Origin of the sequence: Bremerella volcania (genome assembly GCF_007748115.1) — a bacterium.
Classification (GTDB): Bacteria; Planctomycetota; Planctomycetia; order Pirellulales; family Pirellulaceae; genus Bremerella; species Bremerella volcania.
Genome location: NZ_CP036289.1, coordinates 4265771 through 4496456, shown reverse-complemented (window position 1 = coordinate 4496456; position 230686 = coordinate 4265771). Strand labels below are relative to the sequence as shown.

The 230686-nt window shown below is 56.0% G+C and carries 195 protein-coding genes, 2 tRNA genes and 2 pseudogenes; 87 read left to right on the top strand and 112 right to left on the bottom strand.

Annotated elements, in window-relative coordinates:
- Positions 1-30: 30 nt before the first annotated feature.
- Complete coding sequence (locus Pan97_RS17785; protein WP_144974867.1) at positions 31-1830, bottom strand: glycoside hydrolase family 2 TIM barrel-domain containing protein; 1800 nt, start codon at positions 1828-1830, stop codon at positions 31-33.
- A 238-nt stretch (positions 1831-2068) separates the two neighbouring features.
- On the opposite strand from Pan97_RS17785, the gene Pan97_RS17780 reads away from it, so the two are divergent.
- The 3 genes from Pan97_RS17780 to Pan97_RS17770 all read left to right on the top strand — a co-directional run bounded on the left by Pan97_RS17780 (position 2069) and on the right by Pan97_RS17770 (position 5274).
- Positions 2069-2320: a hypothetical protein gene (locus Pan97_RS17780; protein ID WP_144974865.1), complete on the top strand. Its 252-nt coding sequence runs from the start codon at positions 2069-2071 to the stop codon at positions 2318-2320.
- 409 nt (positions 2321-2729) lie between these two features.
- A complete protein-coding gene (locus tag Pan97_RS17775; protein ID WP_144970136.1) occupies positions 2730-3857 on the top strand; it encodes an ISAs1 family transposase in 1128 nt (375 codons plus the stop codon).
- Positions 3823-5274, top strand: coding sequence for an ATP-dependent nuclease (locus Pan97_RS17770; protein WP_144974863.1), 1452 nt, complete (start codon positions 3823-3825; stop codon positions 5272-5274). Before Pan97_RS17775 ends, Pan97_RS17770 begins: the two co-directional genes overlap by 35 nt.
- 240 nt (positions 5275-5514) lie before the next feature.
- Here Pan97_RS17770 and Pan97_RS17765 read toward each other — a convergent pair.
- Positions 5515-5587, bottom strand: a tRNA-Ala gene (locus Pan97_RS17765).
- 233 nt (positions 5588-5820) lie between these two features.
- Between Pan97_RS17765 and Pan97_RS17760 the strand changes: the two genes are divergently transcribed.
- A complete protein-coding gene (locus Pan97_RS17760; protein ID WP_165698828.1) occupies positions 5821-6903 on the top strand; it encodes a lysylphosphatidylglycerol synthase transmembrane domain-containing protein in 1083 nt (360 codons plus the stop codon).
- Here the strand turns inward: Pan97_RS17760 and Pan97_RS17755 are convergent.
- From Pan97_RS17755 to Pan97_RS17745, 3 genes are all read right to left on the bottom strand, one after another.
- Positions 6818-7789 (bottom strand): right-handed parallel beta-helix repeat-containing protein, encoded by a 972-nt coding sequence (locus Pan97_RS17755; protein ID WP_144974859.1) that lies wholly within the window; start codon positions 7787-7789, stop codon positions 6818-6820. The genes Pan97_RS17760 and Pan97_RS17755 overlap by 86 nt on opposite strands.
- Positions 7790-7886: 97 nt before the next feature.
- A complete protein-coding gene (locus Pan97_RS17750) occupies positions 7887-8792 on the bottom strand; it encodes a hypothetical protein (protein WP_144974857.1) in 906 nt (301 codons plus the stop codon).
- A gap of 112 nt (positions 8793-8904) precedes the next feature.
- Positions 8905-9789 (bottom strand): hypothetical protein, encoded by an 885-nt coding sequence (locus Pan97_RS17745; RefSeq protein ID WP_144974855.1) that lies wholly within the window; start codon positions 9787-9789, stop codon positions 8905-8907.
- Between the two features lie 72 nt (positions 9790-9861).
- Between Pan97_RS17745 and Pan97_RS17740 the strand changes: the two genes are divergently transcribed.
- Positions 9862-10491: a phosphopantothenoylcysteine decarboxylase domain-containing protein gene (locus tag Pan97_RS17740; protein ID WP_144974853.1), complete on the top strand. Its 630-nt coding sequence runs from the start codon at positions 9862-9864 to the stop codon at positions 10489-10491.
- Here Pan97_RS17740 and Pan97_RS17735 read toward each other — a convergent pair.
- Positions 10477-10863, bottom strand: a complete 387-nt coding sequence (locus Pan97_RS17735; RefSeq protein ID WP_144974851.1) for an acyl-CoA thioesterase — start codon at positions 10861-10863, stop codon at positions 10477-10479. The two genes, Pan97_RS17740 and Pan97_RS17735, sit on opposite strands and share 15 nt — an antisense overlap.
- A 144-nt stretch (positions 10864-11007) precedes the next feature.
- Here Pan97_RS17735 and Pan97_RS17730 point away from each other — a divergent pair, with 144 nt between their 5' ends.
- The 3 genes from Pan97_RS17730 (at position 11008) to Pan97_RS17720 (ending at position 14776) form a co-directional block, all read left to right on the top strand.
- On the top strand, positions 11008-11499 hold the full coding sequence (locus Pan97_RS17730) for an acetolactate synthase (protein ID WP_144974849.1): 492 nt from the start codon (positions 11008-11010) through the stop codon (positions 11497-11499).
- Between the two features lie 187 nt (positions 11500-11686).
- Complete coding sequence (locus Pan97_RS17725; RefSeq protein ID WP_144974847.1) at positions 11687-12436, top strand: ABC transporter ATP-binding protein; 750 nt, start codon at positions 11687-11689, stop codon at positions 12434-12436.
- Positions 12437-12454: 18 nt separating this feature from the next.
- Entirely contained in the window at positions 12455-14776 is a 2322-nt protein-coding gene (locus Pan97_RS17720; RefSeq protein ID WP_144974845.1) for an ABC transporter permease subunit/CPBP intramembrane protease, read from the top strand.
- Here Pan97_RS17720 and Pan97_RS17715 read toward each other — a convergent pair.
- The 4 genes from Pan97_RS17715 to Pan97_RS17700 form a co-directional block, all read right to left on the bottom strand.
- Positions 14773-16623, bottom strand: a complete 1851-nt coding sequence (locus Pan97_RS17715) for a sulfurtransferase (protein ID WP_196782142.1) — start codon at positions 16621-16623, stop codon at positions 14773-14775. The two genes, Pan97_RS17720 and Pan97_RS17715, sit on opposite strands and share 4 nt — an antisense overlap.
- A gap of 60 nt (positions 16624-16683) precedes the next feature.
- Positions 16684-17019 carry an ATP-dependent Clp protease adaptor ClpS gene (locus tag Pan97_RS17710; protein ID WP_144974843.1) on the bottom strand — a complete coding sequence of 112 codons (336 nt, stop codon included), beginning with the start codon at positions 17017-17019 and terminating at the stop codon, positions 16684-16686.
- A gap of 360 nt (positions 17020-17379) precedes the next feature.
- Positions 17380-17997, bottom strand: a complete 618-nt coding sequence (locus tag Pan97_RS17705) for a toxin-antitoxin system HicB family antitoxin (RefSeq protein ID WP_144974841.1) — start codon at positions 17995-17997, stop codon at positions 17380-17382.
- A gap of 396 nt (positions 17998-18393) precedes the next feature.
- Positions 18394-19317: a sugar phosphate isomerase/epimerase family protein gene (locus tag Pan97_RS17700; RefSeq protein ID WP_144974839.1), complete on the bottom strand. Its 924-nt coding sequence runs from the start codon at positions 19315-19317 to the stop codon at positions 18394-18396.
- Positions 19318-19622: 305 nt separating this feature from the next.
- On the opposite strand from Pan97_RS17700, the gene hflX reads away from it, so the two are divergent.
- The 5 genes from hflX (at position 19623) to Pan97_RS17675 (ending at position 25812) form a co-directional block, all read left to right on the top strand.
- Positions 19623-20954: a GTPase HflX gene (gene hflX / locus Pan97_RS17695; protein ID WP_144974837.1), complete on the top strand. Its 1332-nt coding sequence runs from the start codon at positions 19623-19625 to the stop codon at positions 20952-20954.
- A complete protein-coding gene (locus Pan97_RS17690) occupies positions 20954-21736 on the top strand; it encodes an SDR family NAD(P)-dependent oxidoreductase (RefSeq protein ID WP_144974835.1) in 783 nt (260 codons plus the stop codon). Before hflX ends, Pan97_RS17690 begins: the two co-directional genes overlap by 1 nt.
- A 422-nt stretch (positions 21737-22158) precedes the next feature.
- On the top strand, positions 22159-23649 hold the full coding sequence (locus Pan97_RS17685) for a Gfo/Idh/MocA family protein (RefSeq protein WP_144974833.1): 1491 nt from the start codon (positions 22159-22161) through the stop codon (positions 23647-23649).
- A gap of 181 nt (positions 23650-23830) precedes the next feature.
- Positions 23831-24580, top strand: a complete 750-nt coding sequence (locus Pan97_RS17680) for an RluA family pseudouridine synthase (RefSeq protein WP_144974831.1) — start codon at positions 23831-23833, stop codon at positions 24578-24580.
- The gene (locus Pan97_RS17675; protein WP_165698827.1) at positions 24577-25812 is read left to right on the top strand and encodes an amidohydrolase family protein; all 1236 of its coding nucleotides are present in this window, start codon (positions 24577-24579) and stop codon (positions 25810-25812) included. The genes Pan97_RS17680 and Pan97_RS17675 overlap by 4 nt, the downstream gene beginning before the upstream one ends.
- On the opposite strand, the gene purM is transcribed toward Pan97_RS17675, so the two are convergent.
- Positions 25783-26844: a phosphoribosylformylglycinamidine cyclo-ligase gene (purM, locus tag Pan97_RS17670; protein ID WP_144974827.1), complete on the bottom strand. Its 1062-nt coding sequence runs from the start codon at positions 26842-26844 to the stop codon at positions 25783-25785. The two genes, Pan97_RS17675 and purM, sit on opposite strands and share 30 nt — an antisense overlap.
- Before the next feature lie 662 nt (positions 26845-27506).
- Here purM and glgX point away from each other — a divergent pair.
- The 3 genes from glgX (at position 27507) to Pan97_RS17655 (ending at position 31471) form a co-directional block, all read left to right on the top strand.
- A complete protein-coding gene (glgX, locus tag Pan97_RS17665) occupies positions 27507-29594 on the top strand; it encodes a glycogen debranching protein GlgX (protein WP_144974825.1) in 2088 nt (695 codons plus the stop codon).
- A 78-nt stretch (positions 29595-29672) separates the two neighbouring features.
- Positions 29673-30323, top strand: coding sequence for a hypothetical protein (locus Pan97_RS17660; protein WP_144974823.1), 651 nt, complete (start codon positions 29673-29675; stop codon positions 30321-30323).
- Positions 30324-30376: 53 nt separating this feature from the next.
- Positions 30377-31471, top strand: coding sequence for a cellulase family glycosylhydrolase (locus Pan97_RS17655; RefSeq protein WP_144974821.1), 1095 nt, complete (start codon positions 30377-30379; stop codon positions 31469-31471).
- A 6-nt stretch (positions 31472-31477) separates the two neighbouring features.
- Here Pan97_RS17655 and Pan97_RS17650 read toward each other — a convergent pair whose 3' ends face one another.
- Positions 31478-32266: a dienelactone hydrolase family protein gene (locus tag Pan97_RS17650; RefSeq protein ID WP_144974819.1), complete on the bottom strand. Its 789-nt coding sequence runs from the start codon at positions 32264-32266 to the stop codon at positions 31478-31480.
- A 294-nt stretch (positions 32267-32560) separates the two neighbouring features.
- Here Pan97_RS17650 and Pan97_RS17645 point away from each other — a divergent pair, with 294 nt between their 5' ends.
- Positions 32561-33604, top strand: coding sequence for a DUF1559 domain-containing protein (locus tag Pan97_RS17645; protein ID WP_196782141.1), 1044 nt, complete (start codon positions 32561-32563; stop codon positions 33602-33604).
- Between the two features lie 27 nt (positions 33605-33631).
- On the top strand, positions 33632-34102 hold the full coding sequence (locus Pan97_RS17640) for a carboxypeptidase regulatory-like domain-containing protein (RefSeq protein ID WP_144974817.1): 471 nt from the start codon (positions 33632-33634) through the stop codon (positions 34100-34102).
- 7 nt (positions 34103-34109) lie between these two features.
- Here Pan97_RS17640 and aspS read toward each other — a convergent pair whose 3' ends face one another.
- Positions 34110-35894 carry an aspartate--tRNA ligase gene (gene aspS / locus Pan97_RS17635; protein WP_144974815.1) on the bottom strand — a complete coding sequence of 595 codons (1785 nt, stop codon included), beginning with the start codon at positions 35892-35894 and terminating at the stop codon, positions 34110-34112.
- Between the two features lie 374 nt (positions 35895-36268).
- Here aspS and Pan97_RS17630 point away from each other — a divergent pair, with 374 nt between their 5' ends.
- Entirely contained in the window at positions 36269-37612 is a 1344-nt protein-coding gene (locus Pan97_RS17630; protein WP_144974813.1) for an HD domain-containing protein, read from the top strand.
- Between the two features lie 9 nt (positions 37613-37621).
- Here the strand turns inward: Pan97_RS17630 and Pan97_RS17625 are convergent, their stop codons facing one another.
- The 5 genes from Pan97_RS17625 to Pan97_RS17605 form a co-directional block, all read right to left on the bottom strand.
- On the bottom strand, positions 37622-38038 hold the full coding sequence (locus Pan97_RS17625) for a hypothetical protein (protein ID WP_144974811.1): 417 nt from the start codon (positions 38036-38038) through the stop codon (positions 37622-37624).
- A 51-nt stretch (positions 38039-38089) separates the two neighbouring features.
- The gene (locus Pan97_RS17620) at positions 38090-39034 is read right to left on the bottom strand and encodes a DUF1559 domain-containing protein (protein ID WP_144974809.1); all 945 of its coding nucleotides are present in this window, start codon (positions 39032-39034) and stop codon (positions 38090-38092) included.
- Positions 39035-39227: 193 nt separating this feature from the next.
- Positions 39228-40124, bottom strand: coding sequence for a hypothetical protein (locus Pan97_RS17615; protein WP_144974807.1), 897 nt, complete (start codon positions 40122-40124; stop codon positions 39228-39230).
- 44 nt (positions 40125-40168) lie between these two features.
- Positions 40169-41260 (bottom strand): prenyltransferase/squalene oxidase repeat-containing protein, encoded by a 1092-nt coding sequence (locus Pan97_RS17610; RefSeq protein WP_241676434.1) that lies wholly within the window; start codon positions 41258-41260, stop codon positions 40169-40171.
- A 255-nt stretch (positions 41261-41515) separates the two neighbouring features.
- Positions 41516-44515, bottom strand: coding sequence for a VWA domain-containing protein (locus Pan97_RS17605; protein WP_144974803.1), 3000 nt, complete (start codon positions 44513-44515; stop codon positions 41516-41518).
- A gap of 437 nt (positions 44516-44952) precedes the next feature.
- Here Pan97_RS17605 and Pan97_RS17600 point away from each other — a divergent pair, with 437 nt between their 5' ends.
- On the top strand, positions 44953-45384 hold the full coding sequence (locus Pan97_RS17600) for a VOC family protein (RefSeq protein WP_144974801.1): 432 nt from the start codon (positions 44953-44955) through the stop codon (positions 45382-45384).
- A gap of 211 nt (positions 45385-45595) precedes the next feature.
- Here Pan97_RS17600 and Pan97_RS17595 read toward each other — a convergent pair whose 3' ends face one another.
- The 5 genes and pseudogenes from Pan97_RS17595 to Pan97_RS17575 all read right to left on the bottom strand — a co-directional run bounded on the left by Pan97_RS17595 (position 45596) and on the right by Pan97_RS17575 (position 51427).
- Positions 45596-45979, bottom strand: a complete 384-nt coding sequence (locus Pan97_RS17595) for a hypothetical protein (RefSeq protein WP_144974799.1) — start codon at positions 45977-45979, stop codon at positions 45596-45598.
- A gap of 92 nt (positions 45980-46071) precedes the next feature.
- Entirely contained in the window at positions 46072-47031 is a 960-nt protein-coding gene (locus Pan97_RS17590; RefSeq protein ID WP_144974797.1) for a DUF1559 domain-containing protein, read from the bottom strand.
- 587 nt (positions 47032-47618) lie between these two features.
- On the bottom strand, positions 47619-48182 hold the full coding sequence (locus Pan97_RS17585; protein WP_144974795.1) for a hypothetical protein: 564 nt from the start codon (positions 48180-48182) through the stop codon (positions 47619-47621).
- A 12-nt stretch (positions 48183-48194) separates the two neighbouring features.
- A pseudogene (locus Pan97_RS17580) lies at positions 48195-49286 on the bottom strand (DUF1559 family PulG-like putative transporter).
- Between the two features lie 206 nt (positions 49287-49492).
- Positions 49493-51427: an SLC13 family permease gene (locus Pan97_RS17575; protein ID WP_144974793.1), complete on the bottom strand. Its 1935-nt coding sequence runs from the start codon at positions 51425-51427 to the stop codon at positions 49493-49495.
- Between the two features lie 329 nt (positions 51428-51756).
- On the opposite strand from Pan97_RS17575, the gene Pan97_RS17570 reads away from it, so the two are divergent.
- On the top strand, positions 51757-52641 hold the full coding sequence (locus Pan97_RS17570; protein ID WP_144974791.1) for a hypothetical protein: 885 nt from the start codon (positions 51757-51759) through the stop codon (positions 52639-52641).
- A gap of 363 nt (positions 52642-53004) precedes the next feature.
- Entirely contained in the window at positions 53005-56928 is a 3924-nt protein-coding gene (locus tag Pan97_RS17565; RefSeq protein WP_144974789.1) for a vWA domain-containing protein, read from the top strand.
- A 44-nt stretch (positions 56929-56972) separates the two neighbouring features.
- Here Pan97_RS17565 and tsaD read toward each other — a convergent pair whose 3' ends face one another.
- From tsaD to Pan97_RS17550, 3 genes are all read right to left on the bottom strand, one after another.
- Positions 56973-57995 (bottom strand): tRNA (adenosine(37)-N6)-threonylcarbamoyltransferase complex transferase subunit TsaD, encoded by a 1023-nt coding sequence (tsaD, locus tag Pan97_RS17560; protein ID WP_144974787.1) that lies wholly within the window; start codon positions 57993-57995, stop codon positions 56973-56975.
- A 16-nt stretch (positions 57996-58011) separates the two neighbouring features.
- Positions 58012-59355 (bottom strand): S41 family peptidase, encoded by a 1344-nt coding sequence (locus tag Pan97_RS17555; protein WP_165698826.1) that lies wholly within the window; start codon positions 59353-59355, stop codon positions 58012-58014.
- A 129-nt stretch (positions 59356-59484) separates the two neighbouring features.
- Positions 59485-60477 (bottom strand): DUF1207 domain-containing protein, encoded by a 993-nt coding sequence (locus tag Pan97_RS17550; RefSeq protein WP_144974782.1) that lies wholly within the window; start codon positions 60475-60477, stop codon positions 59485-59487.
- A gap of 300 nt (positions 60478-60777) precedes the next feature.
- Between Pan97_RS17550 and Pan97_RS17545 the strand changes: the two genes are divergently transcribed.
- From Pan97_RS17545 to Pan97_RS17535, 3 genes are all read left to right on the top strand, one after another.
- On the top strand, positions 60778-61110 hold the full coding sequence (locus Pan97_RS17545) for an MTH1187 family thiamine-binding protein (RefSeq protein ID WP_144974780.1): 333 nt from the start codon (positions 60778-60780) through the stop codon (positions 61108-61110).
- 14 nt (positions 61111-61124) lie between these two features.
- Positions 61125-62333, top strand: a complete 1209-nt coding sequence (gene lhgO, locus Pan97_RS17540) for an L-2-hydroxyglutarate oxidase (RefSeq protein WP_144974778.1) — start codon at positions 61125-61127, stop codon at positions 62331-62333.
- A 75-nt stretch (positions 62334-62408) separates the two neighbouring features.
- On the top strand, positions 62409-63809 hold the full coding sequence (locus Pan97_RS17535) for an RtcB family protein (RefSeq protein WP_144974776.1): 1401 nt from the start codon (positions 62409-62411) through the stop codon (positions 63807-63809).
- A 34-nt stretch (positions 63810-63843) separates the two neighbouring features.
- On the opposite strand, the gene Pan97_RS17530 is transcribed toward Pan97_RS17535, so the two are convergent.
- Together Pan97_RS17530 and Pan97_RS17525 are read right to left on the bottom strand one after the other, a co-directional pair.
- Positions 63844-65319, bottom strand: a complete 1476-nt coding sequence (locus Pan97_RS17530; RefSeq protein ID WP_144974774.1) for a sulfatase — start codon at positions 65317-65319, stop codon at positions 63844-63846.
- 169 nt (positions 65320-65488) lie between these two features.
- On the bottom strand, positions 65489-66298 hold the full coding sequence (locus tag Pan97_RS17525) for a hypothetical protein (RefSeq protein WP_144974772.1): 810 nt from the start codon (positions 66296-66298) through the stop codon (positions 65489-65491).
- Between the two features lie 412 nt (positions 66299-66710).
- Between Pan97_RS17525 and Pan97_RS17520 the strand changes: the two genes are divergently transcribed.
- From Pan97_RS17520 to Pan97_RS17510, 3 genes are all read left to right on the top strand, one after another.
- On the top strand, positions 66711-68363 hold the full coding sequence (locus Pan97_RS17520) for a type II and III secretion system protein family protein (RefSeq protein ID WP_144974770.1): 1653 nt from the start codon (positions 66711-66713) through the stop codon (positions 68361-68363).
- 71 nt (positions 68364-68434) lie between these two features.
- A complete protein-coding gene (locus Pan97_RS17515; protein ID WP_144974768.1) occupies positions 68435-69052 on the top strand; it encodes a hypothetical protein in 618 nt (205 codons plus the stop codon).
- Positions 69053-69204: 152 nt separating this feature from the next.
- Entirely contained in the window at positions 69205-70206 is a 1002-nt protein-coding gene (locus tag Pan97_RS17510) for a tetratricopeptide repeat protein (RefSeq protein WP_165698825.1), read from the top strand.
- 3 nt (positions 70207-70209) lie between these two features.
- Here the strand turns inward: Pan97_RS17510 and Pan97_RS17505 are convergent, their stop codons facing one another.
- The 12 genes from Pan97_RS17505 to Pan97_RS17450 form a co-directional block, all read right to left on the bottom strand.
- Positions 70210-71196 (bottom strand): type II secretion system F family protein, encoded by a 987-nt coding sequence (locus tag Pan97_RS17505; protein ID WP_144974764.1) that lies wholly within the window; start codon positions 71194-71196, stop codon positions 70210-70212.
- Between the two features lie 15 nt (positions 71197-71211).
- Positions 71212-72153 carry a type II secretion system F family protein gene (locus tag Pan97_RS17500; protein WP_144974762.1) on the bottom strand — a complete coding sequence of 314 codons (942 nt, stop codon included), beginning with the start codon at positions 72151-72153 and terminating at the stop codon, positions 71212-71214.
- Between the two features lie 27 nt (positions 72154-72180).
- On the bottom strand, positions 72181-73494 hold the full coding sequence (locus Pan97_RS17495) for a CpaF family protein (protein ID WP_144974755.1): 1314 nt from the start codon (positions 73492-73494) through the stop codon (positions 72181-72183).
- A 76-nt stretch (positions 73495-73570) separates the two neighbouring features.
- Positions 73571-74485, bottom strand: coding sequence for a Flp pilus assembly protein CpaB (gene cpaB / locus Pan97_RS17490; RefSeq protein WP_144974753.1), 915 nt, complete (start codon positions 74483-74485; stop codon positions 73571-73573).
- A gap of 49 nt (positions 74486-74534) precedes the next feature.
- Positions 74535-75107 (bottom strand): A24 family peptidase, encoded by a 573-nt coding sequence (locus Pan97_RS17485; protein ID WP_144974751.1) that lies wholly within the window; start codon positions 75105-75107, stop codon positions 74535-74537.
- A gap of 247 nt (positions 75108-75354) precedes the next feature.
- Positions 75355-75717 (bottom strand): Flp family type IVb pilin, encoded by a 363-nt coding sequence (locus tag Pan97_RS17480; protein WP_196782137.1) that lies wholly within the window; start codon positions 75715-75717, stop codon positions 75355-75357.
- 138 nt (positions 75718-75855) lie between these two features.
- Complete coding sequence (locus tag Pan97_RS17475; protein WP_144974749.1) at positions 75856-76254, bottom strand: hypothetical protein; 399 nt, start codon at positions 76252-76254, stop codon at positions 75856-75858.
- Entirely contained in the window at positions 76251-76703 is a 453-nt protein-coding gene (locus Pan97_RS17470; protein WP_144974747.1) for a Flp family type IVb pilin, read from the bottom strand. Before Pan97_RS17470 ends, Pan97_RS17475 begins: the two co-directional genes overlap by 4 nt.
- A 32-nt stretch (positions 76704-76735) precedes the next feature.
- Positions 76736-77950: a hypothetical protein gene (locus Pan97_RS17465; RefSeq protein WP_144974745.1), complete on the bottom strand. Its 1215-nt coding sequence runs from the start codon at positions 77948-77950 to the stop codon at positions 76736-76738.
- A complete protein-coding gene (locus Pan97_RS17460; RefSeq protein ID WP_144974743.1) occupies positions 77950-79509 on the bottom strand; it encodes a hypothetical protein in 1560 nt (519 codons plus the stop codon). The genes Pan97_RS17465 and Pan97_RS17460 overlap by 1 nt, the downstream gene beginning before the upstream one ends.
- Positions 79510-79601: 92 nt before the next feature.
- Positions 79602-80057 (bottom strand): TadE/TadG family type IV pilus assembly protein, encoded by a 456-nt coding sequence (locus tag Pan97_RS17455; protein WP_144974741.1) that lies wholly within the window; start codon positions 80055-80057, stop codon positions 79602-79604.
- A gap of 124 nt (positions 80058-80181) precedes the next feature.
- Positions 80182-80367, bottom strand: coding sequence for a hypothetical protein (locus Pan97_RS17450; protein WP_105356384.1), 186 nt, complete (start codon positions 80365-80367; stop codon positions 80182-80184).
- Between the two features lie 346 nt (positions 80368-80713).
- Between Pan97_RS17450 and Pan97_RS17445 the strand changes: the two genes are divergently transcribed.
- The 12 genes and pseudogenes from Pan97_RS17445 (at position 80714) to Pan97_RS17400 (ending at position 94581) form a co-directional block, all read left to right on the top strand.
- Complete coding sequence (locus Pan97_RS17445; RefSeq protein WP_144974739.1) at positions 80714-81274, top strand: TadE/TadG family type IV pilus assembly protein; 561 nt, start codon at positions 80714-80716, stop codon at positions 81272-81274.
- Positions 81275-81289: 15 nt separating this feature from the next.
- Positions 81290-82741: a sulfatase-like hydrolase/transferase gene (locus Pan97_RS17440; protein WP_144974737.1), complete on the top strand. Its 1452-nt coding sequence runs from the start codon at positions 81290-81292 to the stop codon at positions 82739-82741.
- 12 nt (positions 82742-82753) lie between these two features.
- Entirely contained in the window at positions 82754-84184 is a 1431-nt protein-coding gene (locus Pan97_RS17435) for a TadE/TadG family type IV pilus assembly protein (RefSeq protein ID WP_144974735.1), read from the top strand.
- Positions 84185-84230: 46 nt separating this feature from the next.
- Positions 84231-86189: a M28 family peptidase gene (locus Pan97_RS17430; protein WP_144974733.1), complete on the top strand. Its 1959-nt coding sequence runs from the start codon at positions 84231-84233 to the stop codon at positions 86187-86189.
- A gap of 95 nt (positions 86190-86284) precedes the next feature.
- Positions 86285-87166 carry an alpha/beta hydrolase gene (locus Pan97_RS17425; RefSeq protein ID WP_391529967.1) on the top strand — a complete coding sequence of 294 codons (882 nt, stop codon included), beginning with the start codon at positions 86285-86287 and terminating at the stop codon, positions 87164-87166.
- Between the two features lie 44 nt (positions 87167-87210).
- Positions 87211-88101 carry an SMP-30/gluconolactonase/LRE family protein gene (locus tag Pan97_RS17420; RefSeq protein WP_165698823.1) on the top strand — a complete coding sequence of 297 codons (891 nt, stop codon included), beginning with the start codon at positions 87211-87213 and terminating at the stop codon, positions 88099-88101.
- A gap of 32 nt (positions 88102-88133) precedes the next feature.
- Entirely contained in the window at positions 88134-89753 is a 1620-nt protein-coding gene (locus tag Pan97_RS26320; protein WP_165698822.1) for a DUF6798 domain-containing protein, read from the top strand.
- Positions 89653-90231, top strand: a pseudogene (locus Pan97_RS27185) (NUDIX hydrolase); the annotation flags it as partial. The gene Pan97_RS26320 and the pseudogene Pan97_RS27185, both read left to right, overlap by 101 nt.
- Positions 90232-90249: 18 nt before the next feature.
- Positions 90250-90378, top strand: coding sequence for an NUDIX hydrolase (locus tag Pan97_RS27055; RefSeq protein ID WP_261342357.1), 129 nt, complete (start codon positions 90250-90252; stop codon positions 90376-90378).
- Positions 90379-90526: 148 nt separating this feature from the next.
- Complete coding sequence (gene argC, locus Pan97_RS17410; RefSeq protein ID WP_206668967.1) at positions 90527-91549, top strand: N-acetyl-gamma-glutamyl-phosphate reductase; 1023 nt, start codon at positions 90527-90529, stop codon at positions 91547-91549.
- A gap of 24 nt (positions 91550-91573) precedes the next feature.
- On the top strand, positions 91574-92767 hold the full coding sequence (argJ, locus tag Pan97_RS17405) for a bifunctional glutamate N-acetyltransferase/amino-acid acetyltransferase ArgJ (RefSeq protein ID WP_144974725.1): 1194 nt from the start codon (positions 91574-91576) through the stop codon (positions 92765-92767).
- 356 nt (positions 92768-93123) lie between these two features.
- Complete coding sequence (locus Pan97_RS17400; protein WP_165698820.1) at positions 93124-94581, top strand: tetratricopeptide repeat-containing glycosyltransferase; 1458 nt, start codon at positions 93124-93126, stop codon at positions 94579-94581.
- Between the two features lie 84 nt (positions 94582-94665).
- Here the strand turns inward: Pan97_RS17400 and Pan97_RS17395 are convergent, their stop codons facing one another.
- The 15 genes from Pan97_RS17395 to Pan97_RS26315 form a co-directional block, all read right to left on the bottom strand.
- On the bottom strand, positions 94666-95607 hold the full coding sequence (locus Pan97_RS17395; protein ID WP_144974721.1) for a lactate/malate dehydrogenase family protein: 942 nt from the start codon (positions 95605-95607) through the stop codon (positions 94666-94668).
- 27 nt (positions 95608-95634) lie between these two features.
- A complete protein-coding gene (locus Pan97_RS17390; RefSeq protein WP_144974720.1) occupies positions 95635-96501 on the bottom strand; it encodes a class II aldolase/adducin family protein in 867 nt (288 codons plus the stop codon).
- Positions 96502-96669: 168 nt separating this feature from the next.
- Entirely contained in the window at positions 96670-96966 is a 297-nt protein-coding gene (locus Pan97_RS17385; RefSeq protein WP_144974718.1) for a EutN/CcmL family microcompartment protein, read from the bottom strand.
- Between the two features lie 10 nt (positions 96967-96976).
- Entirely contained in the window at positions 96977-97633 is a 657-nt protein-coding gene (locus Pan97_RS17380; protein WP_144974717.1) for a hypothetical protein, read from the bottom strand.
- Positions 97634-97635: 2 nt separating this feature from the next.
- On the bottom strand, positions 97636-97896 hold the full coding sequence (locus Pan97_RS17375; RefSeq protein WP_144974715.1) for a EutN/CcmL family microcompartment protein: 261 nt from the start codon (positions 97894-97896) through the stop codon (positions 97636-97638).
- A 6-nt stretch (positions 97897-97902) separates the two neighbouring features.
- Positions 97903-99342, bottom strand: coding sequence for an aldehyde dehydrogenase family protein (locus Pan97_RS17370; RefSeq protein WP_144974713.1), 1440 nt, complete (start codon positions 99340-99342; stop codon positions 97903-97905).
- A 42-nt stretch (positions 99343-99384) separates the two neighbouring features.
- On the bottom strand, positions 99385-99813 hold the full coding sequence (locus Pan97_RS17365) for a EutN/CcmL family microcompartment protein (protein ID WP_144974711.1): 429 nt from the start codon (positions 99811-99813) through the stop codon (positions 99385-99387).
- Position 99814: 1 nt separating this feature from the next.
- A complete protein-coding gene (locus tag Pan97_RS17360) occupies positions 99815-101005 on the bottom strand; it encodes an acetate/propionate family kinase (protein ID WP_144974710.1) in 1191 nt (396 codons plus the stop codon).
- A gap of 59 nt (positions 101006-101064) precedes the next feature.
- Positions 101065-101334, bottom strand: a complete 270-nt coding sequence (locus Pan97_RS17355) for a BMC domain-containing protein (protein WP_144974708.1) — start codon at positions 101332-101334, stop codon at positions 101065-101067.
- A 40-nt stretch (positions 101335-101374) separates the two neighbouring features.
- The gene (locus Pan97_RS17350; RefSeq protein WP_144974706.1) at positions 101375-101680 is read right to left on the bottom strand and encodes a BMC domain-containing protein; all 306 of its coding nucleotides are present in this window, start codon (positions 101678-101680) and stop codon (positions 101375-101377) included.
- Between the two features lie 162 nt (positions 101681-101842).
- Positions 101843-102553 (bottom strand): phosphate propanoyltransferase, encoded by a 711-nt coding sequence (pduL, locus tag Pan97_RS17345; RefSeq protein WP_144974705.1) that lies wholly within the window; start codon positions 102551-102553, stop codon positions 101843-101845.
- A 22-nt stretch (positions 102554-102575) separates the two neighbouring features.
- Entirely contained in the window at positions 102576-103379 is an 804-nt protein-coding gene (locus tag Pan97_RS17340) for a DeoR/GlpR family DNA-binding transcription regulator (RefSeq protein WP_144974703.1), read from the bottom strand.
- Between the two features lie 372 nt (positions 103380-103751).
- Positions 103752-104405: a phosphoribosylglycinamide formyltransferase gene (gene purN, locus Pan97_RS17335; RefSeq protein WP_144974701.1), complete on the bottom strand. Its 654-nt coding sequence runs from the start codon at positions 104403-104405 to the stop codon at positions 103752-103754.
- An 8-nt stretch (positions 104406-104413) separates the two neighbouring features.
- The gene (gene ileS / locus Pan97_RS17330) at positions 104414-107773 is read right to left on the bottom strand and encodes an isoleucine--tRNA ligase (protein WP_144974700.1); all 3360 of its coding nucleotides are present in this window, start codon (positions 107771-107773) and stop codon (positions 104414-104416) included.
- Between the two features lie 353 nt (positions 107774-108126).
- Entirely contained in the window at positions 108127-108447 is a 321-nt protein-coding gene (locus tag Pan97_RS26315) for a hypothetical protein (protein ID WP_165698819.1), read from the bottom strand.
- Positions 108448-108605: 158 nt separating this feature from the next.
- Here Pan97_RS26315 and Pan97_RS17320 point away from each other — a divergent pair, with 158 nt between their 5' ends.
- Positions 108606-109052 carry an MOSC domain-containing protein gene (locus Pan97_RS17320; RefSeq protein ID WP_144974698.1) on the top strand — a complete coding sequence of 149 codons (447 nt, stop codon included), beginning with the start codon at positions 108606-108608 and terminating at the stop codon, positions 109050-109052.
- A 29-nt stretch (positions 109053-109081) separates the two neighbouring features.
- Here Pan97_RS17320 and Pan97_RS17315 read toward each other — a convergent pair whose 3' ends face one another.
- Complete coding sequence (locus Pan97_RS17315) at positions 109082-109756, bottom strand: hypothetical protein (protein WP_144974696.1); 675 nt, start codon at positions 109754-109756, stop codon at positions 109082-109084.
- A gap of 40 nt (positions 109757-109796) precedes the next feature.
- Complete coding sequence (locus Pan97_RS17310) at positions 109797-110390, bottom strand: HNH endonuclease (protein WP_105356705.1); 594 nt, start codon at positions 110388-110390, stop codon at positions 109797-109799.
- Positions 110391-111000: 610 nt separating this feature from the next.
- On the opposite strand from Pan97_RS17310, the gene Pan97_RS17305 reads away from it, so the two are divergent.
- From Pan97_RS17305 to Pan97_RS17295, 3 genes are all read left to right on the top strand, one after another.
- Positions 111001-112242, top strand: coding sequence for a glucuronyl esterase domain-containing protein (locus tag Pan97_RS17305; RefSeq protein ID WP_144974694.1), 1242 nt, complete (start codon positions 111001-111003; stop codon positions 112240-112242).
- Positions 112243-112314: 72 nt separating this feature from the next.
- The gene (locus tag Pan97_RS17300) at positions 112315-112662 is read left to right on the top strand and encodes a P-II family nitrogen regulator (RefSeq protein WP_144974692.1); all 348 of its coding nucleotides are present in this window, start codon (positions 112315-112317) and stop codon (positions 112660-112662) included.
- 20 nt (positions 112663-112682) lie between these two features.
- Positions 112683-113033 carry a hypothetical protein gene (locus Pan97_RS17295; RefSeq protein ID WP_144974690.1) on the top strand — a complete coding sequence of 117 codons (351 nt, stop codon included), beginning with the start codon at positions 112683-112685 and terminating at the stop codon, positions 113031-113033.
- On the opposite strand, the gene Pan97_RS17290 is transcribed toward Pan97_RS17295, so the two are convergent.
- The 9 genes from Pan97_RS17290 to Pan97_RS17250 all read right to left on the bottom strand — a co-directional run bounded on the left by Pan97_RS17290 (position 113030) and on the right by Pan97_RS17250 (position 121994).
- Positions 113030-114160, bottom strand: coding sequence for a hypothetical protein (locus Pan97_RS17290; protein WP_144974688.1), 1131 nt, complete (start codon positions 114158-114160; stop codon positions 113030-113032). The genes Pan97_RS17295 and Pan97_RS17290 overlap by 4 nt on opposite strands.
- Before the next feature lie 79 nt (positions 114161-114239).
- Complete coding sequence (locus Pan97_RS17285; RefSeq protein ID WP_144974686.1) at positions 114240-114434, bottom strand: DNA gyrase inhibitor YacG; 195 nt, start codon at positions 114432-114434, stop codon at positions 114240-114242.
- Between the two features lie 26 nt (positions 114435-114460).
- A complete protein-coding gene (locus Pan97_RS17280) occupies positions 114461-114736 on the bottom strand; it encodes an FmdB family zinc ribbon protein (protein WP_144974684.1) in 276 nt (91 codons plus the stop codon).
- A 132-nt stretch (positions 114737-114868) separates the two neighbouring features.
- Positions 114869-115438: a nucleotide exchange factor GrpE gene (grpE, locus tag Pan97_RS17275; RefSeq protein ID WP_144974682.1), complete on the bottom strand. Its 570-nt coding sequence runs from the start codon at positions 115436-115438 to the stop codon at positions 114869-114871.
- A gap of 16 nt (positions 115439-115454) precedes the next feature.
- Positions 115455-116618, bottom strand: coding sequence for a molecular chaperone DnaJ (gene dnaJ / locus Pan97_RS17270; RefSeq protein ID WP_144974680.1), 1164 nt, complete (start codon positions 116616-116618; stop codon positions 115455-115457).
- A 133-nt stretch (positions 116619-116751) separates the two neighbouring features.
- The gene (groL, locus tag Pan97_RS17265; RefSeq protein WP_144974678.1) at positions 116752-118365 is read right to left on the bottom strand and encodes a chaperonin GroEL; all 1614 of its coding nucleotides are present in this window, start codon (positions 118363-118365) and stop codon (positions 116752-116754) included.
- Positions 118366-118425: 60 nt separating this feature from the next.
- On the bottom strand, positions 118426-118731 hold the full coding sequence (locus tag Pan97_RS17260) for a co-chaperone GroES (protein WP_144974676.1): 306 nt from the start codon (positions 118729-118731) through the stop codon (positions 118426-118428).
- A 92-nt stretch (positions 118732-118823) separates the two neighbouring features.
- The gene (gene groL / locus Pan97_RS17255) at positions 118824-120509 is read right to left on the bottom strand and encodes a chaperonin GroEL (RefSeq protein ID WP_144974674.1); all 1686 of its coding nucleotides are present in this window, start codon (positions 120507-120509) and stop codon (positions 118824-118826) included.
- 417 nt (positions 120510-120926) lie between these two features.
- Complete coding sequence (locus Pan97_RS17250) at positions 120927-121994, bottom strand: M42 family metallopeptidase (RefSeq protein WP_144974672.1); 1068 nt, start codon at positions 121992-121994, stop codon at positions 120927-120929.
- A 143-nt stretch (positions 121995-122137) separates the two neighbouring features.
- Here Pan97_RS17250 and Pan97_RS17245 point away from each other — a divergent pair, with 143 nt between their 5' ends.
- A complete protein-coding gene (locus Pan97_RS17245; RefSeq protein ID WP_144974670.1) occupies positions 122138-123697 on the top strand; it encodes a bifunctional GNAT family N-acetyltransferase/carbon-nitrogen hydrolase family protein in 1560 nt (519 codons plus the stop codon).
- Positions 123698-123835: 138 nt separating this feature from the next.
- On the opposite strand, the gene Pan97_RS17240 is transcribed toward Pan97_RS17245, so the two are convergent.
- Positions 123836-125872 (bottom strand): alpha/beta hydrolase, encoded by a 2037-nt coding sequence (locus tag Pan97_RS17240; RefSeq protein ID WP_165698818.1) that lies wholly within the window; start codon positions 125870-125872, stop codon positions 123836-123838.
- A gap of 155 nt (positions 125873-126027) precedes the next feature.
- Positions 126028-126756, bottom strand: a complete 729-nt coding sequence (locus Pan97_RS17235) for a platelet-activating factor acetylhydrolase IB subunit (RefSeq protein WP_144974666.1) — start codon at positions 126754-126756, stop codon at positions 126028-126030.
- Between the two features lie 297 nt (positions 126757-127053).
- Here Pan97_RS17235 and Pan97_RS17230 point away from each other — a divergent pair, with 297 nt between their 5' ends.
- Positions 127054-127242, top strand: coding sequence for a DUF6800 family protein (locus Pan97_RS17230; RefSeq protein ID WP_144974664.1), 189 nt, complete (start codon positions 127054-127056; stop codon positions 127240-127242).
- Positions 127243-127365: 123 nt separating this feature from the next.
- On the opposite strand, the gene Pan97_RS17225 is transcribed toward Pan97_RS17230, so the two are convergent.
- From Pan97_RS17225 to pheA, 7 genes are all read right to left on the bottom strand, one after another.
- Complete coding sequence (locus tag Pan97_RS17225; protein WP_144974662.1) at positions 127366-127908, bottom strand: flavoprotein; 543 nt, start codon at positions 127906-127908, stop codon at positions 127366-127368.
- Entirely contained in the window at positions 127905-128171 is a 267-nt protein-coding gene (locus tag Pan97_RS17220) for a DNA-directed RNA polymerase subunit omega (protein WP_144974660.1), read from the bottom strand. Before Pan97_RS17220 ends, Pan97_RS17225 begins: the two co-directional genes overlap by 4 nt.
- Complete coding sequence (gene gmk / locus Pan97_RS17215; protein ID WP_144974658.1) at positions 128156-128758, bottom strand: guanylate kinase; 603 nt, start codon at positions 128756-128758, stop codon at positions 128156-128158. Before gmk ends, Pan97_RS17220 begins: the two co-directional genes overlap by 16 nt.
- Before the next feature lie 210 nt (positions 128759-128968).
- Positions 128969-129853 carry a YicC/YloC family endoribonuclease gene (locus Pan97_RS17210; RefSeq protein ID WP_196782136.1) on the bottom strand — a complete coding sequence of 295 codons (885 nt, stop codon included), beginning with the start codon at positions 129851-129853 and terminating at the stop codon, positions 128969-128971.
- A gap of 122 nt (positions 129854-129975) precedes the next feature.
- On the bottom strand, positions 129976-130500 hold the full coding sequence (gene secG / locus Pan97_RS17205; protein WP_144974656.1) for a preprotein translocase subunit SecG: 525 nt from the start codon (positions 130498-130500) through the stop codon (positions 129976-129978).
- 88 nt (positions 130501-130588) lie between these two features.
- Positions 130589-131344 carry a triose-phosphate isomerase gene (gene tpiA, locus Pan97_RS17200; protein ID WP_144974654.1) on the bottom strand — a complete coding sequence of 252 codons (756 nt, stop codon included), beginning with the start codon at positions 131342-131344 and terminating at the stop codon, positions 130589-130591.
- Between the two features lie 229 nt (positions 131345-131573).
- The gene (gene pheA / locus Pan97_RS17195) at positions 131574-132662 is read right to left on the bottom strand and encodes a prephenate dehydratase (RefSeq protein ID WP_144974653.1); all 1089 of its coding nucleotides are present in this window, start codon (positions 132660-132662) and stop codon (positions 131574-131576) included.
- Positions 132663-133146: 484 nt separating this feature from the next.
- On the opposite strand from pheA, the gene dnaK reads away from it, so the two are divergent.
- The 5 genes from dnaK (at position 133147) to Pan97_RS17170 (ending at position 139784) form a co-directional block, all read left to right on the top strand.
- Positions 133147-135090 carry a molecular chaperone DnaK gene (dnaK, locus tag Pan97_RS17190; protein WP_144974651.1) on the top strand — a complete coding sequence of 648 codons (1944 nt, stop codon included), beginning with the start codon at positions 133147-133149 and terminating at the stop codon, positions 135088-135090.
- 223 nt (positions 135091-135313) lie between these two features.
- A complete protein-coding gene (gene tnpA, locus Pan97_RS17185; protein WP_144974649.1) occupies positions 135314-135766 on the top strand; it encodes an IS200/IS605 family transposase in 453 nt (150 codons plus the stop codon).
- A gap of 247 nt (positions 135767-136013) precedes the next feature.
- The gene (gene clpB / locus Pan97_RS17180; RefSeq protein ID WP_144974647.1) at positions 136014-138692 is read left to right on the top strand and encodes an ATP-dependent chaperone ClpB; all 2679 of its coding nucleotides are present in this window, start codon (positions 136014-136016) and stop codon (positions 138690-138692) included.
- 141 nt (positions 138693-138833) lie between these two features.
- Complete coding sequence (locus Pan97_RS17175) at positions 138834-139049, top strand: hypothetical protein (RefSeq protein ID WP_144974644.1); 216 nt, start codon at positions 138834-138836, stop codon at positions 139047-139049.
- Positions 139050-139100: 51 nt separating this feature from the next.
- Positions 139101-139784, top strand: coding sequence for a hypothetical protein (locus tag Pan97_RS17170; RefSeq protein ID WP_144974642.1), 684 nt, complete (start codon positions 139101-139103; stop codon positions 139782-139784).
- Positions 139785-139827: 43 nt separating this feature from the next.
- On the opposite strand, the gene Pan97_RS17165 is transcribed toward Pan97_RS17170, so the two are convergent.
- A complete protein-coding gene (locus Pan97_RS17165) occupies positions 139828-140376 on the bottom strand; it encodes an RDD family protein (protein ID WP_165698817.1) in 549 nt (182 codons plus the stop codon).
- Between the two features lie 24 nt (positions 140377-140400).
- Positions 140401-140652, bottom strand: a complete 252-nt coding sequence (locus Pan97_RS17160; RefSeq protein WP_144974638.1) for an acyl carrier protein — start codon at positions 140650-140652, stop codon at positions 140401-140403.
- A 397-nt stretch (positions 140653-141049) separates the two neighbouring features.
- On the opposite strand from Pan97_RS17160, the gene Pan97_RS17155 reads away from it, so the two are divergent.
- The 4 genes from Pan97_RS17155 (at position 141050) to Pan97_RS17140 (ending at position 144958) form a co-directional block, all read left to right on the top strand.
- Complete coding sequence (locus Pan97_RS17155) at positions 141050-142417, top strand: arylsulfotransferase family protein (RefSeq protein ID WP_144974636.1); 1368 nt, start codon at positions 141050-141052, stop codon at positions 142415-142417.
- A gap of 9 nt (positions 142418-142426) precedes the next feature.
- Complete coding sequence (locus Pan97_RS17150) at positions 142427-142627, top strand: hypothetical protein (protein ID WP_144974634.1); 201 nt, start codon at positions 142427-142429, stop codon at positions 142625-142627.
- Positions 142628-142629: 2 nt separating this feature from the next.
- The gene (locus Pan97_RS17145) at positions 142630-144024 is read left to right on the top strand and encodes a hypothetical protein (RefSeq protein ID WP_144974632.1); all 1395 of its coding nucleotides are present in this window, start codon (positions 142630-142632) and stop codon (positions 144022-144024) included.
- 322 nt (positions 144025-144346) lie between these two features.
- On the top strand, positions 144347-144958 hold the full coding sequence (locus Pan97_RS17140) for a hypothetical protein (protein WP_144974630.1): 612 nt from the start codon (positions 144347-144349) through the stop codon (positions 144956-144958).
- A gap of 179 nt (positions 144959-145137) precedes the next feature.
- Here the strand turns inward: Pan97_RS17140 and Pan97_RS17135 are convergent, their stop codons facing one another.
- Complete coding sequence (locus Pan97_RS17135) at positions 145138-145968, bottom strand: serine/threonine-protein kinase (RefSeq protein WP_165698816.1); 831 nt, start codon at positions 145966-145968, stop codon at positions 145138-145140.
- A 319-nt stretch (positions 145969-146287) separates the two neighbouring features.
- Here Pan97_RS17135 and Pan97_RS27050 point away from each other — a divergent pair, with 319 nt between their 5' ends.
- Positions 146288-146416, top strand: a complete 129-nt coding sequence (locus Pan97_RS27050; RefSeq protein WP_261341401.1) for a hypothetical protein — start codon at positions 146288-146290, stop codon at positions 146414-146416.
- Positions 146417-146520: 104 nt separating this feature from the next.
- Here Pan97_RS27050 and Pan97_RS17130 read toward each other — a convergent pair whose 3' ends face one another.
- Complete coding sequence (locus tag Pan97_RS17130; protein ID WP_196782135.1) at positions 146521-149049, bottom strand: arylsulfatase; 2529 nt, start codon at positions 149047-149049, stop codon at positions 146521-146523.
- 229 nt (positions 149050-149278) lie between these two features.
- Between Pan97_RS17130 and Pan97_RS17125 the strand changes: the two genes are divergently transcribed.
- Entirely contained in the window at positions 149279-149710 is a 432-nt protein-coding gene (locus Pan97_RS17125; protein ID WP_174819548.1) for an OsmC family protein, read from the top strand.
- A 113-nt stretch (positions 149711-149823) separates the two neighbouring features.
- Here Pan97_RS17125 and Pan97_RS17120 read toward each other — a convergent pair whose 3' ends face one another.
- Positions 149824-151149, bottom strand: a complete 1326-nt coding sequence (locus Pan97_RS17120) for a GDSL-type esterase/lipase family protein (protein ID WP_144974626.1) — start codon at positions 151147-151149, stop codon at positions 149824-149826.
- Positions 151150-151542: 393 nt separating this feature from the next.
- On the opposite strand from Pan97_RS17120, the gene Pan97_RS17115 reads away from it, so the two are divergent.
- Complete coding sequence (locus Pan97_RS17115) at positions 151543-153189, top strand: arylsulfatase (protein ID WP_144974624.1); 1647 nt, start codon at positions 151543-151545, stop codon at positions 153187-153189.
- Between the two features lie 111 nt (positions 153190-153300).
- Positions 153301-154389 (top strand): M14 family metallopeptidase, encoded by a 1089-nt coding sequence (locus Pan97_RS17110; protein ID WP_144974622.1) that lies wholly within the window; start codon positions 153301-153303, stop codon positions 154387-154389.
- Positions 154390-154404: 15 nt separating this feature from the next.
- Here the strand turns inward: Pan97_RS17110 and Pan97_RS17105 are convergent, their stop codons facing one another.
- Positions 154405-154980, bottom strand: a complete 576-nt coding sequence (locus Pan97_RS17105) for a YfbM family protein (protein ID WP_144974620.1) — start codon at positions 154978-154980, stop codon at positions 154405-154407.
- A 298-nt stretch (positions 154981-155278) separates the two neighbouring features.
- Between Pan97_RS17105 and Pan97_RS17100 the strand changes: the two genes are divergently transcribed.
- The 3 genes from Pan97_RS17100 to Pan97_RS17090 are packed head-to-tail and all read left to right on the top strand — an operon-like array spanning position 155279 to position 158984.
- Positions 155279-156466, top strand: a complete 1188-nt coding sequence (locus Pan97_RS17100) for a substrate-binding domain-containing protein (RefSeq protein ID WP_144974618.1) — start codon at positions 155279-155281, stop codon at positions 156464-156466.
- A 13-nt stretch (positions 156467-156479) separates the two neighbouring features.
- Positions 156480-157994, top strand: a complete 1515-nt coding sequence (locus Pan97_RS17095) for a sugar ABC transporter ATP-binding protein (protein WP_144974616.1) — start codon at positions 156480-156482, stop codon at positions 157992-157994.
- Between the two features lie 12 nt (positions 157995-158006).
- A complete protein-coding gene (locus Pan97_RS17090; RefSeq protein ID WP_144974614.1) occupies positions 158007-158984 on the top strand; it encodes an ABC transporter permease in 978 nt (325 codons plus the stop codon).
- Between the two features lie 74 nt (positions 158985-159058).
- On the opposite strand, the gene purQ is transcribed toward Pan97_RS17090, so the two are convergent.
- The 4 genes from purQ to Pan97_RS17070 form a co-directional block, all read right to left on the bottom strand.
- Positions 159059-159838, bottom strand: a complete 780-nt coding sequence (gene purQ / locus Pan97_RS17085; RefSeq protein ID WP_144974612.1) for a phosphoribosylformylglycinamidine synthase I — start codon at positions 159836-159838, stop codon at positions 159059-159061.
- 22 nt (positions 159839-159860) lie between these two features.
- Positions 159861-162785, bottom strand: a complete 2925-nt coding sequence (purL, locus tag Pan97_RS17080) for a phosphoribosylformylglycinamidine synthase subunit PurL (RefSeq protein WP_144974610.1) — start codon at positions 162783-162785, stop codon at positions 159861-159863.
- Complete coding sequence (locus Pan97_RS17075; RefSeq protein ID WP_144974608.1) at positions 162766-163623, bottom strand: prephenate dehydrogenase; 858 nt, start codon at positions 163621-163623, stop codon at positions 162766-162768. Before Pan97_RS17075 ends, purL begins: the two co-directional genes overlap by 20 nt.
- A 180-nt stretch (positions 163624-163803) precedes the next feature.
- The gene (locus Pan97_RS17070) at positions 163804-164877 is read right to left on the bottom strand and encodes a hypothetical protein (protein WP_144974606.1); all 1074 of its coding nucleotides are present in this window, start codon (positions 164875-164877) and stop codon (positions 163804-163806) included.
- Positions 164878-165071: 194 nt separating this feature from the next.
- Here Pan97_RS17070 and Pan97_RS17065 point away from each other — a divergent pair, with 194 nt between their 5' ends.
- The gene (locus tag Pan97_RS17065) at positions 165072-166250 is read left to right on the top strand and encodes a type II secretion system F family protein (protein WP_144974604.1); all 1179 of its coding nucleotides are present in this window, start codon (positions 165072-165074) and stop codon (positions 166248-166250) included.
- Between the two features lie 124 nt (positions 166251-166374).
- Here the strand turns inward: Pan97_RS17065 and Pan97_RS17060 are convergent, their stop codons facing one another.
- The 4 genes from Pan97_RS17060 to Pan97_RS17045 form a co-directional block, all read right to left on the bottom strand.
- Positions 166375-168102 (bottom strand): flotillin family protein, encoded by a 1728-nt coding sequence (locus Pan97_RS17060; protein ID WP_196782133.1) that lies wholly within the window; start codon positions 168100-168102, stop codon positions 166375-166377.
- Positions 168103-168222: 120 nt separating this feature from the next.
- Positions 168223-168858: a hypothetical protein gene (locus tag Pan97_RS17055; protein ID WP_144974603.1), complete on the bottom strand. Its 636-nt coding sequence runs from the start codon at positions 168856-168858 to the stop codon at positions 168223-168225.
- Positions 168859-169242: 384 nt separating this feature from the next.
- On the bottom strand, positions 169243-170553 hold the full coding sequence (locus Pan97_RS17050; protein WP_144974601.1) for a lactate racemase domain-containing protein: 1311 nt from the start codon (positions 170551-170553) through the stop codon (positions 169243-169245).
- Between the two features lie 180 nt (positions 170554-170733).
- Positions 170734-172194 carry a leucyl aminopeptidase gene (locus Pan97_RS17045; protein ID WP_144974599.1) on the bottom strand — a complete coding sequence of 487 codons (1461 nt, stop codon included), beginning with the start codon at positions 172192-172194 and terminating at the stop codon, positions 170734-170736.
- A 155-nt stretch (positions 172195-172349) separates the two neighbouring features.
- Between Pan97_RS17045 and Pan97_RS17040 the strand changes: the two genes are divergently transcribed.
- The 5 genes from Pan97_RS17040 (at position 172350) to Pan97_RS17020 (ending at position 178328) form a co-directional block, all read left to right on the top strand.
- Positions 172350-173036, top strand: a complete 687-nt coding sequence (locus Pan97_RS17040) for a hypothetical protein (protein ID WP_144974597.1) — start codon at positions 172350-172352, stop codon at positions 173034-173036.
- Positions 173037-173109: 73 nt separating this feature from the next.
- Positions 173110-174633, top strand: a complete 1524-nt coding sequence (locus Pan97_RS17035) for an EF-hand domain-containing protein (protein WP_144974595.1) — start codon at positions 173110-173112, stop codon at positions 174631-174633.
- Between the two features lie 83 nt (positions 174634-174716).
- Positions 174717-175343 carry a hypothetical protein gene (locus Pan97_RS17030; RefSeq protein ID WP_144974593.1) on the top strand — a complete coding sequence of 209 codons (627 nt, stop codon included), beginning with the start codon at positions 174717-174719 and terminating at the stop codon, positions 175341-175343.
- Between the two features lie 467 nt (positions 175344-175810).
- Positions 175811-177232: a c-type cytochrome gene (locus Pan97_RS17025; protein WP_144974591.1), complete on the top strand. Its 1422-nt coding sequence runs from the start codon at positions 175811-175813 to the stop codon at positions 177230-177232.
- A gap of 1 nt (position 177233) precedes the next feature.
- Positions 177234-178328 (top strand): hypothetical protein, encoded by a 1095-nt coding sequence (locus Pan97_RS17020; protein WP_144974589.1) that lies wholly within the window; start codon positions 177234-177236, stop codon positions 178326-178328.
- A 3-nt stretch (positions 178329-178331) separates the two neighbouring features.
- Here Pan97_RS17020 and Pan97_RS17015 read toward each other — a convergent pair whose 3' ends face one another.
- The gene (locus tag Pan97_RS17015; protein WP_144974587.1) at positions 178332-179405 is read right to left on the bottom strand and encodes a GNAT family N-acetyltransferase; all 1074 of its coding nucleotides are present in this window, start codon (positions 179403-179405) and stop codon (positions 178332-178334) included.
- Positions 179406-179545: 140 nt separating this feature from the next.
- Positions 179546-180448, bottom strand: coding sequence for a DUF1571 domain-containing protein (locus Pan97_RS17010; protein WP_144974585.1), 903 nt, complete (start codon positions 180446-180448; stop codon positions 179546-179548).
- Positions 180449-180735: 287 nt separating this feature from the next.
- Here Pan97_RS17010 and Pan97_RS17005 point away from each other — a divergent pair, with 287 nt between their 5' ends.
- On the top strand, positions 180736-181401 hold the full coding sequence (locus Pan97_RS17005; protein WP_144974583.1) for an MBL fold metallo-hydrolase: 666 nt from the start codon (positions 180736-180738) through the stop codon (positions 181399-181401).
- A gap of 11 nt (positions 181402-181412) precedes the next feature.
- On the opposite strand, the gene Pan97_RS17000 is transcribed toward Pan97_RS17005, so the two are convergent.
- Positions 181413-183083, bottom strand: a complete 1671-nt coding sequence (locus Pan97_RS17000; RefSeq protein WP_144974581.1) for an ATP-binding protein — start codon at positions 183081-183083, stop codon at positions 181413-181415.
- Between the two features lie 196 nt (positions 183084-183279).
- Between Pan97_RS17000 and Pan97_RS16995 the strand changes: the two genes are divergently transcribed.
- From Pan97_RS16995 to Pan97_RS16980, 4 genes are all read left to right on the top strand, one after another.
- Positions 183280-185289: a M28 family peptidase gene (locus Pan97_RS16995; protein WP_144974579.1), complete on the top strand. Its 2010-nt coding sequence runs from the start codon at positions 183280-183282 to the stop codon at positions 185287-185289.
- A 317-nt stretch (positions 185290-185606) separates the two neighbouring features.
- Positions 185607-186263, top strand: coding sequence for an OmpH family outer membrane protein (locus tag Pan97_RS16990; protein ID WP_165698814.1), 657 nt, complete (start codon positions 185607-185609; stop codon positions 186261-186263).
- Between the two features lie 111 nt (positions 186264-186374).
- Positions 186375-187280: a UDP-3-O-acyl-N-acetylglucosamine deacetylase gene (gene lpxC, locus Pan97_RS16985; protein ID WP_144974576.1), complete on the top strand. Its 906-nt coding sequence runs from the start codon at positions 186375-186377 to the stop codon at positions 187278-187280.
- A gap of 56 nt (positions 187281-187336) precedes the next feature.
- Positions 187337-188416 carry a Gfo/Idh/MocA family oxidoreductase gene (locus tag Pan97_RS16980; protein ID WP_144974574.1) on the top strand — a complete coding sequence of 360 codons (1080 nt, stop codon included), beginning with the start codon at positions 187337-187339 and terminating at the stop codon, positions 188414-188416.
- Between the two features lie 76 nt (positions 188417-188492).
- Here the strand turns inward: Pan97_RS16980 and Pan97_RS16975 are convergent, their stop codons facing one another.
- Both Pan97_RS16975 and Pan97_RS16970 read right to left on the bottom strand, forming a co-directional pair.
- A complete protein-coding gene (locus Pan97_RS16975) occupies positions 188493-190064 on the bottom strand; it encodes an ABC transporter permease (protein ID WP_144974572.1) in 1572 nt (523 codons plus the stop codon).
- Positions 190065-190124: 60 nt separating this feature from the next.
- Positions 190125-190406 carry an acylphosphatase gene (locus tag Pan97_RS16970; RefSeq protein ID WP_196782131.1) on the bottom strand — a complete coding sequence of 94 codons (282 nt, stop codon included), beginning with the start codon at positions 190404-190406 and terminating at the stop codon, positions 190125-190127.
- A gap of 260 nt (positions 190407-190666) precedes the next feature.
- Here Pan97_RS16970 and Pan97_RS16965 point away from each other — a divergent pair, with 260 nt between their 5' ends.
- Positions 190667-191818, top strand: a complete 1152-nt coding sequence (locus Pan97_RS16965; protein ID WP_144974571.1) for a hypothetical protein — start codon at positions 190667-190669, stop codon at positions 191816-191818.
- Here Pan97_RS16965 and Pan97_RS16960 read toward each other — a convergent pair.
- Positions 191769-192233: an NUDIX hydrolase gene (locus Pan97_RS16960; RefSeq protein ID WP_144974569.1), complete on the bottom strand. Its 465-nt coding sequence runs from the start codon at positions 192231-192233 to the stop codon at positions 191769-191771. The two genes, Pan97_RS16965 and Pan97_RS16960, sit on opposite strands and share 50 nt — an antisense overlap.
- Positions 192234-192414: 181 nt before the next feature.
- On the opposite strand from Pan97_RS16960, the gene ftsH reads away from it, so the two are divergent.
- From ftsH to Pan97_RS16925, 7 genes are all read left to right on the top strand, one after another.
- On the top strand, positions 192415-194478 hold the full coding sequence (gene ftsH, locus Pan97_RS16955; RefSeq protein WP_144974567.1) for an ATP-dependent zinc metalloprotease FtsH: 2064 nt from the start codon (positions 192415-192417) through the stop codon (positions 194476-194478).
- Between the two features lie 41 nt (positions 194479-194519).
- Positions 194520-195662: a ribosome small subunit-dependent GTPase A gene (gene rsgA, locus Pan97_RS16950; protein WP_144974566.1), complete on the top strand. Its 1143-nt coding sequence runs from the start codon at positions 194520-194522 to the stop codon at positions 195660-195662.
- A 240-nt stretch (positions 195663-195902) separates the two neighbouring features.
- On the top strand, positions 195903-198620 hold the full coding sequence (locus tag Pan97_RS16945) for a serine/threonine-protein kinase (RefSeq protein ID WP_144974564.1): 2718 nt from the start codon (positions 195903-195905) through the stop codon (positions 198618-198620).
- A gap of 96 nt (positions 198621-198716) precedes the next feature.
- Complete coding sequence (locus Pan97_RS16940; protein WP_196782130.1) at positions 198717-200303, top strand: ABC transporter substrate-binding protein; 1587 nt, start codon at positions 198717-198719, stop codon at positions 200301-200303.
- Positions 200304-200314: 11 nt separating this feature from the next.
- Positions 200315-201310, top strand: a complete 996-nt coding sequence (locus Pan97_RS16935) for an ABC transporter permease (protein ID WP_241676431.1) — start codon at positions 200315-200317, stop codon at positions 201308-201310.
- Positions 201307-202167, top strand: coding sequence for an ABC transporter permease (locus Pan97_RS16930; protein ID WP_196782128.1), 861 nt, complete (start codon positions 201307-201309; stop codon positions 202165-202167). Before Pan97_RS16935 ends, Pan97_RS16930 begins: the two co-directional genes overlap by 4 nt.
- Positions 202168-202465: 298 nt before the next feature.
- Positions 202466-202897 carry a hypothetical protein gene (locus Pan97_RS16925; RefSeq protein WP_144974562.1) on the top strand — a complete coding sequence of 144 codons (432 nt, stop codon included), beginning with the start codon at positions 202466-202468 and terminating at the stop codon, positions 202895-202897.
- Positions 202898-202974: 77 nt separating this feature from the next.
- On the opposite strand, the gene Pan97_RS16920 is transcribed toward Pan97_RS16925, so the two are convergent.
- Complete coding sequence (locus Pan97_RS16920) at positions 202975-203913, bottom strand: aldose 1-epimerase (RefSeq protein WP_144974560.1); 939 nt, start codon at positions 203911-203913, stop codon at positions 202975-202977.
- A 69-nt stretch (positions 203914-203982) separates the two neighbouring features.
- Positions 203983-204906, bottom strand: a complete 924-nt coding sequence (locus tag Pan97_RS16915) for a hypothetical protein (protein ID WP_144974558.1) — start codon at positions 204904-204906, stop codon at positions 203983-203985.
- 278 nt (positions 204907-205184) lie between these two features.
- Here Pan97_RS16915 and Pan97_RS16910 point away from each other — a divergent pair.
- Positions 205185-205258: transfer RNA gene (locus Pan97_RS16910), tRNA-Val, on the top strand.
- A 349-nt stretch (positions 205259-205607) separates the two neighbouring features.
- On the opposite strand, the gene Pan97_RS16905 is transcribed toward Pan97_RS16910, so the two are convergent.
- Entirely contained in the window at positions 205608-206570 is a 963-nt protein-coding gene (locus Pan97_RS16905) for a tyrosine-type recombinase/integrase (protein WP_144974557.1), read from the bottom strand.
- Between the two features lie 45 nt (positions 206571-206615).
- Positions 206616-206984 carry a hypothetical protein gene (locus tag Pan97_RS16900; RefSeq protein ID WP_144974555.1) on the bottom strand — a complete coding sequence of 123 codons (369 nt, stop codon included), beginning with the start codon at positions 206982-206984 and terminating at the stop codon, positions 206616-206618.
- Positions 206985-207116: 132 nt separating this feature from the next.
- Here Pan97_RS16900 and Pan97_RS26690 point away from each other — a divergent pair, with 132 nt between their 5' ends.
- Positions 207117-207299 carry a hypothetical protein gene (locus tag Pan97_RS26690; RefSeq protein ID WP_206668900.1) on the top strand — a complete coding sequence of 61 codons (183 nt, stop codon included), beginning with the start codon at positions 207117-207119 and terminating at the stop codon, positions 207297-207299.
- Positions 207300-207358: 59 nt separating this feature from the next.
- Here the strand turns inward: Pan97_RS26690 and Pan97_RS16895 are convergent, their stop codons facing one another.
- Positions 207359-208309 (bottom strand): hypothetical protein, encoded by a 951-nt coding sequence (locus Pan97_RS16895; protein ID WP_144974553.1) that lies wholly within the window; start codon positions 208307-208309, stop codon positions 207359-207361.
- Positions 208310-208830: 521 nt separating this feature from the next.
- Between Pan97_RS16895 and Pan97_RS16890 the strand changes: the two genes are divergently transcribed.
- Entirely contained in the window at positions 208831-209508 is a 678-nt protein-coding gene (locus Pan97_RS16890; RefSeq protein WP_144974551.1) for a toxin-antitoxin system YwqK family antitoxin, read from the top strand.
- A gap of 277 nt (positions 209509-209785) precedes the next feature.
- On the opposite strand, the gene Pan97_RS16885 is transcribed toward Pan97_RS16890, so the two are convergent.
- From Pan97_RS16885 to Pan97_RS16850, 8 genes are all read right to left on the bottom strand, one after another.
- A complete protein-coding gene (locus tag Pan97_RS16885) occupies positions 209786-211822 on the bottom strand; it encodes a coiled-coil domain-containing protein (RefSeq protein WP_144974549.1) in 2037 nt (678 codons plus the stop codon).
- A gap of 412 nt (positions 211823-212234) precedes the next feature.
- Positions 212235-212603, bottom strand: a complete 369-nt coding sequence (locus Pan97_RS16880) for a hypothetical protein (RefSeq protein WP_144974548.1) — start codon at positions 212601-212603, stop codon at positions 212235-212237.
- 1528 nt (positions 212604-214131) lie between these two features.
- On the bottom strand, positions 214132-216570 hold the full coding sequence (locus tag Pan97_RS16875) for a primase-helicase zinc-binding domain-containing protein (RefSeq protein ID WP_165698813.1): 2439 nt from the start codon (positions 216568-216570) through the stop codon (positions 214132-214134).
- Positions 216571-216626: 56 nt separating this feature from the next.
- The gene (locus tag Pan97_RS16870) at positions 216627-216989 is read right to left on the bottom strand and encodes a hypothetical protein (protein WP_144974543.1); all 363 of its coding nucleotides are present in this window, start codon (positions 216987-216989) and stop codon (positions 216627-216629) included.
- A gap of 89 nt (positions 216990-217078) precedes the next feature.
- Positions 217079-217510, bottom strand: coding sequence for a hypothetical protein (locus tag Pan97_RS16865; RefSeq protein WP_144974542.1), 432 nt, complete (start codon positions 217508-217510; stop codon positions 217079-217081).
- Positions 217494-217766 (bottom strand): excisionase family DNA-binding protein, encoded by a 273-nt coding sequence (locus tag Pan97_RS27180; protein ID WP_165698812.1) that lies wholly within the window; start codon positions 217764-217766, stop codon positions 217494-217496. The genes Pan97_RS16865 and Pan97_RS27180 overlap by 17 nt, the downstream gene beginning before the upstream one ends.
- A gap of 77 nt (positions 217767-217843) precedes the next feature.
- On the bottom strand, positions 217844-218080 hold the full coding sequence (locus tag Pan97_RS16855; protein WP_144974538.1) for a helix-turn-helix domain-containing protein: 237 nt from the start codon (positions 218078-218080) through the stop codon (positions 217844-217846).
- 196 nt (positions 218081-218276) lie between these two features.
- Entirely contained in the window at positions 218277-219590 is a 1314-nt protein-coding gene (locus tag Pan97_RS16850) for a hypothetical protein (protein ID WP_144974536.1), read from the bottom strand.
- A gap of 431 nt (positions 219591-220021) precedes the next feature.
- Here Pan97_RS16850 and Pan97_RS16845 point away from each other — a divergent pair, with 431 nt between their 5' ends.
- On the top strand, positions 220022-220279 hold the full coding sequence (locus tag Pan97_RS16845; RefSeq protein WP_144974534.1) for a hypothetical protein: 258 nt from the start codon (positions 220022-220024) through the stop codon (positions 220277-220279).
- 57 nt (positions 220280-220336) lie between these two features.
- Here the strand turns inward: Pan97_RS16845 and Pan97_RS16840 are convergent, their stop codons facing one another.
- Complete coding sequence (locus Pan97_RS16840) at positions 220337-220969, bottom strand: hypothetical protein (protein WP_144974532.1); 633 nt, start codon at positions 220967-220969, stop codon at positions 220337-220339.
- Between the two features lie 341 nt (positions 220970-221310).
- Between Pan97_RS16840 and mutS the strand changes: the two genes are divergently transcribed.
- Complete coding sequence (gene mutS / locus Pan97_RS16835; protein WP_144978480.1) at positions 221311-223905, top strand: DNA mismatch repair protein MutS; 2595 nt, start codon at positions 221311-221313, stop codon at positions 223903-223905.
- Here the strand turns inward: mutS and Pan97_RS16830 are convergent.
- The 3 genes from Pan97_RS16830 to Pan97_RS16820 form a co-directional block, all read right to left on the bottom strand.
- Positions 223902-225332: a sulfatase gene (locus Pan97_RS16830; protein ID WP_144974530.1), complete on the bottom strand. Its 1431-nt coding sequence runs from the start codon at positions 225330-225332 to the stop codon at positions 223902-223904. The two genes, mutS and Pan97_RS16830, sit on opposite strands and share 4 nt — an antisense overlap.
- Positions 225333-225421: 89 nt before the next feature.
- Positions 225422-226660: an NAD(P)/FAD-dependent oxidoreductase gene (locus tag Pan97_RS16825; protein WP_144974528.1), complete on the bottom strand. Its 1239-nt coding sequence runs from the start codon at positions 226658-226660 to the stop codon at positions 225422-225424.
- Complete coding sequence (locus tag Pan97_RS16820) at positions 226657-227649, bottom strand: proline racemase family protein (RefSeq protein ID WP_144974526.1); 993 nt, start codon at positions 227647-227649, stop codon at positions 226657-226659. The genes Pan97_RS16825 and Pan97_RS16820 overlap by 4 nt, the downstream gene beginning before the upstream one ends.
- A gap of 256 nt (positions 227650-227905) precedes the next feature.
- On the opposite strand from Pan97_RS16820, the gene Pan97_RS16815 reads away from it, so the two are divergent.
- Positions 227906-230548, top strand: coding sequence for an AMP-binding protein (locus Pan97_RS16815; RefSeq protein ID WP_165698811.1), 2643 nt, complete (start codon positions 227906-227908; stop codon positions 230546-230548).
- Positions 230549-230686: the final 138 nt, after the last annotated feature.

Below are 230686 nucleotides of genomic sequence, written 5' to 3'. Positions count from 1 at the left end.
CAGTGCCAACAGTCGCTTGGCAAGTCAGGCTTATTCGTCCGACTTGATGAAAGCGATATCGTCCAGATAGAACGTCACCGGCTTGCCTTGTCCCCCGAGGGTCCAGTAGAAGCCTGTCTTGATTCTTCCGGCGTTGTGGCGAACGAGTGGGATTTTGAAACGTTGCCACTGGCTTGTCAGCGTGACTTCGATCTCGCCTTTGGCGGTATCGTAGAACGGCTTGTCGCGATCGATCAATCCGAAGCCGAATTTGACCCGTTCGCCCCCATGCTCTCCGCGGGCCCAGATTTGCAGCGTATCAGCGGCACTCAGGTCGAACCCACCAGGGCGATCTCCCCAATCATTGGCCGGACTTTGCCAGACCACGCCACCCCAGCCGTCCGCTTTATCGTAGATCACTTCAAGGCACGTTTTGCCGGAGTGCGGCTCGGTCGTCGATTTCTCGTTCAACTTTATCGCGGCAGATTCTCCCATGTAGCCTGAGGCCGCATAGGGGGAACCGTTCATGTCGTCGGCATAAACGGTGAAGGGAACGGGAACCTTGCGTCCGCGGGCCAGGGCTTCCATCGATACCTCACCGGCGACTTTCAGCGGCACGTTCGCGACCGCGCCCCCTCCATCGCCATCGTGAACGTATGCGAACAGTCGGTAGTTGCCGGGAACTTGCGGCATCTTCACGGTCACGCCGGTTGGGCCGGCCTTGGTGATCGCTTCGGGGAACGTGGGTGGCGGCGGGCGATAGTCCCCCATCGTGTTGAACTCTTCCATCTCGCGGAACAACACCCATTTCACTTGCGGCTGCTTTCCTTCCGGATCGACAACCTTCAAGCGGGCCTCGATGGGCATGTTGGGCTCGACGATCGGCTTGTCCACGACTTCCAGAAGATCGATCCGCGGACACAGATTCTCTGGCGGCTTGCCGGACCAGGCCTCGGTCATGGCGTCGACGGCGGCTACTTTCGTTCCGTCCGGCAGGAACATCCCAAACCACGTGGCGGTGGCTTCCTGTTTAAAGCCCCACGTGAACGCGAACGATCCGAGGCAATGGGGATCGGCGGCCAGCTTTTGGTAGGCAGCCTGGTAGATGCTGGCTTTCTCGGTACTGGTCAGCTCCAGCGGAACGCCCCACTCGTTGTTCTGAATCTCCCACGTACCAGGCGGGCCGAATTCGGTCACGATATACGGCTTGTCGAGTCCCGCGTTGGCGAACCGCTCGGGAATCGATTGCACGCCGCCGTAGCTGTTGATCCCGACGACGTCGACGTCGGGGCAATACTTCTGGATCGAAGGGAGCTTGTCGCCGCCGATCTCGGCGATCACGGTCATCGTGGGATGGTGCGGGTCGACCTCGCCGATCATCCTGGCGACGTCATTCACGGCCTGCCAGACTTTCGGATCGGTCGTGGCTTCGAAGCCTTCCATCTCGTTGCCGACACCCCATAGCAAGACGGCCGGATGGTCTTTGAACTTTAAAACGGCCGCTTTCGCGTCGGCCAGCTGTTTGGCTACCTGGGCCGGGTCGTCATAGTTAAAGCCATGTCGGGCATGCCCCAGCCAGATTCCCAGGGCCACCTTAAGCCCATGTTTCTGGGCCTCGTCCAACCGCTCTTTGGTATCGTCGCCGATGCCCCAGGTACGAAACGCGTTCGCGCCCGATGCCGCAAGTAGCTCTTTGTCCCCATCCCCACCGGCCCCCTTGATGGCAAACGGCTTTTGATCGACCAGAAGCTGAAAGCCACGGTCGGTTTCGGCGATCTTCACCTCGGCGGCGATCAAGCGATGCGTTGCCGTGCAAGCCAGAAGGAACGAGAGAGTCCAAAACCACTTCATCAAAACTTGCCTTCCGCGAAAACGAAAGCCCCAGAACAGACGGCCTGGGACGGGACGAGACGTGTCGAGTTATTCTCGCTAGGGCTGCTTTCCTATGTCAAGAAACGGGCCGATTTCGGCCCATTTCGGGGGTGATGCGGCCGGGTCGCGACCGAGCGTTCTATTTTCGACGGCCGCCCCGTTTCATGTTAGATTCAAGCTCATCCCATCCATCCATTGAAAACCACAGAGGCACTCCATGGACTACTCGGAGATGCGAGTTAAGTATCTTATTTTCAATTTCCGTTACCCGACGTACATGGCGATGCAGATAGGCTTATTCATTGTGTGGATACTACTGGGTATCGTAGGCCTGGCATTCATGGGATCGGACAACTGGGTGTTAGCCAACGCGCACTGGCTTTGCCCCGCGATTGCGATCGCCGAAGCGATCGAGGCCGCGGTGGCGATCTATTTCGCGAAGAAGAAATGGGAATTGGAGAATTCTTGAATGAGGATTCCAATTTGTTAGCGACGCATAGAACCGCGTTCAAACGACTCACTGGGGTGTGCCACTGGCCTCCGGCCAATGCGAAGCAGGTACCCGGTAGCTAGTCAAAACTTCAGTTTAAACTTAGGGGCAAAAAGGGCAGAGATGACGTGAGCGTAACGGCATAAGATCGAGTCTCTTCACCGGATTAGTATTGCCGTTGCTGATCTTCAGGTGACATCGATTAAGCATGGAGGCCGCATTGCACTGGCCAGAGGCCAGTGACACACGGAGGTTTGTACCCTTTGCCAGTACCACCCACGGCGATTGCGCCATGATGGGTTATCTGCGACACTGAGGCAATGGCGGTCAGGCGATTTTGTGACGGAGGTTGTCGCGGCCTGATCCGGTGTTCTCAGGTGCCTTTCTCATGTCGTCACGTTCGCCTGTTTCCCTTCAAGAGTGCTTTGCCGATCTGACCGATCCGCGGACTCGCAAGGTGACTTATCCGTTAACGAATATCGTGACCATCGCGCTGTGTGCGGTGATGAGTGGGGCGGATGATTTTGTGGCTATCGCCGACTGGGCCGAGATGAAGAAGGAGTGGCTGGGTAAGTTCCTTGATTTGAGTTCCGGCATCCCTTCGCACGATCGCTTTAATGCGATCTTGGCTTCGCTGAATCCGGCTGAGTTTGAGAAGTGTTTGCTGACTTGGATCACCGCCTTACACGAAATCACCGACGGGCAGATCATCGCGATTGACGGCAAGACGCTGCGGCGGAGTTTCGACAAGGCCAGCAGCAAGGCGGCCATTCACATGGTCAGTGCCTGGGCGACTGCCAATCATGTGAGTCTCGGCCAGGTAGTAACCGACGCGAAGAGCAACGAGATCACCGCCATTCCCAAACTGCTTGAAATCGTCGAGGTTTCCGGCAGTTTAGTGACGATTGACGCTCAAGGTTGCCAACAGGACATCGCTCAGAAGATCGTCGACCAGGGAGCCGATTATTGCCTGGCCGTGAAGCGCAATCAGCCGACCCTCCACGATTCGATCGAAGATTTTTTTGTCGCGCAGCAGGAAAGCAATTTCAAGCGAGCCAAAGTACACCGTCACGAAACGCACGAGAAAGGGCATGGTCGCGAGGAGTCGCGTTCCTATTATATCTGCCCTGTGAACGACGAGATCATCACACGAGATCGTTGGTCGAACTTGAGGGCGATCGGGATGACGATCAATATCGTGAAGCAAGGCGGGAACGAGACGAGCGAGGTGCGATACTATATCCTGAGCAAGTACCTTTCCGGCAAGCGTTTCGCCGAGGCCGTTCGCGGTCATTGGGGCATTGAAAACAGCCTGCACTGGCAACTGGACGTGACGTTCGGTGAAGATCAATCTCGCATCCGCAAAGGGCACGCCGACGCCAACTTTAGCCTGCTACGAAGGACGAGCCTGAGCCTGCTGAAGAACAACAAGACAGCCAAGGTCGGCGTGAAGAACAAACGATTAAAATGCGGCTGGGGCGATGACTACCGCATGGAAGTCCTGCTGGGACGGTGAGTTATGGTGCAATCGCCGTGCCCCACCACCCTTTCGGCTGGCGAAGTTCATATATATTCCGACTCTTCGCGGCATGCGTCTCGGCGTGGATCAATCTAGGTCCAGCGACAACAAGTTCGCATATTTTGACCGAACATGGATGGATTATGTTAAAGGGAGGAACAAACAAAGCCATATACAAGAAGAAACAATCGAGAATGCACGAAAACAAAATAGTGGGAGTACTATTATCACAGGGCTGGACTTTTACGATGTCCTAACCGATCGCTTGCTGGGAAGTTTGCAGGACCGTGAGTTCATCCGAGAGTATCAAGAGTATTTATCTCAGACCTTCTTCCAAAACGCTCCAGTCGCGCTCATTCCGCGACGAGACCACGATACAGTAAATATCAAAGTCGGAAACGAGAAGGAACGACCAGTCCAATCGCTGGGTGATGGGCTCCAGCAGCTAATTATTCTGACATTGCCGATCTTTGAACACCGAGACACACCTCTTTTTCTCTTTATTGAAGAACCCGACTTGTTTCTTCACCCGGGTTATCAGCGTGTCTTGATCGATGCGATACTCAATGAGCCAGATCGGCAACTCTATGTATTTGTAACCACTCACTCCAGTCAGTTTCTCGATATTACGATCTCGGAAAATGACTGCTCAATCTTTCGCTGCAGCAAGCTCGTTTCCGTTGACGACGGTCTCGAACATGACCCACGGTTCTTCGTTGATAACGCATCTTCAGGGGATTACGAATTGCTCAAGCATCTCGGCGTTCGCCCATCGTCAGTAATGTTCTCAAATTGCACAATTTGGGTCGAGGGGATCACAGATCGACTTTATTTCAGCAAATACGTTGAGTTGTTGTTAAAAAAACAGGGCTTCAACTACATAGAGAACCTTCACTACTCATTTGTCGAATATGGTGGTGGCAATATTACGCATTGGTCATTTCTGGATGAAGATGGAATTGATGTCGAACGACTATGCGCGAAACTAATCCTGATTTCCGACAAAGACGAAGGAAAAGATGATCGGCATGACAAGTTAGCGGAGAAACTTGGAGATCGATTTGTGCGTCTCAAGGTTCGCGAGTCAGAAAACCTTTTAACACCGTCTGTAATCGAGGCAGTTATCCGAAGCTACGAGGACGACGGGATTGAACTGAAGCCATTTAAGCAATCTGATTACGCAACTCGGTATCTCGGAAGATTCATCGACAAACACATCCTTGTCGACATGACAACTTCAAAACGGTACGGAAAGCTTGGGACTAGCTATGAAGATAAATCTGGGACAATCAAAGCGAAAGTCCCGTTTTGCCGAAAAGCTCTCTGCGAGATCAACACTCTGAACGACATGAGTAGTGATGCGTATGAACTTGCTTCGAAGATCTGTGATTTCATTGCAGCAGAGAATCAGTAGTGCGAAGCAAGACAGGGCAGTGCCGTAGGCTGGGTCGAGACCCAGCGATATCAATCCGTGGAATGATTCCAATCGGTGGTCCAAGTAAGTGGCTTGGCTCATGGTGCGGGCAAGATATTGGCCGCCGTTTCTTTTCTGCTGGGTCGCGACCCAGCCTACGGAATTGCTTTCCCGGTTTCGTTGCTACGTCAGCGCACAAAAAAAGCTCGCAAATCAATCTGATCTGCGAGCTTTTCAAGGTGGAGGATAACGGGATCGAACCGATGACCTCTTGCATGCCATGCAAGCGCTCTCCCAGCTGAGCTAATCCCCCAAGTTGGGACAAAAGTCGGTGGAATATTCCCCACGACTCTTGCGTTTACCTTTGTCGGCAACAAATGCCGCTTGGTAAAGGGTTAAAATTACCAATCTGCTCGCAGCGTGTCAACAACCGGTCACCCTGGTTTGGTTGTAAGTTACACTATCGATACGATTTCCGCCGAACTCAAGATCTGAATCCGCCCCGCTAAGGGGCCGACCACTGCCTTTACGGATAACAGGACACGCGTGAAAAAGCATCTGATTACCGTCCTGAGAATCCTGGTGCCGGCCGGCATTCTGGCCTACCTGTTGTGGACCATTGGTAGTGACCCCGACAACGTCGAATCGGTTCGCCAGATCTTCAGCAGCAAGACCCGCTGGGGCAGCGTGGGCATTGCGTTCGCCTTTGGCCTGTTCGCTCTTGCGTGCACGTTCGTCCGCTGGTACCTGCTGGTGATTTCGGTGGGCATCCCGTTCTCGCTCAAAGAGGCGTTTCGGCTGGGCTTTCTGGGATACATGTTGAACTTCGTGGGGCTCGGGGGCGTGGGGGGCGATCTGTTCAAGGGGTATGTCCTGGCCAAGCACAATCCGACCAAACGCGTCGAGGCGGTCTCGACGATCTTCATGGACCGCCTGGTCGGTCTGTATGCCCTGTTCGTGGTGACGTCGGTTGCCGCATTGAGTTTGGACCTGGAAGGATCGCAGCCGGCGATTCGCACGATGGTGTATGTCGTGCACGGGGCGACGGTCGGCGGCCTGGTCGGGCTGACGCTTGTTTTTCTGCCAGGCTTTGCCAAGGGATCGTTTCGCGAGGTGCTCGAAGGCCTGCCGAAGGTAGGGCACGCGTTCAAGCGAATGTTCACGGCCGTTGGTATGTATCGCCGTCACCCGAAGTACCTGGCCTATATTGGGCTGTTGAGCCTGGGAGTGCATTCGTTCTTTTCGGTGGCAGGCTACTTCCTGGCCTCGGGATTGTTCGAGCAGCACCCGTCCCTGTTGGAGATGATGGTCATCACGCCGCTGGCGATGGTCTTCGCGGCGATTCCCCTTTCGCCGGGCGGGATGGGAACATTAGAGCTGGCGATCACCGAACTTTACGTGACGGTGCCGGCCGAAGAACTGAGCAAAGCCAACGGCATTACCGTCGCTTTGGGGTTCCGTGCGATGACGATCGGGCTGGCGTTTATCGGGGCAATATTCTATTGGACCAATCGCGCGTCGATCGATCAGTCGATGGCCGAAGCTAGCGCTGAAGAGGAGACGCTGGAGCATCTGGCCGAGGGAGAAGACGAATCGCTTGAGCCGTCTCAGCAGCCGGAGCATCGCTGACTTCCTGGCCGTCGATCGTGATTTTGGCATCCTGGCGGGAGGTGGCCGGAGCCGTGTTTTCCAGCAGGGTCGAGTCGATCACGATCGTCTTCGAGAACCCTTCGCCACGCAACTGAGCCGCCCCATTATCCCCGAGTAGCGACTTGTTGAGTGTGGCCCGGGAAGCCCCGCCGACCGAAACTCCGCTGCGGCCATTGCCGCGAGAAGTGATGCCGCCCAGTTCGATGTCGTAGCAATTGCTGTGCACGTTGATGCCGTCGAGCTGAAAGCCCTGGACGGTCAGGTCCAGGATCTTCACGTTGCGGACTTCGTACAGCGTGATCCCGGTGCGACGCGCGGTGAAGGTCAAACGATAACTGCCTGGGCCGCGATCTTTTTCGGTGCGGAAGAAGATCATGCCATCGGTCAGGCACCATTCGAGCGGCTGCAGCTTATCCAGTTGGCTCATGTCCTCGATGGTCACGCGTTTGGCCGGGCGGTCATCAAGGTAAAGCTGTTGGTAGCTCTTGTACGTTGGCGCGAAGCAGTGGACGTCCCCTTGAACGTGTTTCCAGCCGTCGACCGGCACTGGGGCGCGTCCGTCGAGAATGGCTCCGTTCCCTTCAATGATCAGAGGTGCGAACTCCCAACCGCTGTTGTTTCCGCCTTGCAGCGTGATCGACTCCTGGTAGGGAACGCCGGTGTTGGAGAGGATGATCTGATCCCCTTTCCGCGCGATCCGCAGGGCCTTGGTGATCGAAGCGATGGGACCGTTTTCCCCTTCCGAGAACTCGGCGGCGTTACCACGGTTACGATCGTCGCCGCGCACGTTGTCGACGTAGATCTCCGCGCCACGAGCGGTCGAAGCAAGAAGGATCAGGGTTAGGGCGAATGCGAGAAAACGCATGGATGTCCACTCAATCGATGTAATCGTCAAATTCGGTGCAGTTTTACACGCCCCATCATGCCGTGCTTGCAGCGCGATTTCCACAGGGCAATCGCACTTAAAACCAAAAACGCATCCCCGAGACAAATCCATCCAACTCAATCCCCTCTAAGTTGGTGTATTGATACCCCGCGAACACTTCGACCCGTTTCCACTGTGCTCCGAGGGTCGAGCGAATCCGAAACAGGTCCGCCGATCCCACCTTGCCCAGGTCCATCTCGGTCGACCAGATCCATGGCTTACCGAGATAAACGTCGTACCCAGTCGTGAAATTGATCCCGAACTCGGAACCATTTCGATCTTCCAGCAAGTTGGTTCCCAGGCCGAACCGAAACTGGCTGTGATATCCTTGCGGCACCCGGAACGTAAAGTTCAGGTCGCCCAACGTCAGTTGATCCGTTCCGCCGGAGGGGAGGTTCTCGAAGTACTCATCCCACTGGATGTCGATGCCCCAGCGACTGGTCCCTTCGACCAGCAGCTTGGTACCGACGCGTGACAGGTCGCCGAAGTCGGAGCCGTACTCGACCGATCCACGGATCGACGTCGTCTTCCCGGTGGTGACCCACGCGTCTCCCATCAACATGTAGCCGAACTCATGCTGATAGGGGTAGTCCGAAAAATAGCCCGGCGGGCCATAAATGGTGTACGTGACTTCCTGCCCTGACTCGTTTACGCATACGATCGTTCGCTTGTCGGGGATCATCGCATCCACCGCGGCGAGCGTTCCGTACAGCAGCAGGGTCCCTGCGAGTTCCCCGGCCGCTGCACCGATGCCATCATCATCGCAGTGGTGTTGATGATGTCGGTCTCGACGCTTGGGTTCTTCGCTTTTAGGCGGATCGGGATCGTCAGTCCGGCTTTCGCTGGCAGCCGACGAAAGCAATCCCTCTGCCTGGACATGCGTGGCAACAAGCGGCAACACCACGATCGCTACGATCAGGCTGAAAGCCAGCATTCTTACCATGCGAAAAGTCCTCGGCGAGTGGGGGAGAACACGTCCTACCCCTGAGGCGTGCAGCCACAAGGGAGGATCCCGAGCGCGGCAACATTACGAAGCACCCGCGGCTGGGTCAAGGCTAGTTTGAAGATGCTGGCTTACTCGCGGAATCATCGCTGCTAGCGTGGAGCACCTTAAAACGCAGGCGGATCTGCTCGATCGATCCGCATGTCAAATAGACGGTGTATTGGTGCTTGAGTCCCGGCGTCAAAGCGAACGTCTTGATCGGGGCAACATACGAGCACGCCGAGTTGGCCTCTTGATAGCGATAGCATGTGGCGTTCTCGATACCAGGGACATAGATGCCAACGCCGATATCGTCCTTATTCACATAGGCAACCCAGTTCTCGGTCATGGTGACTGATTCATTCGGAAAGCCTGGTTTCCGACGGGTCAGCTCCGCACCAGTCCATGGTGCGTCGCCGTTATACGTGACGAGCGTGTCGTACTCCGGGCGTACGAATACCGCTGGCAGCTCTTGATGTCTTGGCTTGTGTGTTTTTGTTCCGTCGTAGTTCATCTGGAACTCGATCTTCGCGAAGTAATCTTCCAGCGTGATGGTTTCAGTCATCGTGACTTCGCCGAGCAGCTGACCACCGGCCCAGTTGCGGGGCGTAATCTTGGCGAAGAGAGTTTTATCGTCGCTACGAAACTCACTCACTTCGCTGGCCAGGTTTTTGTAAGAGCCTCCCTGGACGGGATTATAGACCCACGGCTTGTCGACCCACTTCGAATCGTCCGGGTCGCCGTAGTACGACTGTTGAATGAAGCGACCGGTGTCGAAGTGATCCAGTAGGTTCTCTTGCGAGCGTTTGGGGGCGAAGTATCCGATGCAGGCTCCTCGCGATTTATCGACGCCGATCCGCAAGTAGTCGTTATCGAGATAGACCCACTCTGCTGCGGTCGCTGAGCCAGTATTTCCCAGGAAAACCAGGACTAATAGTAGGATGCAGCGTGTGTTCACTGGTAGTCACGATCTGGGTTAACGGTACGATTGAAGGATTACCATCACGTCCCATCATACTCGACAAGCCCCATGGCCCGCATTCTTCTGACCTCGGGACCGACCCGACAATACATCGATCCTGTCCGCTATCTGACCAACGCTTCCAGTGGGCGAATGGGATGCAGCCTAGCCGAAGCGGCCTTGGCTGCCGGTCATGAAGTAGTCATTGTTTCGGGACCGGTTTCCATTACCTACCCCAGCCAAGCAACCGTTCATTGGGTCGATACGACCGACGAGATGCTAGCGGCGGCCCGAGAACAGTTCGAGCACTGCGAAGGACTCATCGGCGTGGCTGCCCCGTGTGACTATCGACCCGAGTTCGTACTGGGGCAAAAGATCGCCAAGACGGGTCAGCCGCTGGTGCTGCAACTGATCGAAACGCCGGATGTGGTGGCGACGCTGGGTGCCGAGAAGAAGGATCGCTGGGTGGTTGGCTTCGCCTTGGAAACGGAAGACCGTCGCTTCCGGGCCCTGACGAAGCTCGAAAAGAAGAGCTGTGATCTGATGATCTTGAACGGGCCGGAGGCGATGAACAGCGAAGGGAATCACGTCGAGGTGCTGGCCAAGGATGGCAGCGTGGTGGCGACGCTCAAGGGGAGCAAGCCGGAGGTGGCGGTGCAGATCATGCAGATCGTCGGCCAGCGGCTAATCCAAACGTAGAACATCGGGAATACGCGTTGGTTTCCCTTCGCGGGTAATGCAGGCCAGCAGCGTTTTGCCTTCGACGATCAGATCATCGTCGCGGCGGATCTCGTATGCCAGTTCGATCCGGGCTCCCTTGGCTTTCACCGTTTTCACGCTGACATGCAGCAGGTCGTCGAATTCGGCGGGCAAGTGATAACGGCACTCGACGTCGCGAACGACCAACAGGGTGCCTTCGGCCTCCATTCGTTTGTAGTTGAAACCACCGGCACGCAGCATTTCGGTCCGGGCCAACTCGAAGTAGGTGATATAGTTGGCATGATGAACGCGTCCCTGGGCGTCGGTTTCCTGGTAGCGAACGCGAACCTCAATGGTGTGCTCTGTCAGCATGTTCCGTTACTTCGTAGGTCGGTCTTGGCGAATGGGTCGCGGTCACCTCCCCCACCTGTTGGGGCAAAGATTGACCGAACCCTAAGCCTTTTTTATAGTTGCGATTGTTATCTGCCAATTTCGTTTTAGCATGATTGGGGCACTATGAGTACGGGAGCCGGCTCCGGTACCAGTTTCAGCACCATGCGAGGTCGCGATTACCCCTCGCTTCGCCAGTTCACCGTCTTTCTGGAAAACCGCGTCGGGCAACTGCTAGAGATCGTCCGCCGTTTTGAAGGGAGCAATGTCCGCATTGTCGCTCTTTCCATTAACGATGCGACCGAGTGTTGCTTTGTTCGGTTCCTGCTGAGCGATCCCGAAGGGGGACGCGAGATTCTGGAGCGAGCCGGTCTGGCGCTGATCGAATCGGACCTGATCGGCGTCGAACTGCCTGCCGAGAAGCAGCCCCTCTTGCGGGTTTGCACGGCGCTGCTTCAATCGGAAGTGAATATCGTTCAGGCTTATCCTCTTCTGTATACGCCCAACAATCGGGCTGCCGTGGCCTTAATGGTTGATAACGCCGACATCGCGATGGATACCCTTTTGTCACGGAACTTCAAGGTCCTTACTGAGGACGACTTGAAGTTCGACGACTAGTTCTTTCGTAGGGCCCTCTCTGCAAAAAAACCGTTAAAATCGCGCCAGCAGGTCTGAGAAGTGGGCTTCTCGACGGCGAACCTTCTGCCAGGGTGCCATCGATGAGGCTTTGTCCGATAGAATTCACTGCAAGATCTATCGGAAGTTATCCGTATCCATCACCCCGCCACCGGACACTGGCAGCCGCATGATTCATGTTCGTGATCTCGTCAAGTCGTACGACGATCTCCAACTCGGAAAATTCACGGCAGTGGATCACATCAGCTTCTTTGCGATGCCGGGCGAGATTTTCGGGCTGCTGGGTCCCAACGGCGCGGGCAAGACGACGGCGCTTCGCATTCTGAGTACGGTTCTCGAACCAACTTCCGGGACCGTCAAGATCGCCGGGTACGACGTCACCACCGAACCGGCCATGGTGCGGCATAAGATCGGTTTCATGTCGGCCAACACGGCCGTATACGACCGGATGACTGCCTGGGAAATGGTGGAATACTTCGGCAAGCTGTACGGCCTGCCGGATGACGAGTTGCACGACCGGATGGAAGAGTTGTTTCATCGTCTGGGGATGCGCGAGATTCGCGACGTGCTGGGGGCGAAGATGTCGACCGGCATGAAGCAAAAGGTTTCCATTGCCCGGGCACTGGTACATGATCCGCCGGTGTTGATCTTCGACGAACCGACCCTGGGACTCGATGTGTTCGTCGCTCGGGCTTTGGTGCAGTTGATCTCGGAACTGCGCGACCAAGGGAAGTGCATCATCTTCTCTTCGCACATCATGCGGGAAGTCGAGAAGCTGTGCGACAAGGTCGCCATCATGAATCGCGGGAAGATCCTCGCCGAAGGAACCATCGATCAGTTACGTACCGAATACAACCAGCCTGATCTGGAAGAACTATTCTTTCATCTGATCGGCGAGCCGGATGGAATCGCCAACTAACGGTAGCGAGAGCCAGGAATGAATTGGGATAACGTCAAACTGATTCTTAAACGAGAGCTGCGTGATCAGGCGCGTGATCGCCGCACGCTCTTCTCCGTGATTGGTTTGCCGGTCCTTTTGTATCCATTGATGGGGCTGATGGTGTTGCAGGTAATGCAGTTCCGCCAGACGCATCCGACGCGGCTGCGCGTGATTGGCCTGAACGAACTGCCCGGTACGCCGGACCTGTTTGTTCCTTCCGTTCAGGAAGAAGGGGAACTTGGCGACGATTCCAGGTACGAGTTTTCACCAAGCCTCCTGAAAGATGCCGGCGTGACAAGCCGTTTCGAAATTGAAGCGACCGAGGCGTCGGTTGACCCTGGCGTGGTCGAGAAGACGGCCAAAGAAACGCTCCAGGCCGACAAGCTCGATGCGATCATCTACTTTCCGCCTGGGTTCAAAGAGCGGATGGAAAGCTTTCAGGACGAAAAGAACGACAAAGATTCCGTCGCCGAGTTTCCCTCGCCTCAGCTAATCACCAACTCGTCGGATGAACGCTCGAAGCTGGCCGACGGCCGACTGCGGCAGATCTTGCATTCGTGGCGCGAGAAGCTGATCCAGCACAACCTGGAAGCCAACGATGTGCCGGCGGTGATTACTGATCCGTTCAGCTTTGGCACGCTCGACTTATCGGAGAAGCCGCTCGATCAGTCTTCCTACCTCTGGGCGAAGATCTTTCCGTTCATCGTCGTCATCTGGGCACTGACCGGGGCGTTTTATCCCGCGATCGACTTATGTGCCGGCGAGAAAGAGCGAGGCACGCTCGAAACGTTGTTATCGAGCCCCGCGCTGCGGTCCGAGATTGTGGCCGGCAAGCTATTGGCGATTATGACCTTCAGCATTGCGACCAGCGTGTTGAACCTGGCGAGTATGGGATTCACGGCTAGTTTCGTCATGGGACAAGTGAGCGGCGGCGAAATGGCCTCGCGCATCAATTTCGGCCCACCGCCGATCTGGTCGCTGGGCTGGTTGTTCTTGGCGCTCATTCCGATGGCCGCGCTGTTCAGTGCCTTGGCGCTAGCGATTGCCACGATGGCTCGCAGCAGCAAGGAAGGGCAATATTACCTGCTTCCTCTGTTGATGCTCAACTTGCCGCTGGTCGTCTTGCCGGTGCTGCCGGATACCGAGCTGACCTTCGGTACGTCCCTGATTCCAGTGAGCGGCATGTCGTTTCTGCTCAAAGCTTTGATGGAAGGGGACTACGCCAAGGCAGCGACCTACACACTGCCGGTACTCGGTGTGACGGCGTTTTGTATTTGGGTGGCCATTCGCTGGGCGATCGATCAATTCAATAACGAGTCGGTCCTGTTCCGCGAGAGCGAACGGTTCAGCCTCCAGGCCTGGCTCCGGAAGATGTGGCGCGATCGCCAGGATACGCCGTCGGCGGCCGGAGCGTTTGTGATGGGCATCGTCCTACTGGCGCTACCGCACATGGTCGGCAAATTCGTGATGCCGGTCCCTGGGCCGGATGGCAAGCTGAGCTTGGCTTCGCTGGTGCAGTACATGCTGACCAATCAGATCGGCTTGATTCTGCTGCCGGTGCTCGTCGCGGCGTTCGTGTTCACGCGCAGTGTGAAAAAGACCTTCTCGCTACGGCTACTCGATGCACGCGTCTATGCGGCCTGCTTGATGGCACCGGCACTAGCCGTCTGTTTGCATCCCTACGCCATCTACCTGCGGGATATCATTCAGAACACGATTCCGATGTCGCAGGAACTGCAGGATCAATTGCAGGACATGCTCGGCAGCACGGCCGAACTTCCGATTGTTGGAATCTTCCTGCTCTTTGCCATTTTGCCGGCGATTTGCGAAGAGTTTGCCTGTCGTGGGTTCATCCTTTCCGGCATGCGACATATAGGACACAAGTGGGCGGCGATCGCGATCTCGGCGATCTTTTTCGGACTGCTGCATGGCATTCTACAGCAGTCGATCCCCGCGACGATCTTCGGGCTGATGATTGGCTTCCTCGCCGTTCAGACGCGAAGTCTACTTCCAGCAATCCTGTTTCATGCCACGCACAACAGCCTGGTGTTCGCCCAGGGGATGATCACAACGGAGACGATCGAGGCCAATCCGTGGCTGAAGGTGCTTGTCGCCACGGCTACCGAGATGCCAGGAGAAGCCCGGTATCAACCGCTGCTCGTTTTTCTCTGCGGGATCGGTGCGGTGGCGCTGGTAGGCGTGTTTGCTCGCATGCCAGCGGAACTCTCTTCTGAGGAACGCCGACAGGAAGCACTCAACCACCAGGGCGTATTCCGCTCGGCGATGGGCAGCCGCAAGGATAGTAGCCCGTCTTCTTAGTGCTGAGCAGCGTTTGCCCAAGCGGGGGCCGGGGCCTGGAAGGTCACCATCTCGGCGGTTTGCGGGTGACGGAAACGAACTTCCCAGGCATGCAGACACATCGGTGGTTCGTCGACGTCGAGCGTCTGCTTCTGCTGCATGACGCCCCCTTGCTGATACATCGGATCGCCGACGATGGGGAAGCCGAGGTGCCAGATGTGCAGTCGAATCTGATTGGTTCGGCCTGTCTTGGGGGAGACTTCCAACAGGGCCGTTCCGTCGGCAAAACGCTTGCGAACGACGAAATCGGTTCGCGATGGCTGGCCACCTTCTTCGACGCGGCGGCCACCGCCGGTGACGCGGGAAGTTCCAATCGGCTGGTCGCAGACGAACTCGTCTTGCGGTGGGTGCCCGTGCACGAGTGCCAGGTAACGCTTCTCGACTTTACCTTGCTCGAACTGCGGCTGAACCTGGCGAGCAACCGCGCTGGTGCGCGAGAGAATCGCCACGCCAGTCGTGTTGGCATCCAGGCGATGAGCAATCCGGAGCTTCTGCGGATGGTAAACCTGTTCCAGGAAGCTGATCAGCGAATTCTTATTGAAGCGGCCGCACGGATGCATCGGCAGTGGGGCGGGCTTGCTGACGACGATCAGCCCCGAGTCTTCGTAAAGGATTTGAATGTCAGTACTGACGTCCGGTTCGGTGGTGCCGGGATAGCGCTGCTCGAATAGTTGGCCGGCGACCAGGGGAACGGTCGGGTCGGCGGCGCGATACTCGACGAGGCGTTCGTCCTGATGGTGAATGACTTCGACCAGCAGCTTTTGCTCGACCATCTTCTCCCAGAAACCCTGGGAGGCGGCCGGGACTTTTTCGGCAAACACCTCGTACAGCATCTTTCCTTTTTGCTCGGACGAAACAAACAGGCGCCGCGTGTTGGTGTAAGGGATGCTGCCGGGCAGGGGCGTGGTCACTTCTTTCAGCTTGGCTTGCCGCTTGGCGACCACTTCGGCCATCGTTTCCTGGGCCGACTTGAAGCAGTGAGGGCACGACTCGCCAGGAACATACAGCGGCGAGTTTTGTTCTTCGGTCGTCAGGGGAGTCTGGCAGACGAAGCACTGGGCCACGGCCGACTCTTGCAGCCGTGGATCGACGGCGACGCGTTGATCAAAGACGAAACAGTCTCCTTGGTAGTGATCGCCGCCAACCAGCTCGAAATACTTCAGGATGCCACCTTCCAACTGGTACACCTCGCTAAAGCCGGCCTGCTCCATGAACGGACCGGCCTTTTCGCAGCGGATGCCCCCGGTACAGAACATGACCACCGGCGTGTTCTTGGCGTCTTCGGGAAGACTGGCGACCGCTTTGGGAAAATCGCGGAACGTATCGATCCCGGCAGGCACTGCGTTCTCAAACGTACCGACTTTCACTTCGTAGTCGTTGCGCACGTCGTACAGCATCAGCGGCTTCCCTTCGTCGAGCCACTGCTTGAGCTGCCGCGGCGGAAGCTTGGGAGCGGTCCGCTCGGCAGGCTCGATGCCATCAATGCCAAACGCGATGATCTCTTTCTTGATCTTCACCAGCATCCGGCGAAACGGCTGGTAGCTGGTAAAGCTTTCCTTCGCTTCCAACTTTTCGAGACCGGGAATCTTGCGGAGCGCATCGAGCAGTTTCTGAACGCTCTCTTCGGGGCCGGCCACGAAGAGATTGATCCCTTCGGTGCTCAGCAGAATCGTTCCGCGCAGGTCGAGTCGCTTACAAAGCCGGCGCAACGCGTCCCGCATCGGCTTCAAATCCGACAAGGATGCGAAAAGATAGGACGAAATGTTCAGAACAGGCCCGGCATCGGGCATGGCGGTTGTCGTATTCATACCGCAAATTATCTTTGGTAACCCGATTTTCGCAAACGGGGGAGAAACGGGAACTCGCCGCTATTGAGGCATTTCTTCCAGCGTGACACGCAGGGGAAGGGCTCCTTTGGCTTTCATCACGGGGTCTGGACCGCGCGAGATGACCTGGTCCCGCTTCAGTTCGGCACCTTCCAGGGTACCGCTCCAGAGGAGACTTCGGCCTCGTTCGTGGGCTTCCTGGGTCAGAAGAAAGCATTTCTCCAATTCGTAGCCAAAGACCTTACGCAAGGTCTCGATGACGAATTCAAACGTGTTGATGTCGTCGTTATGCAGAATGACGCCGTAGGGCGGCTGGCGCCGGGGTTTGTTCTCGACGATCGATTCAGGGGTGGCGACGACCGTATCTTCGCTGCTCATGTTTTTTTAATGCTGCCGGGGAAAAAATGCGTCCAACGATAACTATCGTTGTAATATCCATTTTGGCTACTGCCAAAGGAAATCAATGCTCGGCTATCCGCGAAAGGACACAAAAAAAGGGCCGGCAGGTTCGCTCCGCGAAAATGCCAGGCCCTTTTCGTCCTCAGCCGCAATCGAATTCAAGTGCGCGGCCACCCCTGCGCGGATGGGAATCATCACGCATCGGCGGCGCGTTTGAGCGCGTTTATTGCCTGGTGGCGCTGACCATCCAACTTGCGGATCGTTCCACCTGGCTGGGTTTTCTCGAATCGAGCCGGGCCGCATGCTCACCCGCGATGCGGCCCCAGGCGGCCCGGGAGCTTAGTCATTCGGGATCATCGAGTCGTCGATGACCTGCAGCAGCTTCGAGATGCACAGCTTGTTCATGCTGGTGCGTCGCGAGTGAGCTTCCACGCGAAGCGATTCGTGCAGGCTCTTGGGCAGACGCACGGTGATCACGCGGGTTGGCTCCTTCGATTCGTTCTGCACGTTGGTGCGTTCACGAAGCTTGACGATCATCAGCTGGATTTCGCTGTACTCTTCGGACTGTTCAAACTTGGTGAACTCTTCCGGCTGCGGGAACAGGCGATGAACAACGCCTTCAACCCCCAGGATCTCACGGAAGTAAGTAACCCAATCCGGAACGCCACGGAAGAAGTCGCGAGCGATACGGACGCACTCGGCCTTCTTTTCGTCGAAGGTGGCGGTCGGGGCGACGTTCAGCGCTGGGCCGGCCGGAGCGGCTGGTTGAACCGGAGCTTGCGGCGTGCCGGTGAAGGTTGGACGCGAGGTAGCGTAGGCGCCGTCACTGGCTGCTGGCTGCTGCGAGTGATACTGCGGCTGGCTGTGCTGCTGCGGTGGGAAGGTGGTGTTTGGGTAAACCGGACGCGGTGCTGGCTGCGACTGCGGGTACGAATTGCCTTGGTTGAATTGGGACATCTGCGAGGCTCCTTCCTGGAAACGACTGAGGACTTTGGACACCGTCGTGGCTATGTTCGCCACGCGATGTGTAACGGTATGCCAGAATCTTGTGTTTCGAGTCAAGACCAGCGTAGAAGTGACTGCAGTGCAAGCACTTACGACTGACAGCAATGCATGCACAAACTAGATGCAGTGACGCGACTTTTTTGGGCAAGGGTGGTCGTGCTTAAGAATTAAGCAGGGCCGAAAGTCGCATGGAGGAAGATGTCCTTTGGAGACCGGTTAATTTTTTCGGAAATAGTTCCAAATAGTTTCGTGAAGCGGGTTTTCTCAGGGGTTTCGCGCAAAAGAAAAACCCCGAGGCGATGTCGCCACGGGGTTTGATGCAGGAGGACTGTGGGTATGGCACCCGAACTAGGATGCTAGCTTCTGGGCGCACTTTTCCAGGAGCTTGCGGGTCAGGATGATCCCTTCGATCTCGCCGGGGTTGCCACCTTCCCATTCGACGCCGACATAGCCGTGATAGCCATGCTTGTTGACGACGATGTCCATCATCTTGAAGAAGTCGGTGTTGGTTTCCAGGCCTTCTTCATTGAATTGATGGGACTTGGCGCTGACGGCCTTGGCGTATGGCATCAACTCGTCGACTCCTTTGTAGCGATCGTACATTTCGTCTTTGCTGACGCGGAAGTTGCCGAAGTCTGGCAGCGTGCCGCAGTTGTCCATGTCGACGGTCTTCATCACCGAAGCGAGCCACTGGCCGTTGGACGACAGACCGCCGTGGTTTTCCACGATCACGTTCAAGCCCAGCCCCTTGGCGAACTCGCTCAACCGGGACAGGCCATCGGCGGCCAGCTTGATCTGTTCTTCGTAGCTACCACCACTTTGGGCATTCACACGGATCGAGTGGCCACCGAGTGTCTTGGCTGCTTCGGCCCATTTGTAGTGGTTTTCTACGGCTTGCTTGCGTTTGGCTTCATTCGGGTCCCCCAACGCGCCTTCACCGTCGACCATGATCAGCAACTGCTTGACGCCATTGTCGGCGGCTCGCTTGTTCATTTCGGCCAGGTACTTTTCGTCCTTGGCTTTGTCCTTGAAGAACTGGTTGACGTACTCGATGGCTTCGATGCCGCATTCTTCCTTGGCCGTTTTGGCGAAGTCGAGGTTGTCGAGTTTTCCGCTACGGATCGTGCGATGCAGCGACCACTGGGCCAGCGAGATCTTGAATGGGGCTTTCTTGTCCGCATCGGCGGCGAGAAGGTGTGGGCCGAGGGTCAATGCGGCGCTGGTGGCGGCCATCGATTGAAGGAATTGACGTCGACCGAGATGCCGTTGCATGGGTGTCTTCCTCAGAAGGTGGTGGGTTAAGAGTGAACTTTCGGCAAGGTTAAACCTCTAGTCTAGTTTAGAAGACGGAGCATATCGCGACTATTCCCCGCGGGAAAACGTGCGAAAATAGCTGATGGAACGTCAGGGATTCTTGCCATTAGGGGGTGTAAATGCACCTTCGCTATGGCCATGGGGCGGGTTAGAATTAAGGGGAAGCCCGCTGGCAAGGTTTCAGCGGTTGTGAAGGGTCCCTGTGCCGCAAGTCATGTCCCTGGGGCGGCACTGGTCAACGAAAGGAAAAACAGGCACCGCTTGTGACAGAACGAGATCGCAAACAGAGCGTCGCTCAGGAAAATGCCATTCTGGTTAAGTTGTTGGATCCGTCGATTCAGTACTCCGACGATCCGCTGGAAGAACTCGACGGATTGGCCACCACGGCCGGAACGACCGTGGTGGGCAAGCTGACGCAAAGGCGCGAAAAGCCAGATCCGGGGACCTATCTGGGCAAGGGAAAGATCGAGGAGCTGTCGCTGTGCGCCGAAGCGTCGGAAGCCGACGTGATTATCTTCGATAACGAGCTTTCGCCAGGGCAGACCCGAAACTTGGAGCGGGAAACCAAACGTAAGGTGATCGATCGCACCGAGCTTATTCTCGACATCTTCGCGACCCATGCCCAAACGCTTGAATCGCGCCTGGCGGTTGAGTTGGCTCAGCTTGAATATTCGCTGCCTCGGCTGAAGCGAATGTGGTCCCACTTGGACCGTATCAAGATGGGCGTCGGGATGCGTGGCCCTGGTGAAAAGCAGTTGGAAGTCGACCGCCGTTTGGTCGAGAAACGCATTCGCGATTTGAAGGACGATTTGGACAAAGTGGCCAAGCGTCGCGAGCGGGAAGTGGCCGCTCGAAAAGAGTCGATGACGATCAGCCTGGTTGGCTATACCAATGCCGGTAAAAGTACGCTGATGAACGCGTTGACATCGGCTCAGGTGCTGTCTGCCGACATGCTGTTCGCCACGCTCGATACACGCACTCGGCGCTGGCGATTGCCGCACTGGGGACCGGTCTTGTTGAGCGATACGGTCGGTTTCATTCGCGACCTGCCCCACCGTTTGATCGCTTCGTTTAAGGCCACGCTGGAAGAGGCCAATCAGGCTGATCTTCTGCTGCACGTGGCCGACGCGAGCAACCCGGAAGCCGAGCAGCAAATTGCCGCCGTGAATGATGTTTTGGCCGAAATCGGGATCGATCAGAAGAGCACTCTTTTGGTTATGAACAAGATCGATCGGATCGAGGATTCTCGACGATTAGAGCAGCTTCAAGCCCGCTTTCCTTATGCGGTTTCCGTCAGCGCTGTATCGCGGGAAGGGCTCGACAAACTGGCCATCGCGGTGAGTGATGCGCTGAGTAAATCGTTCTCGGACGTCGAGATCGAAGCGTCGGTCGACAACGGCAAGTTGGTGGCCTACCTGGCCAAGAACGGCGAGATCGTTTCCAAGCGATACGGCAACGAAAAGCTGTACGTGCATTGCCGCATTCCGACCGCCCATTTGGGGCGTATCGAAAACCAGAATCCCGACGCGGTGATTCGCCCTTACGAGTACACTTCCGAGTCGGAAGAATCAGGCGCCGTGGGGGATGTCGCCTAATGCGGCGGAAGCTGGCTGGCCTTCGGATTTTAATCACCGGCGCGTCTTCGGGGATTGGTCGCGCCTTGGCGATTCTCGCGGCGGAGGCGGGCGCGAAACTGCTGCTTACGGCCCGTCGTGAAGACCGCCTGGACGAGCTTCTGGAAGTGGTTCACGCCAAGGGCGCCGACGCCAAATACGTGGTCGGCGACGTCACCGATCCGGCCCTGCGTCAGAAGCTTCTGGAGAAGGCTCAGCATGAATATCAAGGACTCGATGTGTTGGTGAATAATGCCGGCGTGGGCGCCTACGGCAGCTTCGCCGAGGCCTCGCCGGAGCGTCTGCGGCAGTTGATGGAAGTCAATTTCTTTGCCCCGGTCGAGCTGACTCGGCTCTTTCTGCCGATGCTCGAAAAGGGGCGAACGCCAGCCATCTGTAACATCTCGTCGATCCTCGCGCACCGGGCTGTTCCAGGGAAGAGCGAGTACTGTGCTAGCAAGTTCGCGTTGCATGGTTTTAGTGATGCTCTGCGGGCTGAATTGTCGAGTAAAGGAATAGATGTGATTTTGGTCAGTCCGAGCACGACCAGTAGCGAGTTTTCCTCCTCGGTAATTGAGAAAAAGGGGAAGGCTCCCGCGACGGGAAAGTTCACGCGAACGCCCCACGACATTGCCGCTGCTGCCCTGCGTGCGATTCGCACCGGGAAGCACGAAATCATTCCCAGTAAAACCGGCTACGCGATGGTTCTCTTGGATCGCCTGTGGCCATCTCTTGCAGATTGGGCAGTTGCCAAGCTTGGCTGATTTTGACTAGTCAAAAACGGGCCTTGTTTTTGAGGCGTCGAAAACGTCGTGTTGTTCGGCGATTCTCGAATGAGGCAGGCTTCTTGGCTTCTCTTAGCGGCCCTCGAATCGAAGCATCTGGGGCGGTTTCCGTGATGCAAATCAGGGGTGAGCTTTGGGCCTGCTGACCCCGTATAGCTTTGAGTCGATCCCTATGTCTCGTAGCCGGCGTGTTTTCGTTCCTCTCTGGATGAGAAGAACGAGTCCGAAATAGTTGTCAGGAACCTTAAGGTTAGTTATCTTGAAAGCTTGATCCGAGACACTCTTTTCCAGGCATGTTCACCATCGATTGCGTGCCGTGAAGGCTTCCTTGAAGTGTGCCCAAAGATCACCCACCCTTCCCACCGCCCATCAACTCTTTTTCAACACAAAGGCCTGAAGCCATGACGATTCGCAAGACTCGCCGCGAGTTTCTCGAAGATTCCATGTTTGCCGCCGCGGCAGCTGCTGCGTTTGCGGCTCCCACTTCGTTGATCGCGGCCGAAAAGCAGAGCAAGAGCCCCAACGAAAAACTACATGTCGCCGTCGTCGGTTTGAATGGCCGCGGCAATGCTCATATCGGTGGCTTCACCAACCGTGACGACATCATCATCACGCACCTATGCGATGTCGACTCGAAGTTCCACGAGAGCAAGGTCGAAGGGGTCGCCAAGCGTCAGGATGGTCACAAGCCAAAGTTTGAGACAGACATCCGTAAGGTTCTCGATGATCCTTCCGTCGATATCGTCTCGATCGCCACGCCCAACCACCTCCACTCGCTGCAAGCCATCTGGGCTCTCCAGGCCGGCAAGGATGTGTACGTCGAAAAGCCTGTCAGCCACAACGTGAGCGAAGGTCGCCGAGTGGTGGAAGCGGCTCGCAAGTACGAACGCATTTGCCAGGCCGGTACGCAAAGCCGGTCGAACCCGGGCATGATCGAAGCGATCGAGTTCGTTCACAGCGGCAAGATCGGCGACGTGAAAGTTGCCCGCGGTCTGTGCTACAAGCCACGTAAGAGCATCGGACCCAAGGGGAACTACGAACCACCGAAGACGGTCGACTACAACCTGTGGCTGGGCCCAGCTCAGATGCAGCCGGTAACTCGGCCGCAGTTCCACTACGATTGGCACTGGCAGATGCCGTTTGGCAACGGCGACCTCGGTAACCAGGGTATCCACCAGATGGACCTGGCGCGTTGGGGCCTTAATGCGAATGAGCTGAGCAACGCCGTCATCAGTTACGGTGGTCGTTTCGGTTACGAAGACGCCGGTACCACGCCGAACACCCAGGTCGTCGTGCACGACTACGGTGATCGTTCGTTGGTCTTCGAGGTTCGCGGCCTGGTTTACGACAAGAAGCTGAAGGAAAGCAGCGTCAGCTACAAGGGCTCGAAGATCGGCGTGATCTTTGAAGGCACCGATGGCTACGTCGTGATGACCACGTATCATTCCGGTTCGGCCTTCGATAAGGATGGCAACAAGATCCGTGACTTCAACGGTGGTGGCGACCAGAACCACTACAACAACTTCGTCGAAGCGGTCCGTAGCCGTGAAGTCGATCACTTGAACGGCGACATCCTGGAAGGTCACCTTTCCAGCGCTCTGTGCCATACCGGGCTGATCTCGTACCAAATGGGCGAACAGGTTTCGCCAGCGGAATGCCTGGAACGAATGGAAGCAATCAAGACGACTGAAAACGTCCGTGCCACCATGGAACGCGTTCAGGATCATCTTCGTGACAATGGCGTGAACATTGACAGCGAAGGAGTCACGCTTGGCCCAATGCTGGCCTTCGATCCGAAGAGCGAAACGTTCATCGGCAACGAAAAGGCCGACCAGTACCTCAGCCGCGACTACCGCAAGGGCTTCGAAGTCCCAGCCGAAGGTAAGGTCTAACCGGCTGAATAGTTCAACACGCGAAAACGCCAAGCTATTTGCTTGGCGTTTTCCATTTCTTGTCCCCTCGCCCCTTGGGGGAGAGGGATAGGGTGAGGGGCGAACTTGGTACCCGCTTCACCAACCCTCACCCTAGCCCTCTCCCTTGAGAAGGGAGAGGGGACAAGAAATAATAGGTCCCATGAATCCGTCGACGATCACTCCGCCGTTTCGCATCCTTTACGAGAAGGGGCCGTGTATCTGCGTGCAGAAGCAGGCAGGGCTGCTGACGCAAGCGCCTCCGGGGATCGACAACCTGGAAACGCAGCTGCGCGACTTCATCAAGCAGCGCGAACGGAAGACGGGCAACATCTACCTGGCGATCATTCACCGGCTCGATCGACCGGTGTCGGGAGCGATCGTCTTCTGCCGCAACGTTCGGGCTGCACAGCGTCTGGCCGCGCAGTTTCGCGAGCGTACCGTTCATAAAACCTATTGGGCCATCGTCGAAGGTCGCGTCGAAAGCCAGGCAGGGGAGTGGAACGATCACGTGCGGAAGATTCCCGACGTCGCCCAAGGAGAGATTGTCGAACCATCGGTCGAAGGGGCTAAGTCTGCTCGGCTTGCCTACCGTGTGCTGGCCCAGACCGATTCGCATAGCCTATTGGAAGTCGAACTGGGAACGGGGCGTTATCATCAAATCCGTTTGCAATGTTCGGCGCGGGGATTTCCTGTTTTAGGGGACGAACTCTATGGGGCCTCGCAGGCATTCGGACCGAAGGTGGAAGACGTGCGACATCAGCATATCGCGCTGCATGCTCGGCGGCTCCAGTTTCGGCATCCGATGGTGGACGAGCAGGTCGATATCACCGCGCCGCTTCCCGTGGCTTGGCGGGAATCGGGTATCTGGCAGCAATTGAAGGAACAATTGGTAGGGGAGGTGACTTCATGATTCGTCGCTATCGCGTCGGTTGGCTTTTCACAATGTGTGGCGCCCCAATCCAGGATGCCACGGTGATGGTCGAGGACGACCGCATCGTCGGCATCGAAGAAACAGGCATCTGGCACGACGCCGTCGACCTGAGCCAGTGGGCCGTCATGCCGGCGCTGGTCAACGCGCACACGCATCTCGAATTCAGCAACTTAAAACATCCCCTGGGAACGCAGGGCATGACCTTTCCGCAGTGGATCACGGAGGTGATTCGCTACCGGCAAGGCTTCGGCGAGGACCTGGCAGTCGAAAAGGCACAAGCCATTCGTCACGGGCTCAAGCAGTGCGCCGAACACGGTGTCGGAGTTGTTGGCGAGATCGCAACGCTTCCGCTGATGGAAGTCGCCTACGATCGGCCCGACGTGCAGGTCGTTTCCATGCTGGAAATACTTGGGCTGGATCCTGAGCGAAAAGAAGAGCGGTTTGGCCAGGCTCGCGAGCATGCGGTCTATCTCTGGTCGCACGAGAACGTCACGGCTGGGCTAAGCCCCCATGCGCCTTATTCCGCCGGGATGGGAATTGTCGACGAGTGCGTCAAGCTTTCGCGGCAATATCAGTTGCCCCTGGCGATGCACCTGGCCGAGTCTCTCGAGGAACTTGAGTTGCTTGAAAAGGGAACCGGCCCGTTTCGGATGATGCTCGAGCATATGGGATTGTTCCGAGAAGAAGATTTTCCCGGCGGAAAGAAGCCGGCGGAGTATATCGAGCATCTTGCCCCGGCCTACCGGGCCATGGTGGTGCATGGCAACTATCTTTCCGAGCCCGAGATCGCACTACTCAAAAAGTACCAAGAGACGATGAGCGTCTGCTATTGCCCGCGTACCCACGCGTACTTTCATCACGATCGCCATCCGATGGAAGCACTACTGGCCGATGGCATTCGCGTAGTACTCGGGACCGACTCAAGGGCTTCGTCGCCGGACCTCGATTTGTGGGCAGAGTTGCAGCACGTTGCCCAGACGTTTCCCAACATTCCGGCCGAGCAGCTATTGCCCATGGTAACCCGCGATGCGGCGTTTGCTTTGGGGTTGGAAGGCTCTTTCGGGACGATCGATGCCGGACAGAAAGCGATGGCCACGGCATTTCATGTCGGAAGCGATTGCCCCGATGTTCTCAGCGCGATGTTAGCCGAGCGTCCGCGGCTTTGGAACCTGGGAGTTGGTCTAACGCAACTCGACCTTGCCACTGCCTGAGGTGACCTTGCCCAACTCGAAGACGTCGCAGCCACCTTCGGTCAGCATCTTCTGCACACTGGCGGCGTAGTAGCTGCTGACAATCACGACCAGCCCGATGCCCATGTTGAAGACGCGAGCCATCTCTTCGTCTTCGATCTCGCCCAACTGCTGGATCCACGGGAAGACCGGTAGTTCCGGCCAACTTCCCTTCTTGATTTCGACGTCGACATTCTTAGGCAGGATGCGTTCCAGGTTTTCCTGCAAGCCACCGCCGGTGATATGGGCGATGCCGTGAACGACGTTCTTGATCTTGTAATGGGAAAGAACGTTACGAACCGGTTGAACGTAAATCTTGGTCGGAGTTAGAAGCGTTTCGCCAACCGTCGCCCCGAGCGATTCGATGTGATCGTCCAGGCTCAGCCCGGCGATATCGAAGACGACCTTGCGAACCAGGCTGAAGCCGTTGGAGTGCACGCCGCTGGAGGACAATCCCAGGACCACATCCCCCTCGGCAATCGCTTTGCCGTCGATCAGATGCTTGCGGTCGGCCACGCCCACGCAGAAGCCGGCCATGTCGTAATCGCCAATTTTGTACAAGTCGGGCATGATCGCCGTTTCGCCGCCGATCAAGGCGCAGTCGCTATCGACACAGCCGTTGGTAATGCCGGTGACCAGTTGTTCCAGCAGTTCCGGATCATCTTTCCCCATGGCAATGTAGTCGAGGAAAAACAGGGGTTCGGCCCCGCAGCAGATGGCATCGTTCACGCACATGGCGACCAGGTCGATTCCAACGGTGTCGTGCTTGCCGCTGTCGATGGCCAGCTTGATCTTCGTGCCGACGCCATCGGTACACGAGATAAGGACTGGGTCTTCGTACTTTCGAGCGAACAGAGCGTTGTCGAAGTCGAGTTTGAAGAGCCCTGCGAAACCACCGTCTAGCTGCATCACCCGGGGGGAGAAGGTCCGCTTTACCAACCGGGGAAGACGGGACATCGATTCTGCGTAAACGTCTAGGTCGACGCCGGCATCTTTGTAGGTGGCTTTTGCCATTATGGTTGTCAATCGAAACGGGGGTTTAGCGTCCAGAAACGAAGATTTTCGACCCCACTGCCAGGATTGTCAACGCACCCCGAATCTCGTCCCCTCGACCCTTCGGGGAGAGGGTTAGGGTGAGGGGCGAAATTGGTACCAGCTTCCTAACCCTCACCCTTGGGAAGGCACAGGGGACTCTTAAAGGAAGATTTCCGAAAATTCTTCTCCGCCTAGGCGTGCCGCCGATTTGAGCATTATTTGCTCTGCCCCTAGCATCCAGAGAGGGGACCGTGTTCAAATGCGGGCAACAGAATGGTTAAAATAAACCGGCAAAATCGGTGGAATGGGAAAAATAATCGTAGGCGGCTTCCGATTCCATTTCCTATTGGCCCGAACATTGCGGTTAACGCGGACAATCCAGTGGGACTTGTTGCCGAGGCAATCTCAGTCATCCCAGACGACGCCGTCGGCAGGTTGGACTCCGTCGAATCGGTAAACTCTACGCAGGACCTACGCCTTAGCCCTAAGCTATTATTTCGCCAGACGATGCATCACGTGTTTTGAAGTAAAAAAATTGGTTTTAGGAGGGGCGTCTTCTCCGGTCTGCTGCGAATTGGGTGGTAGTGTTTCAACACAATCATTCAATCGAGGTCTTAGGAGGTTAGATCGGACAGTCGCCTATGCTTATGGTTCATCCGCATCCGGAGCTGCAATTTAGTCACGTGCTTCCTTATGGAGCGATCCTGCACGAACGCGGCGTACGGTTTGTTGTATTCAGCCGATCCGCCACGGCGATGCGACTTTTGCTCTATAAGAACGTCGATGATCGCGAACCGAGCGAAATCATCGACTTCGACCGCGAGACAGATCGATGGGGAGATATCTGGAGTATCTTCATTCCAGGTCTGTCGGCCGGTCAGCTATATCACTTCCAAGCCGAGGGGCCGTACAACCCCGACGAAGGCATGCTCTTCGACGGTCGTGCCCGGCTGATTGACCCCTACGCCAAAGCGCTGGCGGGTACCTTTCAGGCTGCCGACGACGGCATCATCCGTCCGCCCAAGTGCGTGGTGGTCGACGAAAGCTTCAATTGGGAAGGGGACCGCCATTTGAAGCGGGACCTGAGCGAATCGATCATCTACGAGATGCACGTCAAAGGGTTCACCGCGCACGAGTCGAGCGGCGTGGATCACCCAGGCACTTATCGCGGTGTGATCGAGAAGATCCCATATCTCAAGTCGTTGGGGGTGACTGCGGTTGAGCTGATGCCGATCCACGAATTCCCCATCATGGACATGGTGACCGGCAAGACGCCGACCCGCGGCAACTACTGGGGTTACGACTCCATGGCCTTCTTCGCGCCTCACCGCGGGTACGCGGCAAGCAAGACGCCCGGCGGCCAGGTTCGCGAATTCAAAGAGATGGTGAAAGCCCTGCACCAGGCGGGCATCGAGGTCATCCTCGACGTCGTTTACAACCATACGTGCGAAGGGAACGAGAAGGGCCCGATCCTCAGCTTCAAGGGGCTCGAAAATCAGGTCTACTACATGCTGGCCAACGGCGGTCGCGAGTACAAGAACTACTCAGGCTGCGGTAACACGGTCAACGGTAACCACCCGATCGTTCGTGAGATGATTTTTAACAGTCTGCGTCACTGGGTGCATAACTACCACGTTGACGGTTTCCGCTTCGACCTCGCGTCGATTCTCAGCCGCGACCGCACCGGTAACCTGGTGGCCAATCCGCCGCTGGTGGAAGCGATCGCCGAAGACCCAATGCTGGCCGATACCAAGATCATTGCCGAAGCATGGGACGCCGCAGGTGCGTACCAGGTCGGTTCTTTCGCCAACTTGCGTTGGGCGGAATGGAACGGCCGTTACCGCGACGACATCCGCAGCTTCTGGAAGGGTGAACCGCACAAGCTCGGGGCGCTCGCCACGCGTTTGGCAGGTTCCAGCGACCTTTACCAGGCTGGCGGCCGTCAGCCGTATCACAGCATTAACTTCATCACCTCGCACGATGGCTTCCCGATGAACGACCTTGTGTCGTACAACCACAAGCACAACGAGGCGAACGGGGAAGGGAACCGCGACGGCGACAACCACAACCTGAGTTACAACTACGGTGTGGAAGGTCCGACCAAGCGAACGAGCATCGAAAAGATTCGCCGGCAGCAGATCAAGAACATGTTCTGCACGTTGCTGATGTCGCAAGGCGTGCCGATGATTCTGATGGGAGACGAAGTCCGTCGTACGCAGCACGGCAACAACAATGCCTACTGCCAAGACAACGAAATCTCCTGGCTTGACTGGTCGCTGGTCAAGAAGAACGACGAGATGCGTCGCTTCGTCCGAGCATTAGTCGCCTTCCGTCGCGATCAACCCACCGTGCGTCAAAAGCACTTCCTGGGTGGTTATCCGACCGGACGTCGAGGCCTGTACGACGTGAACTGGTACAACAACTTGGGCACCGCCGTCGATTGGGACAGCGGCGACTCGATGTTGACGTGTCTTTTTGCGGCTCCACAAAAGGACAACGATCCTGAAAATATCGGTCGCGACGTTCTGCTTTTAATGAACGGTAGTCCTTCGCCTCAACAGTTCATACTGCCACCGGTTGCCAAGGGTACCAGTTGGCGAATGTTCGTCGACACGGCAGCGACTTCGCCGAGCGACGTTTACCCAGACCTCAACGGCCCGCGACCACCGGCGGCCGGCAAGTTCGTCATGCCGGAACGCAGCGTGCGTATTTATGTCGCTTCGCGATAAGTTCGCGTGCGTTGTAAAAACGATCTATGATGGCGGCTTGGAAACAAGCCGCCATTTTTTGTTTCGAAGGTGTAGGTCATGAGTCAGCGGCAAGCACTCGTCCAGTGGTCCCTCTTGGAGTTGGTTGTCGTGCTTACGACCGGGGTCGTGGTTATCGGCTCGATGTGGGCGCCCCAGATCTTTCTATGGCTCGTGCTGATGGGCGTGATGCTGTTTCTCTTTTCGCTGCTTGCGATTTCACGCGTTGGCAGGGGGCCATGGCGGGCCTTCGCGACCGGTTTCTGCTGCTTCGCGATCGGCTACTTCGCCGCTTTGATTCTTGTCGAGAATAATAGCTTCACTCTGTTCTCGGAACTTCGCCAGTTGCCAACCACAAACTGGATGTATCACTGGCAGCCGGTCCTCACGCACACCAAGTACATGAAAGACGGAGAGGCGATCCCCGCCTCACTCGCTCCAACGATGGATATCTATGGAAACGTCACGGATTCCGAAGGTAACAGTTTGGGTTCGACCATGGTCGGAGGTGGGGGAGGATTCATAATCGGCAGCGGTCAAAACATGGTTATTAACGCAATCCAAGTCGTGCATACGCCAAGCCAAGAGACATACTTCACGTTGGGACATGTCTTTTGGGCTCTTCTTCTGGGATACCTCGGCGGCAAGTTCGCCGTTGGGTTTCAGCGATTTCAAGAGAATCAAGAAACTAGTCAACAACCGATCGAGTAGAATACTAAGACCTTTCCCCGTACGCTCTCCCCCCCTCGATTCTGGAGCCCGCCATGAAAGCCTCGCTGGCCGTTCTCTTTGCGTTGACCCTTGCTCCGCCCCTGTCTATTGCCGATGAGCCACAATCAAAGATCGTTCTCTCGGAAGATGGCAAGGACTTTCGCCTGGCAGGCACGGAAACGGCTTTCTATGTCTGGGGTGTCAACTACGACCACGATGGCGACGGCAAACTGATCGAAGACTATTGGCATGATGATTGGGCAATGATTGAAGAGGACTTTAGCGAGATCAAGTCGCTGGGGGCCAATGTCGTCAGGGTTCATTTGCAACTGCCCAAGTTCATGAAAACGGCCTCTGAGCCTAACGAGGAGAACCTCCAGAAACTCGCCGACCTGGTGAAGCTGGCCGAAGCGGAACAGCTTTACCTGAACCTGACCGGCCTGGGCTGTTACCATAAGCAGGATGTGCCTGTCTGGTATGACGAAATGAAGGAGGCCGACCGCTGGCAGGTTCAGGCCAACTTCTGGAAAGCTGTTGCCAAAAAATGTAAGGATAGTCCCGCCGTTTTTTGCTACGACCTGATGAACGAACCGGTTCTAGGGGGCGGAACCAACGCGGATCAGTGGCTGGTCGGTGAACCCCTCGGGGGCAAATACTTCGTGCAGCGGATCACCACCGATGCCGCCGGCCGTGACAATAAGGAGATCGCCGCGGCCTGGGTGAAAACACTCACCGATGCGATCCGCGAAGTCGATCCGCAAACGCTAATCACCGTCGGCGTCATTCCGTGGGCTCATGTGTGGCCCAATGCCAAGCCACTCTTTTACAGCGAAGAAGTCAGCGGGCCGCTCGACTTCGCCAGCGTGCACTTCTATCCCGAAAGGGATGGCGTCGAAAAAGCCATTGTCGCGCTCAAGGTCTACGATATCGGCAAGCCTCTGGTGATTGAGGAGTTCTTTCCCCTGAAGTGCTCTTTGGAAGAAGCCGAGCAGTTCCTCGCTAAGGCCAGGCCCATCACCGATGGCGTTACCAGTTTCTACTGGGGGACCACCCAAGAGGAATACACAGAAGCCGGCACCATGCAGGGAGCGATCTCGGCGAAGTGGCTTGAGCGTTTTCGCCAGGGTGCCCCTGAAGCATCGAAATAATCGAAGCTATTTAACCGGCCCCAATTCACTCTTCAGCAGTTTCAATAGCAGGGTCCAAGACTTCTCGTCGGCTTCCTTGTTGTATTGCATGCCGGGGTTGCCATGCTTGCCGGAGTCTTCCACCGTGAAGCTGTGGACGGCACCTGGGAAGGCCACGAAGTTGAGATCGACTTCAGCGTCCTTCAGTTTTTCCTGGAACGCGTCAATCGATTCCTGGGAAACGAAGCCATCGTCAGCACCGTGGCATACCAAGACCTTGGCTTGGATTGCTTCGGCTTGTTCCTTGGTCGGTGTCGGTAAGGCAGCATGGAACGTCGCTATCGCGTCGACATCGGCGCCGGTGTAGCCTAGCTGTAATGCGGTCGAACCACCAAAACAGTAGCCGATCGCGGCGATCTTGGCAGGATCGCACTGCGGCTGCTTCTTTAGGACATCGAGCGCAGCAACGGCCCGCTTTTGCCACTGCTCGACATTGGCTCGGACCTTGCCGGCCATCTGACCAGCGTCTTTGGGGTGATCGACGAACTGGCCATCGCCGTACATATCCGCGGCGAACGCCACGTAGCCGAGTTCGGCCAGCATCTTCGTTCGCTTCTTGGCGTAGTCATTTAGTCCCCACCATTCATGAAAGACGACCACGGCGGGTCGTGGGCCTTCGATCGTGTCGTCGTAGGCCAGAAAGCCGTCGAACGCTTGATCACCGACCTTGTATTCGATGACCTTGGTTTTGACTTCAGCGTTAGCAATGGAAGCGGTTAGGGCAAGGATCGCGAGGGATGCAACGAGACATCGCATGGTGTTTCTCCGTAGTGTAAGAAGGGTGATGCGAACCGCGGTCCCTGCGGCGAGGTGACAAACTCAACCTGTTTATATCAAATTCGCATGCTTGGTTCTGGAGGTTGATCGCCCGTGTTGTGATTCTTTTCGCCGGCATTAATTTCCTTGACGGCTCTGGTTAAAAGAAATATACAAAACAAAAAGTACTGGGCCCTGTGTTATAGGGCAGGAGCCGAGACGCTTATCCCATCATTTGCCACTCAATCGTTTCTCTCCCGACTCATCCCTCCCCCAGAAAACGAGAGTATGCTCATGGTTCTTACCCTGCGAAAACGCCTGCGCCTTGCTGGATTCACGCTCGTGGAACTTCTGGTCGTCATTGCGATCATCGGAGTGTTGATCGCTCTTCTCTTACCAGCGGTTCAGCAAGCTCGCGAGTCGGCTCGGCGGATGCAATGTTCCAATCGCATGAAACAGGTCGGCCTGGCATTGCACAACTATCATGATACGCATGGTGCGTTTCCAGCGCTGCAGATGCAAGCGGCCCCCTCACGACCCAGCGGATTTGTTGCCCTGCTTCCATACATCGAGCAACTCGCCGTTTGGGAAAAAGCGTCGGGCGCGAGCACGCCGTTTGGCTCGTCCGATTGGAACCCTGCCGAGCAGAATACGTTGATTCCGGAATTGCTGTGTCCTTCTGATCCGTACTGGTCTTCTCGGTCAAGCGTGAACGGCCGTAAACCACGCAGTTATCACTTCTGCATGGGAGACAGCGTCCGCAACAATCACACCACCAGTTCGACCAAACGAGGCATGTTCGTTACGCTGGAGAACATGTCATTTAAGGATTTGGTCGACGGCACGAGCAATACCTTGGCCCTTAGCGAAGTCGTCGTCGGTCCGAATAACGTAACCCGTACCATGAAGGGAAACGTTGCCGTCACGCCTGGCATCAATACCAATCCCTCGAGCCCGGCCGATTGCTGGGCGGCTCGTGGCATCAATGGTGAAATCGACGCCGCCGTACCCGTCACGGCTGAGTCGTATGTGCACCGTGCCCCCGGTAGCCGCTGGGCCGAGGGCAGGGCCTTCTTCACCGGTTTCAGCACGGTGCTGCCTCCTAATTCGCCAAGGTGCACGATTGCTCATAGCGACGGGACTTGGGGCATTTGGACTCCCAGTAGTTTTCACCCTGGCGGAGTCATCTGCGGCCGGGCCGATGGTTCGACTCAATTCGTACCCGACACGATCGACTCGGGTGATCCTACCGCCACAGAAGCCACCGACGGCCCAAGTCCTTATGGTGTTTGGGGTGCGCTCGGTTCGATCAATGGTGGCGAAACTTCCTCCCTCTAGTCTCTTCACCTACTCAAGGGAGTTCTCATGCTACGATTTATCGGCTTAACATCGGTAGCTGCCATTTGTGCGATTGGCTGTACGGCATCCGACGATTCTGGTCTTCCCAGACGTGTCCCGGCTAAAGCGGTCGTCACGTATGAAGGGAAGCCGGTTGAAGGTGCGACGGTGACGTTTGGCGGTGCTGAGATTCGCGGTGCCGTGGGTAACACCGATGAAAGAGGCGAAGTTCGTTTATGGACCTACGAGCCCGGCGATGGCGTTATTCCAGGAACATACACCGTGGCGATTCGCAAGCTGGAGGTTTTGGCCCTACCCGACCCCGAGAAGGTCAGTCCCGAAGAGTATTCTCGGATGATGAATGAGATGAACCGAGCCTTGGGAGGATCCCCCAAGCACCTGTTGCCCAAGAAGTACAGCAAGGCCGAAACGAGCCAACTCACCGCCGAAGTCGTCGACGGCGGTGAGAATATCTTTACGTTTGAGCTGGAAGACTAACGCCGAACTACTTCTTCACTTCGTCCAGGCGTAGCACTTTGATCGCCAGTTCTTCGAGCTGTTTGCGATCGACCGTGCTTGGTGCGTCAGTCATCAGGTCGGCGGCACGCTGCGTTTTAGGGAACGCGATGCAGTCGCGGATGTTGTCCAGGTAACCAAACAGCATCACCCAGCGGTCGATACCCAACGCAATGCCACCGTGCGGCGGAGCACCGTATTGCAGGGCATCGAGCAAGAAGCCAAATCGCTCTTTGGCGTCTTCTTCGGTCATGCCCAATAGGCCGAATACCTTCTGCTGCGTGGCGTTGTCGTGGATACGAATCGTTCCACCGCCAGCTTCGCTACCGTTGATCACCAGGTCGTAGGCCAGTGCCCGGCACTTGCCTGGATCGCTGTCGAGAAGTTCGACGTCCTGCGGCCGCGGGGCGGTGAACGGATGGTGCATGGCAACCCAACGACCTTCTTCTTCGTCGTAATCGAACATCGGGAATTCGACCACCCAGCTGAAGTGCATCGCTTTGGGATCGTACAGTTTCAGTTCGGCACCCAGCTTCTTACGCAGGCCATAGAGTGCCTTGCAGGTCACTTCGAATTTGTCGGCGACGATCAGGATCAAGTCGCCAGGCTCGGCGGCAAAACGTTCTTTGAACTTGGCCAGCAGTTCTGGCGTGAAATTCTTCGCGATTGGCGAGTTGAGGGTTCCGTCCGCTTCGACTTTGAACCATGCCAGGCCCTTGGCACCGAAGTCGTCTTGCACCATCGAGGTCATGTCGTCGATCAGGCGGCGCGAGTACTTGTCGGCGGCACCCTTCGCGCAGATTCCACGGACACGGTTGCCGGCGTCGGCTACCGCTTTGAAAACACGGAACTCGGCCTCGGCAGCCAAATCGGTGGCGTCGACAATTTCCAAGTCGAAACGCAGGTCAGGTGCGTCGTGGCCGAAGCGTTCCATGGCTTCGTCGTAGGTCATCCGGGGCAGAGGACCTGGGACGTCGACGCCGTGGACTTCCTTGGCAACCTTGGTGACGAGCCCATCGATGATACCAATGACGTCGTCCATTTCGCAGAAGGCCATCTCGAGGTCCAACTGCGTGAACTCTGGCTGACGGTCAGCGCGGAGGTCTTCGTCGCGGAAGCAGCGGGCAACCTGCACGTAGCGGTCGTAACCGGCCATCATCAGGATTTGCTTGTAAAGTTGCGGCGACTGCGGCAATGCATAGAATTCGCCATGATGCACTCGGCTGGGAACCAGGTAATCGCGAGCCCCTTCCGGCGTGCTGCGGCCGAGGATGGGAGTCTCGACGTCGATGAACTGGTGCTCCTCGAAGTAGTCCCGCATCAGCTTGATGATCTTGCTTCGCAGTAGCATCGTCTGTTGCATCTGCTGACGGCGAAGGTCCAGATAGCGATGCTTCAGACGCAGGTCTTCGCCTGGCATGTCTTGCTGGCCAGGAAAGAACGGCGGCGTCTTGCACTTATTCAAGACGACCAACTTCTCGACCTTGATTTCGATCTCGCCGGTGCTGAGCTTCGGGTTGACGGTCCCATCGGGGCGCGGATCGACCTTACCGATGACCTGAATCACGTCTTCGTTACGAAGGCTACGCGACAGCTTCTGCGTTTCCTCGCCGCTGTCACTGCTGAAAACCACTTGGGTCTTGCCATATCGGTCGCGAAGATCGACAAACAGCCCGCCGCCATGGTCGCGGTACGAATCAACCCACCCAGCCAGGGTAACGGATTGGCCGACGTCGGATTTTCGTAATTCGCCGCAAGTGTGTGTGCGATACAAGGTTCTGTTCCTCGAAGGTGATCAGGACAGCGTCGATGTGAATGGGGGAAATCGAGTATTTTAGACCGACAACGCCTGAATGCCTAGATTGGGCTTTCCGAGCGAAATCTGGGCCTGGGGGAGGGGACTAGCCACAGAGGGCACCGAGGGGAGGATATTCAACCACGGATTACACAGATATCACGGATGGATGAAAAGCCAGCAGCGGCACTCAACAAATCCTTCTGTTATCCGTGGAATCTGTGGTTAATCTTCTCTTATGCCTTCCCCCTCGGTGCACTATGTGTTCTCTGTGGCAAATTCCTTCCAGAATTAACCTTAACGATTTTAAGGACCGCTTCCCTGATGACGCCGCATCAGGTATACCGGCGCTCATGAGTGAACTCCTTGAAATTCCGGAAGTGGTCGGGCTGCAGTCTCGATCCGATGTGATTCGCATCCCTCCTGATCTAGACGTCCCTTTGACCGCTCGGGTTCGGCATCTGGTCGATACGGCCGAATTTCGCCGGTTAGTCCATATCAGCCAACTGGGCTTGGTGTCACTCGTATTCCCGGCCGCTCACCACAGCAGGTTCGAGCATAGTCTGGGTGTCTATCGGACGATGCTGTTGTACCTGCAGCGTCTGGCCCACGTGCCTCAGTTCGCGGAGGTGATCGAAACCAAGGATGCTGAACTGATGATCGTGGCGGCCTTGCTGCACGACCTGGGGCACTGGCCTTTCTGTCATCCGATCGAAGACCTGCGTCTGGCCGGCGTGCCGCAGCACGAACTGTTCGCTAACAGTTTTCTCCTGGAAGGAGAAGTCGCCGATTGTTTGCGCGACGATTGGGGCATCAACCCGCGTGACGTCGTCAGTTTCCTCTCTGAGAAGGGGCGCACCAGCAAGATGAAACTGATGCAGAGCATCATCTCGGGGCCGATCGACGTCGATAAGCTCGATTACCTGCAACGCGATAGTCTGCATGCTGGTGTCCCTTATGGCCGTAATTTCGACCAGCAGCGTCTAATCGCCAGCCTGTGCGTGAACCAGGAAGGGGATAAGCTCGCCCTGACGAACAAAGGACGCACGGCAGCCGAGATGATGGTGTTTGCCCGGTACATAATGTTCAGCGAAGTCTACTGGCATCATGCCGTGCGCAGCGCGACGGCCATGCTGCAGCGCGCGTTTTTCATGCTGCGTCCGCATTTGGAACTCGATTCGCTGTTTCGTCTGGCCGAACGTCCGATGATCGACACGATGCTCGAAGCGGCCGGCAACGGTCCGGCTCGCGATTTGTTGGATGGCTTGTTCGGTCCTTCACGTCGGCTGTACAAGAGGTTGTTCGAGTACTCGCACTTCGACCATCCCGAGCTATTCCATCAAATTGCCCGGCGTCCATACGACTGGCTGGTCGATTTGAGCGATCAGTTTGCCACGACTCTCTCGCGGCACATGTCGCGTCGCGTGGCACCGCACGAGATCCTGATCGATGCCCCGCCGGTCAAGCTGGAAGTGCAATTCAACATTGATGTGCTTAACCAGAAGACCGGCAAGTACCGGGCGTTGGGGGATGTCTCGCCGATGGTCGAGACCCTTGCGAAGCGGCAGTTTGACGACTACGTAAAGAAGGTGCGGATCTTCATTCATCCGCGTCTGCAGGAATCGATCACGAGTGCCTCGGAGATCGAATCCCTGTTTGTCGAAACGGTCCGAAGCATGTTTCCGGAGACGGGTTAAACGGTCGCGTTACTTCGATTTCAGGTCGAAGTCATGCTCGAGCGAGGAACTGCTGACCTCGATCTTGAGTTCCGTGTTTCGATTGTACTGCTTCGGAATCGCTTCGGTGGAGACTTCCTCGGTGGGACTGTCTGCGGTTCCGTAGGTCTTTCTTTCACCGACGACCTTCGGCGAATTGATTTTGACCGCTTTACTGCCCAGCGTGGTCTTCACCGAGTACTCGCCGTTCTCGATCGAACCTCCCTCGACGCCCCCTTTGCCATCGGTGGCTTCAAAGGTGATCTTCCCTTTGTTGACCGGTTGTCCATCGAGCGTCACCTTGCCAGTGACTTCCACCAGGTCAGAACGCCCCGAGCCGCAGCCAGCGGTGATAAGTAGTAGGAGTGACAGCCCAATGCTGCACGCGACTGGTGTTTGTATCCTCATGGTGCGATTCATCCTGAACGAGGTGAGCATTCAACTTGCGGCAAACGATGACTAGTTGAGCGAAAGGGTTTCCTTGCCTTCCATCGTGCCTGCGGCTCGCCAGACGTCGATGGCAATCGTCTCGCTGACGAAGTGAACCGAACCGTCCGCCATCAGCACCTGGACGCCGCCTGGGTGAAGGCTGCGAGCCGCGTGATGTTCGTTGCCGCCAACACAGGGAAGTCCGATCTCCGGTTTGTCAACACACCAGGCCGAAGACATAACATCCGCTGCTGAGGAGTTGGGCGTCGATACCGTCATAAAACCGCCACCGGCCGCGTCGTCGTTGAAGGAATCGCCGCGGTGGTCTGGTTCGGAATCGTTGGGATGGGCTCGCAGTTCCGACATGAGCATTGTATTACTGAGACCATCAGTAAAGCCTGAGAAGTCACTCGTGCGCGGCGTTTCACCGAGTGCCCCCTGGCTTCCTTCGAAGCCGAAGGGAGCTTTGAGTGCTTCAGTTGCCGTCGAACTACCGTTGGGAATCGTGACGTTTCCATAGTTCACCCCATAGTGAACGCGGCAGCGCCAGTAGGCATCGGAAGTGTTCATCTTGCCCCCATTCATGCTGGGGCAGTAGTAGAACTCAACTGGCTTTGCCAAGACTCCATCAAACGTGTTTTGAATGATGTTTGGCGAAGCGTAAAACGGCTGGTTGTAGTCGTACGCTTCGGCCAGGTTGTTCTGTTCGATGTACGGCCACAGGCTCACCACCCATGTATGTCGCTTGCCATTACTGTCGTTGGTGGCGCCAAATGGCAACTTCTGGACCGTGTCGTGGTAGTTGTGCATCGCCAGGCCCCATTGCTTGAGGTGGTTGGTGCACTGCATCCGCCGGGCAGACTCGCGTGCCATTTGAACGGCCGGAAGCAACAGGGCGATGAGTACCCCGATAATGGCAATGACCACCAGGAGTTCTACCAGCGTAAAACCGCGAGAATAGGGTGTGCGTACCACGGTGCCGTTCCTTACGACGAATGGTGATGAGAGCAAGAACGAATCGGATTTCGCAGATGGGATGGAGAGAGAAGAAAAATGAAATCCCTCTGAAAAACGCTTACGCTTAGAATGGTAGCGAGTCCTTCTCAGTAGTGCAAGAATATTTGCCGCAATGTCTGTTTCACTGGAGCAATGATGAATGCAGATAGGTTCAAGATGCGATGGCAGCTTGATCGTAGCGGGCCAGAAACCACCCGTCCCCCAGGGAAACCATTCGCGTCAAATGATGTGGCTCGAGCAGTCCGCCAACGAACGATTCAGGCTGCTTGCCCAAGGGATGCCATTCCAGCCAAACGCCCCGTTCATTTCCTGAGAGCTGAAAGCGAATGCCACCAGCATCGCTACGTTCAATGCTGCTGAACGTCGGGCCCGACTGAGCCATCGGCGGGGTGGTCAATAGAAGAAGTGTCTTCGGTTTCCCGGCCGGGTACGCCATGAACGGACCGATGTTCTCACGCTCGCCATCCATCCTGGGCCAGTCTTGCTGAAGTGACTGGGCGATCGGTTGGAAGGCCGCCAAGTGGGAATCGATTCGCAAACGCTTTCCGGTCCACATCAACTCATCCCAGCCGTTGATCAAACCGAGCCAGCAGCATGCCAGCGAAAGAACAATCATCCAGGACGAAAGCGTGCGATGCCCACGGGAACCCATGGTCATGCCGAAGGTCAGCATTGCCAGGCTGACCATACCAACCGCCACCATGATGCCCAGCGCGAAGATCTTCCACTGGGCCGTCAATGAGTTGGCGAACTCGTCGAGGTCGGAGCCGTCCTGTGTCCAACCGATCTGGAACTCGAGGTGGTCCCAGGTCGCGGAGAACCTGGCATCCCACACGATCCACCCGGCCAGCAATAGCAGGACTCCGGCATTCAGCAGCCACAGGACGAGCGGATGATGCCCAAACGCGAGGTCACGCAGCCAAATGATGAAAGCCGAGAATCGGAACCATCGTGATTGCGCGGGAAGTTTGTCGGCTGGGGCATGCATGAGTGGAAGAGAGACTTGGACGATCGATTGGTGAAACTGGTACTTGGTTCGCCCCCTCACCCTAGCCCTCTCTCCGGCGGGGAGAGAGGGGACACGATGGGAGTCTATTCGGTTGGAGTGCCGGCAGGCTGAGCGGCGTCGGCGTCACAGTAGGACAAGGCCATCAGTGCGAAGGCCGTAGCCAGGTTCTTATCGTTCTCGAACCAGCGACCGTTCTCGTTGGACCATGAACCATCTTCGTTTTGACGCTTGGCCAATTCGTCGATCAGTTCTTCTCGCCAATTGTGGGTTTTGCCATCGGCATCGGTGACTTCGGTCAGGCCAGCCGTACCCAGACCAGCGGCGAAGGTGTGGTAATAGTAGAACAAGCCGGCACTCTCCATGCCTGGGTTCTGCTCGACGCTGTAATTGTCGGCAACCCACTGAGAAGCAGCCTTCACGCGTGGGTCATCTTTCGTCAGACCAGCGTAGATCATGCTCTTCAGACCGGCGTAGGTCATCGAGCCGTAGCTGCGGATGCCGCCGTTTTCGGTGTAACGTTCTGGGGAAGTGGAGGGGTCGATCTTCTCGCGAGGGATCTCGTAGAAGAAGCCCCCATCATTCACCTTTCCGGCGAACTGGGTGTCGTTGTACTTGCTTTCCAGATTCTGGCAGCGTGAAACGAAGACCAATGCCCGTTGGATCGCTTCGTCGTCCGCTTCGCTTCCGGTCTCGATCAACGCTTCGACCAGATAGCCGGTATTGGAAAGATCGGGTCGACCGGCACCCCCGTAGCCGACGCCACCGAACCAGACGTCGTCTTGCTTGACCTCGCCTTGGCCATATTGCAAGCGAGTGACGAAATCACGGGCCTTCTTAAGCGTTTCGTTGTATCGGCCATCGGCGTTGGCTTCCTGGAAGCAGAGCATCGCGACGCATGTTTCATAGTTGCGCAAGCGACCGTTTCCGTAAATGCCCCCATCGGGCTTCACGAAACCTTCGAGCGCTTTCAGCCCCTTGGCGACCACCGGGTCATCGACTGTTTTGCCGCTGCGAAGCGTCCCGGTCACGGCCAAAGCAGTGAGACCAGGACCGGCCTGGGCTGTAAAACTACCATCGGGGGCCTGACCATTCTTTTCCAGATATTGAAGCCCCTTGGCCACGATGGTGTCGAGCTTCTTCTGAGACTCACTGGAGATGGGACGATCGGCAGCGATCGCGAAGGATCCCAGCGCGAATAGCAAACAGAGGGAAATTCCAACAAAAACGCGACGGGAAATGTTCACGATAACCTCTTTTCTCTAAGCCAGTATTAGCGCGCCCAGGATGATTTAGCAAAGGTCATGCCACCGATTTAGAGACAGGCAGGAACGTGAAAAGCTCGTTGAATTCACGAATGGCCACACTCAATACCTGAGTTGTTGTGTCGACGCAGACGACATGGCTGTCGGATGAGACGACACGTACGCTGGCTAGTCTTGTTTATCGGGGCGTCGGGTCTGGCGTTTGGCATCGAGCAGTCGATCGAGATAGCCCTTTTCCTGGTTGACTTCGAAGCTTGGCTCATCGTTCAGCGGCGCAGCAGACGCTTCTGCCTTGGCCTCGACCGTAGCAGCATCGACACTGGTTTCCGTGCCGTCGAATGTCACTTGCCAGTCTCGATTCAGCTTCTCCTTTTGAGCTTTCAAGCGATGGAGCGACTCGGCGACGGGCGCTTCGACAGTGGGCTGATGCCGGATGCGTGCCCACAAGATGCCAACCCAGGCGAAGTTCCATAGGACTCGCCGATTGGCGATATCCATCACAAACAAGCAAGCCACCGTCACCAGCACCAGGTACCAGATCGGCCGTTGGCTGCTGGCCTTCGGTAAGTCGTGTCGAAATGGCGTTGTATCGATGTTGGCTAACTGCTCTGGGGTCATGTCCAGGTTGAAGACCTCGCCAGGGCGTCCGCCGGGGGGCGTCAACGCGGCAAATCGCTGGAGCATCGTTAGATTGTCTCTCCGGTCACGGAACTCCTGAGCGTTTTGTACATTCACACCGATCCGAAGCGGCGCCAGCCCTGAGCTTGGCGACACAGCTAGGAAGTGCGGACCGGCATGCTGAGCGTCGAACTCCACTTCGTATCGCCCCGGTGCGACTTGAACGAACGCTTCGCTCACGACGTCGGAACGAGGACCGACCCCATTGAGTTGAGGTGATGCGAAGTTGACGAAGTTTCCCTCGTCGTCGAGTGCATTCAGAATGAGCTTCACTTTCTGCCCGTTGACTTCCGACGCGACGAGGAAATTCTCGGATGGATCGGTTGTTCGCATGCACCAACGAATCATCTGCATCAGCAGCTTTTCGTTCCCTTCCCAGCCAGCCCAGTCGGTGGCCCAACGCTGTCCCAAATCGCTGGTCCAGCAGACGCTTCTGCCAATGCCGTACTGCCAGGCAGCGAGCAGGGCGTTGGTCTGCCCACTCGGGTCTGGCGACGTGAGCAGCACGTCGACTAGCGGACTGTCCTTGGGGGACGTCATCACGTAGCCGGAAAACGGTGGAAAAGCGGAAGGGATCCCTTTCAGGATTTCATGATTCGCCGCGACTTGCGGCACCATGCCACTGGGCTTCTCAAAAACCAATGGGCGAGCCACACGACGGGTCTCTTGCATGAAAATCCGTGGAATCGCTTTGGGAGAAGTCACTTGATAGAACTTCCCACGCCCTATGGCGGCAATTTGATTCAGCAGCCGCACGTCGGCATCTTGCCCCACGGCGACGGTCGATACGGTGATACCACTCTTTTCAATCTGACGGGTTAGATTGCCAAAGTCAGCCGCAGGCGTTTGCCCGTCGGTCAGTACGATCATATGCTTGACCGCGGCCTCGTTGGCTTGCAACTGACGAAAGCCGTCTTCCATCGCAGGAAACATGTTCGTTCCACCGCCCGATGATAGACGCGAGATCATCTGCGAGACGAACTGCCGGTTCTTGGCCGTTTGCAGCGGGACCGTGCGTGACGTGGTGGAATCGAATGTCGTGACGCCGATGTAATCGTGCGGGCCGAGTGCTCGTAGTGATTCGCGGGCGGCGGCCTTACACCAGTGGATCTTTTCACCATTCATGGAACCCGATTTGTCCATGACCAACATCAACGCACCCACCGGAACGACCTTGGCGTCTTTGATCTTAAAGTCGAGCGGCATCGCTTCTTCGATCGGCGTGTTGGTCCAACCGCCGGCGCCGAAGCTATCGGGGCCGCCTAGCATGATCAGTCCGGCACCCAGGTTTCGTGTGTTGTCGGCGAGCATCTGCATCTGAGCATCGCTGAATGCCGTGATCTCTTGAGTGTCGCCACTTGTGCGCGGGACGTTACCAAGGATCACCAGATCGTACGGCTGAAGATCGGACAGCCGGGTGAAGAGTTGATTGCTGGGCTGGATCGTTACTTTTAAGTCGTTCCGACGCAGCATTTCGGCAAAGTCATTGAATTCGTCAGGGCGGGTAGAATCGACGATCAAGAGTACTTGGCCGGGCGACTCGATGTGCGTAAACGAAGCGGCGCGATTGTTCTGCGTGAAGCCATCGACTCCCTTAGCGTCGGGAGTGAACTCGGCTTCATAGGTATAGAAACCACCTTCGGATAGTTTGTCCTGGAAAGCGAAGACGCGCGTTCCAGGCTCGAGTTCGATTTGCTGCTCGACGACCACTTGATCGCGTCCACTGCCACGGCGAACAACGCGGATCTTTCCGGCAACAGGCTTATTCGCGGCTTGTTGATCCCAATGAATTCCAGGTCGATTGTTTAAGACTACCTGCACCGGGAAGGGAGTCTTTTCGCGCATCTTGGCTGGCGTCGTGATCTTCTCGACGGTGATCTCCGTACGCGCTTGGGCGGTGATCGGAACAACGTCGATGCCGATGCCTGCCTCGCTTAGTGCTCTGGCGGCAGGCATGGCATTGCCGAGCGTTTCTTTGCCGTCGGTCACGATTACCACGCGTTTGGCGGCATCGACAGGGAACGCTGCCTGAGCGAGCTTTAACGCTGCTTCGAGGTTCGTCTGTTGCGGGTCGATGGTTGTTTCCAGCTTTGATCGCAGAAACAGGTCGCCTGACCAGGGAGGAATTTCGATCGCTGCGGCGCCACCAAAACTAATCACGCCGACACGATCGTCGGGGGCCTGCTGACGAAACGTATTGGCGGTTGAGCGGACGTAGGTGACGACGTCCTCTAGTCGCTCCGGTGGAATACTCAGAGAACGATCGACTAGATAGATCACCGTCAGGCGATCATTGGTCCGAACGAGTTCGACCTCGGCCAATGTCAAAACGACGAGCAGGCAGAGAAGACTTCGCAGACCATTGGCCAGTACCCACCGCCAGCGATTGCCCATGGCCAAGCCATTCCACGAAACCCACCATAGCGCAGGAATGATCGCCAATAGAAGGAGGAATTGAGGGTGTTCTATCGAAAACTGAAGATCAAGCATTCCGTGTCTTCCGGTCTATTTTTGTTCCAGCGAGGCATTCTTCACATTCTACGCCAAATAGCGAAAATAACAGACTTGCTGGGCAAATTGCCGGAACTATGCGGCCGATTGCGGTGGGCAGGACGGGACATTTCGTTACGATGAATCGACCGGAGGAGGGACTACGTCCCATCTCGAATAAGGTTTTGAACACGGAGGCCGCATGAATTCCCATTCGCCGGAAATGGAAGCGGTAGACCCCAACTTTGACTCGTTCCATGAGTTCGAAAAGATTCGTGAGTAGCACGTTGAACTGAAAGAGCACTTCAAGGACACTGCATCGTCTTCTTTTGAAAACGAAGCGGCTGACGAAGAGCAACGGGAAGCGGAAGAAGAATCAGCCAACGACTCAAAAGAAATCAACGCGTAACCTGAAATCATCGAATTGAGGAGACGGCATGGAACCGCGCGTCAGCATCATTACGTTGGGCGTGAAAGACCTGCAGCGTTCGCTCGAGTTTTATCGAGATGGACTGGGCCTGCCGACCTCTTGGAGCGGTGATCAAGGAGTGGTTTTCTTTCGGACGACCGGTACGTGCCTGGCACTCTATCCTCTGGATAAGCTTGCCGAGGATGTGGGCGGAGATTGGATCGGGCAAGAGCGTTCCCGGTTTGCAGGGATTTCGCTGGCACACAACGTCTCAGTGAAAGAGGACGTCGACCGTATCTTGCGGCAAGCTGAGGCGGCTGGTGCCAAAATTGAAAAGCCGGCGCAGGACACCTTTTGGGGCGGATACGCCGGCTATTTTTCCGATCCCGACGGATACTTATGGGAAGTGGCTTACGGTGCGTTCGACTTCAACGAAGACGGTAGCCTGAAGATTCCCTAAGGCCGTTTGGCCCCTTTTTCATCTCGTCGAGCGTGAATTCAATTTCATTCTCGCCCGGCTCCACGACGGCCGACAACTCAGTCTGTGCGTTGTACGTTGCCAGAATCGAGATCCGGCCGTCCGATAAAACATCCGGGACTGAGAGAAACAAAAAAAGAGCATGATCCATCGGGACCATGCTCCTGAATATCTGTCTATCTAACAGGAAGCGTCACTTCTTCGGACGATCGATGACGAACTTTACGGGCTCGTCTTCCATCGGGACCGTCAAATTCAAGTCGGTCGATTTGTACTCGAGATAACGCTTGTGAACGATTGGTGAATAATTGCCTTTGGCGTCGGGTTCCATCACGCCACCAAGCGTCACTTTGTAGGAGCCGGCCGGTAGGCCTTTCGCGACGGAAAAGTTGCCTTCGGCGTCGATGGGGGCAATGTCAGAATACGTCCCATCGTCGAAGATCAGTTCTCCCTGGGCCATGGGAGTACCGTCTGAGTATTCAACCGTGCCAAAAACCGCGTTCTCGGTCTGTTGGCTGCACCCCATCCCGCTGACAAGCAACAAAAGACAAGGAGCAAGAAGAATGAATCGAGTCATTGGAAAGGACCTCGCATAATGTTGTTGGAGATTGACGTCATGCCGCGGAGTCATGCCAGGAAGACCCCGCAGGCGGATGATGCAAGGTGCGACTAAAACTCGCCAACGACATTTCCATCCATCGCATTGCCCAGGTTTTCCAGGGTGCTTTGCGAGATGTTGGTTGAAATGCCACGGACCGAACCATCGCCCAGGACGAACTGAGTAATGCCGGGATGCCAGCTACCGTGCCCTTGACCGTTGTCGGGGCGAGCATTGTCATTCGGACCTCGACCAAGGCGAAGACGAATAGAACTGGCGACCGCAAACTCTCGCCAGCCGTCCGAAGAGTACAGGAACGAACCATCAGCACCCGTGGAACCGCAACACACGCCGACTTGATCTTTTCCGATACCCTTTTCGCCAAACATCAGGGTATTGCTTAGCCCGTCCGTCACACGTGCGAAGGAGTCGCGTGGATTCGCCTCGCCACACGGATTGTTGTCGCCAGCACTTGTTGGAATACCGACGCGCAGAATACTCTTGATGTCGTTCACGTGCGAATTGTCGTTGGGGTTGTGATAGGCGTTGAATACCGTACTGGACGAGTCATATCCCACCGCGCCGTAGTCACTCCAAGGACCTTGTTGACTGCCTGATCCCTTCATCTGCACACCGCTTCGACGGGATGGGCAAGTCATGTACGAGATGGAACTGACGCCTTCCTTCTGCTGTTGGGTAAGGTTCGCAAAAATCACGTCCTTCCAGTCGTCGGTATTCACCGCATGTAGCAATTCGTACTGGGCGTTCTGTTCCGCGAACGGCATCAGGTGGACCCAAACGCTGTAGCCTTGCTGGCAGTTCACCAAGGGCGGCAGCTTGGTATAGGTATCGTGAAACATGTGGGTTGCCAGGCCGATTTGCTTCAGGTTGTTCGAGCACTCGCTGCGGCGAGCTGCCTCACGAGCCTGTTGAACCGCCGGCAACAATAACGCGATCAGTACGCCAATAATGGCAATGACAACCAACAATTCGACCAGGGTAAAACCTGGGCGGGAACGAGAAGTCTTCATTGATGCACCCCAGCAATAGGTCGAAAAGGATACGAAATGACGAGATAGAAAAACGACGAGAAGGAGGCAATCGATTCCCTCACGGCGGCGTTAGGCGCCAGAGAACGTCGATAGCACGCCTCATTCCCGCTATGTGTATCATTTTACGCCCCTAATGTCTAGTGAAAAAGGTAAGGAGATGTTGAAGAGTTCTCGATCTAAAACAAAAGAAGTCGACAATTCCATGCTTAAGAATTAGACGCCTTGCCCCATTGTAAGTACGCCTGAGATCTCGGAATTTGGGCGTGTTTGTATGGGCTAGGATAATGCCCGCAGCGAAGTAAACGCAAAAACGTACATCCTGCTGGGATCCATGCTCATTGCAATTTGGGGAAAGACTCATCCAGGAAAGTGAATCGGTTCGACGAGGGGTACGGCAAACCGCGAGAAAAAAAGTGATCTTTTTTCGTTTTCTCGGCGTGGGACTAAGGCCGTGGGTAGATAGCAGGCAAGCAGCCAGAGGCTTGCGTGTCGCGTGGCAAGAGGTCTGAATTGAATGGGTTCAAGCTGATCTGTGGGATCAGCATGGTCCCATCATTCAAAGCGGGCTACTTCAAGTCGAACGAAAACTCGTTGTTTTCGTTCACCTTGACATCGGCGGTCAGTTCCGTGGCGGAACTTGAGGAGTATTTGCGAGGAAACATTTCCACAAGAGGTGGTAGTTCCATGCCTGGTGGTTGAACAGATCCCTGTTGAGCAGCTTGGTTGACGGCTTCAACCTTGGCATCGTATTCGGCCTGCGTCATACCCGGAGGGGGTACCTTCTTGGAAACGGTGACTTGATAAGTACCGGCGATCGCTCCTGATACGTCGGATTGACCGCTTAGGTGAGTTGTCAACGAAAAATTGCCCTGGGCGTCAGTTTTGCCCAAGGCGATTTCCCCGTTGGCGATATTTCGCGAGCCTCGGCTGAAGATGACCGTTGCATTGTCAACTGGGCTGCCTTTGTAAAGCACCTGGCCGGTGACGCGTTCCGTTTTGGGTAAGTTACTTTGATTGCAGCCTGCGACGATGGTAACAACGAACATTGCAGCGAGAACGATATGGCAGGAATGACGTTGGCGCATATAGGCCCCTTTCGGAAGTCTTGAATGAAGACGAAAGACATGCATCGGGACAAGACGTTATGGAAGCGCTGCCGTTTCACCGCCAGACTTGCTTCCCAGTGCTCCCCAGACGCCATAGGGGCTCTGGCCACCGGTTGATTCGCTCGCTGTCAGGTTGCCGGTGTCGACGGTCTCTGGAATGAATTGGACCGAGGCGTCTGCCATCAGAACCATGACACCGCCGGGGTGATAACTGCTGGCACTAAATAGGCCCCATGAATCTCCCCAATTGTCGACCGCACACGAGGGACTGTTAGGAGGCAGTACCGTGGTCACCCCGGTAAATGCCGGATAGCCGTCGAACCATTGAACGCCCACGGCTCGGGAGGTTTGCACCGATTGAGAGGAGAGGTACTTTCCTTGGCTGGCCGTGGTCATGCAGTCGATCGGCGAGGTATTCAGGCCGCTCACATTGTTGGCAAAGTAGCCGCGGATATTTTGCGTATCGCCAGATAAACCGAAGGCTCGTTCCGCCATCATGATCGTGTTACTCGTTCCATCGGTGATCGAACTCATGTCGATCTGCGACTTCTTATTGTGATCAACTCGCCCAAAAATGCCCCGTGGGTTTTCCAGGTTATGGTTACCATTGATCGAATCTCCCATGCTCACCGCGTAGCTTCGCGCACCGAATGAATTACTCCAGATATTTGCCGGTGTTGAGGGATTGGAGGGACATACGAAGGCTTCAATCTTCGCGACGTAGGGAGGGTACCAGGCACGTTCACGAATCGGACCGAAGGCAAGAACATCAGTGCCGCTGAACGTTCCTGGCTGCGACAGAATGTCGTAGATTGCTCCCTGCTCTATAAACGGCAGGATATGCATCAAGCCGCTGTTGCGCCCTTCATTACCTCATGGATTGGTCGAGCGGGTTCCGCCATTGTTGTTGCGTAACGCTGGAAAATGGAGATAGGTATCGTGGTGATTATGGAGAGCAAGTCCCATTTGCTTCAGTTTGTTGGAACATTCCATTCGGCGTGCGGCTTCTCGAGCTTGCTGAACTGCAGGCAACAAAAGCGCGATCAAGACACCGATAATGGCGATGACAACAAGTAGTTCGACCAGTGTAAAGCCAGATCGATACCTCGGGAAATCTTTGCCAGACATGATTTCAATGACTCCAACAAAACCAACCGTTAGAAGAAATAAAAGATGGGTTGATCTCTGCTCTTCTATCGATCCTCTAAGCTTGATCGATTACCGCCAAGTGTAAGAAACGAGCTGTTATCAACTAGCTCCAGGGTAGGGTTTTGGTGATAGCCATGCAAGAGAATTTCAATGAAAAGTAGATCTGTTGCCGGGCTAATCATTTCTTAAAAGGACCAGATGCGCGGAATCAAGGTAACCGCGGTTATCGCGATGAGGATCGCCAGGGGGATGCCGGACTTGAGGTAATCGCCCGGGGTGTAACCGCCGGGGCCCATGACCATGAGATTGGTTTGGTACCCGATCGGAGTGAGAAAGGCCATCGACGCTCCGATGGCGATGGCCATGATGAATGGCCGCGGGCTCATGTCACTTTGCTGCGCGATGGCCACCGCGATCGGAAGCAGCAGCGCCGCGACCGCCGTGTTGGTGATGGTTTCCGTGAAGACGACCGTCAGCAGATAAATGACCACAAGTAGGATAAAAGGATTGGTACCGACCGTGGTGACCAGGCCTTCGGCGATCATCTGAGCGGCACCACTTTCCCAGAGTGCGTTTCCTAACCCCAACGCTGCCGCGATCGTCACGATCACCTGCATGTCGAGCGCTCCACGGGCTTCCGACGCCGAAAGACATTGGGTCAAGATCATGAGCGCGGCGATGGTCAAGGCAGCGATCGCGGGGCTCCCCCAGCCACCGGCAAATTCAAATCCCGCGAAGACCGACGTCAAGCACAGCCAAAGGATCAATAAGATCATCAGCCCGCCCGAAATCAGGGCTCGATCGTGACGACGTGGTTCGGCATCGTCCACGCTGCTGACCAGGTAAAAGTCACGATTGTTTCGATGTTGGGCAATGAAGTCGGTTCGAGTTTGCAGTAGCAGCGTATCACCTACCTCAAGCTCGATGTTGCCAATCTTGTTCGGCAAACGTTGTCCATTGCGATGCACGGCCACCACCGCCGCGTTGTAGAGTTGGCGGAAATTCGCTTTTCGTACCGTCGTACCGATCAAAGGTGATGAAGGACTCAGGACGACTTCGGTCAGGTGACGTTGAACACGCGACTGGGGATGGAACTCGTACGTGCGATCGGCGGCGGGAATCAGCCCAGGGATCTTCTCGAGGTCGACAATCGTGTTGACCAGTCCGGTGAACACGAGGCGATCTCCGGAACGCACGAAGTCGCGAGGTGTGACGGGCGTGATGATATCGCCGTCGCGGTCGATTTCGATGAGAAACAGGCCGTGCAAGTTACGAAGGCCTGCGGCTTCCACCGTTCGATCGATCAAAGGGCACTCGGGTTGTACCATCATTTCGACGAGGTACTCGCGCTGCTGATCGCCGAGTAATTCCATGATGTCTCGTTTTCCTGGCAGAAAACGTTGCCCAAGAATCAGCATGTACAAACTGCCGACAATCGCGCAAGGAACACCGATCCAACTGATTTCAAAAAAGCCCATCGGTTGAACGTTGGGGAGAATCTTCTTGCGATTAGCGAGTCGCGTTTCCAGTGCAGGGCGATCTTCGGGAGTTGCCGCGGCAAGCTTGGTCTCGAGGTCTTTGATTTCATTTTCAACGATCACGACGCTGTCGCGCAGCTTTTCGTTGACGACCAGTGTCGTGCTGGTGCCGATGAGCGTGCAGACACCGCCGAGGATGGTCAAATAGCTCAAGGGAAGCAGCAGCTTGGAAGGGGACAAGTTACGTTGTCGGCACCAGTCGAGAATGACCGGCATCATCATGGCGACCAGGGCTGTGTTCAACACGAACGCGGCCGAGATAACGATCGGACCAGTCAGCCGGAACAGGGCCGAGCGTTCGTTCGTCGCACGCCCCAGGATTTTTGCCCCAATCCAATCCAACACGCCGGTCTTGCGAAGTCCGGCCGAGACCACCAGCAAAGCGCTGATGGCAATCACCGCCCGGCTGGCAAAGCCGCTGATTGCCGTCTGCGGAGAAATCACTCCAGCAAGCGTGACAAAGCAAAGAGCCAGCAGAAACAACAAATCGACGGGAACACGCCGTGCAAATTGAATCGCGAGAAATACACCCAGGGTCGTTGCAATGGCGATCCAGGGATGTGCGGCTTGCAGGAATTCCATGTCGGCGAGTTGTTGTTCGGACGCTTACCGTCCGTCGAAGGGTTGAAATGAAAGCGAATTGTTATTGTCTGCGGGAACCCATCCGACGGTAGTGGGGATTCTTCACCTTTCTTCGACCAAGGGGCTGGTAGTAGCCCTGTGAAAAAAGGTGCGGAATGTGACGGCACGTGGTTCCTTCAAAGTGCCTGACTTATCCAATGGGCCTAATGGGTTCATTTTGAAGTCGTCGATACCCTAGTTTAGCTAAACAACCCACCAAATACGCGAGGCAAGGATTGCCTGACTTTGCTAATCGCGATGTTTCGAAAATACTCTGGGAGGATACAGAGATGACTTGCCGCATTTTCGCCGCTTTGACGGTGCTCTTGGTATTGGGATTTTGTGTTGGTTTTGAGGCGAAAGCTGACCGTTTCGTTGAAGCAAAGAACGTTGTCAGCGTTCAGTTGACCCCCGAATTTCACCCGGAAGTGGAGTTTCGTATCGCGGAAGCCCTCAAACGCCCACCCATCGAATGGAGCGTGGCGCGAGATCATACGTTCGCTGAAAAATCAGAGCCTATTCAGCAGAAACAAGTTGCGGCGGAAATGATTTCGCAATGGGAATCCCTCCTGGCCAATCCCATCCACGCTGACTTTCAGGATTCGATCAACGCTCATTTACGGTCGATCATCAAATCTGAGTTTGCCGCCCAGAAGCGAGGCGAAACGCTGCAAACATCGCCTGTCGCTTTGACGGACGTAGAATTGGGGATTGAGCAGGAAATCCCCTGGGACGATCTGCCGCAAGTGAATACTGGCGAAGAAGTTATGACCCCAATTGCAATCGAGGAGTCGGAGTTCCCGCTCGATCCCTACGGTTACGACGAATACAACAACTACTTCGAGCCAGAGATCTATGACTGGTTTGTGTTCGTAACCGATGACCTTACCGTCGTTTACGTTTACGAAAATAGCGACGTTTTGCCTAGTAAAATCGATCCTGCCATGCTGGCCGAGCAGAATGCCCAGCCAGTGGTGCCGGAATCGTTTCAAGTCTTTGTACGAGAAAAGTTTCGGTCAATTGCTTCAGGAGAGATCACCCTGCGTGATCTGGTGGTGACTATTCAGCAGCATTGGGCTGCCGTCATGCAACCGATTTCGATTGCTTCTCTTAAGAAAACGGAGCTGTTACCAGTTCACCGCGTCTCGCAACTGCAAGATTTGCTACGATTTTAGTAAGTCAATTACTGAGAATAGTTTATGCTGTATTATGCAAGGGAGTTCATACTCCCTTGCAGCTGTTTCTGACAAAGTAATTTACCCCAATATGGGGATGTCTTCAGGAACGACCCGTTTCATCTATTTTCTCAAAATGTTAATCCAGCTAAACTTAAGCGGATTCGCTGTTTTTTGGTGGCGGTATTTGCAGGCGGGAAATAGAATTAGGATTCAGACTGGGTGGTAATCCTTGCGCCAATCCTATTTCACTAAGGGTTTGGTTAACGCGGAAACTGTTTAGAGCCAGCTGACCTGCGGCCATTTTTGAACAGAGTCGCAAAGAACAACACTTCTCACAATTTCTTTTTTGGAGTTTCGACTATGCCTAAGCGTGAGCACTTCGAGCAGTGTCTCTCGGCATTTTTGGCAATCGGGCTAGCCGTTTTGATGGTGGCTCCCGCCGCGGCGGGCGATGCCACTCGCGTCGCAACCTATCAGCAAGCTGCCGGGCCCCGCTACTTCGCCATGAGTGTTTCTCTGGACGAAAAGCCTGAGGCCAGTCCATCGGAAGTTGTCGTGATGGTGGATACTTCTGCCAGCCAGGCAGGCATTTACCGAACCGATTCGATCGCCGCCGCGAAAGCGATGATGACTTCCCTGCCAACCGATACACGCGTTCAACTGTTCGCTGGCGATATCATGGCGGTCCCAATGACCAGCAGCTTCGTTTCTCCACAGGGTAGCGAAATCTCGGAAGCGTTTGCCAAGCTGGAAAAGCGTACTCCTCTGGGGGCGACGGACATGGCTGCTCTGATCGAGGACGCCGTTTCCGCCTTCACGAAGTCGGCCAAGCTGAACCGCTCGATCGTCTACATCGGCGACGGCAATAGCAAAGCAAATTTCCTTTCGGAAGCCGAGTTCGAGGAAGTCGTCAACTCACTTCGTCGTAACAAGGTGGCGTTTAACTCGTTGGCAATCGGCCCAGAACGTAACATCGAAATTCTGGCGACTTTGGCAAATCATGCCGGCGGCATGGTCGAAGTCGACAATCGTGAAACTCCGTCCGAACTGGCCGGCGTTCGCCTGGCGGCTGCCGCAACGACCCCTGTGATTTGGCCCGCTTCGGCCAAGTTCTCGGCCAATGTGGTCGAATCTTTCCCCAAACAATTCCCGCCACTGCGTGCGGACCGCGATTCGATCGTCGTTGGCGTGCTCGACACCGATGGCGAAGTGAGCGTGCAAGTCAAAGGTAGTGGTGCTTTCGCACGGACCTGGACTGGTAAGCCCGAGGCGACCAACGATGATCAGGCCTATCTGCCGCAATTGATCGAGTTGGCTCGCAAAGATGATGGATTGAACCTGCCAACGGTAGGTTCCGGTGGTCTTCGCGAAACAGCCAGCGTGTTGATGGCTTCCGCGGAACAGTACGCGAAGCTGGGCAGCCAGGCCCTGGCCGCTGGTGACAAAGTTGGTGCGGCACGTCTGGCCAAAGCGGCGATGGAAATTGACCCAGGCCATCCGCGAGCACAAGCCATCGCCAAGGCTGCTGCTAAGTCGGACGAGGAAACGAAAACCAAAGAAAAGGCTCCCGTTGATCGCGGTGCCTCAGCGCGTCGCATTCCGGTTCACTTTGTCGCTTTTCAAAACGACGGATCCGGCGATGCAGCCGCACCTCTGACGATTGGCGAAGACGACGGACAGTTTCTGAACGAAGTTGATCTGAACACGATTCGCAATGCTCGTATCATCGAAGCTGAAGTAACCAACCGTTTGGCTACCGCTCGCGGGCAAATGAGCACTGATCCTGATGGAACTCGCGACGCCCTGAAGCTGCTTCTGGACAACGTTGAGCGTGCTCCCGATCTCAGTGCGGACGTTCGTTCCCGCCTGCGTAATCAGATTATCGCCGCAATTCGCGAGTCGTCAGCCCGAGCGGTGGAAGTGGAAGCTCGCCGTGCGGAAGCTGCCGAACGTGAAGCGATCGCTCGCGAACGCATGGCACTGACCGAGCAACTGCTTCGTGACGAAGAACGTGCTCGCGTGATTATGGAAATGTTTGATGCGTTGATGGACGAGGGACGGTACACCGAAGCGTTGACCAGTGCCCAGGAAGTCCGCGCGATGGATCCTTACAACCAGGCCGCGGTGGCCGGCGTTGAGATTGCTGACATCGTGGGTAACTACCGTTCGATGATGGCTCTGAAGGAGCTTCGTTACCAGCGAATGGTTGATACGCTCTTTGAAGTTGAAAAGTCGCATGTTCCGTTCCCGGACGAGCCGCCAATCGTTTACCCAGATGCGGAGTTCTGGGAAGAGATTTACTACCGCAAGGAAAAGTATGGTTCGGTTGACTTGGCTTCGACAGGAAGTGCGGAACAGAAGATCTTCCAGCAGTTGGAAGCTGAAACCAAGATTCAGTTCATCGACACCCCACTGGAAGAAGTGGTGGGATATCTGAAGCAGCTGCATGGTATCGAAATTCAGATCGATAACCGAGCACTGGAAGACGTCGGTCTTTCCACTGATACGCCAGTGACTCGCAACATCGAAGGTATTTCGCTTCGCTCTGCTCTGCGTCTGATGCTGAAAGAGTTGGACTTGACGTACATCGTTGCTAACGAAGTGCTGATGATTACCACTCCGGAAGAAGCCGAAAGCGAATTGATCACGAAAGTGTATCCAGTGGCTGACCTTGTGCTGCCTGTTTCAGCTCAGATCGGTACCCTTGGTGGCGGTGGTAACGGCGTCGGCGGTGGTATCGGCGGCGGCGGTGGCGGCAACGGCTTCGGCGGTGGCGGCGGCAACAATGGTTTCGGCGGTGGCGGCGGTGGTGTGTTTGCCGTGGCTGATGAAAAAGCCGTTTCCAAAGTCGAAGGAGTGGAAGCCGCGAAAGAGTTAGCTGCTCCGGCCGCTGACGTTTCTGCTAAGCCGGCACAAAGCGAAAAAGAAGCTTTCATCCTGAAGGTCAACGAAGGTGAGACTCGTCTTCAGGCTTGGCAGCGAGCTTTCGATTCGGAAGTCACGATTCCTGCGATTGCTGTCCGAAGTGAAGTTCGCCGAGCGATGGCCTCAAAGCGTTACAGTGACGTTGCTGGGATCATTCAGCTCGCGTTGCGTGATGGTCAGCTTCAACCTTGGATGTACGAAGCCATGGCCCTGGCCATGCAGCTGGACCATGCTCCTAAGCAGGACATCGAACGTGCTCTGATGAGTGCCATCGATTTCTCGAGCGGTCCAAACCACATGCTGGTTGTCGCTTCTTTGATGTCGCGATTGGATCTGGACGCCCGAGCGTTGAAGCTTTATCAAGACGTGGCTCAGATGGAGCCGCTGCGACCAGAGCCTTATTCTTGGGGCTTGGAAGCTGCCAAGCGTCTGGAAGACGAAGAGGCCATTCGTTGGGCTTGCATTGGAATTCTGTCGCAGGAATGGCCCAAAGATCACCTCGATATTCGTCAGGAAGCTTTCAATACTGCCAAAGCTCAGCTCCAGCAGTTGCTTGCCGACAAAAAGAATGACGTCGCTGAGCAGTTCAACGAAAGCATCCGCGAAGCACTTGTTCGCGACGCCATTGTGAAAGTCACCTGGTCTGGTGAATCGGACCTGGACTTGATCGTCGAAGAACCAAGCGGAAGCGTTTGCTCGCAACACAACCCACGAACCATCTCTGGTGGTATCTTCCTGGGTGATGCTGTTTCATCCCTGGCCGATGCTGGTACCGACGGAGCTTACGAAGTCTATGTCGTCCCCAAGGGTTTCAAGGGTGACTACAAGATGCTCGTCCGTAAGGTTTGGGGTGATGTGACCGCTGGCAAGATCACTGTCGACGTGTTCACCAATTACGGCACGGAAGATCAGCGTCACGAGCGACAGCAGTTGGAACTTGGCAAAGACGGAGCACTAGTTACGTTCACCGTTCCGGAAGGTCGTCGAACGGAGAGCCTGACCGAGCAACAAGTTCAGGTCGCCGTGGAAACCCAAGCCGCGATGACTCGCGAACTGGTTGCCGCCAAGTTGAACAGTGCCGCGGAAGATTCGACGACTTCGGAAGAATACGTTTCCGATGTGAACAACGGATCGAACGATTTCGTTCGACGTGTTCGCAATTCGGTCGGTTACCGTCCGGTGATCACCACCCTTCCTGAAGGTACGAACTTCTCCGCATTCGCTGTCGTTTCGGCCGACCGCCGTTATGTGCGATTCAACGGTACGCCGTTGTTCTCGTCGATCGGTGAAGTGATCTCGTATACCTTCCAGGGTACGAACACGGGTGCCATGAATCAGAATACGACTGGCATCAACTAGTTTTGCCGGTTCGCCAAGGGGTGGCGTCCTAAGGGGACGAACCTCTAATTACGAATCAAGCCGGGCAGTGCGTCGAGCGAGAGATCATCGACCTGCCCGGCTTTTATTTTTTCTACGGCGATTGCCCCCAGCACTGCATTGTCAGTGCAAAGGTGCATCGGAGCAATCAGTAACTCTCCGCCGGCTGCCGAGACTTCTTCTTCCAAGGCAACTCGGAACCGTTTATTGGCAGCGACGCCTCCCCCGACGCAGATTCGTTGAATGCCGGTGGACTTCATGGCCTGCATCGTCTTGCCAACCAGGCAATCGACGACGGCCTGTTCAAAGCTTGCGGCGATATCGGCCTTACGCTGCTCGTCGATCTCTAGTGACTTGAAGTCGACGGCACCAGGTCCAGCAATTTCATAACGTACGGCTGTCTTCAAGCCGCTAAAGCTGAAGTCAAGCCGGGAGGTATCATTGAGAAACGGGCGAGGGAATGCATAGGCTTTGGGGTCCCCGTTCAGAGCACACTTCGACAGGGAGGGGCCACCTGGATAGGGTAAGCCAAGCATCGAAGCGACTTTGTCGAAAGACTCACCGGCAGCATCGTCGATAGTGCCCCCCAGCGGCTCGAAATCGAACGGACTCTTGCAGTGGTAGATCGTCGAGTGACCGCCACTGATGATCAGGCCGATGCAGGGGAAGATCGGCTTCTTGAAAGCTACCTGGCACGCATAGATGTGCCCTTGCAGGTGATTGATACCGATCAATGGTTTGCCGAGCAGCCATGCCAAGGTCTTAGCCGCCGTGACACCCACCAAAAGTGAGCCTGCCAGTCCGGGCATGTTGGCGACGGCGACGGCATCGATATCAGCCAACTGGATATCGGCCTTACGGACCGCCTCGTCGATGACGGGAAGGCATCGCTCCAGATGGGCTCTTGCGGCAATTTCGGGAACGACACCGGCAAATCGCTGATGGAGTTCATCCTGCGAAGCGACGACCGAGGACAATACCTCGAGATCTTCGGTAATTACGGCTGCTGCTGTCTCGTCGCATGTCGATTCAATCGTCAGAATTTTCATCGCTTGGGCGTGCGGTTCAGGAAGAAGAAATCTCCGCCTTCAGGTGTTCGAGCCCTTTGCTTAACACCGGATCGATTTCAGAAAGTTTCGGTTGTGGGGCAGGCGGGTGTGGAATGATGGTATCCTGATCCCGCAGTCGACGGTAGGTATGGTAAGCCACTTTCTGCTCGCGGCTCATTTTGACGTCCATGCCGTCATCAGGAGAAACGCCCCACTTGTCGCTTTCGGTGTCCCCTTCGAAGCGGTGGATCTTCTCCCCGCTGGGCCGCTGGTAGCCAGCGGTCGTCAGCTTCAAGGCGCTCTTGCCTTCCTCGAGTTCGATGATGTTCTGAACGCTCCCCTTGCCCCAGCTTCGCTCGCCGACAATCGTCGCTCGGCCGTGATCTTGCAGACAAGCCGACAAAATCTCGCTTGCACTGGCGCTGTAATGGTCAATCAAGATGACCATCGGGAAGTTGGGCAAAGTCCCATCCTTCTCGGCGGTCCATACCCGTTTGGGGGAATTGCGACCTTCGGTGCTGACGATCTTGCCTTCCTCGATAAACATGTCGCAGATCTCAACTGCAGAGGTCAGAAGTCCGCCGGGATTGGAGCGGAGGTCGAGCACGAGCCCCTTCATCCCATCATCTAGCAGCCGCGTGATTGCCTGGTGCAAATCGTCGGCCGTGTGCCGACTGAACGCAGAAACCCGCACGTAGCCGATCTTGTCGGCGTGATCGAACATGTAATCCCAGTTGCCACCTTCCAGGCGTTCGTCACCCAGAACCGTCTCAATCTGGACCATTTCGCGGCGAACCGAAACCTTTTCACTGGTGAAAGTACTCGGGTGATAGACCGTCATCGTGACTTCGGTGCCGATTGGACCTTTCAACCTTTTGATGGCATCGTCGATCGAAAGCCCCTTGGTCTCTTCCCCTTCAATGTGGGTAATGCGATCGCCGGCGATAATTCCAGCCTCGTAGGCAGGAGTTCCGAACAGGGGGCTCGTCACCACCAATTGCCCGTCCCGCGTCGAAACCTGAATGCCAATCCCGCCGAATTCGCTCTCCACGCCGGTCTTGAATCGTTCTAGATCTTCCGGAGCGATGTAATTGGAATAAGGGTCTAATTTGGAGATTACTCCGCGGATGGCGGCTTCCATCAACGCTCGACGGTCGACGTCGTTAACGTAGTTTCGATCAACCTGGTCAAGCGTGTCCGCAAACAGCTGAATCAGCTCGACGTATTCTTCGTCGACATTCGCATAGACGTTTTCGGGATCGGTTGGGTCTTCTGTCTTAGCGACTTCGACAGCGGATGCGAGGTGGGACGTTCCGAGGGCAAGAATCAGAACGAACAAGAAGCGGTAGTTCCACGGCATGGATGACATCCTCACCTGAATGGTTAATGGACTTGCGCGAAAAGGCATGCACCGCGCGCAGCGATGACTTACGAGAAATTATAGAACCCTAGGAAAAATGCGGCAATTGAAAGACTGGGCGGCCAGCGATTAGAAGTCGTACCAGATACCGAAGCCGATTTGCTGCTCAAAATTGTCGTAGAACGAGTTTTGAGTACTGTCACCATTGTGATAATGCAGACCCATACGCAGGGTTCGGCCAGGAATGTCCCCGACCCAGGCCCAACCGGCTTGCACGACGAAGCTTCCGCCGAAGTTCACTTCCTCGCGAAGGTGCGTTCCGATCGCTACGAAAGGTTCGCCCCAGGGGCCGGTTCGCTCATTGGGAGCCCATTCGATACCGAATTGGAATTCCCAAGGGTCAGCGACCTTGTGATAAAAGGCCCAGCCCACTTCGCCGTACACACGAAGCTTCTTCGTAAAATAGTATGAATGCCCGAAGATCAGCAAGTCGTGAGCGTAGTTGAGGCGATCGTAACCAGGGTTCTTCAGAAGGAACTCATCCCCCAGATGCGAACTCAAGTGGTAGTAGCCAAATCGTGAGCGGTGGCGAGGATCGTTGGCATAGCTCCAAGTGAGCTGCGTGCCGGCGCGAAAGTCAGCGGAGCGAACGTCCACGTCTTCCGGAATATCGAGACGCACGTGAGCCGAGCCTTCGACGTCCCATTGGAAACCATCCGAGAGGAACGTCGAATCGCGACCGTACCGCAGAACACCAAAGCGCCCCCCCAGGTTGCCATCGAGCATGGAGTTGTCGTCGGTGATCTTAATGAGTTGTGCCGACAAACGAGATTCCTTTTGTCCAGCTAAATACGACTTGTAGACCATGCCTGCGGGGAGGATGCTCCACTCGTAGGGGGCGTCTTCGTCGTACATCGCGAGGGGACGTTCGTAGACGGAATCGGAATAAGTCGGTTCTACCCACTCAACTTGACTGGGCTGATTGATCATCGTCAGACCCGTTTGAACGACGGGCTGTCCAAGCGGATTGTCGTAGGCGACCGTTTGGATTTGAGGTGGCCGTTCATCTGTGGGAAAATCAAGAATTGGTTCCAGGTGCTGAGATCTTTGTCCTGAGAACATATTCGTTGGGTCAGGCCATCCGAGTCCGTTTTGCGCACGAGCCAATGATGGCAGCGCGACACTGCAAAGAATCAGAATGACGGCAAAACGGACGTTAAATATCATCGCAAGGTGGGGAGTACCTGATAGCATTTTGTTTAATACATCCGCGATAACCATGCTTATCGGCACAATCGGGTACCGAGGATGACGGCGAAGTGTAACGAGGTCAAAGACAGATCCCAAGATCACTTTTTATCAAAATAGTGCATTGGTAAACTAAATTCGGTCACGCGTGTTATTAGACAAGAAACGGTTTCCATGGTTCTCTTAGAGTTCAGTATGTCTCCTCTCAATAAAGGAGATTCTGTGAGCGAATACGTCGCTCGAAGTTTGAAAATCATCGCTGCTAGCGGGCTCGACTACCGCTTGCACGCGATGGGCACCATCATCGAGGGAGAAATCGATCAGGTGCTAGCTGTCATGCAAAAATGTCTGGAGGCCATGGCCCAGGACTGCGATCGCGTGACGTGTACAGCCAAGTTGGACTATCGGCGCGGCTATCAAGGTCGACTCGATTCCAAGGTAAACAGCGTGTTGGAAAAGGTAGACGTTTCCTTGAAGACGATTCAGTCTCCCAGCCAATCGGAATAGGGAACTGCCCAAGTATGGATACGCCTGAAGTAGACGTTGTGGTAGTGGGGGGCGGCATTATCGGTCTTTCGACCGCGTACCAAATCACACGGCGTTTTCCCGATCACCAGGTCATGGTGCTTGAGAAAGAAAAAGTGCTCGCACAGCATCAGTCGGGTCGCAACTCGGGGGTGTTGCATTCAGGCATTTACTATCAGCCAGGTTCGCTCAAGTCGATCAATTGCCGACAGGGGCGATTGGCGATGCAAACCTTCTGCGAGCAGAACGATATTCCTCACGAAATTTGCGGCAAGGTTATTGTCGCCACCGATGAGAGCGAATTGGGACGCCTCAACGATATCTATCAACGGGGCAAAAAGAATGGTATCGATTGTACCAAGCTGAACGCGGATCAATTGCGGGCACTCGAGCCGTACTGCCGGGGAATTGCCGCGATCCAAGTTAAGTCCGCTGGAATTGTCGACTATCGCCGCGTTTGCTTCCGGTTATGCGAACTCATTCTCGAAAACGGCGGAGAGATCCATACCGATACACGACTGCTCGGTGTTTCGAACGTCAACAAGCAGATCGTTCTCGAAACGAACAAGGGATCGTTTCAGACTTCCCTGTTGGTGAACTGTGCGGGTTTGCAGAGCGATCGAGTTGCCCGAATCTGCGGGCACCAACCCGAGGTAAAGATCGTTCCGTTTCGAGGCGAATACTACGAGCTTTCCGAGAAAGCACAGCATCTGTGTCGAAATATTATTTATCCTGTGCCTGACCCTGCGTTTCCTTTCCTTGGCATCCATGTCACGCGAACGATCTTTGGACATGTCGAATGCGGCCCGAACGCGGTCCTGGCGTTCGCTCGCGAAGGGTATCGGAAATGGGATGTCAACTGGCGGGATCTTTGGGACGCCGTCGGGTATCGCGGCTTTCATAAACTCGCGGCAAGGTACTGGAATGTCGGAATCGAAGAGATACGCCGGTCCTACTTTCAATCTGCGTTTCTCGCCTCGCTCCAGCGTCTGATTCCTGCCGTACGAGCTCAGGACTTAATCACGGCCCCGGCGGGTGTCCGAGCGCAAGCCTTACGCAAGGATGGATCGCTGGTCGATGATTTCGTCATACAAAGGGAAGGTAATTTCATTCACGTACTGAATGCCCCGAGCCCAGCTGCGACCGCTTCCCTGAATATCGGATCTTTCATCGCCGAACAGGCTGACGACGTATTGAACGCTTGAGCGTGAACCTCAAGGGGACAAACGGGGACTAATAGGCTGAAAAGAAGGATAGAAACGAAAGACAGAGGAAACGTCATGAATCGTCGTCAGCTAACGCAGTTGGGAGTTCCAGAGTACGCTTTGACCGAAGCGGTGAAAGCCGTATCGAGTGCGGCAACCACGCACGGACTGCGCGGCGCCGACTTGAAGCGGCAGGTCAGAGAAGTTCTCGCTGCCCCCAATGAGTTCGTGGATGATCCGTGTTACGGATTGCTGGCTGCCGCGCTGACGGAAGACCAGACGATCGAACCACTTCATGAAAAGGTCGACTATCGTACCTGGGGTGACGACATCGACGAGATGGCCCATGCGCAAATGCGGGAAGCATGCAAGTTGCCGCATGCGTCGGGGGCTGCGCTCATGCCGGACGCGCACTTGGGATATGGGCTGCCGATCGGTGGTGTGCTGGCCTTGGAAGGAGCGGTTGTGCCTTACGCGGTTGGTGTCGATATCGCATGCCGCATGAAGCTTAGTGTTTTGGATATGAAGCTGGATTCGCTCGATTCCCGCTTCGATGATTACTGCCGCGCGCTGGAAAAGGGCACGCGTTTCGGCGTTGGATCGGTCCACCAGAAGCCTCAGCAGCACGACGTGATGGACGAAGACTGGAACATCACCAAGGTGACGCGTCAGTCGAAGGACAAAGCGTGGCAGCAGTTGGGAACGTCCGGTTCAGGAAATCACTTCGTTGAGTTCGGCATTCTGACGATCGGCGCAGAGGACGCCGCGGGGGATTCGTTCGACGTGCAGCCAGGCAAGTATGTTGCGTTGCTGAGCCATAGTGGAAGCCGTGGCGCTGGAGCAGCCGTTTGCAGCACGTACAGCAACATCGCGCGCACGAAGCTGCCAAAGAAGTACGAGTCGCTGAAGAACCTGGCATGGTTGACGCTGGACAGTGAAGAAGGTCAGGAGTATTGGGAAGCCATGAACCTGATGGGACGCTATGCCGCGGCAAATCATGAAGTGATCCACCGCCTGGTGAGTCAGCTTGTTGGTGCCCAGATCATCGCGGGCGTCGAGAATCACCACAACTTTGCCTGGAAGGAAACGCACGATGGACGTGAAATGATTGTCCACCGTAAAGGCGCGACTCCGGCCGGAGAAGGAGTGCTGGGGGTGATTCCCGGTTCAATGGGAACGCCTGGGTTCGTAGTGCGCGGTAAGGGGGAAGCGAGTAGCTTCGACTCGGCTTCGCACGGCGCGGGACGCTGCATGTCGCGAAAGAAGGCAAACGATACGTTTCGTATTCAGAACACGCGGCAGGAACTGAAGGAAAAAGGCGTACACATCCTGTCCGCTGGTTCGGACGAAGTCCCTGGGGTCTACAAAGACATCCATGAAGTCATGGCGGCGCAGAGCGATCTGGTCGATATCGTGGGACGCTTCGATCCGAAGATTGTCAAAATGTGCGGTGACGGAAGCCGGGCCGAGGACTAGCTCGGCCTAGGGCTTCGTGTCCGACAGGGTACCGCTAGTCGATTTCAGGAATCGGGGCGTCCTTCTCGATTTTTTTCCCTTCCCAAATCGCGATACCATCGGTGTAAGTCAGCACGCGATGCTGGCTATTGGGAGCTGGCATCTTGCTTGTCGCTGGCAGGAATTTACTGAGATCTTCGATCACCGCTGCGTACTTCTTATCGCCAGCGAGGTTGGTCCACTCATTGGGATCCGATCGCATGTCGTACAGTTCCTGCGAGCCATCGGCATATTGAATGAAACGCCAGTTCTCGGTGCGGATGCCATGATTGTCATGATTGTGGGTTGTGATGGCTGGAAACTCGCGTTTCGTCGTGGCATCTTTCAACTGCGGAGTGAGCGAGTGCCCTTCCAGGCCGCCTGGCTGCTTCAAACCGGTCAGGTCACTAAGAGTAGGGTAGATGTCGAGCAGTTCCGCAGGCTGCGTACAACGCTGGCCTTCGGTTATACCAGGGCCGGCGAAGATAAGTGGAACACGCGTACCGTCATCCCACAACGTGTTTTTGCCGGTGATCTCTTTTTCGCCAATGTGCCAACCATGATCGGACCAAAGGACGATGATTGTGTTGTCGGCATAGCCATTTTGTTCGAGCGCCGCGATAACGCGACCGATTTGGGCATCGACAAAGCTGGTGCATGCGAGGTAACTACGAGTCAGGTTTTTCCACTGGTTGTCTTCTTTCAGGAACTTCAAGCGAGGTTCCGGCAATTTCCAGTGCAAGTACCAGCTAAAACGTGGTGTATCCGCGCGGTCGTCAGCGATGATCTCAGGCACTTGGAGTTCGTCTTCGGGAAAAAGGTCGAACCACTCTTGCGTCGCATAACACGGGACGTGAGGCAGGAAGAAACCGACCGACAAGCAAAACGGCTCTTGCGGTTTCTCATTCAATGTCTTGACCGCCCACGATGCGACGTGGTAGTCCCCTTTGTCTTCATCCTTGTGAGGGAAGACGCCCCAGTCGACCAGCGGATGAGCAGCCGGCGTGTTGACGAGCTTTTGTTTCGGTCTCACGCCAACGGAGGCTGGCGGACCTAGGACCTGGAACTCTTTGTCTTTCCCTTTGCGACCATACCCGCCGTGATAAATCTTCCCCGTCGAATAGTTGGTATACCCATTGGCGTGAAAATGCTGAGGCAGTGTGACCAGATCGGCAAGTTCCGGTACATCACGAAACCAGGGAGAGAGACCGTAAATGCCGGTTGACGACGGACGTCGGCCAGTCATCAGGCTCGTTCGCGACGGGTTGCACAAAGGGGCTTGGCAGTGGGCATTCAGAAAGACGGTACCGCGCGATGCGATGCGATCGATATGAGGCGTCTTCGCTTGCGGATGTCCACCCAGACAGCCGATCCAATCGTTCTGATCGTCGATCGAAATAAACAGAATGTTGGGTTTCTTGGCCTCTTCTGCTTGGACTAATGTGGAAGTGGTCAGAATCAAACAGACGTTTAGGACGAGAAAGTTTCGCATGAGGTCGCTCTGGTCGGAGGAGTGATGGGAGAATTTGGGGCGAGAAATTCCCATTCTAAACCATCTGGGACCAGGAATCGAGTAATCAAACCGCACTGCGACTTCGAACGAAAAAAGGCTCGATATTGTTGAATATCGAGCCTTGGATGCAGCGTTTGATCGGGGAACGCTATTGGCCGGCGGCGATCTCTTCGCCTGGTGCATTCAGGATTGGTTCCAGCTCGGCGTAAACCTTATCGAAGACTCCATTCGAGTAAGGCAGAGCCGGGTTTTCAACCCAGGCGGCAGCACGGGCCTGTTGATCAGGAATGTGCAGCATGTTGTAAGGGCGGAAGTAGTAGTAGGTCTTTGGGTAGGCAACATACGGGATGTGCGGAGTCATGTTGCCTGGGGCGTGCCAAGGAGATGGCAAGCAATGGCGAGCGTAGAAACCACCATGGCCGTAACCACATCCGTTACATCCGCCGTGGCATCCACCATGACAACCCAAGTTGCAACCATGTGCTTTTTGGCAACCGCATGAGCTGCATCCGCTGTTGCACGAACTGCAGCCGCTATCGCACGAGGTGTCACAACCGCAGCCGCCGGTTGTGTAGTCTTCGTGAGCGCTGTACGAGCTGCTGATCACGCTCTGATTCATGCTTTGCAACTGGATGGGCTTTGGAGGTGATGGCATCGCTTGTGGAGCGACACTATCCGAAGGAGAGATGTCTTGAAGTAGGGAGAAAGTGCCTTTGTTGGTGACGGTCGCTACCTGGATGGGCTTTCTCACGACCCTTCGGTTGGGCTCATAGCCAACCGGTTTGATCAAGCCACCGCCAGTTTGCTGGCTTAGCTGTGATGCTGGCATGACCCCCAGAATGACGACGACTGGTTCAGTCTGCTCTGCCACCACGGGTTGCTTGAGCTTAACGACGGGGGCAGGTTTGCCACTCTCAGCACCGAGAAGTACGGCAGCGATAACGAATACGGTGGTCATGGGAACTCAACCTTTGTTGGAGGATTGAGGAGTACGGGTTGGTGTCGGGCGCAATCCATTGCGTCGTTGTTACGTTCGGCACTTTCGGACTCATCTCTACGAAATTATCGTCTCGTCCGGTTGAGTTGACCTGTTTTACCCAAGCTAACAGGAAGTGATCGCTATAGGTAATAAATACTGTCTAATACCAACTCCGTAACTTGTATATCTCGCCCTGCTCGGCAGCGGGGACAATTCACGAACAATTCGTCTTAAGGGCAAATACGGCTCAACTATCACAATCGGAATATCCGAAACCATAAGTGATCTGCGTTCCGCCCTAATATCGGGTGGCGGGCGAGAGTGAGCCATTTTTTTGCAGTCTTGCCGATCACGACCGTTCCCAACCAGCGCATGTGGTGGTAGGTATCCCATGAAAAGCTTCTTCCAACTTACCGTTCAGTATGGCGGACGCACGGCGTTCGCTGCGGCCATGGCTGGGGTTTTCTCCCTCATGCCAGCAGTTGCTCAGGCACAAATTGCTGCTGAACTACCCGGCCCACGAGACGAACAACTCATCGAGAAGCCAAATGAATCGGTGTTGATGAAGGAATCAAACCTGATCCAAGAGGTTCTCGAGCCGGAACTAATCTTCCGTGTCGAGCCAACGCGGTCGAAGATTCTGAAAACAAAACTTCCGATGACCCGGGTGGCCATTACCAGCCCAGACATCGTTGAAATCAACGAGTTCAGTACCACGGAAGTGGAAGTCATCGGCTTGAAGGCCGGTGAAACCACGATGACGATCTGGTTCGCGGCTCCGGATGGTACATCAACCGTCCTTCGCTACCTGGTCAAAGTGGCCGCCAACACCGAAGAACAACGCCGTGCGGAAATCGAATACGGTAAGCTTGAAGCTCGCCTCAACGAACTGTTTCCAAACAGCATCGTCCAACTGATTCCGGTCGCCGATAAGCTGATTGTCCGCGGCCAGGCACGCGACGCTCAGGAAGCGGCTCAGATCATCGCTGTTCTCGGCGGTCAATCGATCGACCAGGCTGGCAACCTTACCATGGGAGCGAACCTGGGATCGGCAGCCGTTCTTCCTGGCGCGGAAGACCTGCGAACGACCAGCATTATTGACTTGCTCCAAGTCCCGGGCGAACAGCAGGTGATGCTGAAAGTCCGGATTGCGGAACTACAACGCACCGCTGCCCGAAATCTAGGTTTCGACTTTAGCGTCAGCGGCGACAACTACGACGTGGCCCACATTATTGGTGCCGGAGCCGGCAATCTCACGGCGATTCTCGATGGTGGTGACGTCGAACTGTTCTTACAGGCGACCAGCAGCAACGGGATGGCTAAGATTCTGGCCGAACCCACCCTGGTCACCATCAGTGGCAAGTCGGCAAACTTCATCGCTGGTGGTGAATTCGCTGTGCCGACTGCCGTTGGTGTTGGTGGTATCGGTGCAGTTTCGACAACCTTCCGAGGTTTCGGTACGCAACTCGCATTCACCCCGACCGTTCTCGACAAAGACAAGATTCGTCTGCAGGTGGCACCATCGTTTAGCTCGATCAACTCGAGCAACACGGTTGACGGCATCCCAGGTCTGGATATCCGAGGGGTTACGACTACGGTCGATCTCCGAGAAGGCCAATGGCTTGCCGTGGCAGGTTTGATCCAGGACGAACAAGCAGGCAGCCGAGTTCGTCTGCCTGGTATCGGCGATATTCCTCTGATCGGCGCCGCGTTCGGACGTCAGACGACAACTCGCGAAGAAACGGAATTGGTGGTTCTCGTCAGCCCAGAACTGGTACACCCAATGGAAGTCGAACAGTTGCCTCTGTTCCTGCCAGGTACCGATGTGACCGACCCAACCAATAAAGAGTTCTTCTGGCATCAGCAAATTGAGGGTCGTCCTGGATACGACTACCGCAGTACAGTCTGGCCAGCGATGCGTCACCAGATTCATCACGAAAATCACGAGATCCTGAAGGCTCAGCGACACGCTCGCAAAGCCAGCCGACACTACCACGAGTGCGAAGATTACTACATCTCCGGACCACAAGGTTTTTCCCACTAACTAGGCCCAAAGGTGGTAAAGCCCAGCACCTTTTTCGTTCCCGCGACGAATCCAAATTGAGGATAGCCAAGATGACCCTATTCAATCGAACTGCTGGAGGCCTAACGCTCGCCCTAGTGGCGGCTGGCCTGGTTGGTTGCCAAGGACCAGGTCGTATCGATCCTGCTCCTCCAACCATGCTGGGTGCCTCGGTTGATGAAATGAACCGCACTCAGGAACTTAACGCTGAAGCAGCCAAGTATGTTGTCTATCAACACGAGTTCGAGCCGAGCTTCGTGGATAGCAAAGGCGAGAAAAACGCTTGGAAGCTCAACGACTACGGTGAAGATCACCTGAAGCAGATCGCCGCGAACCTTCTTCGCGGGGACGAACTACCGGTGGTCGTGGAACGAAGCCAGACTTCACCCAAGGCTGGTACCGACTACCAATATCCGATCCACTTTAACGACGAACTCGACGAAAAGCGTCGACGCTGTGTTGTCGCTGCTCTGACCGCCATGGGTGTTGCTGACGCCGAATCGCGTGTCGTTGTCGCTCCGGCCTTCTCCGAAGGTTTGACCAGCGGCGAAGCGGCTGCGGCTTACCAACGTAGCATGTACTACGGCCGCGGCGGTTACGGCGGGGGCGGCTATGGCGGCGGCGGTTTTGGCGGCGGATTTGGTGGTGGCTTCGGCGGCGGCTTCTTCTAAACGAGGAAGCCCCACCAGCGACAATGGACTTTGATTTGCGACTTTTTGAAATGACGAGCCGAATGAACTACCGCGTTGTTCTGCCAATCGTAATGATCGCATCCTGCCTGGCGTTTTGTGGCTGTGCCACCAATCGACCAGGCATGGGGTCCATGTTCGCCACGTCGAAACCGACGGTCGAAAACAATTTCACCCAAGAGATGAGTTTCGCCCGTCTCTCGGAACGCAATGGCGATAATGTCAAAGCCAAAAAGCTTTATCGCCACATTCTGTCGGAAGAGCCGGAAAACCGAATTGCTTTGCATCGTATGGGGGTCATTTCTGGTAAGGAAGGTCAGTACGACGAAGCTGTTAAATACCTGACCCACGCTACCACCGTGGGCGACCCTTCCGCGGAGTTGCTGTCGGACCTGGGTTACGTCTACTATCTGCAGCACAATCAAGATTTGGCTAAAACGACCTTGGAGCGTGCTTTGGCCGAAGACCCAGATTACGAAGCCGCTCGCACCAACCTGGCGATCGTCTACGCCGAACTGGGGCAGTATGACATCGCTTTGAATCATTTCCGCCAGGTATCGAGCGAAGCTGAGGCCCTCTCGAACTTGGCATACATTCAAAGCCAGCGTGGCGATCTGGAACTTGCTCAACGCAATTACAGCCGAGCGCTTGATATCGACAAACGTCTCCGTCCAGCAGCCGAGGCACTCATTCAGATCGCCCAAATGACCGGTGACGTGACCGATCGGCCTAACGTGCGACCTCATGTCGTACCCACCCCAGAGCAACCTAAGCAGGAAATGGTCGCTCAGGCGAACCAGAGCATTCCTGCAGCATCGCAGTTTGTCGCCAAGCCAGCACCTGAATCGGCAACGAACAACCCACTTCGCGCAGCATCGCAATCGGATGTTCAGCAGGTCCAATACAGCAGCACTTCTCAACAAACCAAAGCCACTAGTGGTAATGCGGCGTTGACGATTCCCACGCAAAGCTTGGGAGCAAGCCCCGCGGTATTCCAGATCTCGGACGAGCCGGCTTCATCAAGCGTTCAACAGCCGCCACGAGCATCGACGCAAATCGGAGCAATGCAGTCGGCATCCGCTCAAAGCTTTAATCAGCAGATCATGAACGCTCTGCAAGCGGCGTCGACGAAGTAGTCTTTAGTTGCCAGCGGGCGGAAAGACGCTGGTCGTGCGATCTGGATCCGCTGAAACGGAAGACTGAGTCGCCGATTGATTCAATGCCCCGCCTGGTGCGGTCTCACGCATCGAAAAGTTCCGAATCTCCATAACCGCCGGTCCCAGCAATAGAACGTAGATTGGCGGTGCCAGGAAGAAGATCACGGGGAATAGCAGTTTGATCGACGTGCGATTCCCTTCTTCTTCGGCTCGTTGACGGCGTGTTTCGCGGATGCTGTCGGCAAACTCGTGGAAAGCATTGGCTACGTTTCCGCCCAGGCGTTCGGCATGATGAATCATGGTCGAAAGGGCCGTCACGTCAGGGTCATCGACACGTTTGGCAAACTCTTTAAGGGCATAGTCGAGGGATCGAGCTGACGCCTGACCTTCCAGGATGGTCAGCTCACAAGCAAGGTCGTTGTGCGAGCTGCGCAGTTCGCGGCTGACATGGGCAATGGCTCGCTGGAGCGGCATGCCGGCCGAGACGGTCATCGTCACCATGTCCAACCCGTCGGGAAGTCCATAGCGAATGCGCTGCACGCGGGCAGAAGCGGACGACGACAAGATGATACGCGGAAGCCCCCAGATCAATACCAGGACGATCCCACCCACGATGAAGTAAAACTGCTGAGCTTCCGGGCCATCGTTAATGGTCATGACCAATGCCACGGCCACGAAGATCAGCCAGGAGAAGACGGCCGCATTACGCAGTGCCAGGTAATCTTCTGCCGCGTACTTGCCGTAGTGGCCTGCCTTGACCAGTTCCGCTTGCAGCTTGTCGCGGCTTTCGTTAGCGATCGGAATCATATAGGCGAAAAGCTTGGTGAAGATACCCAGCGACTGGCCACTGGAAGCTTCCAGGTAATCTTGTGCCCGATTACGCCCCAGCCAAAGCATAAGGCTGCCTACCAGAAATAGCAGAATGCTAATTCCGAGAAAGGCTCCGACAACTTCTAAGCTTAACGCCATGCGAGAACTCTTCGATTAATAACGGCTACGTAACATGCGGCTGACAATCAACAGGCCAATTACCTGAGAAAAGGCAGCAGCGATCAGTACGAGTCGGCCTGTCGGATCGTTCCACAGCGAACTGCTATACTCTGGCTGAACGAAGAACAGGTACAAAAACAGGATCGGACCCAAGCACGAAATGATGAGTGCCGTAATGCGACCGGCACCGGTAACGCTTTTGAGTTGACGCTGGTAGCTCATCCGATCACGAATCACGCCGGCCAGGCGTTCCAAGGTCTTAGGCAGGTTACCACCAGCTTCTCGGTGAACACTCAGGGCCGAGGCGAAAATGCGAACGTCCATCGTGGGAACGCGGTAGGCGAAGCTTTTCATGGCCGCCGAGAGCGAAAGCCCCATCTCCAGATGCTTGGCAATTCGGCGGAACTCGCCGGCAACCGGGTCATTCACCGAGCCACCGATCATCACCAAGGCCTGGTCCAGGCTCTCCCCCGCGCGAACCGCACGGGCCAACAGGTCCAAGGCCGAGGGAAACTGTTCTTCAAACTGCTTCATCACACGTTTGTAGTTGATCGACAGGATGATGAAGCAGACAAGGATTCCGAAAAAGCCGGCGACGACGCTATATAGAATGTCTTCCGTCAAGACAAACACGGCCATGCCGGCGGTGATGCCGATCAGAATAAACAGCATTGCCGCCATGCTGATGCTCATGTTCATGCCGGTCATGTAGATGGCACGTTCCAACCAGACGTCAAATCGGCTGACGGCGGTCGCGTCGGCTTCTTCGATCCGAGCAGGCAATTTCTTCAGGATTGGAGACGCCATCAAGCGAGAGTCGCGCGATACGAACAAATCGCGGACACCCATCAGCAACGCCCCGATTGCGGCGGCCATTCCACCGAACACTAAGATCGGCAGTGAATTGGCATTCAGTGCTAGGGCTAGTTGATCCACGAGCAGAACTCTCTCTGGTGCGATGTTTTAGGTGGTGGCCTGGAAGATACTGGTGTCGATGCTGACGCCCGATTCCAGGAACCGATTAACACACTGCGGTTGGTAGCCGGTGGAGACGAATCGGCCGGTTGCCTTGCCGTCGGCATCGAGCCCTTGATGCTCGAAGCGGAAAATATCGTTCAGCTGGTATTCGCCCCCCTCGGTACCGGCGATCTCGGCGATTCGCATCACCTTACGCACGCCACCTTTGAGACGTGCCACGTGAACGATGATGCGGATGCCGCTGGCCACATAACGGCGAATGACGCTCACCGGTAGCTCGAAGCCGGCCATCGCGACCATCATTTCCAGTCGGTGCAGTGCATCAACGGCATCGTTGGCGTGAATCGTGGTCAGCGAGCCTTCGTGACCGGTGTTCATCGCTTGCAGCATATCCAGGGCTTCGCCCCCGCGAACTTCGCCCACCAGGATACGGTCGGGTCGCATACGCAAGCTGTTGCGGACCAGATCACGTGGGGTGACGGCCCCTTGGCCTTCTGAGTTCGCCGGACGTGTTTCCATGCCAACCACATGAGCGTGCTGCAGCAGAAGTTCGGCCGAGTCTTCAATGGTCACAATGCGTTCGTCGTCGGGGATCGACTTGCTCAGAGCGTTGAGCATGGTCGTCTTACCGGCACCTGTACCGCCAGAGATCATGAAACTGACGCGACCTTGCACGGCGGCCTGCAGGAAGTCGACCATCGGTTGATTGATCGTTTCGTTTTCCAGCAGCTTCTCGAGACGCAGGTGCTCGACACCAAACCGGCGAATCGAAAGCTTCGGGCCGTTCAGGGCCAGTGGCGGAACGACCGCGTTGATACGCGAACCGTCGGGAAGTCGGGCGTCGACCATCGGACTGACTTCATCGATCCGGCGACCGACGCGAGCCACCACGCGCTGGATGATCCGGATCAGGTGGGCATCGTCAGCAAACACGATGTCCGTTTTTTCCAGCCGCCCCAAGCGTTCCAGGTAAACTTCGTGAGCGTTGTTGACCAAAATATCGCTGATCGTCGGATCGTCCATCAGCGGTTCCAGCGGGCCCAGCCCAAAGACTTCGGCTTGCAACTCTTCCAGAAGTCGCTCGTGTAAGCTCGGGTCTATTTTCGGGCGGTAGTCGCGAATGACTTCCTTGGACAGGTTCTCGACGTTGGACCGCATCCGGTCGTCGTCGATTCGCGCGACCAGCGACAGGTCTAACGATTCGACCAACTGTTCGTGGATGTCCGACTTCAGACGCTGAAAATCGATCTCGCTAAGAGGCGTTTCCGACTTGGGCTGCGAAGAGGTAAATCGAATCATGGCCGGGCCAGTTGGGAAAAAAGGAAGATCAGGCCGCAAGCCTTATCGGCTTGCGGCATCATCAGTGCAGTCGCGGTTACTTGACGGCGTCTGCATTTGCGGGCGGATCGGCCTTGGCCTGCTTGTTCAGGTTTTGCTTGGCCAGCTTTTCAGGGTCGAAGTTCGCTCGGAAGCGTTCACGGAATTCGACCTGCGAGATCGAGTGGCCGCGGTAAACTTCAATGCGTTCCCGTGCGACCGGACGGTTCAGCAACTGATCCATGGTCATCCCAGCGAACTGGGCATTGGCGTCGACATCGTCTGGATGACGTAAGGCCAAAGCCATGGTGCCGCGGTTTTCAACGACTCGCAGAGCGACTGCTTGATCGGGCGTGACCGAGAGGGTGACCGAGGTCTGTTGGCGTGCTTCACGCTGCCCACGGATGTTACGCATTTCGGTGGTGGTGCTGTTGACGGCCAGAACCTTCACGCCTTCCAGCAGGCTGACGGTCATCTCCGGCAGGTCTTCTTTGTCGTCCTCTTCGCTACGGAACAGGACGTCGACCCAGGTACCTGGCGTGGCAAACATGTCAACCGCTTCATCCGCGGCGACTTTAATAGTCACGGCACGCATGCCAGGATCGAGACGCTCGACGATGCTGGGCCCCGTTCCTTCCGGGTAAAACACCGGCGTGTCGAACGAAGACCCCTTGGGCAGATCGACCCGCAAGGTTCGGCCAATGATGTCCGAGGTGCGGGGCATGTACGAGGCCGGCAGACCCTCGTCTCGAAACTGCTGGGCGGTCAACTTGTGAATGACGATATCGCCCATCGTGATGACTCGACCGGCCGTCAGGTCCATGCTGGCCCGCGGAACGGTGTAAAGCTGCGGTGCGTCTGCCGCGGCGACTGGTTGGGGCTTTTGCATGTTCTTTTGGACGATGTACGCTCCCAGCAGTCCAAACATGACTGCCACAACGCCCAAAAGGAGTGTTCCCGGACTTACCCTCATTGCTCGTCTACTCCGAGTATGTGCGAGTGAATTCGCAGCGATTGATGAATTAGTTTTCCAGTGTAATTGGCGTTCCCGTGGTGGCTACCCATTTCAACGTGAATAGTCCCCCCAGCACGAGCCAGGCGGATATTGTTGCGGGAATCGCGTAGGGAATCAGCCGCCGATCAGCCAGCGTTTGATGCTTTTTTACATCATTTGCTTGCGCGGAACCGGCGAACAGACTCCATATAAACACGACAGCCAAGCTAATCGCTGCGATCAGCCCGCTGCCGATAAAAATGATCAGGATGGCTTTCCAACCCACCCAGGCCCCGAGCGCCCCCATGAATTTGACATCGCCGCCAGCTCCGCCTCCGATGGCGAACAGGACGAACAAGATGCCAAATCCCACACCAAAACCGGCCAGCGAAAACAGCAGGCCGCCGATGGCCCCTTGCTCGGAAAGTGCTCCGGCCACGGTATGAAAGATCACACCGAGAGCGAAAGCACTGACCGTCAGCCAATTCGGCAATTTGCGGGTCTTCATGTCCCACGCAGCACCGGTGGCGGTGTACGCAGCGACAAACAGCAAAATGATGAGTTGTGGAATCATGGTCGTGGGGTGCTCGAAAAACAACATTCGGACGTTTCACACGCCTTAAGTCAGGCTGTGTTCGACGCTAAATCTCCGTGATGCTAATCTCTTAAGGGTCCAACACAGGCTGACCTAAGGAATGGCGGTAAATTCCAAAGGTCAAAAAATGGTGCGAGTTTAGGCGACCAGGCTGGCTTATGGATCCAGCCTGGTTCGCCCTTAGCTCGCGTCGTCGTTTCAGGCGTGCACGAAGTGTCACGCGAAAACAACCAATTCAGCTAAAGCAGATGGCTTAGTTGCCAGTTGCCAGGCTGCCCACTGGAGCAGTCGAATTTTCGTTGACTGGACCGCCAGTGTGCTCGATGCAATTGTCATCGGAGTCGGCAGTGTCTTCGATACCATCGCAGAAGTCGGTCATATCGGTGTAGTCCGAACCAGCAACAGCAGCCGAGTGACCAACGATGGTGAAGTAGCTGTACGACTGGTTGACGTCTTGCAGAGCACCAGCAACGTCCGACAGTTCGCTCGTGACGGCGTCACGAACGGAGGCCAGACCAACGATCAGACCCAGAACGGCGATCGTGGCGACCAGGATCAATTCAGCGGAAACGACGAAACCAGCTTCGTCATTCCACAAACGCTTAATGAGGCTCATGAGCTCATTCTCCTTAGGGTAAAAAAACACACACACGAAAAAGTTTCTTCCCACTGCTGACGTGTCCCAGGTCGACCGCCTCGACCTGATAGCTGCCCATTCGTGGGAAGGTTCACTCCAAACAAAAAAGTGATTTAGTTACGGGAATTCTCCCGATGGATTGTCAACGACGCCTTCCCGCTGGTCAGGAAACGGCTGAGGAATAAACATCAGATCAGCGGGTGCCATGTTAGGCCCTGGATCGGTAAGTGTCGGATCCGGATCCTCATACTCTGCAAAGCATTCAGCATCGAATGTGCCGTCACCGTCAGTATCAATTTGAATCGAATACGAGTACGACTGATCAAGGTTGTCCAGGGCTACAGCCGCATCACCAAATTCCTGCACTATTTGGTCACGGAGGGCGACGGTACCAACAATGACGCCGATACCCAAAATGACTACTAGCAGGACGGTGGATATTACCGCGGCACTTCCTTCTCGTCGTATTCGTTGTCGATGACGCGTGAGAGATAGAATCTTGCGCTGGTTTATCATGGGCTTAGACTTTCTCCCTCATTGATCGCGGCGTCGGAGAGGGAGACGATCGTTGCCGGCGGTTGCAGCAAGAGATCCGGTCCATCACCAACGTCTGTACGGTCGTTGTAGCGGAAGTTCTGGAAAGACGAGGTTACTGATACGACAACTTCGTCATCGCTATTAAGAAAATCCCTCTGGACCGTTACTTGACTGACGGCGTTTGGGCCAATGACAACCGGTCCGTCTTCGGGATCCGTGTTGTCGCTATTGCCCACGAATATGGCGTAAGATTGATTCAACTCGCCGACCGCCGAAGCTGTGTCGCCTAGTTCCTGCACCAACGAATCCCGGAAAGCAACCAATCCAACGATCAAGCCAATCGCGGTCAAGGTTGCGATGAGAATCAACTCCATGGAGCTTACGAACCCGCGTTCGTCGTTCCAGATTTTCTTCAGCGTAGTCAACATGGTAGGACACCTATACAAAGGGAACTCCGGCGTTATCCGTCCGCGCCGGTTTGTGGATCTTTTAGTGGAGTTAACTCATGCGGGAACTTGCCTCTCCATAGGCAGAGGGCTCGGCCCACGTGCGTGAGAAACGTGTAATTCTTAACGACCGATTCGGCTTCCATTTGTTCGATTTCGACGACCAACCACTGGGCGCCACGTATGACGACCTCGCGTGGTGGTAGGACTTCTTGCGGAGCGATGGCCCACCATTCGAGCGCGTGGCCGGTGGCTAGGATGCGACGCATCGTAGGGCCGCCGGCTTCCATCTCTTTGGCTGGACGGCTGGCGTCTTCCCAGTTCTCATCCCAGTAACCTTCGGCTGACTGGCTTTTGACCAGGCGTGCGGTGGCTTCGCTCAGGTGGGCTAGTACCTTCTGGCGAGTCTCGGCCTCGCGGAAAAGCTGGGCCTGATCGTCAAACTGCAGCAGCATGGCCAACGCGTACAGGCGATGGTTGCCATAGCAAACGCCGTCGACCCATTCTTGCCGCATCAAACGATCGGTCAGCATGTCGAACGTAATATGTTCGCCATCTTGCGAAATCCATGACGTGGGCCCGGTGGCATACGAGGCCGCGACGACCGTCGTCCATTCGTATTCTTTCTGATTCAAGCGGAAGTCGAGCATCGCCGCGGTGAGCAACTGCTTGACCGTCAGCGGTTCGGCCTGGTCTTTCACGACGATCGGGTAATCCAGCGGAATGCCGATCTCGGCCAGCGTGCCTAATGTGTGGTCAACGTGGCTGGCGGAAGACTCCCCTTCCTGCGTGCGGAAGCCAGGGCCGAATTCACCGCTCAACAGCAGCGGCAAAGCATCGTCACCCCAGTGGGCGGCGTAGGCGTTTTGATCGGTCAGCATGGCAACCATTTCGGCGCCACTCAAGCAGTTGGGATCATCGAACGTGGCCTGCTGTCCCCAGCAGCGTAACGCGTGATCGACATGGTTGATCTTGGGACGTTCGTGCCGCAGTTGCGGACGCAGTTTGGTCATCGTGGCCGTCAGTTGCTCGTCGGTGATGACGTGCGGCCAGTTGTAGTTGAGCGTGACTGATCGGGGTTCGTTTCGTAGAGAAGGAATGGCACTTGGGCCTTGAGGCAAGGCATAGACGGCCGCGATGGCGATTCCACCCACAAGCAGAATCTGCGAGAGGACAAATGCCATGCCGGCTTGGGCGAAACCACCGCGTTTAGGTTGTGTATGCCGCATTACTTCCCACTCCTTCGCAAAATGAGGGAGAGGTCGTCTTCGAACGCGACTTGCCAGTTCTCGTGGCCGGCGTGGACGGTTTCCAAAAGTGCAGTCTGACTCTGCTTATCGATCACCATGGCCGCGATGGCGTATCGATCAGCTATTCCCTGCCAGATGGATTCGCCGCGGTTGAGCCTGTTGTAATCGTACTTCGCTTGCTGCGGCAGGTGAGTCATTGACGTTGTGGCGAAGACATCAGCCCGGCCCCCTTGAGGGCTTTGCAGCAGATCCCCCCAGGCCGCCGGCGCGAAGACGAGGCCATCGACCGGGTTCTCACGCAGATAACGCGTCGCCGCGACCGGCGTGGCGTCGTCGAACAGTTGGCCAATCGTCCTTGGTTGTCCACCTAAAACCGCCTGACTGAGAGGGGAAATGGCGAACGCGATCCAGCAGAGTAGTACCGCACCGAGCGAATATGCGAAGCGGAGCACGGGAGGTTTGGCTTCTGGTTGTTCTCTGGTTTCGGTCGGGACCAGGACGGGATCGGCGGCGATAGCCAGGGCTGATTGAACCCGAGGAATGAGCACCAAAACAGCCAAGGGCGCGAACCATACGACGTGGGATGCCATCGACAGCGAAAGTATGCCAAGAATCGAAATCGTGAGCACCTCGGCCACAGGGAGTGTCCCCTGATGCTTGCGTAGGATGACCCCGAGCAGAACGCTCGCGACCAGCAGGCACAGACCGGCCATGCTTATGACGTCCAGCGGTACGTGCCGCAGCGACCAAGAATCGTAGACGTCGGTCCAGAGACCGATCCCCAGCGGGGTCAGCAGGGTCGCGAGTATTGAGAGTTCAAGCGTTACCGCTGCGATTTGGAAGTTTCGATCTAGCAGTAGTTTCTTCCAGCGGAAGTTGTTTTCCAGTAGTGTCGCCGTGGAGTTACCCAGCCAGGCGATTGCCAGAAACGCGACGCCGACAAAGACCGATGCATCGAGATTCGCCCAAAGCAGAACTAGGGCTAAGGTCGCGACACTTCGTGACAGCGAGGTGCTGCCTCGCAGCGTCAATACGATCAAGCCAATCCAAAGCGGGAGCACTAGGAGCAGAGGACTGCCGAGCCCCAGCCAACTCCAGGCGAACAGGGCAAACCATAGCGCTCCCAGCCCCGTAAGCAGCGAATTTCGCGTTGCTTGCCAGAGCGTAACGCTTATCAGCACGAGGGAAGTGGTGGCCAGCAGCGTGGTTGCCCAGGAAACGGCTTCGAGCGATTGCCGGGCAATGACAGCCCAGAAAATGCTGCCCAACCAGGAGGTCTCGCGGTAACTCATTCCTTGCGAGAGGGACTGCGTGACGTCGGTCGTTGGTAGTTGCCCCTCGGAAAGAATGGCTTCACCCCGTGCTGCATACAGCCAGGTGGTATGGGAAGTGAGGGGAGTGAAACTGAGCAGCACGAACAGTAAGCACACCAACCCCACGACCGACATGTGTCGCCAGGTGAGTACGAATCGATCACTGAGCAGAGATTCCAGCTCGTATTGATCCGTATTCAGGGTTGTTTCTTGGTAGGTCGACAATGTGCCAACAGCCGTTAACGTGTGCTGAGTGGCATCCGTGCAGGAAAGGGATTCGCGAGTCCGTGCGAATCTCGATCGGTCATCAATGCGATTCAAGGGTCTCGAAAGGCCGTAGCGCGATGAACGAGGTAGCGGCCTGTGATGTCAAAATTCATGTTGCTCAAAATGTTGGGAATCGGTGCGCTGCCAACTTCCACGGTAACCTGGACGATTACTTGTTCGGGATCGTTAAAACCGACAGGTGTCGTTGGAGCCGCGACGTTTGCAGTGTCGCCCAGTGGCGTGTGGATGATCGAGCCGCCGCCACCGTCGTCGTATTCCCAAACGTCGGCGCGGACACCATTCATCGAGAGGTCTAATCCGTGAACGGAAAGGACCTCGTTAACGACATCCGTTGCGATGATCGTTGTGGTTTGTGTTCCGATCTTCTTGGCTACTTCACGAGCCGTTTCTTCGGCCGCGTGTTGCACGTTCTGCCGGATAGTGACGGTTGGGCCAAGGACGAAAAAGGAGAGAGTCGCAATCAGCAAAACCGGAAAAAGCAACAAGACCTCGAGCACCTGAATGCCGCGTCTCGTTCTTCGGTATCCGGAATATGTAATAGATTGCACCAGCACGCTCCCCCGAAACGCCTGTGGGTACTTTCCGCCAGAACTCTCGACGAGAGTTCAACTACGGAGTGAGACTAGTAATGGCTTCTGCTAATTCCAGCAATTCGTTCAGAAGAGATCCGCGAACGGTTGCCAGACCAGCGATCACGCCAATCCCGACGATGGTGAGCAAAAGCAGGTATTCCACAAATACGCTGCCTCGACAATCACCCGCCAGCTGTCGAATTTGCTTGTTAAACCAGGTCATGGTTGATCCTCTTACCATGAAGATGTGCTGCCTGCCCTAGGTCATAAAATGATTATTGGCTTTAGGAAAAGCCAGTAAATTCCTAGGAAGTTTTCCACTTGGGCAGACTAGTTCATATAGTCAATTCAAGCGGAACAGAGTTCAGTTTAAAAGCACAAAACCTTGTTTCAACTGGCTAACCCTGGTATTTTGAAAAAAATACATCGATACGATCAAATTAGTCGAGTAGGGTGTTTGGGGGATGTGTTCTGCCAATTGCCGATGAGCCGCATTCTGTTTGGCAAACCGAAGGGCGGTGATTATAGGTAGAGCTATCGTCACGACATTGGGGGGAGTTCGTACATCCATGGTGCTGTTTCGCAAATCGAAACGCCGCGCGGCCAGCTTGCTGGAGATCATCATCGGGCTTCCGATTGTTCTGATCTTACTGCTTGCGGTCGTTCAATTTGGCTTGCTGCAGAGCAATCAGCAAACGCTCAAGATGGCAAGTCGCGCGGGTGCTTTGGTAGCAGCCGAGCTAACAATCGATGGCACGGAAACTGAGCCGGACTCCACGATCGTCGCTGCGATCGATGAAGTCTTGATCCAGGGTGGCCTTCTTTCTCCCGGCGAAACGATAAAGACGGTCGGGGAAGTTCAGTTGAATTACGTCGTCTACGACTATGATAACGATGACGTTCTCGAGGACGAGATCTACTTCAGCAATGGATGCGATCCTCCTCCAGTTGATGGTTTCGTGAATTACCCTTATCCCGACTATTACTACGTCCAAGTGACGATTTGCATTCCGGCAACACGCCTGGCACCCAACGCGATGGCTTGTTTTGGCGTTGATTTTTCTGGACGCGACGCGATCATGACGAGCCTTTTTCGTCACGAGTTGTCTCCCCTCAGCCCCGTTCCTTAAAGCGTAAGATTGTCCATGCACTGGATAGGTAGATCGATCGTTCTACTTGCGTTGCTGGTCATCGCCGCGGCGATTTTCTGGCCAGATGCATGGCGCGCCGGCAGTGGCAATGCTGCGAGCAAGCCTGCGGCAAACGGGGATCCAGGCCCGCAAACGCCCGCAGGACTCGCCTCGGACAGCCAAACGATTACGGACGACGATAATCCTCACGTATCGGACATGCAGAATCCGCTCACCAGGGCCATCGATGGCATGCTGGCCTCGCATGGTGAAGTGTTTAAAGATTCGGAAAGCGGCCTACGAGACCAGGTCGAACAAGCCGATCGACGCTTAACCGGAATCAAGTCGGAAATTCGCAGTGCGCTGCGAAACGCCAACCGTCAGGTTCGTGTGCCCGGTCAGAACTCTCCGCTCGTGATGATGGTGGTTTTGGAGGGGGTAGCCAAGGATGAGCTTGGTTTTTATGGCCAGCCTGGCAAGACTCCCCTGCTGGAAGCCTTGGCTGAAAAGGGCACGGTTTTCGAGTCATGCTATGCAGGCCCATCGGTCGACATCGCCAGATTCATGCTGATGACTGGATCGGGCTATAGCAAAGGGAAAGCCCGAAACAATCGCATTGCCGAAATGATGTGGAATTCTGGCTATCGGGCACTACTTGTTGATGGCACGAATTGGATCTCGGAGTTCGAGCGTCACTATTACGATGAGGATGTTTCGGCGGAAGGGGACGAGGAGACAGGGCTTCCCACCAAATTGATTTTCAATGGTGCCGAAGCGAAAATCGTGGCCAATCAGAATGAAAACTCGGACGACGACATTTCCACGACGGCGCTCCTCGTGGGACAGTCGCGTGAACTACTGCTGAATCGACCGTCGAATCGACCGACTTACATCGAGTATCATTTTGCCGTTACGACAGATGATCCCGAGGTGCGTGCAGCTCAGATCGCCGAGATCGATCAAGCGATCGGCCGGATGTTTCACGCCATGCATATCGTGCGTAGTGGACGTTCGATGGTCATGGTCGTCGCTGGCTTGCCCACTGCGGGCCAGCCGCAGAACGACGGGATCTTGAGCGAGAGCAATCTGCAAGTTCCGCTGATGATTTACCGTTCCCACAATAAGAATGTCGCCCGGATCGATGAGCCATGTGGCCTGTTGGATGTGCTTCCGACGTTGGCCGGAGTGATCACAAGTAGTCGAGTTCCCGGTCATAACGGGATATCGCTTGAATCTTGGATGGATGGCAAGCCGATATCGAGTCGCCGTTTTCGTTGGACCAACCCCAGTGATGAAGATCAGTTTGCAATCCGACAAGGTCCGTGGAAAGCAGTCTTCGGGTCTTCCGATCAACTCTTTTTTCTGCCAGACGATCCACGGGAAAAGAATAACGTGGCTGCTCAGCATCCCCAGGTGCTTCACGGATTGTCAGGCAGTGGTCCGAATCGAACCAAGATGAACTTCTAGAGCACCCTCTCCATGACGCAACTCCATCGACGATTCGACTTCCTGAGCAAACGGGCCCGGCGTGGTGTCTCGCTGCTGTGGATTATCATTGCCTTTCCTGCGTTGGTTTTGTTCTTGGTGTTTGCCGTCGAGATTGGCAACATCTGGCTTGCTCGGATCGAACTGGAGCAGAGTCTCGAAGCAAATGCATTAGCGGCTGTCAAGCAATGGGCGGAATCGGGTGGTGGAGATACGCTTGCTGCTCGTGAAGTGGGAAATGCATTCTCGATCGCCAATCCAGTCAGAGGGCAGGATGTCGATCTGACCGATATGACGCTGAATACAGCGTTTACCAATGGCCCGAATCTGCTTAACTACGACGATAGCGGAATGGCGGCAAATCCCAATCAAAACCTGGTCTGCACGGATATATCGAACTACGGCAGCTATCTTCAGCCCGGCGTGATGGTCTTCGGAGCGATCATCCAGACAGAGAATCTCGCTAATCCCGCGGAAAGCGTCGTTTTCAACGCCGATGTGATTCCTAGCTGCGCCTCGCCGGGAAGTGTTTTGGTCGATGCCAATGGAAGCGGTGGCTTAAAGACGGCCAATAATCACGAATGGGGGATCTCGTTCAAAGCGATAGGAGATGCACTCGCTCAGGCAAATCTTCGAATCTACCGAATTGATATCAACGTCGATCCAGATGGCTCGCGCAACTATGAGTTTACTGGTTCCCTGGGAATCGCGGATACCGTGAACAATGACATAATCGTCGGTACAGGGATGTCCAGCGGCCTAAGTCAGAACGACAATTACCTTCAAGCGATCACGACGGCGGACATCTATTTTACAAGCCCGCCTGGAAGCCCAGAAATATTACAGATCAACTTTTCTGATCCTACATTTCCTCTAGATGCCATAAATCCGGCTATTGGATTGGTTCCAGGGGATCGCTTCCGTTTTGGTGCCGAAGTTGTCGACACGACGAATGTAAATTCGAACAGCCAAGTCAATGGTGACGAAGTTGGTGACGTCGCCGAAGTGACGGTTTACTTTTCGTACGCCGGCGCACCCGATTCCGTTGAAATGGGTACGCTGGTAGACACCATGGACAAAGGGAATAATTGTGGCGGTAATGCGTATATCTTTACCGACGCAATCAACAACGACCATGTGATTGTGCATCCCACAAACACGGTCGACTTGCCATGCCCGGATAACGCGTCCGCCGGGAGCAATGGCCAGTCTTACGTTACGATTGGAAGTTCCGGTCAGCCACATTTTTACGCCGTCCGGGCTCAAGCGACGATTGGCGTTCCAAGCGTCGTTCAGTCGATTTGCGGTTTTAATCTCGGTCCCTGGGGTGTTAGCGCGAAGGCCACGGCTTATTACGATTGCGAAACGAGTGATCCGAAGTTGATTCGGGTTGACCTATTTCAATGTGATCCTCCTCCCCCATGAATTGAGCCAGGGTTATTGAGACGACCGTTTGATAGCATGGGAATTCATGAAGTACACGCCCGCAATCTTGCTCACATTTCTCTTGGGTATCCTTGGCCTATGCGTAGGCTGTCAACAGCAAGAGACGGTCGCCGCCAGTCCCGAACGAGAGCAATCGGCCGATTCGTTGAATGCTCCGGTTGTTGCTCATCAGGTTTCCAGGTATTCCTTCACTGATGCCCAGGTCGATTCGCGTATCTTGGCGGATCTCAATTTCCTGGCTTCGGATGAACAGGAAGGACGAGGTCCTTATTCCAAAGGGCTGCAAGCATCCGCGGAGTACATCGCCGAGCAATTCGCCGATGCGGGGCTCAACACCAAGCTGATTGAAGGAAAGCCGTTCCAGGTCTTTGCGACTCGTGAGCGAGTCGACTTGGGTGAGAACAACCATCTCGCCTTTCAATCGGCCGATGGTAAGTCACGAAAGATTACCGGTGACGATTATCGGCCACTTTCTCCGAGCGTCAGTGGTGCGTTCGACCTGCCGTTGGCCTTCGCTGGTTATGGAATTAGTTCGCCACGGGATGCCTACGACGACTATGCCCAGTTCGATGGAACCGGTAAAGCGGTGATCGTGCTTCGTCACGAACCGGACCAGGCAGGCCGCACGCAGAAGTTCGCCGGTTCCGGCAATTCCAAGTTTGCCTATCTCTCGACCAAGGTAATTAATGCAATCGAGCACGGCGCGGGCGCGGTCATCCTGGTGACCGATGAGGCGGCAATCAAAAAGGAGAAGAGCCAAGGGGATAAGTTGCTTTCTTTTCAGATTCGCATGCCCAAGGACTTCCAGCCGAAAATCCCAGTCTTGCACATGAAGCGTTCGGCGGTCGATGCCCTGCTGAAAGAAGCGGGAAAGCCTTCGCTGTCGGAGTGGGAAGCCAGCGTCGATGAGAGCTTGCTGCCTAACTCCTTCGACCTGACGGGCGCTCGGGTGACTGGCGAGGTCGAGATCGAAACGTCAGAGCGGACCCAGCAAAACGTACTTGGTGTGCTGCCAGGCAAAGGGAGATTAGCGTCGGAAATTGTTGTCGTGGGGGCTCATTACGACCATCTCGGATACGGTGGTTCCGGCTCGCTGGCACCCTGGACGCGTGAAATACATAACGGTGCCGATGACAACGCCTCGGGGACGGTTGCCTTGCTGGAAACGGCCCGGCAGTGTGCTGTCTGGGATGGAGCCGACCGCCGGACGATACTATTCATCGCTTTTGGGGCGGAAGAGCAAGGACTCATTGGTAGCGAGTATTACGTCCGCCATCCGCTGTTTGCGACGGAGAACACCGTGGCGATGCTCAACTACGACATGGTCGGCCGGCTGCGAAAAGATCGCCTGACCGTCTACGGGCACAACACGGCCGAAGAGTTTGAAGCGTGGATGGACGAAGCGGCCGCCAAGCATGACGTCACCCTCAACAAAATCCCAGGCGGATATGGCCCCAGCGATCACGCTTCGTTCTATGGTCGCGGGATTCCAGTGATGCATGACTTTACCGGCTTCCACTCGCAGTATCATCGACCCAGCGACGACGTCGAACACATCAACGTGCCTGGCATTCGAAAGGTCGTCGGCATGAACATCGACATCCTACAGCACCTGGTCAAGGACAAGATCGTTCCGATCAAGAATGCCGAGGGTTCGCTTCTCGATCTTTACTTCGGCGGCATCGGTTCGGGCGGTCCGCCATCGAAAGAAGAGAACCAAGAGGGTGGGAAACGGGCCCTGGGGGTTCAAGTCGGCGACCCACAGCCCAATGGTATTCCGATCATCAAAGTGACCCCGGGAAGCGCCGCCGAAAAGGCTGGTCTCCGTGGCGGTGATATTCTTACCGGTTGGGGGGAGACGAAAATCACGTCGATCGATCAGTTGAGAACGGCTGTTCGGGCTACTCAACTCGACCAGAAGATTTCCGTGCGGATCATGCGTGCGATGCTCGAATTGGAATTGGAAGTCGAGTTTCCCAAGTAGGTTTCCATGCTTGAGCCCCGCAGGCAAAGCGATTAGGCTGATTTTTCTGGCCTCGCCTCCTTTCGTTAATCCCTCCAAGTAAAGTGAATCTCCCCATGATGCGATTGCTTTTCGCGCTATCGATGTTTTTCTGTTTGTTTGCCTCGACTGCTTGGGCGCAGGATGAGCAATATACGACTGGCCCCGACGCTGAACGAAAGGAAGGGGTACCCCAAGGGACTGTTACCAAGCACGTCTGGGATCAAAGCGAGATCTACCCGGGCACTGTCCGCGACTATTGGGTCTACGTCCCCAAGCAATACGAAAAGGGGAAGCCTGCGTGCTTGATGGTGTTTCAAGACGGGGCAGGTTTCGTCAACGAGACTGGGCACACCCGGGTACCGGTTGTCTTCGATAACCTGATTCACGCTGGTGACATGCCGGTAACCATTGGCGTCTTCATTCAGCCAGGCGTCGTGCCTCCGGCCAAACCAGGCCAGAACCCACGTAAGAATCGAAGCTTCGAATACGACACCCTCAGCGATCAGTACGTACGATTTCTGCTGGAAGAAATTCTGGCGGATGTTGGCAAGCAGTATGATATTTCGGACGATCCTAAGCACCGAGCCATTTGCGGCAACAGTTCTGGCGGCATCTGTGCGTTCACGGCAGCTTGGGAGCGGCCTGATTCGTTCGGGAAAGTGGTAAGCCACATTGGCAGTTTCACCAACATCCGCGGCGGGCACGTTTATCCGGCGGTCATTCGCAAGACCGAAATGAAGCCGATCAAGGTCTTTCTCCAAGACGGCAGCAACGACCTGGATAACTTGCACGGCAATTGGCCCCTTTCCAATCAGCAAATGGCCGCGGCACTCAAGTTTGTGGGCTACGATTACAAGTTTGTTTACGGCGAAGGCAAACACAGCGCTCGTCACGGGGGAGCGATCTTCCCAGATACCATGCGTTGGCTATGGAGCGATGTGGTATCGCAGAATTAGCTTCCTGGGTGAACTTTCTTTCGAGCGTAGTGGAGATGTTGTCGATGCGTATCCTACTTTCTATAGCATTGCTTTTCGCTGGTGCCCATTGGGCGGCCGCGCAGGACATGCCCCTGTCTGACGTTTTGATTCCTGGCGAAGACTGGGAATTGATCGCCGATGGCTACAAATTCACGGAAGGGCCAGCCGTCGACGCGGATGGGAATGTCTACTTCGTCGACGTGCCGAATCAATTGGTTCTCAAGGTCGACCATGCAACCAAGCAGGTCAGTACTTTTGCCAAAGGGCAGGGGGCAACCAGCGGCTTGATGTTCGGCCCCGATGGTCGGCTGTATGGAAGTCAAAACCGTGACCGGCGTATCGTCGCTTTCGGTGCCGACGGCAAGATGGAAGTCATCGCCGATGACTTGGGGGCCAATGATCTGGTGGTCGCGAGCAACGGGAACATCTACTGCACCGACCCTAAGGGGCACCAAGTCTGGCTCGTGCGTCCCACCGGCGAAAAAGAAGTCGTGGCAACCGATATCAAGTCCCCCAACGGGATCATCCTATGGCCGAAGGAAGGGACGTTGGTTGTGGCGGATTCGGCCGGTCAGAACTTGATTGCCTATCGAGTGGAAGAGGATGGTTCACTCCGCTACGGTGCGCCGGTTTATACCTGTCGCGTGAAAGAGAAAGACGCACCAAGTCGGGCTGATGGAATGACCGTCGATTCGGCCGGACGACTCTATGTGGCCACGGAAGTCGGCCTCCAGATGTTCGACTCCACCGCGCGTATCAGCGGAGTAATGCACAAACCGACCAATCAGTTTCTTTCCAACGTTGCGTTTGCCGGCCCCAAGCTCGATTGGCTCTACGTGACGTGCGGCAGTGGGATTTATCGCCGGCCGACGCAAGCGACTGGGGTGCGATATGGTAAAGTAAAAGCTGACTAGCTTCGCCGATCCCCTTCGTATTTGAATTGTCCATGAATCCACCGACCCCCAGCGAGCCGCAGGAAGCGGAGCAGCCGCAGACAACGACGTCGCCGCGGTGGATTGAACTTGGGTTGATCGTCCTGTTATTCTTTTTGCTGGTTGGTCCCCTCACACCGGAAGTCAACGAACCGCATTATCTTTCCAAAGCTCGGCACTACTGGAATCCTGCTTGGTGCCCGAATGATCATTTCTTGAACTCAGGCGACGCGCATGGCGTTTTCTACTGGAGCTTTGGTTGGATCACGACCTTGGTATCGTTTCCCGTCGCTGCCTGGATTGGGCGACTGATCTGTTGGGGGGCGATCGCCTTCAGTTGGCAGCGCATGATCGCGAAAATCGATCCGCGGCCTTGGATTGGCTTTTATTCGATCGCGGCCGGTGCGACTGGCATCATCTATCTACACATGGCCGGCGAATGGCTGATCGGTGGCGTTGAAGCCAAATGCTTCGCCTACGCGTTTGCTTTTTGGGGACTGGGCGACGCCTTGTCGGATCGCTGGAATCGGGCCTGGATATTGCATGGCATCGCGAGTGCGTTTCACGTATTGGTCGGCGGATGGATGGTTGTGTGCCTGATGTTTTGTTGGCTGGTTTGTCCAAAACAACGACCCCGCCTCATTTCCATTTTGCCAGGCTTGCTGGTCGGTGGGGCCATTTCGCTGATTGGCGTCATGCCGCTGCTGCTGCTCAATGGGGATGCCAGTCCGGTCGAAAGTTCCTGGGCCAGCTACTACTACGTTTACGAGCGGTTAGCACATCACCTTGTCGTGCACACCTTCGCGTGGGAGTTCAAGATACGGTTCTTTTTGGCGGCAATTGCCTGGGGGATTACGGCCTGGCTGCTTCGAGATAACGACAAGCTTCGCATCTTGAACGGAGTTGTCGCGGGCAGTGTCGTATTGATGCTCATTGGTATCATCATCGATCAGACCTTCTTTGTCGTTCTGCAAGACTGGCTCACAGGATCGAAACTACTGCGACTCTACTGGTACCGCATTGCCGACGTGATGGTGCCGTTGGCCCTGGCGATGAACGCGGTCGAATTGTGCGACAGGTACCGCCAAAATGCGCCGCGACGAACCGGCGCCGTTGTGGCTGGGCTAACGCTTCTGGTTCTGGCGGGGATGTTTTTCCGGATCGGCGATCGCTGGACGGCAGCGGCAAGCCCGGCCGACCTTAGCAGTTTGGTCACTAATCCCAAGGACTGGGAGAAGACTTGTTATTGGATTCGCGACAACACGCCAGAAGATGCGGTCTTTCTGACGCCTCGCTTGCAATCGACGTTTAAGTGGTACGCGCAGCGTGCCGAAGTCGTCACGACCAAAGATGTCCCACAGGATGACCTCAATCTTCTTCAGTGGCGAGAACGCCGCGGCGATACGCATTGGCGTAGCTTCCATAACCGGGAAACACTGAGCCTGGCAGGCCTAACTCAGGAAGATCTTCGCGAACTGTCTCGGAAGTATGCAGTCCGTTTTGTGGTTGTCGATCGGGACCTGGCTCGGAAAGATGGTATATCCGCCAACTGGACCTTTCCCCGCGTCTATCCCGCCAACGCCGATCAAGATTCCAGCTACGAAGTTTATGAGATTACCGACGAAGAAAACTAGAACGCAGCCGTGGATACGAGCGCTGCAAGAGACGCTTGGTACGTCTGAGATGACCTTTCCGAAACTGCGGCACTCGGCGCCCAATCTTTCGTATGGTCGGCATAAAGCACCGTCTTATCCCCGAGCGCGTCAGGCCGCGAATCTGATACTGATTTATCCCAACGAGCAAGGGAACTGGACGATTCCCCTGATGATTCGAGCCGAAACGGAAGGAATTCATGCCGGCGAGATCGCTCTGCCTGGGGGAAGGTGCGAGCCAGGGGAATCAGCCCAGCAAACGGCGCTGCGTGAATTTTGCGAGGAGACCGGTCATCAGGTTTCCGTGCCAGCGGTTCTAGGCGAACTTCCCCCTACAAATGTTTGGGCAAGTAATCATCAGGTGCGAACCTTTGTCGCTCTTGAACGCTCTTTGCCTGTATGGAGTCCCGATCCGTGCGAGGTTGCGGGGCTCATCTTCTTACCTCTATCACATTTGATGGATCCCAGGAATTTCGGCATGCACCAGGTTACCCGCCGCCGCGTCCAATTCTCTGCCTTGCACTTGAATGTCGATGGACATCGCGTGTGGGGTGCGACGCTGCGTATGCTGGTCGAACTGGGGGAAGCCCTCACTTCGGCCAAATAATTGCTCGCCGAATTGCCTGTCTTGATTAGGGTAGGCGCTTCAGGTTCCTACGATTCATCGAGCCCACCAGTTGGGGCCTCCCTATGTTCGCAGGCGGGCGGTCCTTTATACTAACCGGTCGGTTCTCTCTTTTGACACAAACAATGGGCTGCATGCCATGACGGTACGTGTTGGTATTCTTGGGGCCACCGGCTATACGGCTCTGGAACTACTGAAAATCTTGGTTCGCCATCCCGAGGTGGAAGTCACCGCGCTGACGACTCGCCAGGAAGATCGTCCGCACCTAAGTGCCATCCACCCACAGTTTCATAAGGTGCTTGATCTGCACCTGGAAAACTGGGGCCCGCAAGAGGTCGCCGAGCGCTGCGACTGCGTTTTCGGCTGTCTGCCGCACGCGGCGTCCGCCTCGGTCATTCCCGAGTTTTTAGAAGCTGGGTTGAAAGTAGTCGACCTGAGCGCCGACTACCGACTAAACGATCCAGCGGTCTACACCCAGTGGTACGGTGGCGATCACCCCGATGCCGAGCGCATGAAGACCACGCTGTACGGTCTGCCGGAACTCTTTCGCGAAGGAATCGCCGAAGCACAGTTGGTTGCCAACCCTGGCTGCTACCCGACCGGTGTATCGCTGGCCTTGGCACCACTGCTCAAAGGCGGATTCATCCGGCCTGATGGCATCATCGCCGATTGCAAAAGCGGAGTGAGCGGGGCAGGGCGGACGCCCAAGCTGGGTACGCTGTACCCCGAGTGTAACGAAAGCTTCTCGGCCTATGGGGTCGGTACGCATCGGCACATGCCAGAGATCGAACAAAACCTGACGGTCTATTCCGGTAAACAAGCCAGCGTCATATTCACGCCCCACCTGGTCCCCATGGATCGTGGTATTTTAAGCACATGTTACGCATTGCCGGACCAGGATGCTTCGGAGAAGGAATTGCGCTCGCTGCTGGAAGAGACCTACGCCAACGAGCCATTCGTCCGCGTGCGGAGCGATTTGCCGGCAACCAAGCATGTGTCGGGAACAAACTTCTGCGATATCACGGTTCGCCGCGTGAAGGATCGCGTGCTGACGATTTCGGCCATCGACAACCTGATCAAAGGGGCGTCGGGAGCGGCCGTTCAGAATTTCAATTTGATGTATGGTTTCGCGGAAACGACCGCACTGCTCTGATTGGTAGATGAAGGAAGATTGAGGATGACTTCGCCTATTCCCGCGGGATTTCGACTCGGTGGCTTTCACTGTGGCTTGAAGCGAAATCCAAACAAGGAAGACCTGTCGCTCATTGTCTGTGATGAAGACACCGTCGCCGCTGGCGTCTACACGACGAATCTCGTCGTTGCCGCTCCTGTGGTATGGGACCGGGCACGCACCCCTTCCGACAAGATCCGCGCGGTCATCACGAACTCCGGCAATGCCAACGCATGTACCGGCGAGCAGGGAGACAAAGACAATGCCGAGATGGCCGGCATCGTCGCCAAGCAGGTTGGTGTCTCAGCCGACCAGGTTCTCACTATGTCGACCGGAATCATTGGGCACCACCTGCCGATGGAAAAGATTCGAGCCGGACTTGATGAAGTGTTCCAGCGACTGGGGACGGACGAAAGCCATTTTGATGCCGCAGCCCGGGGAATAATGACGACCGACAAAGGTAAGAAAGTGGCTTCGCGCCAGTGCGAAGTCAACGGAAAGCCCGTCAAACTGGTCGGCATGTGCAAAGGGGCCGGGATGATCGCTCCGAACATGGCGACGATGCTGTCGGTGGTTCTCACCGATGCGCAGCTTAGTCCCGAGCAGGCGAAAGAGATTCTGTCCGAAGTGACCGATAATACGTTCAACTGCATTACCGTTGATGGCCACCGCAGCACGAACGATACGCTGCTACTACTGGCCAGCGGTAAAGCCGAAACGGGTGAAATCTCAGCAGCCGCGCTCGAAGGTTTCAAAGCCGAATTGCAACAACTGTGCGAAGACCTGGCCAAGCAGATCCCGGCCGATGGCGAAGGTTCGACGCACCTGATCGAGATCAATATCGAAGGATGTGCCAACCGAGAGGACGCTTTCCGAATTGCCAAGACGGTTGCCGATAGTGCCTTGGTTAAATGTGCGATCACCGGCGGCGACCCGAATTGGGGGCGTATTGTTTCCGCCGCAGGCTATTCGGGTGTTCAGTTCGACCCCATGGGGTTGGAACTCCGCGTCAACGGGCACCTTCTTTACAAAGAGGGAACGCCTGTGAAGTTCGACGAAAAGACGGTCAGCCAATCGATCAAAGAAAGCTTCGAGACGGACGTGAACCTTCGCTTCACTGACGGAGACACCAAGTTCCGATACTGGTCCAGCGACCTGACCGTGGAATACGTGAAGTTCAACTCGGAATACCGGACCTAGCACTTTAAGGCACAGAGAGCACAGAGACCACCGACAAAAGAAAGAAGTAGAGCGACCACTGATTACACGGATGGAGATAGGGAGAGGATGCCCGTAGTACAGATAATATCCTGTTCCTATCCGTGACCATCCGAGTAATCCGTGGTTAAAAGCTCTCCTTCGGTGCCCTCTGTGGCTAATATCTTCTCACTGCTAGCGGAAATCCGTCTTTGCGCGAAATCCTGTGCCCGCTACACTCTCGCCACGGCATGAAATAGGGCCGTGTGAGGTCGCTGCGTTGCCCCATGCAGCACTAAAATCCCCATCATGCATCGCTACGTCTACGCACCGCTATGTCCCTGAGGTATTCGTCTGCAATGACCAAGGAAGCTCGCAACCGTAAACTGACTGCTGTGCTGGTGGTCAATGAAGAAACGGACTTGATCCGCGAGACGCTCAATAGTGTGCGTCAGATCGTTGATGAGATCGTGCTGTTGAACATCGGCAAGACGGATGCTATTTCGTCGATTGCCAGTGAATTCCAGGCACGCGTCGTCGCCCATTCCTGGCAAGATTCGTTCGGTGAGGCCCGCAACGCCGCGCTGGCACACGTAACCGGCGAGTGGATCTTGTGGCTCGATCCAGGCGAGACCATCGAGGTGGAAGATGCCGCCAAGCTTCGCCAGTTCGTGAATACCCAGGTCGACATCATGACGGCATACGTGCTCTTGGTGCGTGCGCCGCAGGCCCCTGGGACCATCGGCAGCGAACAGATCGGTCAGGTTCGCTTGCACCCAAATCATCCGGGTATTCGCTACGAAGGTCGCGTGCGAGAGAATGTGATTCAATCGCTTGCCGAATGTGGCATGTCGATTGAAGCGATTCCTTTTCTCGTCCAGCGGAACCTCATCGAGAGCGATTCGGCATGGAAGATAAAACGCGCCAGTCGTGATGCCAAGCTCGTCGAACGCGAAATCAAGGAAACCGGCCCCAGTGCTCGCTTGATGATCTGCATGGGCGAAGCCGTGCAAACGCTGAATGACCAGGCCAACGCCCTGATGTTCTACGAACAGGCATGCCGGCTGTCAGAGCATGGCTCGGCCGAGATGCTCGAAGCCTTCTACGGGATCCTCACCGCTCTCGATGGCCAGCCAGATGGTCTCGATACGCAGATTCAAACCTGCATGACGGCATTGGAAATATTTCCACTCGATGCCCAACTGCTCTGCGCCGTGGGTGGTTATTTGCAATCGAAGGGACATCTCGATTTAGCGAGACGTTCCTTTGAGACCGCCTACAAGCATGGCCAAATCAACCTCGAAACCTGGCACATCGACGATATCGACGAGATTGCGGCCTCCTGCCTGGCGATCACGACACATGCCGTTGGTCGCGAAGAAGACGCGGAACGAATCCTGGCCGAGGCCCTTGCGGATTGTCCTCGCTCGGTGCGTTTGCGACGACAGGTGATCGAGACCCACGTCAAGCATGGCCGACGTCAGGAAGCCCTTGCCGAACTGGAAAAGCTTCCAGCCGACTATCCCAAGATTGAGTCGCTACGAAGCGCCGTTCGGGGAGCGACGCTCGCTTCGCAGAAGAATTGGGTAGCTGCTCGTCCCTACTTAGAAGCTGCTTACCGACAAGGTTCGCGCGAACAGTTGTGCCTGCGTTGGTATGCAACGACGTTGGCTGCCCTTGGCGAACGCGAGGCATCGTGCGAAGTCTTGAAGGCTTGGAAAGAACGTGATCCTCACAACGCCGAGCCTGAAGAACTGCTGCGAGCATTTGTGACCGGACCGGTCATTCGCCAGAAAGCTTCCAGTAAAGCGGGTTAATCCGCTTTTGCTTGATCAGAACATGAAAAAAGCCTCGCAGTGGTTGCGAAGCTTTTTGTTGATTTTGGTCGCGAAAACGAATTCTTACGAACGACCGACGCGGTTAAGCACGGTCGTCAAGGTTTCCCGTAGGACGGTTCCGCTACGACGCAGGGCCTGAATTTCTTTGGGCCATAGGTCCAACTGGTAGGTCGACTCCACTCCGTTCTTGCCGACGACCGTGGGGACGCTCAATGCCACGTCGCGAATGTCATAGCAACCGTTTTGAATGCTGGAGATCGGCAAAATTTGGTGGCTATCCAGGGCGATCGCGTCGATCACGTCGCGAATGGCGATCCCGACCGCGAAGCCAGCTCCACCCTTCTTCTTGATCACTTCCGCCCCCGAGCCCTTGGTGCGCGTAAACAGTTCGTTCGCCGCGTTCGGATTCCAGCCAGGGAACTTCTCGAGCGGCAGACCGTTGACCGAAGCGGACGACCAGATCGGCACCATGCTGTCGCCATGTTCCCCCAGGATCAACGCTTTGACTTGGGTAGGGGGCAACTTGCAGTGCTCGGCGATCAGTGCGCGGAAGCGAATCGTATCCAACTGCGTACCCAGGCCGATCACGCGGTTGGTCGGCAGATCGAGTCGGGTCGAAGCGAGGTAGGTCAGAATGTCGACCGGATTGGAAACGACGAAAACGGTCGCGTCCTTCTTGTAGCCAACCTTCTTGATCGAATCGAGGATCGTCAAAAACAAGTCGACGTTTCGATTGATCAGGTCCAGGCGGCTTTCATCGGGCTTACGACGCAGACCGGCCGTGATGCAGATGACGTCGGAATCGGCAATGTGTTCGTAGCTGCCGCTGGAAATGATCTGATCAGCGGTGCTTGGGCTACCGTGCAGCAGGTCCAATGCCTGGCCGCCCGCCAGATCGGCGTTGACGTCAAGCAAGGCGATTTCGCGAACGATGCCACTGCACTGCAGGGCAAACGCGGCACACGAACCAACCAGGCCACCGCCACCGATGATGCTAACTTTCATGGTTACTCTTTCCAACAATGGGGTGGATTAACGTTGCTTCGACAACTCGGCCATCACGCGCTGGGTGATCATCTGGATCAGGGCTTCCTGGTCCGACGAGCCCGTTGCAGCGGCAGGCTTCTTTGCTTTGGGGCCCATCGGTTCCGGGGCACCAAACGCTCGGCGTTGGACGTGCGAGTCTTCCCAGCTGTCGCGGAAGATGTCGTTGGCACAGATGTCGCAGTCTTTGTACTGTTCGGTGTTGCGAGGATCTTTCCAGCCCCATTTGTCCTTCAGTTCGAGCAGTTCGCGCGACTTCTTTTCGTTCAGGAATTCAACGTGACCAAGCTGCTTGGCCAGGATCAGCATGCGGCAGTAGGCGTCTAGGATTTCGGTCCACCAGTAGGCACGTTCGACGTTCTCGCCGTAGCTGACGGTACCGTGGTTAGCCAGCAGGATGACGTTGGTGCGATCGACGAAAGGAATGATCGTATCGGCGAACGACTGACCACCAGGCGTCTCGTACTTGGTGATCGGAACGTCACCCAGAAAGACTTCGACTTCCGGCAGAATACACTGCGGAATGGGTTCGCGGGCGATCGCGAATGCGGTCGCGTGTGGCGGGTGGCAGTGCACGACGCTCTTAACGTCTTGTCGCTGCTTGTAAATCTCAAGATGCAGCAGGGCTTCACTCGATCGCGGCTTGCTGCCGGCGATCTGCTTGCCGGTCATGTCGATCGTGGAAATGTCTTCTGGCTTCAGAAAACCTTTGCAGTGCATCGTCGGCGTGCAAAGGACTTCGTTGTCGCTGACGCGAACCGTGATGTTGCCATCGTTAGCGGCGGCGAAGCCTTTATTGTAGATTCGCCGTCCGATATCGCACATGTCTTGTTTGATCTTGTGAACGTTCGTCATGCCGATTCGTATCTCGCAATCAAGGGGTACGTTTGGTGATTTCGTAAGTGTATTGTTCTAGTCCCCTCGCCCCTTTGGGGAGAGGGTTAGGGTGAGGGGCGATGGCGGGTACACGCTTCTCAACCCTCACCCTATCCCTCTCCCTTGGGAAGGGAGAGGGGACGTGTTTTATTTGCTAGGTCGATAACGAATATCAACCGTGTCTAAAATAGCCGCGTTGTAGGCGTCCACGGGCTTCATGTCGGGGTAAAACGGTTGGGCCGCTTCGCCCCCTTCGCTTAGTGCGATGTAATTGTCTTGGCCGGCCCCCAGTTCGTCGTAAACGACAAGCAGGTCATCCAGCGGGGTGTTATCGTTTTCGATGTCGCTCAACATCATCGGCACAGCCAGCTTCAGCACGGCGCCCTGGAATTCGGGAACCGAGCGGCTGAGCGTGACTTTTCCGATGACTTTAGCGATACGCATGATGCACTCGTTATTTAATCCAGTTGGGCCCAGCGGTTCCGCGAAGGTTCCATAACGTTGTCAGCAGTCGCGGGACATCCGAGTCCTGCCATTGGCCTGGGTGACAAACTACCAGGTTCGCTCCCAGGCTCTTCACGGCCGCTTGCCAGTCGTGACTTCCGCAAGCGACCATGGCTCGGATGCCACTGGTGCGATTGGCTGCCGCCACGGCTAGTTCGGGTTGTTCCGACAGGATCACCGCCATCTGATCGCTTTTGGTCGCGGCGATGGCTCGATCGACAGCCTGACTCAGGCTGCCAACTTGTTCGGTCCGTGCGGTCGACTGCCAGGCAGCCGAAACGGCCTGCTTGGCGGCGTTGACCACCGCTGGCATCGTCTGCTTTTGACCGCAATCGGTTTGGTCGATTCGGCGCAGCTCGACACCGCGTTGTTTCAGTTCATCTTTCACGGCTGGAGTGACAACCGATTTCGTTGGCACGCACAGCACGGTGATCGAGTCGTTCAGTTTGTCCTTCAGCGTATCGATAGTGACCAGCTTCACGTCCAAGCGAAGTTCGCCAGCAGATGCCGTCGCCAGTTCGGGCGATGCCGTACCGCCGGACATGAGTCGCTCGACGACCATCCGGACGATTCGTTCGATGTCTTGGCTGCTAAAGTTGGACTGCACGTTTATTCGTCAATAATGCCGATCACCGTCCAACGGACGGGCGTTCGGGGGTATTTCAAAAGTTCGGAAGTCGATTTGCCATCGCTGGTGATCATCACCAGTTCGCCTGGCCCTGCGTTGACGGCATCGACCGCGACCAGCGGATGCCCATCTGGGGTGGTGCCGTCGACTTGCATCGGCTGCACTACCAACAGTTTCCAGCCTCGCATCGACACGTGTCGTACTGTGCTGGTGGCCGTACCGACCACGCGTGCCGTTTGCATACAGGACTAACCTTTCGCCGGATGGCCCAGGATGCACAAATCGTCAATCAACGAGCAGCGTCGTTCCCGCGTGAACGTGAGGGGAGTGGTGACGCCTTCGCCGGTTGGGGTGGCAATGGAGAACGAAATGTAACCTTCGCCTCCGACGCCCAGTGCCGCGGCACAAGGACCATTCTTGACGAACAAGGTGGTATCCATCACGCGACCCATCTTGGTCATGTTGCGGACGTTGTTGCTGTGAATGATGGCCGTGTGACGGAAGCCGTGCTCGTAGTAACGGGCCTTTTCGATCGCTTCGTCCACATCGTGGCAGCGAACGAAAGGCAGGAACGGCATCATCTGCTCGACAGGCACAAATGGGTTGTGTTCGTCCGTTTCGCCGAAGACGAGCTCGACGTCTTGCGAAATGTTCTTGCCTGCGGCTCGTGCGAGTACTGCCGCGTCCTGGCCGATGAATTCCTTGGCGGCCACTTGTTTCTTTTTGCCAGGATCGCCGTATTCGGTGATGGCGACCGAAGTGAGTCGGTCGATTTCGCTACCGTTCAAGCGAACGGCACCGGCTCGTTCCATGGCTCGCATCATTTCGTCGAAGACGGAGTTCACGACGAACACTTCCTTCTCGGCGATGCAAAGCAGGTTGTTGTCGTAGGCACCACCTTGAATGATGCAGCGGGCCGCACGATCCAAATCGGCCGTTTCGTCGACCACAACCGGTGGATTGCCAGGACCAGCGACGACAGCCTTCTTGCCGCTGTTAAGTGCCGCACGGGCAACCGCCGGACCCCCGGTGACGCAGATCATCGCGACGTCACGGTGATGGAAGATCAGGTCGGCCGACTCGAGAGTTGGTTCGGCAATCACACAAATCAGGTTGTCGATGCCCAGGTCGTCGTAGATCGCCTTGTTGAAGCGACGAACCCCTTCCGCCGCAACCTTCTTGCCGGATGGATGCGGATTGACCACCAGCGTATTGCCACCGGCAATCATGTTGACGGCGTTGCCGGTGATCGTCGGAAGCGAGTGCGTTACCGGGGTGATGCAACCAATCACGCCGAACGGAGCGTGCTCGATCACGGCCAGGCCATGATCGCCGCTGAAGACTTCGCTGCGGAGGAACTCGACGCCGGGCGTCTTGCGCCCCAGCAGTTCCAGCTTTTCGATCTTATGAGCAAGACGCCCAATCTTGGTCTCGTTCATTTCCATGGTTCCCAGTTCGACCTTCTGGTCGATCGAGATCCGACGGATGTGATCGATGATTCGCTTGCGGTCTTCGATGGTGCGTTCCGAGAGCTTCTCAAAAGCTTCGCGAGCGGCCCGGACGGCCTCGTCGGCACAGTCAAAGATCCCGTAGCGGCCTGTGAACCCGGAGGTTGCCGGTGGAGCATTGCCCACTTCGGCCAGTACCTGGGCCACCACGTTGCGAATGATGGATTCGTCAAATTGCATGATGTCTATATCCTCGCGTCAGCGCGTGAATGTTGCGGCAGGCTAACTTTCCGAGTCTTCCTTGGTTGGTTGGTCCTTGGTTGGCTCAGGCTTCGGTTCCGATTTTGGTTTAGGCTTCGGGGCCGGTGCTGGCTGGGCCTTGGCTTGCGGCTCGTCGTCGTCTCCTTGCCGGTCGTAGACACAGAAGCTTTCGACTTGAGCACGATCGACGATGCCGATCACGACACAATCGATCGGAAGGGATTTCGTTTCCGGAGTCAGTCGGGCACTGGAACCTTGGGTGATCAGTACGAAGTCACCCACACCGCTGCCGAGCATGTCGACGGCAACGAACGTTCGGCCGGTGGTTACCAACGACTGGCGATCCTTCGCTTCCAATCGATAAGGTTCGACCACAAGCAACTTGTGACCAACCATTGTGTCGACTTTCTGCGTGGAAATGACCGATCCGGTCACTTTGGCGATAAACATTTTAGGTCGACTCCAGCAACTGCCGGGTTTGTCGAGCAACGATGATTTCCTCGTTGGTCGGAATGACCCACAGCTGCGTTTTGCTGTTTGCCGAATGGAACGAAGCCTCTCCCTTGGCGGAATCGTTCATCGCTTCGTCCAGTTCGATTCCCAACTCTTGCAAGTTGGCACATACGTCCTTGCGTAACTGTTTGCCGTTCTCGCCGATGCCTCCGGTGAAGACGATCGCGTCGGCTCCGCCCAGTTCGACCAGCATGCCGCCGAGGTATCGGCGAACTTCACTGGTAAACATGTCCAGAGCCAGTTGTGCGTCGGCATTGCCGTTGGCGGCGGCCTCTTCCAGGTCTCGCATGTCGCCGCTGAGGCCGCCACTGAGACCGAGAAGTCCACCTTGGTTCCCGATGTGGGCGAGAACTTCGGTCAGGCTTTTGCCCGTTCTTTCCATCAGCAGCGGCAGGGCATAGGGATCGAAATCCCCGACCCGGTTGTTCTGCGGCAGTCCGGTTTGCGGGCTCATGCCCATGGTCACGGCAACGCTTTGGCGACTGTTAATCGCACACAGGCTGCTGCTACCACCGAGGTGGCACGAGATGACTCGCAAATCGTCACGCCCTAAAAGCTCCGCGCTTCGCGTCGCGATATACCGATGGCTCGCTCCATGGAAGCCCCACTTCTTGATCTGGAACTCGTCCGACCAGGCCTTGGGAATGCCGTAGTAGCGATTGCGATCGGGAATCGTTTGATGGAAGCCCGTCTCGAAGGCGGCAACTAGCGGAATCTCCGGAAGTTGCTCGGAAAGTAATCGCATGGCGGCGATGTAGGGCGGGTTATGAGCCGGGGCGACTTCGTTCATTTCCGCCATCGCGGAAAGGACGTCGTCGGTGACTCGTTGCACGCCGGATACACGTCCACCGTGGACCGCTTTAAAGCCGATTGCCGATACTTCGGCGGCGTCCTTCAAGCATCCGTGTTCTGCGTCGGTCAGCTGGGAAAGGCATTTGCGAACGGCCACGGCATGATCAGGCATGTGATCCGTGACTTCTTCCTTCCAATCGCCAATCTGAACGCTGCAGGAACTTTCTGGAGATCCAATTCGATCGATCCCGCCACGGGCCAACTGCGTTTCGCTGTCCATATCGAACAAGCGATACTTGAAGCTGGTCGAGCCGAGATTTGCTACCAGGACCTTCATTGTCTGGGACTCCTTTCGCTGGGGATGCTCCGCGGACTAGCGGCTTACGTTAAGTCGGTTTAGCTGAAGTAAACGTCGCTGAGACCTTCGGCTGGGCGAGGCAGGACATGGCTGCCAGCCAGTTCGCCAACTTGCTGAGCGGCGTTGGCACCAGCTTCGACAGCAGCACGAACGCTACCAACGTCGCCACTGACAACCGTGGTAACCAGACCACCGCCAATGTTGACGCGCTTTACGATCTTGACGTTGGCGGCCTTCGCCATGGCGTCGGTCGCTTCGACCAGGCCAACCAAACCTTTGGTTTCAATCAAACCAATTGCGTTTTGCATGGATAGTTTTCCTTAGCGGATGTTTTGTGAGAGGTAGGGACTACTCGGTGGTGTAAACCTGCTTGACCGGCGGCGGCAGAACGATACCGATGTCTTCGTGCGGTCGTGGAATGACCTGAACGCTGACAACTTCGCCCAGACGGCCAGCTGCTGCAGCACCTGCATCGGTGGCGGCCTTCACAGCGGCGACGTCGCCGGTGATGAAAGCGGAAACCAAACCGCTGCCAACTTTGTCCCAACCAACGAACGTCACGTTGGCTGCCTTCAACATTGCGTCGGTGGCTTCCACCAAGGTCACAAAGCCCTTGGTTTCAATCATGCCCAACGCTTCCATTACTTTCGCCATGGGGTTTTATCTCCCGAACAAAAAAGGAAACCGTTACTTCATTTCGCACCTGAAAGTCAGATGCGATGTCTTCAAAAACAGGGGTCATAAAAACGCTCTCGCTGGCCTCGGGCGAGGACTCACAGTGGCAAATCAGTGAGGCCAACGAAAGCGCAGTTAGTTCTAGTGTTTCGTCTTGCAGCCGCAGGGCTCTTTCTTCAAAAGCTCGATCTCGGTGGCCGCATCCAGGTTGCACGCGTTCCCTTCATCGGTGTCGATGTGGACTTCCAGTTTGCTGACGTCGTCGGCTCGGACGAGCAAGTCTTCAAACGTAGTGGTGCAACCTAACGAGGTGATTCGGAGGTTCATGCGATCGCCATTTTTCACTCCGTAAAATTCGGCGTCGCGGTTGTTCATGTGGACGTGACGTTCGGCGCGGATCACGCCTTGGTCGAGTTGAACGGCCCCTTTGGGACCAACCAACACGCAGCCTGGGGTGCCGTCGATCTTGCCAGAAGCACGTACCGGGGCGTCGATACCCAAGGAGATCGCGTCGGTGAAGGCCAATTCCACCTGGCTGTAATCACGCGTCGGACCCAGCACGCGAACCTTTTCCAGCATGCGACGACGCGGACCGACGACCATCACGGTTTCTTCCGCGGCGTAGAAGCCGTCTTGATAAAGGTCCTTCATCGGCGTCAGTACGTGACCAGGACCGAACAGCGTTTCGACGTGGGCGTCGGTCAAGTGAATGTGACGAGCCGAAATGCTGACCACCAGCTTGGGAGCAGCCGGAGGGGCAGAGGGCTGGGTTGGAGCACCACTTTGCGAAAGAACGATCTGACGAACGATCCGTTCGATGGTGGCATGATCGAGATTCAGCGAGGAACTCATTCGTATCAAACCCTTGTTGGGGTTAGCTTGCTTTGTGGGAAACAGGGCGGTCGATGATCGCCATCTCGGCTGGGGCGACGATCAAATCGACTCCGGCATCCTGGACCTGCTTCTGCCAGGCTTCCGAAATCTCGTGATCGACTACGAGCTTGTCGACTTCCGAAAGCTCGCACATCTGAGCCAGGCTCTGACGTCCGAACTTGGTGCTGTCGGCAACGATGATCACTTCGCCGCCAGCTTTCATCATGGCCCGCTCGGTTTCGACGAGCAGGAGGTTGCTGTTGTACAGCCCTTGCTGGGTAATCCCCGCGACGCTGAGCACGGCACGCCGAGCGCTCAGTCGCGAGATCATTTCATTGGCATAAGGGCCCAAAGAAACACCCGTCGCGTTATGAACGTAGCCACCGAGCAGGATCAACTCGGTCGTCGTGCTGGCCATGAACAAGTTGGCCACCGGCAGCGAGTTGGTCACGATTTGCAGGGTTCGCCCGACAAGCATCTGGGCTAGTTCGTACGTGGTGCTTCCGCCGTCGAGAATGACCGTATCGCCTTCTTCGATCAGCTGAGCCGCGGCCTTCGCGATCTGCCGCTTCTTGCTCCACTGCATTTCGTGGCGAAGTTCAAAGTGGGGCAGATTAGGAGAAGGACCGGTGTAAAACACCCCCCCGTGCGTCCTGCGGGCCGACCCGGCTTCCTCCAGCATTTCCACGTCTCGGCGAACGGTCGATTCCGAGACTTCCAATTCCTGAGCAAGTTCCGGAAGCGAGGCAAAGCCTCGAGACCGAACCAGGTCGAGAAGTCGCGTGCGTCGGACGTCCGCTTGCATGTGGGGGGAGATGGGGTCGGGGGAGAGTGATAGCTAACTCAATCGAGTTAAAACACCTAGATTATGCATCCCGCATTGCCAACAATCAATCATATCGTGGCATATTTCTTTCAAAATTCACGTTGGAAGAACAGATTCTGACAGCGCATTGTTCCCTAAAACGCAAAAAAGCCCCATATATGCCATGATTAGGATAACCGTTAAGTGACATTCCGGGCTAAACGCTCTCGGGAAGCCACTAATGAAAGAAAATATTCACCGATTGAAAGAATGTCGTCAGTCAAGGCGGATGCGACAATAGGAAAATAGCACAAAGTTTGATGCCTGGAATGTGCTAGCGGAAGGCGTCGCAGGCAGGGCGGGTGAGCTTATCTAGTTCGTTGGCTGGACGGTGACTTGGCGTCCCCTCACGCTGACGCGCCCCTCGGCGATGGCGGCGATTGTTGCCGGGTAGATCTGGCACTCAGCATCAAAGACACGTGCCGCAAGGTCCGCAGGCTGATCGCTCGGAAAGACTTCCACGACGCTTTGGGCGATGATGGGCCCATGATCGTAGTGATCGTCGACGAAGTGAACCGTGCAGCCGCTGACCTTTGCCCCGTGCTCGATCACGGCCGTATGGACACGGATGCCGTAGAAGCCAGCTCCGCAGAAGGCTGGAATCAGCGATGGATGAATGTTCACGACACGATTGACGAAGTCTTCCGGCACGGCGATCTGCTTGAGGAAGCCACCCATCACCACCAGTTCGACCTCTTTCTCGCGGCAGGCCTGAAAGATGGCCTGCGAGAAGTCGGCTTTGTCCGGATGCTGCGCGACGGTGATGAACTGGCAGGGGATGTTCGCCTCTTCGGCGTACGCCATGCCCTTGGCTTGGCTGCTGCTGGAGACCACCAGAACGACCTCCAACGGAAGTTGATCTTCGCGAATTCGCTCGAGCAGGTTACGGAGCGTCGTCCCGCCTCCGGAGATCAAGACGGCAATTTTCAGGGGGTTCTCTACGGTATGTACAGGCCAGGTCGTCATTGGCTGCGTTATGCCTGCTTCACGTAGATGCGAACGTCGCTGTCGGCGATCTTGGTTTCGATCGGATCGATACTATCGATGGCCGAAGCTTGTACCGTCGTCGCCAGCGTTTCTGTCTGTATGTAGTCGCTGTATGCAGTCACAGCGGCCTGCACGTCGCTGGAATCGGTGACCACGCCCACTTCAATTTGGGCGGTGTACTCCAGGTCCAGTTCTTTACGCTTGTCTTGGATCAATCTCACGAGATCCTTGACGTAGCCTTCCTGGATTAACTCAGGCGTCAGCTCAGTGTTCAACACGACCACGCAAAGCTTACCCTGGGCGGCAGCCCAGCCTTCCTTTGCGGAAAGGCGAACTTGGATGTCGTCGTTATCAAAGGTGAGTGATTCCCCTTCGATCGTCAGCGTAAACGCCCCATCCGACTGCAGGGCATTCAGCAGCGCGGCGGCATCCGTTTGGCCGAGGACCTTCTTTACGTTGGGCATCAGCTTACCCACGCGAGGGCCGAGCCTTTTGAAGTTCGGCTGGATCTGGTAATTGATGTACTCTTCGGCGTCCTGCGTGTATTCCACCGTTTTGACGTTCAGCTCTTCGCATAAGATCGCGCTGTGCGACTTGAGCCAATCGCGATGCGTGTCGTCGGCGAGAACCACTTCGACCTTGCTCAGCGGTTGGCGAACCTTCAGCTTCTCGTTCATGCGAGCCTGACGTCCGAGCGAAGCGACTTCGCGCAGCAGTTCCATTCGCTGCGAGAGCTGCGTATCGATCGCGGCCTCGTCAGCAGCCGGGAAGTCGCATAGGTGAACGCTGCATTTCGCTTTCTCGCCGAAAACTCCGGCCAGATTTTGCCACAGAGTCTCGGACAGAAACGGAACGAATGGGGCGATAACCTGACAGGTCGTCAGCAAACATTCGTACAGCGTCCAGTAAGCGTCCAGCTTGTCGGCCGACTCCTTGTCCTTGCTCCAGAAGCGATCGCGGCTGCGGCGGACGTACCAGTTCGATAGCCCGTCGACGAACTGGTTGATCGCGGCGCAGGCGTTATAGTTGTCGTACGCATCCATCCGCTCGGTGACGGTTTGGATCGTGCGATTCAGTTCGCTGAGTACCCAGCGGTCCAGCTCGCTTCGCTCCGCCACCGGCCGGGCACCCTTGGCGCCGACGAAATGTTTCGCCAGTCCCTCGTCCAGGTTGGCGACCGAGACTTCCGGTTCGAAGCCGTCGATATTGGCGTAGATGGTGAAGAAGCTGAAGACGTTCCACAGCCGCAGCAGGAACTCTGGGATGCTGTCTTTGATCGACTGCTCGTTGTAGCGGATCGAGGTCCATGGCGGCTGGTTGGCGTACAGATACCAGCGCAGCGCATCGGCGCCGTACTTGTCGAAGATCTCGTTCGGCTCGCGATAGTTTCGCTTGCTCTTGGACATCTTCTGGCCGTCTTCACCCAGCATCAGCCCCAGCACGATGCAGTTCTTGAACGGATGCGGATACTCGTGCGGCTCAGTCTTGCCTTCTTCATCCTGGCCAAACAGGAGCGTGCTGATGGCCAACTGGCTGTAGAACCAGCCGCGCGTCTGGTCGATCGCTTCGCTGATGAAGTCGGCGGGGAACTGGGCCCTAAAGTTTTTCTCACCTTGATGCGGGTAGCCCCACTGCGCGAAGGGCATCGCGCCGGAGTCGTACCAGCAGTCGATCACTTCCGGCACGCGCTTCATGCGTGCACCTTCGGCAAACGGCGAATCGTAGGTGATTTCGTCGATGTAAGGCTTATGGATCTTCAGGTCGTCGACTAGGTCGGGATTCTCGGCTTTCGCTTTCTCCCAAACTTCAAAGCCCGTAGCGCCTGGCTTCTCTTGAAGCTCGGCGTAGCTGCAAACGGCTTCCCCTTTGCCGGTCTCTTCGCATACCCAGATCGGCAGCGGCGTGCCCCAGTAGCGCTCTCGCGACAGAGCCCAGTCGACATTCCCTTCTAGGAAGTTACCAAAGCGACCATCGCGGATGTGGTCGGGTAGCCAATTAATCTGTTGGTTATTGGCCACCATTTGATCCTTGAATTGCGTAGTGCGGATGAACCAACTCTCGCGAGGGTATTGGATCAACGGATCTTCTTCGGCCCGCCAGCAGAAGGGATATTCGTGCAGGTACTGATCTAACAGGAAGAGTAGGCCCCGTTCCTTCAATTCCCGCGAGATGTCCTTGTCGGCCTCTTTGACCCAGCGGCCCTTGTAGTCGGGGGCTTCGTCGGTGAACTTGCCATCGGGGCCGACGGCGCAGATGAGTGCTGCCCCTTCGCGGTCTTCAAATCGGTCTTGCTCGGCTGCCAGGACTTCGTAGTCCACTTCACCGAATGCAGGCGCTTGATGAACCAACCCGGTACCACTATCGGTCGTGACGAAGTCCGCAGCGACAACCCGCCAGGCGATGTGTTGCTTTTCGCCCGTCTTGAGTTTTCCCTGCGTGTCGCCCAGGTCTTTGTAGTAGTAGTCGAACGGTGGGCGATAACGTTTACCGAGTAGTGTCGTTCCTTTGGTCGTGCTGAGCACTTTCCAGGTGCGTTTGGCCTTCGCGGCGATCGCTTCGACAAGAGCCTCGGCGACGATCAGCTTCTCGCCCGTCTCTTCGTCTTCGACCGTCGCGTAGTCCAGGTCAGGATGGACGGCCGCGAACTGATTGCTCGGGAGCGTCCAGGGAGTCGTCGTCCAAACCAACAGGGCGGTGTTTTCTTCCTCGAGTAGAGGAAAGCGTACATAAACACTCGGGTCGGCAACTTCACGTCGCCCTTGGCCGACTTCGCCGCTGCTAAGTGCGGTACCACCCTGGGCCCACCACCAAACGATCTTGTGACCTTGGTAAAGAAGGCCGCGGTCGTACAGATTCTTCAGGGACCACCACACGCTTTCGACAAAGCTCTTGTGATACGTGACGTAAGCGTCGTCCAGGTCGACCCAGAAACCGAGCCGTTCGGTCAGCCGACGCCACTCTTGCATATAACGCCAGACGCTGGCCTGGCATTTGTGGATGAATGGTTCGACGCCGTAGTTCTCGATCTCTTCCTTCGAGTGGATGCCGAGTTCTTTGCAGACTTCCACTTCGACCGGCAGACCGTGCGTGTCCCAGCCAGCTTTGCGCTCGCAGTAATACCCACGCATCGTACGATAACGAGGAAAGACGTCTTTGATCGCGCGCGTCAGGCAGTGGCCTGGGTGGGGCATGCCGTTGGCGGTCGGTGGACCTTCGTAGAAAACGAACGGTTCGCTCCCTTGCCGGGCCTCGAGCGACTTTTCGTAAATCTGGTTTTGCTGCCAATACTCGAGGACTTTGGTTTCCATGGCGGGAAACGAAACATTCTGCGGGATGCTTTCAAACATCGATTCTCATCTTCCTCGAGCAATCTATGAACGAGGGAGCCAACGCGCTCCCCCACAGTTTCTTACTTCGCTTCTCTCGGTTTGTTGGGGTTTCACCCCAGGGGAATTGTTCTAGCCACAGAGAGCACAGAGTTCACAGAGTGGAAGAGAGAAGATTTCTTGACCACGGATTATACGGATATCACGAATGAGAATTCTCCAAGTCGACATTGTCGACTCCTGCCGCTATCCGTGTTCATCCGTGAAATCCGTGGTTTAGTTCTTCTTCCTGGGTGTTCTCTATGTCCCCTGTGGCTAAAGACAAGACTTTATAGGAGGATTCACCTCGCCGGGCCGAGGTTCAGACTAGCGACTTAGTCGTCGTCCCCTTCCTCCTCTTCGTCCCCTTCTTTTTCCTCGTCGTCTTCCCGTTCTTCGTCGTCATCAAAGAACTCTTCGTCGAGGTCTTCATCCTCATCGTCATCGATCAAATCTTCGTCGAACGATTCGTCATCGGCCGGAGTTTCGTCGTCGAATTCCTCGAAGTCTTCGTCGAAATCATCGTCGAAGTCGTCCTCGTCGAAATCCTCTTCCGTTTCTTCTTCATACTCGTCGTCGGCTGCTACAATCGAACCGGAGAATGGGTTAAGGATGTTTTCGTTTTCGAGGGCCATTTCCAGGAGTTCTGCGGGCATTGCAAACCTTCGGTCGTTTGTTTTCGTGCCACGGGCACGGTTACAGGGAGCTTGTTCACCGGGAACCGAATCCTGAAATTAGAAAAGCCAGACCCCCACTAAGTCAACCACCTCAAACACGAAAACATTGATGTCTGAAGCATTTACGGTGATTACGGATGAAATTTCCCCCAGGTCAAGTCGTTGCCGTTTGTCTCTCTTCCGGTGGAATTCCGCGGCTTCCGGTCAAATCGGCGCAATTGGCCATGATCGGCTTTGAGAACGATGGCCATCGCTATGAAGAGCATTATGCCCCCAAGCGGGCGGTTACGCTGTTCAATCGAGAGATTCTCGATCGGTTCGAGCCGGACGGGGAAGCCTTCCCCCCTGGCAGCGTTGGCGAGAATATTACCGTTGCTGGAATCGACTTAGGAAAATTGGCAATCGGGACGCGACTAGCCGTTGGAGAAGCCGAAATCCAGCTCGAAAAGCCGTGGAAGCCGTGCCACGCTACGAATGCGGCCAGTGGGCAGTCGCGAGTTAACGAACGTGAGCACCTCGGCTTTTTCGCCAGCGTCGTACGGCCAGGTACGATTCGACGTGGTGATGTGGTCGAGGTTCTATAGCAGCCCAAGTCGCTCAACGACACATCTGCTTAGTCCCAGATATGGCCGACGACGTATCCAGCAAGCACCTCTGGACGGGTGGCCCGCTCCAGTTCGCGTGTCGAGATGGAGCTAACCCAAAGCAGGAGATCGCGGGTCGATCCAAACTCTCTCGCGGGGAATTCAGACATTTCGCCTAGCAGGAACGGGTTTGGCGCTTTCCGCGCCGGAATTGACAAACGGTAATTGTTGTTTCGAGAGGCAACGGTTTCTAACGCTACACCGAGATCGGGGTTCGGCGGATCTGGTTCGGCAAGTTCCGCCACATCGATTCCGATGGTCTCGCACCTTAGTCGTGACAACCTATCAAGCAATCGTTGGGCGCTTTCGGCGAAGCAAGCGATATCCGAGAATACGTCCGCAAGGAAATCGAGGCGATCTGTTCCACGTTGGATGGTTTCCTTGCGTGGACATTTATAGTAGGCAGGTTCGTCGGGTGACCAGCTTTCTTCAGGCAGCAGGGCAAACCAGAAGAGTGGAATGTAACTGGCCGATTCGCAGACTAGCTTTTTGTTTTTCGCATCAGGCGTTGTGATGATGGATCCGCGGTTTGACATTTCAGGTGCTTTTTTCGGGCGGCGATTGCGAACAGTAGCGCAGCGTTTGATCCAAAAGATCAAAACAAGCTCGCGCCGCCGGCGATTGGCGGCTGAAAAGTGAAACACAAAGAAACAGGCCTCGATAACTTGTCGTTACCCAGGCCTGTTAGGTGTCGAGTTCGGTGTCCCAGTAAGCTTCGCTAACGAACTTACTCCAGGACTCAATGCGGACGCGTCTGGCCGCATAGACCGGAGTCCACCTCGGCCGAATCGGTTCCTTACGCATCGGCATGTGAGCTTCCGCCGGGGTCCGGTTCGCCTTGCGATGGTTACAGTCGACGCAAGCCAACACGCAGTTTTCCCAAGAGGATTCACCTCCCTGGCTCCGCGGGACGACGTGGTCGATCGTCAGATACTCGCTGCCTGGCCGCGATCCGCAGTACTGACACATGTACTGGTCCCGCTTGAACACATTGCGACGACTGAACGTCACGGTGTTCCGCGGAATGCGATCGTAGTTGACCAGCGAGACAACTTCCGGGATCCGCACCTTTAATAGCTGCGAAGAAATGAAAGGCTCATCCTTGCCTGGGGCCAGGTTCGACCAATCCTCCCACGTGTACAACTGATAGCTATGCGGGTCGACGATACGAGCCGTTCCGCAGAAAACCTGCGTCAACGAACGTGCCACCGAAGCCACACCGACAGGCTGCCAGTTGCGGTTGAGGACCAGCGTGGGCCGCTCCAAAAGGGCCGACATGAATCAATTCTCTCCCTCGTCGAAAAGGTAACCGATCGGAATCGAACCGAACGTTCTTTCCATCGCGTGCAGCGGAAAGACCTCGCACCACCGAGCCACGGTTACCGAAGTAACGATATTACGACTAAACGTCTTGGGGGCTGGGAAGGGACATACAAGCTAGACCTTTTACGCTCGCGTCTGGAGGTCCAGCGTGTAAAACCTTCAACATAACATACTTCCGGCCTAAAACGCCAATATTTCAGGCGACCAATTTTCATCGGCCAAGCCGAATTAGCGGAACTGTAGGCAAATTGTGTTAAGGGGGTACGAAGGCTTTGGTAATTCGTGGGAAAAATGTCGATAACCTGTCGATGGTTATGCCGGACTATGTCCCGACACGCCTTCGTTTTCCTTGGCAAAGTGCCACGTTTCCATTTGCTTTTAAAGACCGAAAACCTCGCCATGGGTTCACAAATGGCAGGAAAACTGCTGGGGTGAGCGGTCGGCGGACGCTAGAATACAGGTCTTCACGAACCCTCCCTTCGCTGACATCTTCTTTTGAGTCCCACCGATGAGCTTATTTCCAAGATCGATTTCCTTGGCCGCCGCGCTGTCGTTAGTTTTTGCCATGAGTTCCACCCTGCCTGCCCAGCAAGAGAAAGTCATTTACGACGAAGCCGAAATCCCCAACTTCACCCTGCCAGATCCTCTGGTTGCCGAAGACGGCACGAAGGTCGAATCGGCCCAGGCATGGAACGAAAAGCAGCGACCCTATTTGATGGGGCTGTTCGAACGCGAAGTTTACGGCAAAGCTCCCGCCGCACCGGAAAAGATTTCGTACAAAGTTATCGAGACGTCCGACGAAGCACTCGATGGTACGGCTCGTCGCCGGCAAGTTGCCATTCAACTGACCGACGATCCGGACGGGCCTGTGTTGAACGTGCTGATCTATCTGCCTAACACGGATAAACCGGTACCGACCTTCATGACGCTAAATTTCTACGGCAACGCTTCGATTCACGATGACCCTGCGATTCAACTGCCTGAAAGCTGGCTGCGAAACAACAAGGACAAGGGTGTCGAAAATCACCAGGCAACCGAGAAAATTCGCGGTTCCAGCAAAGGGCGTTGGCCCGTCGAAATGATCCTGGAGAAAGGTTACGGCCTGGCCACTGCCTATTACGGCGACATTGATCCCGATTTCGATGATGATTTCCAGAATGGCATTCACCCCTATTTTTACGCCGAGGGGCAAACCAGGCCTAAACCAGACGAGTGGGGGAGTATTGCCGCTTGGGCGTGGGGACTGGGCAGAGCAATGGATTACCTGGAGCAGAACCCTGAAATCGCCTCCGACAAAGTGGTCGTCATGGGGCATTCCCGTTTGGGCAAGACTTCCCTTTGGGCGGGCGCGACCGATCCTCGCTTCGCGGCGGTGATCTCGAACAATTCCGGCTGCGGCGGGGCGGCACTTTCACGAAGACGTTTTGGCGAATCGGTCCAGCGAATCAACACCTCGTTTCCACATTGGTTCAACGACAACTTCACTCAGTACAACCACAATGAAGATGCCTGCCCGGTCGATCAGCACGAGTTGATTGCCTTGATCGCTCCGCGTCCGTGCCTGGTTTGCAGTGCCGAAGAAGACCGCTGGGCCGATCCCCACGGCGAATTCCTCTCAGCGAAGTATGCCAGTCCGGTTTACCGGCTGTTGGGTGTCGAAGGTCTTGCCGCCGAGAAAATGCCTGCGGTGGACGAGCCGGTTCTCAGCCGCTTGGGCTACGTGATCCGCGCCGGTGGACACGATGTAAAGCCGATCGACTGGCAGCGTTACATGGAATTTGCCGACGCACACGTGCTGGGCAAGTAACCACCGTCTGGCGGCACGTGGGGGTCATTTGGTAGAACGTATCTTCACCCTGATCGTTGAAGGAGCCCCCACGTGAAATTGATTGTCGCGGTGATCCAACCGACCAAGCTGGACAGCGTACGCACGGCGCTGGCGGAAATGGCCGTCGAGCGATTGACGGTCTTCGATGCGGAAGGGTACGGCCGGCAACGTGGGCAAACGGCAACCTTCCGTGGTATCGAGTACCAAACGAATTTGCTACGGAAGGTGATCGTCGAGATTGCCGTGAACGACGACTTTCTGGAGCGGACGCTCAGCACCCTCGAGAACGTCGCGCGGACCGGTCAGGAAGGAAACATCGGCGACGGAAAGATCTTCGTTCTGCCAATCGAACAGGTCGTTCAGATTGGCGGCAATGAAAAGGGCCCGTCGGCTGTCTAAACCAACCCACAGGTAATCCATTGATTCTCTACTTCACTGCCGACTTGATGTCGAACTCGCGCGTTTCGGGACCTGCCAGAGCCAACGGAATTCCTCTTCGAGTGATCGCGTCCAAGGGGGGTATCCTCGAAACGATCGACGAGGAAACCACGGCACTGCTGGTCGACTTGAATCCACCGGCACGCGACGCGATCAGCACCATCCAGGAAGTCAGAGCGGCTCATCCGGACTTGCCGATCGTGGTGCACGGACCGCACGTTCAGGTCGACCTGTTGGGACAGGCCCGCGAGGCCGGGGCCGAGGTGCTTACCAACGGCCAGTTCCACCAACAAGTCGATGCGATTCTCGCGAAGCTCGCCGAGCCTGCTTAGCTGTCGTCATCCTCGCTCGAATCGCCATCTGGCTTGGGATCGTCCCCGCCCAGATCTTTGTTGAGTGCCGGCATCGCGAAACGGGGCTGGTCTTCGTCCAGCACGATTTCATCCATCTCTGCCTGATCGACGTCGCGGCGAAGCAGTAGATAGATACCGGAGAACACGGCAAAGAAATAGCCAAAGCTGTAGGCCGGTATCAGAAGCTGCACAACGCCGTACCAGAATCGCCAGACGGGACCAGAGACGCTATGCGTGAGGATAACCTCGGTTTGTTCGAGCCCTTGCCCCCATTGAAGCCCTGTCGAGAGTGCTGCCAGCGAAGTTCCGACCAATAGGCTCATCGCGAAGAAGCCCACCGATCCGCCGACAAATGCCACGAGCAGATACCATAAATAGTGAAATGGGCGCTGGGTAACGTAAGCGTAACAGCGGCTCAGGGCATCGAAGTGATCGGAGCACTCCGTGCTGATCGCCCCCCACATCAAGGGCCAGCCCAGAATCAAGGGAACCACCAGCATGCCGATCCCCAGCGATACCAACACGGCAATGAAACCAAAGATACCGGTTACCACGGCCGCCCAAGGTCCCAACCAATTGATCAGGCCAAAGACCAACAGAATCACCATCAGCATGGTGACTCCAATCATTGGGAAGATGGGAGACAGGAAGTAGCTGATGAACTTGCGCAGCGAGTGCCCCAGGGCCCCTTTCAGTCCGCAGCGATCATTGACCGAAAATTCCATCGCCGCGATTCGGGAAATTGCCCCACCGAAGATCGCAAACGTGGTGATATACCATAGCGAGAAGAACAGGAAAACAAGTAAACCGCCAAAAGTCGGGGTCGGGAAGATGACTTGGAAGGGGTTTTCACCTTCGAGTCCTTCTCGGACGATTTGCAGGAAGTGCGTGGGAGACGATGCCAGGACAGGCCCCGCTCCGTCGTTAACCCAACTGCCGAACAGGTGCAAACCGATCCAGTGCCCCAGCGATAGCAGGCAAACGCCCAGGTAGGCCAGCAGCAAGACACGCAGATAGAACCCGATCAAGGTTGCCCGAAAGAGGATCAACCAGGGAAAACATTCGTGCCACGAAATGCCTCGTAGTAGACCGCGCTCCTCCGACATGCAGCTAAACTCCTCTCACCCTGCGGGAAATTTTGAGCCCGAATTATAGGCAGAGAAGCAGTGCATTAAAACGTCACTCTCACGAATCTTCGTCGTCGAGCGTCCGATTCGCCTGCTCTTCGATATGCTTTTCAATGTCGACTGGAAGCGCGTGTTCCTCGTCGAGCCATTGTCCGAGATCGATCTGACGACATCGTTCGCTGCAAAAGGGCATTGCCGGGGTGTAGTCACTCTCGAAGAGGTGACCACACGTGGGACAGCGTAGAGAAGCCATCAGGGGACCTCCTTGCATGCTAGGAGCTAGTCGGACGATTTGGCTTTCGATTCACTTTTGGCCGGCTTGGACGATTCGCTGCTCTTCGTGCCCTTTTCCGCGCTCTTCTTATACGAATCGCTGCGATAGTCCGTGATGTAAAACCCGGACCCCTTGAATAGCAAGCCGCCACCGGTGCTGAAGAGCCGGCGCAATTTCTTCTTCTTGCACTTGGGGCACTTCGTCAGAGGATCGGCCGAGATCGACTGAAATTCCTCGAATTCATGTTCACAAGCATCACACTTGTATTCGTAGGTGGGCATTACAAGAGAGTCTCCAGGTAGTTTTCCGTTTGAAGTGTTCAGTTTTCAGTGCGAGAGAAGGGGAAATCCTCTTCTTTCTGAAAACTCAAAACTGAAAACTTGCTAACTCACAATAATACTCTACTCGGCAAATTAGTCAGGTGCTTTTGAGACAATCACTTGGCTGGCGCGAATGCAGCGGTCGAACAGCTTGTAGCCAGTCTGGGCTACGTGCAGAACGGTGTTAGGCTCCACATCCGCACTCGGCTGCTGCATGATCGCTTCGTGGAAGTTCGGGTCGAACGGCTGACCTTCGGCCTCAATCGGTTCGCAGCCGCGCTTCTTCATCGCTTCCAGAAGCTGCTTTTCGACCAGCTTGATGCCGTCGATGATCCCGCCGGAATGCTCCGAGCCTTCGGCCGACTGCATGGCACGCTGCAGGTTATCGACAACCGGCAGGAGGTCGGTCAGCAGCGGCACGTTAGCGAACTTGAGTTCGTCATCGCGCTCGCGTCGGACGCGTTTGCGGTAGTTCTCCAGATCCGCCTGGGCCAGGAGGACTCGCTTCTCGGCGTCGACCAGATCTTGCTTCAGCTTCTCGACCTGATCGTCCGCACTGCCAAAGAATTCGTCGGTGGACGTATTTTCTTCGGTCGCTTGCGACTGGTCGGCTTGGGTGCTGGGGTCCTGCGAGGGATCCTTTTCGGGATGTTCTGCAGACACGCGCTAAACTCCTTGATTAGCTCTTCTTCTGGGTCTCTTTTTCATCGGCCGTCGAAAACAAATAGTCTCGAATCGATTCGAGGAACGACTTCCGATGAGGACTGACGTTGGTGTGTTCGTATTCGGCTAGTTCGCGAAGCAGCTCTTCCTGCTTCGGATCCAGCTTCTTGGGCACTTCAATGTACGTTTGCACGTACAAGTCGCCGGTGCCGCGGCCATGAGGATCAGGCATCCCCTTGCCACGCATCTTGAAAACTTCCGACGAGCCGGACCCCGCCGGCACGCTCAGCGTGGCAGGTCCATTGAGTGTCGGAACTTCGATTTCGCTACCGAGAACGGCCTGGGTATAGGTGATTGGCATCTTCAGGATCAGGTGATCCCCCTCACGCTCGAATAGCTTGTGCTTCCGAATCGTGATGTGGCAATAACAATCGCCGGGAGGGCCTCCGTCAGGGCTTGGCTGCCCTTCGCCAGCCAGGCGAACTCGCATGCCGTCATCGACGCCCGGCGGGATAGCCACGTCCATGCTGACGCGTTTGGTCGTGAACCCGTTCCCGCGGCAATCACCGCAGGGATCGGTGATGATGGTCCCTTGGCCGCCGCACGAAGGGCAGGTTGTTTGAACCCGCAAGATGCCTGCCTGCTGGACGACCTGTCCGGCACCACCACAGCGACTGCATGTTTCCGGCTTCGAGCCAGGCTTGGCACCGCTTCCACTGCACGTTTCACAGGCGACGCGACGATCGACTTGGATTTCGCGATCAACGCCGGTTGCCGCTTCTTCGAGGTCAAGCGTGACTCGAACCTGGATATCGGCCCCTTTGCGAACGCGTCGACGACCTCCTCGACCCCCGCCGCGGCCGAAGATGTCGCTGAAAATTCCTCCGCCGAAAATGTCGCCGAACGCTTCCATGATGTCTTCGACATCGTGGAAGTTCGCCCGCTGGCCGCCCTCGACACCGGCATGACCGTACTGATCGTAGCGGGCTCGCTTTTCGGAGTCGCTCAGAACTTCGTACGCCTCGGCTGCTTCCTTGAACCGAATCACGGCTTCCTCGTCGCCCGGATTCGAGTCGGGGTGGTATTTAATCGCCAGCTTGCGATAGGCCTTGGAAATCTCGCCGCTGGACGCGGTTCGCTCGATTCCCAGGACTTCGTAGTAGTCGACTTTGGTAGCCATCGTGTCCTCACGTAGGCGGCGGTAGAAACAAAACGGGCTGGTCCCCGGAAGAGATTCAGCCCGTTGAATTTTTTCGTCTTAGGCGACCAGGGCAAGGCCGAGTGCCGCCATCTTGGGTTGACGCAACGTCGGCTTAGCGAATGACGCCTTCGACCGGACGCTTGCCATCGTCTTCCAGGTTGGTGACCAAAGCTTCGGTGGTCAGCAGCAAGCCCGAGATGCTCGCGGCGTTGCTCAGTGCGGTACGCACCACCTTGGCTGGGTCGATGACGCCAGCTTTGACCATGTCGACGTAATCACCCTTGTAGGCGTCGTAGCCGTAGTTAGTCGACTTCTGCAGGACTTCGTCGACAACCACGTTGCCGTCGATGCCGCAGTTGTCGGCGATCTGACGCATTGGAGCCGGCAGGGCCTTGAGGATGATGTCGATGCCGATCTTTTCGTCGCCGCGAGCCGAAGAACGGGCCTTTTCGACCGCTTCGATCGCACGGACCAGAGCCACGCCACCACCAGGTAGAACGCCTTCTTCGACGGCTGCACGAGTGGCGTGCAGGGCGTCTTCGACGCGAGCCTTGGTCTGCTTCATTTCGGCTTCGGTTTCCGCACCGACCGAGATGACAGCCACACCACCGGAAAGCTTGGCCAGACGTTCCTGGTACTTTTCTCGATCGTATTCGCTGTCGGTTTCTTCGATCTGACGCTTCAGCTGACCGATGCGCGATTCGAGTTCCTTCTTATCGCCACCACCTTCGACGATCGTCGTCTTGTCCTTGGTTATGTTGATCTTCTTGGCACGGCCCAGTTGGTTCAGTTGTACCTTATCGAGCGTGATGCCCAGATCATCGCTGATCACGGTGCCACCGGTCAGAACGCCCATGTCGGCCAGCATCGCCTTGCGACGATCGCCGAAACCAGGAGCCTTGACGGCGGCGATGTTCAGCACGCCACGCAGACGGTTGACGACCAGCGCGGTGAGGGCTTCCCCTTCGATGTCTTCGGCCACGATCAACAGCGGCTTGCCGGTGTTGCCGACTTGTTCCAGAAGTGGAATCAGCTCACGCAGGTTGCTGATCTTCTTTTCGTGGAACAGGATGTAGGCGTCTTCCAACTCGACGTCCATTTCGGACGGACGGTTGATGAAGTAAGGCGAGATGTAACCCTTGTCGAACTGCATCCCTTCGACGTAGTCGACGGTCGTTTCTCGGCTCTTGCCTTCTTCGACGGTAATGACGCCGTCTTGACCGACGCGGTGCAGGGCTTCGGCCAGCAACTCACCGATCGCACGATCGTTGTTGGCACTGATGGCACCGATGTTGGCGACGTCTTCCTTGCTGTTGACCGGCTTGGCCATGTTCAGCAGGAAGTCTTCCGCAGCAGCAACGGCCTTTTCAATACCACGACGAATCGCGGTTGGGTTGCTACCGGCAACGATGTTGCGAAGGCCTTCCTTGAAGATCGCACGAGCCAACACGGTGGCGGTAGTGGTACCGTCACCAGCGACGTCGGAAGTCTTGCTGGCGACTTCGTTGACGAGTTTGGCACCCATGTTCTCGAAGCGATCTTCGAGTTCGATTTCCTTGGCAACGGTCACGCCGTCTTTGGTTACCGTCGGGCCGCCGTACGACTTGTTAATGATCACGTTACGGCCGGTTGGGCCCATCGTGACGGCGACAGCGTCGGCCAGCTTGTCGATGCCCTTGAGCATCTTGGCTCGGGCATGATCCTCGAAAAGCAGTTGTTTTGCCACGCTAAGAATCCTTATGTGATTAAAACTGAATGCGGTTTAGGACAGATCCAAAGGCTGAGCTTAGTCGTTGACGACCTTGGCCAGGACTTCGGTCTCGCGAAGGATCTTGTACTCGTCGCCATCGATTTCGATATCGCTGCCGCTGTACTTGCCATAGATGACCTGATCGCCAACGGCTACCGAAAGTTCGGCGCGGCTGCCGCTATCGAGCAGTTTGCCAGGACCGACAGCCAGGACGGTGCCCCGCTGTGGCTTTTCCTGGGCCGAATCGGGCAGGACGATGCCACCGGCGGTGGTTTCTTCCGCTTCCAGCGGCTGAACAACAATGCGGTCATCCAAAGTGCGAATCTTCAGACTCTTCGCCATGGGTGTTTATCCTTAAAACTTATTCAGGGGTATATTTGATGTTTTAAAACGAATATTCGAAAGGTTATGTGCAATTCAGGCCTGCGCGTGAATTACATCATGCCGGGCATGCCCATGCCGCCCATTCCTGGCATGCCACCCATACCACCCATGCCGCCGTGGTCATGGTGATCGTGGTGATCGCCCCCTTCGTCTTCGGATGGGATTTCGGTGATCAGCGAGTCGGTCGTCAGCAGCAATGCGGCAACGCTGGCAGCATTCTGCAGGGCCGTACGAACCACCTTGGCCGGATCGATCACGCCGGCGTCGACCAGGTCTTCGTAGTTGCCGGTATCGGCGTTGAAGCCTTCGGTGGCCTTCTTTTGCTGACGAACGCGGTTCACGACCACGCCACCATCCAGACCGGCATTTTCGGCGATCGTACGCAGTGGGAATTCGAGAACCTTGGCAACGATGTCCGCCCCCAGCTTTTCGTCTCCCTCGACGGCCAGCTTCTTCAGAGCCTTTTCAGCTCGGAGCAGAGCGATGCCACCACCAGGAACGATGCCTTCCTGCAGGGCTGCCTGGGTAGCGCTCTTGGCGTCGACCAGCAGGTCCTTGCGTTCCTTCATTTCGGTTTCGGTAACGGCACCGCAGTTGATCTGGGCCACACCGCCGGCCAGCTTGGCCAGACGTTCTTGCAGCTTTTCGCGATCGTATTCGCTGTCGGTGGTTTCGATTTCGCTACGGATCTGAGCGGCACGACCTTCGATGTCGGCCTTCTTGCCAGCACCGCCGACGATGACCGTCTCGCCTGAGGTCAGCTTCACCTTCTTGGCACGACCCAGGTTGGAAGTCTTGACGCTTTCCAGTTCGATACCCAGGTCCTTGAAAATGGCGGTTCCGCCGGTCAGGGTGGCGATGTCGCCGAGCATGGCCTTGCGGCGATCGCCGTAGCCAGGAGCCTTGACGGCGGCGACGTTCAGGATGCCACGCATCTTGTTGACGACCAGCGTTGCCAGAGCTTCGCCTTCGACGTCTTCGGCGATGATCAGCAGCGGCTTGTTGGCCTTGCTGATGGCTTCCAGCAGGGGAACCAGCTTCTTGGCGGCCGAGATTTTTTCTTCAAACAACAGAATGTAACAGTCTTCCAGTTCGACCGTTTGCGAATCTTCGTCGGTGACGAAGTGCGGCGAAAGAAAGCCGCGATCGAACTGCATCCCTTCGACGAAGTCGACGGTCGTTTCGCTGCCGCGACCTTCTTCGACGGTGATGACGCCGTCTTTGCCAACCTTCAGGAAAGCTTCGGCCAGCACCTTACCGATCGTCGGATCATTGTTACCGGCGATGGTGGCGATCTGTTCGATCTGCTTCTTGCTCTTTTCATCGATCTTGGTGGACGACTTCTGAACGGCTTCGCCGACGGCTTCGGAAGCCTTCAGAATGCCACGCTGCAGAGCCATGCCGTCGGCACCGGCGGCCAGCATCTTCAAACCTTCGCGGAAAATCCCTTCAGCCAGAACGGTTGCCGTGGTGGTACCGTCACCAGCGACGTCGTTCGTCTTGCTGGCGGCTTCCTTGACCAACTGACAGGCGAGGTTTTCGTAGACATCATCCAGTTCGATGTCTTCGGCAACCGTCACGCCGTCCTTGGTGATCTTGGGGGAACCCCAGCCTTTGTCCAGCACGGCATTGCGACCACGCGGACCCAACGTGCTTTTCACGGCACGTGCCAGCTTTGTTACGCCGGCCAAAAGCGGCTGTCGCGCTTCATCTCCAAAGACCATCTGTTTTGCCACGTCTGGAATCCTCCTCTTGTGGGATGAACTGGTTTCAATCGGCCTGGCTCGTTCATGGGGTGTTCCCACATTTTTTGGGCGAGCACGCTTGGCCGGTTTATTCCATAACTTGGTGATTAACCGTTGATTTGTTTGCGTCAGAGCCAAGCTCCAAATGCACCCTGGGTGCAGATTTTGGCAGACTCTCTCTGAGATGAGCCAGTAGATGCAATTGCCGTGCCGAGAAGAGGGAATGAAATCGCAAGTTGCTTTCGGTAAACAACTTGCGATTCACAAGACATTTGGGGATGTCGCAATTGAAAGTTCGCTTGCCAAATTGGCAGGAAGGCCAAATCGGAAGTCGGATACGAAAAGTCAGGCAGGTCGTACCACGAACCAAGTTCCGACTCCGCATCCCTGACGACCGTAATCTACGGCTTACATCCCGGGACGGAAGTCGTCGTCGTCCTGGACGCTGTGCAGGAACTCGGCCAACAGGGTCGCGGCGTGGTCGATGTCTTCCAGCGAGATCGTTTCGACGGCGCTATGCATATAGCGGTTGGGAATCGCGACCAGGCCAGCGGCGACACCACCACGCGTCGTTTGAATTGCGTTGGAATCGTTTGGAGCTGCCTTGCCCAAGGCCGCCATCTGATAGGGAATCTGGTTTTCCTCAGCCACTTCAATCAGACGCGATACGACCTTGGGGTTCATGTTGGGGCCCCGATAAATAACGGGGCCGCGGCCCAGGTAAACTTCGCCACGTTCTCCTCGATCGATCGTGGGGCAGTCAGTCGCGTGGGTTACGTCGACGGCAATCCCAATGTGTGGATCGATTCCGTAGGCGCTCGTCTTGGCACCTCGCAAGCCGATTTCTTCCTGAACGGTCGAAACGGCGAACGCGGCACACTTTTTGTCGCTGAACTTGCCAAAGCGGCGAGCTGCCTCGATGACGACCCACAGCCCAGTCGTATCGTCCATCTTGGGCCCAAAGACCAGATCGTTCTGCATCTTCTGCATGCCCAACTGCAGCGTGACCGGGTCGCCTACCTGGACCAGCTTCTTCGCTTCGGCCTGGTCTTTGGCTCCGATATCGAGCCAGAGGTCTTTGAGCTGAATGGGGGCTTTTCGCTCGGAATCGGTGAGCAAGTGAATGGGTTTACGCGAGATCACCGCAGGGATCGCGCCATCGGCGGTCCAGATCGACATCTTCTGTCCGACTAACTGAACCGGGTCCCAGCCGCCGATCGTCTGGCAGCGGATGAAGCCCATTTCGTCGACCTGGGTAACCAACAGGCCGATTTGATCGCAGTGGCCAGCCATCATCACGCGGACGCTTCCGCCGGAATTAACCGAAGCGATGACGTTGCCGTGGAAGTCGGTATCGACGTTATCGGCGAACTGGGCGGCATATTCCCGCACGACATCCTGCACCGGGGCTTCGTAGCCAGAGGGGCTCGGCGTGTTCAACATACGCTCTAAAAACGTTAGTGGCTCAGACTCCATACTCGAAACGGCTCCTGGGTAGCTGCGGGAATGTGAAACGTGACACGGCGGATATCGTTTGTCATTGTGTCAAAGAGACGCGGCGCAGATAATGCCTTGCGCGTCAGCACACATTAAGGCAGTCTAGGGGATAGGTGCGTTTCATGGAACCGATCGATCTAAAGGAATACGAGTGGAAAACGGTGATTCGTCCCATGCGCATCGAGGACTACGACGCGCTGGTCGAAATGCAGCGGGCCTGCTTCCCTGGCATGGAGCCCTGGTCGAAAGCGCACATCGAAAGCCAGCTCCGTATCTTCCCCAAGGGACAAATCGTCATCGAGATCGACGGTCAGTTGGCCGCTTCCTCCAGTAGCTTGATCGTGCAAAACGAGCCCAACATGGCCTGGCACAATTTCAAGGCCGTGTCCGACAACGGTTACATCCGCAATCACAACCCGAAGGGGGATACGCTGTACGGGATCGAGATGATGGTTCATCCCGAGTTCCGTGGGCTGAAGCTTTCTCGCCGCATGTACGATGCCCGTAAGGAAATGTGCCGCGAGATGAACCTTGCCCGGATGATCATCGGCGGCCGCATTCCGGGGTATCACAAAGTGGCCGATAAGATGTCGGCCCGCGAATATGTCGAACGGGTGGTCGCCAAGGCTGAGTTCGACCCCGTGCTTACCGCCCAGACGGCCAACGGCTTCGCACTGCAAGGGCTGATTCCCGATTACCTGCCCAGCGACAAGGCTTCGTGCGGATACGCCACCTATTTGGAGTGGCTCAACCTCGACTACAAGCCGGGGGCCAAGCGGCGTTTTCATCACCTGGTCGAGCCGATTCGTATCACGGTCGTGCAGTACGAAATGCGTGCGATTCGCAGCTTTGACGAGTTCGCCCAGCAGTGCGACTTCTTCCTGGATGTTGCTTCCGACTACAAGTCCGACTTCATCCTGTTTCCCGAACTGTTTACCACGCAGCTACTCTCTTGTGTGGAACCAACGCGGCCGGGGCTGGCCGCGCGGCGGCTTGCGGAGTTTACGACCGATTACCTCGAATATTTTTCCGAGCGGGCCATCAAGTTCAACGTGAACGTGATTGGCGGTAGTCACTTCGTGCTGGAAAACGACACGCTGTACAACATTGCCTACCTGTTCGGTCGCGATGGCTCGATCGGCAAGCAATACAAGATTCACATCACCCCCAGCGAACGCAAGTGGTGGGGGATCGAGCCTGGTCACAAGGTCGAAGTCTTCGACACCGACTGTGGCAAGGTCGCCATTCAGATCTGCTACGACATTGAATTTCCCGAGTTGACGCGGATCGCGGCCAACAAAGGGGCCGAGATGATCTTCGTGCCGTACAACACCGACACGCGTCATGGTTACCTTCGCGTGAAGACCTGTGCCCAGGCCCGTTGTGTCGAGAACCAGGTGTACGTGGCCATCTCGGGCTGTACCGGCAACCTGCCGTTCGTCGAAAACGCCGACATTCACTACGCCCAGTCCGGCGTATTCACCCCTTGCGATGCCGAGTTTGCCCGCGACGGCATCGCCGCCGAATGCAATCCGAACGTCGAAACGATCGTCATCCACGACGTCGACCTGGAGCTATTGCGGCGGCACCGCTTGGAAGGCTCGGTTCAAAACTGGAACGACCGCCGCAAGGATCTGTACAAGGTTCAGTACCTGGAAGACGGTGAAGAAGGATACGTTTAGCGCTCACCAAAAAGACACCGCGCTCAAATCCTGTCCCCTCTCCCTCGCAGGGAGAGGGCAAGGGTAGGAGGTTCTTCTGTGAAGCTTGATGAGAAATGCCAGTCGATGTCCGCATCGACAATCACGCCCATCTCGGCGTTAACGCTTCAAACGAGCCGGTTGGTTTTCGATCGGCAAGCCAACCGGCACGTTGATCTTCTTCTTCACCTGATTGGAATAGTCAATTAATTCCGGCGTATCCGAAATAAGGTTGACTGACCGTGGAGTATCTAAGGAATTCGATGCCATCGCCATGGCTTCACGCATATTCATGAATCGTCGCACGTTCATGAAATAGGGGCCTTCGCGGTGATCGGCTGGCGGGTTGTGCAGGGTTAAATCGCCAATCGCGGGCTCGAAGATGGCGGCGTAGACGACCAGTGCTGCCATCTTGCCACTGGCTTCGACATCGACGTGTTCCGTCGAGGTCGAGCGGAGAATCTCTTCCGCCGCTCGGCGTATGTCCCAAACTTGCATCGCATCGTGTGATTGTCCCAAGAGCAGGTACCGACGACGCAACTGGATTTCGGGCTTGGTTTCTTGAGTCCATTGCGTGGGACCGATGCCACGAGGTGCCAAGACGAAAATGGTATCGTAATTATCCGCATTGGCAATCGGAAAATCCTCACCGGTTCCTGCAGCGATCTCCGTCCATTTTTTCCAGCCTGCGTCGTCGACGACGATGAGCTTGCCATTAGGGAAAGTGGTGCCCTCGGCACGCTTCGCCCTAAAGACAAGCATGGGAAGCGAGACATTCTTCTGGGGGAAAAACTCGCAGTCGGTGTAGGCCATCCACTTCTTAAGCTCGGAAAGTCCATCGAGGCGAATTCCTGATTTTCCAGACTCGGGCCATCCGCCGAAGGACTTCTCCAGGAGCTGCTGCTTCCACTTACCGGACATCTGCTCCCACTCGGCACGCGTTGACGGCACGTTCGCCGGTTCGGCCGCCGCCACGAAGGTCTCTTCGATCTTCGTGTTGATCTCATCTTCGGGAATCTTGTCGAGGACCTTCAGCTCTTCCACTTCAAACTTCCGGGTGGCGACGTCGGTGACTTCCGGAGCCTCTCCTTGCAGATGCTTTCGCAACCAATAGAAAGCCGGGATGCGCAGTGGCTGGGTATCGGCATGCCCTCCTGGCAGGATCGTCAGCGCCAAGTTGGGTGCTTTGCCATACAGCTGGTAAATCTTCCGCGCCGCGAGATGCGTCCGTTCGACTCCTTCCAGCGGGAAGATCGGGTCGTAGTCGGTATTGGCGATCATCAGTGGGCGCGGCGCGATCAGCGCCGGCAGCAAGGTGTAATCGAAGCCATAGGTGTTGACCCAGTACATGCAGTCGCAGTGCCCCGAGACCACACCGTTGACCACGTGATCTTCGAGGTCGGTAATACCGGCAACCGGAACGGCGACCTTGATTCGCTCGTCGATCGCGGCGATACACCAGCTGTAAGCACCGCCGCCACTGCGACCGGTGACGCCGATTTTTTCGGGGTCGACCTCCTCGCGAGATTGCAGCAGATCGATCGCCCGAACGCAGTTCCAGGCTTCGACCCCGGCCGGCGTGTACCCGCGATTGGTCCACCATGGATGGGCGTCGTTGTAGAGACCTTTGTGCTTCCCTTCGATTTCGCCCAGTTCGAGTGAATCGATCGTCAGGCACACAAACCCATGCCGGGCAAACCAGGCTCCGTGATGTTGATAGTGGGCTTTGTTGCCATAGCTGATGCCATCCCTCTTCACCCGGCCATGGCCGCATACGTAAAGCACGGCCGGCAGCTTGCCTTCGACCTTTGCTGGGCGATACAGATTCCCGGTTACGTATAGCCCGGGGCGTGATTGGAAGTGAAGTTTCTCGACGACGATCCCGTCACGCTCGATGGCGCCGGTAGTAGTGACTTGCAGGTCGGTCTTTTCAGGCCATGGATCGAGCCCGAGCATCTCTTTGAGCTTCTGTCGGTATCCCTCCTTTTTTGCCTCCCAGGCTTCCAGCGAGTCGACCCCGGCTAGCGGAGCATTCGCGATGCGTGCCGTTTCGGCTTTGAAATAGGCTGCGACTTGCTTGTCACCAAGGGAAGGTTCTTCCGCAGCGACCAACGGGGCAATAACTGCCAGAGTAAGCAGGGGAAGCACGAAACGCATGGGCGGGAACTCCGTTGAGAAACTTTCAGGTGGGAGCTTCATCATGCCCCGTTTGGTGCTGGCGGTCAAAAGGATTTCATGTCGCGAAACAAAAAAAGACCAGGACTACCTGGGTAATCCTGATCTTTTTTGATGTCACGAGTGATGTCGATTGATTATTCGCCGAGAAGTTCTTTGATTTTCGGCGTGACGGCGTCGGCCCACAGCTGGTAACCCTTCTCTTTCGGGTGCAAGAGGTCCGGCATGATTTCCTTGGGCAGCGTGCCATCTTCGGTCAGGAAGACGTCGTTGATGTTCAGGAAGGTGACGTAGTCTTTGTCCTTCATCGTCTTCTCGAGAATGGCGTTGGCGCCGTCGTTCAGCTTACGGAGTTGATCTTCGGTCTTGGCACCGCGTGGGAAGATCGCCAGCAGCAGGACCTTGGTTTCCGGGTGCTTCTCGTGCAGCTTCTCGACAATCGCGGTCACGCCGGCCGCGGTATCTTCCGACTTTTCTTTGCGATGGCCGGTGTTGTTGGTGCCGATCATGATGACGGCTACTTTTGGATTGTAGCCATCCAGTTCCCCATGCTCGAAACGCCACAGGACGTGCTCGGTCCGGTCGCCGCCGTAACCCAGGTTCAGCGGGCTCCACTTCGCGAAGTTCTCTTCCCAAGTCTGCTTGCCGGCGCCTTCCCACCCGTGGGTGATCGAATCGCCAATGAAGACGACGTCGATGTTGTCGGCGTCTTCAATTGCTTTCAGCTTTTCTTCATGACGCTTGACCCACCAGCCGTCACGCGGCACTGGCTTCAAAGCTTCGATTGGTTCTTTGGTCGCGGTATCTTGCGCCACGGCGGGTATGGCCAGCACGAGGGAAAGCATCAAACAGGCAAAACAGCGCATCGTCTATCTCCTGGGGAACAGAGGTGAATCTTTAGGTGAGTCGGCTCAGTAGGATTACGGTTTGCCGAACGGTCTAGTCTCTACGACGCGGCAGTGCAGGTCAATTCCTCGATCCGTAATTGGCCAGTAAGGGAGGTTTTCTGATCTTAATTCGCGATTCGGGCAGCGAAAACGGCTGGGCCAATTGACGAAATAAGGCCTATTCCGTACATTGTGGGGTTTCCAGATCAAACAAATTCGACGCCTAGTGTGTCGTTACCCACTTACCTAAAGATATCTCACTAAAGGAACTGTCGCGTGCCGGTTATTAACGAGCGCCATCAGGAGTTGAAGCGTCGACGTCATCGCAAGAAGGTTTACGCTAAGTTCAAGGCCAAGTTGGCAAAGAATCCATCCAACGACGAAAAGCGCAAAATGGCCGGCAAGCTCCGCAAGCTGACCCCTGCTGCGGAAGAATTGATCCAGCGCTGGAACCTGGAGTCCTAAACGACTCGGTCCGACAAGCGAAATCGAAAAAGCGGAGTCCCGATGGCTCCGCTTTTTTGCTGCGCCATCAAATCTGGTCCCTTCTCCGCTGTCCTCGGGAGAGAGGGGACAAGAGTTGTTTCCCTAACCGACTAAGAAGTGTTTCTCAATCGCCTGGAAGATCTCCACCGGCTCGGTCATTCGCCCGGTTCCTTCCACCCGGCAGCTTTGCCAGCCGCTATCGGGGCCGATCATCTGTACGCCATCTTCGGCTAGCTGCTGCACGTTCCGCTGAACGGCTGGGTGAGCCCACATCTCTTTGTTCATCGCGGGGCACATCATCACGTCGCCGGTGAACGCCAGGTAGAGCGTGCTCAATAGGTCGTCGGCCAGGCCTTGGGCAGCCTTGGCCATGAAGTCAGCCGAGGCGGGCACAATGCATAAAAGATTCGCCCGGCGCGCCAGTTCGATGTGCGCGCCTAGCGGCATGGCCTCGTCAAAGAGTTCTGTGTGCACGCGCTTCCCGGACAGCGCGGTAAGCGTTGACGCGCCGACAAAATGATGGGAGGCGTGGGTCATCACCACGGTGACGTCGACGTCCGCTTTGACCAATTGGCTGACCAAAGCGGCCGTCTTGTAGGCGGCGATCCCGCCGGTGACGCCGATGATGACCTTGCGCTGGCTCACAGTTCGTCGCTCATCATGGCATCGAACGACTTGATCATCACGTCGCCGTCAGCGGCGGTGCGCAGTTCGTTCGAGGTGTCGAGGAAGATCTTGTCCTGCTTGATCTCTTCCAGGACGATTTCCATCTTGTTGTCCGAGTTCATATCGACCAGCGGACGGCTGCCGGCGTTCAAGGCCACCAGGCGCTTCTGGATCAGGGTCGACAGCTTAAAGCGGCCACCCACCTTCTTGATGATGAATTCTTCTTTCAGTTCTTCGAGCATCGCTCCTCCTTTTCCTGACGGATAATGTCTGCAAGTTGTGCGGCGGTTTGGTCGGCGGCGCCAAGTTTGTTGGTCACGTGGTGACGATACCACGCGGACGCTTCCATCTCTCTCTTGGCCGTTTCCAGCCGCCGCTGGATGGCTTCTTCTGTTTCGGTGCCTCGGTCGCGTAGCCGGCGTTCCAATTCTTCGGCCGACTCGGGACTCAGGAAAATGGTGACGGCTTCGGGGTACTTCTGGGCCACCTTGGCGGCTCCCTCGACGTCGATTTCCAATAGAACCGAAATCCCCTGGCTGAGCCGGGCCTCGACTTCGCTGCGAAGGGTTCCGTACAGGTGCCCTTTGCGAAAGACCTCGACATACTCCAGGAATTCGTCAGCCTCGATCCGCCGCTGAAAGTCTTCCTTGGGCAGGAAGTGATAGTCGATACCATCCTGCTCTCCGGCTCTCGGCTCGCGGGTCGTGGCGGAAACACTCAGTTCGATGGGCGGCTGACCCAATGCCAACAGCTTGCGCACCACGGTCGATTTGCCAACGCCTGAAGGCCCGGACAGGATGACCAAGTTGCCTGGTGTGCTTGCTGTCATGCTTTATTCTTGTTCCCTCTCCCTCGCAGGGAGAGGGTTAGGGTGAGGGTTTCCTGAACGCTGTTAGGATACCTTCGTCGCTTGTTGTTCTGTACTCTTCAATCGGAACACCGGTTGTGCGTGTGCTTCCGAAATGCCGCATGCCCCCTCACCCTAACCCTCTCCCCCGCAGACGGGCGAGGGGACAGGAGATGGGAAAACGCCCTAATGTTATTCGATGTTTTGGATTTGCTCTCGGATCTTCTCGATGGCGGTCTTCATTTCGACCACGCCCCGAGCGATCTCCGCGTCGTTGGCCTTCGAGCCGATCGTGTTGGTCTCGCGGAAAATTTCCTGCGTTAGAAAGTCGAGCTTTCGCCCGGCCGACTCTTCCTGCGTGAGGAACTTTTCAAACTGACCCAGGTGGCTTTTGAGCCGGACGATCTCTTCGGAGATGTTCACGCGATCGGTGAAGATCGCCACTTCGCGAAGAAGCGTCGCCGGGTCAACCGTCACGTCGAATTCTTCCAGGACCTTGTTCACGCGCTCGGTCATGCGGTCTCGATAGCCGTCGACCACCCGTGGCGACTTGGCCTCGATCGTTTCCAGGTGCGAGGCGATCATCGCCAGGTTCTCGCGAAGATCTTTGGTTGTGTTTTCTCCCTCGGCGCGACGCATGGTGTCGAACTTCTCGAGGGCGGCCTTCAGTGTCTTTTCAATCACTGGCCAGGCATTGAACTGCTCGTCGTCGGTATCGGTGTTCTCTTGCACGACACCAGGCAACTGCAGCACCGAATCGATATGGGGCGTTTCCGAAAGCCCCACCTTCGCACCCAGCTGGTGGATCTGCTGCATGTAGCTTTCCAGCACGGCCGTATCGATGCGGTACTTGTCGGCGGTGACGTCCTGCTTGATTCGCAGGTTGATCGTGATGGTGCCGCGGTTGATATACTTCCGCGTGACCCCTTCGATCTGCGATTCCAGTCCGCTGAACAATTCGTTGCCACGCACGGCCAGCTTGAAGTAGCGATTGTTCACCGAGCGCACTTCAACCGAAACGGAAACGCCTTCCGCGTGCAGGTGGGCATCGCCATATCCGGTCATGCTCAGCAGCATGGTTTCTCTCTTCGCGAACTCGCGATGCTAGGTGAATTGGTCAGGAAGGGAACGAACAAAACTTCCCCGGGATCGAGGCCTAGGGAAGTTTCTGAGAATGATTCAATGCAGTGCCGCGTGAATTACTCGGCGGGCTTCTCTTCGGTCGACGAGGCATCTCCTGCGGCCGGGGCGGCATCAGCGGCGGGTGCCGCGGCACCACCTTCCGCAGGCGGTTCCAGGTCGGCAGCCGGAGCATCTGCAGCTGGGGTATCTCCGGCAGCGGGGGCGGCTTTTTCTTCGTCCGATGGCAGCGTCAATGCAGGACCGCCAGCACCCGGCGTCGTATCGCCCGGCAGGCCGGTTGCCGCTGGGGCAGCGCTACCTCCGCCACCAGTCAGCTTGCTTGCTCCTTGGTCTTGCAGACCCATCGTGGCGAAGATGCACAGCAAAATCCAGAACACCGCGACGACGACCGTGATCTTGGTGAACACGTCGCCTGCTTTCGCGCCAAATGCACTCTGGCCGCCGGCACCACCCAGGGCACCGGTCAGGCCGCCACCACGACCGCGCTGCACGAGCACGACCAGGATCAGGAAGACAGATGTCACCAAGAGCAGAGGGCCGAAAATGTACTGCAGGAATCCGAAAAGGATGGGACTGGTCATGACTGGCTACTTATGAAAACGTCCGTGTCTGGATTCAAAAGTGGGATCGGCCTCGATCGCCAGATCCCAACGGGGAATGGGTAAACGATCAGCCTTGGGCACCGGCGATAATGCCAAGGAAGCTATCGGCTTTGAGCGAAGCACCGCCGACCAGGGCACCGTCGATGTTCGGCTGCGAAAGCAGTTCCGCGGCGTTGTCCGGCTTCACGCTTCCGCCGTACTGAATGCGGACCGACTCGCTGACGCTCTCGCCATACTTGGCGGTCATCAAGGCACGAATGCCGGCGTGCACTTCTTCGGCTTGCTCAGGCGTGGCGACCTTGCCGGTGCCGATTGCCCAAACGGGTTCGTAAGCGATGACGACCGAAGCCATCTGTTCAGCGGTCACGCCAGCGAGGCTGCCGTACATCTGCTCGGCGACCACGTCGGAGGTCTTGCCTGATTCACGTTCTTCCAGCAGTTCGCCCACGCAGACGATCGGCGTCAGGCCGGCCGCCAGAACGGCGTGTACTTTCTTGCAGACGTCGGCGTTGGATTCACCGAAAATGTGGCGGCGTTCGCTATGACCGAGGATCACGTATTGGCAACCAACGTCCTTGGCCATGGCGGCCGAGATTTCGCCGGTGAAAGCTCCGGAGGCTTCGTGGTAGCAGTTCTGAGCGCCGACGCCCACTTTGCCGCCAGCCGCGGTGGCAATGGCGTCGAGGTAAACGCTAGGAGCACAAACGGCAACTTCGACCGCTTCGCCGGCCGTATTGCCTTCGGCAACGCCTTGCACCAAAGCAATCCCGTCGGCCTTGGTGGTGTTCATTTTCCAGTTACCTGCAATGAAAGGACGTCTCACCCTCGTTCTCCCTTCGGACCGCCTCGGCCGATGAAATGGCAATGACTCAGAACGCTCTAAGTCGTGATGTCGGTTCACAATGAAACCCAACAATATAGCAGAGTGCTTGCATGGTCGTCGAGGTCACCTACGCCCCGATAGAAGAACTATCCCCCTCTTGTTCGCTCTCCCTCAGAGGGAGAGGGTCAGGGTGAGGGTGTCTTGAACGGCGATTGAGTTTTTTTCCCGCTTAGTTCACCGGGTCGGTTTTCTGGTACGAGCCCAACACTTCCAGCCGCAGGGTCTTCTTTTCGAGGGCACTTATCGTGCGGCGAAGCTTCAGTTCACTGCAATGCCCCTCCATTTCGACGAAAAAAAGGTATTCCTCCGGGGCGTTGGCCACGGGAAACGACTCGATCCAGGTCAGATTCAGGCGGTTCTTCTTAAAGATGTTCATCGCGTCGGCCAGCGCCCCCGGCTTGTGCTCGGTCTGGAAGAGCAGGGCGGTCTTGTCGTGCCCTGTCTTAGGACCCATTTCGTGCGAGATAACCGCGAAACGCGTAATGTTGTTGGGGTTGTCTTCGATGTTCGAGGCGATGGTCTCCAGGTTGTAATTGATGCCTGCGGCACGACTTGCGATCGCTGCAGCCCCTTCCTTCTGGGCGGCCAACTGGGCGGCGGCTGCTGTGCTGGTCATCTCGATCGGCCGGGCAGCCGGCAGATGCTTGGCTAGCCAGTTGCGACACTGTGAAAGGGCCTGGGGCTTGCTGAAGACCTCTTTGATCTCCTCGCGGTTGCACTTGGCCAACAGTTGGTGGTGGATATGCAGTTTCACCTCGCCGCAGATCTTGGTCGGGTGTTTCGCAAACATCTCGAGCGTATCGGTCACGCGGCCATCGTTCGAATTCTCTACCGGAACGAGTCCGAAATCGGCCTGGTTACGCTGGATTTCCTCGAAGACGGTTGCGATCGTGGCGACTGGGCTGTAGTCGGCATTGGCCCCGAACTTCTCGACGGCGGCCTGATGCGAATAGCTGTACTGCGGACCCAAATAGGCAATCCGAAGTCTCCGGGAAGCACTCCGGCACAGGCTCAAAACCTCTTGCAGAACGGGAGAAATGGCCTCGCTGGGCAGGCTGGTCTTGTTTGCCTTGAGTAGTTTCTGCAGTTCCGTCTCTTCGCTGCTAAGCTGCTGTTCGATCGTCTTGCCAGGCTCGGCTTGAACCAACTTCTGACAGGTATCGACCCGTTTGGCCAGCAGCGTCAGGATCTGTTGATCCATCTTGGCGATCGCTTTCTGCAGGTCGGTCGAAGAGGTCTTGCGAGGTGTCTTGGCCATCGGGCTGTGCCTGGAGTTTGAGAAGCTTGGCATCCAGGCGGGAAAAGGCCGGATGCAGGGGAATCACGAAGCATGAAGATCGTCGCTTGCTTGTCGCGGCTAGGGGACCACGCTTCGGGGAAATGGGAAGCGGCTATCGCATGATAACTCATCTTATTCCGCCGTAAATCTAGCTCACAGGAGACTTTGTGGCAATTCGCTGCCATTTTGGCAGAGAATTCCTGACGAAATCCTGACCGCAGAACTAGGACAAAAAATGGAGTTGATGTAAGTCTTTTATTTATAGGTTGTTATGGACATTTTTTGATCTCGATGGACAGTTTTGGCATACCTCTTGCAATGAGCTTGGTCAATCTCAAGCCACGGCCAGTCCCGGTATGAGTGACACATTGACAGCTTGTCCTGGGCCAGTGCCCAGGCTCACAACATAAAACGTCTCACGCCCGCTTGGGCGCGAAATTTACGAAAGAAAGAGGTGACCACTATGGCTCAAGGCGAAGTGATTATTGGGATCGACCTCGGTACCACCAACTCGGTGGTCGCGGTCATGGAAGGTTCGGAAGCCAAGGTGATTCCGAACGCCGAAGGAAGTCGGCTCACGCCAAGCGTCGTTGGTTACACCGACAAAGGAGAAGTCCTTGTTGGCGAACCAGCACGTCGTCAGGCGGTGACCAATCCTACCAAAACCGTTTACTCCATCAAACGATTCATGGGTCGTCGTCACAGCGAAGTCGGCTCGGAAGAGAAGATGGTTCCGTATAAGGTCGTCGGCAACGCAGACGATTACGTCAAGGTTCAGATCGGCGACAAGGAATTCACCCCGCCGGAAGTTTCGGCCAAGGTTCTGCAAAAGCTGAAAGCGGCCGCCGAAAGCTACCTGGGGCATAAAGTCAGCAAGGCCGTGATTACGGTGCCTGCTTACTTTAACGACGCCCAGCGCCAGGCAACCAAAGACGCCGGCCAGATCGCCGGGCTCGAAGTTGCTCGTATCATCAATGAACCGACCGCAGCCGCTTTGGCTTACGGCTTGGGTAAGAACAAGGCCGAAAAGATCGCCGTGTTCGACCTCGGTGGTGGTACGTTCGACATCTCGATCCTGGAAGTCTCGCCACCGGAAGATGGCGACGACGGCGGTCGAACCGTGTTTGAAGTGATCAGCACCAACGGTGATACCCACCTTGGTGGTGACGACTTCGACGAGAAGTTGATCAACTACGTGGCCCAGCAGTTCCAGAACGACAACGGCATCGACCTGCGTAAAGATCAGATGGCTCTGCAGCGTCTGCAGGAAGCTTGTGAAAAGGCCAAGAAGGAACTCAGCGGCCAGGCCTCGACCGACATCAACCTGCCGTTCATCACGGCGGATGCTTCCGGTCCGAAGCACTTGCAGCTGACCATTACTCGCAGCCAGTTCGAGCAGATGACCGACGACCTCATCGAGCGTTGTCGTATTCCGGTCGAGAAGGCCCTGAAGGATGCCGGTCTGTCCCCCAGCGATATCGACGAAGTCGTGCTGGTCGGTGGTAGTACGCGTATCCCGAAGGTTCAGGAGATGGTCAAGAAAATCTTCGCCAAGGAACCACACAAGGGTGTGAATCCGGACGAAGTCGTCGCCGCTGGTGCCGCGATCCAAGGTAGCGTGCTGGCCGAAGGTGGTCGTAAGGACGTGCTGCTGTTGGACGTCACGCCGCTGTCGCTCGGTATCGAAACGCTCGGTGGCGTGTTCACCAAGTTGGTCGAACGCAACACGACGATTCCGACCGAGAAGAAGCAGACCTTCAGCACGGCCGAAGACAACCAGGCCGCCGTGACCGTTCGCGTGTTCCAGGGTGAACGCCCGATGGCTGCCGACAACCGTTTGCTCGACGAGTTCAACCTCGATGGTATCGCTCCTGCTCCGCGTGGTATGCCGCAGATCGAAGTCAAGTTCGACATCGACCAGAACGGTATCCTCAACGTGAGTGCCAAGGACCTGGGTACCGGCAAGGAAATGAAGGTCGAGATCAAGCAGAGCTCTGGCCTCTCGAAGGAAGAGATCGATCGGATGCAGAAGGACGCCGAAGAACACGCCGCCGAAGACAAGCGGAAGCGTGAACTGGCCGAAGCTCGCAACGAAGCCGAATCGAACTGCTTCCAACTCGAGAAGCTGATCAAGGACGCCGGCGACAAGATCTCCGACAACGACAAGGCTCCGCTGGAAGCCGCGATCGGCAAGGTTCGCGAAGCGGCCAAGGGAGAAGACGTCGAGAAGATCAAGTCCGCCATCAGCGAACTGGAAGCGGCTTCGCACGCGGTCAGCAAGATCCTGTACGAAGCGGCCGCCGCCAACAACCCGGAAGCTGCCGCCGGTGGGGAAGCCCCCAGCGGTGAAGCCAAGGGAGGCGACGACGACGCCATCGATGCCGAGTTCGAGGTCAAGAAGGACTAACCTTCCTGGCCAAGGGATGCTCGGGAAAAAGCCCGGGCATCACGAACGAACGTTTGTGATCATCAAGGGCTGGGGCCGCAAGGTACCCGGCCCTTTTTATGGAGTGGCGGAATGCGTTAGCCCCAAGGGGGCGGCCGTTAATAGCCAGGGGCGGAAGCCCCTGGTAAAGAAGCAATAAGAAGCATAAGCCCCAACGGGGCGTCCGAAACAAGGACTCGAGAAGATGCCTCAATCGTTCGCCCGCGTTTACATCCATTTGATCTTCAGCACGAAAAATCGCGAGCGAACGATCCAAAGGGAGTGGGCCTCACGATTGAATCAATATCTGGTCGGAATCCTTCGCCAGCGCAAATGCGAACTACTCGCTACCGGAGGTGTTGAAGATCACGTTCATTTATTGATCTCGATGTCGAGAGAGATTGCGATTTCCGATCTCGTACGGGATTTGAAATCGATATCGAGTCATTGGATTCATACAACGATTCCTGGTTCGAGGGCGTTTGCCTGGCAACAAGGTTATTCCGTGTTTTCGGTGAGCCAATCAGGCTTGGAAGACGTAAAAGAATATATCGCGCATCAAGAGGAACATCACCGCAAACGCACGTTTCGAGAGGAGTTGTTGATGTTCCTGGAGAAGCACGGCGTCGAATACGACGAGCGCTATATGTGGGATTGATCAGGGAATCGTTCGGACGCCCCTTTGGGGCTTGTCATACTAGATTGCTACCAGGGGCTTCCGCCCCTGGCTATTAACGGTCGCCCCTTTGGGGCTGACAGATGCAAGCGAAGGATCGCTTGATACCGAGCGTTCGAATGAAGTGTTCCGTTCACTCGCTTTCACTGAACACTGAAAACTTCAAACTAATTCAAAATTCGGAGTGCCAATTCAACAACTACCCGATTCAACATAAAAGGAAAACGTGATGACTCCACGATTCGATAAGTTCACCATAAAAGCTCAGCAGGCCGTTCAGCTGGCTCAGCAGATGGCTACCGAGGCACGCAATACGGCCCTTTCGCCCCTTCACTTGCTCGCGGCACTTCTGAAGGAAGACGGCGGAATCGTTCGTCCGCTTCTGGAAAAGATCGGCGCGAATCGTGGTCAGTTGGAGTCGATGGTCAAGTCCGAGATCGGACGTCTGTCGACGGTGACTGGGGGCGATGGGCAACTGCGTCTTTCGAGCGAACTCGACCAGGTCTTTCAGGCGGCCCAAAAGCAGGCCGACACGATGAAGGACGAGTTCGTCTCGACCGAACATCTGATGCTGGCCCTGACGCAGGTCGCCTCGAAGGCGAAGGATCTGTTACAGGTCAACGCGGTCACCGAGAAAGACATCTTGTCCGCGCTGCGGGAAGTGCGGGGAAGCTCGCGCGTCACCTCCAAGAGTCCCGAAGACACCTTCCAGGCACTGCAGAAGTATGGCATCGACCTGGTCGAGCGAGCCGAGAAAGGTAAGCTCGATCCGGTGATCGGACGCGACGAAGAGATCCGCCGTACGGTTCAGGTTCTCTCGCGTCGTACCAAGAATAACCCGGTGCTGATCGGTGAGCCGGGCGTCGGTAAGACGGCTATCGCCGAAGGGCTCGCACTGCGTATCGTGCAAGGGGACGTGCCGCAGAGCCTCAAAAACAAACGCGTCATCGCGCTCGATATGGGGGCATTGGTTGCCGGGGCGAAGTTCCGCGGCGAGTTCGAGGAGCGCCTGAAAGCGGTGCTGAAGGAAGTTCAGGACTCGCAGGGTAGCGTCGTGCTGTTCATCGACGAACTGCATACCGTCGTCGGTGCCGGCAAGGCCGAAGGGGGCGCCGATGCGGCGAACCTGTTGAAGCCGGCCCTGGCCCGCGGCGAACTGCGGTGTATCGGTGCGACGACGCTCGACGAGTACCGTCAGTACATCGAAAAGGACGCGGCCCTCGAACGCCGTTTCCAGCCGGTGTACGTCGGCGAACCCTCGATCGAAGACACCATCGCGATTCTGCGCGGCCTCAAGCCACGCTACGAAGCGCATCATGGGGTGAAGATCAAGGACTCGGCGCTGGTCGCAGCGGCGAAGCTTTCCGATCGTTACATCACCGACCGGTTCCTGCCAGACAAGGCGATCGACCTGGTCGACGAAGCTTCGAGCCGGCTAGCTATCGAACTGGAAAGCGTTCCAGCCGAGATTGATCAGGTGCAGCGCCGTTTGACGCAGTTGCAACTGGCCGATCGACAGCTGGCCGAGGAGACCGAAGAAGGTGCCATCCAGCGTCGCGAAGAAATTCAAGACGAGATGGAAGAGGTCAAACGACAACTGGCCAGCCTGCGTGAGCAGTGGGAAGCCGAGAAGCTCGGGATGGGGGACGTCGCTCAGATTCGCGAAGAACTGGCCGCGACCGACCTCGAGTACTCTCGGCTGCATGCTTCGATTCAGGAAACGCAATCGGCCGGGCAACCCGTTTCCGAAAGCGATTACCAAAAGCTGTTTGAGCTGCAGAAGAAACACGATGCACTCGTTCAGCGGATGGAAGCCGAAAGCGAGCAAGAGGCCGAGAAGGACGAAACCAAGAGCGAGCGGCGTTTGCTTCGCGAGCAGGTCACCGAGGACGAAATCGCCGAGGTGGTCAGCCAATGGACGGGCGTTCCAATTGCCAAGATGCTGGAAACGGAACGGGCCAAGCTGTTGGTGCTCGAAGAACGTCTGCATCAGCGCGTCGTCGGTCAGGACGAAGCCGTCGTGGCGGTGGCCAACGCGGTACGTCGCAGCCGCAGCGGTTTGCAGGCCGCCAATCGTCCGGTCGGTTCGTTCATCTTCCTGGGCCCTACAGGCGTGGGTAAGACCGAACTGTGCAAGGCGCTGGCTGAAGCTTTGTTCGATGACGAACACGCGATGGTCCGGATCGACATGAGCGAGTACATGGAGCGTCACGCCGTGAGTCGACTGATCGGGGCACCTCCCGGATACGTCGGCTACGAAGAAGGTGGCAAGCTGACCGAAGCCGTTCGGCGGCGTCCTTACAGCGTGATCCTGCTCGACGAAATCGAGAAGGCCCATCACGATGTGTTCAACATCCTGCTGCAAGTGCTGGATGATGGCCGCTTGACCGATAACCACGGTCACACGGTCGACTTCACCAACACGATTGTGGTGATGACGAGCAACATCGGTAGCCAGGCCATTCAGCAGATTGCCCAGGAAGGGGGCAGCGACGAAGAAATTCGTGACGCCGCCCAGGCCAATCTGCGAACGAAGTTCCTGCCGGAGTTCCTCAACCGGATTGATGACATCATCGTCTTCAAGCCGCTGGTGAAGGAACAGATTCGTGCGATCGTCGATTTCCAAACCCAAGGGCTCGCCCATCAGCTGGCCGAACAGGGCATGGAATTGGTGGTCAGCGACGAGGCCAAGGACGCGCTGGCGGAAGAAGGTTTCGACCCGCTGTATGGGGCCCGCCCTTTGAAGCGAGTCATCCAGAACCGCCTGCAAAACCAACTGGCCACGCTGCTGCTCAAAGGGGACTTCAAGGACGGCGACCGCATCACGGTCGGCTACGACGGCACCGATTACACGTTTGCTCGGTCCGCAGCCGGAACTAGCACGGTCGAGTCCGCCACGGTAAGTTAACCCTGGCCCTGTGACCTAACTTTTGACTGGGGACGCGATTCAGGGTATTTTCCTGTCGCGTCCCCAATTTGTTTCTTGCCCAAGCGAATACCACTGCGCGTCGAGATCGTCTTACGGAAGCTAAATAGCGGAAGACCTGCGATGTTAACCCTCATCTTCGTGCTGTTCGGCCTCATCGCCGTGCTCATCGTCGTCGCGCTACTGATCGAGTACTTCCCCGGTCGAACACGCCGCGACCGCCGAGGTTCAGGCACCTATTGGGATGGTCCCGACCTGATCGATCATGACCATTCCGATCACAGCTACGACAATGGTGATGGTGGCTGGTTTGATGGTGGGGATGTCGATGTGGATTGAGAATAAGTAGGTCCTGGGCGAAAGTGGGGCGATACGAAAGGAAGTTGACGCATGTCGCTGACTAAAGATATTTATCGTGCATTTAAAACTCTGAGAAAGGAACATGCGTTTGTTCCGGCCAAGCCGATTGGTGGAAGCAGGCATGCGGCATTAAGTCGACTCGAAGAAGATGACATACTCGTGTCCCTTGTTGCCCTTGAAGAAACCGATGAAATGGCAACGGTCGACCTGTGGATAACTCCGATGGATGTGCCTGATGGGGCGCTGGATAGGTTGAATGTCGGTTACAGAATCTGGATTGGTGCGGAGGTAATGCCCGTCAATGAGGAGTTTCTCGAGGGGTGTGAAGCACGAGTCATTGCCTTGCTGCCAAGCGTTGGCGCGTTGATACCTCCATTGCGTCAAGAATTGAAAAAGCCTCCAATTAGAACACTCAAATGGAAGGTGTTTCAGCACCAGGAAGAACTTCGGCGTTTGGTTCTTGAATTGGCCGTGCAAAAGCAAGCTGGCGCTGCGACTACCTTGGAAAAGGCGGTTGCCTATGCAGGCGGAAAGATGATCCTCCGCGAGTTTTCCGAGGAATGCGAGCGGATCTCTAGCGAGATATTAAAGCGTGGTGTTTTAAGTAATGGGGCGGCTAAGTTCTACGAAGGAGATTTGGAAAGGGTGACCCACACTATGTATCGCGCCCTTTTCGCTTGGGGATTAGGTGAATTGAGCCGCCGACTGCAATAGCTTCGAACCTATGTGAAATGGGCGGTTAGCGGGCACTATCTCACTAGTCCGTAGGTTTGGGGCGGCGAACCCGCGGATATGCGAGGGCAAAGCTCATGGCAAAGTACCTTGTGAGATTCACCGGACCTCGCCCGATTGCCTTCGCATTTCGCTTGATCAGGTAGGTGCCCAGGTAGCAGTCTCGTAAGATCTGCCGTTCGGAATCTGCCCCAATCCAAAACAGGTCGACGAATAAGCTGAATGGGGTCAAGATCCAGATCAGCATCCGCGCGGTCATTACCAGCAGCGAAGGAGGACCTCCCTGGGCCGAGACGATGTTGATCCCCATCAGGCGATAACCGAGCGTCCCGAACCGAGAGCGTTTGATCGGCGCCAGGTAGCCCCAGACGACCAGCAGATAAGTGGTCCAGAACAGAAAGCTGGGATCGGTACGGATGACACCCCCAATGATCAAGAACATGAGGGGAATCCACATGAGCACGCCGAGCATGACGAGCACGACCAAGTCGATGAAGTAAATCAGTAGCCGCCGGAAGACGCCTGCGTAGTCGCGCGGATCGTAGTAATCTGCTTCCCCTAGTGAGTGGTCCAACAGTCGTGGCTCCATCGTTTCCGTCTAAGCCCCCAAGTCTTCCACAAATCGCTGCTCAGGATAAACCCGGTCGTAGTCCACGCCCAACTGCTCGGAAACAATCCGGCGAACCTTGAGTGCGCGCTGGCGATCGACTCCCGGCGAGCATCGTGCGATGAACTCGTCGTCCGAAATCGGCGGCCACTTGTCGAGCGTTGGTCTTTGTACCGCTGGCCAATAGCAGAAGAGGGCCAGGCCTATGACAATCAGCGTGACGGCGATCATGGGAACAAGCACGGTATGACCTCATGGAAGTCGTGGTTGGATAGAGCGAGTTGGCAATCTCGATCGACCATGCGAAGGTCACCTGATATTCTAGCGGCGAACTTGGCGCCTGGGGTAATACTTTCGCCTGTCATCCCGACAGCACATCACTCCAACGCCCCGGTCGGTGCACGCTTCTCGTTTGCGAGACTGGCTGAGTTGCCCCGCGTTTTGCTCCAGTTTCACGCGTTTTATAAGCATTATTTAACAATGGCTTCGCTCAAAATTCTTACTTCGGGCCGCGCGGCTTTCGATGCTAGACAAGGCGAAATGGAGCTTGTAGATTGACGGGCTATCCACCCAAAGGAAGTGTCTCGGACATCGATTTTTGACCTTGTTTTTAAGCGAATTCGCAGTCAGTCGCAATCTCATGGCGGACGAAAACAATCACGACAAGACGCCTGCCAATGCCTCTGCGTTCGAGAAGTTGATCCTTCGTATTCGCTGGGTGTTCTTGCTGACGGTATTGGTGTTGCTGGGGATCGCGTTCGGCAGTCACCTAGAGGCCAAAAAATCCTCGGGCGAATCGCGACTTTCGGCCGTCGAAGAGCAACTCTTGCGATTGCGTAAGTTGCCCACCGACGTCGGACAGATGGTGAAAGACATCGATGCATTGATCGATACGCAAATTGAACCAGAGAAAGTAAGACCGGACGAGCCGAATCTGTACGTCGTCGGCGAAGACGTGGTTCCGGTCCCCGATAAGTTCAAGTATCTGTACAGCCAGTTTCACCGCGACTCGGACTCGTTCAGTGTTTCGCTCATGCGTTTGAGCACCGGCGAAGTGCTGCATCGATGGGAGTGGAACTGGGACACGCTGGCGCCCATTTATCACACCTGGCTCACGCGTCACATGAAGCATTACCCAACGTTTCACGACTATTGGGATACGCTGCCCCGCATGCCCCTGGGGACGCCAACCATCCTGGAAGGGAATCGACTCGTCGCGCAAGTCGGACGAACCCTGTGCTGTTTTTCCGCCGAGGGAGATCTGCTTTGGGCCGCCGAGGACATCAAGCATCACTCCATCGAGGTCGATCACGAAGGCCATCTGTGGATGTGTACGGTCGTCGCCGACGAGAAACTGCCCTATCGCGAAGATCAGCTTGTCCGGCTTCACAACGAGACCGGCCAGGTGCTGTTTCGCAAGTCGATGAAAGAGATCTTCGAGGCCAATCCCCGGTTCGACTTTTCGCATCACAATCGAAAAGCGGAAGATGTCTATCATCTCAACGACATCCAACCGGTACTCGAAGATCGGAAGCATTTCCGTCAGGGGGATTTGTTCATCAGCCTCCGCGACATCCATTGCGTTCTGCAGTATCGGCCATCCACCGACGAAATTCTGTGGAGTAACGCCACGTACTGGTCCAGCCAGCACGACGTCAGTATCATCGACGACTCAACGATCGGCGTGTTCGACAACAACGTGTTTCATGTTCGGGGGGCTGGCTCGCAGTTTCATCGTGGAAAGTACAACCGTTTTGTGACCTACAACTTCGAAACGGATCAGTACGACGTTCTCTTCGCGGACGTTTTCGAGAAGACAAACTGTCAGACCAAAACTCAGGGACGCGTTCGCTATTTCAAGGAGGATGACATTCTGTACATCGAACCAGGCGACCAGGATTTCTTCGTCGTCTCGGATCTCGCCAACGGCACGGATTACAAGTGTATTATTCCTGGAAATAGCGAAGGCAAAATGGGACGTACGTTCTGGTTTCGCCTGGTGGAGTGATTGCCCCTCATGTTGTTCTCATACATCGGACCAGGAATCGGAGCGGGGGCCCTCGTGGTGCTCGCGGGCATCCTGATTGCTGGCTTGTTCCTCTTTTATGCGTTCATCTACCTGCCGATTCGCTTGAAGATGAGAAACGCCAACCACAGTTCCAAGGAAGCGGAATTGCCGCAAGCGGAAAGTAGCCCAGCAGAGAATCAAGATCGGTAGCCATGTTGATCGCTACGTTCTTTCTTAGTGCCGTTCTCGGTATCGCCTTGTTCTGGGGCACCGGTACCATGCGTGCGATCGATTCGTTTTTGCAGACGGTTGGCATCGCCGTCTACCAGATGAACCGTTATGGACTCGACGATCACGAACATCTCGCGCTGAGCCAGAAACATGCGGTCAACATCCTGCTCCGCCTGTTGTGGCTCTGCATGCTGGTGGTCCTCGTCGTTGCCGTTTCGCTTCTGCCGCTGCTGCTGATCAGTTTTGAAGGGGTTTCCGCATGGGATATGGGCGTTGCCGTGGCCGTTGTCAGCGCGGTGCTGATCGCCGGATACTTGGTGATTCGCAAGAAACCTCGTCACGACGAGTATCCGCCGGCGAAACAACTGCTCTACTACGCAACATTAGGCGTCCCAGGCACCAACTGGACGATCCATCGTTTGGAAAATGCGGTCTATGGTGGGGAAAAGAAAATCGACAAGGCCTTGGTCGTCACCGGTCTCGCGCGGGCTGGGACGACGGCCCTGCTGCGGGAACTGCACGACGATCCGCAGTTCATGAGCCTGACCTATCGCAATATGCCGTTTCCCATGTCCGGGCGATTGTGGCGAAGCGTGAATCGCGCGAAGTCGGAAGCGAAAGAGCGAAGTCATCAGGATGGTATCTTCGTCGATCTCGACTCTCCCGAAGCGTTTGACGAGTACTTCTGGAGACTCATCACGAAAGAGAAATACTACCGTGAGAATGGGCTCTCTTGGCACGAGGTGTCGCCGCAGGACATTGACGCGTTCGAATCGTTGGTGGCCCGTCACGTTCGCCCGGACCATGTTTACCTGAGCAAGAACAATAACTTCCTCTTGCGCGCCGAGTCGGTCCTGCAGCAGCGTGAGAACTATGTGCTCGCTTTAGTATTTCGCGAGCCGGTTCAACACGCGTTGAGTTTGAAGCGACAACACAATATTCATTGCGCCGTTCAGCAGCGGCAGCCATTTGTCATCGACTACATGGACATGCTGGGCCACCACGAATTTGGGCTGCATCGTAAGGATTTTCTGCTGCCCAATAGCCAACTGACGCGGTTTGATCCGGCCGACGACAACTACTGGCTCGAGCGTTGGATCGACTATTATCGCTATGCCCTGACGTTGCCCAGCGACTCCATTCACTTCATTGGGAACGATCAAGTCCGCCACCATGCCTTGCTGGTCATTCAAAAACTGCGGCAGTCCATCGGACTGGAAGAACCGCTTTCCTCCCCAGACGTGACCAGTGACGTGCCCATCACGATGGCGAAGCAGGAAGAGCGAGAGCATTTCGACCCAGAGCTTCTCCTGCAGTCCGAAGAAGTGCTCAACCAACTCCGGGCTCGGACCATGAGTGCCCTGTCACCCCTCTGAAGTTAGTCCAGGGAACGTTCTTCGTTTCCGATGGATCGCGCGTGATACGAAGCACTCACAACAAAATCGGCGCGCGCACTATCTTCCGGCACACCCAGGCTGGTATACCTAACTCTCGCCCGGGGACTCTTCCCTAAAAGCTACGTCCACAAGCACAACCTCCTAGCCCCAACGGGGCGACAGATAATAGCCAGGGGCGCAAGCCCCTGGTAATTCATTCGAGAAAACTCTAGCCCTGTAAGGGCGACAGAATCGAAACCCATTTCACGATTATGCCGCCCTTTCAGGGCTTCGGAAAAAATTCAATCCAACGATTATCACCATGTCATCAACCCCAGCACAAACGGATCGCCGCGGATCGCTCTCGCCTGAGAGCGGACCGCAGGTCGTCGTGCGCGCGGGGAAGACATTCGTGTGCTCGGCCTGTGGGACGCTGGTGGAAGTGTTGGCGGACGTCGTCGGTCAGATGGTCCTCGCGGTCGATCCTTCGCCGCAGGACGAACCGGTCGAGACAGAGCCTGCGGGTAAGGTTCCTGCTAAAGCGAAGACACGCCCTTCTCGGCCAAAGAAGATCAGTCCAGCGCGGCCATCACGGCCGAAACGTCCTGAGCAACCAGAGCGTGTTTCTCTCGTTGGCGAAATCATTGACGGACTCCAGGTTCCCACGGCCAAGAAGTTGGACCGCGCGCTGGCGTGGGTTTCGTTTCACTTGAAAGTGCTCGACCGCCAAGGGAGTGAAATCAAACGTCTGCAGAAACTGCTCAAGCAGCGCTCGATGGATCGGGTGCCCCGCCCAAGTCCGCTTGGGCGTGCGAAGGAGGTCGCCGTAGAAGTATCGATTGGTACCATCGCAGGCACAAAGCCAAGACACGCCCAAGCGGACTTGGGCGCGGCACCCACCGTGGGCAACACGAAAGAACGCGGGCCTCCCTGAATTGCTGTCCGCTCTTCCTCGTGGAGAGAGGGCTAGAGTGAGGGTTTTTGAGCGAGGTTTGAAGTGAGTCGCCGATGGATGTTGTTCTTATCGATCGGAACTCTGGTTGCGCATGCGCTGTCAACTTGCGAGATGCCCCCTCACCCTATCCCCCAAGGGGCGAGGGGACATGAGAGATGTTAAGCAGCGAACTTCATCTTCGGATCAGGCGAGAGCAATTCGATTTCCACCGCGGCCAGCGTCTTCACCAGGGCGGCATCTGGCGAGGGGCGGCGCAGCGGATCTTTGGCCAGCATTTGACTGACCAACTTATCGAGCGAGCCCGGAACGTTCGGAACCAGGGACCGAACGTTGGGGGCTCGCTGCGACAGTTGAGCTTGGACGATCGCGTCGGTGGACGTCTGGTCGTACAACTGACGTCCGGTGATCAACTCGAACAAGATGACGCCCAGGCTATACGTATCGGCCTGGGGCAGTATGGGCACGCTGGTAGTCAGCATCTCGGGCGGCAGATACCGCAGCGTGCCTTGGCGATCGCACTTTCGGCTGGAGCACGGCAGGCTCAGATCGATGCGCTGGGCGAAGCCAAGATCGATCAGCGTGGCATGGCCGGTACTGGAAAGGACGACGTTATCGGGCTTCACGTCGCCATGTATCCAGCGGGCCTCGTGCACATGCGTTAACCCTTGAGCCAACTGCCGAGTCGTCCACACGGCGCTGCCCAGGGGGAATGGTTTGCCTTGGCTGAGGATTTGCGAAAGCGTTTGTCCCCAGACACGGGGCATGACGACGAACGAACCAGGCCGCGTGTCGATGACCGGCACGATGTGGGCCGATGTGATTTCGCTGCCTGCGTCCGCTTCACGGCAAAGACGCTGGACTAACAGACGATCCCCTTTGTACTCGGGGCGAATCGTTTTCAGGGCGAAGTCCCAACCACTGAAAGAACCTTCGCTGGGACGTGCTCGAAAGACGCGGAAGTACGTGCCTTCCCCCAATTGTGGTCCCACTTCCCACGAGCCGTACAAGCAACGAGGCGACCGGCGACGCGAGGAGGAAAACGATGGTGATGTACCGATGGTCGTCAAAGTGAGACTTTCCCAGCCAATCCGTGGCCCTAAGAATCCGTGAATACCATCAATATTCGGACTTCCAAACCGAAAACTACGATAGCGGCCTGAGTTGTCCCGTTATCGGGACCAGTCGGGTTTTATGGCCTGGGTATCTTGGGTAACCCAAATCACCCCCTTTGGAAAATCTCTTATTTTCAAGTAAGATAGTTAAGTAACTAGGCAAATTTTTGGACACTTCACAAAGGTAGAAATTCGAATGAAGAAGCTCGGATCCTTGTTGGTTCTCGTAGCCCTGACTGCTTTTATTGTCGGTTGTGCACCTAAGGGGAGCCCATCGACCGGTAATCCCAACAGCAACAACACCGCCACCAACACCACGCACTAAGCGTCGTGCCGTCAGGCGTTTACCCCATAAGCAAGTCGAACACGAAAAAGACCGCCAAGCATTTTTGCCGGCGGTCTTTTTTTATCGAGTTGATCGAAGAGTCATTACTCGCTGGAACTGTTCTCGCGCTGGGCCGTTTCCAGTTTCTTGATGTCCTCCGGCGAAAGCTGCGGACGATCGATCTTGATGGTCAGCTTCTCGAGCTTGGCCGTCAGCGGGAACGGGGGATGATAGTCTTCATCATTGACCCCGGTGAGGGTATCGGACCCGATGTCGAACGACTCGTCCCACTGCAGTATCATGGGAACCGTCTTTTCCATTTCGATGGTTTGGGCAACCTTGCCATCGACCAGCAGGGTGCCTGTCCCTGGACGGCCAAGTCCGCTCATGTTGTTAAAGGCCAGCGTGCCGGCTCCGAGGCCGTCGTACTTGAAGTCGAACGAGATCGTATGCTTGCCCGGCGAAAGAGGTTCGCTGGCTTGCCATTTGATCCGTTTCAGATCGACCAGGTTCCACAAAAACGTCGGTTTTCCTTCGAGCAGATAAAAGCCGTAGCCGCAGAACCGACCACCTGAGGTCAGAATCATCCCCTCGGCACCTTTCTGCGGAACTTCGATCTCCGCCGTGATGGTATACGACGAGTTGAGCAACATCGGCGAGTCCCCTTGCGGCAGACCGGTCATCGGTCGCGTATAGACGAACTCGGTACGTCCCGCGGTAATGTTGGGACGTGGTGCGACCAGTCGCGCCCCGACCGATGCATCCAATGGAAAAACGTGGTATTTGGATGCCTCGGCGATGAACATCTGCTTCATCGCTTTGATCTTATCCGGGTGCTGGTCGGCGATGTTGTTGGACTGGCTGAAGTCGGTCGTCAGGTCGTAAAGTTCTAGTACCTGGTTATTAAGCGGGTCGGGATTGGCGACACCGAATGCTTCCCAAGGGGCTCGATTGACCTTCGTGCTCAACAGCCATCCTTCGTGATAGAGTGCCCACTGGCCCATCATCTCGAAGTATTGCGTTTTGTGTTGGGAAGCAGCGTCCGCGTTGGCCGCGTCAAATGTGTAGGCCAGGCTTGTTCCCTCGATCGGAGCTTGCGGAATGCCATCGACGACGTCCGGGGCTGGAATGCCCGAGACTTCCAGAATCGTCGGCACGATGTCGATGATATGGCAGAACTGACTTCGCATGCCGCCGTGGTCCTTGATGACGGCAGGCCAAGAGATCGCCATATTTTGTCGAATGCCCCCCAGTTTCGAGGCGTTTTGCTTGAACCAGGTAAACGGCGTATCGAAAGCCCACGACCAGCCGGCCGACATATGGTTGTAGGTTTCTTCGGTGCCCCACACGTCGTACCACTTCATTTGGACGTCGACCGGCAACATGTTCAGACCATTGAAGAAGGCGACCTCGTTGGGCGTGCCTAGCGGTCCTCCTTCAGCACTGGTGCCGTTGTCGCCGTTGATGTAGATGATCAAGGTGTTGTCAAGTTCGCCGATGTCTTCGACCGCTTGAACGACGCGGCCGATTTCATGGTCGTTATAGGCAGCATAGGCGGCGAAGACTTCAACCTGACGGATGAACAGCTTCTGCTCTTCCGGCGTGCAGTCTTCCCAATTTTTAATCACGTCGGTCGGCCAAGGCTCGAGCTTGGTATCGGCCGGGATGACTCCCAAACGTTTTTGATTTTCGAAGATCGTTTCGCGGAGCTTGTTCCAACCATCGTCGAACAGGTGCATCTCGTGGATCTTGTCAACCCATTCCTGCGTCGGATGATGCGGAGCGTGCGTTGCCCCCGGAGCGTACTTGATGAAGAACGGCTTGCTCGGATCGATCTGGTTCATCCGATGAATGTAGTCGATCGCATCTTCCGACATCGCCGTCACGAGATTCCAGTTCTCTTGACCCTTGAAGGGATAGATCTGTGTCGTGTTTCGAAAGAGGTTCGGTTCCCATTGATTCGCATCGCCACCGACGAATCCGTAGAAGTATTCGAAGCCCATCCCGGTTGGCCACTGATCGAACGGGCCGACCTGGCTGGCCGCGAACGCTGGCGTGTTGTGGTCTTTGCCGAACCAGGCCGTCGAATAGCCGTTGTCTTTCAGGATTCGCCCGATCGTGCATTTATCTTCGGGAATGATGCTGTTGTAGCCTGGGAAGCCGGTCGATTGCTCAGAGATGACGCCGAAGCCCGCCGAGTGATGATTCCGGCCGGTGATCAGTGCGGCTCGGGTCGGCGAGCATAACGCGGTCGAATGGATGTTGTTGTAACGCAAACCACTCTTCGCAATGCGGTCCATCGTGGGCGTTGGGATCACGCCGCCAAACGTGCTGGGAACGCCAAACCCGGCGTCATCGGTGATGATCAACAGAACGTTCGGGGCCTGTTTCGGCGGCACGATGCGCGGCGCCCACCACGGTTTCGACTTCAACGCGTCCGGCTGAATGACGCCGCCAAACGGTGGCTCAGGTGCCGGCAACTGTTCGCCGCTGATCGTTGTGGTGGCACTTGGTGAACCGCTGTCCGGTGCGGAGGTCTCTTGACCATTGGCAACATTTTTCGTCGCAAGCAAAACACATAGACATACCAAAAGACTGCGACAGAGCATGCCGCTCGAATAGATCGTGCTCATCCGAATTTCCCCGACTTCTAAGCCACGTTGGACGGTCGTATCTCGCTGGTAGATAAACCTGTTGATTGGGTCATTGTGAGGTTCCAACTGAGGGAATGCCAATGAATTATTGGCGAACCGGGCCAACTGACTTAAGTTGGCAGATCGGGCTTCCATTGTGGCCTTTGAACCTGGTCCGCCTACGATATACAGAAGTATTTCCATGGCATTTGTTTCAAAGGTACCAGTTATGAAAATCAAGCGACGTGGTTCGGCGGTGTGGAGCGGTGGTCTGAAAGATGGCAAGGGAGGGCTTACGACCGAAAGCGGAGCACTCAGCGGGTACCCTTACGGATTTGCGACCCGGTTCGAGGGGCAGAAGGGAAGCAATCCCGAGGAGTTGATCGGTGCGGCGCACGCCGGCTGCTTCACGATGGCCTTGTCGATGATTCTCGGCGAAGCAGGCCTCACGGCCGAAAAGTTGGAGACCTCGGCAGTCGTCGCGTTAGAGAAGGTCGATGACGGCTTCGCGATCACCTCGATTCACCTCTCGCTGACCGGTAAGGTGCCAGGGGCGACCAAGGAGCAATTCGAAGAACTGGCCGCCAAGGCGAAAGCCGGGTGTCCTGTTTCCAAGGTATTGGATACCGAGATCACTTTGGACGTGACACTGGAAGAGTGACTCGGGCCACGTGTCTCGCATGAGGCAACAACTCGCGGCAAAGTTATCCAAGAAAACCGCAGACGCCCGGGGCCTGCGGTTTTAAGTTTCTGCTGGAGAAGATGGGCGAAGTGCTACTTCGTTTCCTTCACCCGAATACGGCGATACTCCATCTGCCCGCGGTCTCCTTCCAGGCCGATCGGGCCGGTGTCTGGCAGCTTGAACGCTTCTTCCAGAACCTCACCGTTACAGGTGCAGCGGGCCGTGTTGCCGGTGACCTCGACGACTAGTTCGTTCCAGTCTTGCGGCTTGTAGTTCTTCAGCTCCTTGTACGGACCAGCCAAGGAATAGTCGCGACATTGCAGCTGCGGGGCTCGCAGGAATACGCCACTATCGGCGTTGGGCGTTGCCCGAAACTCGAGCTTCAGGACGAAGTCATTGGGGAACTCACGCTTCGTCCACATCTGCTGAATGCGGCGCCCTTCAGCGGGCGTAGTGACGACGATACGATCGCCAACTGCCTGGTAGCGGCCATCGACGCTTTCGGTCTTGCCGTCGAAGACGATGTCTTCTTCGAAGATGGGCCAGGCGATGTTGATCTTCTTCCCCTTGCGCTCAGGGTTGGCTTTGAACATCCAGCCGGTTAAGTCCTTGCCGTTGTACAGGCTCTCGAAGCCAGGCTCCGGCTCGAACGGATCGGCTTCCGTTTCGACGTAGCCCAGCGTCGCGAAGATTGGCGTCAGCGCGGCGGCCCACTTGGCGTAGCCTTGCTTGTTGGGATGCAGCAGGTCGGGGAACTCCTCGGCCTTGGCGTCGCCGTTTTCATCGGCGAAGGGAAGCCATGTTTCGAGCACGATCACATGAGGATCGCCATGAGCGACTTGTTCGTAAAGCTGGTTGATCTTCTTGATCTTGTCGGCCGGGCGGCTCTTCTTTGCGGAGCTGGGAAAAACTTTGCACAAGATGATCGGCATCTCGCCGTCATGCTTCTTAAGTGCTGCGATGATCAACTTGACGTTGGCGGCAATCGTTTCCGGCTCGGCTTTTTCCTCCAGGTCGTTGGTTCCCATCAGCATGACGACTGCCTTGGGGTTGAGCGAAAGGACATCCTCTTTCAATCGCAGCAGCATGCCGCGCGTCGTGTCGCCGCTGATGCCGCGGTTGGCAACCTTCATGTCGCCGAAGCTGCCACCCATGTTGTCGCCCCAGCCTTGGGTGATCGAGTCCCCCAAGAAGACGACGGCGTTTTGATCCTTCTTGACTTGCTTCGACCAGTTGCTGCGACGGCTTTGCCAGAGATTGCGGAACCAATCGTAGCGGCGAATCGGCCCATCGCCTGCCAGGCCTTCGTTGGTTTCAGGAATCGCGAAACGGCCGGCCTCCTGGGCTTCGAGCCGTGGAGCACTGAGCATCAGAATAGCGAACGTCAGCGAAAGGATCAGTCGTAGGTGGTACGGCATGATGGTACTTCCACGAGAAGGGAAATGATGTGTTAGGTGAGTCGAGAAACATTATAGTCAAGTGAAAATTGGGACGCATCAATGGATGATGCGGCAAACTAAATGAAATGTTTCGTTGTTCTTACGGCTTTCAGACAATCTTTATTTGCAATCGCTCCATGCGCGTCATAAATTTCGTTTAGCGATCTATCGCGGGGCAGTTCTATTCATGGCGGCAATCGGGGGTTCTTTAAACACAGCCGCGGCTTATGAGATCGAAACGCTTCGCTCACCGGAGATGAAGTGCAGCCAGCTTGCATGTTAGCGATACTCGCCATCCATCTACTGCATTGAATTGGTACGAGGGAGATGACCCTCGACATTCTATCTTGCGACTATGAGGTAACTGAGAGCATGTCACACTTGAGTTTTTACCGCTGTTTGTCCTTGGCCTTTGTGGCCATCTTGGGGCTGGCCGTAACGGCCCATGCCCAGGATAAGAAACCGAACATCTTGTTCATCGTATCCGACGATACCGGGTACGGAGATCTTGGTCCGTACGGAGGAGGTGTCGGGCGTGGTATGCCGACGCCGAACATCGATCGGATGGCTGCCGAAGGGATGACCTTCTTCTCCTTCTACGCTCAACCGAGCTGCACGCCTGGTCGCGCTGCCATGCAGACCGGTCGAATTCCTAATCGCAGCGGCATGACGACCGTGGCCTTCCAAGGCCAAGGGGGCGGTCTGCCGGCGGCCGAATGGACCTTGGCTTCGGTCTTGAAAACGGCCGGCTACCAAACCTACTTCACCGGCAAGTGGCACCTGGGTGAAGCCGATTTCGCACTGCCCAATGCCCACGGCTACGACGAAATGGAGCACTGCTTTCTCTATCACTGCAATGCGTACACCTACGGCGATCCGACCTGGTTCCCTGATATGGATCCGAAGCTACGCGAGATGTTCGACAAGGTGACCAAGGGATCCCTGTCGGGCAAAGCAGGCGAGCCAGCCAAAGAAGACTGGAAGGTCAACGGCCAGTACGTCGATACGCCTGAAAAGGGAGTCGTCGGGATTCCTTTCATGGACAAGTACGTCGAACAGTCAGGCATCAAGTTTCTGGAACAAGCGGCGAAGACGCCTGACAAGCCGTTCTTCATCAACATCAACTTCATGAAGGTGCATCAGCCGAACATGCCGGCACCGGAGTTCAAGCACAAGTCTCTCTCGAAGTCGAACTACGCCGACTCGGTGGTCGAGCTGGATGCCCGAATCGGCAACATCATGGACAAGCTTCGTGAATTGAAGCTGGACGATAACACCCTCGTCTTCTACACCACTGACAATGGTGCCTGGCAAGACGTCTACCCCGATGCCGGTTACACGCCGTTTCGCGGCACCAAGGGTACCGTGCGCGAAGGTGGTAACCGCGTCCCGGCCATCGCCATCTGGCCCGGCAAAATCAAGCCAGGCGTTCGCAACCACGACATCGTGGGCGGCTTGGACCTGATGGCCACGTTTGCCTCGGTTGCCGGTATCCAACTGCCGAAGAAGGACAAGGAAGACAAGCCGATCTACTTCGATAGTCTTGACATCACACCAGTGTTAACCGGAACGGGCGAGTGCCCACGCGATTCGTGGTTCTACTTCACCGAAGACGAACTCACTCCAGGTGCGGCCCGCGTCCGCAACTACAAGGCCGTTTTCAACCTGCGTGGCGACGATGGTCAGGCAACCGGTGGTTTGGCGGTCGATGCCAACCTGGGTTGGAAAGGTGCCAAAAGCTACGTGGCAACCGTGCCGCAGATCTTCGACTTGTATCAAGATCCGCAGGAACGCTACGACATCTTCATGAACAACTACACCGAGCGTACCTGGACGATGGTCACGTTCAATGACGCGATCGTGAATTTGATGAAGACCTACGTCGAGTACCCGCCACGAAAACTGCAAAGCGAAACGTATACCGGGCCGCTGACCCTCTCCGGCTATCAGCGATTCCAGTACATTCGTGAACAACTGAAGAACGAAGGTGTTAAAATTGGTTTGCCAACGGGCAACTAGTTTTCACCACCCGTGATCATGTTGAACCTATGACTACGTGAAGTACCTTGGTAAAAGAGAGCCGCTGGTGGAGTGATCTGCCAGCGGCTTTTACCTTTTCAGGAGGTCGCATTGAACCCGCTTGAATACTTCTCGAAAGACTATCCCGAGGCCCAGGCTCGCTTTCGCGAAGCCACGGCAAAGCTGGGCTTCGCGCTCGAGTCCCATGCGATCGGCGCCCAAGGTCCCGATGGAAAGGAACTGGCATTCGACGTGGCTTGCTCGGCTGGCGATCCCCGCCGGGTGCTGGTCATTTCGTCGGGAATCCACGGCGTCGAAGGCTATTTCGGTTCGGCCGTACAGATGGCGATGTTTGGGCAATGGTCCGGAAACTCAGTGCCAACCGCGAAGATCGTCATGCTGCATGGCCTCAATGCGTATGGCTTTGCCTGGGACCGGCGGTTCAACGAAGAGAACGTCGACCCCAACCGCAACTTCCTGCTTGCTGGCCAGCCGTTCGCAGGCTCGCCGCCTGGCTATGCGGAACTAGATCCGTTTCTCAACCCGAAGCGGCCACCATCATCGTGGGAACCCTTCACTGCGAAGGCCGCCTGGTTGATCATGCAGCATGGCATGAGGAAACTTCGCAGCGCGATCGCAACGGGCCAGTACGACTACCCGCAAGGATTGTTCTTTGGCGGCAAGGGGCCGTCACACATGCAGACGATCCTGCAGCAGAACATGCCCCGCTGGCTGGCAGGCAGCGAGCAGGTCATGCATCTTGACTTTCACACGGGCCTAGGCGCCTGGGGGACTTGGAAGCTGTTGATTGATTACAAGCTGACCGACCTTCAACGGGAGACCCTCACCCAAACCTTTGGGGCGGATTCGTTCGAAGCCAACGTGGATAGCGAGATTGCCTACGATGCGAAAGGTGGTTTCGGGCAGTGGTGCGTTGCCCAGAAGTTCGCCCCGGATTATCTGTTTGCCTGTGCCGAGTTCGGAACGTATTCGCCCGTGAAGGTCCTTGCTGGTCTGCGGGCCGAGAACCAGGCCCATCACTGGGGCAGCGGAGAGGATGCGAGCACGCAACGCGCGAAGGAATTCCTTAAAGAACTTTTCTGCCCGGCCGATGCGAAGTGGCGAACGCAAGTCGTGCAGAAGAGTCTGGAACTTGTCCGACAAGCCGAAGAGGGTATGTCTGGCGAGCACAGCGGATGACACCGCCGGCGATCATCACCCCAGATAAACAATCATCGCGCGATTGGATGCGGCCGTTTCCGAGACGAATGCTTGCAATTGTTGAAAGTACTCGGTGACGTAACCAATACATTCTTCCTTCGGTTCGTCTTTCCAGACTTCCGGATATATTCCGTACTTGGCGAATTCGGCAGGATCAGCATTGTCATATAGGTTCTGAGCATCCATGGACGACAGTACCGCGTCGATCTCTTTGACCTCTTGGGAAGTAAATCCGCGTGGGTAGCCATAGCCAACTTCTTCAGCGATCTCCTGTCCACCATGCACGATGAACGCCTCCGGGCCTTCGCCTTCCCAGTCGGTCCCGGTCAGCAGAAAGTGGATGCCATGCCAGGCCTTGTCGACATCGGTTTCGGAAACCGGTTTCGAAAGCTGCCACGAATCGACTTCGGTTTCAGGATGCAACTTCGCTCCAAACAACCGAGCCAGCCACGAAGGTTGCCGACGCGGCGGAATGGAATCATCCCAAAGCAGATGAACTCTTCTGGGCTCGTGGATAATCGCCTCAAGGTCTTCATCCTCCAGGGCACAGAAACAACCAATCATTCCCATCGAACGAGTCCTCGTTAGGGTCGTTGAAAATCAATCCGAGACCATGCTAAGCGATTTGCTCGTAGGCAATGTAGCGTGATCCTCCACTGGAGAATACCTTTGGCGTGGATAATCGTCTGGCTGGTGCCATCGGTCAAACTGTACCGGCTTTACCTATCGCGATGGGCAGGAAGCTGCCCGGCGATGCGCTTTAACGCGTAGGATAGTTGCCTTGAGCATGTTTGCGGCTTAAGATAGCGTTTTTCTCTTCAAATTCTCGGGTTTTCCCCTCGCCATAACTCCTCGAAGGATCTTTCCCTTGAATCGACTTCCTAGACTGTTGTTGGTTTTGTTGGTCGCTACGACCTTTGCCAGTTGCCGCGCCAAGACGGAGAATCAAGCAGCCGGTAGCGGCGGTTACGAGTTCCCCATCGAAGCAGGCAAGTATCGTATTCTTGGGATTCGTACCGACAACACCGACCATGCCCGGGCCAAGCAAAATGCCGAGTCGGCGATTGCCAACAATCCGAACCTGAAAGCGATGGTTGGGCTGTGGGCCTACAATCCGCCCATGATCTTGAGTGCGGTCGAAGGAGCCGGCAAGACGGGCCAGATTCAAGTCATCGGTTTTGATGAAGACCCGGTCACGCTCAAAGGAATCGAAGACGGCAAGGTACACGGCACGGTCGTTCAGCAGCCGTTCGTCTTCGGATACAAGTCGGTTGAGTTTCTCTCGGCTTTGGCTCGCGGGCAGTCGCTCGACATCCCGGAAAGCAATTTGATCTTCGTTCCCTTCAAAGCCATCCGTAAGGACAACGTCGAAGAGTTTCAGGCCGAACTGAACCGCATCAAAGCGGGCAACGGAACGCCGCCTCCGCACAACCAGCCGAATTACGACACCAGCGAGAAGGTGAAGATCGCCTTCCTGACCAATACGGTCGATCCCTTCTGGAACTATGCCGAAGAAGGAGTTCGCGTTGCCGAGCCGATCTTCAACGCTGAGTGCGAAGTCTACCATCCGCCAAATGGTACGCAGGAAGAGCAAAAGCGTTTCATCGAACGCAAGATCGGCGATGGCTGCCAGGCACTTGCCATGAGCCCGAGTTCGCCGGAGAGCCAAACCGGTTTGATCAACAAGGCGGTGGAAGCGTTCCATGGTAACGTCATCTGTCACGACTCGGACGCCCCCAACAGCAAGCGTAAGTTCTACATCGGCACGCACAATTACCTGGCCGGCCGCGAAGTGGGACGCCTGGTGAAGGAAGCCATTCCCGACGGCGGCGACGTGATGATCTTCGTCGGCATGATGGAACAACTCAACGCCCAGGAGCGCAGTGCCGGCGTGATCGACGAACTGCTGGATAAGCCGATTCCTGAAGAGATCGCCAAGTATCTGCCCAAGGATGAAGTAACCCAGGAAGACAAACCAGCGGAAGAGCCTTCGCCGGAGTCGACTTCCGAGCCGACGCCGATGAAGGAAGAAACCTCGCCCGAAGCGGAGAGTTAATCGCGACTTGCCTATGAAGTCTTCACCCCCTCCGTTTTTAGAAGTCGAGCGAATCTCGAAACGCTTTCCCGGCGTCAAGGCTTTGTCGGAAGTCTCGCTGCAGGTGGGTGCCGGCGAGTCGATTGCCGTCATCGGCGAAAACGGCGCCGGCAAGAGCACGCTGATGAAGATCCTGGCCGGCATCCAATCGCCTGACTCCGGCACCATTCGCGTCGAAGGTAAGCCGGTAGAGATTCGCGGCGTGACCGACGCGCTGGAGCTGGGCATCGCGCTGATTCATCAGGAATTGAATCTGTGCGATAACCTTTCGGTCGGTGCCAATATCTACCTCGGCCGCGAGCCGAAGAAGCTCGGTTGGATCGATCAGGCCCAGGTGAACGCGCTGTCGCGAAAGTATCTCGACCAGGTCGGGCTGAAGGTCGATCCGCGCAAGACCCTGGCAGATCTATCGATTGGTCAGCAGCAGCTTGTCGAAATTGCCAAGGCACTTTCCTGCAACGCCAGGCTGTTGATCATGGACGAGCCGACCTCGAGTCTTTCGGCCCGCGAGGTCGAACGGCTGTTCGAGGTGATCCAGTCGCTGCGAGCATCCGGGGTGAGTATCGTTTACATCTCGCACCGCCTGAGCGAAGTGCACCGCGTGTGCGATCGGGTGGTGGCCCTGCGCGATGGTCAGAACAGTGGCGAATTGGCCCGCGAAGAGATCTCGCACGACAACATGGTACGGCTGATGGTCGGGCGTTCTCTCGATCAGTTTTACGCTCACCAGCCCATGACCCCGGGCGAGGTGGTGCTTCGCGTGAACAACGTTCGCACGAATGCCCATCCCCACAATGAAATCAGTTTCGAGCTACGAGCCGGCGAGATTGTCGGGCTGGCTGGTCTGGTCGGGGCAGGGCGGACCGAACTGCTTGAGACCCTCTTTGGCATCCATCCGCCAGAAAGGGGCACGATCGAGGTCTCGGGAAAACCAGCCACGATTCGATCTCCCCAGGATGCGATCGCCCACGAGATGTTCCTGGTGCCGGAAGATCGTAAGCAGCAGGGGCTCGTCTTGCCGATGGACGTCGGGCAGAATACCACGCTGCCGGGGCTGCATCGGCTGTCCACCTTCTCGTGGATCGACCCGCGGCAGGAACAAAAGCTGGCCGACGACATGGTCCAGCGAATGCGGGTCAAAACACCCAGCACGCGGCAGATCATCCAGTACCTCAGCGGCGGCAACCAGCAGAAGGTGGTTATCGCCAAGTGGTTGGCCATGAACCCGAAGATACTGCTGCTGGATGAACCGACCCGCGGAATCGACGTGGGAGCGAAGCACGAAATCTACGAACTGATGGAAGAGCTTGCCCGCAAAGGGGTGGCAATTCTGTTCGTTTCGAGTGAAATGGAAGAGATCCTGGGAATGGCCGACCGCGTGCTGGTGATGCACGAAGGGGCTATGTCGGGGGAACTGTCACGAGACCAACTCAGTGAAGAGGCGGTCATGCATCTTGCCACCGGTCAGCAGTTGACGGCCGCCGAATAAGAGAAGCACTGAATGCTTAAGAATATTGTTCTATTGCTGTTGATCTTCGCCATCTTCGGCGTGACGGCGTTGATCGCTCCGACATTCGCCAGCGGCTACAACCTCGATATCATGGCCCGTTGGACCGGGCTGTACGGGATCATGGCGATCGGGGCCGCGTTTGTGATCATCGCCGGCGGCATCGACCTTTCCATGGGGTCGATGGTCGCGTTGGTTGGCGTGCAGTTTGGCATTTTGATCAACGATCAGCAGATGAACCCGTATGCGGCGATGGTCATCGTGCTGGTCGGCGCGATGTTGATTGGGCTCGGGTATGGGTTGTTGATCACGAAGCTAAAGCTGCAACCGTTCGTCGTCACGCTGTGCGGCTTGCTGGTGCTTCGGAGCGTCGCACGCTACCTGGCGCACGACGACAAGATCTCGAACTTCGTCACGCCGGATGGTGGCACCGACATCGCCTATTTGACCTCGGCCGATTTTCTATGGATACCGCTTCCCCTGTGGATGCTGTTGATCCTGGGCGTTCTCTCGGCGTTGGTCTTGAACAAGACGACCTTCGGGCGTTATCTGAAGGCGCTAGGCAACAACGAGCAAGCGGCCCGTTACAGCGGGATCAATACCGACTGGATCACGATCGCGGCGTACATGGTATGCTCGCTGATGGCCGGCATCTCGGCCATTCTATTCGCCATCGACCTGAACAGCGTCGGCCCGAACGAAGCCGGGACCTTCTACGAACTGTACGCGATCGCCGCGGCGGTCCTGGGTGGATGCAGCCTTCGCGGCGGCACCGGATCGATCGTAGGCGTGATCCTCGGCACGGCCATTTTGCGAGAACTCTACCAGGCGATCGAAACGCTGCAAGTTTCCGAACTGGAAGGCACCGTCATCGGCATCGTCATCCTGGCCGGCGTGATCGCCGACGAGATCATCCGCCGCGTGGTCGATGCCCGCCGACGGAAACAGGAAGCGGCTGCGGCAAGCGGGTAAGGTAGGGCCCGCGTGTCACGGGTCGTGAAGCTGGTACCCGGTATCCGACCCGCGACACGCGGGCCCTACATTTCTTAGCCAAAGAACGCCACGGCGTTCTGGAACACCTTCAAACCTTCACCAGGATCGGTCCCTTCGCCGCGGGTCCAGCGGGGGTGGTGGGTTCGGTCGATGTAGCGTTCGGGGTGGGGCATCAGGCCGAAGATGCGGCCGGTTTCATCGCATACGCCGGCGACGTGACGCTGGGCACCGTTGGGGTTGTCGGGGAAGGTGATGGCGTCCTCCCCGACGCGATTGGCGGCGTACGTCAAGCAAAGCTGACCGGCGGCTTCCAGGGCGTTGAGCGTCGCTTCGTCGCGAGCTACGAAACGTCCTTCGGCGTGAGCGACCGGCAGGTACATCTGCTCGATGCCCTGCAGGAAGACGCACTTGTTGCCGGCCGTCTTCAGGTTCACCCAGCGATCCTGGAACATATGGCAGTCGTTCCAGGCCAGCGTGCTGGATGGCAGGCCTTGTTCGTCGTCGGCCAGCAGCAAACCTGTTTTGATCAGGATCTGAAACCCGTTGCAGATGCCCAGGATCAGCTTGCCGTCTTCGTGGAACTTCTTGACGGCGTCCATCAGGTGATGACGGAACAAACTGCCCACGATGCGGCCGGCGGAGATGTCGTCGCCGTAGCTGAAGCCCCCGGCAAGGGCGAGGATTTGATAATCGTGAAGTAGCTCAGGCTTTTCCAACAGGCGGTTCAAGTGCACGCGATCGGCGGTGGCACCCGACTGCTCGAAGGCAAAGGCGGTTTCCTGGTCGCAGTTGGTTCCAGGCGAGCGAATTAACAAGGCTTTAGGCTGAGCCATCGTACGAGATCTTTCCGTGTCACTACCAGTTCAGGGGAGCTTGCCAAGCCTGTTTCAACAATTCGATCGGTTCATCGAGCAGCGTGGTTTCGCCATGGGTGACGACCAGCTCTTTGTGCTCGGCTACCTGACCAATGTGGGCAAACGGTGCGTCGCCAAGTGCCGCTTCAAACGCATCCGCCGATTCTTCCGGCACTTCGCAGACGAAACGCGTATTCGATTCGCTGTACAACAGCTGAACGGCCGAGGGGCTTTCCAACCGGTGCGGAATATCGTCGAGCGAGATGTTCGCGCCGATTCCGCCGGCGAAAGCCATTTCAGCGACGGCCACGGCCAGACCACCTTCGGATAAGTCGTGGCATGCCCGAACGGTCTTGGCTTGGATCGCCGCGTGAATGCCGCCGAAGACCTTCTTGGCCAGGTCGGTATCGACTTGAGGTACCTGCCCCCCCAGCTTGTCGTTGACCACGCTCCAGTGCGAACCGCCCAATTCGTCCTTGGTCAGGCCGACCAGGTACAAGCGGTTGCCGGACTGCTTCAGGTCCATGGTGACGCAGGTCGAAACGTCGTCGACCTGACCCATGGCACTGATCAGCAGCGTCGATGGAATGGCGATCGTCTTTTTGTCGCCGTGCTCGTCGAAGTAGCTGAATTCGTTGTTCAGGCTGTCCTTGCCGCTGATGAACGGCGTACCCAGAGCGACGGCCAGATCGCGGCAGGCCAAAGCTGCCCGGACCAGCGTGCCGAGCGTTTCCGGTCGATCGGTATAGCCCCAGCAGAAGTTGTCGAGGATCGCGATTTTCGCAGGATCGGCACCGACGGCCACGCAGTTTCGCAGAGCTTCGTCGATGGCACTGGCGGCCATGTCGTACGGGTCGAAGTCGCCGAAGTACGGATTCATGCCGCAGGAAAGGACGATGCCTTTGCGGCTGTTGAGGACAGGGCGAACCACGGCGGCATCGCTGGGGCCATCGTTCTGCACGCCGACCAGCGGCTTGATCACGCTGCCTCCTTGGACTTCGTGATCGTACTGACGGATGATCCATTCCTTGCTGGCCACGTTGAGCGAGCTGAGGATCTTGCGAAGGTCGTCGCCGAGCGACTTGCCATCGTCGCCGTTAAGCGTAAGCGGCTGCGTCGTTGGCGGAGTGAAGACCGCGTCGCGAACGATCGGCGGGCGGCCATCGTGCAGGAACCGCATGTCGAGCTGGCCAACCGTGTTGCCGTTGTAGGTCAGCGTCAGATTGCCGGTCGGAACGAACTTGCCGAGTACGACCGCTTCGCTCCCTTCCGAGGCGAACAAGGCTTGCAGTTCCGGCCATTTCTCTTCCGGCACGGCCAGGACCATGCGTTCCTGGGCTTCGCTGATCCAGATCTCGGTGTAAGTCAGGCCTTCGTACTTGAGAGGAGCCTTTTCGAGCCAGACTTCGGCTCCAAGCTCTTCTCCCATTTCGCCGACCGCGCTAGAGAAGCCACCGGCACCGCAGTCGGTCACGGCGTTGTACAAGTTACGATCGCGGGCCTCGAGCAGGACGTCGAGCACCATCTTTTCGGTGATCGCGTTGCCGATTTGCACGGCACCGCCGGAAAGGGATTCGCTTTCGCTGGTGAGTTCGGCCGAGCTGAACGTGGCACCGTGGATGCCGTCTCGGCCAGTACGACCACCGACGGCCACGATCAGGTCGTTCGGTTGAACTTCCTTGAACGACTTGTCGACGGGGATCAGCCCGACGTTGCCACAGTAGACCAGCGGATTGCCCAGGTAACGTTCGTCGAAGTAGACGGCACCGTTGACCGTGGGAATGCCCATGCGATTGCCGTAGTCACGCACGCCGCTGACGACACCCTTCATGACGCGACGCGGGTGCAGCACGCCTTGCGGGAGGCTGCCGGGGTCGGTCTCAGGCGGAGCGAAGCAGAAAACGTCGGTATTGCAGACCGGTTTGGCACCCATGCCGGTGCCCATCGGGTCGCGAATCACGCCCCCGATGCCGGTGTTGGCACCGCCGTACGGTTCCAGGGCGCTGGGGTGATTGTGCGTTTCGACCTTGAAGCAGACGTTGTACTCGTCGTTGAACGTGACGATGCCGGCGTTGTCCTTGAAAACGCTGACGCACCAGTCGTCATCGCCCAGGCTTTTGCGAATCTGCTGGGTCGCGGCGAAGATCGTCTCCTTCAACATGTTGTCGAAGTGTAGCTCTTGCTTTTCGTCCTTGTAGGCGATCTTACCGGCGAGCGTTTTGTGGCTGCAGTGTTCGCTCCAGGTTTGGGCGACCGTTTCCAGTTCGATGTCGGTCGGATCGCGGCCCAGTTCCTGGAAGTATTTCTGGATGGTCTGCATTTCGACCAGCGTCAGGTACAACTGGCCTTCCTTGCTGAGCAGTTGCAGGTGATCGTCGTCGAGCGAGCGGATGTTGATGGTCTTCAGCTCGAACGGTTGCGACTTGCCGAACGACAGGCGTTCCAGATCCATCGGACCGTAGATGACCTGTTCGACCGAGTCGTTGGCCAGCAGTTTGGTGACCAGACGCTCGGTTTGGGCGTCGTCCAATCCGCCGATCCAATACTTGTGGAACGTGCGAACGGCCTCGGCTGGCTGGCCGAAGTCGGCGATCGCCGCTTGAGTACTTTGGGCCACGGGATCCATCACGCCGGGCTTGGGCATGACGTAAATCAGGCGGTCGTACAGCGAGGAAGGGGTTTCGGCCATGATGGCTTCCCCTGCCTGAGCGACGACGGCCCGCTGGACCACGTTGTCGACCAGCAGTTGGTCGGCCAGCAGCTTGATGTGATCCGCGTCGAAATCGGCCTGGACGAGAAATCCGTGTGCCGTGGCAATTTCGAGATGGGTGGCGATTTGCAGGTCTTCGGCGTCGGCAACGATGGAGGCGGCCAATCGATCGACGTGTCCCGAAGCGGGATAGATGTCAACTTCCCACAATGTCACGGTGGTGCTTTCCCTGTTTTAGGAGCTTGATCCAGTGCTCTTCTTGACCTGCTTCCAGCGAGGTTCGAAAGGCAGCCAGCAATTTCTCAAAGTTCGCTAGCGTCTGCAAGACGTGGCCCCGATTGGTGGTGAGGATCTGACGCCACAAATCGATGTCTCCAGCGGCAATACGCGTGGTATCTGCCCAACCCGTACTGGTGAACTTAAGCATTGCTTCGGGGGTGGAAGCTGCCACCAGTGCGGCGATAACGTGGGGCATATGGCTCGTAGCGGCCACGATGGCGTCGTGCTCGCTGGGGTTCATTTCGTGGACTTCACTCCCCAGCGATTCCCAAAATTTGCGGACAGTCGCTTTGGCGGTTCTATCCGTTTCGGCCACCGGCGTCACGATCGTCACGCGATTCTGGAATAGATCGGCGGTCGCGAAATCGCTGCCACTCTTGTCGCTGCCAGCCATCGGGTGGCTGCCGACGAAGTAGACGTCCTTGCGGCCGCGAATCGACTCACTCAAATGGAGGGTATCGACAATCTTTTGCTTGGTACTGCCGGCATCGGTGATGATGGTGCCAGGCCGGCAAAAGGGTACCAACTGTTCGACCAGTGGTACGATCGACTCGACCGGCGAGCAAACGACGATCAAATCGGCCCCACGGATGCCGGCTTGCCACTGGGTGGTTCCTTCCGTGATACAACCTTGCCGCTGGGCCTTGGCCAGCTTTTCTTCACTGCGACCGATGCCCACTACTTTGCCGGCAATCTTTCGCTTCTGCGCAGCCAGACCGATCGAGCCGCCAATGAGCCCCACGCCGAGAATCGCGATTTGTTGAAATTCAGGCATCGGACGCCATATGTGCAGGATGGGCAGACAAAAACGAGTTGGAATTATAGCAAAAATTCGCGCTACGGTACTTCGACTCAGGCGAAAACCGACGGAGTTTTCCGTGGCCGCCTGGCAACGAAAAGAGCCTGGAAGTTCCCCCTCCAGGCTCTTGGATGATCACGTATTGGAAAGCCTAGTCTACGAGTTGTCGGGCAAACGCACCAACGTCATCTGCTGTGTCGCTCCATCCTCATAGCGAAGAACGACCGGAGTCTCCGGCTGCGTCAGGCTATTCAGGTCGGTCTCGAAGCTCACCTTCTGGCTGTCGCCGACAGACCAGGCAACCTTTTGCGTTTGCTTGTCGAGCGATCCGGAAATCGGCTGGCTATTGTCCGAGATGATGTTGTAGTAAGAACCGGCGATGTTCCCGCTCTTACTCACCGAAAGCTGCATGAGCATTTGCGGCTGTGACTTTTCGCTTTGCAACAACGCGTAGACGCCCAGTGGCATCCAGGCTTCGTTGGATTGCGGCGTAACGTTCAGCTGGGCAGGCTGTTGAGCCTCTTCGGTGCTGGTAGCAGCAGGTTCTCCTTCGACGTAGACGACGGACTCGTTGTAGTTGTAGCTGACCGGGGTCGTGGAAACTCCGGCAACCCAGCCAGTTACGGCTGCGAAGCTGGCGGCCGCCCAGGCATCGGCATGAGGATGCGTGTACTGCCAGGCCTGTGGGTGAGCGGCGTACCAGGCCGCCGTGAAAGGTTCCGGCTGACCGGCCAGGTGGTTGGAAACATCGTTGTAGATCTCGCCGGAGCGCTGCGAGAAGTTCTCCTTCGCTTGGACTGCTTTGGGTTGCAACTCGCTCTTCCTGTTACTCATACTATCCTGACGATCGGCAATCGATTGACTGCGGTCTTCGGGAAGCCCCAAGAATTCCTGTAGCTTTGCCTGGGAAGTTCCGGTGACAGTCGGCCGATCGAGCGGCTTGCCTTCGAGGAAGCTCGAGAGTTTGTCTTGTGCCGAAAACTTGCTGAGGTCTCGTGGTGCGGAGTTGAAACGCTGCGATAGGTCACGCGAAGCAGGTTTCGAAGGGATGGATGTATTTCGAATGTTGCCCTGGTTCAAACCTGGGTTGCCCTGGGGAGTCGGACGCGAGGTACCTCTCGAAGGACCGGCACCGCCGCGGCCCCCGCCACGAGGGCCTGCCATACTATCGACGACCAGAAGACTAGTGAGACACAATGCGAGCGCGCATACCAAGCTGAAGTTCTTCATCAATTTTCCCACCAATGCTGTAGACCTAGATGTCTGGAAAAGAAGCGAGACGGAATGCGATGTCCGTCATCAGTAACCATAGGGCTAACTCGGCCTTTTGAGGGGTAGTTTCAGGCAGCTTTCATAAAAGATCATGAATTCCACATTCCATAAATGCGCACAGCCGAAGGAAACGCACCGTCCGCAAATTCAGCATGAGCCGCACAGGGCAACTCGGGCGGTTGCCGATAGGCAATCATGCCGTCCGGCTTGCATCTTTTGCAGCCCTTTCGCATGATGAAACCAGTTGCCACTTTCATCCGGAACCGTTCATGCTCTTCTCACCACGCATTCGTACTGGTCAACTCGTTCAACTGTGTCGGCACGTCGGCGGGCAACTTCATGCAGGGGTCGACATTCTTCGTATTTGGAAACGCGAGGCGGAACGTGCCATGGGCACCCGACGTTACATGATGCAGGTCATTGTCGACAGTATCGAGAACGGATGTACGTTGCACGAAGCGGTCAACAATACTGGTGACTACTTTCCGAAGCTGTTTCGGCAGATGGTGCAACTGGGGGAACAGACAGGACATCTCGACAAGATCTTTTTGGAGATTGCCGATCAGTATGAGGAACGCATTGCTCTGCGGCGTTCTTTCTTGGCTGGCATTGCGTGGCCTCTAATTGAGTTGAGCGTTGCGATTTTGATTGTGGGAATTGTGATCCTGGTGCCGGCCTTCTTGCCGAACGGCCTTAACGGCCAGCCGATCGACATTCTGGGGATAGGTCTCATCGGAGTGAAAGGGCTGGCCACCTATGCCGCCTTTCTCTTTACTGTCTTCTTTGTGCTGTTTGCTATTTACTTCCTTTGGAGCCGGGGTGGTTTGACATTCCTGCAACTGGATCGCCTGGTGATGAACATCCCATGGCTTGGTGAATCGATCAGGACAATGTGTCTAGCGAACATGGCTTGGGCATTGTCGCTGACGATCGGAGCGGGCATGGACATTCGCAGAGCCATGCGACTGTCCCTTGAGGCGACTCGCACTCGGTATTACGAACAATTCAAGGAACAGGTTGATCGAGAGCTGATCAACGGGGAAGAGATTCACGACATTTTGCGTCGTACGAGAAGCTTTCCGGCCGATTTTCTGGACTACGTAGAAACAGGTGAGATATCGGGCCGGCTTACTGAATCGATGGCCAAGCTTGCTGAAAGCTATCAAGAGAAGTCGAAAGCCGCGCTTCGTGCGATCTCGGTCATTGGGGGCATGCTGGTCACTATGCTCATCTTTGGAATTATGATTCTCCTGATTTTCAAGTTTGCCATGTTTTACATTGGCATACTCAATGAGGCGATTGACAATCCGCTGGGGGATCCACGCCGATAGCCTTCCTGTCCCCACTCCCCCGCAGACGGTGGAACGGGGGACCGGATGTGGTTGTTTGCCCGCAAGAAACGAACAACGGCCACGCGATGGTGGCCGTTGTATTTTCGCTGAACCTCAGCCAGCGTTAGTTGGCCGAAGGTTCCTGCTCGGTGGGCTTGCTTTGGCCGTTGGCCAGGGCTTCCGGGTCTTCCGTATAACGAACCAAGGCTTCGGGCAGTTCGATGCCGCCGATGTCTTTCATGACCTGCATCATCGGAGGCAAGGTCTTGGCCATGCCGCTGAGCCAGTCGGCCGTGTTCGAGCGGCCGTTTTGACCGCCACCTTCCCAGACGACCACCTTGTCGAACTTGATGTTCGAGATCGCCTTGGCACTGGTTTCGGCCAGCGTGTCGAGGTGTTCCAGCAGCATCAGCTGGAAGGCTTCCTTGCTGCTACCACAAGCTTCGACGATTGCCTTCAAACCTTCACCCTTCTTGGCCAGCTTTTCGTATTCACCGCGGGCCTCGGCTTCCAGTTTGGCGTAGATCGCGTCGGCTTCGGCCTGGGCCAGGATACGACGTCGGGCAGCTTCGGCGGCCGAATCGACTTCGATCTTGGCTTTCTCGGCTTTGGCCGGAGCTTCGAGCAGTGCACGCTTTTCAGCTTCCACACGTTCGGCTTCGGCGATGGCCGCTTTGGCGAGGGCATGGTTCTCGGCTTCTTTCACGGCACCTTCCGCTTCGCGGCGGCGGATTTCACCACGTTCATACGCGTCGGCCCGCTTGACGGCCAGTTCGGCCTTCGAGGCCGCGACCTTGGCTTCCGAAAGGTTTTCCCCTTCGATGGCCTGAGCGTCGGCTTCGGCGATCTTGATACGCTTTTCGCGTTCGGCGTCTTTCACGCGAGCTTCGCGCTCGAACTCGGCGTTACGTTCCCCAATGATGGCTTCGGCGTCGGCGTCGGCCATGCGAATACGCTTGTCACGTTCGGCATCTTTCACCGCGATTTCACGTTGGAACTCAGCCTCGCGTTCACCGACGGTTTGTTCTTTTTCGAGCTCGGCGATACGGATGGCCTGTTCGCGTTCGGCTTCGCGAGTACCGATCATTCGGGCCTTGGTCGCGTTGGCGACTTCGACTTCCCGGTCACGCTGAGCGGCCGTGACACGGATTTCACCCATCTTCTCGTTGTCGGCCACGTCACCACGAGCCTGTTGAATGGCGAGCGAGGCGGCCTTCTGACCGATGGCGTCGATGTAGCCTGACTCGTCGGTGATGTCGGTAATGTTCACGTTGATCAGCACCAGGCCGATCTTGTTGAGTTCCGGTTCGAGCGAACGCTGGATGTGTTCGAGGAACGTGTCGCGATCGCGGTTGATTTCTTCGATCCGCATCGAGGCGATCACCTGGCGCAGCTGACCGAAAATAAGTTCTTCCGCTTGTTTGCGGATTTCGTTGGTGGTCAAGCCGAGCAAACGAACGGCCGCGTTGTCCATGACGCCAGGCATGGTGCCGATGGCTACGGTGAAGCAGCTGGGGACGTTCACGCGGATGTTTTCCGAAGAAAGAGCACCGCGCAGCGGGATTTCAATTTGAATCGGTTCCAGGCTCAAATAGGCATAGTCCTGGATCAGCGGGATGACGAACTTCGCACCACCGTGAACCGTTTGAGCCGACTTGCCACCGCCGGTGCGGCCGTAAACGACCAGCACGCGGTTACTCGGGCAGCGTTTGTACTGGCTTTGCAACAGGATCAAAAACCCGAAGAAAGCCATCACTACCAAAATGGCAATGATCGAAATGATGCCCCAAGTCGTGCCGAACCAACTGAGCAGTCCGTCAGAGCCTTGGGCTAATAACAGGGCGTATTCCATGAGCGGGGTTCCTCGGTGTCGAATCTCAGTGCCGGCGCAATCCGCGCGCAGCGGCATCTAGGTGTATGTAGGTTACGATCTACCCATCCTGGGGCAATCGATCGAAGACAAGACGTTTTTCTAGTGCGCTTGTGCCGTTTGTTCCGGTTCTGCGGAATCGGGCCGCACGTCGACCTGGGTCGTCAGGGGGATGACCAACACGATCGTTGGACTCACGATTTCAATGACCTCAACCGGCGTACCGGTCGTTAGCTTTTCGTCGGCAGTCGTCTGGGCGGCGAACTCGACCAGTTGATCCTGCACGCGAAGCTGGATCTTGCCGACGCCGCTTTTATGGGCAGGGATCGGAATGTAAACGGTGCCATGTTCGCCAAGGGTATTGTGGATGCGGACGGTCCCATCCTGGGCCAGCTTCATCATCAGTTGCATCATCCAGTGCACGCCATACATGGCGGCCAGGCCAAAGATCACCGCAATGGTGAACGAAACCGGTTGGTTCAAGTCAGCCGACAGGCAAGCGAGCCCGGCGAGTCCGAAGAAGGTTAACGCGGTCACAATCGTTTTAAACGAAAGAACCCCAAACAGGGCCGTCGAGCCGTGGGAATCGCCGGTGAAATCGTCGGGCATGTCATCCGGAATGTCGTCCGGCATATCGGTCCCTTCCAGGCCCACGCCCACGACCGCCAGCAGAAACTGGAGGACGAATACCGTTCCAGCCACAACAGCACAGCCGAGAAACACCCAGTACAAGGACATCAGACGAACCTTTCACAAAGACAAGCTAACGGAAGTAGCGTTTTCATCCCGGTATTCGGCCATTTTGCGGCAATCTTGGCCACAAAATGCGGAAATCCGAGCGGAAGCTCTTCTGCCCGTATCTTGGGGTATGGGGGGCAGGGCGTCAAATGAATTCCCCACGTAGGGCAGGGGTTTTTCCCCACAGGGCACAGAGTGCACCGAGGGGAGACGGAAGAGGAGGAATTCTAACCACGGATTACATGGATGGTCACGGATAGGAGGTGAGTTGCCGATGCTGCCCGTTATTTGTGATCGTGTGTCCGAGCACGAAAAACGCCTGAGACCAACGGTCCCAGGCGTTTCGAATTCTCAGTGCTCTCTGTGTCCTCTGTGGCTAATCTCTTAAACCTCAGCAAACCCCGTCTTGCGGTTGTACAGCTTTTCCTTGGTGCTCCACAGACCGGCCGACGGGGTCGCGATGAAGAAGATCTCTTCGCCGTCGGGCATCGTGTTGAAGCCTTCCTTCAGTTGGTCGATCGGGTAACGCTTCAAGGTTTCTTCGTAGTCGGCGTAAGCGAAGTGAACCTGTTCGACTTCTTCCTGCTTGAGGTGACCCGGGGCGTAACGAATGGTGAAGCGGCCTTCGGAGGTACCGTGCATCAGGTGAGCCGTGCCGTGGGCCAGGTCCTGCATGTCTTCGTTTTCTTTGTACAGTTCCAGGATCTTTTCGGTCGGCTGGTAACCATACTTGCGAATCAGCGCGTCAACGTCGGGCTGTTCGCCGAATCGTTTCAGGCCTGGGGCGATGACCAGCAGTTCGCCGCCGTCGGCAATCGCCATGCGGGTACGGTAAACGCTTTTGTTTGCAACCCAGGTGCTGAAGAACTCGTCCCCTTGCATGACGCAGACGATCTTCTTGACCGGCTCGTCGAAGACGGTGATGTTCTCGGCTCGCGACTGCCTGGCGGCGTTCAGGTAGGTTTCGAGATCGTCGCCGATGTGGATCCCGGTATGAACGAGTTCCCCTTCTTCATTGCGGGCGAGAACGACCTGGACGTAGAAGTCCGGCAGGTGGCCCAGCATTTCATCTTCGGCTTTGTTGAACACGGCACGCACGGGCGTAATGAGGTTACCGAGGTTGTTCTCGATCCCGCAACTGGCGGCCATCATGTGCGAAGTGCAGATCAGGTCCTTGCCGGCCAGGCCGATGAAATAGTTCTTGTTGTGGTTGGCGAAGCCCAACACCTCGTGCGGGACGACGTGACCGATGTTGATGATCAGGTCCCATTGCTCTTCCATCAGCATCTTGTTCAGCCAGATCGGAATGGCCCAGTCGGCGGCACCATCGCTGATCTCTTTGACGAAGTCGGCCGAGACCTCGCCTACCTTGACGCATCCATCCCGCCAGTCGTGGGCGTGGATGATCTCGTTGGGGATGTTGCCGAACATCTGCTTGTTCTGCTCAGGCGTGTGCGGCTCGTGCTGACCGAGGGTTGGGATTACGTGGATCTCAGCTTCGTCCTTGAGCTTCTCCCAGAAGTACTCGGTGATCCAGCCAGACCCAGAGTGCATGCGGGTAATGTCGGGTGGAAGCAGCAGAACTCGCTTCGGAGTGCCACAGATCCGCTCGCGAGCTTCTTCGATCGCTCGGTCGAGAATGGCAAGCAGCTCTGGTTTTTTGATTTCTTTTGCGGTCTCGGAAATCCAAGGCATGGCTAGGGTTAATCCAAACTGAGGGTGAATGCGAGAGAAGCGTGAGACTTGCCCTTCCGTTCCCGGCGAAGGGAAGAGCGTTGGGGCGTTGGTACCTGGGTCGCCCCTCACCCTAGCCCTCTCCCCGGAGGGGCGAGGGGACAGGAAATAGTTATGGGCTTGGTACCTGTTTACGTTGTTTTAACGGGTAGCTTGGCGTCGCGCCAATTCCACCAAGGTTCGAACCGCAAATCCGGTCGCTCCACCACCGCAGTACGGCTTGGGTTTTTCCGCGAACGAAGGACCGGCGATATCGATATGGGTCCAGGGGGTTTCGTCGACGAATTCTTCGAGGAACTTAGCGGCCGTGATGGCACCACCCCAACGACCGTCACCCACATTCTTGACGTCGGCGATCTGGCTTTTGACCTGTTCGCCAAACTCGGGGTACATCGGCAGTTGCCACATCTTTTCGCCAGTGGTCAAAGCGGCCTGTTCCACTTCGTGGCACCAATCAGGCTCGTTGGTCATGAGGCCGGCGGTATCCATCCCCAGGGCAACCACGCAAGCGCCAGTGAGCGTGGCGAGGTCGACGATCGCCATCGGCTTTTCGTCGAGGGCCACGTTCAGGACGTCGGCCAGAACCAGGCGACCTTCGGCGTCGGTATTCAAAACTTCGATCGTTTTGCCGCTGCGCGAGTGGAGGATATCCCCGAGTTTGTAGCTGTCGCCGGAAACCATGTTCTCGACCAAACCGCACAATGCGACGACGTTGACCGGGATTTTCAGGGCCGAAATCGCTTTGATCGCGCCCAGCACGGTCGCGGCTCCGGCCATGTCGGCTTTCATGGTGATCATGCCGTCGGATGGCTTGAGCGAGAGCCCGCCGCTATCGAAGGTGACCCCTTTGCCGACCAACGCCAAGGGTGGTTCTCCCTTTTTGCCGCCGTTATAGCGAACGATCACCAGGCGCGGATCTTTCACGCTGCCGCGTGCGACCGCCAGAAGGCTACCGCAGTTTTCTTCGGTCAGCTTGGCTTTGTCCCAGACCTCGATGTTCAGGTCGTGGTTCTCGGCGACGACGGCCGCTTCTTCGGCGAAGGTTGCCGGGTAGATGTCGTTGGCACAGCGATTGACCAGCGAGCGGGTCAGGCTGATCGCATTACCCAGGGCGATTCCGTGTTCCAGCACTTCCGGGGTTGCACCATTCCAAACGATCTCGCTTGGTGGAGTTTGCTTCTTTTCCTTGCGGTAGATGTCCTGGCCATTCACGGCAGAAACGGCACCGGCGATCGCTTGCTCCATGAGTTCGCTGGGCCAGAAGTCGTCCAGGTAGAACGCTGCCTTTTCAACCTTCTTGGCCGACAAGCTAACCGCGGCGGTCGCGGCGGCCTCGTAGGCACGCTGCTGATTCAGGTCTTCTTTCTTGCCCAGCCCGATCACATAGATGCGTGTGACGGCGAAGCCGCCGGGGGCCAAAATAGTGGTGACTTCGTTGGCTTTGCCCGTGATATCTGATGATTCGACCAAACGCGTAATGCTTCCGCCGATCTGGTTATCTAACTGGTTGGCCGGCGGCGAGAGGCCGTCTTCGTAAGTTCCCACGACCAGGACATCTCCGGAGAAGTCGGAGATCTTATGTTCGGTACCAGTCACCTTCATCGATTTAGTCTCAGCTCGGCGGTTTGGGATATCAGCGGGATGTCCACTGGAAACGTTGCTATTGTATCGCTGAGAGTGGTTTCCATACAGTGTGGAGAACGACGTGGGGCCCGGATGGCCCAAATCGGTGGGTGTTCGTCATGCGGAGGTCAATAATGGCTCACTTGCGATGCCTGGTGCTGTTCACTGTAATTTCGGCGTTTTTTCCCACAATTGTCATCGCCCAGTCGCCGCGGGTCATGGTGGAACTGGCATTTGTTTCTCGTACCGCGCAGTCGTCCGAGCAGCCGCTAAAAGAGGAATTTGAGAAACAGCTTCAGCAGTCGGAACTGGCCAAGGAAGGTCTCATTCCATTTCTCGATGACTGGCTGCGTGGAAAAGACCGCGATCTACACGAGGTCGACCTGATGCAGTTGAAGGTCTCGCTGGGAGAAGAAGTCGAATTCGTCACACGGCATTCGCTGGCAGCGGAGTTTCAAGACCCAAAAGCGATGTTCCACATGGCCGACATTTCGACGATGCCAGGCGAGAATCTCCTGAGTGATGGCTTGGATGCTACCGTGCGAACTAAGCAGAAACCGGATGGAAAGATCGTTGTTGACTTTCGGTTTGGCAAGCGAATGCCAGCGACCATGGAAAAGGCCGCCGGTAGCGACGAGCCCGTGGTGCCGCTGTTGCATCGGCAGTGGATTAACTCGAATGCCGAATTGTCTTCGGGCGAAACGCTCGTGCTGGGAGGTTTGCTGCGGTCTCAGAAGAAGGATGGTAAGGATCTCATGCAGGAATTGACGATTTTGGTCCGCGTGCACCGGGCCGATCCGGCGCCGTTCCCGGTCAATTAGTTGCGTGGCGTCCTTTTAGGGGGATAGAATCGAACTTGCGCGAGTCATTCTCCCTGAACAATGGAGCCCCCTCATGTCTCTCCGCAGTCTTTTCGTATTTGTTGCTCTTTCTTTCATCGCCGTTCCTTCTCATCTATTTTCTCAGGACGAGGCCGAGCAGGCCGCTTCTCAAGAGTCGGCCGAGGTTGCTGCCAACCAAAGCACGAAGCTGACCGGTCCTCACGCCGACTACTTCCAGACGCTTGATACTAACGGCGACGGCAAAGTCGCCGGCGAGGAAGTCTTTCGCTTGCCCATGACGTTGAAGTCGCTACTGCTTCGAGGACAAGAGCCCCAAGACGTAGTCATCGAATTCGATGAGTTTCACACCAGCATGGAAGAATATAGGAAACGTCTGTTGGAGCGATACGAAAAGCAGCGGATGGAACGGGAAGCGGTGCAGGGACAACGCGACCGCGAACTGGCCTTCATGCGTTATCACCAGTCGCTGATGGGCCAACAGGCAAGCTCCGAGAAGCCGGAACCGGAAGTTAACAAGGTAACGCTCGAGTCGAGCCCTCACGCTGAGTATTTTCGGCACTTCGACAAGGATGGCAACGGCGTGCTGGATGCAAGCGAGCAGCGAAGTCTGCCGGATAGCATCGTTCGATATCTGGATCACACATTCGCCGATGCCTGGCGAACGCATCAAATTACCATTCACGAGTTCCACAACTACTGGGAAGCGGAAAAACAGGCACTAGAGCGTCGTCAGGAGACGACCGCTGAGAACCTTCGATTTCAGAACTACCGCACGAAGTTTCTCGTCGGCGATAGGCCTGAATCGGCAGACGCCGTAAAGCCGGCTCCTGCGCGGGGCGCCCCGGTACGAAGAAGACAGGAAGCCGAAGCGAAGCCGGAGAAAGACGCCGCGAAGAGTTTCACTGTCGAAATCATGATGCTGCGGCGCACCAGTAACGGGCTGCCCGATCGTACGCTGGCTAGTGAGGTCGCAAGTGTGCTCGAAGGCGCTGGTCCAAGCCTTTCGGCCCGGCTGCTGCCGTGGCTGAACGATCCCGATAGCCCCGGGGCCAGCCTGGTCGACTACATCCAGGCTCAGTCGATCGACGGCCAGTCGATCGCCGTCCAACGAGGTGGCAGCGAACCGTATGTCTCCGGCACGACTTCGATGGGGAGCCGAGGCCGAGCCGTCTCGTACAACATGCAAAACGTCGGAACCCTGGTTCGCGTCGAGTCGATCGCCATCCAGGATAGTGACAAGCTGGGCCTTTCGGTGCAGTTCGAGAAATCGTATCTCGAACATGCCAACGACGACGATGAAGAATCGGACGACGAGCCTGAACCATCCAGCGAAGAGAGAGCGGAAGCTTCGGATGCCAGTGACTCGCAGCCAGCGGGTTCTTCCAGGTCCTCGCGCTCAGTGATGCAAGGTTTCGGGCCGCCGACTTCTGAGCCTGCTCCACCCCCGACGATCGCCACGATCACTGCGGAAGGGAAGTTGGTATTGCCAGCCAAAGTGGCTGGCGTCTTGACGGAAATGGCCAAACAAAGTGGCGACACCTTCGAGGAAGTGGTCATTTTGGTTCAGTGGAACTGATTCGCCAGAAAACCATCAGCCGCTGGCATTCGTCCTAGTTGATGGGCATTACTTTTCTCCCTTGGCTGCTCGAAAGGATGATCATGTTCTGGCGACTGACGGCACTGCTGTTCGTGTTCTTTCTCACTCCATCCGCTTGGGCTCAGACTGCCAAGCCGGCGAATCCTTCCAAGATCAGTTTGGAGATTATGGTGGTAACCCTCGCGGCCGATACGCGGCAAGGAGGTTTTGACGAAGACCTGCTATCCGACATAGCTTCGGCCGTGAAGTCTCATGAGTCGAAGCCATGGAGCGTGCTGCAGGGCGCTATTGGCCGCCTGCTACCCAAAGAAAGAGACTCACTAGCCTCCGCGATCGATGCCTACACGCAGCATACGTTCCCCGACCTGGAACAACGCGTCAATTTCGCCACGGCATTTGCTGGCGGGCACGACTCGCATCGTGGTAGCTCGACGATTCCAGCGGCCCAAACCAAAGTGACCGCCGTGCCGTGGATCCTCGATGAAGAACGGTTCGGGCTCGGCGTGACGGTCCTCAGCGAAGTCCCGATGATCGTCTCCGGTCATCATCCACCCCGCGAGCGGGAACAAACCGAGATGACCTCGAACACGCTGGTCAACGACAACGAGGCCAGCATCATCATGTCACGCAGCCACAAGGATGCTCACGTGCAGACGCTGTTGTTGGTGATTGCGAGGGTCTCGCGTTAGGCAAGGTGATTGGCGATGATGATGCACCGCTAGAAATCGCGATTAAGGCATTTCCACTCGAAGAACTTCATAATCTCACGACGTTGTGACTCTCCAATCACGACGGTGAGATCTACTACACCCGCTCGATTGGTCATCCTGACATAACCCCGATTCGTATTTGGGTTTTCGTGTACGTGATGGACATGATCTAAATTGACCATGTAAACTTCGCCATCTTCCGTCTTCAAGTGAAGAAACTCTGCCATACTCGAACTCCGGGTAGTCCGATGGTGATTCTTGCGCCTAAGCTATAGCGTATTGGAGGAACGCTTTTTGCCGAAGGTGAATCGAATCGGCGATCGGATATTTCGTCCGCAATCTTCTACTGCGACAATATGCCGCACGGGCTTCTTCATCCCCTGCTTATAAGGTACAAGAAGAAATACCCGCTCGATTGACAACACGCATGAGGATTCTTCAAGACGATGGAAGTCTTTCCGGTCAATCAATACGATCCGCTGATGCCAGGGATATTGATGGCGATCGTGGCGGTCGTCCATGTGTTTCTCGCCCAGTTTGCGGTGGGCGGGGGGATGCTGCTGTGTTATTTCCAATGGCTGGCGATGACCGGCCGTTGCCCCAATGCGCGGCTATTCGTGCATGGCTATTTCAAGTGGCTGGTGCTGATCAGCTTCGTCGCCGGTGCCGTCACGGGGGTGGGTATCTGGTTCACGGCGATCCAGGTCAGTGCCCCCACGATTGGCGAGATGATTCGCAATTTTCATTGGATCTGGGCGACGGAGTACCTCTTTTTTCTACTGGAAATCTTCGCCGGATATCTCTTCTACCGGTATCACCGCAACATCAGCGATGCGGCTTGCTTGAAACTGCTGGGCATGTACGCGTTTGCGGCCTGGATGAGCTTGTTTTTGATCAACGGCATCATCAGTTGGCAACTCACCCCAGGCGGTTGGATCGATGATCACTGGATCGTTGCCGGGTTCTTCAATCCAACGTTCTGGCCGAGTTTGTTTTTCCGGACGATCGTCGCGCTGACGCTCGCCGGGCTGGTGGCCTGCATCGTGGTGAACACGATGACCAAGCTCGATCAGGAAGAGAAACGCACGCTGATCAACTACGCGGCTCACCTTTTGGTGCCGATGGTGTTGATGCCGATCCTGGGTGGCTGGTTCATGCTGGCCATGCCGGAAGATAGCCGCGGTTGGATTACCGGCGGCAGCCCGGCGATGACGTTGTTCATGAACATCTCGGTCGGGGCGTCGCTCGCGATCGGTGGGTATGCGTTCATCGGCATGTTTCTGCAGAAGCTGTACATCAACGGCGCGACGGCCACGCTACTGTTGATGTTGGCCTTCGGGGCGACTGCTGGCGGCGAGTTCGTTCGCGAGGGCTCGCGGAAGCCTTACTCGATTCGCTACTGGATGTATTCCAACGGAATCTTTCCCGACGAGGTCGCCCAGATGCGCAAGGACGGCTGCCTGGCCAACGACCCGTACCCACTGACTGAAGGGACGAAAGTGGCCGGCGAAATCACGACCCGCGGGGCGAAGGTCTTTCGTCGGCAGTGTGCCGTGTGCCATACGGTGGTCGGCATCAATGGGGTGACCGATTTGACCAAGACGTGGGACGAAGAACAGATGCGAATGAACTTCGCCAAACTGCAGCACACCAAGCCGTTCATGCCCCCGTTCGCCGGCACGCCCGAGGAACTGGAATCGCTGGTCCGCTACCTGAAGTGGGTCGAGCATGGGGATGACAGCGCGGCGGAAGCACCTTTGGATGAGGAAGCCTTGGCCAATATTCAAAAATGGCTGGACGCGGCTGGTACTGAGCCCACGTCGGGGCTGCACCAACGTTCGGACGTCGTGATGAAGGGGCACCGCTAACATGCCATTCCCCTTCGACTTGCCCATGACGTCGCTGACGTACATGCTGCTTTACCTGGCGACCTTCGTCACGCATCACCTTTCGATGCACTTCGTGGTGGCCGGCTGCCTGACGATTGTGGGGGCCAGCATCTGGTATCGCACCGACAACGAGTCGTTGCTTGCGAACCCCGTGATCCGGGTGCTGCGCGACTGGATGCCGTTTGGCCTGAGTGCCGCGATTACCTTTGGTGTCGCACCGCTGTTATTCGTGCAGATTCTCGTACCGCACCACTTCTACACCGCGAATTTGCTGTTGGGATGGCGCTGGATGGTGGTCATCCCGACACTGATTGCCGCATTCTATTTGCTGTATGTTCTCAAGAGTAAGTGGTTCGAGCGGCTCACCTGGTGGCAGCGGGCGCTGGTCGCGGCGGTGAATGCCGGCCTGTTTGTTTTCATTGGGTTTTGCTGGACGGCGAATCATTTGGTGTCGAGCCAGGTGGAAGCGTGGCCCGAGGCGTTCGCCAGTGGCGTGTTGCCGCTGGCAGCCATCCAAGTGGTTTCCCGCTCGCTCGTCTGGCTGAGCGTGGCCTTTGTCAGTATGGCATCGATCGTGACGGCCCAACTGGCCTATCTTCGCGAAGGAACCGCGACCGACGAGGACTTGCCGACCGTCGGTTGGCTGCGCTGGTTCGCGCTCGCCGGGCTGGGGGTATTCGCCATAGCGTCCCTAACGGCCATAGGTGTTTCGATCCCTGGCTTCTCCGCGGTGAACAGTGGCTCTGGATATCTGTGGTTAGGTCTCGGCTTTCTGTTGTGGGCTGGGCAGATCGCCCTCTGGGACTCCGGTACGATGGCCACCAGTCGCAGTTGGATTGGTCTTCGCCTGGGGCTTCTCGCAGGGATGCTGTTTTGTGGTGCGGTCGTCCGAGAACTAATTCGAGCCGCGTCGATCGACTTCGCCGCCCTGATTCCCAAGCATGAAGAGGCGGGCGAAGTCCAGGGATTCAGCCTGTTTCTGGTCACGGCGGTCATCGTGATAGGCCTGATGACGTTGAGCGTGTGGTGGGTGCGTCAATCGTACCACGCCGAAGAAGTCGATATCGAGTCGTAGTCGTTATCGAAACGCCAGCCACTGGCGGAAGCGCCGTGTCGCCAGGATCGGGGCTTCCAGTTGTTTTCGCCACGGGGAACGCCGGATAGCTTGATTCAGCTTGTTCCAACTGGCCAGGATCGTGGGCATGGCGAAGCGGAAGTCGACGCCACCTTCCAGGAGGGGAAGCACGTCGGTCGAGAACTCGTACTTGTAGCGTTCCTCTCCTTTGCCGAAGTCGATCCGCTTGATGCCCTGCTGTGCAGCCGCGGAAGCGAGTTCCAACAGAATCACCAGCCCCGGCGAATAGGGTTGCAGTTCTCGGTTATAGGCCGGGAACCAGATCTGCATGGCCGTGCTACTGGCGAGCCCCAGGTGGACAGCCGCGAGTTGATCGCCGGCCCATAGCGCCGATAGCGGAGCCGAGAAATCAGGACTCTTTTCTGCCCGGATGGTTTGCAGCAGGTCGTGCACCCAGTCGTAGAGGAAGATATCGAGCGTGTTGGTACGTACGTATTGCTCTGACTTCCACGTCACCAATGCGTCCCAGGCTTCGGGTGCATCGGTGTCGTATTCAAACCGCAGCGGTCCAACTTCGCGGGCCAGCTTGCGTTGTTTTCGCTGCGTCTGCTTGATGGCGGAAGAGCCGCGCTCGCGGAGCTTTTCGGTGTAGGCGTCGTAGCCGCCGGTGAGATCCATGAAGGGGGACTCGGAGCGAGCCCAGGCAAATGGCTCGAGTTCCTTTCGCCAGATCGGGGCGTGATCGAATCGCCACGAGCGAATCCCGCACGCTTTGACGATCTCGCGGAGGTCCAACTGAAAGTCTTGCGGGACGATCATCCCGTGGAATTCGGATAGGCGGCCGGTGATGGCGGTGGCACAGTGGTTGTCGCCGCGCTGAAAGGGGAAGAAGGCGCGAGCCTGGCCGCCATCGGTAACGATCGCGACTTCCACGTCGCTGCGTACGCGCGCTGCGGCGAGGGTAAGTTCGGGGCGATAGTAACCACTGTCGAGCGTAGGATTGCTGGCCAGGATCGACTTCCAGGCAGCCAGGTCTTCCGGCGTCAGGGCACTTCCGGTTCGGAGTTCAACGTTCATGGGGACATTTGCTGGGGCATTCGATCGGTAACCACTGACGTGGGTGGTATTCCTAATCCTAATTACTGATGGGTGCCCAACAAAAAATCCCGGCCGTAATCGACCGGGATTCACTGGTTTGCGGAAGTCGGTTAATCGTTTTAAACGTTAAAACCGTACTTTTCGTTATGCGGATCGAAGTCAGCATCGGTGAAACCGTTGTTGAGCTTCAGATTCATGTAGGTGTACTCTTCGAGCATCGGAGGCTCGCCCCCTTGTTGCTTTGGCCAGTCCCATGAAGCGAAACGAATCGGCACTTGCAATTCGTCGTCGATGAAGACGTGAGCTTTGTGGAAGCGGAAGTTCTTGCGAGGCACCGGGTGAATCACTTCGATCACGGTACAAACGCGACCGTTGATCTTGGCACCGTTGTAGAAATTCACTTCGCATTCGCCGTACTGCATGTCCTGCTGGGCGACTTCAATCAGACGTACAATCAAGTTCTTGATACCGATGTCAGTGATCGGATAACGCTGACCACGCATGGCCAGGGTGCCGTTCGGATCGAGCGAAACGGTCACGTGCTTCAACAGCGCTCCCCCTTCGTGAGCCATCAGGTTGCCGTTGTTGTGACCCTTCACGTACAGCACTTCACGACCCTTCACGCTCGAAGGCTTCAGGAAGTACATGTAAACGCTGAACGGGGTAACGACTCGGCCGCCTTGGTCGACCTGTTCGTTGCGGATCTTGGTGTACATGAACTCTTGATCGCCGAGCTTGCCGTTGATCTGTTCACGCTTCACCAGGGTGCATTCGTAGTCGCGAATGTGGGCATTGATGTTCTGCAGCCCGCGTTCGGCGAGTTCCAATGCCGGGGTCAGCGGATGCTGAGCAGCGACCTGCTGGACTTGCTGAACTGGGCCGTTGGTACGGTTGGAAACTCGATAAACAGGCTCACGCAGGCCCTGACGTTGATCCTCACCGTAAGTCGCCCGGGTCAGCCCGCAGGCCAATGCCGTACCGCCAGCGAGCAGCGTACGACGCGAAATGAGGGACTTGGTCATGATCAATCTCCGTTATTGTTCCGGTCTATATATGATTCACTCGCTTCCGTGCGAGGAAAAGTACGTTTCGCCGTGCTGGACAAGGCGGCGATTGCTAGCAATTCTGTTTGCCAACATGAGCGATAGAATGCCCTAGAGCGTCTTATCGCAATGTTGATGCCGGCAAGATGAATACCTTCCCAACGAGCGTCAAAGTTTTACAGATTACCAAGATCTCGTCAGATCGTTTATCATGCGCAATCACTGTATCTAATTTTGTCCGCAAAGTGGAGTGCGATCTTTCGCCAATGGCTGAGATCAATTTTTTACGCATCGTCAGTATACCTTTCGACGAAAATACGTATGTCCTTTATCGAGAAGGGCTTGCGTCATGTGTCGTGGTCGATCCCGGTTTAGAGCCGGAAAAAATCGTCGAAGTACTTCAAGAGCGGAAACTTGAAGTGGTCGCGATTCTCAACACGCACGGGCACAGCGACCATATCGCCGGCAACGGCACGATGAAGCAGTTGTACCCGGATGCTCCTCTGGTGATTGGTTACAAAGATGCCGAAAAACTGACCGATCCCGAGAAGAATTTGAGTGCCCCGTTTGGTCTCGCTTTGATCAGCCCGGAAGAAGATGAAACCGTCAAGGGAGGGGACATTTACGCGGCCGCGGAGATCGAGTTCGAGGTTCGCGAGACGCCAGGGCACAGCGTAGGGCACGTGATCTTCATCGTGAAGGATGGTTCGCGGACCATTGTGTTGGGGGGGGATGTTTTGTTCCGAGGAAGCATTGGACGCACCGATTTCCCCGACGGCAGCTTCGCCGACCTGAAGCGGGCGATCGAAGAAGAGATCTTCACGCTGCCAGAAGATGCAATCATTTTGCCGGGACACGGCCCTGCCACCACCGTCGGTGACGAGATTGAAGGCAACCCTTTCGTGGGGAAGCCGGCCGGGTATCAAGGTTAGCCAGCCGGGTGTTAATACCGCGTTTCTTCCGTGGGAACGGCGATCCAAGGGAAGTACATCACGAACTTAGTGCCGGTTCCTGGTTCGCTTTCGACCAGCACGTCGCCGCCGTGTTCTTGCAGAATTTTCTTCGTGACGGGCAGGCCGAGCCCGGTGCCGCGATTTCCCTTGGTCGATTCAAATGCCGAGAAGATTCTCTCCAGCATGTCAGCCGGAATCCCTTGCCCGTTGTCTTCTACCGTGCAAACGAGTTCGCGAGTTTCCTCACGGAATTCGGTCGAGACGATTACCCGCGGCTGTTCGGCTTCGCTGACCGCGTCGATCGCGTTGGTGACCACGTTCAAGGCTGCCCGGTGAATCCCTTCTTCGTCGAACAGTCCCATCGGCAGGTCGATATCGGGGCGGAACTCGAGCAAGACGTCGTGCTCCTTGGCCCTTGCTCGCATCAAGTTGACCACGTCTTCGACCACGTCGTTGAGTGAAGCATTGCTGCGATCAGGCTCGCGTTCCTTGCTGAACGAAAGCATGTCCATCACCAGGTGAGCAATACGGTCCTGGTTGCGGGAAACGATGCCCCAACCATGCTGAACGACGTCGAGCTTGCCCGACTTGATTCCCTCTTCAATGATGTAGCTACCACCGTGAATCCCTTGCAGGATGTTCTTCACGTGGTGCGAAATGGCGGCCACGGCCTGCCCCATGGCGGCAAGTCGTTCGCTGCGCACCACGGCCGAGTAGTAGTGGGTATCTTCCACCGCCAAGGCTGCCTGGTGGGCGATCGCGATCATCAGCTTCAGGTGCTCTTCGGTGAATCGCGACTTGACGGGGGACGAAGTCATGTCCGGCGGGATGAACGTATCGATATAAATGGCACCGACAATGCCGTAGCGACCTTGCATGGGCACGCAGATCGCTTCGTTCACGCCGCTATTGATGATGCTCCCTTCCGGCGACCAGCGCTGGTCATCCTGAGCGTCGGAAGTGAGAACCCCTTCGCGGTTGGTCAGCACGTAGTCGAGAATCGTGCGGCTGATGGTGATCGATTCGTCGACCCCGGAACGCCCTTCGCGTACGCGCTGCGCTTTGGCTTCAGGTAGCTTGGTTTGCGAGTCGATCAGCACGATACACGCGCGGTCGGCCTCGACCCAGTTGAAGATCAATCCCAGCAGGTAGTCGAGCAGTTGATCGATGTCGAGCGTACGGCTGACCGCCAGGGCGGTGTCGTAGATCAACTGTAGATTGTCTTGCAGATGCTGCGATTCGCCTGGCTCGCGGAGTTCCGAAGGGAGAAAGATCTGGCTTCCTTCCTCGTGGCGAATCGAGTGAATGATCCGCGACCCTTCGCGATGGCGTTCCTGTAGGCTCACGCTGATGGGGCGTGTCGTCGGAGCGGTCGCCGTGTGCGTGAAGATCATCAGCGTATGACCCAACTGCAGGCGATCGCCGTGGGTTAGCTGGCACTCGGTAATACGCTTCTGATTGACGTAGCAGCCGTTCGAGCTTTGCAGGTCGACCAGCATGAAACCATCATTGTTCATGCGGATTTCAGCATGCCGGCGAGAGATCTCGGTGTCGTGCAGAACGATCTCGTTTCCGCGATCTCGACCGATCGAGATCATGTCTCGGGCCAACTCGAACCGGCGTCCCTGGTCGTCGCCTTGGATGACAAATAGTGAAGCCAAACTGGAATTCTCGGGGGAGGACGACTCGGCGGACAAAACGTGTTGAAACTTAACTCGGATATGATTTTACGACGATTGGCCATCCGCTGGCAATGCGCTATGGCAATGGTTGACGCCGCGGGGCCGACGGAAAAGAATCGAAGGTTACCTAACTTTCCTCAAATCGGTGAATCCCTCCTTCGCGGAAAACGCATTCATGCTCAACATCACCAATCTCTCGCGAATATTTTTTCTTTTGCTGCTTGTGTCGATTCCCTGTGGCCTTTTGGCCGAGGAAGCCACGGAAGCAGCAAAGGTGGCCAGCCTCAAGGAAACACTCGGATATCTGGCCTCCGACAAGCTAAAGGGGCGCGGAATCGGTAGTGCCGGGCTGGAAGAAGCTTCGCAGTTCGTTGCCAGACAATTTGAAGCGATCGGTTTGAAAACCGACCTGATCAACGGAACTCCATTTCAAGAGTTCGAGGTCAACGTGTCATCCGAAATGGGACCGAAAGAGAAAAATGTGTTGAAGCTTGTCTCTGGTGAAGAGACGAAGGATCTGAAGCTCGGTGACGACTTCACACCTCTGGCAGTGGGTGGCAGCAGTACGTTCGACGCCCCGCTCGTTTTCGTCGGCTACGGGATTTCCGCACCGAAGCTGGAATACGACGAATACGCCGACCTCGACGTGAAGGGAAAGGTGGTCGTCATCCTGCGAAAAGAGCCGCAGCAGGGCAATCCGCATAGCGTGTTCGACGGAACGCGAGCCTCGCAGCATGCCTTGTTCAGCCGCAAGATTTCCAATGCCTACCAAAACGGCGCTGCCGGGGTCATCCTGATCAACGATTCCCAAGGTCTCGGAGAGATTCGTGCTCACGTGAAAGCCGCTTTCGAAACGGCCGTTGCCGACCTGGTGAAACGTCAGCAAGAGTATTCCACGAAAGAAGAACATTCGCCGGAAGAAATCAACGCGTACCTGGAGGATGTTACCAAGCTGGGCAAGAAGATTGCCGAGTATGGCGATCAACTCGAGCAAGGCATGGATGAAGTGATTCCCCTGACCGGGGCTGGTGCCGAGTCGAGTCGTCCGAACTTTCCGGTCATGTTTGCCAAGCGAGGTGTCTTTGAGCCGCTGATTAAAAAGCAATTCGGTAAGTCCCTCAGCGATATTGAGATGGGAATCGATCACACGCTGAAGCCAGTTGTGGGCCCGCTCGGGGATTGGAAGGCGATTGGCGAGACCGATATCGTTCGCGAAACGGCGACCATTCACAACGTGATCGGGCTGATCGAGGCCCCCAACGCCACGTCGGACGAAGTCATTCTCATCGGGGCTCACTACGATCACCTGGGGATGGGGGGCTCGGGCAGCCTGGCGCCGCTGACGCACGAGATTCACAATGGGGCCGACGATAACGCCTCGGGGACGACCGCGCTGTTGGAAGTGGCTCGTCGACTGATGGCCAAGAAAGATCAGCTTCGTCATCGCGTGCTGGTGATTGCGTTCACCGGCGAAGAAGAAGGGCTGCTGGGAAGTGCTCACTATGTGAAAGAGCCTGTTGTTCCGTTGGATAAGACGCTCATGATGTTCAACATGGATATGGTGGGGCGTCTCAACGAGAACAAGCTGATCGCGATGGGCAGCGGTACGGCCGAAATGTTCGAGCCGCTATTGGATCAGTTGAATGAAAAGCACAAGTTTGAACTCACCAAAGATCCAGGCGGATTCGGGCCCAGCGATCACGCTTCGTTCTATGCGAAGCAGCTTCCGGTGTTGGCTCTGTTTACCGGGACGCACAACGACTATCACCGCCCGAGCGATGACGCCGACAAGATTAACTACCAAGGGATGGCCCGGATTATTGACTATGGGGTCGATTTTCTTCTGGCGATCGACAAGGCCGATGACCGGCCGAAGTACGTGGCGGTTGAAAGCAAGCAGTCTGAGATGCGAGGTGGTTCTCGCCCCTATTTCGGTAGCATTCCCGACTTCACCGTGGTGGGCAAAGGATATGGCATTCAGGGCACCAGCCCCGGCAGTCCCGCCGCGGAAGCTGGCATCACGGGAGGTGATATCCTGATCGATCTGGGAGGCAATCGCATTGGCGGGCTCGAAGATTTTGACGCCGCCCTGCGAAAGTTCAAAGCAGGCGATAAGGTCGAAGTCGTCGTTCTGCGTGATGGGAAAGAAGTGAAGCTGACCGTCACGCTGGCACCACCGCGATAGCAGGCCTTCAAGCTGGGAAAACCTGTGGGCATGGGTATCTGGCAGTGCCGATGCTAGCCCGCGAATCGGCGTCGATTCTCCGTGTGAGTCGAGTTTTCCCCAGACATGGCGAACCACCTTTGCCGATAGGGCGTAGTAACCTCGCGAAGGTCTAGATTCGGGCCAAAAAGTGCAAGGCAAGAAAATACTCAGATTGCACTTTACGAGATTGCGGCACTTCGGCAAAATGTCGCGACTTTCCCGTTCAGACTGCGATTTCGCAATCGTTTTATTGTTCCGTGGCAGCCACCCGCCATGGGCTGATCCACGAGATGGTCATGAGGACCAGTTTTGTCCAGCAAGGAGTGCTGAAAGTGAAGCGAATTCTCTCTTGTTTCTGTGTCGCGGTCGCGTTGACCGCTTTCTGTCAAGTCAGCACTGCCTCGGCCCAGCAGGCCAGTGCCGGTAACATTGCCGTGATCGATATCCCGGTCATCTTCAAGAACCATGCTTTGTTCAAGAAGCAAATGGACGAATTGAAGGCCTCGGTCGACGCCGCAGAGCAGGCTCTGACTCAAGATCGTGACCAGATGAAGAAGATGGTCGAAGAGCTGCAAGGCTACAAAGCCGGTACTCCGGAATACAAAGCCTTGGAAGAAAAGATGGCCAAGGTTCAGGCCGACCTGCAGGTCAAAGTTGGTTTGCAGAAGAAGGAATTCATGGAACGCGAAGCCCGCGTCTACTTCAACACCTACAATCAGGTGACGCAGACGGTTTCGACTTTCGCACAACGTCACAACATCACCTTGGTGCTGCGTTACAACAGCAACGAAATTGATCCAACCAACCGTCAATCGGTTCTGGAAGGGGTCAATCGCCCGGTGATCTACCAAAACCAGATCGACATCACCTACGACATCCTGAACATCCTGAACAACGGTGTTCAGCGTAGTGCGACCGTTCCTGGCAGCCAGGTTCCACAACCTCGCTTCTAAGTCGGACTCGCATGTTGATGGGTACAACGAATAAAGGCGAGGCCGCAAGGTTGGTCTCGCCTTTTTCGCTTTAAAGATCTTCTTCGCCGCAATTGGCTAGACTCAGCTTCTATGAACTCCGCATCTCTCGTCAATAGTGGCGAACCGATCGCACGATTTCAACAGACTCTTAAGGCTTCCGCATCCGTCTCGGGACGCGGGTATTGGAGCGGCAAAGAAGTGACCGTTCGCTTCGAGCCTGCCGCGGAAGACACCGGCGTGGTCTTCGTTCGTGAAGACGTCGAAGGTGCACCGCAAATCCCCGCCCAGGTCGATTACCGAGTCGAAGTCCCTCGCCGTACGAACCTGGTTTATCAGGGCGCCACGGTCGAAATGGTCGAGCATGTACTGGCGGCCCTAGCCGGCCTGCAGGTCGACAACTGCTACGTTCACGTCAACTCGGCCGAGATGCCTGGCATGGATGGTTCGGCCAAGGACTACGTCGAGCAGATCCTGACTGTCGGAATCGAAACACAAACCGCCCCACGAGCCGTGTTGGCAATCTCCGAAGTGGTTCGCGTGGGTGACGACGAGTGCTGGGTCGAAGCCCGGCCGAGTGGGTCCAAACGGATGAAGTTCAAGTATCGCTTGGATTTCGGCAACGAAGGGATGATCGGTCGCGAGACCCTGGAAGGCAAAATCAGCCCCGAATATTTCCAAAATGAACTAGCTCCGGCGCGCACGTTTTTGCTACTTCAAGAGGCAGAATGGCTACGTCAGCAAGGGCTGGGAACGCATGTCGATTTCAGTGAGTTGTTGGTTTTTGGGCCGGAGGGGCCGATCGACAACGAACTCCGCTTTGAGGACGAATGTGTACGGCACAAAGTTCTCGATCTCGTCGGAGACCTGGCTCTGGCCGGATGTGATATCCAAGGAACGATCATCGCGAATCGTAGCGGTCATCGTTTGAACGCAGAGCTGGTCAAGCAGCTTCTGAAGGAAAATCAGGTTGCCTATTTGTCACGGCGGACCGCCTGAGTTTTCTGAATTGAACGCTTCGTAACGCCGTGCGACCTAAACAGAGGAAGTTGGCAATGCGTCAGGTACGACTCGCGGTCATTGGGACCGGCCACCTGGGAAAGATTCACGCCAAGTTGGCCAAGGGCATCTCGGCATTCAAGCTGGTAGGAGTTGTCGATCCGGCCAAGCAGGCCCGAGATGCTTTCTGCAAAGAGCACAAGATCAAGGGCTATGACGACGTCAGCGAAATCGCCTCCAAGATCGACGCCGCCGTCATCGCCACTCCGACGCTCTATCACAAAGACGTCGCCGCGCCGCTGCTAAAAGCCGGAAAGCATGTCTTGATCGAGAAACCGATCACGCTGACCACTGAAGACGCGGACGAGCTGATCGAGCTTGCCGAGCATCACCGCAGCGTGCTACAGGTTGGTCACGTCGAACGCTTCAATCCCGCGTTTCGCGAGGCCTCGAAGAAGGTCCAGTCGCCACGTTTCATCCGCGGCGAACGTACCAGCGGCTATACGTTCCGCTCCGTGGACGTCGGCGTCACGCTCGACCTGATGATTCACGATATCGACCTGGTTTTGTCGCTGGTTCGCAACCCGGTCGTCGACGTTCAAGCGACGGGACTAACTGTCTTTGGTCCGCACGAAGACGTTGTGGAAACACGCCTGACGTTTGCCAACGGTTGCGTGGCGAACCTGACCGCTTCCCGGGCCAGCTTTAATCCGTCGCGGCATATGGAAGTCTTCAGCGACGCTGGCTTCGTCGGAGTCGACTTTACGACCCGCAGGGTGAAGTCGATCGTCGCGGACGAGATCGTCAAGCAAGGTGCCGCTCAGGTACACGGCCTTTCGCCGGAAGGAAAGAACTGGGTACGCGACAACCTGTTCTCGACCGTTTTGCCTTGCCAAGAGATCGAAGTCACCCCTGGTAATGCGATCGAGGCCGAACTGCGTGAGTTTGCCGATTGTATCCAACGTGGCTTGACGCCGACCGTTACCGGTCAGGCTGCCCGCGAGGCCCTGTCGGTTGCTTTGAAGGTGAGTGACGCGGTCCAGAATCATCGCTGGGATGGTGGCAAGTTCAACCTGGTTGGCCCCACCATGCGGACTGAACCGAAACGTGTTGTGGCTGCGAAGAAGGCCGCCTAACGACTTGTCTTAGAACAAAAGAAAAAGCCACCGCAAATTCGCGGTGGCTTTTTTTGTTGGTCGTTTTCAGGTGGCGTTATGCCAGATCGCGATCTTCAAACAAGATCAGGGCCAACAGCATGGTCAGTGCCGCGTAAAGCACTGTGTACATGGCGGCACCGGCGATGTACATCATGGGGATCTCACGACCGGCCGAGATAGCGCCGTAGATCTCGAAGTTTTTAAGCACCGGTAGTATCGTGGCGATGAAACTCGCGACGAACTGCACCGGTTCGAATCCTTCGACGGACGCCTCCATGATCGAGGGGGTTAAGTGGCCCAGGGCCCAAATGCCGAAGGTGAGCATGAAGTTGGCAACCATCGGCAACCGCGTCGAGATAGCAACCGAAACGCCAGCCAGAACCAGCGTCTCCATGTACACCAGCAGGATACCGGGAGCGACCGACATGGCTTCGTGATGCAGCAGCTGCCAGGTAACGCCCTTTTCCCCTTCGTACTCGATGACCGCCCCTTCGCGTTTGTCGAAGATCGGCTTCTGCGCGACCGCGACGACGAAGACAGAACTGATCATGATGAACAGGACGCTTACCAGCCACGCAATCCCGGCGAACTTGCCGAGCACGAACTGGCGGCGGCTAACAGGCTTGGAAAGCAGCGTGAGGGCCGTTCGTCCTTCGATTTCTTCGGAAACACTGCGGCTGGCAGCCCAGATGGCGACGACGATGCCCAGCACCATCATGGCCTGCAGGCAGGTGTGCTTGAGCACCTTGATGTCTTCGCCGAAGGTTTGATAGGGAATGTAGATCGAGGCCACCATGAACAAGCAGCCGACGACCGCACAAATCAAAAACAGGAGTTGGTAGATTTCGCTGCGGACGGTCGCCTCGGCAATGGCCGACATCTTCGGCAACAGGCAAACCATGGCGAAGTAAGTACCGTAAATCAGGAAGACGAGCGTGCCGATGAAGAAGATCGACTCCGCTTCGATGTGCTCTGGCTCGGTCACGATCGTGATTTCCATTTGAATATCAGAGTTCGTGATGTTTCGAGCGTAGAGATCGATCGTTTCCCCAGAGGGAATCTTGCGGAGCAGGGTACCGCGGTCACCGCGTCGCCACTCGAACCGTTCACCACCACTGACGTCGAAGGCGACGACGTCTTCGTCGGTATCTTGCAGGCGGGCGACGAGTTCGATCTTGCCGGTGCTGTCGACGGTCATGCGTCGCAGTTGATCGGTCAGCACGGTGATTTGAAGCGATTCCGCCGGAACATTGCCGAATTTGTCGACTTCACCTGATGCTACCGGAATAACGATTTCCGTCGAGGACTCTCCGGTCGTGGGGATTTGTTTCAGCGAGTTGAGGATCTCCATCGAGTTGGGGACCATGGGCAGCAGGGCCAAGGCTAGGATGACCCAAATACCCATCACCACCGAGATCGGCATCAAGACGGGGCCTTGCAGCGCTTGCGTGCAGCGGCCACCCAGCTTGGGCGAAATGGCCAGCAGCAGAGCCCACAGCAGGGCGACGGCTAAAAGGCCGAGAACCACGCCAACAGCGAACAGCCAGACGGCCGTTGCCAGATGTTGGCGATTGAGTTCTGCGATGTAAAAGAAAAAACCAAACAGGGAAGAGTTGATCGGGATCATATGGGAATAGCAAGTTGTCAGGCACGAAGCAGACGCAATCGCTACTTCGCGAGGGTTGAATTAGTACTGGATCTCGAAGGTCTCAAATTCGTTGGTCGGTTCCGTCCATTGGCACTCCACGTCGCTGATGTATTCAAACATCCGGTCACGAATGGAGGCCAGGAAGTCGCTACATGCCGTCTTGGTTCCCTCGGCGACGATTTCCACATTGCCGCTGGGAAGGTTCTTCACCCAACCAGCCACGGGAAAAGACTTCGCAATTTGAGTGGCGGACTGTCGGAATCCGACACCTTGCACTTGTCCGGAAATGACCACATGCATGCGGGTTGACTCTTCCGTCATGTCACCACCCTCTTAAGAACCGTGCGATAGCAGTAGCAAGCCATCATCTTAGTTCACTCAAGGGAAATCAGCTAGGTGCTGAAACCCTATACGTGGCAAGATGTTGGATGGATCGCGCTATTAAGTTTTCTTCATCGCTATTGTGCGGGATTCATCGATTAGTGGGACATGAAATCCCGGAAAACTAGTCCTGAAGGGTGGTGAGGTATTGAATTCTGCGATTGACGCTGGGGTCAACTCCTTGGTAGCGTCTCGCCACTATGAAAAACACCATCCTTACACTCGCCCTCGTTTTCTCTTTGGTGACGGCTCTTTGGGGGCAGTCTCCGATCACGGCACCCTATGAAGGCGTTCTCGTCCTGACCAATGGCAACGCCATGCGGGGACGGATAACGCTAGAAGGGGAGTACTATTCGCTGGCGATCAACGAAGACTCCGTCATTCGAATGCCGGTGGAGCGAGTCGCATTTGCTTCCCGGACGCTCGAAGAAGCCTATTTGCGGCAAAAGGCACGTGTCGGAACGACCACACTCAGCCACCACGTCGAACTGGCCAACTGGTGCCTGGGACTGGAATTGTGGGAAGAAGCCGCTTACCACCATGCGATCGCTCTGCGTTCTGGGCCAGACCATCCCGACGTGATTCGGTTGGACCGCTTGTACCAGGTAAAAGTCCACGAACGAAACAACGGCGGTAAGGTCGAGACGGTTCAATATTCCTTGCCGGTGACTCACCCTCCAGCGATCCCGGAAGAATTGCCGAGCGACCAACCTGATCCGTCTCTTTCACCGCAAATTGTGCGGTATTACACCACCACAGTTCAGCCGATCATGCTCAACAGTTGTGCCGCGAGCCGTTGTCACGCGGAAAACTCGGAGAATTCCTTTCGCCTGGTCGAATTCGAGAATGTTCGTTCGATCCCGCAGCGGATGACGGTGCGGAACATGAATGCCGCCCTCGATTTCATCGAATATGATCAGCCTCAAAAGAGTCCACTGCTCGTGAAGAGCGCAACGCGCCACGGCGATGGCAACGCTCCGAATCTCTCGCCCCAACAGCTTGGTGCGATCCAGGCATGGGTGTTTGCCGCTGCTCAGGGTGTCAAGCCGCAACGAAACCGAGTTGAATCTTCGATTGTCCCGGCATCGTTCGATGCGCCTGCCAATGTGCCCAAGGCTTTGGCCGACCCTGGCCCGGCGATGTCGAAGCCTCTTCCGACGACGCCTGCCAATTCAATTTTCGGCGGCAATGCGAACGCCTCGATGGGAGGCGGCCGCGAGCGTCCCTATCGATCGATTCCACAGAAGGGGGTTTCACGAAAAGAGAAGCCTGAGGTTCGTGACGAATTCGACCCCGAGCTTTTCAACCGCAAGTTTCATCCCAATCGGGAGGAACCGCTATTCCCGGAATAGCGAACGTCGATCGTCCCCAGGCCACCAAGAAGTCTCGATTGCTGGAAAGTAAATCGGGATCCCGCAAAAGGATCTGCGGGGCGAACCAATGGGTTTCGGCGACTTCGCCTGGATGAAGCACGAACTGGGCGTTCTCTTCGACGTGGGCATGCCACCAGGCGACCGAGGTTCCCCAATCGGTCACTGTCTCGTAAAGCCGGGTTCCGGCAATCGCGGCCACGCCAAGTTCTTCCCGAATTTCCCGCACGAGAGCATCTTGTTCGGACTCGCCGCGCTCGATGCCACCCCCTGGAAAGCAGACCTTGCCAGGAGCAACCACCTGTTGGCTGCGACGAATCGTAAGAAACGTATTATGGCGGAGAATCACCCCCACGACCGCACGCTTTCGAATCGGGATATTGCTCTTTCGAGACATGATAGTCGGGTAGCCCCTTTTTACTTAAGTTGTTTATTCGCAATAATTATTGACGGTTCTGCATGGGTAGGGCGATTATTCAATCAGCCCACGCCATCGGAAGCTATTAACTGCTACAATGTAGCGGCGTATGTAAAACGTTAAAGAACCGTGAACTTGTCCGACTGCAAAGGATAATTGCATGGCGGAAAATCCGCGTAACGAAGATCAGCCCAATGAACGCCCCAGTGGAGGAGGCGGCATGCGGCCTAATTTTACCGTCGTTGCACTGGGCATCCTGCTCGCTGCCGTCGTCTTGATGCTGATCTCGACCGCAGACTCCCCTTATACCACGCTGAAAACTTCCGAGTTTGAAGAGCAACTCAAAGAGGGCAACGTCGAAAAAGTCGTCCTGGGAGACATGGAAGCCAGCGGCGAACTGAAGGTTCCCTTGATCGCCAAGGAAACCAAGGACGGCAAGGAAGTCGATAAACTCGATTCCGACGGCAATCCGATCAATCGACCCAAGAAATTCCGTACGCGGATTGCTGCTCAAGATTCGCCTGCCTTCCAAGCACTCACCACGATGCTTGTCGAACAAAAGAAGAAGCAGCCGGACCTGAGCTGGGATTACGATAACTCCTCCCGGGCAATGCAGTCGATCATTTGGATCGTCATCATGCTGCTGCCGCTAGTGTTTCTGTTCATCATCTGGAACAGCTTCCGTCGCAGTCGCGATCAAATCATGGGGGGGGGATTCCTTTCCGGTTTCAGCAAGAGCCCCGCCAAACGCTACGAAGCAACCCGCAAGGCGGTGACGTTCAAGGATGTTGCCGGTCTGGAAGGGGTGAAGAGTGATCTTTTGGAGATCGTCGACTTCCTTCGCACGCCGGAGAAGTTTGAACGGCTCGGCGGGCAGATCCCTAAGGGGGTGCTGCTGGTGGGCCCTCCAGGTACGGGTAAGACCTTGTTGGCAAGGGCCATTGCCGGCGAAGCTGGCGTGCCGTTCTACGCGATCAACGGCTCGGAATTCATTCAGATGTTTGTCGGCGTGGGGGCCAGCCGCGTTCGCGACCTGTTCAAGACGGCCAAGGACAACAGCCCTTCGATCATCTTCATCGACGAAATCGATGCAGTCGGTCGTCAGCGTGGTGCGGGGCTCGGTGGTGGTCACGATGAACGGGAACAGACGCTCAACCAGATCCTCAGCGAGATGGACGGGTTCGTGCAAGGCGAGACGGTTATCGTCATCGCCGCGACCAACCGCCCTGACGTGCTCGATCCCGCACTGCTTCGCCCGGGACGTTTCGATCGCCATATTACCGTCGATCGACCAACGCTCAAGGGACGCGTTGAGATTTTCAAAGTCCACGTCCGTGACGTGCCTCTGGCAGAAGACGTGAATATCGATCGCCTGGCCGCCGGCGCCGTCGGTTTGACTGGTGCCGACATTCGCAACCTGATCAACGAAGCCGCCCTGTGGGCGACGCGTCAGGACCGCGACGCGGTGACGATGGAAGATTTTGAGTACGCCCGCGACAAGATCTTGATGGGGGCTCGTCGCGAAGAGGCCTTGGTGGCTCGCGAAAAGGAAAAGACTGCCTATCACGAAGCGGGACACGCGCTGCTTTCGTGGCTGCTGCCTGGGGTCGATCGCCTGCACAAGGTGACGGTGATTCCCCGTGGACGAGCACTCGGCGTGACGCAGACGCTGCCGGAAGAAGACCGGATGAACATCAGCGAAAGCGAACTGTACGATCAGTTGGCCTTCATCCTGGGAGGCCGGGCCGCTGAAAAAATCGCATACAACGAACTGAGCGCCGGGGCCGAAAACGACCTGGAACGCGCCACCAAGATGGCACGCCGCATGGTAACCCAGTGGGGTATGAGCGAACGTCTGGGGCCGGTCAACTATAAGATCACCGACGAAGATCCGTTCCTGGGACGCGAAATCCACGAGAATCGCCATTTCAGCGAACACACGATGCAGATCATCGACGACGAGGTCGCTCGTATCTTGCATGAAGCGCACGACAAGGCGATTGATGTCCTGACTAGCAACAAAGACAAACTGATCAAGCTGACCAATTCGCTTTGCGAACATGAAGAGCTTTCCGATCATGAAGTCGAGCAGTTGATCGGTCCTTCAGTCCATCGCTCGAAGGCGAGTAAACTGAATTCCGAAATGGAAATCGCATCGAATGGGCACGCTTCACCTGCCCCCGAGATCAACACGGATGACGTGAAGGCAGAAGAGTCCAACTAAGTTTCCTCTCGCGCAAACCAAGAGAGAGGACAAGAGCTTTCATGGCGAAAAAAGGCAAGGGCCAGCAAAAACGTCGCGTGGAATTTCGGAAAAACCGTACCCAAAAAGTACGGCAGGGGGACATCACCAAGCGATTCAACCGAGACGAATTCGACGTCGACAAGTCGGTCCAGCACGAACGGATTTCCGGTAAAGGGGAGCTTACCCGCAAGCGAACCATCGTCAGCCAGGAAGGCGAGGATGGCGACAGCGGCGAAAATCTCTCGATCCATGTCGACAAAGAGACCTGCCTGGCCGGGCGGGTGCTGCGCGTGCAAGGCTTGATCAGCGAGGTAGAAGCGCCTGATAAGTCGGTGTACCAGTGCGCGACGCGTCGCCTCCTGAAGACGATGTCCACCGACTCTCGGCACGTGGTGGCTGCGGGTGATCATGTCTGGTTTCGTCCCAGTGGCGACACCGAAGGGATCATCGAAAGCGTCGAACCACGCTACGGGGTGCTAAGTCGGACCAGCCGCAGCCGACAGCATATCATCGTGGCCAATGTCGACCAGTTGATTATCGTCGGCAGCGCGGCCGAGCCCGGGCTGAAGCCGAACTTGATCGATCGCTACCTGATCACGGCCGAGTACTCAGGAATTCGCCCGATCATCTGCATTAATAAGGTTGACCTGCTAGATCCGGCGCAATTGCAAACGATCGTGGGTGTGTACGGTAGCCTCGGATACGAGGTCCACCTGGTTTCGGCGAAAGAAGGGATCGGCATCGACCGCTTGCGGAAAGCACTGCATGGTAAAGACACGGTGTTGTCGGGGCAGAGCGGGGTTGGTAAGTCTTCGCTGCTAAACGCCATCGAGCCGGGGCTGAATCTTCGCGTGAATGCCGTGAGCCGCGAAAATGATAAGGGAAAGCACACCACGACCACGGCCACGCTGATTCCGCTGGCGACTGCAGGGCACGTGATCGATACGCCAGGGATTCGCCAATTTCAGCTGTGGGACATCATCCCCGAAGAAGTGGCCGGGCTATTCCGTGATATTCGACCATTTATTAACCATTGCCGATTTCCGAACTGTACTCACACGCACGAGACCGATTGCGCCGTGAAGGACGCCGTCGCCGATGGAATTCTCGATACTCGTCGATATGAGAGTTATTGCCAGATATTCGCAGGCGATTCGGCCTAGGTCGTTGTAGCGGATTGCCTCGAACTGGGGGTGGGTGCTGTTAGGGCGATTAAGCCGATAATTTGGCTCAGTTTGCCGTGATCACCGTATCAACTGGGCGATCTGGTAAACTATTAATGGAGAGAATTCTCCGCTTGGATACAATAGTTGAAGGAAAGTGCACGGCTACTTATCACCCCGGCCGTGAGCGCTGAAGTCCACTTCTCGCCAGCGCTAACGAGTTTTCAGGCAACGAGATAGATGCCCAATTCCCCGAGAGATTCCGACGACTCGCAAGCTCGCGGCAGCGGTCCATTCGCGCCGTCGACAGGGGACGTATCGGATCCTCGCGGCAGCGATTCGGCCACGGCCGATCATTTGCCGGACGGACGAAACTTTCTCGAAGAACCCCCCACTGTCATTTCCAACAAAAAGGGGCAGGTGGGCGATTCGACCAGTCGCAGCTACTCGGTGGCGGAACTCACCTTGGGCAAGGAACTGGTTGGTCAGACGTTGGGGCACTTCCAACTCGATGCGTTTGTTGGGGCTGGTGGTATGGGAGCCGTCTTCCGCGGTCACGATACCCAACTCGATCGACGCGTGGCGGTGAAAGTTCTTTCCGGTGAACATAACACCCGAGAAGATACCGTCCGCCGCTTCCGAAACGAAGCCCAGAGCGCAGCCCGCTTGGATCATCCGAACATCGCCCGAGTGTACTACGTGGGCGAAGATAAAGGGTGGAATTACATCGTTTTCGAGTTCATCGACGGAACGAACATTCGCGATGAGGTCGAACGGAACGGGCCGCTCGAAATCGAACTGGCCGTCAGCTACCTCGTTCAAGTCGCCGAGGCCCTCGACCACGCGGCGACGCGCGACGTCGTGCACCGAGACATCAAACCGTCGAACATTCTGGTCGACTCGCAGCACCGAGCTAAGCTGGTCGACATGGGCCTGGCGCGCCTGCACCAGGTGAACTCGCAGGACAGCGACCTGACTGCTTCGGGGATGACGCTCGGCACGTTCGACTACATTTCGCCAGAACAAGCCCGCGACCCGCGAAGTGCCGACGTCCGCAGCGATTTGTATTCGCTGGGGTGTACGTTCTTCTTCATGCTTACCGGGCGACCTCCTTTCCCGGAAGGGACGGTGTTGCAGAAACTGCTGAGTCACAGCGGCGAAGAACCGCCAGATCCTCGCGAGTTTCGTCCTGACGTGCCGGATGAGGTCGTTCATATTCTGAGCCGTTTGATGGCGAAGAACCCGAACGATCGTTATCAGAAGCCTGGGGAATTGATTGCCGCGGCCCTACTGTTGATCGACGAATTGAATCTGGCCGCACCGCACGTAACCTCGGCTGTTTATGTTCCGACCACCGAGCAGCGGAGCACGGTGATCGAACGACACCTGCCGTGGGTGATGCCGGCGATCATGCTTTTGGTCGTGGTTTTCGTTTTGGAGGCCATCTGGACGGCCCAAGATGACAGTTTCATCTCCGGCGCGCAGCCCAATCCACCTAGTGCCACGGAAATGCAGCCTATTGTGCCCCCCGACAAGTCGGCGGCGCCGGACTCGGACGCCAAGCCCGGTGAAGGGGCAAGTTCTAATACGGTAACACCCATCGAAGATATCAAGCCGATCCCGGTCGACTCTTCGAAGGACGCCGGCAATGCTTCCGACGAGGGTAGCAAGTCGCCGATATCGGTGCCTGAACTGGCAACGAAAGATACTACCGGTACGACTGCCGAAGTCACTCCGACGTCTGATGCCGGCCCGTCTTCGGTGTTGGCGGCGGCCAAGAATGTGGTTGCCGTTCCGACGGACGCGGCGACGTTGTACGAAGCCATCGCCAAAGCTCAGGCCGATCCTGGTTTGGACACGATCGAGCTGCGATATTCGGGCGAACTAGGAGTCGAACGGCCTCTGATCTTGGACAACGCCAGTCTCACGATTCGTGCGGCGGCGGGCTACTCACCGGTAATTGTTTTCCGCCCACAAGAGTTTGAACCCCTCGATCGCATGATTTTGGTCAGCGCGAATAAACTTTCGCTACAACAAGTCCACGTGAAAATCGCTTTGCCTCCGGTTTCCATGCGAACGTGGTCTTTGTTTCGACTAGAGAACGCAGAACTGGAACTGGATGGATGCGAGGTAACCATCCAGCGCGACGACGAAATGATGATTCCGGATGCCCTCCGTCGGGCAACGGCGGTAGTTTCCGCGCTTTCGACGTCGAGTGAGTCCACCGCTTCCTCTTCGCTCAGCATGGCCCGCTACAGCATTGTGCGAGTCAAGAATTCGATGGTTCGCGGGGAAGCGAGTTTGATCCGAACCAACGGCCAGCAGCCGCTGCGAGTTAGCTGCGAGAACAGCCTGTTGGCGATGTCTGGCAATCTGCTGAGTTCCAACTCCACGACCACCAAGAAGGAAGTCAGCGGAATCGTTCAATTTAAACTGGCCAACTGTACCATCGACACCGGCGGCAGTGTTTTTCAGCGTGAAGGCACCTGGACGATTCCTCTTAAGGTTCCGATGAATGACTGTATTGTGACGTGGGGCAAAACGAAACCGTTCCTGCTTCAGCGAAGTTCGACGCAGACGATTGACGAACTCACGAAGTCACTCGATTTCGAGTGCGAAGATAACGTTTACTCGATGGGGACTTCCTCGCGCGAGATGATGCTTCTCGAGTCGACCGCCGAGACGAGCAGCAAGACGACCGTGGACTATACCCGCTGGAAAACCATGTGGGACGATCTTTTTTCCGAACCAAGCGAGTCGGTGTGGGCGAGCCCCTTGCCGACAGCCACTTCTTATTCAAAACGATTGCCGATGGACTATCTGCTGCTGGATGATTTCAGCGAAAACCCGGCAGTTCGACCGGACGAACGGAACGCAGGGGTCGATTTCTCAGAGCTGCCTTTGGGTAAATCGCCCCTCGCTGGAGCGAGTAGCAGCGGATCGACGAACACAAATTGATCGTCCGTTGTTCTCCGTTCAGGTTGCCGTGCGGCATGCTCGAATTGTAGAATCGGGCTTTCGCAATCATCCGAAGCCGACAACGTGAATGGCCGCATGGAATTTTCGAGAGCTTTTCAATCAAGCTGTATTCTTTTCTGTTTTGGTTTTTTGACCGCTTGCGGCGGCGGTTCGCCGATGGTTACCGATACGCTCATCTACGGGCGGGGTGGCGATGCGAATGCCCTGGACCCGATTCACACCGATATTGGCGAATCGGTCAAAGTGATCGTGAATATCTTTGAGCCGCTGGTCGCCTACGACGACGAGACGCTCGACCTGGTTCCTGGTGTTGCGGAATCTTGGGAAACGAGCGACGACGGGAAAGAGTGGACGTTCAAATTGCGACCCAACGTCAAGTTCCATGATGGAACCCCACTCAACGCGGAAGCGGTCGTGTTCACGTTCGAGAGGATCCTGGATCCCGATCATCCCCACGTGCACAACAACATCATCCCTTACTACTCGAGCTACACGCAGATCGAGAAAGTAGAAGCGGTCGATGACCTGACGGTAAAGTTCACGCTGAAGCAGCCTCAAGCGACCTTCCTGGCCAACATCGCGATGTTTCCGTCAGGAATCGTCAGTCCCACGGCCGTGAAGAAGCATGGGGCCGATTTCACGCGTCACCCGGTAGGTTCCGGCCCGTTTCAATTCGTGCATTGGAAACCGAAGCAGGAAATCGTGTTGTCACGCTTCGACGACTATTGGGGAGAGCCGGCCGGCGTCGAGCGTGTCGTCTTTCTGCCGAGCGAAGAGAGTTCGATTCGCGTGACGCAGCTCAAGCGAGCCGAAATTCATATTGCCGACAATCTTCCCCCATCGGAAGTCGACGGGTTAGAGAAGACGCCTGGGGTCGTCGTGCAGTCGACGCCAGGCATCAATATTGGCTATCTCACCATGCAAACGCAGAAGCCGCCGCTGGATAAGCCTGAGGTTCGCCAGGCCATTTGCTATGCCATCGACCGCGATCGTTTGATCGAGGTCGCCTATGCCGGGCATGCCCAGAAGGCGAAGACGATGGTGCCGCCGACACTGTGGGGACATAGCGACGATGTCCCAGGACGCGAGGTCGATCAGGAGAAAGCAAAACAGCTTTTAGAAGAAGCATCCAAGAAGTATGGGTTTTCGTTGCCGCTGAAACTTGAACTGTTCGTCATGGACCAGCCGCGACCTTACATGCAGCAGCCTCGGCAGACGGCAATCTTCATTAAAGACGCGCTTGAGAAGGTCGGGTTTCAGATTGAAATCATCACCAACGATATCGGTCAGCATTTTCAGCGAATGACGCGAGGCGAACATCAACTGGGCCTCAGCGGTTGGAGCGCCGATATTGCCGATCCGCATAACTTTCTGCATACGCTGCTGCACTCGGATAACATCAACGAGATTGGTGGAAACAATCTGAGCCAGTATAAGAACGAAGAGGTCGATAAGCTCTTGGACGCGGCTCAGTTTGAACTCGATCAGGAAAAGCGGACCCAGCTTTACAAGCAGGCCCAGCAGTTGATCTTCGAGGACGCCCCGGTGTTGCCGCTGGTTCATGTGCCGGTGCGAATTGCCCAACGCGATTTTGTGAAAGGATACAAGCTGCATCCTTCGTCCCAGGTTCGCTTGAAAGCTGCTCGAATGGCGGAGCAGTAATTGTGTTGGCGATGCTTGTACGGCGATTGGGTCAGGCCGTCGTCACGATGTTGATCGCGGTCTTGGCTATTTTTGTCGCCGTCCGCGCACTTCCGGCCAACCCGGTTATTGCCCAGTTCGGTCAGCATGCCGTGCCGGAGAAGATCGAAAAGGAAATGGAAGAACGCGGCTGGAATAAGCCGTTGTGGCAGCAAGCGATCGCCTTTGCTGGGCAAATGGCTCAAGGCAACCTGGGTGAGTCATTCGCTCGGCCTGGTGAGAAGATCAGTACCCGCCTAAGCCAGGCCGTGCCGGCCACGCTGGAACTGACATTCGCTGCCATGTTGATTGCGATCCCACTTGGAGTTGTCGTGGGGACGATCGCCGCACTATGGCGAAACTCTTGGCCCGATTGGATCTCGATGGCGATTGCCCTCTTGGGGGTGAGTATTCCGGTCTTCTTTCTGGCGATTTGTTTGATCGCCGCCTTCCCAGCGATGCCAACGGGCAGTCGGCTACCGCCAGGCACGATTCACGACTTGCACACTGAGTTTTACTTCTTTGAATCGCTGCTGACCGGCAAGTTTCAACTGGCCGCATTGAGTGCCCGGCATCTGGTATTGCCGTCGATTGCCCTATCGACGATTCCCTTGGCCGTCGTTTCCCGCGTCACGCGCAACAGCATGCTGGAAGTGTTTGATGCCGACTATTTGCGAACGGCACGGGCCAAAGGGGCCAGTCTGCTTCGGGTGATTGTTCGGCACGCGTTTCCCAATGCGTCTCTTTCAGTGCTCAACATCGTAGGCTTTCAATTGGGAATGCTTCTTTCCGGGGCGATCCTGACGGAAACAGTATTCAATTGGCCAGGCCTGGGCAGGTACGTCGTCGATGCCATTCGCGACTACGACTACTCCGTCGTGCAGGCTTGTGCATTGGTTCTGGCAGGCATCTTTGTCACGTTGAATCTCACGCTGGACGTGCTGTTTCTCGTCTTCGATCCTCGTTTGCGTGAGGCCAGTCGAAGTTGAGTGCTGCTACCTACGAACTCGCGACTACCGCGCCATCGATTCGCAGGCGGCTCTTTCAAGTGCCAGGCTTGTGGATAGGGGGTGGCTTGATCTTTACGTTTGTATTCTGCGCGATTTTTGCTGGGCTGATCGCACCTTATGGTCCCGATGAACGCGATGGGAAGAACCAACCCCCCAGCGGTGCGCATTGGCTGGGGACCGATACCAATGAAAAAGATGTGCTCACGCGGGTGCTCTACGGCTCGCGGCTTTCGCTGATCGCGAGCGTCACTTCGATCAGCTGTGCGGTGGTCGTGGGAGTGGGCCTGGGAATGCTGGCCGGTTATCGCGGGGGCCGAACCGATATGCTGGTGATGCGGCTGATCGATATTTGGCTTTCGTTTCCCAGTTTGCTGATTGCTTTTCTGGTGATCGCGGCGATGCGGCCTGGCTGGACGGCCGTTATCTTGGCGGTGGCACTGATCAATGTGCCGGTCTTCGCCAGGCAGATCCGCGCCGAGATGCTATCGCTTAAGCATGCGGCCTATGTCGAAGCCGCGATCGCGGCAGGAGCATCACCACTCTACCTGGTGGCGTTTGTTTTTCTGCCGGCCGTCAGCGGAACGATCTGGGTGCTGGCGACGCTGGGCCTGGGCCACGCAATTCTGGAAGTGGCTGGCCTTTCGTTTCTCGGCATTGCAGGCGATCCTTCGAATGCAGAGTGGGGGTCGATGCTCGTCGAGGCGAAGGGGGAACTCCACGTGACCGTTTGGCCGGCGATTGCCCCTGGGATTGCCATTTCGCTGACGATCCTGGGGTTCAATCTATTCGGCGATGGTTTGCGAGAACTGTTGAGTCGACGGTCGAGAAGCTTTTAAAGCATCCCGCCGCTAGCAAGAAGTCTGGTTTTCTCGAAAAAAATCGAACGAATTGCCAATCGAGGCCGTAAGTATCGATGTGAATTTGAGAAGAATGCGACAAGAAATTCACAGAATAGTCCGGTTTCGCCTATTCATGATCTCGCTTGCTTGACACGTTAATCTCGGCGAGCTTAACTAGAAGGGTAGGTTGAGATCTACGTAAACTACCATCTTCCCGCCGTCGATTATCCCACCTGCGACGGTATGCATTCCAATGGACTGGGCGGCGGGTGTACTTTGCTTGGAGAGACGATTAATGAAGAAACTCGCGTTGTGTTTGGTGGCTGTTGTTGCTGCCTCCTCTTACTATGCTACCCCAGCTTATGCGGTTAAGGCTTTTGCTGACGCATTCGTTGAGAAGTACAACATTGCTGAGCCTTCCACCGACGCCGAAAAGGAACTGGCTGCTGCCGTCAAGGAAGCCAAGTGCAACCTTTGCCATGGCGGTAAGAGCAAGAAGATCCGAAACGAATATGGCGTCGCTCTCGGTGAATTGCTGGACAAGGATGATTACGGTGCCAAGCGTCGTAAGGACGAACCAGAAAAGGTCCAAGAAGAGATATTCGCCGCTTTGGACAAGGTCGCCAAGGAAAAGTCCAAGTCGGGCGAAACCTTCGGCGAAAAGATCGCCGCCGGCAAGCTGCCAGCTGCTGAAGGCACCGACGTTGAAATCGAAGACGAAAAGTAAATTTCAACTCCAAGTGAATCAAAAAAAGGGCCCCGCACAGCTGGCGGGGCTCTTTTTTTGCGCTGAGTGCATGCCGACTACTTCACGCGAATGCGAACGGTCGTCTCGAAGACGTCACCTCCGGCCAGAACACGAAGGCCGCCGTTGTAACCTTGTCGACGCAGTTGAAAGGCATCGGGAATGCACGTGTACGGCTCGATGCAAAATGCCTGGCGATGTCCTGGATTGTAGAGCACAACCGATTCGAATTGATCGTCGAACTGCTGCTCGATGGTTCGCCCTGATCCTGGGTCGTGAATCGAAGTGGTACAGGCGCCATCCTCGCATTCGAGCCCGCCGAAGCCGTTATCGAACTGCGTATTCTTGAACAGCAGGGGATCGAATGGATCCGAGTCACGATTGAATTGATTGCCGCTGGCCAGTTGGTCTTTGAATTCCCAGGAGAACGTGAACGGTACGACAATTTCGCATTCGTCCGCGGATGGGCCCCCAATGGGCACTTGGAAGTAAGGATGCGTCCCGAGCCCAAAAGGAAGGGGCTTAGTTCCGGGATTCTCGACGCGATAGGTACCAGTCAGAGTTGTCCCCGATATTTCGTAGGTTGCCTGGATCTTGAAATCGGCAGGCCATTGCTCCAAGAGGGTCGCATCGTCCTGAGAAGCTTGAAACTCGGCGGTAACTTTCGACTCGGTCTTGTCGATCACGCGCCAGGCACGCTTAAAGACGAATCCGTGAATTGCGTTTCCTCGTCCATCCCCTTCGGGAATCGAGAATTCGCGATCTTCCCAAATCAGTTTGGTGCCCTTCAGGCGACCTGGGAAAGGAAAGAGAATCGGAATGCCACTGCTTGAGGGGCGTGCCGTTCCTTCGACGAAATCATCGGTGGACCAAAGGACATTGACCTCTTGCTGGTCTACCTTGGCGACGAATTGAAAGCAATTGAATCCAAACCCGGGGGTAATCTTCGCGAACGAGCCGGTGGCCTGGTCGCGAATTTCGATGACTTCCAGACTCATGGAAATGACTTCTTCTTTAGGTGACTCAACTTGGACTTGGGAACGATGATGACGGCCAACATCACGAGGCTAAAGTTCGCCACGACTCAGGAGCATCGTCGCGGTCATCAGTACAATCGTTCCTGCGAGTGTCATCAGGGCCATGTTCGCTTTTCGCCAGCTGCGATCAAAAAAGGCGAGCCCCGCCAGAAGATGCATCAGCCAGAAAGCCAAACCTACGCCCAGAGCGAACATAGCGGTACACAAGGTATCACCGCCCATCAAACGCGATTGCTGAGCAGAATTCAAGGTGGTTGTTAATACAAAACCGACTGGAATTTGAAGTAGTGTTGAAACCAGAGCGATCGTAAACGCGATTCCGGCCGTCGATTCCCGCGTATCCTCAGGCAGTTTTTTCAAGCATGAAATGCCCGTAACCAGACCACTGACGGCGAACGAAGCGAACCAGAAATGAAGCGTAAACCAGATCACTTCACCGTGGACAAGTAGCGACCGAAACTCGCCGGAATCGACCGGCGAATCGACTTCGACTTCTCCTCGTGCAATGAGCCCAAGAATCGTAAACAGAGTTGGGAAGTGATACAGCAGATTGGTCGCTGCCAGGATCGCGAGGAAACGTGAGAGAAAACGCTGCCAGCGGCTGCCACGTTTTCCCAATTGCCACCAGAGGAGATAACCGATCGTGCAGACCAGGGAAAAACCAATTTCCCAGAATCCAAAGAAGATCTTAGAGTCCCAGACGCTGTCAACGGCCCGAAAGTAGGCTTCGTTGCCCTGGGACCAAACCAGGATTCCCTGGATCAGGCCCAATACGATCCCGACAACCAAGGCAAATACCGACCACCACCCGACGGTACGTCCAACCGCAGCGATCTCTGGGCATTCCTGCCGCGTCGATCGGGCGTCGAGCCAAATCGACAGAAGTGGGCCGACCGAAGCAAGGTTCATCAGGATGAGGTGCAGCGAGAGGATGAGAATTCGCAGGTAAATCAAGGAGGGCTCCTGATCAAATCAGCCATTTCGAGCGACCGCTACCCTTTATAGTCGACTAGACCGCCACAAGATGGGAGTCGGAAGTCGGTTGTCTTGCATGTTTTCCGGGATGATGCGTGAATTCGATCAGATCGTCACCCAGACAAGTTGTCTACCAGGGGGAATGGCCAGCATCATCGGTAAAATATGTCGGTTTTATCGACTAAACACACCTTCGCCCACCATTCGGGTGTCATGTTGACGAAGTGAAAGTCCGATTGTTAAATTGTGCGATTCCAGGGCGATTAGCTCAGTTGGCTAGAGCGCTTGCCTTACAAGCAAGATGTCGGGGGTTCGAGCCCCTCATCGCCCACTTGAAGAGTAGGAATAGACGGGAAGAAATCGGATTCCTCGGGATTACCTAGGAGATTGGCCAGTTGAAGGAGTAATTCTTTCCCCTCGCTTCCGTCATCATCCGCTATCTTCGTCATCAGTTGTGTCATCACTTTTCCAATTTCAGGATTGCCGGCCTTGCTTGGCTGATCGTCCTGGATCTCTTTTGTGATGCCGGCCGCCTCTTGGAAGTCGTCTTCCGTCACCTGCAGGTAATGCTTTCGGGCTATCCGTTCGGTGTTGCCCATCCAAGCACAAACCTTGTGGCTGGCATATTGGTTCTCGAGTTCGGTCTGCCGGGTCGATCGGCAATTCTGGAAAAGCTTTGGTCAGGGCAGGGTGCCGGACTTCTCGATAATCTTGAGCATCCGCTTTCGGATATAGGCAGCGGAAAGCCCGTCGCTGCTGCGTGTGGCCATGATCAGATAGCGGTAGCCTTTGGCCTGGGCGATCTCCCAAGCGTCATCCAGGAACGGTCGCAGCTCCGGGAAGATGGGAATCAGTCGCTTATCCCTGCCGTCGTGGTGCTCTGTCTTGGGTGAGTGAATGAGGATCTTGTTTTGATCCCAAAGCACGTGCGACCATTCCAGGCCGTTGATTTCGCTGGGGATTCGGACGCCACCATAGCGGGCCAAGGCGAATATCAAACGCCACTGCGTATCGGGGCAGGCTTCCAGGACTTTGCCGGCTTGGTCCTGGGTCACGTAGTGGTAGCGGTCGGCACCTTGCTTGGGCAACGAGATCCCGGCGAAAGGGCTGGCCGAAATGAGACGCTTCCGAACTGCCGCGCGGAAATACTCCTTCACGTTGGAGAGTACCTTAGACCTGGTTGCCGTGCTTTTCATCGTCTCGATATCGTTCTTCAGATACCGCACAAAGCTATCGGCGTGGGCCTCGGTGATCTCTCGCAAAGGCGTGCTTTCGTCGATGTGGGCAAGCAGATGATTGCGAGACGTGTTGTGCTTGATCTGGGTGGATAGCTTCCAGTCGGAACGCTCGGCAAAGTATTCCTTCAGGAACTGCCCCAAGGTTTTGACGCTTCGGGGTTTGATCAGGTCCACTTTTGCCAGTTTGCCGGCCAGGGTATCACCGATCTCGCTAAGCCACTGGGCGGTAGATCCGTCCAGCGGATGGCCTGACCGGTTCGCCCCGTTGATGGCTTCAATGTGCATCGCCAGATTATTGGCAAACTTCTTGGTTGATCGACTGATAGAGACGCCACGTTTGCGGCCGTCTTTATCGTAGAACTGAATCAGGAAGGAGCCCTTCCCGCGTTGCTGAATACTTGCCATGGTCGTGGTCCTCTCGCATGGGAAAAGGGTGCTATCGGTTGTTGATCATCGTTTGGGTTTGGCTTTCGCCGGCTTCTTCCACTGGTACGCGTTCGGTCGCAGGCCGGCCAGGAAGTCAGCCAGGCGAAGGAGATCGATTGCCGCGCGTCGTACCTTGTCCGCTGTGATCTGAGGAATGGGGCCGTCTCGATCATCGACCACGAACCGGAAACGTAGGGGCTCGCCTGGATCGAGTCGGCCGCCAACCTTCACCCGATGCAGATGGCCACGGCTGATCCGGTTGGGCGTTCCGTCTTCGTTCCGATCGCATAGCCGCGGGGCGTAGCGAACAACAACGCCAGGTGCTATTTCGGCTTCGGGCTGTTGGGTTTGGCCATCTGGCTTGGTTTTCCGTGGTTGGGTTGTCTGTGTCATCCGTGCCTTTCTGGGAGTGCTATCTGGCGTTCAGTGAGATCTTGCCTGATTTTTGGTTGATTTGTTGGCTTTTGCCTTCAATGGAATTCGATGAGGTTTGTATCCTTTTCCCCTCTATTGGAGCATTGAACAATGATCGCAAAACAGCTCGAGCGAATGCTATCAACCATGGCCAAAGATATGGCCCATCAGTTCGTATTGTTGTGGCGGTTGCTACCTCAAAAACTGCAGGAAGCGATTCAATTCGCGGCGTTACTTACGGTAGTTCTGACAGGTGCTATCATCTGTTTGGCTTGGCAATTCAGCCAGCAATAGGAAATAAAAAGGGGCCTTCCCTGACCCCTCGCGAGTCCATTCGCTGGACGAATACTCAGTTACTGGTTTGGGCCATCAGGGGCCGTGCTGCTGGTGTTTCCACTTTCGCCGGCCTTCTCCTTCGCCTGGTTGAAATCCAAGCTGGGGACATCGGCCAGGGTAGGACGCTCGATAATGCGGGCCGTTGTGCCGTCGGTCGATCGCTGGTTGTGGTTCTCGACAAACCCTACACGAGGATCTTTGAAGGCAACGACGTATCGCGGTTGATCGGGCCCGGTGATCTCGACCATGAGCCGGGAAACCTGTTCGGCCATGCGTGGTGCAAGCTCGAGGGCTGTGTCACGCAGCTGGCCGGACGCTTCCAAGATACGCTTGGCGGCAGCCTCGTTGACCGTGGGGGCGTCTCGATCGTCGAAGTAATCGGCCAGGGTGAAGATTCCCCCGCGTTCGTCCAGTGCCTTGTCGTTGAATTCCAGATCGTGGATATGGCCTCGCGTGCCTTCGATCTTGTTGCCGTCGTCATCGATCAGGCCGGACTTGGGATTGTGCTTAATGCGGACGTTGGGAATGATCTCAGGCCCCCATTCCGCATCGTACTTGGCTTGAAGGTCATCGCCGACCGTCGGTGGTGGTCCGATATCACCGGTGGCCTTGATGTAGGCAAGCTCGATCTTCCTGCCCAGGGCCTTCAGTTCTTCCGCAGCTGCATAGATTCGCTCAAAGGCTGCCTTCTCGACTGGCTGGTCGATGTCGAGGATATCGACGATCAGCTCTAGGCTTTCGTCTCGATCGAGATACCCGTCATGATCTGGTTCGGCAACAAGTCGCCAGATATGCCCCCGCGTTTCTTCTTTGGGGTTGTCGTCTTCGTCATACATACAGGTGTCCAGGCCGTAGCGACCAATTGCCACACCCTCCGTTAAAACTCGGTGGTTTTCGTCGAGCTCCTTGTCTCCGAAATACTTACGTTCTCGCTTCTCTGAATTCGTGTTCGTGTCCTGCTGTGTCATAGTGACTTGCCTTTCCATGGCCGGCACCCGCGCACGAAAAAAGGAAGCGACCGCCGAAACCGTTTGGCAGGAACTTCCCAATCCGTGTGCACAAGTGCCGATCCAAGAACGGCGAAAGGCCGAACCCCCGCTTCGAAATCCCGTTAGCATCGGGACGCGCTGCTTTCTCTCCCCGTCCAATGACGGATCAACGATAGAACAAGCGCACGGTGGTTCGGCCTTTGGCCCTTTGTACTGATTAAGTACAAACATTAGGTGTTTTCCTGAAGTTGCTAAACGGTTTGTTTCGTCAGGTTTCGAAGCCCTTCGAACCAAAACAGGAGCACCAATAATCCCAGATGCGACCGAATGCGTCAAGCGATCGCTGCTTCCTGGCTGGTTTCGCGTGCATTCGCCGGCACCCTGCAAACTGATGCCGCTGTTGATGGCATTTGCGGCCGTTCGCTTGCATCGGGTGGTCAGTCCATCTAATTTGAGGGGGTTCGCTTCTCTCGCATCTTGACCCCATTCAAGGTAGGACCATGCCCCGTTTCCCGTTCGCGCTGCTCGTTGCCCTTCTGGCCGTGATAGCCGGCTGCTCTTCCAATTCATCGGGCCAGCCCTCCCCAGGTGAAACCAGCCAGGGTGAAACCGCCGATCATCCCACGCCAGAGATCCGCAGCGACGGCGCCTATGTCTACACGTTCGATGGAATCGAGTACCCCTTTCCGTCGGTGCTGACGTTCGACACCGGTGCTTGGGTTCGTGAGGATATTGTCTGGATCGATGGCATTCTCTTGGGTCATCAGTACGCCCACACGCAGCGACCAAAAAAAATGCTCTACAACATCACCCACAACGAAGACGGGTATACGGTTCGGTTTCAGGAGGGAAAGCGGGGCAAAAACGACTGGCTTGCCAATGGTAAGTGGCGTGCTGAATTTCCCAATGGCACCGCTTCTGAAACCATTTTTGTTGATGGACACGAGGAAGGCCCCCTGAAACTGTTCCACAAGAACGGATCTCTTCAATCTGAATTTGAGCTTATCGGCGGCGAAAAGAGCGGAAGTTTCAAACGGTTTCGCAGTAACGGCGTTATTGAGGCCAGCGGTATTATGGAAGATGGCGAAATAACATTCATGAAGCTCTACGATGAGCTTGGTCAACCTCTGGCTATAAAGGACATGACGACAGACAAAACAAAGATCTTGCAGCAATAAACAATTGACGCGCGTGGCGGTAGCCAATGCGCAGAGCGAAATTTCCCAACAGAAATGCAGCAAGCCCCCTGCCAATAACGGCCACTGCCCGTTTTCTACCCTCGCGTTGGCTAACCCGCAGCGTTCAGCATCGCGGGCATCCGTGCCGTTGGCGAACCGTCTCGCAGGCGGGGGAGGATGGCTATCATGCGAACATCGGCCCCCAGGCAAATTGTCTCGATCTTTCAGAAGTCTATAGAAGTTCATGATTTTGTCCTAATGTTTATGAGGGAATAGACTAACCGCCGACTCGCGTTTGCCCGGGGCCACCACCAAACATTGAGGAACGGTTAGATCCTTGCTGCTCTATGTCTTGCCGTATCTGTTGATTCATTAGTTCAAATTTGTGATCAATATCACTTGTAGCAGCATCTACAACCGTTTTGGTTATCTTTTCGACATCTAGTTTCGTCTCGACAATGATGCGACTCTCAATATCGAGCTTTGCCTGAAGCTCGGAAATGATCTTGCGGTTACCAGGGGAGCCGTCGCCCAGCTGGTTCAGAACCTGGCGTTCCATCGTGCCGAAGAACTGATCGAAATTACCAATCTCGGCGGCTGCCGTATCGCCTGCTCGGGCAAACTGCTCGGCTTGTTGGGTGCCGATGTTTCGCAGCATCATGCGTTCGTCTCTGCTCAATTCGCCGGCCCTGCCGATGCCCAGGCGTTGGGCCCGCTGCATGGCCATGATGGCATTGTGCTGGCTTACTTCGTCCATTTGGCCAAATCGTTCTTTTGCCGATAGATAGCGGCTCTCGGCTTCCATGCGTTGCTGCTTGGCAAGATCGAGTTGTTTCTGCAGTTCGCTACTGCGTGCCCTTGCGGCCGCAATCGATTCCTGCCCCGCTTCCCGCTCAAGTTGGATTCGACGCTCGGTAAGATCTTTGACGCGTTGGTGAGCTTCAACCAGTTGATTCTGGGCCCTTACAAGTTCCTCTCGCTGCATGCGACCAGGTTCAAGCGATTCGGCCATGGAGAACTGCTGCCGGGCGGTTTTTAGGTCACGTTGGGCGATGCCGAAACGATCCCTGACGGTTTCCAGATTGGGCCCACCGGTAAGTGCGTCGATCTCCTGTTCTCGTTGAATGGCCAGCTGGCGAAGTTGGCGCCGTAGATCGAACTGGTTTTGCCGTGCGTTGTTGTCTCGCTGGAATTGCTCAAACTCTTCACCGCTCAAGTAGGATTGCCGCTTGGCTTCCATCTGCTGGGTAATCGTCTGGCGAGCCTTGGCGGAGTCCTGCAGGGCTTCCAGGCCGTTGAACATCGATAGCCGATTGATGGGCAATCCACCGAAGAACAGCGTGTCGAATTGGCCGATGCGGTCCATGCTGCCGCCGATTGAGCCCATCATGCTATTGGGGTCGACCATGGTAGGATCGATTGCGTTTGCGGATCGGTCTCGGATTCCGCCCACGTTGAAGGCCATCGCACCACCGGCACCGACACCCGCGATTGCCAACGCAAGAGCCCCAGGAATCGAAAGAATCGCACCGCTTAGCGTAGTACCCAGGCCGGCGATTGCCGTCGTCAGGGTTGAACCAAGGCCCGTTGTGCCGATCGTTCCCGAGGCTACCGTTGTGGCGGTAGTGCCCAGACCGGTCAGCCCCAGATTCGCCGCGGCTCGAGTTCCCCCTCGTGCCCTGGCCAGGTTGAGAGCTTCCTCGGCAGCTGCTGCAGCAAGTACCGAATTGCGGTAGGCATCGACGGCCGAACGAATACCCCGGTAGATCTCGATACCACCCTTAGTGACGTCGACTACGGCTTGCACGCGAATGAGCACGCGCAGCATTTTTTCAATGTCCTCTTCGCCGGCCACGCCGATTTCAGCCAAGCCACGGCCAAACGTAACAAGTCCTTCTCCGGCTGACAGGAACGAATCGTGCATTTCCCGTGTCGATCGATGGATTCCGTCGACGTGCTTGCGGTGTTGCTCTTCCAGTTTTTCAAGGGCCGTTTTGCGGGCCTCTGTCTGCTTTTCGGTTTCATGCTTGATGATCCGAGTACGCTCTTCCTCGGCAATCTCGACCATGCGGGTTGCCTTGGTATGGATATCCTCCATGACCCCAAGCTGCTTGCGGTGCTCTTGATTGATCTTGTCGACGGCAGACGTTTCGCGTTCCTCGCGTGCCTTCGCAGAGTTCTTTACGTGGTTCAGTGCTTCGTTCTGGATCATCCCCATCAGGGCAGAAAACCGTTTGGCGTTCTGCTCGGCATCCGGGGCCATCTCCATAGTCAATTGATACTTGACTAGTCGCTGGGTTGATGGGTCGCTCATTCGGTCGTCTTCCCTGTAAGCAGGAATTGAAAGAGTTTGTTTCTACGGTTCTCGTCAATCTGCACCCGTACGTCAGCCAGAGCGGCGAAGTTGCGTGCCACGATTGGATCATTTGCCAGATGTTCCGGCATGTAGTGAAAATGGGACGCGTTACACATTCGCCAAAACTGGTACGTCCGATAGTTTTTTCTGCTGAGGGTGCATTCCTTGGCATTCTCAGGGCTCTTTTTTGGGCATGTGCTACAAGGTGTCGGGACTCCCGACGGGCGGGGCTGGAACTCTTCCTTGCGTTCCGGCCCGACTCGTACGGTTGCCTTCTGCCCGGTTTCAAGATCGTAGATCCATTTCGCGCAGTCGTCACAATCAATCGACGCCGCGCCCGGGTGTTCCTCGATAAGCCACACGCCCTGTATTAGTTTTTTAGGTCCGCTGCCTCATCGAATGACCCGGCGTTGTCATCGGCACTATCAGACGGTCGATAGCCGGCGATGGTGGAATAGATCTTGTCCAGCAGCTGGGGCCGTAGCGTTCGCAGTAGGTCCGGTTTGACATCGATCGGCAGCGACCAGGTGAGAAGATGCTCACCAATCGCCTTGGCCATGACGTTGCTTGTCTCGCCCTGGTGGGTGCGTTGGAGATCTTCGGCCCACTTCTCGCGCTGGTTGTGCAGCATCGGACGATATCGAAACCGAAGCTCACCATGGATGCCCTTGGCGGCTGCGATCGTGGCTTCCTCGCTGTAGCCATCGCTCACGAAAAAATCTTTGTGGTCAAAATTCATCGCTAGTGCTCCGTAAATGGAGGGTCAAAAAAATGCCGGCCTACAAATCAGCCAGCGAAAGGTGTTCTAGTTCTCGCGAAACCTTCGAAGCTCTGTGGGCGTCTGTAATGCGTTATCTAAGGCATGGGCGACCGGATACACTTCGAATCGTTTTAAGTGCGTCACAACGCGTTTCTGGTGCCTTAGATGTCGAATCATGGTTTCTATTGGGTAGCGTTTTGGGGATTTGAAATCTTGGGAAAGCAGCCCCGAGGAAGGCTGCTGAATCGTCAGACAGTGGTTTTTTCCTGGTCAACGATCTTTGCCAGGGCCGAAATCACGGACGTAACAACGGCTTTCGTCGGTCGATAACCTCGACCATGCAGGAACGGCCAAAGATCTCGGGATAATGCCACGCGATCAGCACGCACGACTTGCCCGTCGTCGGTGCGATATGCCCAATCACGACGCATCGCACCATTGGATTTGTTCCGGAACTCAGTTCGGAAAATCGTAGGATCGAGCCGGGGAAAAAATTCGATTGCCATTTCCTGTGGACTGGGCCGGCCTCGGCGCCGACGTTGGTGTCGGATCATTTCGGTTCTCGCTTTCGTGGTTCGGGTGATTGGTTACGGCCAGGGTGGGCGAAGTGCCGCGGCTGATCGGCTCGGCGTCGTTGTCGATGATTCGGCCACGTCGGATGGGTGCTTGCTGTCGGCCAGGAAATAAGACTTGGTGAACTACGTCCTGGTCAGGCGGATTCAGGAGGCTATCCGGTCCTTCGTATGCCGGAAGAAATTTCCCCGTCCAGATATCTGGGAAAAGTCGGCCGTTCTCGCCAGGGCGAAACTGTGGGTTCAGACAGAAAAATTTCGTGGCGTCGACCACATCGTGAACATCGTCAGGGCCTGGGTAGAGTCCGTATCGAAGCATCGTCCGCCAAGCGTGATGCCGAAAATGCCCCTCGGGGATCTCGATCACTTCCGGTCGCCAGACATTTCGAAACAGCCATCGCCACCGGCCAGTAGATCGATTCGCATGGAATTCACCACCGGTGACCCGTTCCACGAAAAGCAAGTTCCCAATTCCCCATCGCAGTCTGGTTGATCGATTCGGGGGATTCAAAACGTAGGCACCGCCGAACGGTGAAATTTTTGGCATGGCTTTCCGGATCATTTCTCACCTCTGAAAAAAATTGCTGGTCATGGACTGGAAAAATTCCCGACTCTCGAAACGTGACTCAAAAACTAAGCGGCTTGGCACCATGACACATGGACACTTTGTTCCCTGAATGTGGTCCTACTAACCCCTGCACCCTTTCACCCCTGTCTTTCCTTCCTTTTCCTCTTCTTCCTTATGGATATTTTCTAAATAAAAGTGTCCAAGTGTCATAGAAATAAGTAAGGGTAAGTTGATAAAGGAGTTAGGTAAAATTCTAAAGTGTCATGAAACTGTCATTGAAGTGTCCAAGTGTCATGCCTGGCTTGGTTGATTGAATTTCTCCGTGACACTTTGCACGCTACGACATGGCCGCAAAGGTTCTAAAGTGTCATAGGTTGTCGGTCTTTAAGCTCACCCCCGAAAATCCTCGCGTGGTTTTATTGAAGTGCGTTTTTCGTGCTCGTTTAACATGCGGCATGGCGTTTATCAGAAGGGTTGCGATCCTCTTGGGGCTTATTTTTGCAATGGTCGATAGTTGCCGTTCATCGGCCCAACGTCGCACTGCATCATGCAGGCTGTCATTGGGGATCCATCCGACGGGATCACTAACCAGGCAATCAGCAAAGAACTCTGAAAGCGGGTTGGAGTCCTCTTGGATTGACAAAAAATCCTCTTCGGTGCTGGCTGGACTGCGTAGTCGTTGGCCCGTAAGAATCATGGCCAGGCCCTGCATTGCCCATCCCAGGATGCCAGGGAGCTCGGCGCGAAGCGTCTCTTCCAGGTAGATGTTTTCAGATCCTGAGAATGACCGACGCGTACGCAGCAACAGCATCCTGGACGTTAAAGCGTCAGCCTCATCAAGCAGCGGCGAAGTCTCATTGCTGAGAATCAACAAGCGAGTTGACAATCTCGCTGCGTATTCTTCACGGTACTTCTGGTTGATCGGTACGTAATCCTCGCCAGTGATCGAGAGGATTCTCGGCAGAACTTCCGCAGCCGTTTGCCGTGAAAGCCGGCGTTCGTCAGCCAGTACCGCTAACCGGTGCCCAACCATGGAAGCCATACCATGAGACCCGGCCAGAGAGAGGAGGCTTGTGGACGCTACAAGGTGCTTCCCTACGGCCAACTGAATCATCTTGGCACCAAGCGATTTGCCGGAACGCTTGGGACCGGACCAAAGCAAGAATTTTTGCTGATTCGTCAACTCTGTCAGGCAATACCCGACGAACATTTGCAATGTCAGAATCTGGTCAAGTTCATCATCGAAGATTTCTGAAAGATATTTCTTCCAGTTTGGGCAGTCAGGAAAAACTAAATTCTCGCCCTGCTGATCGAAATCGAAGTCATGGGCGCCTGTCGTGAAGAATGCCGCAGTCCGGTCGAATACCGGCCAACCAGCTGCTGGCATGCCGGCAGTCGGGAAAATCAGTTTGGATTTCGTAGGGATTGCGGACTGAGGATCAAAGTTGCTAGGCATATCCCTGGGAGGTGATAGCCAGAATGTTGAATCTCCTGTTGTGGGTGCCAGGATCATCAAGCGAAGAGCTTGCTCGACGCTTGCTACTTTGCTCTTGGTTGGCCGCTGTCCTCTGATGTGCATGTGCTGCCAAATGACCTTAGTAAAGTGATCATCTTCAATATGCTCCCAGGTGTGTCCGTTCCATTTCCAAGTTTTTTTCTGGTGCCGACAGTAGCGGCTAAGCTCATTTGCTTTATCAACTAGGCTTTCGGCCCAAATCTGAGCAGCAATATCACAGTGGCTTGGCTCCTCATCGCCACTCCCTTGGTTCATCTTTTTCTGATTGGGCTGCCATTCAAGGGCACCCTCGATCGCGTTTTTAACAAGCTCTTCACCGTTGGGCTGTTTCAGTGCATCACGCGTATCGTCCCCCTTTGAGCCGTCCAGGGGCAACGGCAGCACCGCCACCCGAACCGATTGGGCAAAGCCGGCCAGGCGTGCGGCAGATTCATTAGCCTTTTCTTCCGCGCTGGTAGTGCGATCGGGAACAATGACTACATTGCAGCCCCTGAAGAGTGCCACAAATTTCGGTGACAGCTTTTCGCCGTTGATGCCAACAACCATAAAGCCTTTGGCATGCAATGCGGACGCATCCTTCACGCCTTCGACGATCAGCCATGTTTCGCCAGGCTGGGGAAATCGGGGCGTCCCATCGGCATTGTGAGGCAGAAACACGCCGGCCGGTTTCCCTTTCGCCAGCATGCCCTTTAAACGCTTCTTGTTGGTGGAATATGGCCAGATGCTGAAATCGCTGCATGGCTGGCAATTGGGGGCATAGACGGGAAACGTGACTTTAAATTCACTGCTTGAGCCCTGCTGGTGTATTTCAGCCTTGGCCCCATAAGTGATCAGTGATTCCCTGGGGCAGCTTTTGATTGCCGCCAAGTGACCAACAGCGTCAACGGTTGCTGGGGTGGTAGTCGCTTCCCTGGTCGGCTGCATTCCTAGAAAATCGCCAATACGTTGAAGCGTTTCCGGGAAATCCCCTGTGCGTCCAAAGTGCTGTGATGCTGATAAAAAATCGCCGTTATTCGAGTTAAAGCATTGATTGCAGAAAACGGCGCCGGCTTCTGGATCGACCAGGCGAAAGCGATCAGTGCCACCACAAGCCGGGCAGCTGTGATGCTGGCCGTCAAGCTTGCTCGAAGGAATGCCGGCAACATGAACAAGGATATCTAGCGTACGCCCCGCAGCTGCTGTTTTAACTTCTGCAGCGTCAAAGGTTCGCCGGCCGTGGCCGTTCGATCCATCCACGGAAGGCGTAGCAATGGGAGGGGAGAAGTTTGCCGGAATGTTTTTGCTGATCATTGTCGAAACTACCATGTCGAAATTCGCGTCGTGCGTCGTGGCTTGTTGTGGGCCTGTTACTTATGCAGCTGCTCTAATCGATCTCGGTTGGCGTCGATTATCTTCACCAGATCCGCCAAAGCTGATTCAGCGATGGGGCCTACCTCCGTGAGTATCCACTGAAGTATTTGATTTCGTTTTTGGGTAATTGCCCGGGAAGTCTCGAACGCCCAAAGCTGGCTTTCTGAAACAGGCATATTGAAATCAGGGATACCTTCGGTAGCTGCGATCGCGAGATACGATGCCCGCGGAATCAGCAAGAGCTTTCGTAGCAGTTGCTGGCCTTCGCGTCGTATCTCGCTGTCGACTTTCATGCTAAGTGCCTTTTCCTTGGCGAGATTACCGTTGATCTCTAAGGGATGCCGGGTGTTATCGTCCATGACGATTTCCGGCCATCCTCCCTCGGGTCTAGGGATGCCTCTCCGGTTGCTGGCCAGATGGATCTCGTTTGGTGCTTGCGTCTGCTGGATCATCGCTGGGACTCCATTCGTTTGCGGGCATCGTATTGAACCTGGCCGAACCACTCGGCAGGCTGTGTCGTGTCGGTGGCATCGATCGACCAACGCAGCCGGCGAATCAATGCGGGGCCGTCAGATGCGACCAGAGATAACTCGTGCGAGAAAGCGTCAAGGTCATAGACTGCCGGCCCTCGCGATTGGACAGCGAGCAAAGCAGCTGCCACGGCTTGGGCGGCAGGATCGGTGAACAGGTCGGGCGTGATCGGCAGCAGATCGACTAGGTTTGGATCGACCACCAGGCAGGCAAGTAATGCCCATTCCGGTGTGACCCGTTCTCGAGCCGCTGCCGTTCTGGGGTGAGGTAACCGCAGGCGATGCAGTCCACCGGGAAATCGTTTGGCTTGAGCTTTTGGGTTGGTGGGTGTACTATTTCGGGTGATCATCGGTCGTTTCTCCTGCTTGGTCGCTGGGGTTCGACGCGGAAACTTGGCCCGGGTGAGCTGGTCCCTCACCTGGGCTTTTTTCGTTCGTGGTCGGGACATCGCCCTGCATCTGCGCGAGTGCCCATTGCTCGACCGTTGGCCGATGAAAGCGAATAAGGCTGCCGATTTTCAGGTGAGGCATTCCCCGCGTTCGAACCCACTCGGAGATTGTGCGGTCCGTCGTATCGAAAAGCTTTGCCGTCTTTAGCTTGTTCATGAACGGCGACGGCTCTTGGTCGTGTGGCCTGTCACTGGTTTCCCTCGATGGACGTTTCGGGGTCGGTGTGCGGATTATCATTTGGCACCCCCTTGGGATTGTCGGTCAATCCATTCGCGAAGCTTGCGAGGCGAGTACAGAACCCGATTGCGTATGCGGGTGTGGGGAATCTCTCCGGCTTGTGTCAGCGTCCAAAGCAACCGGCGACTGATCGACAGTAATGGGGCTGCCTTGTCGGCACCAACCAGAATAGGTTCTGCCGTGACGGTAGGGGTGTCCCCAGCCGTAGGCGAAAGGTCAATCGTATGCTGCATCTCTGATCTCCTGCGTTTGAGAACGGGCGGTTGCCCTGTGCAGAGATCTATCTTCTAAGATGTTTGGGCGGATTCTTGATTTGTCCGGGTGTCCGGGCAAAATGTCCGGGCAAATTGCAGTACCAGAGATGCAACATGCAGCAAGTTATTTGCGAAACAATGCGAAAGAAATTTGGCCGGATGCCCGGACATGCAGCTATTTAATACTCTCGCGTCCGGCCTTCTCGTGCCGCTCTTCCCATTTGCGATGGGCGTCCAGTTCGCTTTTCACTTCACCTTCATCATGAGTTTCAGTGTCAAATTTTTGCTTGAGCCATAGTACAAAATTGGCATGGCTGACCCTGGTGAATTTGTCGGATTTGTAGTCTTCCTTGAATTGAAGCCAGCGTTGTTTAAGTAGTTCGCGTTCCTCGATTACCCCTTTTGGAACACTACTATTCTGGCCTTTTTCGTTGTTCTCGACTTCGCCTGCCTGAATAGTGTCGTGGGGGCAGTCATGCGAATCGCTGGTTTTATCTGGAACTTGCGAGTTTTCCTTGGTGCCGGTTGATTCGTTGCTCTCTTGGCTGCGATGCTTTAACAGCGCCAAAAGCACTTTGCCGACAGATTCATGGTAGATCGCAAAAGCATTTCTAATTTGCTGCTCTGTTTCTTCTGAGCGGTCCCAATAGGCTAGATCTTCTTGGCTCGGAAACCGAAGGTTCGGTAGTGGTGACGATTCGATAACGGGTACTGTCGAGAGTAGTTCCCAAACAAGATCGATCTCCAATTGTGGTGCGTCAATGCCGTGAATCGTGGGTGATGGCCATGCTTTTTGCAGTTCAAGGATAAGGTAATGAAGTACGGCCAAACGGTCGTTAAGTTCGTTAGTTGAATCCTGCAGCATTTTTGCAACGGGGGCTCGGTAGATCGACCTGCCGTTCCATCGCTTGCCGGCCAGGACATCGATTGCACGCAAGCTATAGGTTGCGATGTTGGGAATCGTGATAAATGCCCCATGAATCTCTTTGGAGAACTTGAAGGTTTGACCAGGGATCCACCAGTCAGGGGCAATGGATGGATCGGTGAATTTGTCATAGAGCAACCCCATCCACACGCCTGCAGGAATCGGAAAGTCTCGAGTGCATTTGGGCACCTTGCTAAAGGCAGTCCAATCACCGATCAGATTTCCGGCCTGACCAATAGCATCAAACAGCACCCTGGGCATGTTGCTCAAAAAATAGAATCGACGATAGATTTTTGCTTTCTCGGGTGCTTCTTTACCATAAGCAGCAATCGCTGAGACGGGAAAACCGTATCTTTCGCCAATCCAGTTCCAGTCGTCCTCAGAGGTAGGCAGGAGGTTCTTGAAGGCAGGCAAGTCCAGGAACACGCTATTAGTCGCGGTGCCTTGGTGCTGAACGATGACGGAATAAAACTTGTCCGCCTCAAACGCTTCGAACGTCGCTTTCAGTTTGAGAAGTTCCACCCGCTGCGAAACGCTGGGGCATATCCATACTGGGCCATGCATGGCAAAAGACTCCTATGTGAAAGAGCCAGTCACGAGGCCAGGGCCATAGGAAAACCCTGCCTCGTGACTGGCCAAGCAAGCGGGGTAGCTACTCCCCGCCGATCGTTCCATTGATTGTGCCACCCCTGGGGATGGCTGGCAACGCTTGCACCCTACGCATCGCCGCTGTTTTCATGTGACAGCATCGCCGGCCAGGCAGTGGATAAACCCCATCGAAAAGAGCCGACTTGCCGCGAATGCCCTCAAATACGTCATCACTCGCAAAGTTTGGCTTTACTTCAGTTTGGCTAAAATCCGAAGGAGTAATAACTTAAGGTGGTCGGTTTGCAGTTTGGTATCGAGCCCCTCATTGCCCACTTTTTTGCACCCGTAACTCACGGCGAGTTATGGGTCTTTCTATGCGCTGTTTGTGTGAATAAGGACATTCGGACATGGACGAACGCGAAGAACTGTTGGCAGCCGCTTGCGAAGAAAACTCCCTCTCGATGGAGGAACTGAACGAGCAATATGGTCCCGAAAGCTTCGGAAATCACGAGGCGGTCGATCGCATCTATGTGACGGAAGCCACCTGGAGCGAGCATATCGCCAGCCATCCGGCCATTTTGTTGGATGCCGAGGCCTATCAGATGGCCGTTAAGGTCAGCGAAATGATGGCCGAACTCTACAATCGCATGTCGGCAAAAGACTAGCGGTTCGTTGGAAATAGATAGCCACAAGCACGGATGTATTTCTACTTCGTGCTGTGGCTAATCTTCGTCCTCGCCGGTGTCATATTGATGCCGGGTCTGCGGAACGTCCTGGCCGGCATGGAGCTGCGCCAGGGCATGCTGCAGCATCGCGGGCATGTCCGACTCAGACAGGTCGTCGGTCGAGAAGATCTGGGCCGTGCAATTGGGAAGGTTCTCCATATCTCCACCGAGTTCGTCGGCGTCGACAAATAGTAAGATGCCTGTCTGCCGACGGACGAGCATCTCTTCCATGAATTCCATGGGAGTCAATTCGGCGAGCATGGCCTCGAGCTTATTCTTGGCCGCTTTGATTCTCTGGGCTCGGTTTTTCTTTTCCCATTCGATCAGTTCCGACAACTCACGTGCGGAGATGTCTTCCTTAAACTTGATCCCGAGCTTTTTTCCTTCCCTCTTCTGAGCTTCCGAGGCAACCGGAGAGTTTCGCAGGATCACCGTTGAGTCTCCGCGTTCCTTATTGTTGGACTTTTCCGATTTCCTTTTATGGTCAGAACCGGACCCAGCTTCCCCGCTAGGTACGCGGATGGCCTGTTGGCAGCCAGGACACGAGATCTTTTTGCCGGCATACTTTGGCTTGGCTTTGATCGTGTTCTTACAGTGTTTGCACTTAAAGCGGATCAGGTCGTCCGGCATCGTTTGCCCCTGGCACTCCTGGTTGAAGTCACGGGTTCCTGGGAATGGCCCATTCTTACGACCGCATCCTTGCAGCCATTGAGTTTAGATCGAGCCATTAGCCGAACGCATCCTTTTTGGTTTATGTTCAGCTGAAAACAGCGAATTTGGCGAAGGATTACCGTTTCTTCATACTTGCTTCGATCTCAGCTGTCTAAGTTGCCCCTCCTGCATCGCCAGGGCTTCGCCTGTTATGTTAATTTTGTGGTGGTTTGCCCCTGGCAAGCGAGTTCCTCTTGGTGATAGGAATTCTCCGCTTGGAAGCATAGTCGGCAGGAAAACGATAGGTTGTGAAGATGGCGATGACCCCAATGATGCAGCAGTACCACGAAGCAAAGAATGCTTGTGGCGACGCGATCTTGCTGTTCCGCATGGGTGACTTCTATGAATTATTCAACGATGACGCAGTCACCGCTTCCAAAGTCCTGGGGATGACCCTGACCAGCCGGGACAAAGGGGAAAACGCCACCCCGATGGCTGGTTTTCCGCACCATCAACTCGACTCTTATCTTGCCAAGTTGATCCAGCAAGGCTATCGCGTCGGTATCTGTGATCAGGTTGAAGATCCGAAGCAAGCCAAGGGGATCGTTAAACGCGAGATCACTCGTATCCTTTCTCCCGGCACGCTGACCGATGATTCACTATTGAGTCCCAAGGAAAGCAATTTTCTGGCCGCCGTTTTATGCGAAGGGGATCACGCTGGGATTAGTTGGATCGAACTCTCGACCGGACGATTCCTGGCCGGCGTCTTCTCGGCGGCCCGACTTGCTGACGAACTGGCACGAATTGCCCCTTCGGAGTGTTTGCTTTCCGAAGGGACCGACGCGCTGCCTAAGCACATGAATGGGCAATTCCTACAGACGCAGCGTCCGGCCTGGGCGTTTGGAGGGAAGTCGGCCGACGAGAAACTTTCGAAACACTTCGAAATCAAGAGTCTGGATGGTTTCGGCTTTGAGGAGGGGGACCGCCTGGCAATTCGAGCGGCCGGTGCGATCCTCGACTATCTGCAAGAGACGCAGCGCGGCTCGCTCGAGCATTTGCAGACGCTGATTCCCTATCGGCAGACCAATGCCGTTGAGATCGATGAATCGACGCGACGTTCGCTGGAACTGACCCGTACCATTCGCGATCAACGACGGGATGGAACGCTAATTTCAATCCTGGATCGCTGTCGCACACCGATGGGAAGCCGCTTGATGGCCGATTGGCTGGGAAGCCCCTTGGCATCGGTTCAGCCCATTTGTGAACGTCACGATGCCGTCGAGGAACTAAAGAACGATTTGACGCTGTCCGAGGCACTCGGCGATGCACTGGCAGGCGTTTACGACCTGCAGCGGCTGTTGACCCGCGTTACCACAGGCCGGGCAAGTCCACGCGACTTAAGCTTCGTCGGACGCACCCTCGCCAAGCTTCCGCGAATCAAGGCGAAAGTGACCTCCCGGAAGAGCAAGTTGCTGGGGGAGATTGAAGGTCAAATTGACCTGTGTCCTGAGGTGCACGATAAGTTGGCCGCGGCGCTCATTGAAGATTGTCCGCTGACGACGGCCGATGGTGGGTTCATTCAAGATGGTTACAACGCCAAGCTGGACGAGTTGCGAGGCCTGGCTGCCGGCGGGAAGCAGTGGATTGCCAACTACCAGGCCGAGGAAAGCAAGAAGTCCGGCATCCCCAACATGAAGGTGGGGTTCAACAAAGTCTTCGGTTACTACATCGAGATCACCAACGCCCATCGGGAAAAGGTCCCCACCTACTTCCATCGCAAGCAGACGCTTAAAAATGCCGAGCGCTATATCACGCCGGAACTGAAAGAGTACGAAGAGAAAGTTCTGTCGGCCGACGAGAAAGCAAAGACGCTGGAATACGACCTGTTCGCCGAACTACGAGATCTCGTGCAAGCTGCCGCCGATCGACTTCGCGGTACGGCCACCGCTCTGGCCAACCTGGATGCGTTGGTTTCGCTGGGGAACCTGGCCCGCGATCGCAATTACTGTCGTCCGAAAATCGATGACGGCAAAGAACTGGCCATTGTCGACGGACGTCATCCCGTGCTGGACGTGACCGAGGAAGCTGGCACCTTCATTCCCAACGACACGATGCTCGGTGGGGAAGATGCGGACGATATCGCCATCATCACCGGTCCCAACATGGCGGGTAAAAGTACCTACATTCGCCAGGTCGGGCTGATTGCGATCATGGCCCAAATGGGCAGCTTTGTCCCGGCCAAGGAAGCCAGGGTTGGCATCGTCGATCGGGTATTTGCACGCGTCGGAGCAAGCGATGAGCTATCACGCGGTCAAAGTACGTTTATGGTCGAGATGACCGAGACGGCTCGGATTCTCAATACGGCAACCGAACGTAGTCTGGTGATCTTGGATGAAATTGGCAGAGGGACCAGCACCTACGACGGGGTTTCACTGGCCTGGTCGATCGTCGAGTACATTCACGATCGAATTGGTTGTCGCACGTTGTTCGCCACGCACTATCACGAACTAGCTGACTTGTCGCAGTCGCTCGACCGCGTGACCAACTTGAATGTGGCGGTGAAGGAATGGGACGACAAGATCATCTTCCTGCACAAGATCGTCGCTGGGGCCGCTGACAAGAGCTATGGGATTTATGTAGCCCGGCTGGCTGGGATTCCCAACGACGTCAACGAACGTGCCAAGCAGATCCTGACTCAACTCGAGCAGGAGCACTTGGACCTGGATGGGCAATCGAAGATTCGCCCCAAGCGGGATCGGCACCCCAAGACCGATCTTCAGTTGACCTTGTTCGGGCCGAGTGAACATCCGGTGGTCGAAGAGATTCGCCAAACTGATCTCAGCGGCCTGACGCCACTGGATGCGTTTCAGAAACTGATCCAGTGGCAGAGTGAGCTGAAGAAGCCGGTGAACTAAGCATCTTTTCGATGCGTGGGCATCTTGGCGCCGGTTTCCTTCCGCCACGCTTTGAGTTTTGCGTGCATCTTCTCGGCGAGGTCCGGCTTCTTAGCGGCTAAATCGTTTTGTTCGCCGATGTCTTCGGCTATGTTGTACAGTTCGAGATGGCCGTCTTCATAGAACTCGATCAGCTTCCAATCTCCTTCGCGAATCGCAGACGTGGGGGAGCCCCCTTGGTTGCCGTAGTGAGGGTAGTGCCAGTAGATCGCACCGCGATCAATCTCTTTGCCTTCGAGGACCGGGGCAAAGCTCATGCCGTCGATCGTTAGATTCTTCGGAACCTCGATGCCGGCGATTTGCAGCATCGTGGGGAAGAAGTCGACGCTGCTGACATACTGCGAAGTCTCGGTGCCGGCCTTGGTGGTGCCAGGCCAGCGAACGATCATTGGTTCGCGAATGCCACCTTCGTAGATCCAGCCTTTGCCGGCACGAAGCGGCAGGTTACTCGTCGGGTGCCCTTCCGAGGTCGAAAGGCCGCCGTTATCCGACATGAAGATGACGACGGTGTCTTTGGTCAGCCCAAGCTGGTCGATGCCGTTAAGCACCTTGCCCACGGCTTGATCCATGGCATCGACCATGCCAGCGTAAATCGCGTGTTCCTGGACGAGACGTACTTTGCGTTCCCCTTCCTGTCCCCAGATTTCTCCATGTTCGAGCGTTTCCTTCTTTTGCTGGTACTTCTGCTTGAGGTCTTCGCGAGACATCAGCGGCGTATGCACCGAATAGAAAGAAAGATACGCCAGGAACGGTTCGTCTTGATGCTCGGTGATGAACTTGACTGTTTCGGTAGCCAGGCGATCCGGCAAATGTTCACCGTCGGGACCGTCTTTCAGGCGTGGATTGCCATAGGGTGAGAAATACTTCTTGCCACCGTAAGGGCCACCGCGGTCGATGCCACCTTGGTTGACGTCGAAGCCTTGGTGTTCCGGCCAGTACTGCTCGCCGCCCAGGTGCCACTTGCCGGCAAAGAAGGTCGCGTAGCCGTTCTGCTTGAGAAGTTCCGCGATGGTGGTTTCGTCATGAGCAAGCTGCATTTCGTAGGGAGCCGGCAGCATCTTGGTCTTGCGGTTCCAACGCTCAGGCTGAGCGGCGCCGATGTAGTCGGTAATTCCGGTCCGGGTCGGATAACGACCTGTCATGATGCTGGCTCGGGTTGGGGAGCACACCTGGCAAGCCGCGTACGCATTGGTGAACTTCAGGCCGCTTGCGGCAAGCTTATCGACGTTGGGAGTTTCGTAAAACGAACTTCCATAGCAGCCCAGGTCGGTCCAGCCGAGATCATCGACCAAAAAGAACACAAAATTCGGTTTGCGATCTTCAGCCGACGTTGTTTGTGGAGCCAACAGTAACGCCAGGGCAGAAAGCAGAATCGCTAGGGTTCGCATGGGAAGTTTCTCGATACGCGGTAGGAAAATGGATAAGCGTGAGGCGAAGCGGCACTTTTATTGTGCTTTAGGTTTCCGGACGCGTCAAACTACCGCAATCGGTACGGCGTGGGATCGATGTGTGGGGGCAAACCGTCAAGGAGTTGCCAAGCCAGTTTACCGGTGCCGGCTCCCATCGAAAGCCCCAGCATGCTGTGTCCGGCGGTGATCAGCACGTTGTTGTATCTAGGGGCGAAATCGATATACGGTAGGTCATCCGGCGTCATGGGACGCCAGCCGTACCACTCTTCGTAGGTCTCGTCCGTGAACGGTTCCTTGAGATAGTGCGAAGCACCCTTCTTCAGCAGTGCCAGCCGTTTGGTGTTAATGCTGGGATCGTACCCACCGAATTCCATGGTTGAGCCAAGCCGATAGCCATCTTCAAAGGGAGTTACACCGACGCGGCTTTCTTCAAGCAGCATCGGTATCTGAGGGCAAATCGACGGTCGCGCCATGGTGATGGAGTAACCTTTGCCCGGCTGGATTCGCAGCTTGCAGCCCAACTTCCGGTTGAAGAAAGGACTCCAGGCACCGGTGGCAATCACGAAGCGGTCGGCGGCCAATTCTTCACTGCCGCAGCGGATCGCTTTCAGCTGGCGACCTTCGTGAACAAAGTCGGTTACCTTGTGCTGTTCGAGAATCTTCACACCGAGCTGTTCGAGGATCGTCTTCCAGGAACGAAGCAGCCGATCGGGGCGAAGGTGGGCATCGTTGGGGTAGTGCCAGGCACCGGCGACTTCGTCCTTCAACGCAGGCTCGAGCTTTTGCAGATCTCCCTGAGCGTAGGGACTCGACGTAACGCCGAATTCCCCGGCTACCCACTCACTTAGCTCTGCGAACTCATCAAAGTGGTGTTGGTCTTTGAAGACAAATAGCAGCCCTCGCTTTTCCCAATTGCAGTTGAGCCCCTCTCCTTCGATCAACTCTTCGTAGAGATGACGCGAGGAGTCGAGCAGTGCATGCTTCCCCCGAGCAGCGTTCTTCATTTGCTTCTCGCTGCAGTTCCACCAGAAACGCAGCAGAAAACTCCAGAGCGAAGGGGAAAGCCTCGGTCGAATGTAGAACGGTGACTCACTGCTGAGCATCGACAGCATCGTCGGACCGATCAAGCCAGGCTTGGGAATGGGCGGTACGTGACTTGGGGAGACGTAACCACAATTCGCGTGCGAGCAGGCCCCGCCGTGGCGGCCTTGGTCGACGATCGTGACCTTATGCCCGGCCTTGGCTAAATAGTAGGCAGTCGCCGTACCGACGACGCCGCCGCCAATTACAATGGTCGAGCTGCTCAACGTGGGGTGCTTTCAGGGGTTCCGAGGCATTGCTTTTGGCTGAAGCCAAACGTGAGGGAGTCGGTGGGGTCGATAATGACTTTGGTCTCTGCGGTGACGAAGGCTTCGCCCATGATGCGCGGGAGGACCTTGTCACCCTGCCAGACGTACGACCCTTCAAACAAGCTGCCGGTGATCGACTCTTGTCCCCAAGTCTGTCCGGGCTCCAACTTACCGGCAGCGGCCAGGCAAGCGATCTTCGCACTGGTTCCAGTCCCACAAGGGGAACGATCGTACTCACCGCCAGGGCAATCGACGTAGTTCTTGGCTTGGGCGTCTTCTCGACCCGGAGGGCCAATCAATTCGACGTGATCGATGATGCCGCCATTCTCGCCGCCGATCCCCTCAGCGTCGAGCGTGTGACGAATCTCACGGCAACACTTATCGAGTTCGGCCAGGTTACCCAGTGAAATATTCAAACCGTGATCGGCGCACAAATAAAACCAATTGCCAGCATAGGCGATGTCTCCCGTCACCGTGCCGAAGTTCTTCGTCGTCACGGGCACATTCGTCTGGTAGCGGTAACTGGGGACATTCACAAACGAAACTCGATTATCTTCGTGCAGCGTAAACATCACATCGCCGGCAATCGTTTCCAGCAAATGCTCGCCTGGCGAGATATTACCCAAATAGGAAAGCGTCGCGGCGACCCCAATCGTACCGTGCCCGCACATTCCGAGATAACCAACATTGTTAAAGTAAACGACGCGAGCGACCGCTTCGGGATTGTGCGGCTGCAACAGAAGTGCCCCGACCATGGCTTCGTACCCGCGAGGTTCATGGGTCAAAGCCGTCCGCATCCAGTCGTGCTCTTGCTTCAGTTCTTGTATTTGTTCAGCGATGTTGCTCGTGGAAAGCTCGGGTGCACCTCCGATAATGGTTCTGGTAGGCTCCCCCCCGGTATGGGAATCAATGACGCTCAATTCGACGCGGTCTGTCGGCAAGGGCATGTTGCATGGTTTCCAATAGGCGATAATCAAAGGGATCGGGGATGAATCCACACATATCATAAGGCGCAGCAGACAAAAATCGAAGCGGGATAAGTCTGGATCTGTCTTTATCGATTTGCACAATTCGGAGTAATTTGACCAATAGGGCAACTCGCCTTCCGGTGAGATTGCCCCCTGCCACGAAGTTTCACGCGTAAACCGTAGACACACAGCAAGTTTCTACGAATGCAAGGGTTCGGCTATTATGGGAAAGTGGATGCAATCGCTTCTCTATTTCATGCTGCGAATGCTCCTTCATCGCCGCTATCAAGTGGAAGTGAAGGGGCTTGAGAAGCTGGAAGGCCTGGAGGGGCCAATCCTGGTTTGGCCGAACCATCCGGCTTATATCGATCCGCCAACGGTGTTGAGTCATCTTCGATTTGGGAAGTCGCTTCGGCCCCTCGTTTTCACGGACACGTACCGAAGCCCGCTCTTCTTTCCCATTATGAAGATGATCGACGCGTACGAGGTTCCGAATCTGAAGTCTCATAGCCGTGATGCCCACGCGAAAACGACAGAACTGATCGACAAGGTTGCCGGAGAACTCAAGCAGGGGCAAAACTTCCTGATCTATCCCAGCGGGCGTTTGCAGCGGCAGGGATATGAAGTGGTCGGTGGAGCGCGAATCGCTTACGAACTCTTGGAACGCGTCGATAACGTGAATGTCGTGTTAGTCCGCACGCGTGGTCTTTGGGGGAGCCGCTTTGGTTGTGCCCAGGAAGGGGATGTTCCGACGCTGGGCAAGAATGCGTTGGCATCGCTCTGGTGGATTATCGCGGGATTCGTCTTTTTTCTGCCCAAACGCAAAGTGACGCTGGAAGTCGTGCCGGTCGACCGAGACTCTCTTCCTATGGAAAACAAGTCGGCCCTGAATCGCTACCTGGAAGCGTTTTACAATGCCGACGGTGGAGAAGAGGCCAAGTACGTACCCTATAGCCACTGGTTTGGCCCTCGCGACTTCGACTTCGATGCCGTGAAAAAGAAGTCGGACGTCGACGTCAGCGAGATCTCGACGGAGATCATCACCGAAGTCTACGAGATACTTGAGCAACGCCTCGATCGAAAGCTGGATGAAAGTGAAAAGGAGCCAGGGACAACGCTCGATTCGATAGGGCTCGATAGCCTGGAACGGATGGACCTGGCCCTCGAACTTGAACGTCATTTTGGGTTTCGTAGCGACCATGTACCGGCCACGGTGGGCGAATTGTGTCTGTTGGCCGCCGGTCAGGCAATCAGCGACGAACAGCCTTTAGAAGTGCCTGAGCACTGGGATGACGTTCGCCAGGCAGATACCGATCACCCTGATGTTCTCGCGGAAACGATTGCCGAAGCGTTTGTTCGTCGGGCCCTCAAGAGTGCTAATAATCCTGCTGTGGCCGATCCTCTATCCGGCTGCTTGAGCTACCGCAAACTATTGATCGGGGCGACGCTGCTTGCCAAGCGGATTGCCAAGCTTGATGGAAACGCTGTGGGTGTCATGTTGCCGGCTTCGGTGGCTGCCGACTCGGTGCTTCTGGCATCGTCCATCGCGGGCAAATTGCCGGTCATGCTTAACTGGACAACCGGCCCCGCGGGGCTCAAGCATGCCGCCGAAAAGCTGGAAGTCAAATACGTCATTACGTCGCGCCGTTTCATGGACCGACTGGCGGTCGACATGGATGGCGTCGAGATGTTCTACCTGGAAGACGTACGCGAGGAGATCTCGACACTGGAGAAGTTGAAGACCCTGGTGGGTACCTACATCGCCCCAGGCTCGTTCCTGCGGAATCTGCCAAAGCCCAGCGTGGATGATCCCGCCGTTGTGTTGTTTACATCAGGTTCGGAAAGTCTTCCCAAAGCCGTCCCTCTTTCGCATAAGAATCTGATTGCCAACATGCGTGGCGGCATCGATCATATGAACTTCCGCAGAGGTGATACGTTGCTGGGATTTCTACCGCCGTTTCACAGTTTCGGGCTGACGGCGACCTCGCTGATGCCGATTCTGTCTGGCATTCGCGTGGTTCATCATGCCGACCCGACCGATGCGCGGATGTTGGCTCGGATCATCGCGGCCTACAAGCCGACGCTGATGTTCGCCACGCCGACGTTCCTGCAGTACATCGTGAGTAGCAGCGAGCCTGGCGAACTTGAATCGCTGCGGCTTGTATTAGTCGGTGCCGAGAAGTGCCCGCGAGCACTTTACGAGCGGACCATGGAAATCCTGCCCAAGCTGGATCTGCTCGAAGGTTACGGTATCACTGAGTGCAGCCCAGTGGTTTCCGGTAACCGTCCTGGAAGCAACAAACCTGGCACGATTGGATTATCGATCAACTGCGTTGAAACGCTGGTGGTTCATCCTGAAACGCACCAACCCCTTTCCCAAGGAGAGACCGGCCTGCTGCTGATTCGAGGAGAGTCGGTCTTTAATGGCTATTACAAACATGACAAACCGCAACCATTTTTAGAGGTTGATGGCCACCAGTGGTACAACTCCGGCGACCTGTGCTCGAAGGATGAGGAGGGCTTTATCGAGTTCCGAGGACGCATGAAACGCTTCCTGAAGATCGGTGGCGAGATGGTCAGCTTGCCGGCGCTCGAAGCCCCGCTGGCAGAGAAATTCCCGGCCGATGAAGAAGGGCCCAAGGTCGCGGTGGAAGGGGTCGAGCAGGATGGCGGACGTTGTATCGTGTTGTTCACGACCGAGGAAATCACCTTGCGCGAGGCCAACGACTGTTTAAAGGAGGCCGGTTTCCAAGGGATCATGCGATTAGACGAAGTCCGCCGGGTCGAGGGGATCCCTGTCCTGGGGACCGGCAAGACGAACTATCGTCAGCTGCGAACATGGATTCAGGAAGGCACCGAGGTCGCTTCGGAATCTTAGGCTTCGTTTGACAAATCGTTCTGGTTTCGGCCGCCGAACTCGATGCCGCTGGACTACGTCAGGCTGCATCGCCGAATCTAGAGGATTCGCCTGCTTCCCCCTCCTTGCCATCAACATCGATTCGATCGGCCTCGGACC

Coding starts and splice junctions, on each gene's coding strand:
- Pan97_RS16890 (WP_144974551.1), top strand. CDS start 208,831: ATGCCCCGTTTCCCGTTCGCGCTGCTCGTTGCCCTTCTGGCCGTGATA.
- Pan97_RS16865 (WP_144974542.1), bottom strand. CDS start 217,510: ATGATCACCCGAAATAGTACACCCACCAACCCAAAAGCTCAAGCCAAA.
- Pan97_RS17040 (WP_144974597.1), top strand. CDS start 172,350: ATGGCTCACTTGCGATGCCTGGTGCTGTTCACTGTAATTTCGGCGTTT.
- Pan97_RS16855 (WP_144974538.1), bottom strand. CDS start 218,080: ATGCAGCATACGATTGACCTTTCGCCTACGGCTGGGGACACCCCTACC.
- Pan97_RS17570 (WP_144974791.1), top strand. CDS start 51,757: ATGACTTGCCGCATTTTCGCCGCTTTGACGGTGCTCTTGGTATTGGGA.
- Pan97_RS27050 (WP_261341401.1), top strand. CDS start 146,288: ATGAAGAAGCTCGGATCCTTGTTGGTTCTCGTAGCCCTGACTGCTTTT.
- Pan97_RS17060 (WP_196782133.1), bottom strand. CDS start 168,102: ATGGAATACGCCCTGTTATTAGCCCAAGGCTCTGACGGACTGCTCAGT.
- Pan97_RS17210 (WP_196782136.1), bottom strand. CDS start 129,853: ATGCTGCTGAGCATGACCGGATATGGCGATGCCCACCTGCACGCGGAA.
- Pan97_RS17065 (WP_144974604.1), top strand. CDS start 165,072: ATGAGCCGCACAGGGCAACTCGGGCGGTTGCCGATAGGCAATCATGCC.
- glgX (WP_144974825.1), top strand. CDS start 27,507: ATGCTTATGGTTCATCCGCATCCGGAGCTGCAATTTAGTCACGTGCTT.
- Pan97_RS16830 (WP_144974530.1), bottom strand. CDS start 225,332: ATGCGAACCCTAGCGATTCTGCTTTCTGCCCTGGCGTTACTGTTGGCT.
- Pan97_RS17015 (WP_144974587.1), bottom strand. CDS start 179,405: ATGAACGTTGAACTCCGAACCGGAAGTGCCCTGACGCCGGAAGACCTG.
- rsgA (WP_144974566.1), top strand. CDS start 194,520: ATGGCGAAAAAAGGCAAGGGCCAGCAAAAACGTCGCGTGGAATTTCGG.
- purM (WP_144974827.1), bottom strand. CDS start 26,844: ATGGCAAAAGCCACCTACAAAGATGCCGGCGTCGACCTAGACGTTTAC.
- Pan97_RS17400 (WP_165698820.1), top strand. CDS start 93,124: ATGACCAAGGAAGCTCGCAACCGTAAACTGACTGCTGTGCTGGTGGTC.
- Pan97_RS17130 (WP_196782135.1), bottom strand. CDS start 149,049: ATGAGCACGATCTATTCGAGCGGCATGCTCTGTCGCAGTCTTTTGGTA.
- Pan97_RS16905 (WP_144974557.1), bottom strand. CDS start 206,570: ATGGCAAGTATTCAGCAACGCGGGAAGGGCTCCTTCCTGATTCAGTTC.
- Pan97_RS17625 (WP_144974811.1), bottom strand. CDS start 38,038: ATGAGGATACAAACACCAGTCGCGTGCAGCATTGGGCTGTCACTCCTA.
- Pan97_RS17250 (WP_144974672.1), bottom strand. CDS start 121,994: ATGGAGTCTGAGCCACTAACGTTTTTAGAGCGTATGTTGAACACGCCG.
- Pan97_RS16940 (WP_196782130.1), top strand. CDS start 198,717: ATGGAATTTTCGAGAGCTTTTCAATCAAGCTGTATTCTTTTCTGTTTT.
- Pan97_RS17595 (WP_144974799.1), bottom strand. CDS start 45,979: ATGACTCGATTCATTCTTCTTGCTCCTTGTCTTTTGTTGCTTGTCAGC.
- Pan97_RS17530 (WP_144974774.1), bottom strand. CDS start 65,319: ATGCGAAACTTTCTCGTCCTAAACGTCTGTTTGATTCTGACCACTTCC.
- pduL (WP_144974705.1), bottom strand. CDS start 102,553: ATGAGTTCCTCGCTGAATCTCGATCATGCCACCATCGAACGGATCGTT.
- Pan97_RS17005 (WP_144974583.1), top strand. CDS start 180,736: ATGGCTGAGATCAATTTTTTACGCATCGTCAGTATACCTTTCGACGAA.
- Pan97_RS17125 (WP_174819548.1), top strand. CDS start 149,279: ATGAAAATCAAGCGACGTGGTTCGGCGGTGTGGAGCGGTGGTCTGAAA.
- Pan97_RS17425 (WP_391529967.1), top strand. CDS start 86,285: ATGATGCGATTGCTTTTCGCGCTATCGATGTTTTTCTGTTTGTTTGCC.
- Pan97_RS17385 (WP_144974718.1), bottom strand. CDS start 96,966: ATGCGTATCGCTAAAGTCATCGGAAAAGTCACGCTCAGCCGCTCGGTT.
- Pan97_RS17720 (WP_144974845.1), top strand. CDS start 12,455: ATGAATTGGGATAACGTCAAACTGATTCTTAAACGAGAGCTGCGTGAT.
- Pan97_RS17310 (WP_105356705.1), bottom strand. CDS start 110,390: ATGTCGGCCCTTTTGGAGCGGCCCACGCTGGTCCTCAACCGCAACTGG.
- Pan97_RS17090 (WP_144974614.1), top strand. CDS start 158,007: ATGCTTAAGAATATTGTTCTATTGCTGTTGATCTTCGCCATCTTCGGC.
- Pan97_RS16900 (WP_144974555.1), bottom strand. CDS start 206,984: ATGACACAGACAACCCAACCACGGAAAACCAAGCCAGATGGCCAAACC.
- Pan97_RS17715 (WP_196782142.1), bottom strand. CDS start 16,623: ATGAATACGACAACCGCCATGCCCGATGCCGGGCCTGTTCTGAACATT.
- Pan97_RS16935 (WP_241676431.1), top strand. CDS start 200,315: ATGCTTGTACGGCGATTGGGTCAGGCCGTCGTCACGATGTTGATCGCG.
- Pan97_RS16965 (WP_144974571.1), top strand. CDS start 190,667: ATGAAAAACACCATCCTTACACTCGCCCTCGTTTTCTCTTTGGTGACG.
- Pan97_RS17710 (WP_144974843.1), bottom strand. CDS start 17,019: ATGAGCAGCGAAGATACGGTCGTCGCCACCCCTGAATCGATCGTCGAG.
- Pan97_RS17550 (WP_144974782.1), bottom strand. CDS start 60,477: ATGTTCTCAGGACAAAGATCTCAGCACCTGGAACCAATTCTTGATTTT.
- Pan97_RS17785 (WP_144974867.1), bottom strand. CDS start 1,830: ATGAAGTGGTTTTGGACTCTCTCGTTCCTTCTGGCTTGCACGGCAACG.
- Pan97_RS17220 (WP_144974660.1), bottom strand. CDS start 128,171: ATGCTCGAAGAACTGAAAGAAGAATTCATCATCAAGAAGGTGGGTGGC.
- Pan97_RS17115 (WP_144974624.1), top strand. CDS start 151,543: ATGTCACACTTGAGTTTTTACCGCTGTTTGTCCTTGGCCTTTGTGGCC.
- Pan97_RS17145 (WP_144974632.1), top strand. CDS start 142,630: ATGTTGATCGCTACGTTCTTTCTTAGTGCCGTTCTCGGTATCGCCTTG.
- Pan97_RS16875 (WP_165698813.1), bottom strand. CDS start 216,570: ATGATCAGCAAAAACATTCCGGCAAACTTCTCCCCTCCCATTGCTACG.
- argJ (WP_144974725.1), top strand. CDS start 91,574: ATGACTTCGCCTATTCCCGCGGGATTTCGACTCGGTGGCTTTCACTGT.
- Pan97_RS17750 (WP_144974857.1), bottom strand. CDS start 8,792: ATGGTAAGAATGCTGGCTTTCAGCCTGATCGTAGCGATCGTGGTGTTG.
- Pan97_RS17685 (WP_144974833.1), top strand. CDS start 22,159: ATGACGATTCGCAAGACTCGCCGCGAGTTTCTCGAAGATTCCATGTTT.
- Pan97_RS17485 (WP_144974751.1), bottom strand. CDS start 75,107: ATGTTGTTTTTCGAGCACCCCACGACCATGATTCCACAACTCATCATT.
- Pan97_RS16925 (WP_144974562.1), top strand. CDS start 202,466: ATGAAGAAACTCGCGTTGTGTTTGGTGGCTGTTGTTGCTGCCTCCTCT.
- Pan97_RS17365 (WP_144974711.1), bottom strand. CDS start 99,813: ATGTTTATCGCCAAAGTGACCGGATCGGTCATTTCCACGCAGAAAGTC.
- Pan97_RS17565 (WP_144974789.1), top strand. CDS start 53,005: ATGCCTAAGCGTGAGCACTTCGAGCAGTGTCTCTCGGCATTTTTGGCA.
- Pan97_RS17600 (WP_144974801.1), top strand. CDS start 44,953: ATGGAACCGCGCGTCAGCATCATTACGTTGGGCGTGAAAGACCTGCAG.
- Pan97_RS17730 (WP_144974849.1), top strand. CDS start 11,008: ATGAGTACGGGAGCCGGCTCCGGTACCAGTTTCAGCACCATGCGAGGT.
- dnaK (WP_144974651.1), top strand. CDS start 133,147: ATGGCTCAAGGCGAAGTGATTATTGGGATCGACCTCGGTACCACCAAC.
- Pan97_RS17675 (WP_165698827.1), top strand. CDS start 24,577: ATGATTCGTCGCTATCGCGTCGGTTGGCTTTTCACAATGTGTGGCGCC.
- ftsH (WP_144974567.1), top strand. CDS start 192,415: ATGGCGGAAAATCCGCGTAACGAAGATCAGCCCAATGAACGCCCCAGT.
- gmk (WP_144974658.1), bottom strand. CDS start 128,758: ATGACAGCAAGCACACCAGGCAACTTGGTCATCCTGTCCGGGCCTTCA.
- Pan97_RS17575 (WP_144974793.1), bottom strand. CDS start 51,427: ATGGAATTCCTGCAAGCCGCACATCCCTGGATCGCCATTGCAACGACC.
- Pan97_RS17770 (WP_144974863.1), top strand. CDS start 3,823: ATGACTACCGCATGGAAGTCCTGCTGGGACGGTGAGTTATGGTGCAAT.
- Pan97_RS16845 (WP_144974534.1), top strand. CDS start 220,022: ATGGACGAACGCGAAGAACTGTTGGCAGCCGCTTGCGAAGAAAACTCC.
- Pan97_RS17075 (WP_144974608.1), bottom strand. CDS start 163,623: ATGCCTGAATTTCAACAAATCGCGATTCTCGGCGTGGGGCTCATTGGC.
- tsaD (WP_144974787.1), bottom strand. CDS start 57,995: ATGAAAATTCTGACGATTGAATCGACATGCGACGAGACAGCAGCAGCC.
- Pan97_RS17495 (WP_144974755.1), bottom strand. CDS start 73,494: ATGATTCGATTTACCTCTTCGCAGCCCAAGTCGGAAACGCCTCTTAGC.
- purN (WP_144974701.1), bottom strand. CDS start 104,405: ATGACGACCTGGCCTGTACATACCGTAGAGAACCCCCTGAAAATTGCC.
- Pan97_RS17105 (WP_144974620.1), bottom strand. CDS start 154,980: ATGGGAATGATTGGTTGTTTCTGTGCCCTGGAGGATGAAGACCTTGAG.
- Pan97_RS17235 (WP_144974666.1), bottom strand. CDS start 126,756: ATGCGCTGTTTTGCCTGTTTGATGCTTTCCCTCGTGCTGGCCATACCC.
- Pan97_RS17505 (WP_144974764.1), bottom strand. CDS start 71,196: ATGGCGTTAAGCTTAGAAGTTGTCGGAGCCTTTCTCGGAATTAGCATT.
- Pan97_RS17035 (WP_144974595.1), top strand. CDS start 173,110: ATGTCTCTCCGCAGTCTTTTCGTATTTGTTGCTCTTTCTTTCATCGCC.
- Pan97_RS17050 (WP_144974601.1), bottom strand. CDS start 170,553: ATGCCTTGGATTTCCGAGACCGCAAAAGAAATCAAAAAACCAGAGCTG.
- Pan97_RS16945 (WP_144974564.1), top strand. CDS start 195,903: ATGCCCAATTCCCCGAGAGATTCCGACGACTCGCAAGCTCGCGGCAGC.
- Pan97_RS17735 (WP_144974851.1), bottom strand. CDS start 10,863: ATGCTGACAGAGCACACCATTGAGGTTCGCGTTCGCTACCAGGAAACC.
- Pan97_RS17515 (WP_144974768.1), top strand. CDS start 68,435: ATGACCCTATTCAATCGAACTGCTGGAGGCCTAACGCTCGCCCTAGTG.
- Pan97_RS17705 (WP_144974841.1), bottom strand. CDS start 17,997: ATGTCCCAATTCAACCAAGGCAATTCGTACCCGCAGTCGCAGCCAGCA.
- Pan97_RS17350 (WP_144974706.1), bottom strand. CDS start 101,680: ATGGCGAAAGTAATGGAAGCGTTGGGCATGATTGAAACCAAGGGCTTT.
- Pan97_RS17055 (WP_144974603.1), bottom strand. CDS start 168,858: ATGTCCTTGTACTGGGTGTTTCTCGGCTGTGCTGTTGTGGCTGGAACG.
- Pan97_RS17260 (WP_144974676.1), bottom strand. CDS start 118,731: ATGGCGAAGAGTCTGAAGATTCGCACTTTGGATGACCGCATTGTTGTT.
- Pan97_RS16850 (WP_144974536.1), bottom strand. CDS start 219,590: ATGCATGGCCCAGTATGGATATGCCCCAGCGTTTCGCAGCGGGTGGAA.
- tnpA (WP_144974649.1), top strand. CDS start 135,314: ATGCCTCAATCGTTCGCCCGCGTTTACATCCATTTGATCTTCAGCACG.
- Pan97_RS17780 (WP_144974865.1), top strand. CDS start 2,069: ATGGACTACTCGGAGATGCGAGTTAAGTATCTTATTTTCAATTTCCGT.
- Pan97_RS16975 (WP_144974572.1), bottom strand. CDS start 190,064: ATGATCCCGATCAACTCTTCCCTGTTTGGTTTTTTCTTTTACATCGCA.
- Pan97_RS17700 (WP_144974839.1), bottom strand. CDS start 19,317: ATGCAACGGCATCTCGGTCGACGTCAATTCCTTCAATCGATGGCCGCC.
- Pan97_RS17010 (WP_144974585.1), bottom strand. CDS start 180,448: ATGACCAAGTCCCTCATTTCGCGTCGTACGCTGCTCGCTGGCGGTACG.
- Pan97_RS16990 (WP_165698814.1), top strand. CDS start 185,607: ATGAGGACCAGTTTTGTCCAGCAAGGAGTGCTGAAAGTGAAGCGAATT.
- Pan97_RS17555 (WP_165698826.1), bottom strand. CDS start 59,355: ATGCCGTGGAACTACCGCTTCTTGTTCGTTCTGATTCTTGCCCTCGGA.
- Pan97_RS17520 (WP_144974770.1), top strand. CDS start 66,711: ATGAAAAGCTTCTTCCAACTTACCGTTCAGTATGGCGGACGCACGGCG.
- Pan97_RS17435 (WP_144974735.1), top strand. CDS start 82,754: ATGACGCAACTCCATCGACGATTCGACTTCCTGAGCAAACGGGCCCGG.
- Pan97_RS17725 (WP_144974847.1), top strand. CDS start 11,687: ATGATTCATGTTCGTGATCTCGTCAAGTCGTACGACGATCTCCAACTC.
- Pan97_RS16815 (WP_165698811.1), top strand. CDS start 227,906: ATGCAATCGCTTCTCTATTTCATGCTGCGAATGCTCCTTCATCGCCGC.
- Pan97_RS17480 (WP_196782137.1), bottom strand. CDS start 75,717: ATGAGCCTCATTAAGCGTTTGTGGAATGACGAAGCTGGTTTCGTCGTT.
- purQ (WP_144974612.1), bottom strand. CDS start 159,838: ATGGCTCAGCCTAAAGCCTTGTTAATTCGCTCGCCTGGAACCAACTGC.
- Pan97_RS26315 (WP_165698819.1), bottom strand. CDS start 108,447: ATGCCCGCAGAACTCCTGGAAATGGCCCTCGAAAACGAAAACATCCTT.
- Pan97_RS16885 (WP_144974549.1), bottom strand. CDS start 211,822: ATGAGCGACCCATCAACCCAGCGACTAGTCAAGTATCAATTGACTATG.
- Pan97_RS17630 (WP_144974813.1), top strand. CDS start 36,269: ATGAGTGAACTCCTTGAAATTCCGGAAGTGGTCGGGCTGCAGTCTCGA.
- Pan97_RS17475 (WP_144974749.1), bottom strand. CDS start 76,254: ATGATAAACCAGCGCAAGATTCTATCTCTCACGCGTCATCGACAACGA.
- Pan97_RS17320 (WP_144974698.1), top strand. CDS start 108,606: ATGAAATTTCCCCCAGGTCAAGTCGTTGCCGTTTGTCTCTCTTCCGGT.
- Pan97_RS17140 (WP_144974630.1), top strand. CDS start 144,347: ATGTCATCAACCCCAGCACAAACGGATCGCCGCGGATCGCTCTCGCCT.
- Pan97_RS17440 (WP_144974737.1), top strand. CDS start 81,290: ATGCACTGGATAGGTAGATCGATCGTTCTACTTGCGTTGCTGGTCATC.
- Pan97_RS17045 (WP_144974599.1), bottom strand. CDS start 172,194: ATGAAGGTGACTGGTACCGAACATAAGATCTCCGACTTCTCCGGAGAT.
- Pan97_RS17525 (WP_144974772.1), bottom strand. CDS start 66,298: ATGACCACCGTATTCGTTATCGCTGCCGTACTTCTCGGTGCTGAGAGT.
- Pan97_RS16970 (WP_196782131.1), bottom strand. CDS start 190,406: ATGACGGAAGAGTCAACCCGCATGCATGTGGTCATTTCCGGACAAGTG.
- Pan97_RS17120 (WP_144974626.1), bottom strand. CDS start 151,149: ATGCCGTACCACCTACGACTGATCCTTTCGCTGACGTTCGCTATTCTG.
- Pan97_RS16995 (WP_144974579.1), top strand. CDS start 183,280: ATGCTCAACATCACCAATCTCTCGCGAATATTTTTTCTTTTGCTGCTT.
- dnaJ (WP_144974680.1), bottom strand. CDS start 116,618: ATGGCTACCAAAGTCGACTACTACGAAGTCCTGGGAATCGAGCGAACC.
- Pan97_RS17470 (WP_144974747.1), bottom strand. CDS start 76,703: ATGTTGACTACGCTGAAGAAAATCTGGAACGACGAACGCGGGTTCGTA.
- Pan97_RS17285 (WP_144974686.1), bottom strand. CDS start 114,434: ATGGCTTCTCTACGCTGTCCCACGTGTGGTCACCTCTTCGAGAGTGAC.
- Pan97_RS17510 (WP_165698825.1), top strand. CDS start 69,205: ATGTTCGCCACGTCGAAACCGACGGTCGAAAACAATTTCACCCAAGAG.
- mutS (WP_144978480.1), top strand. CDS start 221,311: ATGACCCCAATGATGCAGCAGTACCACGAAGCAAAGAATGCTTGTGGC.
- Pan97_RS17585 (WP_144974795.1), bottom strand. CDS start 48,182: ATGCATGTCTTTCGTCTTCATTCAAGACTTCCGAAAGGGGCCTATATG.
- Pan97_RS17155 (WP_144974636.1), top strand. CDS start 141,050: ATGGCGGACGAAAACAATCACGACAAGACGCCTGCCAATGCCTCTGCG.
- Pan97_RS17430 (WP_144974733.1), top strand. CDS start 84,231: ATGAAGTACACGCCCGCAATCTTGCTCACATTTCTCTTGGGTATCCTT.
- lpxC (WP_144974576.1), top strand. CDS start 186,375: ATGAACTCCGCATCTCTCGTCAATAGTGGCGAACCGATCGCACGATTT.
- Pan97_RS17175 (WP_144974644.1), top strand. CDS start 138,834: ATGTTAACCCTCATCTTCGTGCTGTTCGGCCTCATCGCCGTGCTCATC.
- Pan97_RS17680 (WP_144974831.1), top strand. CDS start 23,831: ATGAATCCGTCGACGATCACTCCGCCGTTTCGCATCCTTTACGAGAAG.
- Pan97_RS17650 (WP_144974819.1), bottom strand. CDS start 32,266: ATGCGATGTCTCGTTGCATCCCTCGCGATCCTTGCCCTAACCGCTTCC.
- Pan97_RS26690 (WP_206668900.1), top strand. CDS start 207,117: ATGATCGCAAAACAGCTCGAGCGAATGCTATCAACCATGGCCAAAGAT.
- clpB (WP_144974647.1), top strand. CDS start 136,014: ATGACTCCACGATTCGATAAGTTCACCATAAAAGCTCAGCAGGCCGTT.
- Pan97_RS17305 (WP_144974694.1), top strand. CDS start 111,001: ATGAGTTCCACCCTGCCTGCCCAGCAAGAGAAAGTCATTTACGACGAA.
- Pan97_RS16980 (WP_144974574.1), top strand. CDS start 187,337: ATGCGTCAGGTACGACTCGCGGTCATTGGGACCGGCCACCTGGGAAAG.
- Pan97_RS17465 (WP_144974745.1), bottom strand. CDS start 77,950: ATGCGGCATACACAACCTAAACGCGGTGGTTTCGCCCAAGCCGGCATG.
- Pan97_RS17645 (WP_196782141.1), top strand. CDS start 32,561: ATGGTTCTTACCCTGCGAAAACGCCTGCGCCTTGCTGGATTCACGCTC.
- Pan97_RS16870 (WP_144974543.1), bottom strand. CDS start 216,989: ATGGACGATAACACCCGGCATCCCTTAGAGATCAACGGTAATCTCGCC.
- Pan97_RS17660 (WP_144974823.1), top strand. CDS start 29,673: ATGAGTCAGCGGCAAGCACTCGTCCAGTGGTCCCTCTTGGAGTTGGTT.
- Pan97_RS17240 (WP_165698818.1), bottom strand. CDS start 125,872: ATGCGTTTCGTGCTTCCCCTGCTTACTCTGGCAGTTATTGCCCCGTTG.
- pheA (WP_144974653.1), bottom strand. CDS start 132,662: ATGGCCAAGACACCTCGCAAGACCTCTTCGACCGACCTGCAGAAAGCG.
- Pan97_RS17290 (WP_144974688.1), bottom strand. CDS start 114,160: ATGTCGGAGGAGCGCGGTCTACTACGAGGCATTTCGTGGCACGAATGT.
- Pan97_RS16840 (WP_144974532.1), bottom strand. CDS start 220,969: ATGCCGGACGACCTGATCCGCTTTAAGTGCAAACACTGTAAGAACACG.
- Pan97_RS17655 (WP_144974821.1), top strand. CDS start 30,377: ATGAAAGCCTCGCTGGCCGTTCTCTTTGCGTTGACCCTTGCTCCGCCC.
- Pan97_RS17360 (WP_144974710.1), bottom strand. CDS start 101,005: ATGAAGGTCCTGGTAGCAAATCTCGGCTCGACCAGCTTCAAGTATCGC.
- Pan97_RS27180 (WP_165698812.1), bottom strand. CDS start 217,766: ATGAACAAGCTAAAGACGGCAAAGCTTTTCGATACGACGGACCGCACA.
- lhgO (WP_144974778.1), top strand. CDS start 61,125: ATGGATACGCCTGAAGTAGACGTTGTGGTAGTGGGGGGCGGCATTATC.
- Pan97_RS17420 (WP_165698823.1), top strand. CDS start 87,211: ATGCGTATCCTACTTTCTATAGCATTGCTTTTCGCTGGTGCCCATTGG.
- Pan97_RS17095 (WP_144974616.1), top strand. CDS start 156,480: ATGAAGTCTTCACCCCCTCCGTTTTTAGAAGTCGAGCGAATCTCGAAA.
- Pan97_RS17375 (WP_144974715.1), bottom strand. CDS start 97,896: ATGCAAACGGCACGCGTGGTCGGTACGGCCACCAGCACAGTACGACAC.
- Pan97_RS17390 (WP_144974720.1), bottom strand. CDS start 96,501: ATGACGAACGTTCACAAGATCAAACAAGACATGTGCGATATCGGACGG.
- Pan97_RS26320 (WP_165698822.1), top strand. CDS start 88,134: ATGAATCCACCGACCCCCAGCGAGCCGCAGGAAGCGGAGCAGCCGCAG.
- Pan97_RS17755 (WP_144974859.1), bottom strand. CDS start 7,789: ATGCGTTTTCTCGCATTCGCCCTAACCCTGATCCTTCTTGCTTCGACC.
- Pan97_RS17545 (WP_144974780.1), top strand. CDS start 60,778: ATGGTTCTCTTAGAGTTCAGTATGTCTCCTCTCAATAAAGGAGATTCT.
- Pan97_RS17370 (WP_144974713.1), bottom strand. CDS start 99,342: ATGCAATTTGACGAATCCATCATTCGCAACGTGGTGGCCCAGGTACTG.
- Pan97_RS16880 (WP_144974548.1), bottom strand. CDS start 212,603: ATGAATTTTGACCACAAAGATTTTTTCGTGAGCGATGGCTACAGCGAG.
- Pan97_RS17445 (WP_144974739.1), top strand. CDS start 80,714: ATGGTGCTGTTTCGCAAATCGAAACGCCGCGCGGCCAGCTTGCTGGAG.
- cpaB (WP_144974753.1), bottom strand. CDS start 74,485: ATGAGGGTAAGTCCGGGAACACTCCTTTTGGGCGTTGTGGCAGTCATG.
- Pan97_RS17535 (WP_144974776.1), top strand. CDS start 62,409: ATGAATCGTCGTCAGCTAACGCAGTTGGGAGTTCCAGAGTACGCTTTG.
- Pan97_RS17020 (WP_144974589.1), top strand. CDS start 177,234: ATGCCATTCCCCTTCGACTTGCCCATGACGTCGCTGACGTACATGCTG.
- Pan97_RS27055 (WP_261342357.1), top strand. CDS start 90,250: ATGCACCAGGTTACCCGCCGCCGCGTCCAATTCTCTGCCTTGCACTTG.
- Pan97_RS17030 (WP_144974593.1), top strand. CDS start 174,717: ATGTTCTGGCGACTGACGGCACTGCTGTTCGTGTTCTTTCTCACTCCA.
- Pan97_RS17280 (WP_144974684.1), bottom strand. CDS start 114,736: ATGCCCACCTACGAATACAAGTGTGATGCTTGTGAACATGAATTCGAG.
- Pan97_RS16820 (WP_144974526.1), bottom strand. CDS start 227,649: ATGCCCTTGCCGACAGACCGCGTCGAATTGAGCGTCATTGATTCCCAT.
- Pan97_RS17355 (WP_144974708.1), bottom strand. CDS start 101,334: ATGCAAAACGCAATTGGTTTGATTGAAACCAAAGGTTTGGTTGGCCTG.
- Pan97_RS17640 (WP_144974817.1), top strand. CDS start 33,632: ATGCTACGATTTATCGGCTTAACATCGGTAGCTGCCATTTGTGCGATT.
- Pan97_RS17590 (WP_144974797.1), bottom strand. CDS start 47,031: ATGAAGACTTCTCGTTCCCGCCCAGGTTTTACCCTGGTCGAATTGTTG.
- Pan97_RS17605 (WP_144974803.1), bottom strand. CDS start 44,515: ATGCTTGATCTTCAGTTTTCGATAGAACACCCTCAATTCCTCCTTCTA.
- Pan97_RS17690 (WP_144974835.1), top strand. CDS start 20,954: ATGCGGCGGAAGCTGGCTGGCCTTCGGATTTTAATCACCGGCGCGTCT.
- Pan97_RS17025 (WP_144974591.1), top strand. CDS start 175,811: ATGGAAGTCTTTCCGGTCAATCAATACGATCCGCTGATGCCAGGGATA.
- Pan97_RS17245 (WP_144974670.1), top strand. CDS start 122,138: ATGGAACCGATCGATCTAAAGGAATACGAGTGGAAAACGGTGATTCGT.
- Pan97_RS17740 (WP_144974853.1), top strand. CDS start 9,862: ATGGCCCGCATTCTTCTGACCTCGGGACCGACCCGACAATACATCGAT.
- Pan97_RS17070 (WP_144974606.1), bottom strand. CDS start 164,877: ATGAAGAACTTCAGCTTGGTATGCGCGCTCGCATTGTGTCTCACTAGT.
- Pan97_RS16920 (WP_144974560.1), bottom strand. CDS start 203,913: ATGAGTCTGGAAGTCATCGAAATTCGCGACCAGGCCACCGGCTCGTTC.
- Pan97_RS17170 (WP_144974642.1), top strand. CDS start 139,101: ATGTCGCTGACTAAAGATATTTATCGTGCATTTAAAACTCTGAGAAAG.
- Pan97_RS17450 (WP_105356384.1), bottom strand. CDS start 80,367: ATGACCTGGTTTAACAAGCAAATTCGACAGCTGGCGGGTGATTGTCGA.
- ileS (WP_144974700.1), bottom strand. CDS start 107,773: ATGTTTGAAAGCATCCCGCAGAATGTTTCGTTTCCCGCCATGGAAACC.
- Pan97_RS17775 (WP_144970136.1), top strand. CDS start 2,730: ATGTCGTCACGTTCGCCTGTTTCCCTTCAAGAGTGCTTTGCCGATCTG.
- Pan97_RS17150 (WP_144974634.1), top strand. CDS start 142,427: ATGTTGTTCTCATACATCGGACCAGGAATCGGAGCGGGGGCCCTCGTG.
- Pan97_RS16960 (WP_144974569.1), bottom strand. CDS start 192,233: ATGTCTCGAAAGAGCAATATCCCGATTCGAAAGCGTGCGGTCGTGGGG.
- secG (WP_144974656.1), bottom strand. CDS start 130,500: ATGACCAGTCCCATCCTTTTCGGATTCCTGCAGTACATTTTCGGCCCT.
- Pan97_RS16895 (WP_144974553.1), bottom strand. CDS start 208,309: ATGACACAGCAGGACACGAACACGAATTCAGAGAAGCGAGAACGTAAG.
- Pan97_RS17340 (WP_144974703.1), bottom strand. CDS start 103,379: ATGCAAGCGGACGTCCGACGCACGCGACTTCTCGACCTGGTTCGGTCT.
- Pan97_RS17395 (WP_144974721.1), bottom strand. CDS start 95,607: ATGAAAGTTAGCATCATCGGTGGCGGTGGCCTGGTTGGTTCGTGTGCC.